191 protein-coding genes, 2 tRNA genes and 5 pseudogenes (2 of these 198 running past the window's edge) are annotated in these 230,686 nt (G+C 41.4%); 96 read left to right on the forward strand and 102 right to left on the reverse strand.

What is annotated here, in order from left to right; translation table 11 throughout:
• The 4 genes from ABM313_RS21655 to ABM313_RS21670 all read right to left on the reverse strand — a co-directional run.
• A protein-coding gene (locus tag ABM313_RS21655) for a PAS domain-containing protein (protein ID WP_434685197.1) crosses the window boundary here: on the reverse strand, positions 1–505 show its beginning. The gene continues 2,600 nt to the left of window position 1, outside the view; the window shows 505 of its 3,105 coding nt (coding positions 1–505); it begins with the start codon at positions 503–505; the stop codon falls past the left edge of the window.
• Positions 506–710: 205 nt separating this feature from the next.
• Positions 711–2,096 carry a phosphoglucosamine mutase gene (glmM, locus tag ABM313_RS21660; RefSeq protein WP_434685198.1) on the reverse strand — a complete coding sequence of 462 codons (1,386 nt, stop codon included), beginning with the start codon at positions 2,094–2,096 and terminating at the stop codon, positions 711–713.
• Between the two features lie 115 nt (positions 2,097–2,211).
• Positions 2,212–2,808 carry an ATP-dependent Clp endopeptidase proteolytic subunit ClpP gene (clpP, locus tag ABM313_RS21665; protein ID WP_434685199.1) on the reverse strand — a complete coding sequence of 199 codons (597 nt, stop codon included), beginning with the start codon at positions 2,806–2,808 and terminating at the stop codon, positions 2,212–2,214.
• A gap of 199 nt (positions 2,809–3,007) precedes the next feature.
• On the reverse strand, positions 3,008–3,322 hold the full coding sequence (locus tag ABM313_RS21670) for a hypothetical protein (protein ID WP_434685200.1): 315 nt from the start codon (positions 3,320–3,322) through the stop codon (positions 3,008–3,010).
• 220 nt (positions 3,323–3,542) lie between these two features.
• On the opposite strand from ABM313_RS21670, the gene ABM313_RS21675 reads away from it, so the two are divergent.
• The gene (locus tag ABM313_RS21675; RefSeq protein WP_169362930.1) at positions 3,543–3,983 is read left to right on the forward strand and encodes a SufE family protein; all 441 of its coding nucleotides are present in this window, start codon (positions 3,543–3,545) and stop codon (positions 3,981–3,983) included.
• A 31-nt stretch (positions 3,984–4,014) separates the two neighbouring features.
• On the opposite strand, the gene ABM313_RS21680 is transcribed toward ABM313_RS21675, so the two are convergent.
• Positions 4,015–5,121, reverse strand: coding sequence for an iron-containing alcohol dehydrogenase family protein (locus ABM313_RS21680; RefSeq protein ID WP_434685201.1), 1,107 nt, complete (start codon positions 5,119–5,121; stop codon positions 4,015–4,017).
• On the opposite strand from ABM313_RS21680, the gene ABM313_RS21685 reads away from it, so the two are divergent.
• Complete coding sequence (locus ABM313_RS21685; protein WP_434685202.1) at positions 5,111–6,094, forward strand: Rpn family recombination-promoting nuclease/putative transposase; 984 nt, start codon at positions 5,111–5,113, stop codon at positions 6,092–6,094. The two genes, ABM313_RS21680 and ABM313_RS21685, sit on opposite strands and share 11 nt — an antisense overlap.
• 28 nt (positions 6,095–6,122) lie before the next feature.
• On the opposite strand, the gene ABM313_RS21690 is transcribed toward ABM313_RS21685, so the two are convergent.
• The 5 genes from ABM313_RS21690 to ABM313_RS21710 all read right to left on the reverse strand — a co-directional run bounded on the left by ABM313_RS21690 (position 6,123) and on the right by ABM313_RS21710 (position 10,200).
• Positions 6,123–6,491 (reverse strand): XisI protein, encoded by a 369-nt coding sequence (locus tag ABM313_RS21690; protein ID WP_434685203.1) that lies wholly within the window; start codon positions 6,489–6,491, stop codon positions 6,123–6,125.
• A 23-nt stretch (positions 6,492–6,514) separates the two neighbouring features.
• Complete coding sequence (locus tag ABM313_RS21695; RefSeq protein WP_434685204.1) at positions 6,515–6,853, reverse strand: type II toxin-antitoxin system PemK/MazF family toxin; 339 nt, start codon at positions 6,851–6,853, stop codon at positions 6,515–6,517.
• A complete protein-coding gene (locus ABM313_RS21700) occupies positions 6,850–7,122 on the reverse strand; it encodes a hypothetical protein (RefSeq protein ID WP_434685205.1) in 273 nt (90 codons plus the stop codon). Before ABM313_RS21700 ends, ABM313_RS21695 begins: the two co-directional genes overlap by 4 nt.
• A gap of 434 nt (positions 7,123–7,556) precedes the next feature.
• The gene (locus ABM313_RS21705) at positions 7,557–9,809 is read right to left on the reverse strand and encodes a caspase, EACC1-associated type (RefSeq protein WP_434685206.1); all 2,253 of its coding nucleotides are present in this window, start codon (positions 9,807–9,809) and stop codon (positions 7,557–7,559) included.
• On the reverse strand, positions 9,802–10,200 hold the full coding sequence (locus tag ABM313_RS21710) for a hypothetical protein (RefSeq protein ID WP_434685207.1): 399 nt from the start codon (positions 10,198–10,200) through the stop codon (positions 9,802–9,804). Before ABM313_RS21710 ends, ABM313_RS21705 begins: the two co-directional genes overlap by 8 nt.
• Before the next feature lie 313 nt (positions 10,201–10,513).
• Here ABM313_RS21710 and pruA point away from each other — a divergent pair, with 313 nt between their 5' ends.
• The gene (gene pruA, locus ABM313_RS21715; protein WP_434685208.1) at positions 10,514–13,558 is read left to right on the forward strand and encodes an L-glutamate gamma-semialdehyde dehydrogenase; all 3,045 of its coding nucleotides are present in this window, start codon (positions 10,514–10,516) and stop codon (positions 13,556–13,558) included.
• A gap of 212 nt (positions 13,559–13,770) precedes the next feature.
• Here the strand turns inward: pruA and ABM313_RS21720 are convergent, their stop codons facing one another.
• Both ABM313_RS21720 and ABM313_RS21725 read right to left on the reverse strand, forming a co-directional pair.
• Entirely contained in the window at positions 13,771–14,484 is a 714-nt protein-coding gene (locus ABM313_RS21720; protein ID WP_434685209.1) for a hypothetical protein, read from the reverse strand.
• 4 nt (positions 14,485–14,488) lie between these two features.
• Positions 14,489–15,742: an AAA family ATPase gene (locus ABM313_RS21725; protein ID WP_434685210.1), complete on the reverse strand. Its 1,254-nt coding sequence runs from the start codon at positions 15,740–15,742 to the stop codon at positions 14,489–14,491.
• Positions 15,743–15,841: 99 nt separating this feature from the next.
• On the opposite strand from ABM313_RS21725, the gene ABM313_RS21730 reads away from it, so the two are divergent.
• The 8 genes from ABM313_RS21730 to ABM313_RS21765 all read left to right on the forward strand — a co-directional run bounded on the left by ABM313_RS21730 (position 15,842) and on the right by ABM313_RS21765 (position 20,353).
• Positions 15,842–15,973 (forward strand): hypothetical protein, encoded by a 132-nt coding sequence (locus ABM313_RS21730; RefSeq protein WP_434685211.1) that lies wholly within the window; start codon positions 15,842–15,844, stop codon positions 15,971–15,973.
• An 82-nt stretch (positions 15,974–16,055) separates the two neighbouring features.
• Positions 16,056–16,412, forward strand: coding sequence for a type II toxin-antitoxin system RelE/ParE family toxin (locus ABM313_RS21735; protein ID WP_434685212.1), 357 nt, complete (start codon positions 16,056–16,058; stop codon positions 16,410–16,412).
• 2 nt (positions 16,413–16,414) lie between these two features.
• Positions 16,415–16,708, forward strand: a complete 294-nt coding sequence (locus ABM313_RS21740; protein ID WP_434685213.1) for a helix-turn-helix domain-containing protein — start codon at positions 16,415–16,417, stop codon at positions 16,706–16,708.
• Positions 16,709–16,728: 20 nt separating this feature from the next.
• Positions 16,729–17,175, forward strand: coding sequence for a DUF29 domain-containing protein (locus ABM313_RS21745; RefSeq protein ID WP_434685214.1), 447 nt, complete (start codon positions 16,729–16,731; stop codon positions 17,173–17,175).
• A gap of 24 nt (positions 17,176–17,199) precedes the next feature.
• A complete protein-coding gene (locus tag ABM313_RS21750) occupies positions 17,200–18,033 on the forward strand; it encodes a TdeIII family type II restriction endonuclease (RefSeq protein WP_434685215.1) in 834 nt (277 codons plus the stop codon).
• Between the two features lie 23 nt (positions 18,034–18,056).
• Positions 18,057–19,601: a DNA cytosine methyltransferase gene (locus tag ABM313_RS21755; protein WP_434685216.1), complete on the forward strand. Its 1,545-nt coding sequence runs from the start codon at positions 18,057–18,059 to the stop codon at positions 19,599–19,601.
• 97 nt (positions 19,602–19,698) lie between these two features.
• Positions 19,699–20,022 carry a nucleotidyltransferase family protein gene (locus ABM313_RS21760; protein ID WP_434685217.1) on the forward strand — a complete coding sequence of 108 codons (324 nt, stop codon included), beginning with the start codon at positions 19,699–19,701 and terminating at the stop codon, positions 20,020–20,022.
• On the forward strand, positions 20,012–20,353 hold the full coding sequence (locus tag ABM313_RS21765; protein ID WP_434685218.1) for a HepT-like ribonuclease domain-containing protein: 342 nt from the start codon (positions 20,012–20,014) through the stop codon (positions 20,351–20,353). Before ABM313_RS21760 ends, ABM313_RS21765 begins: the two co-directional genes overlap by 11 nt.
• Before the next feature lie 20 nt (positions 20,354–20,373).
• Here ABM313_RS21765 and ABM313_RS21770 read toward each other — a convergent pair whose 3' ends face one another.
• Complete coding sequence (locus tag ABM313_RS21770; RefSeq protein WP_434685219.1) at positions 20,374–20,517, reverse strand: hypothetical protein; 144 nt, start codon at positions 20,515–20,517, stop codon at positions 20,374–20,376.
• 16 nt (positions 20,518–20,533) lie between these two features.
• Here ABM313_RS21770 and ABM313_RS21775 point away from each other — a divergent pair, with 16 nt between their 5' ends.
• Complete coding sequence (locus ABM313_RS21775) at positions 20,534–20,815, forward strand: antibiotic biosynthesis monooxygenase (RefSeq protein ID WP_190578527.1); 282 nt, start codon at positions 20,534–20,536, stop codon at positions 20,813–20,815.
• 10 nt (positions 20,816–20,825) lie between these two features.
• On the opposite strand, the gene ABM313_RS21780 is transcribed toward ABM313_RS21775, so the two are convergent.
• Together ABM313_RS21780 and argS are read right to left on the reverse strand one after the other, a co-directional pair.
• On the reverse strand, positions 20,826–21,050 hold the full coding sequence (locus tag ABM313_RS21780; protein ID WP_434685220.1) for a DUF6737 family protein: 225 nt from the start codon (positions 21,048–21,050) through the stop codon (positions 20,826–20,828).
• Between the two features lie 53 nt (positions 21,051–21,103).
• Positions 21,104–22,849: an arginine--tRNA ligase gene (argS, locus tag ABM313_RS21785; RefSeq protein ID WP_434685221.1), complete on the reverse strand. Its 1,746-nt coding sequence runs from the start codon at positions 22,847–22,849 to the stop codon at positions 21,104–21,106.
• 489 nt (positions 22,850–23,338) lie between these two features.
• Between argS and ABM313_RS21790 the strand changes: the two genes are divergently transcribed.
• The gene (locus ABM313_RS21790) at positions 23,339–23,884 is read left to right on the forward strand and encodes a hypothetical protein (RefSeq protein ID WP_434685222.1); all 546 of its coding nucleotides are present in this window, start codon (positions 23,339–23,341) and stop codon (positions 23,882–23,884) included.
• Positions 23,885–23,899: 15 nt separating this feature from the next.
• On the opposite strand, the gene ABM313_RS21795 is transcribed toward ABM313_RS21790, so the two are convergent.
• Complete coding sequence (locus tag ABM313_RS21795; RefSeq protein WP_434685223.1) at positions 23,900–24,556, reverse strand: hypothetical protein; 657 nt, start codon at positions 24,554–24,556, stop codon at positions 23,900–23,902.
• Between the two features lie 845 nt (positions 24,557–25,401).
• On the opposite strand from ABM313_RS21795, the gene ABM313_RS21800 reads away from it, so the two are divergent.
• The 8 genes from ABM313_RS21800 to ABM313_RS21835 all read left to right on the forward strand — a co-directional run bounded on the left by ABM313_RS21800 (position 25,402) and on the right by ABM313_RS21835 (position 45,640).
• Positions 25,402–25,475: transfer RNA gene (locus tag ABM313_RS21800), tRNA-Asp, on the forward strand.
• Positions 25,476–25,958: 483 nt separating this feature from the next.
• On the forward strand, positions 25,959–29,489 hold the full coding sequence (locus ABM313_RS21805) for a PAS domain S-box protein (RefSeq protein WP_434685224.1): 3,531 nt from the start codon (positions 25,959–25,961) through the stop codon (positions 29,487–29,489).
• 235 nt (positions 29,490–29,724) lie between these two features.
• Positions 29,725–33,297, forward strand: a complete 3,573-nt coding sequence (locus ABM313_RS21810; RefSeq protein ID WP_434685225.1) for a PAS domain S-box protein — start codon at positions 29,725–29,727, stop codon at positions 33,295–33,297.
• A gap of 15 nt (positions 33,298–33,312) precedes the next feature.
• Entirely contained in the window at positions 33,313–36,447 is a 3,135-nt protein-coding gene (locus ABM313_RS21815; protein ID WP_434685226.1) for an ATP-binding protein, read from the forward strand.
• Positions 36,448–36,938: 491 nt separating this feature from the next.
• On the forward strand, positions 36,939–40,136 hold the full coding sequence (locus ABM313_RS21820; protein ID WP_434685227.1) for an ATP-binding protein: 3,198 nt from the start codon (positions 36,939–36,941) through the stop codon (positions 40,134–40,136).
• Between the two features lie 309 nt (positions 40,137–40,445).
• Positions 40,446–43,688, forward strand: coding sequence for a PAS domain-containing protein (locus ABM313_RS21825; protein ID WP_434685228.1), 3,243 nt, complete (start codon positions 40,446–40,448; stop codon positions 43,686–43,688).
• Between the two features lie 3 nt (positions 43,689–43,691).
• Positions 43,692–44,117 (forward strand): response regulator, encoded by a 426-nt coding sequence (locus tag ABM313_RS21830; protein ID WP_434685229.1) that lies wholly within the window; start codon positions 43,692–43,694, stop codon positions 44,115–44,117.
• A complete protein-coding gene (locus tag ABM313_RS21835) occupies positions 44,114–45,640 on the forward strand; it encodes a PAS domain-containing protein (RefSeq protein ID WP_434685230.1) in 1,527 nt (508 codons plus the stop codon). Before ABM313_RS21830 ends, ABM313_RS21835 begins: the two co-directional genes overlap by 4 nt.
• Positions 45,641–45,660: 20 nt before the next feature.
• Here the strand turns inward: ABM313_RS21835 and ABM313_RS21840 are convergent, their stop codons facing one another.
• A complete protein-coding gene (locus ABM313_RS21840) occupies positions 45,661–46,512 on the reverse strand; it encodes an IS5 family transposase (protein WP_434684046.1) in 852 nt (283 codons plus the stop codon).
• Between the two features lie 85 nt (positions 46,513–46,597).
• Here ABM313_RS21840 and ABM313_RS21845 point away from each other — a divergent pair.
• The 5 genes and pseudogenes from ABM313_RS21845 to ABM313_RS21865 all read left to right on the forward strand — a co-directional run.
• Positions 46,598–48,385, forward strand: a pseudogene (locus tag ABM313_RS21845) (PAS domain-containing hybrid sensor histidine kinase/response regulator); the annotation flags it as partial.
• A 12-nt stretch (positions 48,386–48,397) separates the two neighbouring features.
• The gene (locus ABM313_RS21850) at positions 48,398–50,764 is read left to right on the forward strand and encodes a response regulator (protein ID WP_434685231.1); all 2,367 of its coding nucleotides are present in this window, start codon (positions 48,398–48,400) and stop codon (positions 50,762–50,764) included.
• 89 nt (positions 50,765–50,853) lie between these two features.
• A complete protein-coding gene (locus ABM313_RS21855) occupies positions 50,854–51,993 on the forward strand; it encodes a hybrid sensor histidine kinase/response regulator (RefSeq protein ID WP_434685232.1) in 1,140 nt (379 codons plus the stop codon).
• Positions 51,994–52,028: 35 nt separating this feature from the next.
• Positions 52,029–55,622 carry a GAF domain-containing protein gene (locus tag ABM313_RS21860; protein ID WP_434685233.1) on the forward strand — a complete coding sequence of 1,198 codons (3,594 nt, stop codon included), beginning with the start codon at positions 52,029–52,031 and terminating at the stop codon, positions 55,620–55,622.
• A gap of 103 nt (positions 55,623–55,725) precedes the next feature.
• Positions 55,726–57,474 carry a two-component system response regulator gene (locus ABM313_RS21865; protein ID WP_434685234.1) on the forward strand — a complete coding sequence of 583 codons (1,749 nt, stop codon included), beginning with the start codon at positions 55,726–55,728 and terminating at the stop codon, positions 57,472–57,474.
• A gap of 38 nt (positions 57,475–57,512) precedes the next feature.
• Here ABM313_RS21865 and ABM313_RS21870 read toward each other — a convergent pair whose 3' ends face one another.
• Positions 57,513–59,723 (reverse strand): phosphoketolase, encoded by a 2,211-nt coding sequence (locus ABM313_RS21870; protein WP_434685235.1) that lies wholly within the window; start codon positions 59,721–59,723, stop codon positions 57,513–57,515.
• 808 nt (positions 59,724–60,531) lie between these two features.
• The gene (locus ABM313_RS21875; RefSeq protein ID WP_434685236.1) at positions 60,532–61,125 is read right to left on the reverse strand and encodes a sulfite oxidase-like oxidoreductase; all 594 of its coding nucleotides are present in this window, start codon (positions 61,123–61,125) and stop codon (positions 60,532–60,534) included.
• 122 nt (positions 61,126–61,247) lie between these two features.
• Between ABM313_RS21875 and ABM313_RS21880 the strand changes: the two genes are divergently transcribed.
• Together ABM313_RS21880 and ABM313_RS21885 are read left to right on the forward strand one after the other, a co-directional pair.
• The gene (locus ABM313_RS21880) at positions 61,248–61,910 is read left to right on the forward strand and encodes a DciA family protein (protein ID WP_434685237.1); all 663 of its coding nucleotides are present in this window, start codon (positions 61,248–61,250) and stop codon (positions 61,908–61,910) included.
• A gap of 89 nt (positions 61,911–61,999) precedes the next feature.
• Entirely contained in the window at positions 62,000–63,253 is a 1,254-nt protein-coding gene (locus ABM313_RS21885) for a hypothetical protein (protein ID WP_434685238.1), read from the forward strand.
• 360 nt (positions 63,254–63,613) lie between these two features.
• On the opposite strand, the gene ABM313_RS21890 is transcribed toward ABM313_RS21885, so the two are convergent.
• On the reverse strand, positions 63,614–64,615 hold the full coding sequence (locus ABM313_RS21890) for a phosphoribulokinase (RefSeq protein WP_434685239.1): 1,002 nt from the start codon (positions 64,613–64,615) through the stop codon (positions 63,614–63,616).
• A 568-nt stretch (positions 64,616–65,183) separates the two neighbouring features.
• Here ABM313_RS21890 and ABM313_RS21895 point away from each other — a divergent pair.
• Positions 65,184–66,497, forward strand: coding sequence for a PQQ-binding-like beta-propeller repeat protein (locus tag ABM313_RS21895; protein WP_434685240.1), 1,314 nt, complete (start codon positions 65,184–65,186; stop codon positions 66,495–66,497).
• Positions 66,498–66,577: 80 nt separating this feature from the next.
• Here the strand turns inward: ABM313_RS21895 and ABM313_RS21900 are convergent, their stop codons facing one another.
• The gene (locus ABM313_RS21900) at positions 66,578–67,132 is read right to left on the reverse strand and encodes a hypothetical protein (protein ID WP_434685241.1); all 555 of its coding nucleotides are present in this window, start codon (positions 67,130–67,132) and stop codon (positions 66,578–66,580) included.
• A 136-nt stretch (positions 67,133–67,268) separates the two neighbouring features.
• Positions 67,269–67,991, reverse strand: coding sequence for a creatininase family protein (locus tag ABM313_RS21905; RefSeq protein WP_434685242.1), 723 nt, complete (start codon positions 67,989–67,991; stop codon positions 67,269–67,271).
• A gap of 327 nt (positions 67,992–68,318) precedes the next feature.
• Between ABM313_RS21905 and ABM313_RS21910 the strand changes: the two genes are divergently transcribed.
• Entirely contained in the window at positions 68,319–69,263 is a 945-nt protein-coding gene (locus tag ABM313_RS21910; RefSeq protein WP_434685243.1) for a fatty acid desaturase family protein, read from the forward strand.
• Positions 69,260–70,264: an alpha/beta fold hydrolase gene (locus ABM313_RS21915; RefSeq protein WP_434685244.1), complete on the forward strand. Its 1,005-nt coding sequence runs from the start codon at positions 69,260–69,262 to the stop codon at positions 70,262–70,264. The genes ABM313_RS21910 and ABM313_RS21915 overlap by 4 nt, the downstream gene beginning before the upstream one ends.
• A gap of 4 nt (positions 70,265–70,268) precedes the next feature.
• Here ABM313_RS21915 and ABM313_RS21920 read toward each other — a convergent pair whose 3' ends face one another.
• Positions 70,269–70,916: a Uma2 family endonuclease gene (locus ABM313_RS21920; RefSeq protein WP_434685245.1), complete on the reverse strand. Its 648-nt coding sequence runs from the start codon at positions 70,914–70,916 to the stop codon at positions 70,269–70,271.
• Positions 70,917–71,074: 158 nt separating this feature from the next.
• On the opposite strand from ABM313_RS21920, the gene ABM313_RS21925 reads away from it, so the two are divergent.
• Together ABM313_RS21925 and glnT are read left to right on the forward strand one after the other, a co-directional pair.
• Positions 71,075–71,701 carry a DUF3782 domain-containing protein gene (locus tag ABM313_RS21925; protein ID WP_434685246.1) on the forward strand — a complete coding sequence of 209 codons (627 nt, stop codon included), beginning with the start codon at positions 71,075–71,077 and terminating at the stop codon, positions 71,699–71,701.
• A 100-nt stretch (positions 71,702–71,801) separates the two neighbouring features.
• Entirely contained in the window at positions 71,802–73,109 is a 1,308-nt protein-coding gene (gene glnT / locus ABM313_RS21930; RefSeq protein ID WP_434685247.1) for a type III glutamate--ammonia ligase, read from the forward strand.
• On the opposite strand, the gene ABM313_RS21935 is transcribed toward glnT, so the two are convergent.
• Together ABM313_RS21935 and ABM313_RS21940 are read right to left on the reverse strand one after the other, a co-directional pair.
• Positions 73,098–73,745, reverse strand: a complete 648-nt coding sequence (locus ABM313_RS21935) for a hypothetical protein (protein WP_434685248.1) — start codon at positions 73,743–73,745, stop codon at positions 73,098–73,100. The genes glnT and ABM313_RS21935 overlap by 12 nt on opposite strands.
• A 3-nt stretch (positions 73,746–73,748) precedes the next feature.
• Positions 73,749–76,871 carry an HsdM family class I SAM-dependent methyltransferase gene (locus ABM313_RS21940; RefSeq protein WP_434685249.1) on the reverse strand — a complete coding sequence of 1,041 codons (3,123 nt, stop codon included), beginning with the start codon at positions 76,869–76,871 and terminating at the stop codon, positions 73,749–73,751.
• Positions 76,872–77,155: 284 nt separating this feature from the next.
• Here ABM313_RS21940 and ABM313_RS21945 point away from each other — a divergent pair, with 284 nt between their 5' ends.
• Entirely contained in the window at positions 77,156–78,037 is an 882-nt protein-coding gene (locus ABM313_RS21945; RefSeq protein WP_434685250.1) for a methylated-DNA--[protein]-cysteine S-methyltransferase, read from the forward strand.
• 19 nt (positions 78,038–78,056) lie between these two features.
• On the opposite strand, the gene ABM313_RS21950 is transcribed toward ABM313_RS21945, so the two are convergent.
• Complete coding sequence (locus ABM313_RS21950; RefSeq protein WP_434685251.1) at positions 78,057–78,566, reverse strand: hypothetical protein; 510 nt, start codon at positions 78,564–78,566, stop codon at positions 78,057–78,059.
• A gap of 40 nt (positions 78,567–78,606) precedes the next feature.
• Complete coding sequence (locus ABM313_RS21955) at positions 78,607–80,520, reverse strand: lipase family protein (protein ID WP_434685252.1); 1,914 nt, start codon at positions 80,518–80,520, stop codon at positions 78,607–78,609.
• Between the two features lie 152 nt (positions 80,521–80,672).
• On the opposite strand from ABM313_RS21955, the pseudogene ABM313_RS21960 reads away from it, so the two are divergent.
• Positions 80,673–81,023 (forward strand): annotated as a pseudogene (locus tag ABM313_RS21960) (methylated-DNA--[protein]-cysteine S-methyltransferase); the annotation flags it as partial.
• A gap of 704 nt (positions 81,024–81,727) precedes the next feature.
• Here ABM313_RS21960 and ABM313_RS21965 read toward each other — a convergent pair.
• The 3 genes from ABM313_RS21965 to ABM313_RS21975 form a co-directional block, all read right to left on the reverse strand.
• Positions 81,728–83,443, reverse strand: coding sequence for an eCIS core domain-containing protein (locus tag ABM313_RS21965; protein ID WP_434685253.1), 1,716 nt, complete (start codon positions 83,441–83,443; stop codon positions 81,728–81,730).
• Between the two features lie 141 nt (positions 83,444–83,584).
• Positions 83,585–84,223 (reverse strand): NADPH-dependent F420 reductase, encoded by a 639-nt coding sequence (locus tag ABM313_RS21970; protein WP_434685254.1) that lies wholly within the window; start codon positions 84,221–84,223, stop codon positions 83,585–83,587.
• A gap of 79 nt (positions 84,224–84,302) precedes the next feature.
• Positions 84,303–85,013: a type 1 glutamine amidotransferase domain-containing protein gene (locus ABM313_RS21975; protein ID WP_434685255.1), complete on the reverse strand. Its 711-nt coding sequence runs from the start codon at positions 85,011–85,013 to the stop codon at positions 84,303–84,305.
• 91 nt (positions 85,014–85,104) lie between these two features.
• On the opposite strand from ABM313_RS21975, the gene ABM313_RS21980 reads away from it, so the two are divergent.
• Together ABM313_RS21980 and ABM313_RS21985 are read left to right on the forward strand one after the other, a co-directional pair.
• Positions 85,105–86,016 (forward strand): LysR family transcriptional regulator, encoded by a 912-nt coding sequence (locus ABM313_RS21980; RefSeq protein ID WP_434685256.1) that lies wholly within the window; start codon positions 85,105–85,107, stop codon positions 86,014–86,016.
• Between the two features lie 203 nt (positions 86,017–86,219).
• Positions 86,220–87,566 (forward strand): nicotinate phosphoribosyltransferase, encoded by a 1,347-nt coding sequence (locus ABM313_RS21985; protein ID WP_434685257.1) that lies wholly within the window; start codon positions 86,220–86,222, stop codon positions 87,564–87,566.
• 3 nt (positions 87,567–87,569) lie between these two features.
• Here ABM313_RS21985 and ABM313_RS21990 read toward each other — a convergent pair whose 3' ends face one another.
• Both ABM313_RS21990 and ABM313_RS21995 read right to left on the reverse strand, forming a co-directional pair.
• On the reverse strand, positions 87,570–87,899 hold the full coding sequence (locus ABM313_RS21990; RefSeq protein ID WP_434685258.1) for a type II toxin-antitoxin system PemK/MazF family toxin: 330 nt from the start codon (positions 87,897–87,899) through the stop codon (positions 87,570–87,572).
• A complete protein-coding gene (locus ABM313_RS21995) occupies positions 87,887–88,147 on the reverse strand; it encodes an AbrB/MazE/SpoVT family DNA-binding domain-containing protein (protein WP_434685259.1) in 261 nt (86 codons plus the stop codon). Before ABM313_RS21995 ends, ABM313_RS21990 begins: the two co-directional genes overlap by 13 nt.
• A 136-nt stretch (positions 88,148–88,283) precedes the next feature.
• Between ABM313_RS21995 and ABM313_RS22000 the strand changes: the two genes are divergently transcribed.
• Positions 88,284–88,595 (forward strand): DUF1778 domain-containing protein, encoded by a 312-nt coding sequence (locus tag ABM313_RS22000; protein ID WP_434685260.1) that lies wholly within the window; start codon positions 88,284–88,286, stop codon positions 88,593–88,595.
• 6 nt (positions 88,596–88,601) lie between these two features.
• Positions 88,602–89,111 (forward strand): annotated as a pseudogene (locus ABM313_RS22005) (GNAT family N-acetyltransferase).
• Positions 89,112–89,117: 6 nt separating this feature from the next.
• Here the strand turns inward: ABM313_RS22005 and ABM313_RS22010 are convergent.
• Together ABM313_RS22010 and ABM313_RS22015 are read right to left on the reverse strand one after the other, a co-directional pair.
• Complete coding sequence (locus tag ABM313_RS22010; RefSeq protein WP_434685261.1) at positions 89,118–89,504, reverse strand: hypothetical protein; 387 nt, start codon at positions 89,502–89,504, stop codon at positions 89,118–89,120.
• Positions 89,501–90,007, reverse strand: a complete 507-nt coding sequence (locus ABM313_RS22015) for a hypothetical protein (protein WP_434685262.1) — start codon at positions 90,005–90,007, stop codon at positions 89,501–89,503. The genes ABM313_RS22010 and ABM313_RS22015 overlap by 4 nt, the downstream gene beginning before the upstream one ends.
• A gap of 153 nt (positions 90,008–90,160) precedes the next feature.
• Between ABM313_RS22015 and ABM313_RS22020 the strand changes: the two genes are divergently transcribed.
• On the forward strand, positions 90,161–91,312 hold the full coding sequence (locus tag ABM313_RS22020) for an AAA family ATPase (protein WP_434685263.1): 1,152 nt from the start codon (positions 90,161–90,163) through the stop codon (positions 91,310–91,312).
• On the forward strand, positions 91,309–92,025 hold the full coding sequence (locus tag ABM313_RS22025) for a hypothetical protein (RefSeq protein WP_434685264.1): 717 nt from the start codon (positions 91,309–91,311) through the stop codon (positions 92,023–92,025). Before ABM313_RS22020 ends, ABM313_RS22025 begins: the two co-directional genes overlap by 4 nt.
• An 81-nt stretch (positions 92,026–92,106) precedes the next feature.
• Here ABM313_RS22025 and ABM313_RS22030 read toward each other — a convergent pair whose 3' ends face one another.
• The 3 genes from ABM313_RS22030 to ABM313_RS22040 are packed head-to-tail and all read right to left on the reverse strand — an operon-like array spanning position 92,107 to position 92,859.
• A complete protein-coding gene (locus tag ABM313_RS22030; RefSeq protein ID WP_434685265.1) occupies positions 92,107–92,451 on the reverse strand; it encodes a HepT-like ribonuclease domain-containing protein in 345 nt (114 codons plus the stop codon).
• Complete coding sequence (locus ABM313_RS22035; protein WP_434685266.1) at positions 92,441–92,743, reverse strand: nucleotidyltransferase family protein; 303 nt, start codon at positions 92,741–92,743, stop codon at positions 92,441–92,443. The genes ABM313_RS22030 and ABM313_RS22035 overlap by 11 nt, the downstream gene beginning before the upstream one ends.
• Positions 92,710–92,859 (reverse strand): hypothetical protein, encoded by a 150-nt coding sequence (locus ABM313_RS22040; protein WP_434685268.1) that lies wholly within the window; start codon positions 92,857–92,859, stop codon positions 92,710–92,712. The genes ABM313_RS22035 and ABM313_RS22040 overlap by 34 nt, the downstream gene beginning before the upstream one ends.
• Positions 92,860–92,901: 42 nt before the next feature.
• On the opposite strand from ABM313_RS22040, the gene ABM313_RS22045 reads away from it, so the two are divergent.
• The 6 genes from ABM313_RS22045 (at position 92,902) to ABM313_RS22070 (ending at position 97,933) form a co-directional block, all read left to right on the forward strand.
• Complete coding sequence (locus ABM313_RS22045) at positions 92,902–93,342, forward strand: DUF29 domain-containing protein (RefSeq protein WP_434685269.1); 441 nt, start codon at positions 92,902–92,904, stop codon at positions 93,340–93,342.
• Positions 93,343–93,350: 8 nt separating this feature from the next.
• Positions 93,351–93,938 carry a nicotinate-nucleotide adenylyltransferase gene (locus ABM313_RS22050; RefSeq protein ID WP_434685270.1) on the forward strand — a complete coding sequence of 196 codons (588 nt, stop codon included), beginning with the start codon at positions 93,351–93,353 and terminating at the stop codon, positions 93,936–93,938.
• Positions 93,914–94,645: an NUDIX hydrolase gene (locus ABM313_RS22055; RefSeq protein ID WP_434685271.1), complete on the forward strand. Its 732-nt coding sequence runs from the start codon at positions 93,914–93,916 to the stop codon at positions 94,643–94,645. The genes ABM313_RS22050 and ABM313_RS22055 overlap by 25 nt, the downstream gene beginning before the upstream one ends.
• Before the next feature lie 197 nt (positions 94,646–94,842).
• Positions 94,843–95,580, forward strand: coding sequence for a phosphoadenylyl-sulfate reductase (locus ABM313_RS22060; protein WP_434685272.1), 738 nt, complete (start codon positions 94,843–94,845; stop codon positions 95,578–95,580).
• A 70-nt stretch (positions 95,581–95,650) separates the two neighbouring features.
• Positions 95,651–96,526, forward strand: coding sequence for an alpha/beta fold hydrolase (locus ABM313_RS22065; RefSeq protein WP_434685273.1), 876 nt, complete (start codon positions 95,651–95,653; stop codon positions 96,524–96,526).
• Between the two features lie 357 nt (positions 96,527–96,883).
• The gene (locus tag ABM313_RS22070; protein WP_434685274.1) at positions 96,884–97,933 is read left to right on the forward strand and encodes a hypothetical protein; all 1,050 of its coding nucleotides are present in this window, start codon (positions 96,884–96,886) and stop codon (positions 97,931–97,933) included.
• A 29-nt stretch (positions 97,934–97,962) separates the two neighbouring features.
• Here ABM313_RS22070 and ABM313_RS22075 read toward each other — a convergent pair whose 3' ends face one another.
• The 7 genes from ABM313_RS22075 to ABM313_RS22105 all read right to left on the reverse strand — a co-directional run bounded on the left by ABM313_RS22075 (position 97,963) and on the right by ABM313_RS22105 (position 106,221).
• The gene (locus ABM313_RS22075) at positions 97,963–98,946 is read right to left on the reverse strand and encodes a beta-ketoacyl-ACP synthase III (protein WP_434685275.1); all 984 of its coding nucleotides are present in this window, start codon (positions 98,944–98,946) and stop codon (positions 97,963–97,965) included.
• A gap of 150 nt (positions 98,947–99,096) precedes the next feature.
• Complete coding sequence (plsX, locus tag ABM313_RS22080; protein ID WP_434688555.1) at positions 99,097–100,140, reverse strand: phosphate acyltransferase PlsX; 1,044 nt, start codon at positions 100,138–100,140, stop codon at positions 99,097–99,099.
• A 278-nt stretch (positions 100,141–100,418) separates the two neighbouring features.
• The gene (locus ABM313_RS22085; protein ID WP_434685276.1) at positions 100,419–101,330 is read right to left on the reverse strand and encodes a prohibitin family protein; all 912 of its coding nucleotides are present in this window, start codon (positions 101,328–101,330) and stop codon (positions 100,419–100,421) included.
• A gap of 79 nt (positions 101,331–101,409) precedes the next feature.
• A complete protein-coding gene (locus ABM313_RS22090; RefSeq protein ID WP_434688556.1) occupies positions 101,410–102,030 on the reverse strand; it encodes a Uma2 family endonuclease in 621 nt (206 codons plus the stop codon).
• A 26-nt stretch (positions 102,031–102,056) separates the two neighbouring features.
• The gene (locus tag ABM313_RS22095) at positions 102,057–103,379 is read right to left on the reverse strand and encodes an amino acid ABC transporter substrate-binding protein (protein WP_434685277.1); all 1,323 of its coding nucleotides are present in this window, start codon (positions 103,377–103,379) and stop codon (positions 102,057–102,059) included.
• A gap of 65 nt (positions 103,380–103,444) precedes the next feature.
• A complete protein-coding gene (locus ABM313_RS22100) occupies positions 103,445–104,206 on the reverse strand; it encodes a Uma2 family endonuclease (RefSeq protein ID WP_434685278.1) in 762 nt (253 codons plus the stop codon).
• 53 nt (positions 104,207–104,259) lie between these two features.
• Entirely contained in the window at positions 104,260–106,221 is a 1,962-nt protein-coding gene (locus tag ABM313_RS22105; RefSeq protein WP_434685280.1) for a cation transporting ATPase C-terminal domain-containing protein, read from the reverse strand.
• 241 nt (positions 106,222–106,462) lie between these two features.
• On the opposite strand from ABM313_RS22105, the gene ABM313_RS22110 reads away from it, so the two are divergent.
• Positions 106,463–107,053: a Uma2 family endonuclease gene (locus tag ABM313_RS22110; RefSeq protein ID WP_434685281.1), complete on the forward strand. Its 591-nt coding sequence runs from the start codon at positions 106,463–106,465 to the stop codon at positions 107,051–107,053.
• A 38-nt stretch (positions 107,054–107,091) separates the two neighbouring features.
• On the opposite strand, the gene ABM313_RS22115 is transcribed toward ABM313_RS22110, so the two are convergent.
• A complete protein-coding gene (locus ABM313_RS22115) occupies positions 107,092–108,204 on the reverse strand; it encodes a DegT/DnrJ/EryC1/StrS family aminotransferase (RefSeq protein WP_434685282.1) in 1,113 nt (370 codons plus the stop codon).
• 93 nt (positions 108,205–108,297) lie between these two features.
• Positions 108,298–108,723, reverse strand: coding sequence for a phosphomannose isomerase type II C-terminal cupin domain (locus ABM313_RS22120; protein WP_434685283.1), 426 nt, complete (start codon positions 108,721–108,723; stop codon positions 108,298–108,300).
• Between the two features lie 84 nt (positions 108,724–108,807).
• Between ABM313_RS22120 and ABM313_RS22125 the strand changes: the two genes are divergently transcribed.
• From ABM313_RS22125 to ABM313_RS22135, 3 genes are all read left to right on the forward strand, one after another.
• Complete coding sequence (locus ABM313_RS22125) at positions 108,808–109,383, forward strand: peroxiredoxin (RefSeq protein ID WP_434685284.1); 576 nt, start codon at positions 108,808–108,810, stop codon at positions 109,381–109,383.
• Between the two features lie 272 nt (positions 109,384–109,655).
• A complete protein-coding gene (locus tag ABM313_RS22130) occupies positions 109,656–110,279 on the forward strand; it encodes a hypothetical protein (protein ID WP_434685285.1) in 624 nt (207 codons plus the stop codon).
• Positions 110,280–110,288: 9 nt separating this feature from the next.
• Positions 110,289–111,185, forward strand: a complete 897-nt coding sequence (locus tag ABM313_RS22135) for an alpha/beta fold hydrolase (RefSeq protein ID WP_434685286.1) — start codon at positions 110,289–110,291, stop codon at positions 111,183–111,185.
• A 17-nt stretch (positions 111,186–111,202) separates the two neighbouring features.
• On the opposite strand, the gene ABM313_RS22140 is transcribed toward ABM313_RS22135, so the two are convergent.
• The 3 genes and pseudogenes from ABM313_RS22140 to ABM313_RS22150 all read right to left on the reverse strand — a co-directional run bounded on the left by ABM313_RS22140 (position 111,203) and on the right by ABM313_RS22150 (position 114,129).
• On the reverse strand, positions 111,203–112,039 hold the full coding sequence (locus ABM313_RS22140) for a SirB1 family protein (RefSeq protein ID WP_434688558.1): 837 nt from the start codon (positions 112,037–112,039) through the stop codon (positions 111,203–111,205).
• Positions 112,040–112,107: 68 nt separating this feature from the next.
• Positions 112,108–112,956 (reverse strand): helix-turn-helix domain-containing protein, encoded by an 849-nt coding sequence (locus ABM313_RS22145; RefSeq protein ID WP_434685287.1) that lies wholly within the window; start codon positions 112,954–112,956, stop codon positions 112,108–112,110.
• Between the two features lie 160 nt (positions 112,957–113,116).
• Positions 113,117–114,129: pseudogene (locus ABM313_RS22150) on the reverse strand (IS630 family transposase).
• 102 nt (positions 114,130–114,231) lie between these two features.
• Between ABM313_RS22150 and ABM313_RS22155 the strand changes: the two are divergent.
• The 10 genes and pseudogenes from ABM313_RS22155 to ABM313_RS22200 form a co-directional block, all read left to right on the forward strand.
• Positions 114,232–114,481: pseudogene (locus ABM313_RS22155) on the forward strand (ABC transporter ATP-binding protein); the annotation flags it as partial.
• Positions 114,482–114,500: 19 nt separating this feature from the next.
• On the forward strand, positions 114,501–115,511 hold the full coding sequence (locus ABM313_RS22160) for an NAD-dependent epimerase/dehydratase family protein (protein WP_434685288.1): 1,011 nt from the start codon (positions 114,501–114,503) through the stop codon (positions 115,509–115,511).
• Entirely contained in the window at positions 115,511–117,394 is a 1,884-nt protein-coding gene (gene asnB, locus ABM313_RS22165; protein ID WP_434685289.1) for an asparagine synthase (glutamine-hydrolyzing), read from the forward strand. The genes ABM313_RS22160 and asnB (ABM313_RS22165) overlap by 1 nt, the downstream gene beginning before the upstream one ends.
• Positions 117,395–117,450: 56 nt before the next feature.
• Complete coding sequence (locus tag ABM313_RS22170) at positions 117,451–118,281, forward strand: methyltransferase domain-containing protein (protein ID WP_434685290.1); 831 nt, start codon at positions 117,451–117,453, stop codon at positions 118,279–118,281.
• Positions 118,282–118,306: 25 nt separating this feature from the next.
• The gene (locus ABM313_RS22175) at positions 118,307–119,581 is read left to right on the forward strand and encodes a hypothetical protein (RefSeq protein WP_434685291.1); all 1,275 of its coding nucleotides are present in this window, start codon (positions 118,307–118,309) and stop codon (positions 119,579–119,581) included.
• Positions 119,581–120,363 carry a class I SAM-dependent methyltransferase gene (locus ABM313_RS22180; RefSeq protein ID WP_434685292.1) on the forward strand — a complete coding sequence of 261 codons (783 nt, stop codon included), beginning with the start codon at positions 119,581–119,583 and terminating at the stop codon, positions 120,361–120,363. Before ABM313_RS22175 ends, ABM313_RS22180 begins: the two co-directional genes overlap by 1 nt.
• A complete protein-coding gene (locus ABM313_RS22185) occupies positions 120,360–121,685 on the forward strand; it encodes a glycosyltransferase (protein WP_434685293.1) in 1,326 nt (441 codons plus the stop codon). Before ABM313_RS22180 ends, ABM313_RS22185 begins: the two co-directional genes overlap by 4 nt.
• A 39-nt stretch (positions 121,686–121,724) precedes the next feature.
• Positions 121,725–123,155 (forward strand): lipopolysaccharide biosynthesis protein, encoded by a 1,431-nt coding sequence (locus tag ABM313_RS22190; RefSeq protein ID WP_434685294.1) that lies wholly within the window; start codon positions 121,725–121,727, stop codon positions 123,153–123,155.
• Between the two features lie 42 nt (positions 123,156–123,197).
• Positions 123,198–124,118, forward strand: coding sequence for a hypothetical protein (locus tag ABM313_RS22195; protein ID WP_434685295.1), 921 nt, complete (start codon positions 123,198–123,200; stop codon positions 124,116–124,118).
• A gap of 101 nt (positions 124,119–124,219) precedes the next feature.
• Positions 124,220–125,410 carry a hypothetical protein gene (locus tag ABM313_RS22200; protein ID WP_434685296.1) on the forward strand — a complete coding sequence of 397 codons (1,191 nt, stop codon included), beginning with the start codon at positions 124,220–124,222 and terminating at the stop codon, positions 125,408–125,410.
• Between the two features lie 260 nt (positions 125,411–125,670).
• Here ABM313_RS22200 and ABM313_RS22205 read toward each other — a convergent pair whose 3' ends face one another.
• Complete coding sequence (locus ABM313_RS22205) at positions 125,671–126,603, reverse strand: class I SAM-dependent methyltransferase (protein WP_434685297.1); 933 nt, start codon at positions 126,601–126,603, stop codon at positions 125,671–125,673.
• 766 nt (positions 126,604–127,369) lie between these two features.
• On the opposite strand from ABM313_RS22205, the gene ABM313_RS22210 reads away from it, so the two are divergent.
• Genes ABM313_RS22210 through ABM313_RS22225 form a run of 4 tightly spaced genes read left to right on the forward strand, consistent with a single transcriptional unit; the run spans position 127,370 to position 132,740 of the window.
• Entirely contained in the window at positions 127,370–128,275 is a 906-nt protein-coding gene (locus ABM313_RS22210) for an NAD-dependent epimerase/dehydratase family protein (protein ID WP_434685299.1), read from the forward strand.
• Positions 128,268–129,443 (forward strand): glycosyltransferase, encoded by a 1,176-nt coding sequence (locus tag ABM313_RS22215; protein WP_434685300.1) that lies wholly within the window; start codon positions 128,268–128,270, stop codon positions 129,441–129,443. Before ABM313_RS22210 ends, ABM313_RS22215 begins: the two co-directional genes overlap by 8 nt.
• A gap of 8 nt (positions 129,444–129,451) precedes the next feature.
• Positions 129,452–131,386, forward strand: a complete 1,935-nt coding sequence (asnB, locus tag ABM313_RS22220) for an asparagine synthase (glutamine-hydrolyzing) (protein WP_434685301.1) — start codon at positions 129,452–129,454, stop codon at positions 131,384–131,386.
• A 37-nt stretch (positions 131,387–131,423) separates the two neighbouring features.
• Positions 131,424–132,740: a glycosyltransferase gene (locus ABM313_RS22225; protein ID WP_434685302.1), complete on the forward strand. Its 1,317-nt coding sequence runs from the start codon at positions 131,424–131,426 to the stop codon at positions 132,738–132,740.
• An 8-nt stretch (positions 132,741–132,748) separates the two neighbouring features.
• Here ABM313_RS22225 and ABM313_RS22230 read toward each other — a convergent pair whose 3' ends face one another.
• Genes ABM313_RS22230 through ABM313_RS22245 form a run of 4 tightly spaced genes read right to left on the reverse strand, consistent with a single transcriptional unit; the run spans position 132,749 to position 136,825 of the window.
• On the reverse strand, positions 132,749–133,915 hold the full coding sequence (locus tag ABM313_RS22230; protein WP_434688560.1) for a DegT/DnrJ/EryC1/StrS family aminotransferase: 1,167 nt from the start codon (positions 133,913–133,915) through the stop codon (positions 132,749–132,751).
• 2 nt (positions 133,916–133,917) lie between these two features.
• Positions 133,918–134,523 carry an acyltransferase gene (locus ABM313_RS22235; RefSeq protein WP_434685303.1) on the reverse strand — a complete coding sequence of 202 codons (606 nt, stop codon included), beginning with the start codon at positions 134,521–134,523 and terminating at the stop codon, positions 133,918–133,920.
• Positions 134,516–135,472 carry a Gfo/Idh/MocA family protein gene (locus ABM313_RS22240; protein WP_434685305.1) on the reverse strand — a complete coding sequence of 319 codons (957 nt, stop codon included), beginning with the start codon at positions 135,470–135,472 and terminating at the stop codon, positions 134,516–134,518. The genes ABM313_RS22235 and ABM313_RS22240 overlap by 8 nt, the downstream gene beginning before the upstream one ends.
• A 30-nt stretch (positions 135,473–135,502) precedes the next feature.
• Positions 135,503–136,825 carry a nucleotide sugar dehydrogenase gene (locus ABM313_RS22245; protein ID WP_434685306.1) on the reverse strand — a complete coding sequence of 441 codons (1,323 nt, stop codon included), beginning with the start codon at positions 136,823–136,825 and terminating at the stop codon, positions 135,503–135,505.
• Between the two features lie 73 nt (positions 136,826–136,898).
• Here ABM313_RS22245 and ABM313_RS22250 point away from each other — a divergent pair, with 73 nt between their 5' ends.
• Both ABM313_RS22250 and ABM313_RS22255 read left to right on the forward strand, forming a co-directional pair.
• A complete protein-coding gene (locus ABM313_RS22250; RefSeq protein ID WP_434685307.1) occupies positions 136,899–137,816 on the forward strand; it encodes a glycosyltransferase family 2 protein in 918 nt (305 codons plus the stop codon).
• Positions 137,817–137,953: 137 nt separating this feature from the next.
• On the forward strand, positions 137,954–138,739 hold the full coding sequence (locus ABM313_RS22255) for a Uma2 family endonuclease (protein ID WP_434685308.1): 786 nt from the start codon (positions 137,954–137,956) through the stop codon (positions 138,737–138,739).
• Here ABM313_RS22255 and cobT read toward each other — a convergent pair.
• On the reverse strand, positions 138,734–139,798 hold the full coding sequence (gene cobT, locus ABM313_RS22260) for a nicotinate mononucleotide-dependent phosphoribosyltransferase CobT (protein ID WP_434685309.1): 1,065 nt from the start codon (positions 139,796–139,798) through the stop codon (positions 138,734–138,736). The two genes, ABM313_RS22255 and cobT, sit on opposite strands and share 6 nt — an antisense overlap.
• Before the next feature lie 343 nt (positions 139,799–140,141).
• Between cobT and ABM313_RS22265 the strand changes: the two genes are divergently transcribed.
• The 5 genes from ABM313_RS22265 (at position 140,142) to ABM313_RS22285 (ending at position 144,887) form a co-directional block, all read left to right on the forward strand.
• Entirely contained in the window at positions 140,142–141,287 is a 1,146-nt protein-coding gene (locus ABM313_RS22265) for a Re/Si-specific NAD(P)(+) transhydrogenase subunit alpha (protein ID WP_434685310.1), read from the forward strand.
• A gap of 100 nt (positions 141,288–141,387) precedes the next feature.
• Entirely contained in the window at positions 141,388–141,678 is a 291-nt protein-coding gene (locus ABM313_RS22270; RefSeq protein ID WP_434685312.1) for an NAD(P) transhydrogenase subunit alpha, read from the forward strand.
• Between the two features lie 18 nt (positions 141,679–141,696).
• A complete protein-coding gene (locus tag ABM313_RS22275; RefSeq protein WP_434688562.1) occupies positions 141,697–143,097 on the forward strand; it encodes an NAD(P)(+) transhydrogenase (Re/Si-specific) subunit beta in 1,401 nt (466 codons plus the stop codon).
• 171 nt (positions 143,098–143,268) lie between these two features.
• Positions 143,269–144,162, forward strand: coding sequence for an ABC transporter permease (locus tag ABM313_RS22280; RefSeq protein ID WP_434685313.1), 894 nt, complete (start codon positions 143,269–143,271; stop codon positions 144,160–144,162).
• Complete coding sequence (locus ABM313_RS22285; protein WP_434685314.1) at positions 144,159–144,887, forward strand: hypothetical protein; 729 nt, start codon at positions 144,159–144,161, stop codon at positions 144,885–144,887. The genes ABM313_RS22280 and ABM313_RS22285 overlap by 4 nt, the downstream gene beginning before the upstream one ends.
• Before the next feature lie 77 nt (positions 144,888–144,964).
• On the opposite strand, the gene ABM313_RS22290 is transcribed toward ABM313_RS22285, so the two are convergent.
• From ABM313_RS22290 to ABM313_RS22345, 12 genes are all read right to left on the reverse strand, one after another.
• The gene (locus tag ABM313_RS22290; protein WP_434685315.1) at positions 144,965–145,483 is read right to left on the reverse strand and encodes an FKBP-type peptidyl-prolyl cis-trans isomerase; all 519 of its coding nucleotides are present in this window, start codon (positions 145,481–145,483) and stop codon (positions 144,965–144,967) included.
• Between the two features lie 232 nt (positions 145,484–145,715).
• A tRNA-Phe gene (locus tag ABM313_RS22295) sits at positions 145,716–145,788 on the reverse strand.
• A 176-nt stretch (positions 145,789–145,964) separates the two neighbouring features.
• Positions 145,965–146,486 carry a YdcF family protein gene (locus ABM313_RS22300; protein WP_434685316.1) on the reverse strand — a complete coding sequence of 174 codons (522 nt, stop codon included), beginning with the start codon at positions 146,484–146,486 and terminating at the stop codon, positions 145,965–145,967.
• Positions 146,487–146,620: 134 nt separating this feature from the next.
• Positions 146,621–147,217 carry a recombination mediator RecR gene (gene recR, locus ABM313_RS22305; protein ID WP_434685317.1) on the reverse strand — a complete coding sequence of 199 codons (597 nt, stop codon included), beginning with the start codon at positions 147,215–147,217 and terminating at the stop codon, positions 146,621–146,623.
• Positions 147,218–147,336: 119 nt separating this feature from the next.
• Entirely contained in the window at positions 147,337–147,921 is a 585-nt protein-coding gene (locus ABM313_RS22310) for an eCIS core domain-containing protein (RefSeq protein WP_434685319.1), read from the reverse strand.
• Positions 147,922–148,292: 371 nt separating this feature from the next.
• Complete coding sequence (locus ABM313_RS22315) at positions 148,293–149,030, reverse strand: Stp1/IreP family PP2C-type Ser/Thr phosphatase (RefSeq protein WP_434688564.1); 738 nt, start codon at positions 149,028–149,030, stop codon at positions 148,293–148,295.
• 136 nt (positions 149,031–149,166) lie between these two features.
• Positions 149,167–150,858: an ABC1 kinase family protein gene (locus ABM313_RS22320; RefSeq protein ID WP_434685320.1), complete on the reverse strand. Its 1,692-nt coding sequence runs from the start codon at positions 150,856–150,858 to the stop codon at positions 149,167–149,169.
• A gap of 92 nt (positions 150,859–150,950) precedes the next feature.
• Positions 150,951–152,687 (reverse strand): CHASE2 domain-containing protein, encoded by a 1,737-nt coding sequence (locus ABM313_RS22325; protein WP_434685321.1) that lies wholly within the window; start codon positions 152,685–152,687, stop codon positions 150,951–150,953.
• Positions 152,647–153,315, reverse strand: a complete 669-nt coding sequence (locus tag ABM313_RS22330; RefSeq protein WP_434685322.1) for a DUF928 domain-containing protein — start codon at positions 153,313–153,315, stop codon at positions 152,647–152,649. The genes ABM313_RS22325 and ABM313_RS22330 overlap by 41 nt, the downstream gene beginning before the upstream one ends.
• Positions 153,316–153,996: 681 nt before the next feature.
• Positions 153,997–156,642, reverse strand: a complete 2,646-nt coding sequence (locus ABM313_RS22335; protein ID WP_434685324.1) for a CHAT domain-containing protein — start codon at positions 156,640–156,642, stop codon at positions 153,997–153,999.
• Between the two features lie 31 nt (positions 156,643–156,673).
• Positions 156,674–159,133 carry a filamentous hemagglutinin N-terminal domain-containing protein gene (locus ABM313_RS22340; RefSeq protein WP_434685325.1) on the reverse strand — a complete coding sequence of 820 codons (2,460 nt, stop codon included), beginning with the start codon at positions 159,131–159,133 and terminating at the stop codon, positions 156,674–156,676.
• Positions 159,134–161,623: a filamentous hemagglutinin N-terminal domain-containing protein gene (locus ABM313_RS22345; RefSeq protein ID WP_434685326.1), complete on the reverse strand. Its 2,490-nt coding sequence runs from the start codon at positions 161,621–161,623 to the stop codon at positions 159,134–159,136. It lies immediately after the preceding gene.
• Between the two features lie 295 nt (positions 161,624–161,918).
• Between ABM313_RS22345 and ABM313_RS22350 the strand changes: the two genes are divergently transcribed.
• Positions 161,919–163,616, forward strand: a complete 1,698-nt coding sequence (locus tag ABM313_RS22350) for a ShlB/FhaC/HecB family hemolysin secretion/activation protein (RefSeq protein WP_434685327.1) — start codon at positions 161,919–161,921, stop codon at positions 163,614–163,616.
• 257 nt (positions 163,617–163,873) lie between these two features.
• Here ABM313_RS22350 and ABM313_RS22355 read toward each other — a convergent pair whose 3' ends face one another.
• The 5 genes from ABM313_RS22355 to ABM313_RS22375 all read right to left on the reverse strand — a co-directional run bounded on the left by ABM313_RS22355 (position 163,874) and on the right by ABM313_RS22375 (position 168,101).
• Positions 163,874–164,131, reverse strand: coding sequence for a hypothetical protein (locus tag ABM313_RS22355; RefSeq protein ID WP_434685328.1), 258 nt, complete (start codon positions 164,129–164,131; stop codon positions 163,874–163,876).
• Between the two features lie 675 nt (positions 164,132–164,806).
• Positions 164,807–165,064 (reverse strand): hypothetical protein, encoded by a 258-nt coding sequence (locus ABM313_RS22360; protein ID WP_434685329.1) that lies wholly within the window; start codon positions 165,062–165,064, stop codon positions 164,807–164,809.
• 301 nt (positions 165,065–165,365) lie between these two features.
• A complete protein-coding gene (locus ABM313_RS22365) occupies positions 165,366–165,749 on the reverse strand; it encodes a hypothetical protein (RefSeq protein WP_434685330.1) in 384 nt (127 codons plus the stop codon).
• 128 nt (positions 165,750–165,877) lie between these two features.
• Positions 165,878–167,512, reverse strand: coding sequence for an NF038122 family metalloprotease (locus ABM313_RS22370; protein WP_434685331.1), 1,635 nt, complete (start codon positions 167,510–167,512; stop codon positions 165,878–165,880).
• 364 nt (positions 167,513–167,876) lie between these two features.
• On the reverse strand, positions 167,877–168,101 hold the full coding sequence (locus tag ABM313_RS22375) for a hypothetical protein (protein WP_434685332.1): 225 nt from the start codon (positions 168,099–168,101) through the stop codon (positions 167,877–167,879).
• A gap of 742 nt (positions 168,102–168,843) precedes the next feature.
• On the opposite strand from ABM313_RS22375, the gene ABM313_RS22380 reads away from it, so the two are divergent.
• The 3 genes from ABM313_RS22380 (at position 168,844) to ABM313_RS22390 (ending at position 173,511) form a co-directional block, all read left to right on the forward strand.
• The gene (locus tag ABM313_RS22380; protein ID WP_434685333.1) at positions 168,844–169,119 is read left to right on the forward strand and encodes a hypothetical protein; all 276 of its coding nucleotides are present in this window, start codon (positions 168,844–168,846) and stop codon (positions 169,117–169,119) included.
• A 4-nt stretch (positions 169,120–169,123) separates the two neighbouring features.
• Entirely contained in the window at positions 169,124–171,469 is a 2,346-nt protein-coding gene (locus tag ABM313_RS22385) for a ComEC/Rec2 family competence protein (RefSeq protein ID WP_434685335.1), read from the forward strand.
• A gap of 62 nt (positions 171,470–171,531) precedes the next feature.
• Positions 171,532–173,511, forward strand: a complete 1,980-nt coding sequence (locus ABM313_RS22390; RefSeq protein WP_434685336.1) for a prolyl oligopeptidase family serine peptidase — start codon at positions 171,532–171,534, stop codon at positions 173,509–173,511.
• A gap of 96 nt (positions 173,512–173,607) precedes the next feature.
• Here the strand turns inward: ABM313_RS22390 and tnpC are convergent, their stop codons facing one another.
• The 5 genes from tnpC to psbO all read right to left on the reverse strand — a co-directional run bounded on the left by tnpC (position 173,608) and on the right by psbO (position 178,070).
• Complete coding sequence (gene tnpC / locus ABM313_RS22395) at positions 173,608–174,756, reverse strand: IS66 family transposase (RefSeq protein WP_434688566.1); 1,149 nt, start codon at positions 174,754–174,756, stop codon at positions 173,608–173,610.
• Positions 174,753–174,962: a hypothetical protein gene (locus ABM313_RS22400; RefSeq protein ID WP_434683819.1), complete on the reverse strand. Its 210-nt coding sequence runs from the start codon at positions 174,960–174,962 to the stop codon at positions 174,753–174,755. Before ABM313_RS22400 ends, tnpC begins: the two co-directional genes overlap by 4 nt.
• A 161-nt stretch (positions 174,963–175,123) precedes the next feature.
• Entirely contained in the window at positions 175,124–175,720 is a 597-nt protein-coding gene (locus ABM313_RS22405; protein ID WP_434685337.1) for a hypothetical protein, read from the reverse strand.
• Positions 175,717–177,105: an AAA family ATPase gene (locus ABM313_RS22410; protein ID WP_434685338.1), complete on the reverse strand. Its 1,389-nt coding sequence runs from the start codon at positions 177,103–177,105 to the stop codon at positions 175,717–175,719. The genes ABM313_RS22405 and ABM313_RS22410 overlap by 4 nt, the downstream gene beginning before the upstream one ends.
• Positions 177,106–177,227: 122 nt before the next feature.
• Positions 177,228–178,070, reverse strand: coding sequence for a photosystem II manganese-stabilizing polypeptide (psbO, locus tag ABM313_RS22415; protein ID WP_434685339.1), 843 nt, complete (start codon positions 178,068–178,070; stop codon positions 177,228–177,230).
• A gap of 235 nt (positions 178,071–178,305) precedes the next feature.
• On the opposite strand from psbO, the gene ABM313_RS22420 reads away from it, so the two are divergent.
• On the forward strand, positions 178,306–178,638 hold the full coding sequence (locus ABM313_RS22420) for a hypothetical protein (RefSeq protein WP_434685340.1): 333 nt from the start codon (positions 178,306–178,308) through the stop codon (positions 178,636–178,638).
• Between the two features lie 95 nt (positions 178,639–178,733).
• Here ABM313_RS22420 and petG read toward each other — a convergent pair whose 3' ends face one another.
• The 6 genes from petG to ABM313_RS22450 all read right to left on the reverse strand — a co-directional run bounded on the left by petG (position 178,734) and on the right by ABM313_RS22450 (position 182,170).
• Positions 178,734–178,832: a cytochrome b6-f complex subunit V gene (petG, locus tag ABM313_RS22425; RefSeq protein ID WP_071590170.1), complete on the reverse strand. Its 99-nt coding sequence runs from the start codon at positions 178,830–178,832 to the stop codon at positions 178,734–178,736.
• Between the two features lie 317 nt (positions 178,833–179,149).
• The gene (locus ABM313_RS22430) at positions 179,150–180,592 is read right to left on the reverse strand and encodes a hypothetical protein (RefSeq protein ID WP_434685341.1); all 1,443 of its coding nucleotides are present in this window, start codon (positions 180,590–180,592) and stop codon (positions 179,150–179,152) included.
• A 90-nt stretch (positions 180,593–180,682) separates the two neighbouring features.
• Positions 180,683–181,066, reverse strand: a complete 384-nt coding sequence (gloA, locus tag ABM313_RS22435; RefSeq protein ID WP_434685342.1) for a lactoylglutathione lyase — start codon at positions 181,064–181,066, stop codon at positions 180,683–180,685.
• 56 nt (positions 181,067–181,122) lie between these two features.
• Positions 181,123–181,572 (reverse strand): DUF3531 family protein, encoded by a 450-nt coding sequence (locus tag ABM313_RS22440; protein WP_434685343.1) that lies wholly within the window; start codon positions 181,570–181,572, stop codon positions 181,123–181,125.
• Positions 181,573–181,642: 70 nt separating this feature from the next.
• Complete coding sequence (locus ABM313_RS22445; protein WP_434685344.1) at positions 181,643–181,849, reverse strand: hypothetical protein; 207 nt, start codon at positions 181,847–181,849, stop codon at positions 181,643–181,645.
• A 6-nt stretch (positions 181,850–181,855) separates the two neighbouring features.
• On the reverse strand, positions 181,856–182,170 hold the full coding sequence (locus ABM313_RS22450) for a KGK domain-containing protein (RefSeq protein ID WP_434685345.1): 315 nt from the start codon (positions 182,168–182,170) through the stop codon (positions 181,856–181,858).
• Positions 182,171–182,504: 334 nt separating this feature from the next.
• Here ABM313_RS22450 and ABM313_RS22455 point away from each other — a divergent pair, with 334 nt between their 5' ends.
• On the forward strand, positions 182,505–183,995 hold the full coding sequence (locus tag ABM313_RS22455) for an LCP family protein (protein WP_434688567.1): 1,491 nt from the start codon (positions 182,505–182,507) through the stop codon (positions 183,993–183,995).
• Between the two features lie 188 nt (positions 183,996–184,183).
• Here the strand turns inward: ABM313_RS22455 and ABM313_RS22460 are convergent, their stop codons facing one another.
• From ABM313_RS22460 to ABM313_RS22470, 3 genes are all read right to left on the reverse strand, one after another.
• The gene (locus tag ABM313_RS22460) at positions 184,184–185,011 is read right to left on the reverse strand and encodes an SDR family oxidoreductase (RefSeq protein WP_434685346.1); all 828 of its coding nucleotides are present in this window, start codon (positions 185,009–185,011) and stop codon (positions 184,184–184,186) included.
• Between the two features lie 9 nt (positions 185,012–185,020).
• Positions 185,021–185,680 (reverse strand): SDR family oxidoreductase, encoded by a 660-nt coding sequence (locus ABM313_RS22465; protein ID WP_434685347.1) that lies wholly within the window; start codon positions 185,678–185,680, stop codon positions 185,021–185,023.
• Between the two features lie 182 nt (positions 185,681–185,862).
• A complete protein-coding gene (locus tag ABM313_RS22470) occupies positions 185,863–186,441 on the reverse strand; it encodes a hypothetical protein (RefSeq protein WP_434685348.1) in 579 nt (192 codons plus the stop codon).
• 126 nt (positions 186,442–186,567) lie between these two features.
• Between ABM313_RS22470 and ABM313_RS22475 the strand changes: the two genes are divergently transcribed.
• On the forward strand, positions 186,568–187,026 hold the full coding sequence (locus ABM313_RS22475) for a DUF29 domain-containing protein (protein WP_434685349.1): 459 nt from the start codon (positions 186,568–186,570) through the stop codon (positions 187,024–187,026).
• Between the two features lie 27 nt (positions 187,027–187,053).
• On the opposite strand, the gene ABM313_RS22480 is transcribed toward ABM313_RS22475, so the two are convergent.
• From ABM313_RS22480 to ABM313_RS22490, 3 genes are all read right to left on the reverse strand, one after another.
• Entirely contained in the window at positions 187,054–188,034 is a 981-nt protein-coding gene (locus ABM313_RS22480) for an alpha/beta fold hydrolase (RefSeq protein WP_434685350.1), read from the reverse strand.
• A gap of 219 nt (positions 188,035–188,253) precedes the next feature.
• Complete coding sequence (rsmD, locus tag ABM313_RS22485) at positions 188,254–188,793, reverse strand: 16S rRNA (guanine(966)-N(2))-methyltransferase RsmD (protein WP_434685351.1); 540 nt, start codon at positions 188,791–188,793, stop codon at positions 188,254–188,256.
• Positions 188,794–188,837: 44 nt separating this feature from the next.
• Positions 188,838–189,380 (reverse strand): hypothetical protein, encoded by a 543-nt coding sequence (locus ABM313_RS22490; RefSeq protein ID WP_281006934.1) that lies wholly within the window; start codon positions 189,378–189,380, stop codon positions 188,838–188,840.
• A 357-nt stretch (positions 189,381–189,737) separates the two neighbouring features.
• Here ABM313_RS22490 and ABM313_RS22495 point away from each other — a divergent pair, with 357 nt between their 5' ends.
• Positions 189,738–190,841 (forward strand): potassium channel family protein, encoded by a 1,104-nt coding sequence (locus ABM313_RS22495; RefSeq protein WP_434685352.1) that lies wholly within the window; start codon positions 189,738–189,740, stop codon positions 190,839–190,841.
• Positions 190,842–191,042: 201 nt separating this feature from the next.
• Positions 191,043–191,840: a DALR anticodon-binding domain-containing protein gene (locus ABM313_RS22500; RefSeq protein ID WP_434685353.1), complete on the forward strand. Its 798-nt coding sequence runs from the start codon at positions 191,043–191,045 to the stop codon at positions 191,838–191,840.
• Between the two features lie 29 nt (positions 191,841–191,869).
• Here the strand turns inward: ABM313_RS22500 and queA are convergent, their stop codons facing one another.
• Positions 191,870–192,928, reverse strand: coding sequence for a tRNA preQ1(34) S-adenosylmethionine ribosyltransferase-isomerase QueA (gene queA / locus ABM313_RS22505; RefSeq protein WP_434685354.1), 1,059 nt, complete (start codon positions 192,926–192,928; stop codon positions 191,870–191,872).
• A gap of 210 nt (positions 192,929–193,138) precedes the next feature.
• Between queA and ABM313_RS22510 the strand changes: the two genes are divergently transcribed.
• On the forward strand, positions 193,139–193,339 hold the full coding sequence (locus ABM313_RS22510; RefSeq protein WP_094534956.1) for a hypothetical protein: 201 nt from the start codon (positions 193,139–193,141) through the stop codon (positions 193,337–193,339).
• A gap of 551 nt (positions 193,340–193,890) precedes the next feature.
• Here the strand turns inward: ABM313_RS22510 and ABM313_RS22515 are convergent.
• Positions 193,891–194,643 (reverse strand): leucine-rich repeat domain-containing protein, encoded by a 753-nt coding sequence (locus tag ABM313_RS22515; protein WP_434685355.1) that lies wholly within the window; start codon positions 194,641–194,643, stop codon positions 193,891–193,893.
• A gap of 23 nt (positions 194,644–194,666) precedes the next feature.
• On the opposite strand from ABM313_RS22515, the gene menH reads away from it, so the two are divergent.
• Entirely contained in the window at positions 194,667–195,500 is an 834-nt protein-coding gene (gene menH / locus ABM313_RS22520) for a 2-succinyl-6-hydroxy-2,4-cyclohexadiene-1-carboxylate synthase (RefSeq protein WP_434685356.1), read from the forward strand.
• A 293-nt stretch (positions 195,501–195,793) separates the two neighbouring features.
• On the opposite strand, the gene ABM313_RS22525 is transcribed toward menH, so the two are convergent.
• Both ABM313_RS22525 and ABM313_RS22530 read right to left on the reverse strand, forming a co-directional pair.
• A complete protein-coding gene (locus ABM313_RS22525) occupies positions 195,794–197,086 on the reverse strand; it encodes a glycoside hydrolase family 10 protein (protein ID WP_434685357.1) in 1,293 nt (430 codons plus the stop codon).
• A 127-nt stretch (positions 197,087–197,213) separates the two neighbouring features.
• Positions 197,214–197,696: a phycobilisome protein gene (locus ABM313_RS22530; RefSeq protein ID WP_434685358.1), complete on the reverse strand. Its 483-nt coding sequence runs from the start codon at positions 197,694–197,696 to the stop codon at positions 197,214–197,216.
• 321 nt (positions 197,697–198,017) lie between these two features.
• Here ABM313_RS22530 and ABM313_RS22535 point away from each other — a divergent pair, with 321 nt between their 5' ends.
• The 3 genes from ABM313_RS22535 to ABM313_RS22545 all read left to right on the forward strand — a co-directional run bounded on the left by ABM313_RS22535 (position 198,018) and on the right by ABM313_RS22545 (position 202,870).
• Positions 198,018–199,682 carry an NB-ARC domain-containing protein gene (locus ABM313_RS22535; RefSeq protein WP_434685360.1) on the forward strand — a complete coding sequence of 555 codons (1,665 nt, stop codon included), beginning with the start codon at positions 198,018–198,020 and terminating at the stop codon, positions 199,680–199,682.
• A gap of 72 nt (positions 199,683–199,754) precedes the next feature.
• Positions 199,755–201,155 (forward strand): ATP-binding protein, encoded by a 1,401-nt coding sequence (locus ABM313_RS22540; RefSeq protein WP_434685362.1) that lies wholly within the window; start codon positions 199,755–199,757, stop codon positions 201,153–201,155.
• 11 nt (positions 201,156–201,166) lie between these two features.
• Positions 201,167–202,870, forward strand: coding sequence for a tetratricopeptide repeat protein (locus ABM313_RS22545; protein ID WP_434685364.1), 1,704 nt, complete (start codon positions 201,167–201,169; stop codon positions 202,868–202,870).
• A 28-nt stretch (positions 202,871–202,898) separates the two neighbouring features.
• On the opposite strand, the gene ABM313_RS22550 is transcribed toward ABM313_RS22545, so the two are convergent.
• Positions 202,899–203,339 carry a cupin domain-containing protein gene (locus ABM313_RS22550; RefSeq protein ID WP_434685365.1) on the reverse strand — a complete coding sequence of 147 codons (441 nt, stop codon included), beginning with the start codon at positions 203,337–203,339 and terminating at the stop codon, positions 202,899–202,901.
• A gap of 280 nt (positions 203,340–203,619) precedes the next feature.
• Here ABM313_RS22550 and ABM313_RS22555 point away from each other — a divergent pair, with 280 nt between their 5' ends.
• Positions 203,620–204,126, forward strand: a complete 507-nt coding sequence (locus ABM313_RS22555) for a 2'-5' RNA ligase family protein (RefSeq protein ID WP_434685366.1) — start codon at positions 203,620–203,622, stop codon at positions 204,124–204,126.
• A gap of 287 nt (positions 204,127–204,413) precedes the next feature.
• Here the strand turns inward: ABM313_RS22555 and phnE are convergent, their stop codons facing one another.
• From phnE to ABM313_RS22570, 3 genes are all read right to left on the reverse strand, one after another.
• Positions 204,414–205,220 (reverse strand): phosphonate ABC transporter, permease protein PhnE, encoded by an 807-nt coding sequence (phnE, locus tag ABM313_RS22560; RefSeq protein ID WP_434688569.1) that lies wholly within the window; start codon positions 205,218–205,220, stop codon positions 204,414–204,416.
• Complete coding sequence (locus ABM313_RS22565; protein ID WP_434685368.1) at positions 205,217–205,996, reverse strand: phosphonate ABC transporter ATP-binding protein; 780 nt, start codon at positions 205,994–205,996, stop codon at positions 205,217–205,219. The genes phnE and ABM313_RS22565 overlap by 4 nt, the downstream gene beginning before the upstream one ends.
• 69 nt (positions 205,997–206,065) lie before the next feature.
• Entirely contained in the window at positions 206,066–207,085 is a 1,020-nt protein-coding gene (locus ABM313_RS22570) for a PhnD/SsuA/transferrin family substrate-binding protein (protein WP_434685369.1), read from the reverse strand.
• Positions 207,086–207,661: 576 nt separating this feature from the next.
• Here ABM313_RS22570 and ABM313_RS22575 point away from each other — a divergent pair.
• The 8 genes from ABM313_RS22575 to ABM313_RS22610 all read left to right on the forward strand — a co-directional run bounded on the left by ABM313_RS22575 (position 207,662) and on the right by ABM313_RS22610 (position 224,428).
• On the forward strand, positions 207,662–208,450 hold the full coding sequence (locus tag ABM313_RS22575; RefSeq protein WP_434685370.1) for a hypothetical protein: 789 nt from the start codon (positions 207,662–207,664) through the stop codon (positions 208,448–208,450).
• 141 nt (positions 208,451–208,591) lie between these two features.
• Complete coding sequence (locus ABM313_RS22580; protein WP_434685371.1) at positions 208,592–209,839, forward strand: DUF58 domain-containing protein; 1,248 nt, start codon at positions 208,592–208,594, stop codon at positions 209,837–209,839.
• Between the two features lie 191 nt (positions 209,840–210,030).
• Positions 210,031–210,645 carry a hypothetical protein gene (locus tag ABM313_RS22585; protein ID WP_434685372.1) on the forward strand — a complete coding sequence of 205 codons (615 nt, stop codon included), beginning with the start codon at positions 210,031–210,033 and terminating at the stop codon, positions 210,643–210,645.
• 552 nt (positions 210,646–211,197) lie between these two features.
• Positions 211,198–220,680 (forward strand): hormogonium polysaccharide biosynthesis protein HpsA, encoded by a 9,483-nt coding sequence (hpsA, locus tag ABM313_RS22590; protein WP_434685373.1) that lies wholly within the window; start codon positions 211,198–211,200, stop codon positions 220,678–220,680.
• Between the two features lie 186 nt (positions 220,681–220,866).
• Complete coding sequence (locus ABM313_RS22595) at positions 220,867–221,661, forward strand: prepilin-type N-terminal cleavage/methylation domain-containing protein (RefSeq protein ID WP_434685374.1); 795 nt, start codon at positions 220,867–220,869, stop codon at positions 221,659–221,661.
• Positions 221,662–221,712: 51 nt separating this feature from the next.
• A complete protein-coding gene (gene hpsC, locus ABM313_RS22600) occupies positions 221,713–223,050 on the forward strand; it encodes a hormogonium polysaccharide secretion pseudopilin HpsC (RefSeq protein WP_434685375.1) in 1,338 nt (445 codons plus the stop codon).
• A 22-nt stretch (positions 223,051–223,072) separates the two neighbouring features.
• A complete protein-coding gene (locus ABM313_RS22605; RefSeq protein WP_434685376.1) occupies positions 223,073–223,711 on the forward strand; it encodes a pilus assembly FimT family protein in 639 nt (212 codons plus the stop codon).
• A gap of 123 nt (positions 223,712–223,834) precedes the next feature.
• On the forward strand, positions 223,835–224,428 hold the full coding sequence (locus tag ABM313_RS22610; RefSeq protein WP_434685377.1) for a pilus assembly FimT family protein: 594 nt from the start codon (positions 223,835–223,837) through the stop codon (positions 224,426–224,428).
• A 39-nt stretch (positions 224,429–224,467) separates the two neighbouring features.
• Here the strand turns inward: ABM313_RS22610 and ABM313_RS22615 are convergent, their stop codons facing one another.
• Both ABM313_RS22615 and ABM313_RS22620 read right to left on the reverse strand, forming a co-directional pair.
• Positions 224,468–225,985 (reverse strand): UbiD family decarboxylase, encoded by a 1,518-nt coding sequence (locus ABM313_RS22615; RefSeq protein ID WP_434685378.1) that lies wholly within the window; start codon positions 225,983–225,985, stop codon positions 224,468–224,470.
• Between the two features lie 107 nt (positions 225,986–226,092).
• Positions 226,093–226,416: a tetratricopeptide repeat protein gene (locus tag ABM313_RS22620; protein ID WP_434685379.1), complete on the reverse strand. Its 324-nt coding sequence runs from the start codon at positions 226,414–226,416 to the stop codon at positions 226,093–226,095.
• Positions 226,417–226,552: 136 nt separating this feature from the next.
• Here ABM313_RS22620 and ABM313_RS22625 point away from each other — a divergent pair, with 136 nt between their 5' ends.
• Entirely contained in the window at positions 226,553–227,896 is a 1,344-nt protein-coding gene (locus ABM313_RS22625; RefSeq protein ID WP_434685380.1) for an IctB family putative bicarbonate transporter, read from the forward strand.
• 229 nt (positions 227,897–228,125) lie between these two features.
• Here ABM313_RS22625 and ABM313_RS22630 read toward each other — a convergent pair whose 3' ends face one another.
• The 3 genes from ABM313_RS22630 to typA all read right to left on the reverse strand — a co-directional run.
• The gene (locus tag ABM313_RS22630; protein WP_434685381.1) at positions 228,126–228,785 is read right to left on the reverse strand and encodes a J domain-containing protein; all 660 of its coding nucleotides are present in this window, start codon (positions 228,783–228,785) and stop codon (positions 228,126–228,128) included.
• A gap of 56 nt (positions 228,786–228,841) precedes the next feature.
• Positions 228,842–229,009, reverse strand: coding sequence for a hypothetical protein (locus ABM313_RS22635; protein WP_176453035.1), 168 nt, complete (start codon positions 229,007–229,009; stop codon positions 228,842–228,844).
• 115 nt (positions 229,010–229,124) lie between these two features.
• A protein-coding gene (gene typA, locus ABM313_RS22640; protein ID WP_434685382.1) for a translational GTPase TypA crosses the window boundary here: on the reverse strand, positions 229,125–230,686 show its 3' portion. Its footprint extends 232 nt past the window's final position; the window shows 1,562 of its 1,794 coding nt (coding positions 233–1,794); its start codon lies beyond the right edge, outside the window; it ends in the stop codon at positions 229,125–229,127.

Raw genomic sequence — 230,686 nt, forward strand, 5'->3', positions numbered from 1 at the left:
TCTGGCGATAGTTGCTCTCACTTTGGAAGATTACTCCTTCTATATAGGGGGTCTTGTGGGGTTGCTGAAGATTATGGGTGATATCTCGGACTGTGTAAGCCGAGTTTTGGAGACCAATAATGTCGCTAATCTCATTGGCGATCGCATCTAGACGAATGGGAATTCCTGAAGAATCTTTGAATACTTTTAACCTTGCAGAGAAGCAGCGCATTTCCCCATTAAGCGGCTGAATACGATAGGTAATTTGAGATGAGCCTATTTTTTGAGCTTGAGCGATCGCCCGTTGCATTCTCGCCTGATCATCAATGGCTATCAGATCCAGCCATAAATAACCATTGTCCAGCAGATCATTACAGGAGCATTGATAAATTTCGGCAGCCGCAGTATTGAAATATAGCGCCGCGAGACTGGGCAAAGCCAATGACCAGATGAGATCATCAAAGCTATCCATGATCTCAGCCAGCAAGTTGTCAGGATAATGGATGGATTCTTGGGCATGACGCATGAGGCTAGCCCTCCACTAGAAAGTTTTTTAAAAAACTATCTATAGCAACCAAAGGTTTGCTTCGGACATAAAACCTAAAATACAAGTAGCAGCACGAAGCGCCGCTACTTGTATTTGCATTGCTATAAAAATACTTGGTTAGACTCAAGATTTTACTATAAAAAACTAAAACCTATAGCGCAGGCTCAGCTTGCGCTATAGGTTTTTAAGCTTTGACAAACTGCTTTTCAATGAGTCCTGTCAAACTATTTGTCCAATGCTGCGCCAAATCAAGAGTCTCAGCTTCTACCATGACGCGCATCAACGGCTCTGTACCAGAGGCTCGGACTAGAATCCGACCCCGATCGCCTAAATCCTGTTCAGCTAAAGCGATCGCCTGTACTAAAGCATCACAGGTCTGCCAATTGCGGCGCAATTCCCGATCTTCGACGCGCACATTCTTGAGCAATTGGGGATAGGGATGGAAGCTTTGATCCATAAGTTCAGCGAGAGGGGCTTTTTGTTTCGCTAGAGCCGCAAGATGCAATGCTGCAAGTAACCCATCACCGCTAACGGCATAATGCCGACATAGGACATGTCCTGATTGTTCACCACCGAGCATTGCACCTGATCGCACCATTTCTGCATGGACATATTGATCGCCCACATCGGTGCGGACTAAATTACCACCAAGTTTTTGCCATGCGCGTTCAAAGCCGAGATTTGCCATCACGGTGGTGACGATTGCACTGTTGGGGAGTTGATTATTTTCGAGCAACTCCTGTCCCCACAGGTACAGGATGTAATCGCCATCAACGACGCGACCATTGCTATCAACGGCTAAGACGCGATCGGCATCACCATCAAAGGCAAAGCCCATATCTGCTTGATGTTCCTTCACCGCCGCTCGTAATGGTTCAAGATGGGTAGAGCCGCAATTAACATTAATGCGATCGCCATCGGGTTCTTGGTGTAAGCAAATTACCTCTGCGCCTAAGTTGCGAAATACTTCTAGGGAAACGCGAGTTGCTGAACCATGAGCGAGATCGAGGACAACTTTGATGCCATTTAAATCTGTAGCGATCGAGGATTGCAAAGACTCTTGATAATCAGAAATTAAATGCGCCTTTTCGTGATATTTGCCCCAATCCGTAGAGGAATTAACCAGATCAGCATGAAGCCGTGATTCTAAAAGTTTTTCGATCGCCTGCTGCGTTTCACTACATAGTTTTGCCCCATTTGCCCCAAAGAATTTAATGCCATTGTCTTCAGGTGGGTTATGGCTCGCGGAAATCATCACACCGCCAAATATTTCAGGAGAATTGGCAGTCAGATAGGCAACCGCAGGCGTAGGACATAGCCCAATATGCCAAACATCCCAACCCGCTGCCGTTAACCCTGCGGAAATTGCCGATGAGAGCATATCACCCGATGTCCGCGAGTCTTGCCCGATCGCAATTACATTTGCGCTTTTGCTCTGATTTATAGCTCGATCAAGCTCAACCCGCTCTTTTAAAATCTTGCCTGCACTAATTCCAACTTCTAGCGCCAGTGGAGCCGTTAGAAAACTCCCAACATGACCACGAATGCCATCTGTACCAAACAATTTCATAAACTATCCTCTACACACACCTTATAGTTGTTTCCAATCTGGCTTAGCCAGTTGTAAACCATAGACCAATATAAAAAATAAAATGGCTCACGTTGTGAGCCATTTTATTAAAACATTATGCTGCGACTTCAAATTTTGGGCGTTGCGTCACAACTTCATCGATCAACCCATAATTTTTAGCTTCATCAGGAGCCATAAAGAAATCGCGATCAGTATCTTCAGCAATGCGCTCAATCGGCTGTCCTGTATGGAAAGCCATCAATTCATTGAGCCGATTCTTGTGATATAGAATCTCCTTGGCTTGGATTTCGATATCCGTCGCTTGTCCCTGTGCGCCACCAAGGGGCTGGTGAATCATGATCCTTGTATGGGGCAAAGATAGTCTTTTGCCCTTTGCGCCACCAGTGAGCAAAAAAGCACCCATACTCGCCGCTAAGCCCACACAAATTGTGGAAACATCAGGACGAATGTGCTGCATCGTATCGTAAATAGCCATACCTGCGGTCACAGAACCACCAGGGGAGTTGATATACAAGAAAATATCTTTTTCGGGGTCATCGGCTTCGAGAAAAAGCAACTGAGCAACGATGATATTAGAAATACTGTCGTCAACCTGTTGCCCCAAAAATACGATCCGCTCCCGCAGTAGACGCGAAAAAATGTCAAAGGCTCTTTCGCCACGACCAGACTGTTCAATTACGGTTGGGATCATAGTTTATCTTTACGGTTTACTCTCATCATATTGTACTGATATGTCATAACAGCTAACCGTTGTCTCTATTCGGATTTCACCCCGCAAATATACCCCTTTATGTTCAAGTGCAACCCAGTGAATTTTTAAAAGTGTTGCGAAGCAACACTTTTAAAAATTTCGCTAAAAGAGTAAGTGTCCGCGAAGCTCACAGTTACTCTTAGTCATGCCGATCGCGATAGATTGCTCTCGAAGTACGATTTTGAGCATTGGTCAAACGGACAGCTTCTTTACCGCTCAAATCACCATCCTTGAGATAAACACGACGTTGAGCAGCAATTTTTGCCTCTCTTGCCTCTAATTTTTTATATTCCAATGGGCTAATTGTGCCTTGTTGCACACCCTTATAGATGCGCTCCTGTTGATTAACTTGGCGTTCATGGATCGGACCTGCGGATGCGGAGCTTGGACTCATCAGGCTGAGGGTGCTGAGCACTGATGTAGCTGCAAGGATTGGGAGAATGAAGCTTTTCATGATGTCGATCGCCTTAATTAACTGTTTAACGATTTACGCTGATTTAGACATTTGCTTCGAGTCAAAAGGTTCAAACTTGAGAATAGTTTTTGCCTAAGGCAAAAACTATTCTCAGATAGGGCGATCGCCCCACAAGATGCGATCAGATCCTTTAAACTGGAATAGCTCTAAGATTTTCTGTCTAAATCTTGAAAATCATTTCCAAATATTTCCAAAGCTAATGTCAAGCCCGACCCATTTACCTGAAGCCATCGATCGCATTGTCCAGCGATTTCAGAGGCTCTCCGATCCGAAGCTACGTTATGAGCAACTGATTTTATACGGGAAGAAACTCGAAGCATTTCCCGAAACTCTTAAAACCCCTGAGAACAAAGTGCAGGGCTGTGTATCACAGGTATATGTGGTAGCGAAATTAGATAGCAACGAGCGAGTCGTATTTGCAGGGGACTCGGATGCGTTGATTAGTAAAGGATTTGTCGGTTTGCTCTCGGTCTGTATGGGCGGCTTAACCCAAAAAGAAATTGAGTTGCTCACCCCCGATTTTATTAAAGACACTGGCTTAGTCGCTAGCCTTACGCCATCTCGCGCCAATGGCTTTTATAACGTCTTCAAAAAAATGCAACAACAGGCGATCGAAATTGAATTACCCAGTGTTCGCTAAATAAAAAGCCTCGCTTTGCGAGGCTTTTTATTTAAACGGTGGCGGTAATTGGACTGGTAGTAGAAACCATTGCCGCCAGAACTTGGCTAGGGGAAACCGTGAAGGGTAAGCGATGAATATCAGAATTGGGCTGACAGGCGATCTCGGCAATATGTTCTAATTCGGCGAGGGTGACTTGACTTAAGCCAAGATCGGCAAGGGTAGTCGGTAAACCAATCTCTTGATAAAACTTCAGCAATTGATGACGCGACGAAGCAGCGAGTTGATTGCCTTGAAATTCCTCTAGACGTAATTGCACCAAAATGCCATAGGCAACTTTTTCGCCATGTAATGTGCCGTGGGTTTGATGCAGGTGAGTTAACGCATTGTGAACTGCATGGGCGGCAACAGTGCGACAATTAGCGCCGCCGATCCCACCGATCGCTCCCGCTAGACAGACCGATGCATCGACAACTTCACGCCATGCTTGACTGTTAGGATTCGCGATCGCTTCGGCAGACTTTTGAAACAAAATATCACGCAGGATTCTTGCCTCTTGTACGGCGGCGATGACCATCGTTTTCTCACTACTGCCACTACTGACGGAGGACTCGTACCATTTAGCGATCGCATCGCCAATGCCTGAAACGAGGGTGCGCTTGGGAGCAGTCGCGATTACGTCATAGTCCACAAACATCATGTCAGGACAGCGATCTAGAGTCACATCATAGTCAAAGGCTCCATGGGCATCATAGACATTGCTGAGGGCTGTCCATGCGGCACAGGTTGCGCCCGTGGTCGGCACGGTGACAATGGGCAACTGGCATTGATGAGCAACTAATTTCGCAGTATCAAGGACTTTGCCACCACCAACACCCACAATTATATGGGGATTTTCCTGCTGCACGAGGCGACGCAGCATCGCTAAATTTTCATCACTGCAATCGGCGATCGCTGGTGTGTGGATAATTTCGCGATCGGTACTTTGGAAATAGCTTGCAGTAACTTGACCTGCGGTTTCCCCAGCAATGACTAGAGCTTTATTCCCATAGCGTGACAAATATTTCGGGAGTTGCGCTAAAATCCCGTTTCCCCGTAAAAGTTGGGCTGGTGCGATCGCCAAAATCGGTAATGCTTCCACCGTAAGTGTGTCTGACATCAGGTTAAGACATGGTAAACATAGGTTCTATTCTATCTCTTCTGCTTCTAAATCAGCCAAGTTTGGTGACTCTAGTAAAAACCCAAGAAAAGAATTGCGGTGCGAAGCACCGCAATTCTTTTCTTGGGTTTTTATTTATGCTGAAACTTACTCTAGCGACATTGCCTCATGGTTACTCGGTGAGTCGATTAAACTTACCCAAGTACAACCTCAAGAGTTAGCGGTTGAGCCAATTCGTGCGGATAGTTTGATTTTGCTGGAAGCTGAAGGTCTGCTGCTACATTTGGAGTTTCAAACCAAAGCTGACCCGCAAATTCCGTTTCGGATGCTGGACTATTGGGTACGTGGCAAAAGGCGTTTTCCCGATAAAAAGATCCGCCAATTCGTGATTTACCTGAGAGAGACAAGCTCAAATTTAGTTTTTCAGCAAGAGTTTCAAGATGACTCTACTTATCACAGGTTTGAAGTCATCCGATTGTGGGAACAACCTGTTGCCAAATTTTTAGAATATGTGGGAATGTTGCCGTTTGCTATACTGGTGAATGAGACGAACAAAGAAATTTTGCTGCAAGATATTGCTCTAAAAATTGATCAAATTTCTGATCAGGATAAACGTGAAACTATATCCGCAGCCACGTATGTGTTGGCAGGTTTGGTTTTAGACGAAACTATTATTAAGCAAATTTTAAGGAGAGATATCATGGAAGAGTCTGTAACTTATCAGGCAATTTTGAGAGAAGGTGAGCTTAAAGGGCTAAAAAAAGGACGTGAAGAAGGTGAAATTCAAGGACGTAAGCAGGGATTGTTAGTTATTATTTTGCGTTTACTGACGCGCAAGTTTGGGACTTTGCCACCAAAGCTGCATACAAGGATTGCAAGGCTACAGATTCCCCGTTTAGAGAGTCTTGCTGAGGCTATTTTGGATTTTGAGAGTGTTGCTGATTTGGAACTTTGGTTGAACAAGAAGAAGTAGTTGCTTGTTGCTTTCTTATCCAATTGACCTAATTTCTAAAAGGAATTGACTCAACCATTGCATTTTTTTTTGCGGCGACTAGTTCACGGATGCGAGGTGATTGTAGTCCTAATACCATGTCGTCTTCGAGTATGCCTCTAGCAATGAGTTCTTGATCGACAAATACTTCAGTAGAGTTATGTTGTAGCCAAACTTTGTTATCAATGATATCAATCTGCATAGGACAGCCGTAAATTCGCCTTGCGCCTTGCCAACCAACATGAACTAATAAGTAGCGATCGCGTTTTTCATCAAATACTAATTCAGCAGTAACGTTTTCATTAGGTGAGACGCTTTCTTGGGCATATTCTTCTAGAAAAGTACGCACGATCCGACGATAACGTTCTACTCGATCCATTGTTCTATCTCCTCTTTTTCTGTTTAGCTGATGATAACGCTAAAAGTTTGGACAACTAAATCAACGAAATCTTCAGGCAAAATTTCTCCAGTTGTTTTCCACCAGCGCTGATTGAGATCGAGGGTTCTTATTTGTTCGGCAATAACTGAACCCTTTACTTTACAATCTTCGGGAATAGGAATCATCATTTTGATTTCAGGTTTAATCGTGCTGGTAATGGGATGAACGATTACTATTCCCTGACGTTTTTGGTTGTATTGCGTATGGCTGATGACCAAACAGGGGCGAGCATTTCCTGCCTGTTCTCTGCCTTGGGTTGGGTTAAGATTAATTCTGATAATTTCACCTCTTTGGATATTCATAGAAGTTCGCGCCCTAGTGGTTCGCTTTCAATGAAGTCCGTTACATCGTCAGGATATGTAAAGTTATTAGGAAGAGTGGATATTAGGTCATTAAGGGTTAGTTTTTGATGCTGTGCGTTGATATCTGAGCTTTTGACCGCAATATTGGGAGAGACTGTAACTGGGGCGTATGTTTGTTGTAAGAAGGCGATGAAGTTTAGGGCTTGGCGTTGGGCTTCGATGGGTAATGAATCGAAGGCTTTGAATAGTTCTTGTTGTGTCATGTTCATGGGTTAGTCTCCTAATTTTTTAGGTTAATCACTATTTTAAACTTTTTCTTTTTTCTTAGCTTTCTATTTCTCTAATTTTATCGCGAGAGTTGTTATACCATGCTGAATTTTCGTGATTCCCAGATGTAGGGGTAAAGCATTCCCGCAGAGATTTATGAATTCTCAAATCCTCTTAATTTGGGAATGCTTTACCCTCAATCTCAAAACGCAGGGAAAATCTATCGGTGAAAGCGGAGAGGGTTCTGCATTTGCAAATTGAGATTGTGGTGGGGAGTTTGGAGATTGTGGCGCAAATGCAAAACCCCTACAGATGATTTTTCAGTCAAAATCGTATCTTCAATTTATCTCAAAAAAAATTTGATCGCCTGACGGCTAATAGGGCTGATAAAGAAGGGTAAAGAAAGAGATGAAGTGCAGAATAGATAAGTTTGTCTTCATAGCAAAACACATACAACCCGAAAACCAATTGGGTTGAACCACGAAAGGTGCGCGTCATGGGAAAAACGACTTGCCGAACGACAATCCCGAGCACTGTTGGACCACGAACCACCTCGTAGCACACGAAGACGAAACTTATTATTATTCGTTGTTGTGACAGGTTTACCAGTTCTCCGAATCAAGTCGCTTTCACCGCCGTATTTTTCGTATCTGTCCTGACACCATTCCCATACATTTCCGTGCATGTCATATAGTCCCCAAGGATTTGGTTCCCGATTCTGTCCGACAGGATTTGGCTTTGAACTCGAATTACGTTCATATACAGCATACTTCCCTAACAATGAATCACTATCACCAAAGGAGTAAGCAGTAGTTGTTCCCGCGCGACAGGCATATTCCCATTCTGCTTCACTAGGTAATCTAAATTCTTGTCCTGTCTTCTGTGATATTTTCTTACAAAACTCTTGAGCATCATCCCAAGTCACAGTTTCCACAGGATTTTGTGGGTTGTTTTTAAAGCTAGAAGGGTTAGTCTCCATAATTGCTTGCCACTGGGCTTGTGTCACTTCGTACTTACCCATATAAAAAGCCGAAACATTGACATCTTTAATTTGTGGACGCTCATCTTCATTGCCTTTTTCTTCAGGGGGCGAGCCCATTGTGAATTTACCGCCAGGAATATAGACCATATCCAGATTCACATTCTTTCCAAGGTCAACTGTAAAGTCTTGTGGTTGACTTGGTGATGATAATTTAGGTGTATCTATAGGAGAAGGACTTGGTGTTGATGATTTAGGTGTATCTATAGAAGAAGGACTAGAAGTTTGCGAAGTTGTAGAAGTTGGTAAAGTTGTAGGTGATTCTTTGATAATAGTTGGTGATGCTATGGGCGAAGTTGAAGCACTAGGACTCTGGGTTATTGCTGTTTCAGGTGTTGAGGGTTTACCTCTAGTCGCAGCAAAAGCCACCACACTTATGCCCGAAAGACCAGCTATAGTTGTTATAAACTCCCGTCTAGATAAACGAAATAAGAACTCAGACGGATCTGACAGTTCTTTCTTTGGCTGTTCTATCTGTACGACAGATTTTTTCTTGATGTTAGACTCACTTTGCTTTTTGATTTCCTGTGCAGCCTTTAGTTTAGATACTGCTACTAAACCTTTGATAACAGATTGTCTTTGAGCCTTATTTGTGGCATAAGGAGTAATCACACGCTCTAGAATCGGAGTAACATCCTCATCTCGTAAGCCTAATACCTCTTGCAAATCCTTAAGTTCGTCACTAACATTTTTGGATAAGGGGAATTGATATTTCACTGCCTTTTCTAAAGTTCTGTGATAACGCTCCAAATTCTTAAAACGCTGGCGAACTGGCTCTAAAACTTCATTCTCGATCGCAATAGCCACCCCATCTGACAAACCCCACCGCTCACGCTGCACCTCCAAAATATCCTGACCCACAAAAGATATTTCGCCATTCTCAGCATATCTCTCCACCAAACGGCGATACTCCAACTTCGCGTCAACCCTTGCCTTAGCAAGACAAATCTTAATCCCCTGCCTAATTCCATAAATCTCTGGCTTCATCGCAGGCTTAGCCGACTGCACATGACGCTTAGCATACTCATGCAACTCATCCGCCGAGATCATCCCATCACCATCAGACTCCGCCGCCCCCGACTCAATCCCCTGCACGATATAGTTTGTGTAAAGTGATAGTTCCCCCTCCTTGTCCTCATAGGATTTTTGCGTCGAAGTTGAAGAAGTCAAAACCACACTCCCCTCCACCTCAAGCTGAGGCTTCAGATTGATATCTGCACTCTTAGCCAGCCAACCTTCCGCAAATGCCCCACTATAGCAACAGTCCAAGATCAAAACGTGCTGACGTTGATAACTGTGATCGCGCATAATGCCCTGAATAAAACTCGCCGATACCGCCGTAGACCGAAAAGTATCCTTACTAGTGCGGCGCGTTGCCAGATATAGGCGATCGCTATCATCCGTAATCCCATGCCCTGAAAAATAGAGCAAACCCAAATCCCCCTTTTGACAACTTTGAAATAACAAATCGATCGCTGTTTGCATTTTCTCTAAATCAGGATCGATCAGCGTCTTGACCTCATCAAAAGCCCCAAGCTCAGAATCTTGCAGCACGCGCTGCATCGCCGCCACATCCTTCGGCGCAGCCGCAAGGGGTGGCAAACCCGCCTCATACTGACTCACCCCAATCAGTAGAGCCTTCTTAGCCATTGGCAGCATCTCCACTCAAAAGCGCTTGCAATTCTGCGGCTACTTCCTTGGCTTGGGCGATCGCCTTTTCGCCAGTGCCTTCGATCGTTACTTCGCGATCGCCAACTTTGACATGTACCTTAATCGGTTTCTCTGCAAATTTCTCGCCCACAAACCCAAAAAATTTAACCACGTTGCTAAACTTAACCTCAGCCGTCAGCACCCCAACTAGCTTATCTAGCCCACCTTTGCTTCCTAATTCAATATTTAGGTCATCACTGCGTTCTACAGTCTCAGCATCACCTTGCTCTCGTAGCTGTTTTAGCAATTTTTTTGCAAACTCTTGTTGCTCATATTCATCCAAACTAGGATCGTTTAGGGCAAAAGTAACTTCAACTAACGACTCGCTCACAGCAAAAGCTCCAAGAATAATTGCTAAAAACCACTATAAACTGGAATTTTATTATAGTAGGGTACTACTTTTAGAATTTTCTAATAAGTATAACTAGGTTGCAAGTATCTGCGATCCGCATAATATTACTGCCTCTTTCTGTCATGGCTTCTCTACAATTTAACTTAAAATTTAAACTATAGCGATCGCTGCTAACCTTTGTATAGAGCGAATCAGTACCTCTAAGTTTCTGACTTCCAATAAAAAAGCTTAAGATAAGTTCAGGATGGTTACTAGCTATACTGATTGATTGCAAGGTTTATGGATTACAGCAGTGGTTAGCCCAACACAGCGAGCAAATACAAGCTCTAACAACAAATTTGATACTTCCCTTGATGTCTCAAAATATGACGCCAAGACACAGGAAATCGCCAAGAAGATTTTAAGTGGCAATGAGAAAGGTTCTTTTTGGTCGAAGTTATCTCAGCTTAAGGATGAATTGCGCCTTGACGACAAGCTGATGGCTTGGACAATGGAAAATGAAGGTTTGCGCGTGCAATTATTTAGGTTGATCGATTGCTTGCCTGCATTGCAGAGTAAAGCCGAGATTGCGCGGCATATGCAGGAATATCTTGCTAGTGATGCGGTGGAAGTTCCTGCTTTGCGGGCTTTATTGAATTTCAGTACTGACAATCCCAATTCAATTCCTGCAACGGCAGCAGCGACTACACTCTCGACCTCAGTGGCAACCCTCGCTAAGCGCTATATCTGCGGTGAGAACTTGTCAGAAGCGACTAAATCCATTGAGAAGCTGCGGCGCGATCGCTTTGCCTTTACGATGGACTTGCTCGGTGAGGCAGTGATTAGCGAAGTAGAGGCAGGTGAATATCTCAATCGCTATATTGCGATGATGGAGGATTTGTCGGGTAAGGCGAAGGCTTGGGGCTTGATTGATCAGATTGATAAGGCGGATGGTGAAGAACTCAAGCGGGTTCAAGTTTCTGTGAAATTGAGTGCTTTCTATTCCCAATTCGATCCTCTTGATCCCGTAAAAACCACAGAGAAAGTCAGCGAACCAGCGAGGATTTTATTGCGTAAAGCACAGGCTTTGGGCTGTGGCATCCATTTTGATATGGAGCAGTATGAATTCAAATCACTCACCTTGCAGATTCTCAAACAAGTTTTAATGGAACCAGAGTTCCGCGATCGCACGGATGTCGGAATCACATTACAAGGCTATTTGCGCGACAGTGAGCAGGATTTACGCGATTTAGTAGAATGGGCAAAGTTGCGCGGTAAGCCTGTGACGGTGCGCCTAGTCAAGGGAGCCTATTGGGATCGGGAAACGATTCGTTCCTATCAGCAGGGTTGGGCTTTGCCAGTTTTCTCCGATAAGGTTTCTACTGATGCTAATTACGAGCGCTTGATTCAGATTCTCTTAGAAAATCATCAATATCTCTATGCGGCGATCGGTAGCCATAATGCCAGATCTTTAGCTAAGGCGATCGCTATTGTCCAAACCTTAAATATCCCCAGTCGCGCCTTTGAAACTCAATGTCTTTATGGCATGGGTGATAAATTTGCCAAGGCGATCGCGGATATGGGCTATCGGGTGCGCGTTTACTGTCCCTTTGGTGATTTAATTCCGGGAATGTCTTACCTGATTCGCCGCCTGTTGGAAAATACCGCCAATAGTTCCTTTTTGAGAATTAGTGGTGAAGGTGTTGATATCAGCAAATTAATTGCTGCGCCTGTGATGACGGAACGGGATGCGAATTACAATGGCGCACCTGCTCTGAATATATTTGATGGGTTTGTGAATGCTAGCGATCGCGACTATGCGATTAATGAAGAGAGGGAAACTGCCCAAACTGCTCTACAACAGGTTCGCCGCCAACTTGGTAAAACCTATTTGCCGATCATCAATGGTCAAGCTGTGCAAACCGATAACTATGTGGAATCGGTCAATCCTGCCAACTTCTCCCAAGTAGTCGGCAAAATCGGTCTCGCCAGTATCGAACAAGCGGAAGAAGCGGTTCAAGTTGCCAAAAACGCCTTCGCATCATGGAAGAAACTCAGCGCTAAAGAACGGGGTGATATTCTCCGCAAAGCTGCTGACATCATGGAAGAGAAGCGCGAAGAACTAATTGCATGGATTTGTTGGGAAGTCGCCAAACCAATCCGCGAAGGTGATGGCGAAGTTTCCGAAGCGATCGATTTCTGTCGCTATTATGCTAAGGAAATGGAACGGATTGAAAGCGGTGTACAGCGCAATATCCCAGGGGAAGATAATACTTACATCTATCAACCTCGCGGCGTGGTAGTTGTGATTTCGCCTTGGAACTTTCCCTTTGCGATCGCCTTGGGAATGAGCGTGGCAGCGATCGCCGCAGGTAATACGGTAATTCTCAAACCCGCCGAACAGTCCTCGGTAATTGGCGCAAAAATCGCTGAAGTTCTCCAAGCCGCAGGCTTACCCCAAGGCGTATTTACCTATCTTCCCGCCAAAGGTTCCACTGTCGGTTCCCATTTAGTCAAACATCCCGATGTACATCTGATCGCCTTCACAGGTTCCCAACAAGTCGGCTGTCAAATCGTCACCGAAGCCTCCATTTTACGCTCCAAACAGAAACACATGAAGCGCGTGATTGCCGAAATGGGTGGCAAAAATGGCATCATCATTGATGAAAGCGCCGACCTCGATCAAGCCGTAGTAGGCGTAATGAACTCCGCCTTCGGTTTTGCTGGTCAAAAATGTTCCGCTTGTTCGAGAGCGATCGTTCTCGCACCTGTTTACGACAACTTCCTAGAGCGTCTGGTGGAAGCCACGCGATCGCTAAAAGTTGGTGAAGCCCATCTCCCTGACACCAAATTCAGCGCTGTAATCGATGGAGCCGCCCAAAAGAACATTCTCAATTACATCGCTAAGGGCAAAGAAACCGCCAAACTTGCCTTTGAAGGTGAAGTTCCCAATCACGGATTCTATGTACCACCAACGATTTTTAGCGATGTCGATCCTGATAGTGCGATCGCCCAAGAGGAAATCTTTGGTCCCGTATTAGCGGTAATCAAGGCACAGAGCTTTGATGAGGCATTAGCGATCGCCAATGGTACAAACTTCGCGCTCACGGGCGGCTTATATTCGCGCACTCCTTCTCATATCGAACGCGCCTATCATGAATTTGAAGTGGGCAATCTCTACATCAATCGCGGCATCACAGGCGCATTGGTAGATCGCCATCCCTTCGGCGGTTTCAAGCTAAGCGGTATCGGTTCCAAAGCTGGCGGACGCGATTATCTATTGCAGTTCCTAGAGCCAAGGTCAATCACCGAAAATACTCAGCGTCAAGGCTTTGCGCCTCTTGATGGGATTGAATAGTTAGATTCAGACAAGGGGCTTAAGCCCCTTGTTCTTTGGGATATACTTGATTAATGCTGTATCGCATCGCCTAAACCTATGACCCAGACTATCGAGCAAAAATCCACACTATACGATCACGATCTTAATTTGTGGTTAGTCACCCATTGTGATGCTATTTAGGGGCTTTGCTCCTCAAGCTGTGTGGTTAGAGGAACTAAAATGATTGGCTGCTACCTACCAAAGGATAGCATTTGAATAAAAGCTCGAGACTCAGGTACGTCTTTAAAAATTTTGCTTATACTGTCGGGTGTAATAAAGTCTAAAGCCTTTGCTTTTAGATCTTCTTCTCGAAGAGTTTGCAAATTAGTTGTGCCATAGAGAGCTTGTTTCAATTCACTAGGCTTCTTCCCATAGTTTTTTATCATATCTTTAGCAGCAACTACAAATGTTTCAGTAGAAGGAAATGTCACAACTGGAATTACAAAGGGTAAGTATTCATGGGCATAGCCATCTCTTGCTTTTGCTCGATAAAACTCTTCTATACTGCCCCATAATATCTTGGATATACTAAATCGCCAATCTCTAAAATAATCATCAGGATTAGCCAGTACAGTTTCGCTATCAGTAGTTAGCAATAGAATATCTTTATTGTTAATTACTCCAATCTCAGATTCAAATTCAGAGAAAGCAGCATAAAGAGTATTGGTAACTGATTTTCTAAATTGTGAGGCTTGTTCTCCTGTTAAATAGCAAACATCATTAGTTTTTCTAATTTCTTTACAATATCTATCAACATAGTCATGAATTGTCTGTCTTTTTAGTTCTGTAAAGATAAGTGTGCAACTATCGTCATTTGGATCAGATAAAATGCACTCGCAAATTTTCTTGAAAATTGCTCTATCTGTACCGCCATCACCAATAATACCGATATTTCTCTCAGTCATAGAATTAGCCAATAGTCCCTGAATACCAAAGTTCTGCTAATTGATATTTGGGAATATCTACTGTCCGTTTACCTGTGATCGGATCTTCAATAATTTCACCTTCTACAGTACCGATACCAACAAGGGTATCAAGTGAAGTATTGAGATTTCTGACATCACTGGTGCGATCGCGCTTTTGTAGACGAACTGTATAAACATGATCAAGATGGTTGTGAAACTCTCTTAAAACCGAAGGACTATGTGATGTAATAATAAACTGAGTTGTAAACCCCTCAGAAGTTGGTGAAGTCATTTGCCAAATCCAGCGCATCAGTTCTTGAATATTCCCCGGATTAATACCGTTTTCAATTTCTTCTAAAAGAATTAAAGTTGGTGGTCTAAAGAGTGAAGCAAGAAGACTAATAGCTGCTGCTTTCATAAATCCATCAGAGACAGAATCTGGAGGAAACTCCTGTACCTTTCCTTTTTGACCTAGATCAAATTCCCATATAAGTTTAGAATTTTTTTCATTGTAGCGAACACCTTGAAAGTTAACCTCAAATTGTCTTAATAAAGCCGTAAATCTTGTGAATGTACGCTCTTCATTTTCCTTGATATGTCTAATAACATTTTGTAAACCTCGTCCTGTATTTCCTAGCTCAGCAGGAATTTTAAAGTCTTCTTTTCCCATGTCATTATCTACGTCTTCTCCATCAGGATTTTGGCTGTCTTTAACTAGTCCTTTAAGGAAGTTGGGCTGAAAGTGATAGCTAAATGTATTTGCAAAATCTCCAAAGAAATCTCTACATAACTTTTTTTCTTGTGGATTCAAAGATGGATTTCCCTCAATCTCCTGTCTTAAAGCAATTAAGTTAGTTGATTTATCGTATCCACTACGAAGTATTTTTGTCTCTTTATTCTTTAATTGTATAGCTATATTTTCTTTGCAAATACATGATTCAGAAGATTTGGTGTTCTCATACAATTCCATTTCGTAAGAAATAGTCCCATTAGAATTATTCCAATTAATCATGAATCCCATAGGTTCGTCTTCAGAAGCTAGTCTATAACGATGAGGATATAAATCTCTATGAACATTGACAGATTTATGGGTATTTCCGGGACGACCTCTTCTTACAAGCTTACAAAAATGCTGTATGCCCATAAGTAGATTTGACTTACCAGAATTGTTATTACCAATCAACAAAGTAATCGGGCTAAGCTCTATGGTTGTTAGCTTGTGTGTTCTGTAATTTTTGAGAGTGATCTGAGTAAACATAACGTTACAGACACGAATTTAAAGACATCATTTTGTTTTGCATACTTGCATTATTACACTAAAATTACATCGGTATGGTGTATCACATCGCCTAAATCTATGACTCAAATCATTGAACAAAAATCCATGCTGTACGATCGCGATCTTAATTTGTGGTTAGAAGAGGCGAATCTCTGGGGCAAGGGCGCTATATGCTCCTTACATTTTGACGATTTAGCGTACCAAAAATGATACAATAGTATAATTAAAGATAAATACTCACTTATTTGCCACTTGATTTCTATCTTTTGAGAGCTTCTGCTGTAATTTTCCTATGAGCAATATTAAGAGAATTAAAGCAAGCTTTTTTAAAACCGAATCGGGCAAAGAACCTGTTAGGGATTGGCTAATGACCTTATCGAAAGAAGATAGACAAAAAATAGGAGAAGATATTAAAACAATTGAGTTTGGATTTCCTATCGGAATGCCTACCTGTCGCCCTATGGGTAAGGGATTGTATGAGGTGCGTACTAACCTTGAAAATACGATTGCCAGAGTTCTATTTTGTGTGGAAGGAGAGCAAATGATTCTTCTGCATGGGTTTACTAAGAAAACGCAAAAAACACCTAAAGAAGATTTGAATTTAGCCATCAAGCGCCAAATTGAGTTTAAAAATAAATCTAGGAGTTAACCATGTCTAACAATTGTCATTTAGGTTCTGCTTTTGATGACTTTCTAGAACAGGAAGCAATTTTAAACGAAGTAACAGAAGTTGCCCTGAAGCGTGTTTTGGCTTGGCAAGTTGAACAAGCAATGAAAGAACGTGGTTTAACTAAATCCAAGATGGCTAAGTCTATGCAAACTAGCCGCGCAGCACTTGATCGCTTACTTGATCCTGAGTATGATTCTGTAACTTTACGAACTTTAGATAAAGCAGCTAGGGCAGTTGGTAAAAGAATTAAGATAGATTTGGTTGATGTAATTTAAATCATCCCTCACGAAAACCTATGACCCAGACTATTAAACAAAAATCCACGCTGTTCGATCGCGATCTTAATTTGTGGTTAGAAGAGGCGATCGCGAAGTTAAAAGCTGGTGATTTCCAAAGTCTAGATGTCAAAAATTTAATTGAGGAGTTAGAGGGTTTGGCGGGTAGAGATAGGCGTGAACTCAAGCGAAGATTGACGACACTCATTGAGCATATTCTCAAGCGTTGTTATGTAAATTCACCCAAATTTTATGGGGCTTGGGAAATTGAGATTATTCAGCAACAGAATGAATTAGCCACATTATTAGAACAGTCGCCAAGTCTGCAAAGTCATTTTTTACAAGTTTTTGATTTCGCTTTTGATACTGCGCTCAAGATAGCAAGGCTAGAATATCATGAAGCTAATTTTCCTAATGTATGGCAGTTTAGCCGAGATCCTAGAAAAGTCTTAAATTTGAATTTTTAGATAAGTATTTAACCTGTTATTCGCATGGATAAACAACAAAGAATTGCTCAAGCTATAAAGGATGTTATATCTAAAATGATGGATCGAGTAATGGATCGTGTTCTAATTACAGATCCTTTTATCAAAGAAAATCATCGAGCAAACAAACCACTTTATGCAGCATTAGTACCTGATGAAATTTTTAAAGGTTCACATTTTGAGAGAAGATTTGTAACTCCATTTGGTCTTGTATGGGAAAAGCTAGCTCAAGTTGTTGCCCTAGAAGCTTATGGCAATTGCCAAATGGGGCATACAATTAGTGGTACAGTTGGGCAAGAGAGTCTGAGAAGAATTCAAGAAGTATTAAATAAATTAGAACATAGCAAAGGAAAAAACAAAGTCAAACCTAATTGGAATGAAGAATTACAATATATTCAGGAAGGCGGTGGTAACCAGATTCCAGTAAGCGTAGTTTGTGATATTTTTATCCAGAATAAAGAAAATGGAAAGCGGTATGCCTTTGAGCTTAAAGCTCCATTACCAAATAGTGATCAAACAAAAGTAAGCAAAGAGAAGCTATTTAAACTTCTGGCAATGGAATCCAAGTTAGTTGATTACGCATACTTTGCCTTGCCATACAACCCTTACGGTCAGAAAGAAGACTATAAATGGGACTTTCCTATGCGATGGTTCAATATGCACGAAGATGAATCTGTATTGATAGGCGATGAATTTTGGGATCTGATTGGAGGGGAAGGCACTTACAACAATTTTATTCAGGAAGTCAATTCATTAGGAAAAGATTACAGAGAACGCATCTATCGCGAATTCTTAGGAATAGAACCACCTCCAGATTTTGACGAGTATTTATTGAAGTAGAAAAACGTAAGAGGAGATATCAAATGAATAACGCTAAATTTACCTTTATTGATCTTTTTGCTGGAATTGGCGGCTTTAAAATGGCATTAAGTAATAATGGTGGTCATTGCCTTGGATTTAGTGAAATAGATAGAGATGCAATAAACACATATTGTGACAACTTTCAAGTTGAATCGAGTTACAACTTAGGAGATATTACTAAAATTAAAGAGTTACCTGATCACGACTTATTAACTGCTGGAGTTCCTTGTCAAAGTTGGTCTATTGCGGGTAAAAATTTAGGTTTTGATGATGACAGAGGACAGTTATGGAATGACACAATTTATCTACTTCAGCAATCTCAGCCAAAAGCCTTTATTTTTGAAAATGTGAAAGGCTTAGTTGATCCTCGCAATAAAAAAGCTTTATCATACATTTTAGAAAGAATTCAAAAAGCAGGATATTTCGCTAATTACTTTGTGATTAACTCATTTGATTATGGCGTACCACAAAATAGAATTCGCATATACATAATTGGTTTTAAGGAAAAGAAATACTTTGAAAGATTTACATTACCTAAATTTATTGACAAGAAGCTAAAACTTGGCGACATATTAGGTATTGAAACAAAAAACTCAACAGACAAAAGAATTATCCAAATGGACATATTTGGAAATGTTGTTGAATCAAAAACAATGAGTCTTTCAAATACAAATGGGTTTAATGACTATTTTTTATTTAATGATCTTAGAAATGGTCATACAACAATCCATTCATGGGATATTATTGACACCACTCAGCGTCAAAAAGATATTTGTTTTTTATTGCTTAAAAATAGACGTAAAAGCGCCTATGGAGAACTTGATGGTAACCCGTTGTCATTAGAACACTTTCAAAGCCTAGACTCATCTATTAATCAAGATGAAATTAATCAACTGATTGAATTAGAAATCCTAAAGTCCGAAGAGTATAGTTTTACTATAAAAGATTATAGTATTAGCAATTTAACAAAAGAAGAAGGAATACTACTGTCATTTGCAAACGATCACAAAATTATCATTGACAATTTAAATACTCAAAGGATATTTAAGACCGAGAAGATATCCATTGAAACAACTATTGAATCTCTTAAGGGAAAAAGAATTCTTGAATGTCATGAGGTTCGTTATGATTTTAAAAATACTAAAATAAGCACAGGATTATTTGGAGTGAATCGTATATTCTTACCAACTTCTGACATTTTTCCAACTTTGGTTGCAAGTGACACAAATGATTTCATAACTTTAAAGACGATAGAAGCATCAAGCCATGATGAATTTAAAAATAGATTTATCCAAGAAATTTATAAGCCTAGAGAATTTAGAAAAATTACCAAGAGTGAAGCTTGTTTAATCCAAGGATTTCCTAAAGATTTTAAGTTGCCAGAATCAAGAGCAAAATGGATGAAATTAATCGGTAATAGCGTTTCAGTTCCTGTAATCGATAAGTTATGTAAAGCAATTATTGAAACTGGTGCATTTGAAAATAGGCAAACTAATAGTTTGGACAGTATAAATAATGAGAAATCAGTTGTTTCTCTTTGTGCTTAGCATCTTTTTAAATGAGTGGACAAAAAACTATGATTAAAACTCAAATTTTAGAAGCAATCAAACAAATGCCAAATAGCGAAATATTGCAGGTAATCTAATGTCACAAAATATTGAAAACAAAATAAAATCACTCACTCGTTCAGATGTCCTTCAAACCCTCTCCATCCATCGCCATGAACTAAAAAAACTAGGCGTAAAGTCTTTGCGATTATTTGGTTCCGTAGCAAGAGACGAGGCTAGACCTGATAGTGATATTGATTTTTTAGTGGAATTTGTTAGCGCCCCCTCATTCTTTGAGCTATTTGAAGTGCAATATTTTCTTGAAGATCTATTCCATTGCAAAATTGATTTAGGCATGGAAGAATCATTAAAAGAGCATTTAAGAGAACCAGTACTCAAGGATGCGATCTATGCCCTCTAGAGATTGGAGATTAAGAATAGCAGATATTTTGCAAGCCGTTCAAGATATCGAGCAGTTTACACAAGGGATGACCTTTGAAGAATTTAGTAAAAATAAAATGGTCGTGCAGTCTGTGCTATACAGCTTTGTGATTATTGGTGAAGCATCCGCAAACATACCAGAGGAGATTCAATCACTTGATCCAACAATTCCTTGGCGTAAAATGAGTGATATGCGTAACGTAATGGCTCATGAGTATTTTCAAGTAAATCTTTCTATCGTTTGGCAAACAATTCATAGAAACTTACCGCCAGTTCTACCAAAACTGGAAAAGCTCATAGAGAAGCCATAAAGCTAAACCTATAACCCAGACTATTGAGCAAAAAACAACGCTGTGCGATCGAGATCGCAGTTTGTGGTTAGAAGAGGCGATCGCGAGGTTAAACGTGGAAGATTTTCAAAGTCTGGGTGTGGAAAACTTAATGCGATCGCTATTCTCGTAAAATGTGTTGACACTAATATCAAGTAACTTATGCAATATGTTTTAATTATCCACGAAGTCGCGGACTATCCTGCTTGGAAGAAAGTTTTTGATGAGGCGGCAGATATTCGCAGAGAAGCTGGTGAGCGATCATATCAGGTTCTCAAATACGAGAACGACCCAAACAAAATCGTGCATTTTTCCGCATGGACAGCGATCGCAGATGCAAAGAGATTTTTCGAGTCCCCTAAATTAGTCAAGATCAGGGCTGAAGCAGGAGTCAAGTCTCCTGATTTTATCTACTTGGAGCAACTTGAATCTGGCACGCTCTAATTCTGAAGTGTTAATCAACCTCTTGATTTATTTCTTGCATAGCTAATTTGGGAAATATAATCACAAAAAATCCCATCCATGCAGTTATGGGAAGCGCGACCAGAATCGATAACCAAACTAGTTTGAATAATAGCCAGCTACCACTAATGATCGAGAAACCAGTCAAGATAATTGACCAAGGCTGACACCACCAAGGCTTATGATTCCAAACGCTATCAGGTTGTTCTAAAGTCATTTTTGAGTTCCTATTTTATAAAGAGGTCGTGCGAAGCACGACCTCTTTATATTTTACATGCGTTCTAAAACACGAATACCGAGGAGATTTAATCCTAGTTTGAGGGTTTTGGCAGTAATATCGCAGAGGCTTAGACGCGAGATTCTTTCTGACTCATCGGCTTGGAGTACAGGACATTGCTCGAAGAATTGATTGAACTTTTGGCTGAGTTCAAAGAGATATTGACAGAGACGGTTTGGGAATAGTTCTTCTGCAACCGCATCGATCGCTTCGGCAAATTGCAACAAATGCTTTGCCAAAACAATCTCTGGCTCTTGAGTGAGCTTTATCGCATCAGTATTTAAACTGGCAAAATCAATTTCGCCCTTGCGTCCAATGCCCTGTACACGCACATAGGCATAGAGCATATAGGGTGCGGTGTTTCCTTGCAGGGCTAGCATCTTGTCAAAGCTGAAGATATAGTTGCTGGTGCGATTTTGCGAGAGATCGGCGTACTTCACTGCACCGAGTCCGACAGCTTCGGCGACATCTTGCTTAAACTCCTCTGAGGCTTCAGAGTTGCGGGTTTCGATATCGGCACGGGCGCGAGTAATGGCTTCTTCGAGGAGACTTTTGAGGGCGATAGTATCTCCCGATCGCGTTTTAAACTTCTTGCCATCATCACCCATCACTAAGCCAAAGGGAACATGGGTAGTCTGCACAGTTTCAGGAATCCAATTAGCGCGTTTAGCGACTTGAAAAACTTGAGCAAAATGTCCTGATTGACCGATATCAGTCACATAAATGATGCGAGTGGCTTTGTCTTCACGAATGCGATAACGTAAAGCAGCAAGGTCTGTAGTTGCGTAGTTGTAACCACCATCGGATTTCTGAACGATTAGCGGTAAAGGCTGACCATCTTTATTGGTGAATCCTTCCAAAAAGACACATAATGCACCTTGATCTTCTTGCAATAAGCCAGTTTCGCGTAAGTCAGTAACGACATCAGACAAGAACTGATTATAAAAAGATTCGCCTCGTTCTTCTAATTGAATATTAAGAGCATCATAAATCTTTTGAAACTCACGGCGTGACTGTTCACAAAGTAATTGCCATGCGAGTTTGGCTTCAGTGCCTCCTGCTTGTAACTCCACGACAGCATTGCGAGAAGTTTCCTTAAAGGCTTCGTCTTCATCAAAGCGTTTTTTTGCGGCGCGATAGAGTTCTACTAAGTCACCGATCGCGATCGCATCGGCTTTAGTCAGCGCATCGGGATAAACTTCGCGCAAGTAAGAAATCAACATCCCAAATTGAGTCCCCCAGTCACCGACATGGTTTAGGCGTAGGACTTCATGTCCTTGAAATTCTAAAATTCGGGCAATGCTGTCACCGATAATCGTCGATCGCAAATGTCCGACATGCATCTCCTTGGCAATATTCGGACTAGAAAAATCGACAATTACGCGATCTGGTTTCTCGACCTTGGCGATCGCGAGGCGATCGCTTTTTTGCATTTTTGCTAATTGGGTTTCTAGGTAACTAAGTTTCAGCTTTAAGTTAATAAATCCTGCTCCTGCGATCGTTGGAGTCTCGAACATGTCGTCAACTTTTACGTTTGCGATTATTTGGGCTGCTACATCTTGAGGCTTTTGTTTGAGTTTTTTGGTTAAACCTAAAGCCGCATTACATTGATAATCGCCAAACTTAGCATCCTTAGAAGCTGCGACTGCGGGATCTTGGTTGGCATATTCTTCACCAAAGGCAGCGGCGATCGCCTTAGAGAAGCGAATTTTTAAATCGGATAAAATGGAGGTGGTCATGGGTTAGTTATCGCTTTAAGCCTAGGCAAATCAATATAGCGTTTTTTAAGATCTATTGACTGATGTTACATAAGTAGCGGGGCATAATTAAAACTCAGAGCCACAACCTGTGGCAAACGTTGCGCGTGCGCCACAGGTTGTGGGCTTTTAAAACCCTTACTGGGTTTGGTTTTTAATTCACGAAAGTATTGCCATACTTTCGTGAATTGGTATAAAGAGGGTTTGGAGACCAAACCCCTACCCGTCCTCCTAATTGTAGGGGCTTGGTCTCCAAGCCCTATTTAAATTAAGGGAACTACCTGATTGACTGACAAATCTCTGTAGGGGCAGGTTTAGTAGATCAGTGATTGGCTTACAGCAAAGATTTTAGCAAAACCTGCCCCTACGGTAAGATGCGGATTTCCACAGTTTTGTCAGTCAATCAGGGGAACTACATAAGCTCTTTTGCCTTCTATGTTTTGTAGAGTTACCATAGCGGTAAAAAAAATTATGACAAACTTTAGGGTTAAGGCTTTCAGTCAAGTTTGTAAGCAAGTATGTTTGGGTGTTGGATGTTCAGCGATCGCGCAATTATCCTTATTCACAAATCTCAGTTTTGCTGAACCAAACAATCTCAAGCTGAGTGTGTATCCTAGGGATTCGGATGGAGCTTTTCCGCTTTGTCCTACTGAGGTGAGTCTTACTCAAACACCTCGTCCCTATACTGAGGGTGGTTATACTATCGATGGCTCAGCCTCATCACTGGGCTGGTTTGCAAGGGAATTTCGGATTGAGAAAAGTGATGAGTTTAGTGTGACTTGGGTGGCAAATTTGCAGATCAAGTATCACAACTGCAAGGGGACAGCAGGTATCGCTAAGTATAATGATGAGCCGTTTGAAGGGCATTCATATTTGCGAATGCAGTTTGTGAATGACAAGGTTTACTTGATTTTAGATATGACGGGGATGCGTGATGCGAATGGATTAACGCCTGTAATTTTGAAGAAGGGCGTGAAGAATGGTAATCCCTTTTGGACATGGGGAGGTACAGATTAATTTCAAATTATTGCTCTAGCGCTTTTCACGGGCGCTTAACTCTTCTTTAAGTTTAGGCAGACTCTCTAATTCAAAGATAGTAATCTGTCCAGAATTAGCGCTACCTCTATCATTTTGCAATAGCTCGATCCAATAGCCGTATTTTTTGCCTTGACGTAATTCTCCCTGTAAAGCCCTCAAAATTGGTGAAGCATTTTTAGCTTGCGATCGCTGCACCATAGCTGCCGTTGGATATGCATAAACCCTTTTAGCCGTTGCATAATCACGCATAATCTCTGGTCCATAAATAGAACGCAGTGTCTCTTCTAGGCGAGAGCGCGTGACACCATTGATGATGTCAAAGAATCTAATCTGCTCACTTCTAATTAGGTTGGCATCGCTCTTCTGTATAGAGGCAATTCCCGGCAGCACCACACTAGCTTGAAATTGAAATCGTCTAGATGGGGTGTCACTTTTGCGCACGAGTAGACGTTCGCCAGCCGATGGACGTAATACTGGATTTGTTCTAATCCAGTCAATGACTTGATCGGGTGTTTGTCCTGGTAAGGCGATCGCGGCTGGCACAACTGATCGCCATGTTGTTGGCAGGGCAATACTGGTGATCTGCATCAAAAGAGTTGTCGCGATCGCAATCTTTACACCTTTGATGTTTGCGCTCTTAAAGCAATTCATGGGAGTCCTCTACACCAATTAAATCCTAATTGACAAATTTAGCTGGCAAATAATGGGTGAAAGGATATCACGGATGGGCGTAATTGCAATGACTTTTTCAGTCTTTTTACGATGTTTTGAGGTGCTTAGACTCATTTGTTATATATAGCTATCGCCACTCGTGTTAGGACAAAACCAAAACCCAAGAAGAGAATTGCGGTGCGAAGCACCGCAATTCTCTTCTTGGGTTTTATGTACTAATATACTTGGCGACAGCTATAGCTATAGTCACCTGTATCAGGATAAATCAAAAACCAAATAGTGTGAGGCGGCGCGAAGCTCCGCCTCACACTATTTGGTTTTTATGTCCTAACAAGCATGGCGACAGCTATAGCTATGTAAGTTTTGCTCAGGAAAGCAAAGCCCAAATAAAAGTGGCGGCGCGAAGCGCCGCCACTTTTATTTGGGTGGGGTGTTAGAGTACCCTTTTTGGGTACACTCTCACACCCCATTTAGGATTGCTATAGTTAAATTAAGTAAGGATTGAGAAAATATTCGTAGATTATGGTGTAAGTAGCTAGGCATAATTAATTACAAACCAAAACCCATAGAGTTGCGCCCCTGCGGGGCGCAACTCTATGGGTTTTGGTAATTTATTTTGCACAGATACTTAGTAATTATCAAAACAATACATAGACTGGGTTTTAGAGCTTTATCAAAAAAATCAAAAAAAATATGCTTAGAGTATTGACAAACGCCTTTTAAATCTACATAATAAGGAGCGCTTAAATAAAGAAACGCAAAAAACGAGCTGTAACCCAGTTTGTAAAAAGCAATTCTAGAAATAAGTTTAAGCACAAAAGTTTGGGTTCGTAGTTCAATTGGTTAGAGCACCGCCCTGTCACGGCGGAAGTTGCGGGTTCGAGCCCCGTCGAACCCGTTCTAAAAGACTAAAAAAAGAAGGTACTGTCTTGCAGTACCTTCTTTTTTTAGTCTTTTCAATCCTATCGATATTTTTCATCAAAAATAATTTTTGTAATGAGGATTATTGGTCTGATTACCAAAATTACTAAAGAAGATAAATCTTCTCCTAAATCTGTCAAACTTAGAAAAAGAATTATGTCAATACAGTGATGCAAACGTTTTTGGCTGATTAATTAGTAATTAATTACTGATTAATTGATGTTACGCAGAATGCAGACGCGGAATCTCTTACAGCTAGCCAATCAGGGTAACCACGGGGAAATCGCGACTATCTGAATAATTCTTGTTCTGTAGGGGCTGCGCCCCATACAAAACCCGATCCTAAATGAGTTGTAAGATTTGCAGGGTTGTGAGAGTGTATGCACTCTCACAACCCATTTAGGATTGCTATATCTGCGTAAGGTGAGTGATTAAATATCCCTAGAATTAAGTGAAAGCGATGAACGCTAAAAGTCTCCTCATCCGCAAACAATTACTATCAGCGATCGCTCCTGATCCGTTGATAGTTTCTACGGATACAAGAGTCACAATGGCGATCGCCTCTATGGAGGAAACAGGCTCAAGTTGTGCTTTGGTAGTGAGTAACAACAATGAGTCTGAAGCAATTAGTCTAGTCGGTATTCTTACCAAACATGATATTTTTCAGGCTATTGCTCAGCGGATTGCCTTAGACGACTTATCGATACAGTCAGTAATGCATGATTCGGTGATAACCCTTCAAGAATCAGCCCTGATCGATTTCCCATCTGTCCTCAAGATATTTCAACAACATCGGATTCATCATTTACCCGTATTAGATGGCGATCGCCTGATTGGGTTGCTAGTCAAAGATAATTTAACCAATCTGTTGGCTCAAAATGTTTTAGAGGGAGGATATGAGGATGGAGATATATCTATACCTGAACTGATCGAAGGTAGTCATACTAGAGATGTTAGTGAACAAATCGACAGCACGATTACCGCAGATATTGCGAGCCTTGATGATCTGACCGCGCTCAGTCATGTAAAAGAATCCTTACAAAATAGAGAACAGTTTTTACGCACAATCTACGAAGGCGTAGAACAGGCGATTTTTACGGTTGATGTCTTAGAAGATGGAGATTTTCGGCTTGTTGCTTTTAATCCAGCCGCCGAAAGATTAACGGGGCGTTTAACAGCAGAAATATGTGGGAAATCACCTACTGAAGAAGTCCGTCAACACTATATAGCTTGTGTCCGAGCTGGAACTTCGATTACCTATGAGGAATACCTAGTCTTTAGGGATCAACCAACTTGGTGGATTACGACCCTCAATCCTATTTATGATGCCTTAGGGCGTATTTGTCGCATTGTGGGAACTAGCACCAATATTTCCCAACGGAAGAAAATGGAAATTGCTCTCCAAAATCTGATTGAGAGTACTTCTGCGGTTACTGGTGAAGATTTCTTCCCAGCTTTAGTTAGTCATATTGCTAAAGCTCTCAATGTTTCCTATGCGGTTGTTACGGAAGTGGAAGGCGATCGACAGCATACCCTTGCTATTTGGACAACTGATACCTTGCAAACTGATTTTTTATACGATTTTGCAAAGTCTCCCTGCCAGCGTACTTTACAAGATGGGATGTTTTTTTGCGATCGCTTTCTTCAGCAGCAGTTCCCAGAGGATCGCGATCTCGTGGGGATGGGGGTAGATAGTTATTTGGGTCTGGTCTTACGAGATAGCCATAATCGTGCGATCGGTACTTTATGTATCCTTGATAAGCAGCCGATCCAAGATCCACTGTGGGCTGAAAACCTGCTGCGAGTATTTGCATCCCGTGCGGCGGCTGAGTTAGAGCGTGAACGTGCAATGCAGGCACTAGAACAGTTAAATCAAGAACTTGAGACTAGAGTGCGAGAACGCACGGTTGCACTACGAGAAAGCCAGCATTTTATCAAACAAATTGCCGATTCTTCACCGAATGTCCTCTATTTGTACGACCTCCAAGCACAGTGTAATATTTACGTTAATCGTGAGATTGGGATTATTCTTGGGTACACACCTGACGAAATTCAAGCAATGGGTTCCAGTTTGTTTGCTAATTTAATTCATCCCGATGATTTAAAGCGATTGACCTCTTACCATACTCAAATCCTTGCGGCTCAGGATGGTGAAGTTCTCGAATTTGAATATCGGGTGCGACATGTAAATGGCGAATGGCGTTGGTTCTATGGTCGAGATGCAGTATTTAAACGTGATGCCGATGGACTTGTGATTCAAACTATTGGCACTGCTCAAGATATTACTGAGCGTAAACGTTTGGAACAAGAACAAAATAATTTGCTATCTATTCTCGAAGCATCGACAGACTATATTCTCATTGCCGATATCGCAGGTCAAGCAGTCTGGAATAACAAGGCGCTGAAACGGATGCGAGGACTGTATAGTGATGCTGAAGTCAAACAACAAAGACCGATAGATTATCATCCTCAATGGACAGTGGATATACTGGAGCAGAAAGCGATACCTACTGTGCTTGCTGAAGGTAGTTGGCTTGGCGAAACGGCGTTACTAGATGCTGATGGACAGGAAATTTTAGTATCGCAATTGTTGCTAGGACATAAATCATCTGAAGGAGAAGTAGAATTTTTCTCTACGATCATGCGTGATATTCGAGAGCAGAAAGATTACGAACGGCAGCTAGAGGAAACAAATGCCGAGATGCTCCGTGCTACAAGGCTTAAGGATGAGTTTTTGGCAAACATGAGTCATGAATTACGAACTCCTCTCAATGCAATTCTAGGTATGTCAGAAGCATTACAAGAAGAAGTCTTTGGTAAACTTAATGAACGCCAAGCAGCTTCGATCTCTACTGTCGAAAGTAGCGGTCGGCATTTATTGGGATTGATTAATGACATTCTCGAACTCTCAAAAATTGAAGCAGGTAAGCTAGAGCTAGATATTGATCAGGTTTCCATTACTGATCTTTGTAAATCAAGTTTGGTATTTGTCAAGCAACAAGCCTTCAAAAAACAGATTCAACTCAATGAGTCATTTCCTAGAGATGTCCGAACAATATCTGTAGATGAACGCCGTATGCGGCAGGTGTTGATCAATCTATTGACTAATGCGGTGAAGTTCACGCCTACTGGGGGACGAGTGACGATCGAAGTACATTACGAACCGATGGATTTTAATCTTGCCGAACGGATACCCATTGTCCGTCCCACGCAGTTACCTGATTCTCATCCTGCCATGCATAAATGGATACCTCATAACGATTGTTATGTCTGTATTTCAGTCATTGATACTGGGATTGGCATTAAACCTGAAGATCAAGAAAAACTCTTTCAACCCTTTGTCCAGATCGATAGTAGTCTGAATCGTCAATATGAAGGTACTGGACTTGGACTTGCCCTAGTGAAACGAATTGTAGAAATGCATGGTGGAGATGTCAGCCTCCATAGTGAACTAGGAGTCGGTAGTTGCTTTACTTTACGCTTGCCCCATATCTCTCAATTAGATCAAAAATCATTACTAACTGCTTCTCCATTTGACGAGAGATTCTCCAAAACAGAACTTTTGACAGCTACTGCTGAACCCCATTATGTCAATCCCTATTTGATTCTTTTAGCAGAAGATAACGAAACCAATATTATTACGATGTCCAGCTATTTAAGTGCAAAGGGCTATCAAATTCTCTGTGCTAAAAATGGTCAAGAAGTGATCGCCATGGCTCTTTCATCTCAACCTGATCTAATCTTGATGGATGTACAAATGCCTGTAATGGACGGGCTTGAAGCAATGCGTCAGATGCGGAAACTGCCGAATTTAGCTAATACCCCGATTATTGCCCTGACGGCTCTAGCGACGACAGGCGATCGCGATCGCTGCATTAAGGCAGGGGCTAATGAATATCTTACTAAGCCTGTCAAACTCAGATTATTAACTCAAACAATCCAAAATCTTTTAGATGTCGGACTGACAAAAAAGAGTATTGCCCCTACCTAAATAATTTAGATCCTGTAGGGGCTGTGCCCCCGTGCCAGCCCCAGACTTCCGCTATTGCAGGAATTGCTTCCACGTAACATCAGTTCCTAACAAGAATGGCGACAGCTATATGTACTATTCCTAAGGTAAGATTAGGTATCTCAGCCCGCATTTGTTTAATCCCTCAAAATACTTAGATCTCATCATTAATCTCATCCCATATCTCAATACTCTATATTCTTAGAAGAATATATCAATGACTAATAACAGCCCCATAAGTTACCCAAGATTAATGTCATTGATTGCCCAAGAGGCACTGATGATCTCATCAATGGCTAATGCTAAGCAAGCGATCGCCATGATGGGGGAACATGCTTCAAGTTATGTGCTGGTGATGGAGGGATTAGATGAAGATGATGAGCATCCGACTTTAGCTGGCATTTTAACTGCGCGAGATGTGGTTCGCCTGAGTATGCAGTCTGATGACTTAGCGCAATTGTCTATTCAGGAAGTGATGAGCCACCCTGTGGTTACCATCCAAAAATCGACAATCGATAATATTAACGCCACTCTAAACTTATTTCGGCAATATCACATTGGTCATTTGCCAGTGCTAGATGGCGATCGCCTCATTGGTTTGTTATCCAAAGATGCCTTGACAGAAATATTGGCGCAGACAGCTTTAAATACTAGTAATAGCGAACAGAAAATTATTAATGAGCAACGTTATCGCGCCTTGATGGATGGAGCTAGTGATGCAATATTGCTGGCAAATCCTCAAGGCAACTTGATCGAAGCCAATTATAAAGCCGAAGAACTCTTGGGCTATAGCCGCGATGATCTGAAGAGTTTACATGTATCGCAAATACATCCGCCCGAAGCCATTGCAGGAGTGCAAAATCATTTCAAAAATGCTATGCAAAATAATTTTGCTTCAGCAATGGAAAGTCTTGTACTACGGAAAGATGGTAATCAGATTCCTGTAGAAATTACAGCCAGTTGTATTGAATTAGATGGGGAAAGGATCGTGCAGGGAATCTTTAGAGATATTCGCGATCGCAAGCAAGCTGAAATTGCTCTATGGAAAGCCAATCAAGAATTAAATTATCACATCGAAAATTCTCCTCTCGCCACCATAATTTGGGATCAAGAGTTTCGAGCTAGTCGTTGGTCAGCTCGTGCCGAAGAAGTTTTTGGATGGAAATCTGATGAAGTCCTAGGTAAGACTTTCTTTGACTGGAAATTTATATATGAGCCTGACATTCCTTCTGTCCAAGCAGTTGCAGCCCAAATCCTAAAAGATGGCAAGGCTAGTTGCCATAACCGTAACTATCGTAAAGATGGCTCGATTATCTATTGTGATTGGTACAATTCAGTTTTACTAGATGAGGCGGGCAATCTTGTATCTATGACTTCTTTAGTACAAGATGTCAGCGAACGCAAACGTACTGAAGCAGCTTTGTTCGACACTAAAAAAAGATATCAGGCTTTGTTTAACCATAAAACAGATGCTGTATTTGTCAATAGCTTTACTGACACAGGCGAATTCAGTGCCTTTATCGAAGTCAATGAAACAGCCTGCGAGAGTTTGGGATATAGTCGAGAAGAGCTGTTAACATTGACCCCTAGCGATATTATCCCTAATGACTTTTTCTGTGATAGATCCGCTATAGAAAAACTCCGCACTCAAAAATATGCTTCTAGTGAGATTTTACACCAGACTAAAGATGGCAAGATTTTCCCTGTAGAACTGAGCTTAGTTGAATTAGAGGATAATGAAGGCAAGCCTTTGGTAATTGCTTCTACTCGTAATATTAGCGATCGCAAGCAAGCAGAAAAGGCTCTCCAAGAAAGTCAGCATTTTATTCAGAAAATCGCTGATGCATCACCAAATGTCCTCTATTTGTACGATATCCAAAAACACCAAAATATCTACTCCAATCGTGAAGTTTTCTCGACCTTGGGTTACTTACCTGATGAAATTAAAGAGTTAGGAGATAACTTTGCTCTCAAATTAATGCATCCTGACGATCTCAAATCGGTTTATCCAGTTTACTATGACCAAATATGCATGGCTCAGGATGGAGAGATTATTGAAAGTGAATATCGAATGAGACATGCTAATGGGGAATGGCATTGGCTATATAGTCGAGATTCAGTTTTTAGTCGCGATGAGAATGGGCTAGTTAAGCAAATCATTGGTACGGCTCAGGATATTACAGAACGTAAGCATTTGGAACAAACCCAAAAGCGTTTGATTGCGATTTTAGAAGCTTCGACTGATTACATCAGTATGTCAGATGCGAAAGGCAATATCTTTTGGAAAAATGCTGAGTTAAAGCGCCTGTGTGGTATTGATCCTCATGAAGATGTGCTGCAATTTAGACTGGTTAATTGCCATCCTCAATGGGCTGTTGATTTGATCGAGCAGCAGGCTATTCCGAGTGCGATCGCTAATGGAAGCTGGCTTGGTGAAACTGCGTTGCTAGATGCGGAAGGTCGCGAAATTCTAGTATCACAATTGCTGCTTGTCCATAAATCGTCACAGGGAGAGATCGAGTTTTTCTCTAGCATCATGCGTGACATGCGAGTTTATAAAGAATATGAGCAGCAACTAGAGCGAACAAATGCTAATCTAATCCGCGCTACTAGTCTCAAAGATGAATTTCTGGCTAGCATGAGTCACGAACTCCGCACTCCTCTCAACGCTATTTTAGGTATGGCGGAAGGATTGCAAGATGGCATTTTTGGCAATGTCAATGAGCAGCAACTTAGAGCATTACAAACCATTGAGCGCAGTGGTACTCACTTGCTAGAACTAATTAACGACATTCTGGATGTCTCTAAAATTGAAGCAGGGCAGATTACTTTAGACTATGCATGTACTAATGTAGCTGCTCTCTGTCAATCTAGCATTGCCTTTGTCAAGCAGCAAGCTCTACAAAAACACATTCAGCTTGATGATAGACTTTCTCGAAATCTACCTGATATATGTGTCGATGAAAGACGAATTCGCCAAGTCTTGATTAATCTACTCAATAATGCTGTCAAATTTACTTCAGAAGGAGGGCGAATTACCCTCGAAGTTACCCAGCTTTCTCTCAATCCAGATCCTAAAGAGGCTAGTACTAGAAACTTCTTGCGAATTGCTGTAATTGATACTGGTATAGGTATCGCACATGAAAACATCCCTAAACTATTTCAGCCCTTTGTCCAAATTGATAGTGCTTTAAATCGGAAGTATACAGGTACAGGATTAGGATTGTCGCTCGTAAAGCGCGTAGTGGAATTACATGGAGGTAAGGTGGGGCTGACGAGCGAGTTAGGAGTTGGAAGTTGTTTCATGATCGATCTGCCCTATGTCTCTTCTTCTACTCAACTAGCTTCAGATCAAGATGGAACTCTCAGCATTGCGTCACTGGACAATGCGATCGCTAATACAACTGACGACTTAATTGCACCTTTACCTTTAGTCTTGCTAGCAGAAGATAACGAAGCCAATATAAATACGATCTCTAGTTACTTAATTGCGAAGGGCTATCGTATGGTCTTCGCAAAGAATGGTCAAGAGGCGATCGCCTTAGCAAAATCTCATCAGCCCGACATAATTTTGATGGATATTCAAATGCCGATTATGGACGGGCTAGAAGCAACTCAACAAATTCGCCTTGAACCAGATTTGGCTGAGGTTCCGATTATTGCCCTGACGGCTTTGGCAATGACAGGCGATCGCGAAAAGTGTTTAAAGGCTGGAGCCAATGAATATCTGCCAAAACCTGTCAAACTAAAAGCATTATCTCAAATGATTCAAACTTTTTTGGCTCACTAGTGGAGTTACCTATAAATGAACTTTTTGCCTAGAGATATCCTATCCGCAGTCTCGCACAATCCTCTGATCGTTGCGCCAGAGCTAAATGTGATCGAAGCGATCGCGCTGATGGATAAAAATGTCTCTAGCTATGTGCTAGTGTGCCGAGAGAATCCTACTCAGATTATGGGAATACTTACAGAGCGAGATATTATTCGCCTTAACTCCCAACGATTAGCATTAGACCAATTAGTCGTTCGGGCTGTGATGACTCATCCAGTTATGACGATTCAAGAGTCAGAACTTACTGATATCAATGCTGTCATGACGCTATTTCAAGAGCATTCTCTGCGGCATTTACCTGTACTAGATGGAGATCGCTTAGTAGGTCTGCTAGAAAAAGAGAACTTAACTGAGCTATTAGCTGGGCAAGTTCAAGCATTTGCTAAAAAAACGATCGCCCAAACACAGAATCATTTAGAAATAGACAATCACCAAGCAGAAGATGCTAAGTTTTGGGCTAGTGAACAACGTTCGCTAAAATTATTTGATGCTCTTCCTAAAATATCAGTACAGGGCTATAGCCGTAATCGCCAAGTAATTTATTGGAATAAAGCAAGTGAGAAAATCTATGGCTATACTGCTGATGAAGCCATCGGGCAGAATCTGGAGAACCTGATTATTCCTCCAGCAATGCGTCAAGGTGTCATTAATTTGATAGAGGCTTGGGTAAATGGGGGAGAGCCTATTCCTGCTAGTGAGTTAACCCTAATGGCGAAAGATGGATCTAATGTGTATGTCTACTCTAGCCATGTTTTATTGAATAATTCAAGGAACGAGCCAGAACTATACTGCATCGATATTGACTTGAGTGAGCATCGGCAAGCTGAATCGGCACTCAAGCATAGTGAAGCCCAAAGTCGAGCAATTTTAGAGGCTATTCCCGATCTTATGTTTCGGGTGGGGGATGATGGCATTTATCGCGGATTTATTACGGCAAATCGAGATTTTGGAATATTACCGTCGGATTCCGATCCCACTGGTCAATCAATGGCAGAGCTGATGCCAGAAGCGATCGCTAATCAACAGTATTACTATATGCAACAAGCCTTGCTGACGGGGGAGTTACAGGTATATGAGCAGCAAATCCAAATTGACGATCGCATACAAGATGAAGAGGTTAGAGTCATCAAAAGTGGTGACGATGAGGTGCTATTTATAATCCGTAATATTAGCGATCACAAGCAAGCCGAAGCCGCCCTTAAACAAAGTGAATTTCAAAATCGAGCAGTTTTAGCTGCTATTCCCGATCTTCTGTTTCGGATGGGTTCTGATGGTCTTTATCGCGGGATTATTACGGACTATCGTGACTTTAATGTATTGTCGCCGACATCAGACCCCACGGGGCGCTCTATGACAGATTTGCTGCCCACCGAGGTTGCTGAACGACATTTTTACTATATGCAGCAAGCCTTGCAGACTGAGGAATTGCAGATATATGAACAACAAATTCAAGTAGGTGATCGCCTCCAAGATGAAGAAGTCAGAGTCTTCAAAATTGACGATAATGAAGTGCTATTTATGATCCGCAATATTAGTGATCGCAAGCAGGCGGAAGCAGCGCTCAAACAAAGCGAAATGACTAATCGCACGATTATTGAGACAATACCTGATCTCCTAATTCAAATGGATATAGAGGGACGATATCTCAGCATGTTTGCGGGTAGTGGTGTGAGGATTGTCAATCCTCCTGCCTCGCCTGACCAGCCAGAAGTCTACGATGTCTTGCCAGCCGATTTAGCGGAACAACGGTTGTATTATGCCAAACAAGCGATCGAGACTGGGCTATTACAGGTATATGAGCAGATTCTTACCGTTGAAAATGAACAATGTTACGAAGAAGTACGTATTGCCCGCCTCAATGATCAAGAAGTACTGATCATTATTCGAGATATTACGGATGCTAAACAGGCTGAATTTAAGCGATTGCAAAATGAAGAACTGATCCGTGTAACTCGGCTTAAGGATGAATTTCTCGCTAACATGAGCCATGAACTCCGTACACCTCTTAATGCCATTCTTGGTATGACCGAAGCAATTCTCGAACAGGTTTTTGGAGACATTAATGAACAACAGATTAAAGCATTACAGACTATTGAGAACAGTGGTTCCCATTTGCTAGAGTTGATTAATGATATTCTGGATGTTGCGAAGATAGAATCTGGTCAAATAGAATTGGATTGCCACCCTACAGCCGTAATTCCACTCTGTCAATCCAGTCTTGCGTTTGTCAGACAGCAGGCGATCGCCAAACACATTCAGATCAAGACTCAATGGCAAAATAATCTGCCTGATCTACTAGTCGATGAACGACGAATGCGCCAAGTCTTGATCAACCTACTGAATAATGCTGTCAAATTTACTGCGGATGGTGGACAAATTAGTTTAGAAGTCACTCTCACCTCACAGGAAGATACTCTTTTAGGGATGGGGAAGTATTTGCAAATTGCGATCACGGATACAGGGATTGGTATATCACCAGAAAATATCCATAAACTATTTCAGCCCTTTATTCAAATCGATAGCGCCCTTAACCGCAAATATCAAGGCACAGGCTTGGGACTCGCCTTGGTGAAACGTATTGTTGAGCTTCATGGCGGTACTGTAGGTTTAAGGAGTGAATTGGGAGTAGGTAGTTGCTTTACAGTCGCTATTCCCTGTGCTGATTTTGTACCAACTGCTTCTGAACTAGAAATCCAGAATGATCTAAGACATGAATCTAGTCAAACAAATCGTGGTAAACATGCCTCGATCTTGTTAGCTGAAGATAATGAAACCAATATTGAGATGATTTCTGCCTATTTAGAAGCCTGCGGCTATGATCTTCTCTTCGCAAAAAATGGACTCGAGGCGATCGCTACTGCCCAAAAAGAGCAACCTGATTTGATTTTGATGGATATTCAAATGCCCGAAATGGATGGTCTCGAGGCTATTCAGAAGATTCGCCAGATTCCCAGTTTAGTTAATGTCCCTATTATTGCACTGACAGCATTAGCCATGACTGGCGATCGCGATCGTTGTATTGCGGCAGGAGCTAATGATTATTGTAGTAAGCCTATTCGCCTCAAAGAACTAACCCAAATGATGGAAAATCTATTAGTGGAAGGCTGAGACTTGGGCTTGGAGACCAAGCCCCTACCTTTACAAATGTAGGGATTTGGGCTTGGAGACCAAGCCCCTACTTATACAAATATGTAGGGATTTGGTCTCCAAATCCTCTCTTAAATGTGTTACATGGGACTCTCACCCTCCAGCCACCTCTCCCATCAAGCGGTGGAGTAAAACTAATTTTTTGTTCCCCTCTTCCTTTTTAACGTCAGTTCGACGAAAGCGAAAAATGGTAAGAATCGCTTAGCGATTCTTACCATTTTTCGCCATTTGCGTCGTGCGAAGCACGACGCAAATGGCGATATCGAACTCACGTCTTTTTAGGAGATGGTCTAAGGGTGAGGGTCTTGAAAACTTCAATTGACGGCAGCTATATAAATCCAATATCGCTAAATATACGACTATAGGTGCTAACGATTATTTGACGAAACCAGTTAAACTTAAATTACTGGTTAACATCATTCAGCAATTCTTGGCGTAAACTTTTATCCCAAATGTTTTTAAGTAACAAAATAGTTTATGGATACGCGATCGCTTTAGGTATTACCTGCTTAGGTACTGCAACTGGATTGTTATGGGGAAATTACCACCATCAAGAAGTATTACAAAAGAGTCAAAGCGTATCTCAAGATCGTAAATCTCTAAACACACTTCAATTAGACGTTCTCTATAATCTTCCTAACCAACAACTATATTCTTACCTAAAAGATTTAAAGAGCCTTCAACAAAAGAATTACCAATTGCTTGAAGCCATTCAAACAACCTTAAGTATAGTGGAAACTCATCTTGCTTCCAGAAAACTCTCGAATATAGAAGGATTAGAACCATTACTACAGGAGTATAAGGAGTTTCTAAAAACATTTAAGCAAGAATATCAGGATTTGCTCGATCGCTTAGACCAACTCACGTTGTCACCTAATGCATCGCCTAAAAATCTCATCGAAGCAGAATTAGAGCTAGTAAAGTTTTTTGAGAGTAAGAATTTTCTTCGTTTTTTTGAGTTTCCTGATCTCCTACCTCCTTTTGCTCAGATTGTATATCAACGGGAAAGAGAAATTGATTTGGCTCTCAGTCAAGCGAAAGTAGTTCGTCTTCAAATAGGGCTGACTAGTTTGTTATTGTCAATGGCGATCGCCGCTTTATTTATCAGGTATACTAGCCATGCGATCGCTATAGAACAAGCTCAAAACAACCAAAAGCTCCAAGATCAACTAATTGAGCGTCAACAAGCTGAAGCTAAATTACTCAAGAGCGAAACCCATCAACGCGCCATACTGAGTGCGATTCCCGACATGATCATTCGCATGAATCGAGAAGGCTTCTATTCAGAATTTGTTACCACTCCCAACTTTGTAGTGGTAGGTGTTTTAAAAGATCTTGTAGGAACGCATGTGTCTGATACGCTTCCTGCTGATGTTGTCACAAAACGCATGAATTATGTCCAAAGGGTATTTGAAACTAATTCCATGCAGGTATATGAACAAACCATCTTTATTGACGGCAGAGAACAAATCGAAGAGGTGCGAATTGTTCCCTATAGTGAAAATGAAGTTTTGTTGTTAGTTCGAGATGTTAGTGAACAACATATTGCCATGCGCGAACGTAAACAAGCTGAACTTGCTTTAGCTGCAAGTGAAGCCAAGAGTCGCGCCATGTTAGCTGCGATTCCCGATCTCATGTTCCGAGTTGGGGCTGATGGAGTTTACCGAGAATTTGTGACACAAAGTCGTGATTTTGCGATCGCTACTGCCAAGCTTGATCGAGCTGGCATGTCGATGGCGGAAGTATTGCCCGCAGATATTATCGAGCATCAATTTTACTATTTACTAAAAGCGTTAGAAACAGGGGAGCTACAGATTTATGAACAACAGGTTCAAGTGGGAGAGCGTTTGATCTATGAAGAGGTTAGAGTCGTTAAGAGCAGTGATGATGAAGTTCTATTTATGATTCGTGATATTAGCGATCGTAAACAAGCCGAACAGCAATTGCAACAACTTAATCAATTTCTAGAAGCCAAAGTCGAAGAACGCACATCGGAATTGCAAAAACGAGAAATAGAACTCCAAAAACTGTCAGAACGCCTTGCCCTATCACTAAAATCTGGAGCGATCGGCACTTGGGAGTTGGATATTGGGCAAAACACTTTGCGTTGGGACGATCGCATGTATGAACTCTTTGGCATCACAGGACAATCTGAGGTACTGAGAGTCAGTGAATTAAACCAAAATATAGCCTACGATATTTGGTCTAACGGATTACATCCTGATGATCGGATCTCAACAGAAACATTGATCCAGCAAGCTGTGTTAGGGAACGCCGAATATGATACGGAGTTTCGAGTCGTACATCCCGATCGCAGTATCCATTTTATTAAAGCCTATGGGATTGTGGTGCGTGATGATCAAGGTAATCCCCAGCGCATGATTGGAGTCAATTTTGACATTAGCGATCGCAAACAATCAGAAATGCAATTGCAACAAACCAACGAAGAATTGATCCGTGCAACAAGACTTAAGGATGAATTTCTCGCTAATATGAGTCATGAACTTCGCACACCACTTAATGCCATACTAGGTATGACCGAGGGCTTACAAGAGCAAGTCTTTGGTGATATTAACGAGCGACAGATTAAGGCTCTTCAAACTATTGAGCGTAGTGCCTCTCATTTGTTGGAGCTAATCAACGACATTCTTGATTTAGCCAAAATTGAAGCGGGGCAAATCAAATTAGACTGTGCTTCCACCTCTATCAGTCATCTCTGTCAATCCAGTGTAGCCTTTGTAAAACAACAGGCCTCGAAAAAACATATTCAATTGGATATAAAACTTCAGAGTAATCTGCCGCCGCTATTTATCGATGAACTCCGTATTCGCCAAGTTTTGATTAACCTCCTGAACAATGCTGTTAAATTTACGCCAAAGGGAGGACGAGTCACTCTAGAAGTTAAGCTGCCTCTGCATGTAGTTACTAGCGATCTCCCTTCATCACAATACTTACAAATTTCCGTAACTGATACAGGTATTGGCATTTCTCCCGAGAATATCCAGAGATTATTCCAGCCGTTTATCCAAATCGATAGTGCTTTAAATCGACAATACGAAGGGACTGGTTTAGGGCTTGCCTTAGTGAAGCGAATTGTTGCACTTCATGGTGGTAACGTAGGGCTAACTAGCGAATTGGGCATAGGTAGTTGTTTTACAGTTAATCTACCCTATGAATGTTCTTCTGAAATAGTTCTCAATAGTAAACCAGAGACAACTTTATTATTAAATAATCCAATCATCAAAGCAACTAATGGGAAATCGCCTCTAATTTTGTTAGTAGAAGATAATGAAGCGAATATTCTTACCATTTCTAGCTATTTAGAAGCTAGTGGTTATCGCATCCTCTTAGCAAATAATGGTGAAGAAGCGATCGCCTTGGCAAAATCTCACCAACCAGATCTGATTTTGATGGATATTCAAATGCCTGTAATGGATGGAATTGAGGCAACCCAACAAATTCGTCTTGAACCTAAATTGGTTTGTACCCCAATTATTGCGATGACAGCATTAGCTATGTCAGGTGATTGCGATCGTTGTCTAGCGGCGGGGGCGAATAAATACCTAAGTAAGCCCATGAAACTGAGACAATTAGAGAATGTGATTCAAGAGCTTTTAAATGCGAGGGTCGGAATCGATACTGCCACATAAGTTTTGCAGAGGACATAAAACTCTAATAAGTGAAAGCCATTTTCCGATTTTTGCGTAGTGCTTCGCACGACGCAAATGTCACTCTATAATGAAGGCAGTGCGAAGCGCCGCTTTCATTTAAATTGAATTCGATTATCATTACCAGAAAATAATTGCTGTGATTCTCGATTTTTTCATATGAATGAGGGTGTAGGGGGTAAAATAAGAAATAATTACTGACTTTTGCGTGTATTTCTTAGACTACACAATGTTATGTCTAACCCTAAAAATAGACTCACTGTAAGTGACCTAAGGTCAGCAAATGAACAAATGTTTATATCGCTGGCAGACTCTTTGCCTGTGGGTATGTATCATACTGACACTCTTGGTAACTGTTGCTATGTAAATGCTCGCTGGTGTCAAATTGCGGGGCTAACTTTAACGGAGGCGGAGGGATTTGGTTGGATCAATGGTATCCACCCTAGCGATCGCGAACTTGTGGCGACAGAGTGGAATAGTGCCGTCCAAGCAAATCGTCCCTTCCAACTAGAATATCGGTTTCAAAATAAAACAGGGAAAATTACTTGGGTTTACGGTCAGGCTGTGGCTGAATGCGATCAGGCTGGCAAAATTATTGGTTATATCGGTACGATTACAGATATTAGCGATCGCAAAGATGCTGAGCGAGCTTTGAAATTGCAGCGAGACTTTAATCACCTGATTGCGGAAATCAGCAGTCGATTTATTGATATTAGCCCAGACCAGCTAGATGCTGAGATTGATCGCTCCCTGCAACTGATTGGGGAAGCAACCAACTCAGACACGAGCTATTTGATCAAATTTTCTTTCGGAGGGCATGTTGACTCGCCGCTCCCCGATGGCACGGTAAGTATGACCAATGAATGGGTTAAGCCTGAATATCCTCGACAAATCTCCCTAGTGCAGAATGTGCCTTTATCCGCGTTTCCTTGGTGTAATGCCAAATTACTGCGACGAGAGATTGTGAATATGCCTAGAGTCAGCGAGGCTCCCATTGAGGCGGCGATCGACCAAGCCACTTGGCAAAGGTTCAACATTGTGTCAGCTCTATCGGTTCCTATAATTCAAAAATCTGTTGTTACAGGAACAATGGGATTTGCCTCATTTAGTAAAGTAGTAATTTGGGACGAGGAAATCATTAGATTACTGCAAATAATGGCACAAACCATTGCCAATGCCCAACAACGCGCCCAAGACAAGCAGCAGATATATGAAAGCGAAGAGCGGTTGCGTTTAGCGCTGCGAGCTGCCAAGCAAGGGCTTTATGATCTCAACTTACAGACTGGCGAAGCGATCACCAGTCTTGAATATGCCATGATGCTGGGCTATGATCCGACAACTTTTCAGGAAACTAATGCTCAATGGATTGAACGTTTGCATCCAGACGATCGCGATCGCGTTGCTAAGGTCTATCAAGACTATTTGGCAGGGACTGTACCAGAATACAAGGCAGAATTTCGCCAACTTACCCAGACAGGGGAATGGAAATGGATTCTCTCTCTTGGGAGCATTGTGTCCTATGATGAGGCAGGGCATCCCTTAAGGATGTTAGGAACGCACACAGATATCAGCGATCGCAAACAAGCAGAAGTAGAACGCTTGATTGCTGAGCAAGTTCGCCAAGAGTTAAACTTATTAGAAAGTATTTTTGATACCCTTCTTGCAGGTTATTGGGATTGGAATCTGCAAAATAATGAAGAATACCTCAGTCCTAAATTCAAAAAAATGTTTGGCTATGAAGATGAAGAGTTGCCCAATTCTCCTGAAACATGGCAACACCTGATCTTCGACGAAGATTTATCCGTAGTTCTAGAGTCCTTTGATCGTCATATCCAGACCCACGGTGAGACTCCATTTTGTAATGAAGTTCGATATCGGCACAAGGATGGCTCTACAGTTTGGGTAATTTGTTCTGGTCAAGTGATTAAATGGGACGAAAATGATCAACCTGTGCGAATGATTGGCTGCCATATTGATATTACTGATCGCAAGCGATATGAAGAACAGATGCGTAAGAGTGAGACTCATCTAAGAACTGCTCAGCGTATTGGTAAATTGGGCAGTTGGGAGTTTGATCCTTACAGTGAGCAGATTATTTGGTCGGATGAAGTATTCCACATTTTTGGTCGTGATCCAGCAATGGGAACTCCTAGTTTTGATGAACTCCAAGAGCAAATATATCCCGATGATCGCGCCCATCATCAGCAAGTAATCCAAACAGCTATTGCTACTACTCAACCCTATGACCTTGAAATCCGATTCTATCGCTGTGATGGATCATTAGGTTACTTGCTTACAAGGGGAGAACCGATCTTGGATGCTACAGGTCAATTAACGCAAATGATTGGTACAGTTCTAGATATTACCGATCGCAAACAAGCGGAGGCAGAATTACAAAACCTTTCCGATCGCCTGACCTTAGCCGTAAAATCTGGGGCGATCGCGATCTGGGATTGGAACGTTCCTGACAATATCTTGATTTGGGATGATCGCATGTATGAACTGTACGGCATTACATCCGATCAATTCCCAAGCGTTTATGAGGGGTGGGTAAGCAGCTTACATCCAGATGATCGCTCTAGAGCCGAATCAGCAATTCAACAAGCCTTGCTAGGCTCAAAGGATTACGATCCTGAATTTCGCGTGATTCATCCCGATGGCACGATTCGCTTCCTCAAAGCCTATGCCTTGGTACAGCGGGATCATCAGGGTAAGCCGTTGCGGATGATCGGCATTAACCTTGATATTACCGATCGCAAACAAGCGGAGGCTCAACTCATGCGTACAACGGCGCAGTTAGCTGCTTCTAACCGTGAACTAGAAGCTTTTGCCTATTCAGTTTCCCACGACTTGCGATCGCCATTACGGGCGATCGATGGCTTTAGTCAAGCTCTACTAGAAGACTATGGGGACAAAATCGATGCAGAGGGGAAAGACTATTTTGCTCGAATTCGCAGTAATGTAACTCGGATGGGGATGTTGATTGAGGACTTATTGCGTCTATCACGGGTATCTCGCTCGGAGATGCGATATAAACAAATCAACCTCAGCATGTTGGTTGCTGAGCAATTAGAAGAACTGCGAGCATCAGAACCAGAAAGACAAGTAGAAATTGTGATTGCTCCAAATGTATATATCCATGCTGATATAACCCTAATGCGGATGGTGATTAGCAACTTAATCCAAAATGCTTGGAAATTTACCAGTCGTCATGCCAGCGCGAGAATTGAATTTGGGGTAATTCCCTCTGAAAATAAACAAGATGGGCAATTTACCTGTTTTGTGAGTGATGATGGAGCAGGATTTGATATGAACTATGCCAATATGCTTTTTGGGGTTTTCCAAAGACTACATAACACTAATGAATTTACTGGGACGGGAATTGGGCTTGCCACTGTGCAGAGGATTATTCATCGGCATGGTGGACAGGTATGGGCAAAGGGGGCGATCGAGAAAGGCGCAACATTTTATTTCACCATACCTGACATCTCGTCTGGCTCTGTATCTAATTTATCGCTCGAAATAGGAGATTAAATCATGACTTTGCGTCCAATCATTCTAGTTGAAGATAATCCTGATGACGAAAAGTTAACAATTCGCGCCTTGCGACGTGGCAATGTTGCCAATGAAATTCTTGTCGCCCATAATGGTGAAGAAGCTTTAACAATGGTATTGAATGCTGATCCACTACCAAGTGTAGTCTTGCTAGATCTCAAGTTGCCGAAAGTGGATGGACTAGAAGTATTAAGACAGATCCGCGCTAATGAACACACACATTTATTACCTGTGGTGATGCTGACCTCCTCTAGTGAAGAGCGAGATATTATTGATAGCTATAACTTGGGTGCGAATAGTTATGTACGCAAGCCTGTGGAAATTGATAAGTTTATGGAGGCTGTGCGTCAACTAGGTCTGTATTGGGCTGTAATTAATGAAGTATACCCAAAGGTGGATAAGTTATGACTGACAACACCCTGACCCTAAAAGTATTAAATATTGAAGATTCTGAGGATGATGCATTGTTAGTCCAGCGAGAACTGCGTCGTTCTGGGTTTAACATTATCTGGGAACGGGTGGAAACAGCCGAAGCTTTGTGTGCTGCTTTGGAAAATCAGATTTGGGATGTAATTATTTCTGACTATCATTTACCCAAATTTAACGCCTCTGAGGCGCTCCAAATCGTTAAGAGTAGATGCCCCAATCTTCCTTTTATAGTGGTTTCTGGCACGATTGGCGAGGCTGCTGCGGTGGAACTGATGAAGGCAGGCGCTCATGATTACTTGATGAAAGGAAGTCTAGTACGACTGTCTGAAGCTGTGCGGCGAGAAGTACGAGATGCAGAAATTCGGGCAGAGCGTCAACGATCGCAGCTTGAACTGGATCTTGTCAAAGAACGTCTGCAACTTGCCGTTGAAGGATCAGGGATTGGGCTATGGGATTGGGGTATTCAAACTGATGAGGTGATTATTAATGAACGATTAGCCGAGATTTTTGGTTATACCCTTGATGAATTGGAACAATTTGGTACTAAAACTTGGTGGCAATTGAACCATCCTGAAGATTCGCAGAAAGCTAAACTAGCTATGGAAAGTCACTTCCAACAAAAAACTCTAGCTTATGAATGCGAATTACGGAAGCATCACAGGTCTGGGGCATGGGTTTGGGTATTGTTACGGGGTAAGGTGGTGGAATGGGATGTAGACGGCAAACCGCTACGAATGACAGGGACAATTCTCGATATTAGCGTTCGCAAACAGGCTGAATTGCGCGTGGAGATGCAAAACTCACTCTTAGAACTCATTGCTAAGGGGTATGCTTTGCCAGATATTCTAAATGCTTTGGTACTTGCAACGGAAGGTCAAATCGAAGAGGGAATTTGTTCTATTTTGCTTTGTAATCATGAAGGTAAGCTCCATCTTGGCGCAGCCCCTAATTTGCCCAATGCCTACAATCAAGCGATTGAAGGAATATCAATTGGACCGAAGGCTGGCTCCTGTGGTACAGCCGCCTTTCGCAAAGAGCCTGTGATTGTGTCTGACATTGCTACTGATCCGCTGTGGCAAGATTTTAAGGAATTAGCTTTAACCCATGGATTAAAATCTTGCTGGTCATTTCCTGCGCTCTCCAGTGATGGATCTGTCCTAGCCACTTTTGCTGTTTATCATCGAGATATTCATTTTCCGCAGCAGCGAGAGCTAGAAGTAATTGCCCTCGCTGCAAATATTGTCAAAATTGCGATCGAGCGCGAATCTGCTACCCAAGCCCTAGAGCAGTTAAATCGAGAATTGGAAGATCGGGTGGAACAACGCACTCAGGCTTTGCAGCGGAGTGAAGCTCGGTTGCAAGAAGCTCAACAAATTGCCCATCTTGGTAGTTGGGAGCTAGATGTAATCACCAAAAAAGTTACTTGGTCAGAGGAAATTTTCAACATTCTTGCCCTTGATCCCCATAGCCCTGTACCAACCTTTGATCAATTTTTTCAATAGACCTCTTGCAGAACTGAAAATTAATCCAGAGCAGAGAAAGTTTTAGAAGCAACAAGAGCGACTTCAAAGTTATAAATGGCAGCAATCAAATTACAACGCAAACCAAAACGACGACGACGATTACGATAAGGTAAAGAGAGAATCTTAAAAATCTTCAAGCGACGATTAACATGCTCAATCGCAATACGTTGACGTGCAAGTTGGCGATTACAACGCTTATCTTCCTTGGATAATGAGCCATTTTGAGGCTTTTTGATAGGAATTTGCGAGTTAGGATGCAACTTTTGTAAGCCTTGATAACCCTTGTCTGCCAAACCTTGTGTCTGTGCGTGAAAATGAACTCCACTTGCCTTGAATAATGAGAAATCATGCTGCTTGCCCTTACCGTAAGCGGTACAAACTATCTTGAAATTAGTCAGATCGACCACCAATTGGGCTTTGAGGGCATGATGCTTTTTCTTACCGCTATAAAAATGTTTCTGGTGATATTTAGGGCGCTCAACCTTTGTCTCAGTTACATCAATGGCAATTATGGCTGGAGCCTTCTCCTGCCACAATGACTTTTTTCCTGCTAACCGAAACTTTTTCGATTTAATTAAGACATTTTCTACTTTTTTGACGATGCGGCAAATCGTCGATTCTGACACTTCCCAGTCGCTAGCAATATGAAAATAGGTGCGATATTCACGCCAATACTGCAAAGTAACCAATATTTGGTCTTCTAGACTTAGCTTTGGTTCTACACCACCTTGTCCTTTGCTTTGGGCTGCTTGTTGCATTAGCTCCGTCATTTGCGCAAATGTTTCTCTTCTTACCCCAAATAACCGTTTAAATTCTGTCGCTGATAGATTTTGACTGGCTTCGTATTTCATCGCTTAATTTGAGATCTGATAAAAAGCTTATAAATCTAACATGTTTTTGGTTCTGCAAGAGGTCTAATTTTTTGCCCCCCATGAGCAAGAACGTTTAAAACTACTGCATGAACGCGCAATTAATGACCGACAGTCCTTTACCATTGATGCTGAAATTATCTGTGCTGATGGCTCCATTGGTTATATTTTTGTTAAAACTGAGCCAATCTGGAATTCTGCTGGAAAAGTGACTCGACTGTTGGGCATTGCTATGGATATTAGCGATCGCTATGCCATGCAAGAAGCACTCCAACGCAGTGAAGAACGTACTCGCGCTACCCTCTTAGCATTGCCAGACCTCGTATTTCGAGTTGACCGTGCGGGTAGATATGTCGATTTTATGGTGTCACCTCAAGGTAAAAACCTCGTCGATCCCCAACAAATAGTTGGTAAAAGTATTCATGAAGCCTTCCCCATGCCTACTTCGGGTACTTATGCAGAACGCAAATATGCAGCGCTGCAACAAGCCCTTGCCACTCAGACTGTGCAAATTTATGAGCAGCAGATTCAGATTGAAGGACGATATATTTATGAAGAGGTGCGCGTTGCTCCCTGTGGAAATGATGAAGTAGTTTTTTTTGTGCGAGATATTAGCGATCGCAAACAGGCTGAGGCTCAACTGCAACAAACCAATCAAGAGTTAGCCCGTGCGACGCGACTTAAGGATGAGTTTTTGGCGAATATGAGTCATGAACTTCGCACCCCTCTCAATGCAATTTTGGGAATGGCTGAGGGATTACAAGAAGAAGTATTTGGGAAAATTAGCGATCGCCAGCTCAAAGCATTACAAACCATTGAGTCTAGTGGAACTCATTTATTAGAACTGATTAACGATATCCTTGACGTTTCTAAAATTGTATCTGGGCAAATTGAACTGGATTGTGCGCCCACTTCAATTAATCATCTCTGTCAAACTAGTCTGGCATTTGTTAGGCAACAGGCGCTCCAAAAGCGAATCCAGATCCGCACCAAGTTCCCACGAAATTTACCTGATCTACTAGTAGATGAACGACGCATCCGCCAGGTATTGATTAATCTTTTGAATAATGCTGTCAAATTTACGCCAGAAGGTGGAAGTATTAACCTAGAAGTTAACCGACTCCAGTTGATTTCTTCTTTTCCAGATCAAACTAACGAGGAGGTGACGGAATACTTGCAAATTTCGGTGATTGATACAGGCATTGGTATTGCTGCAGAAAACATCCAGAAACTATTTAAGCCTTTTGTGCAGATCGACAGTGCGTTAAATCGTCAATATGCAGGTACGGGGTTGGGGCTTGCCCTAGTGAAACAGATGGTAGAACTACATGGTGGCAAGGTGGGGGTAACTAGCGAACTGGGGGTAGGTAGTTGCTTTTCTATTGAGTTACCCTGTGTCCCCAACACGACCTATGCCTCTGAACTGGTTTCTAGAAATCAAACATCCGAGAGTAGCGACTTAGACTCACCAACTGTTTTCAAGTCTCAAGATCCCCTGATCTTGATCGCTGAAGATAACGAAGCCAATATCATGACAATTTCTAGCTACCTCATCGCCAAAGGGTATCGTATTGTGTTAGCTAAAAATGGAGAAGAGGCAATTTCTATAGCACTGACAGCAAAACCTGATTTAATTTTGATGGATATTCAAATGCCAGTAATGGATGGGCTAGAAGCTATCAAACAGATCCGCCAAATTCCTATGTTAGTTAATGTTCCGATTATTGCGTTGACGGCTTTGGCAATGACTGATGATCGCGATCATTGCCTAACCGCAGGAGCTAATGAATATATCGCTAAACCTGTTAAGCTAAAGCAACTGGCGGCTACTATCCATCAACTTTTAGCGACTTAACGAAGATAGGCAATGAATTTAGCATCTGTTTTAATCATTGATGACGAAGCTGATAATTTTGACGTGATTGAAACTATCTTGGGCGATCAAGATTACCTGTTACATTATGCTGCTAGTGGACAAGATGCGATCGACTATCTCGATACATTTCAGCCCGATCTAATTTTGCTAGATGTGATGATGCCAGTTATGGATGGCATTGAAGTGTGTGAACGGATTAAAGCTTTACCTAAATGGCAGGCTGTGCCAATTATTATGGTTACGGCTCTTCACACTAAGGAAGACCTAGCAAGGTGTATGAATGCGGGAGCCGATGACTTTATCAGCAAGCCCTTAAACTCTTTGGAGTTCCGAGCAAGGATAAGTTCCATGTTACGCATTAAGGAGCAGCATGATCGGTTAGAACGCGCTAATGCTCTAATCCATGCACAACTTGAAGCTAGCCTAGAGGGAATTATTGCGGTAGATGAGCAGGGACGGTTAGTCGCACATAACCAAAAAATATGTGAAATATGTGATATTAACGCTATTACATCTGAGGCAAATCATCAAGATTTACCGCTTTTACCACTACTGCAATCGGCTAATTCTCCCCAAGCCATTACTCAAATCTTGGAAGAAACCTATGATGACCCAGAGCAAGTGACTCATGGGGAGATTGTCATTAATCAACTCACCTATGAATATTTTAGTAGTTCTGTAACTTCTCCTAATGGTCGGTTTTGGGGATTTGTCTGGCGATTTCGTGACATTACCGAGCGCAAGCAATACGAAACTAATCTCCAAAAATCTAAAGAAGTTGCGGAAGCCGCATTAAGGGTTAAGTCGGATTTCTTAGCGATGATGAGTCATGAAATTCGTACCCCCATCAATGGAGTTTTAGGGATGACGGAGCTATTAGCGACAACTTCCCTCGATTCAGAACAAAATAAGTTTGTTCAATCTATTCAAACTAGTGGCGAAATACTGTTAACAGTCATTAATGATATTCTCGATTTCTCCAAACTTGAATCCCAAAAACTCTTACTAGAGCATCTACCAATTGATGTACATGGAATTATTGCTGATACCTGTGCGCTTCTGAGTCAGCAAGCGGAATCCAAAGGAATTGGATTAGATTTCCAGATTGATCCGCAAACACCTGCCTATATTCTTGGTGATCCCATCAGGTTACGGCAAATTTTGCTAAATTTAGCAAATAATGCGGTCAAATTTACTCATCAAGGGGCAGTAAGACTTGCTGTATCTGTATCTCCAGCCCTTTCTTCACAGAACGAGAAAGAAGTGACATTACTTTTTGAGGTACAGGACTCAGGAATCGGACTTTCTCCAGAACAATTGCTTAAGCTATTTCAACCTTTTACCCAAGCCTCGATCGCAACAGCTCGTCATTATGGGGGCACAGGTTTAGGGCTAGTGATTTGCCAAAAACTTGTACAGATGATGGGAGGGAGAATTTGGGCGGAAAGTTCTCTAGGTAATGGCTCTAGCTTTTTCTTTGTTTTGCCAGTCTCAGTTACCGATGAACGTCCTCAATCGATGACTCCCTTGGAGGGGAGAACGATGTTGCGCTATGCTAAGCCCGTTAGTTCTGAGCTAGCGACTCAACTACCTCTAAATATTTTGGTTGCCGAGGATAATTTGATCAACCAAGAAATGGTTTTAGCAATGCTCAGTAAAATGGGTTATGCACCTGTAATTGTCAACGATGGTATTGAAGCTCTAGAAGCAATTAAAAGTAGTACATTTAATATTGTGTTCTTAGATGTGCAAATGCCACGTTTGAATGGACTGGAAACGGCTACCTATATTGTGGAGGACTGGGCAAAACTATCAACTAATCCATCACGTCCGATTCTAATTGCGATGACAGCTAGTGCTATGCAAGGTGATCGCGAAATGTGTTTAGAAGCAGGAATGGACGATTATATCAGTAAGCCAGTTTCTTTTGAAACTTTACAAAGAATCATTGAGCGTTGGGGTAATCTTCCTAAAGGAATTGAAGTCCAACAATCTACACCGCAATCAAATAACGACTTTGATGATCATGCGCTTCAGGAAATTGAGAAGGTTTCCTTAAATTTGCCAAAACGGATGATCAATATATTCTTATACGAAGAATGTCCAGTTCTCTTAGCAAAGTTGCATCAAGCTATCTTAGATCAAGATGCTTCGCAAATAGAATATGTGGCACATACCTTAAAGGGAAGTAGTAGAATGCTTGGAGCTAAAGCTTTCTCTGAAATTTGTTTTGCATTGGAAGTTGCTGGGCGTAATCATCAATTAGATGGTAGCGATCGCTTAGTTGCCGAGATTGATCAAAGTTTTCCTTTAGTTGTTGCTTATCTAGAGGATTATCTGGCTAAGAATTCTTCATGATAGTTAGCACAAAGCATCGCCCATGATGCTTTCTAGATCAGAAATTAAAAAATTATTGTTTAGGTCTTCAGGTTGTTTAAAGTAAAGCGATGAAAAATATATTTTCAATTTTAGTTGTTGATGACGAGCCTAATAATTTTGATGTAATTGAGGCTCTCCTGAGCGAATATAACTACGAATTACATTATGCGGCTAATGGTAAAAGTGCGATCGCTAGTCTTACCGCATTTCAGCCCGATCTGATTTTGCTGGATGTGATGATGCCAGAAATGGATGGCATTGAGGTCTGTAAATGGATTAAAGCCAGCGAGTTATGGCAAACTGTGCCGATCATTATGGTGACAGCGTTAAGCTCTAAGACTGATATGGCTAATTGCCTGAATGCTGGAGCCGATGATTTTATTAGTAAGCCAATTAATAGTATTGAACTGCGCGCACGGGTGCATTCAATGCTGAGAATCAAGCAACAATATGACAATATCCAAACTCTATCCCATATCCAAGCCAACACGATTAATATTCTGGAAAGCACTCTCAATGAATTGCGTGGTACGTTAGCGACAAGAATGTCCCATGAGCTAAATACACCCCTCAATGGCATTATTGGCACGATCTCCATGCTGAAAGAAGATATCGAAAGTATGGATATTGCCGAAATCCACGAAATGCTGGGTTGGGCTGACGAATCAGCAAGGCGTTTAGAAAGTTTAACCAAAAAGTTTTTGATCTACTTAGAACTTGAAGTTTCTCCTAGTCGGCAAGAGTCATTTAAAGTAGCGCATACTAAATTCTCTAGGGATATGATGGAATCTTCGCTAAAATCTTATGTTAAAGATCTTAAACGTAGTGATGATCTCCAATTTGACCTTGAGGAAGCAGAGATTGCCCTATCGGATCGCTACCTTTTGACGATTCTCCATGAGTTGATTGATAATGCGGTGAAGTTCTCCACAGCAGGGACAATGATCAAAATTAGTAGTCAAGTGGTAGAAAACATGTTTAATTTGTCAGTAAAAGATTTAGGTCGGGGCATGACCGAGGAGCAAATTAATCGTATTGATGCCTTTGTGCAGTTTGAGCGTAAAACCTATGAACAACAAGGCATTGGCTTGGGCTTAAGAGTTGTCAAAAAAATCGTTGAACTCGCTGGGGGCAATTTTTCCATTACTAGCATTTATCAACAGGAGTCAACAGTAAATATTGCATTACCTCTCTATCCAAGGTTATAGCCTTGCGCCTTTCTGAAAACACCCTTCATAAACTTATGTTTACTTTTGCCGATCCCTTTGCCCATCTATCGCTAACGTCCATAATCACTCTCGACCCTCCTGTTGTGGAGCCTGAGATGACGGTGATGGAAACGATCTCGAAAATGCATAGAGAGAAAGTAGACTATTTGCTAGTGGTCGAAAGGGGGCATCTGTTGGGCATTTTCACCCGTCGAGATGTCGTCAGACTGATCGTCCAACAACAGCCCCTGCATAATTTAATGATCAGAGAAGTGATGACTTCTCCCGTAGTTAACTTGCAAGAGTCAGCTTTTAGGGATGCGTTGGCGGCAAATAATTTATTGCAAAAATATCAAATTAGTCAGTTGCCAATTGTTGATGCCAGCGATCGCCTTGTGGGGGTAGTAACTTCCGAAAGTTTGCAACAATATGAGGCTAGCCAACAGGCGATTGCAAGCTGTTTGCAGTTAATGCAAGAGTTAACCTCTTTTAAAATTGGACTTGACCAAGCGGCACTCGTAGCAATTACCGATGTTAAAGGTGTAATTACCTATGTCAATGATCAGTTTTGCGAGGTTTCAGGCTACTCTCGTGCGGAACTGATGGGAAAGACCCATCGCCTTATTAAATCTGACTATCATCCCCCTGCCTTTTTCCAAGATCTGTGGCAAACAATCTCTAATGGTCAGGTTTGGCGAGGTGAAATTTGCAATCGCGCTAAGAATGGCAGTCTTTATTGGGTTGATAGCACTATCGTTCCTTTTACAGACAGTCAAGGTCGAGCGCAGCATTATCTGGCGGTTCGGATTGACATCACAGCCCGTAAACTTGCCGAAGCTGCTTTAAAATCAAGTGAAAACCGTTTCCGTCGAGTTTTTGCATCTAACATTGTGGGGATGATGTTTACCGACTTTAGCGGCCAGATTACCGATGCGAACGATCGCTTTTTAGAACTGCTCGGTTACAGTCGCGAAGACTTGATCGCCAAGCGGGTTAATTTGGAAACTATTACTCCTGCTGAATATCTGCCAAGCGACCTCCATGCACTCCAGAATCTCAAGCTTAGTCGCGTAATTGCACCTTGGGAAAAAGTCTACTATCACAAGGATGGACATCTAGTCCATGTGCTGATTGGGGTGGCGATGCTCTCTGAGAAGGATTGCGTTTGTGTGGTGGTTGATATTAGCGATCGCAAAGAAGCTGAGGCAATAATTCGCCAACAAGTAGAACGGGAAACACTTCTCCGCGAAATTACCCAAAGGATTCGTCAATCTCTTGATCTTCAGACGATCTTTGATACAGCCTGTCAAGAAGTACGCTTAGCGATTCAGTCTGATCGGGTTGGTATTTTCAAATTTGATCCTGAATCTCGTTTTGATGATGGCAAATTTATTGCCGAATCGATGGGAGAAGGTTTTGTCTCAACAATGTCAATTCCTGTCCATGATCATTGCTTTGGAGACAAATATGCCTCCCTCTACCTTAAAGGTAGATATGCCGCTATGTCAGACATTTATCAATTACCAGATCAGTGTCATACGGATGTCCTCGCCAAGTTTCAAGTGCGAGCAAATCTGGTAATGCCTTTGTTTTATGGTGAGCAGCTATGGGGATTGCTCTGTGTCCATCAGTGCAGTTCGTCTCGTCACTGGACTCAATCAGAGATTAACTTCACGCAGCAAATTGCGATCCAATTGGGAAACTCTCTGCAACAAGTGAGTTTATATGAAACAGTTCAAACTGAATTACAGATTCGTAGACAAGCAGAATTAAAACTGCGACAAAGAGCTGAACAGTCAAAATTACTGCAAGCAATTACTCAACGGATTCGATCCACTCTGAATCTGGATGAGATTCTCAAAGTTACTGTGGAAGAAACTCATCAGGTCTTGAACTCAGATCGAGTGTTGGTCTGTCGAGTTTTTTCTGACAAAACAGTTGTTGTGATTGCTGAATCAGCCTCATCTCAATGTCAGTCAATTTTAGATATTACTTTTTCTGAAGAGGTTTTTCTACAGGTAAATTACGATCACTATGTCCAAGGAAGAATATTTGTTCTCAGAGATCGCGAAACTGAAATGCTTGATACTTCACCATATTTAGTCGAATTTCTTGAGGGAATACAAGTCAAAGCTGCACTCATTGTTCCGATCATTCAAAATGACACCCTCTGGGGATTGCTGATTGCTCATCAATGCGATCATCCGCGTGATTGGCAATCATGGGAGATCAATCTACTCCAACAAATTGTTAATCAGTTAGCGATCGCTATTCAACAAGCTGATTTATTTAAACAGTTGCAGCAGGAGCTTAGGGATCGGCAACAAACACAGCAACACCTCACCGAAATCAACCAACGACTAGCAGTCTCGAATGAAGAACTTGCTCGTGCTACCCGACTCAAAGATGAATTTTTGGCTAACATGAGCCACGAACTCCGTACCCCTCTTAATGCCATTCTGGGAATGACGGAGGGAATGCAAGAGCAAGTTTTTGGTAAAATCTCTAATGCCCAAATCAAGGCTCTCCAGACGATTGAGCGTAGTGGTTCTCACTTGCTAGAACTGATTAATGACATTCTTGATGTCGCCAAAATCGAATCAGGACAGATTGAGCTAGAATACTCCACTATCTCTGTGGACGCTCTCTGTCAATCCAGTCTCACCTTTATTAAACAGCAAGCTCTCAAAAAATCGATCCAACTAGAAACAAAACTGCCCACCAACTTACCTGAAATAAATGTTGATGAACGGCGTATTCGTCAGGTTTTAATTAACCTACTAAATAATGCTGTCAAATTTACGCCAGATGGTGGACATATCACCTTAGAGGTTAGCTGCCAGCCTTTCTCTGCTCAAGATGCTCCTGATTTTACTCCTGTGGATAACCCATTAGCATTAGGCTTAAATAGCTATCTCTACATTGCCATACGTGATACAGGCATTGGCATCGCTCCAGAAAATATCAGTAAGCTGTTTCAACCCTTTATCCAAATTGATAGTGCACTTAATCGACAATATCAGGGAACAGGGTTGGGGCTGGCGCTAGTAAAACGGATTGTGGAAATGCATGGCGGTAAGGTAATGCTGTCTAGTGAATTGGGTGTGGGCAGTTGTTTCACGGTGATCCTTCCCTGTGCAGAGTTAGCCTCATCACCTGTATCGGCGGCTATGGAATATCAGGCTGAAGAAATGAGCTGTGAATCTTTTCAGAGTCAGCAACCTCTTCCTCTGATTTTGCTAGTCGAAGACAACGAAGCCAATATTATTACAATATCTAGCTACTTAACGGCTAAGGGCTATGTCATTGTTTTAGCGAATAATGGCGAGGAGGCGATCGCTTTAGCCCAGTCATCAAAACCTGATTTAATTCTCATGGATATACAAATGCCAGTGATGGATGGATTAGAAGCAACGAGACTGATTCGCCAAATTCCTAGCCTCGATCATGTTCCCATAATTGCTATCACAGCACTAGCCATGGAAAATGATGTAGAGCGTTGTCTTGCCGCAGGGGCTAATGATTATTTAAGTAAACCTATTAAGTTGAGGCAATTAACAAAAATGATTCAACAATTTTTAACCCCCGATTCTTATAACTCTGTACGCTCCAACCAAGAAAGTTTTTGAAAGTGTTGAGAATCAACACTTTCAAAAACTTTCTTGGTTGGAGCGTCTGATCGTTAATTGCTGTCAATCTCAACTTTTAGCTTTTATATAAATTTAATTAGCCATGAAAAAACCTTCGATTTTGGTTGTTGACGATGAACCTGATAATTTTGATGTGATTGAAACGCTGTTAAGTACCAGCGAAGACTTTGAACAGGAAACCCAAACCTATAATTTGCATTATGCTGCTAATGGTAAAGATGCGATCGCATCCCTAGAAATATTTCAACCCGATTTAATATTGCTAGATGTGATGATGCCTGATATTGATGGCATTGAAGTCTGTCGGCGCATTAAAGCCATGCCTAAATGGAGCGCAGTACCAATTATTGTGGTTACGGCGCTAACAACCAAAAAAGACCTTGCTCAGTGTTTGTTTGCGGGGGCTGATGACTTTATCAGTAAACCTGTCAATCGCTTGGAGCTAACCGCAAGAGTGCGATCGATGATTCGCATTCACCAGCAATATCAACAATTAGCAAATTTTAATACTCAATTAGAGGCGATGGTGCAAAATCGTACCGCCCAATTGCAAAATATGCTGTTGGAGGATGCACTCACGAAGTTGCCGAGTCGCACATTCTTAGTTCAAGAACTAAAAGAGAGATTAAAAGCGGGAGACTCATCTCTGGCTCTAGTTTATATCGACTGTGATCAGTTTAAGCTGGTGAACGGTTCCTTTGGTCATGCGGTTGGTAATCAGTTGCTGATGGCGATCGCCCAACGTTTACAGAGACATCTGCGCCCCCGAGACTTATTAGCAAGAATGGGTGGCGATGAATTTTGTTTTTTACTGCATGGAATTGAAGAAGAGCAATCCCTTGAGCCATTTCTGCAAGAAATTCTCCAAAGTTTTGCTCAACCCTTCGCAGTGGCAAACTGTGAAATCTTTATCACTGTCTGTATGGGAATTGCGCTGGGCAAATATAGCGATCATAAACCTGAAGAACTGTTACAAGACGCAGATACGGCAATGTATCAAGCCAAATTACGCGGTAAAGATAGTCATCAAATCTTTGATCGTCAAATGCATCTTGCCATGTATAATCGTCTGATTTTAGAGAACGATCTTCAACGAGCGTTAGAACAACAGGAGTTTATTCTTTTTTATCAACCAATCATCAAGTTACAGACTCAAAAACTAGTAGGATTTGAAGCCTTAGTAAGATGGCGACATCCTGAACGGGGGATGGTTTCACCAGCAGAATTTATTCCTTCTATGGAGATGACGGGCTTAATCGTACCTGTGGGGATGTTGGTATTTAAGCAAGCTTGTGAGCAACTTTATGCATGGCAACAGCAAGGCTGGACAGAACTAACCATGAGTGTCAATCTTTCAGTGCGTCAGTTTTCTTGCACGACGCTACTCGCTGATATTGATCACATCATTGCAGAAACCCAAGTTAATCCCGCCAATATCAAATTAGAAATTACCGAAAGTGCGATTATGGACAATGCTGAATCGGCGATCGCCATCACTAAAGAATTGAGATCGCGTCAAATTCAAATTAGCATTGATGATTTTGGAACGGGGTATTCTTCTCTTGGCTATCTCCATCGTTTCCCTGTCGATAACCTCAAAATTGATCGCTCCTTTGTGAGCCAAATTCAAACTGAAAATCGCAACTATCATGTCGTTGATACGATCATTGCTCTGAGTAATCAGCTTGGCTTAGCCGTGATTGCGGAAGGAATTGAGACTAAGGAGCAGCTTGAATGGTTACAAAAAGTTGGCTGTCAGTATGGACAGGGCTACTTATTTAACAGACCTTTACCTGCCTCAGAAGTTGAGAAAATTTATTTACAATCCTAAAAAGAAGGGCGTGCTTTGCACGCCCTTCTTTTTAGGAACTAGCTAAGCAAATGCTTAGCGCGATCGCAAATTGCCTCAGCATTCATGCCATTAAAATCAAACAATTGACCTGCTGAAGCCGTGGTTTCACCGCGCTTCCATGAGAAAATATCGCGCTTGCTATTGCTGCGGAGCATCACTGGTTCGAGCAGTGCCGATGCACCACCAACGACACCAACTAAAGCATCACCACCAAAGAAAGCCTCAAAATCAGCATCACTAAGAAACTTGCCATCTGGCTCAGAGCAAGTATCCCAAGCTACATCAGTTGCCCGATAAAGGCGACGAGGGCTGATTACTGAGACAATTTTGGAGCCGATTCCTTGTTCCGCCAGCTTTTGGGCAGCTTCGTAAACAGGAAGTAGCATCATGTCACCAATCACCGCAAAGACAACCTTCTTATCACCTGCAATTTCTTGCAAAGTGATCGCGCCATCTTCTAGAGCCTGTCTCGTTTGATCAAAGGTAGTACGGATTGGCAAAGGTGATTTACTTGCTGTAATCACCACACCCTTATTCACTGCCTTCAAAGCCCAGTCATAGCAAACCTGAATGCTATTAGCATCAAGAGGAAACAGTGGGAACACATTGCCATTTCGCATCATCGCCGCAAAATAACCTTCGATTTCAGGACGTTGGTGTGTCCAGCCATTACGTCCTTGCTCTAAGGCTCCTGCGGTAAACAGACATACTGTTGCAGGCGTGGGACGACGCAACTCAGCCATCGCTTGAGTGACGGTTTGCCAAATGGGAAGTCCATTAATCGCAAAGGATTCATAGGAACACCAGAGAGTGCGGCTACCCATTAATGCCAAGCCTACTGCCAAACCTGCACAGGCATCTTCGCTCAGAGGTTCGTAAACCTGTCCACCAGGTTCTTGATTATAGAGAGCGTCAGTGGTGGGGTGATTGATTTTCAGAGCTTGGTTAATATTGGCAATTCCTGAAGCTTCGTTCCCATCAGCATTGGTGACGATATAACGCTTATCAGTTTGTCCAACATAGCCGACTAAACGTCCCATAGCGGTTGTGGAGATCTTGGCTTCGCCAGCCGCATATTCTTCGAGAGGTAAAGTTCCCAAATCTGTTAATTCTAGAACTGATTCTGTAACCGCAGTTTTAGAAGAAGAACCACCACCAGCCCATTCTAAATTGGTGCGAACGGTTTGCCATGCTTCAGGATTGAGCGCACGGGATTTTAAACCAGCAACCACATCGGGATTGTCAAGGGTGTGGTGAGCATAGAGATTATGGGATTTTGCGCCGCGTGCATGAACTCCTGCGCCTTTAAGTTGCTTGATGATAAATACAGTCAGCTTACCCCCAAAGGCAAGTTTCGCCGCTTTATCCACACCAACTAGAACTGCTTCTGTAAAGGCAAGACGTTGCTTCAAAGAGAAGGCTGTACTATCAACATAAGCTCCTTCCTGATGCTGATCGTCAAAGTCCTTGGCATCAACCAAAATTACTTCATCAAAGCCATTCCCTTTCCAAAAAGCAATCATTTCGGCATTGGTCTTGGTCGAAACCATGCTGTGATGTTCTTGGCTAAACCCATTCCAAACGAGAATCGGAATAAAATTGGTGACTTCAGGATAGGCGGTATGGAAATGGGCGATCGAGCTAATTGGATAAGGCTCACCCATCCCGCCATCGCCCATCGTTACTGGGAAAAGCTTATCGCGGTGTAACAGCGCCGCTGCCATCGCAAAATGTTGTCCCTGTCCAAGGGGACCAGCAGGCGCTAAAATTCCGGGGATATATCCTGACAAGTGACCGAGCAAGCCATGCTTTTCACGATATCTTTCGCGCATTTGGCTTACAGTGCTGATGCCCATATCCTCAAGGGAGCGATCCAGAAACATGGCACTGTAATATCCGGGGGCATGATGTCCAACTTCTGTAGGCATATTCTTATGACCAATCATATAGAAGGCAGCTACTGCTTCAGCACTACTAGCAAATCCGCCTGGGTGACCTGATGCTTTGCTCGCTGTGACTTGTAAGGTGAGATAGCGTAAAGCATCAGCCGCTAGTAAGGTTTGAAATACCGCAGCACGATCGCTTGGATCAGTAACACCAGATTTGTCAGGGCTAAGAACTGGTATCCGTCCTAGCTCATCGAACCCCTCCAACGGTTCGCCAAAGTACTGAATGCCTTCACAAAAATCGGGAGTGGCTACGTTCGTGGTTTTAGGGGTGGCGACCATAGATTTTTTTGACCTTGAGTTTATCCAAACTAGAGATTTAACTATGCAATGAATAGAGATTAAAAATATTTAAATTTTCTCTAATAGCTATTTTACAGTAATTCCCGATCAAACTAACCACAAAGAAATTTTTGAAAGCGTTGCGAAGCAACGCTTTCAAAAATTTCTTTGGTTTGGGCTTGTGTGCCAAGCGATGCGCAGTATATGTTGGAAAATCAAAACAAGTTGAAGAAGGGATTGCACCTATTTCAATCTAGTCTAATCACGATCTAACACGATCTAAATAGAAGTTCCATTTACAGCAATTTCAACAAAAAGATTAATGGCAACGCGAAGCGTTGCCATTAATCTTTTGAAACCACTAAAAAAGCACCTTACCCAAAATCTAGATAAGATGCTTTGACATTTTTCTGGAGAAACTTTAAAGGTTGTAGGCTGCGGTTGCTAAAACTAAAATGGCGATTGTACTCACAAAAAACTTAAAGGAAAAAACTAGGAGATCAAAAATAGTCATGGCTTTAAAATACTTAGAGTGTAGAGAGAGCATTTGCTAAAACTAAAACAGCGATCGAACCAGCGTAAAACTTAAAAATAAATCCGCCAAAATGAAATACTGACATCGCTTTGCTCCTCACTTCCTTAACTCTTGATGTAATTAGTATCAGGTTTTTCTCTAAGCTATGACGTGATGTAAGCCTTGATAGTTTCGTAATTGTAATCACTAAACATGTGTGATCGCGATCGCTGTAGCAATATAAAACCCAAAAGATGAGTGGCGGCGCTTCGCGCCGCCACTCATCTTTTGGTACTAAAACGAGCTATATCTTTCCTCAGCAAAAGGTTCGCCTCGATGGTGATAGCCATTGCGTTCCCAGAAACCGAGTTGCATTTTATCGAGAAACTCAAGTCCATTCAGCCATTTTGCACTTTTCCACGCATAGAGATGGGGGACTACTAGCCGCAGAGGGCCACCATTGTCAATCGGTAACGGTTGATCAAAGAGTGTATGCGCGAAGAAATTCTCTTCTCGGACAAAATCTTCCATCGCAATATTTGTCGTATAGCCACCGTAGCAATGTTCCATTACATGTACAGCTTGAGGATCGACTTCAATATATTTGAGAAAGTCTGTAACTTTGACTCCTTTCCATTTCACATCCAACTTTGACCATGTGGTGACACAGTGAAAATCGGCTGTAAATTCTGTTTGTGGCATAGCCATGAAGTCATCCCATGTGAAGGTTTTCTCAGTGGCGAATCCCCATACTCTTAGTTGCCAATCTTGAGTAGCAATCTTTGGGGTGTTCCCATAAGTCATAATTGGGAAACCATTAGTCAGCCTCTGTCCTCTAGGAACACGGTCTGGATTTGGCGATCGCGATTTAAACAAACTTCCAAACATAGAAAATTATTCATCAAAATCAACTTTAAATATTATCGCTGTTTTCAGAAAGTAAGTAGATACGCATAAATTACTTAGAAAGGTGTACTGACTGTGTAGCAGTCAGTACACCTTTCTAGTTTTTGGCATACCCTACTTATAAAAATGCTAATCTTAAGCAAAGTTCTGTTTGGTTTACGAGCATGTCTTTGACAGGGTTACCAAATATTTTGCACGACATTCAGTCGCGCACTAGCTGGCAGCAACGCTGTCAATATTTGCTGATTGTTGAAAAATGGGCGGATATTGTCGGTGAGTCGGTAGCCAAACAAACTTGCCCAATTGGGGTATATCAAAAAGCGTTACAAGTGGCTGTGTCTAGTTCCGTTTGGTCTCAGGCTCTGACCTTTGAAAGAGTAAGGATTTTGGCGAAAGTAAATGCTCTATTTGCAGGTTCTGGTAATTTAGCGATCGCCGATATTCATTTTTCAACTGCAAAATGGGCTACCCAACAGCAAACCTTAAAAGAGCGCAAAGTTGTCACTGAAGACCATCCTAGCTATTTACCACCAGCGATCGCCAATGAGTCATCCTCTCGCCAACTCAAGCCAAATCTTAAAATTAAATTAGAACCCCCTAAAGCCCCTGAAACTGCCAGTGAAGCATTTCAGCGTTGGCAAAATGTGATGAAGTTAAGAACAAATCAAATGCCCAAATGTCCAAGATGCGATCGTCCTGCCTTAACTGGCGAAATATCTCGTTGGCAAATGTGCCGAGTCTGTGCGATCGAGTATTTATTTAAGTAAAGTAGTGAGTTACGCTCACTACTTTACCGTTGTTTCAAGACAAATAAGGGGCTTAAGCGCCTTGTTATATCCTCAATTATTTCTGCAATATGTCAAATCTTGAATCTTTCCACGCTTGCAACCCTAACTTTATTATCTGCTTACAAAAAGAAGAGCATTACTATATAGATTTGGCAACGGCAAGGGGAGAAGATGTGGTGAAGCGAATGCGGAGAGCGATCGCTTTATCTCCTAACAAACCAACCTATCAAGTATTTTCAGGTAGTTTAGGTAGTGGTAAATCAACAGAACTGCTACGTTTAAAATCCGAGCTTGAGCAGCAAGGCTTTGCCGTAATTTATTGTATGGCTGATCAATATCTCCAAATTACTGATGTGGGCTTAACTGAGCTTTGGCTCGTGATTTTGAAGCTGATTTTGCGACAGCTAGAAAGCAAAGGCGATTCATTATCTCTAGCTTATTTACCCAATGCGATCGCCGAAATCGAAAAATTGATGAAAATGCTGCCACCGGTAGGCTCTAATTATGTGCAGCGTTTACAAAAAATTTTGCAAGCACTGCAAGATAGTGAGCAGAATCGCCGACAGTTACATCATCATTTGGAAACACGTCTTCCCAATTTGCTAATCGTGGCGATCGAAGAAGTAACAGGAATTGCCGTTGATCGGCTCAAACAAACTGGAAAAAAAGGGCTAGTATTTTTGGTTGATAACCTTGATCGGCTATCTATAGAGCAGATCGAAAACATTTTTGGCAAAGGTGGTAAATATTTGCGTCAATTTCAGTGTCACACGATCTACTGTTTACCATTGTTAGCGATCCTTCATCCTGATGAGCAGTTTCAGCTAAGATTTCAACAATATTTGAAAGGTAATGTCCCGATTGTTTTGTCAAATTTACAGCTATGCGATCGCGACGGTGTAGTTAATCCTGAAACTCTAAATCTACTACGCCAAGTTGTTTTAGCGAGAATGATGCCAAATATTTCTCCTGATCAGCGATTAGAGCAAATTACTAACTGCTTTGATCATCTGGAAACTCTTGATCTGCTATGTTTAGCAAGTTATGGTCATCTGCCCTATTTACTGTCACTCTTACAAGGTTGTTTGCAATCACAAGATCCACCGATTAATTTAGACACTGTCAACCAAATTTTGGAGAGTGATCGCAACACTCGCCTATCAACAATCAGAGAGCGCGATCGGCTAGCTTTGCAGAAATACCTGACTAACGATCATGTTATCTCTTCGGAATCACTGAATTTGTGTCGCCGCCGCCTACTTTTTGAACATCACGATGATCAGGGATATTGGTTTAGCAGTCCTTTTGCTACTAAAAAATAAAGGGAATTAGCAAAGCTAATTCCCTTTATAGCTAACGTCGATTGTGTTAGGACAAAAGCAAAACCCAAGAAGAGAATGGCGGCGCTTCGCGCCGCCATTCTCTTCTTGGGTTTTATGTCTTCATACACTTGGCGACAGCAATATATTCCTTGTTAAGTAGCTAGACATAAGTAAACTAAAAACCGAGAAGTTTGTTCCGCCCGCGTAGCGGGCGGAACAAACTCTGGTTTTGGGTTTTAATTAAGTTGAGCTACTTACTGCAATGAAAATATTGCTATAGCAATGTAAGTTTTGATTAGGATACAAAACCAAAAAGATGAGTGGCGGCGCGAAGCGCCGCCACTCATCTTTTTGGACTATCTAGGCTGCGACTAGTTGTTCAGCTTGTTGGGTGAGACGTTCAAAGGTTGCCCGCATCTTCAGACCAACGATAATTTGCAATAGACCAGTACCATTGTTAGAGCCTGGATAATCAGGATGCTTGAGCAGTAACTGGGTTAATTCACCATAAAACTTGGTATTGATGCAGCTAAGATGATTTTCGATATAGACCATCTCTTCAAGGCGATCGAATTGTCCATCGATCTCCAAGACGCTTGCGGGTTGACCAAGCCAGCTATCGGGTCCCGAAAATAGCTTAATTCCGGGATAAGAGCAAGTTAGCTTGGTACCGCAGGGAATCCAAGAAATTGTCGAACCTTCATCAAATAGGTAAGCTGGCTCAATTCCTTCAACACCACTGCGTTGAACTAAGCGTACCCGCAATACCTTCCGATCTGTATCATTAGCAATCAGATTTGTGGGTAGGATTTGAATGATCACATCAGCATGGGCTTTTTGAGGATCAATATATGCTTCAAAGTCGGGTCTACGGGACTCGATCGCTTGCATGACATCCGCAAGGGTATGACCACGCTCCGCCATATCTCGTTGAATCTTCCAAGCAATTTTGACTTCATCACTGAGATCGAGGTAAATACTGAAGTCAAGGAGACTACGCACACGCTCGTCATAAATTGGATGTAATCCTTCGATCACAATTACCTTATTTGGCTCAACCAATTCGGGAGGATCGAGCAATCCTGTCTCATGGTTGTAAATCGGTTTCATGATCGATTTGCCTTCCTTGAGGGCTTTGACTTGCTCATACATCAAGTCAAAATTATTCGCACGAGGATCTAGTGCAGTAATTCCAGTTTCTTTCCGTTGTTTGCGATCTAGGCTGTGATAGTCATCCAGACAAATCACGGTCATAAATTCTTCGCCAAACAGATCATTTAATCTGCGTAAAAATGTAGATTTTCCACAGCCAGAGTCTCCTGCAACTCCGATCACAACAACTCGTTTGGGTTTACTGCTCATAATTCTGAACCGATCCTTATAAAATTTGATTAAATTGTATTTATTATTACTTCTTTCCCAAGATCAAATCTACCAAAACAGTGATACCCATATTTGATTTTGATTTAACTTTAATAATTGCTGTTGTTTGTGAATTTAAAGTAAAAATAACGTATATAGAAATCATAAATGGGTTGTAAGAGTGCGTCACTTCGGGGCGTACTCTCACAGCCCTCCAAATCTTCCAACTCATTTAAAATCGCTATAGCTATGAAAGAGATATCTAGGACACAAAATGAAGGCGGCGCAAAGCGCCGCCTTCATTTTGTACTAAGACCTAAAACCAAAGAATTGATTGTCGGCGCTCCGCGCCGACAATCAATTCTTTGGTTTTGATTCGTTCTAGGACAAGTGACTTTAGCTATAAATTATTGTCTTCAGAGTCTTTGAAAAACTTAGCGATCGCCGTTAGAGCTTAGCCGTAAAATAAGGAACCGATTTTTTGTGGCATAGTGAAACCGCACTACTGAAAATTGGTTCCTTATTAAGTTGGAGAATCTTTATGCATGTCATCTCCTCAAAATTTAAATTGTCAAATTCCCGAAAGTTGATTAATTTTGGGAAATACTTTCTAATTTCCTTGTTACTGCTGTTAGGCTTGAATCTTGTCGCCCATGCCAATAATCCTGAAGTTATAATTCAGCCTGAATGGACTGCTAACTTGCAAGCAAGTACTCAACTGATTACGACTGGTGAGCATTTATTTGTAATTGAGAACCCGAAGTATAGTGAAGAGCCAAGAGATTATTCGGCAACTTTATTTGCGATTAATACTGCGTCAGGAAAAGTGCAATGGCAGCAGAAATTACCACCTTATCAGACTCTTGGTAGCCGCCAGTTAATTTTAGAGAATGGAACTATTTATGCTAGTCATGACAATGGTGTTGTGGGATTTGAACCTGAAACTGGTTCTCCTAAAATATCTTTTAAGTATGTAGAAGATATGGGTGGCGGTATTCGCGATCGTTTGATGGGGATACATCAGGGTATCGCTGTATATGGTGATTCTATCCCAATTGATGAGAACTTCTCTAGTAGCGCAGGCTATCAAACAAAAGTATTGGCTATTGATAAAGATAAAATTATTTGGTCATATCAGCTTCCTAAAACTAATGGTTTGATTGGTATTCAGGCAATTAAACCAGAGGTTCAGAATGGAATTCTATTGTTACCTTCCTTTCACGACACAACCGCAGGTCGTATCGAACAATTTACGGTGATGGATGTCGCATCTGGTAAAGTTCTCTGGACTTGGGAAGCACCACAAAATCCTAATGGCTTATGGTCAGCTAATGTTTTTGGAGATACGATCTATACCTCGGTCTTTGGACATACTAAGACGCAGCCATCGGGACGCATCCGCGCGATTGACCTCAAAACTGGTAAAGAGAAATGGTCGTATGTCATTACTGGCAAAGTCAAAGCCGCGAATGAGCGCGAAATCTTGATCTGGGAACCTACACGCAACTCTAGTGGTAATTTTGTAGTTTTAGACAAAGAAACGGGGCGATTCTTACGTAGATTTACAGTGACCCGTGAATATGATAGGGAGCCTACAAATTTAACTTGGGCAGATGGTCGGGTTTATATAGAAGATATGGAAATCAAAAATGTGACCTTGGGCTTCTATGGTTCTGCTGATAACAATAGCTGGATAAGTGCCTTTGACGATAAAACTGGCAAATTAGTATGGCGAACTCCCACTTTGATGAACAGCCATATTTACTATCCACCCATTGTTAATAGGGCATCAGATAAATCTGAGAAGAAACATTTGATTTTTGCTAGCAATTTTTTAAGAAAAGAAGGTAGTAGCAAAGTTCAATCTTTTATCATTCCTTAAAATTCCAAAGAGAGTTGTGGCGCAAAGCGCCATAACTCTCTTCTTACAACAAAGGCATCGCTTAGCGATGCCTTTGTTGTTTAAACCTTGCTGCGGAGAATATCTCGACTGATCGCATTTTGAAAATCTTCTACATGAGACGTGTTTTGTGGTAGCCAAACGTCTCCTGTAGCGATGTCCCTTGGTGGCAAAACATCATAAATAGGCTCTTGCAAAAAGTAAGTGTCCTTAAGCTGTACTAACCACGCTTCCTGTCCTTGGTCTTGTACCCTTGATTGAATGTCAATGAGGCTCGTGGGTGCAATATCCAAATGGCGATCCAGTTCAAAATCTACTGCCAAGTTATTGCGATCGCATGGAAATATCGAAGCGATCGTCGCTAGTCCTTGAATTGCACAAGCAGGGAAAGTCTCAGTATCGAAGCCAAACTCATCCATCAGTTGCCGACAGGTATGGGCTGAGTCGGGATGGTCAGGAAAGCCAAGGGAATGAATCAAGACTCTACTTTCAATAGAAGTTTTGAGAAATTCAGGCGGATTGAAAATAACTAGGGTCGTGTATACCCTCGCTAAATAACAAACAGCCTCTTCAGGGCATAAAGAAATGGCTACGGTTATGGTTGCTCGATCAAGCATGATGCAGAAATGCAAGTACTTTTGATGTTTAAGCTGACAGCATACAACGATTGTTGAGTTTGTGCTTTGCTGCAAATGACTTAATCTTGCACCAAAATCGTTGATTTAGAGCGAAGACTGGCTATTTTGCTTAACCTTAAATTTCAGCAATAAAATCGTTGTACTGACTGACTAATTCCTTGACGGAAAGTTCAAAAAGTTGTTGCCCATGTTCGACAGTTGCTAGGGCAGGATTTGACCCCATCCGTCCATCGGGATAACGTTTGCGAAATTCTTCGTGGCTATAGATACGGCTATCTTTATTGACTGATTCACTAAGTGTCGCCTTTTTGATCGCGTCGGGATAGAGATACATCGTCACTGCAATTTCGCTGGGTGTGGCATGATAGCCTTCCTGGTTGCCATAAAGCTCTTTGACGAGTTTATATATTTCACCACTTGCCCACCAGTTGCCAAGGCGACAGCGCACATCAGGCATCTCGTTATAAATCTCGGTAAAAGCAGTTTTAAGAACGGCGATATTGCCTCCATGCCCATTGAGAAAAAAGAAGCGTTTAAATCCATGTTTGGCAAGCGATCGCACGACATCATGAATTACTAAGGTCAGCGTCGAAGGCTTGAGGCTAATCGTCCCCGCAAATCCTGTGTGATGCTCTGCCATCCCCAGAGTCAGCGTCGAAGTCACTAAAGCATCAGCATTTTCACCAACGGCACGGGCGATCGCTTCGGCACAAATAAAATCCGTGCCAATCAATCCCGTGGGACCATGCTGCTCCGTGGAACCGATGGGAATAATCACCGCCTGCGATCGCTGCAAGTAGGCTTCAACTTCTTGCCATGTGGATAAATGTAGGAGCATAAAATTTATTTAGAAAACTGTTAGAAAACTAGGCAAGGCTTACTTTAAGCTAACAGAGATTTTAGGCGATCGGGTTTGTATTCACTTTGACTTATTCGGAAACGCTTTAGCAACATACTTATGCATATATTAGAAACTATTTAAGAATTACATGACATATGAAATTTCGTTTAAAAGTCTACCAATAGCCCCCTAAGTCCCCCAATTCTGGGGGACTTGAATCTAGTTCCCCCCAGAATTGGGGGGCTAGGGGGGCTAAGATTACAATTCTTAAATGGTTTCTTAAAGTCAAGAGTCTAGCTATCAACAAATATTGAGTTTTTAGTCATGTTTTCAAGCGATCTTAAACCCACACAAATTCTCTCTCCTCAAGAATTAAGCGTTTTAAATGCCAAGTCAAATTTAAAAGGAACCTTGCAATTATTAGGACATTTAGCGGTGATGGCGATTAGCGGCTATCTTTGGGGTGCAAATATGGGAAATCTTAGCGATCGCTGGTTTATTGCTTTACCCGCCTTAGTGCTTTACGGATTTAGCTTTGCGATTATGTTTGCGCCATTGCATGAGGCATCCCATCGCACCGTTTTTACGAATAATCGCGCCAATGATATCCTTTGCTGGTTTGCAGGACTATTATCTTTTTATAACAGCACCTTCTATCGGCTCTATCACAAATGGCATCATCGCTATACCCAGATTCCTGATAAAGATCCCGAATTAAGCGATCGCAAGCCCACCAATCTTAGAGAATATATTATCGAAATTAGCGGCATTACTTGGTGGATTGGCAAGTTTAAGAGGCATTTCCTCACCGCGATCGGCAACTTAGAAAATTGTCCATTTATTCCTGAAAGCTCCCGTGCAGAAGTGATTCGCTCGACCCGTTTACAGCTATTGGTTTATGCCGTAGCGATCGCTATTTCTATCTATTTTCAACAGCCTTGGTTTATCAACTATTGGCTGCTCCCCCTCGCAGTCGGTCAGCCGATTTTAAGATTTTTACTCCTAGCCGAGCATACCGATCGCCCCAATACCGACAATGTGCTCGCTAATACCCGCACCACCCTCACCCTTGCACCTTTAAGATTCCTAATCTGGAACATCTCCTACCATGCCGAACATCATCTCTATGCTTCCATTCCCTTCCATCAATTAGGTGCAGCTCATGCAAAATTAAGTTCCCATTTTGAATGTGTCGAAAATGGTTACTTCAACGTCCATCGCCAAATCATCGCTAATTTTGAAGCGAAGCTTGAGAATTCAGTAGCATGAATACTTTTACAATTAAGAACTTTCAGCTTCAGTGCGGTGCAACTTTGCCACAAGCGCAACTGGTTTACCAGACCTATGGCGAACTAAATGGCGATCGCTCGAATGTGATTCTCTATCCCACCTCCTACGGAGCGCAACACCCCGATATTGAATGGTTAGTGAAACCTGATGGCATTCTCGATCCGACAAAATGGTTTGTAATCATCATCAATATGTTTGGGAATGGGCTATCGAGTTCGCCTAGCAACTGTGCGGAATGTGGCTTAGCTGAGCATGGTTTCTGGTTTACGCATCTCGATAATGTCACGGCTCAAAAGCAATTGCTACGCGAAGTCTTAGGGATTGAACGCTTAGCCCTAGTTTACGGCTGGTCGATGGGCGCTCAGCAAGCCTATCATTGGGGTGCATTGTATGGCGATCGCGTGGAACGGATCGCGGCAATTTGTGGCACTGCAAAAACTACCGATCACAATCGTATCTTCCTAGAGAGTTTGCGCTGTTCCCTCACAGCCGATCCAACTTGGAATGGAACTAGCTTTGATGGCATTCCCGATCGCGGTTTTCGCACCTTTGCCAGAATTTACGCCAGTTGGGCAGCATCCCAAGACTTTTATCGTGAAGGTTTGTATTATCAATTCGGTTACGAATCTCTTGAAGATTATCTCCTGCGTGGTTGGGAATCTGGCTATCGCAAGCGCGATCCGCGAAATTTGATGGCGATGCTTGATACTTGGCTCAGGTGCGATGTCAGCAATAATCCTGTTTATCAAAATGATTATGAACTTGCCATGCGATCAATTCAAGCGAAAACCTTAGTCATGCCAAGTACTACGGATTTGTATTTCACTCCCGAAGATTGCGATCGCGAGGCGGCTCTAATTCCTCATAGTTCATATTTCCCCATTCCCTCGATCTGGGGACATCGTGCGGGCAATCCCTATCAAAATCCTGAAGATGAAAAGTTTATTCGTCAAGCAGTTTGGGAATTGCTAAGTCGCTAAGAATCTATTTGAATAAGCTCTCTTGCATCCATACCCGAAATGCCTTCATCGCTATGCTGCGTCCTTGGCTAAGAGTCATCTCTAAAAACTGTGGTATGACATCACGGATCGGGATAGCTCCAAAAATAGGGCTTAATTCTGATTCGACATAATCGCCATCACGCAAGATATAAATTTTCAATATCTCATCGTATAGCCAGAGTTCAGGTACACCGAGGACGCGATAAACATCAAACTTAGTTTTGGAAGTTACATCCACCTCGATCGCTAGATCAGGTGGAGGATCGATGGTCATGTCTAGTTTGCGAATACCACGCATAGCGACATTGTTTTGAATATAGAAGCAGTCATCGGGTTCTAGTCCTGCAAGTTTATCAACACGCTTGAAAGTCGTGGAGCCAAAACCTTCAAAATCGATCTCCATTGTCTCAAGAAGTGCTTTTATAAAATCTCCAATCAAAACTTTAATTTTTTCGTGTTCAGGTAAGGGCATAACAATTTCTAATACACCGTTTAAATAAGCAATTCTTGATCTGCGCTTGTCGCCAAGGTCTTGGAGAATAGATTCAAATTGTTGCCAGCCGATTTCATGGAGGACTGTGCTTTGTCCCGCTAAGGTTTCAATCTGTGAGATTCGTAATAGGGTGGTCATCTGCGTATCTCCTAACTTTACTCATCCAGCGATCGCTATTTACAGTTTACGCTAGTTATTAGAAAAGATTGGTGTCGGCGCGAAGCGCCGACACCAATTGGTTGTTTTTTGGAAGAGTTTATAATCATTATTAACATCTAACGCGATCGCTAAAAACTATGTCTCAACGTCCTGTAACCATAGATGATATTTTCGAGTTATTTCGTGAAAGTGAACGCCAACGTAAAGAACAGCAACAAGTTGTTCTTCAGTCTTTGGAAAACTATAAGCAAGCTTCTGAAGAAGCTTTACAGAAGTACAAGAGCGCATCCGAGCAAGAAATGGCTGAACTCAAAAAAATTGTTGCACAGACAAATAAGCAAGTCGGCGGGATTACGAGTCGTTGGGGTGAGTTTGTCGAAAATTTAGTTAGACCTGCGGCAGTGCGGATGTTTCGGGAGAAGGGAATTGAAGTGCATTTTACAGCCTTGCGAGTGGAAGCTCAGGATGAAAATGGTTCTATCGAAATTGATGTTCTCGCCGAAAATACTAATGAAGTGGTAGCGATTGAGGTCAAGTCTCATTTAGAAGTTCGCGATGTGAAGCGATTTTTAATTACTTTAGACCGTTTTAAACAGGCTCTGCCTAAGTATCAAAGTTATAAACTCTATGGCGCGATCGCTGGCATTAAGGTGGATGAGCGAGCCGATGAATATGCCACACAGGAAGGGCTATTTCTAATTAAGCCTTCAGGGGATACGGTGGCGATCGCAAATGATCAGGGGTTTGTGGCAAAGACTTGGTAAATAAAGATTTGGTAAATATTGACAAGATTGATACGAGACTGCATTTTAATTTGAGCGATAATCCCGTTTGCTGAGAGATAAACATTGTGATTACGGGATTATGACTAAGGCTCTATCGGAAATTGCTCAAGAAAAAGGGATTCGCTACTTTCTCATTTCCTTCACTGACCTCTTTGGCGTGCAACGGGCTAAATTAGTGCCAACCGCAGCGATCGACTCGATGGAAGCCAATGGCGCAGGATTTGCAGGATTTGCCACATGGCTGGATATGACACCCGCCGATCCTGACCTCTTCGCCATTCCCGATCGCAATAGTCTTTTTCCTTTACCTTGGCAACCCGAAATTGGCTGGATGCCCGCCGACCTCTACATGAATGGCGAACCCGTCAAACAAGCCCCACGTTATGTTCTCAAGCAAGCCCTGAGTCAAGCTGAATCCCTCGGCTATCGTGTCAAAACAGGTGTGGAGTGCGAATATTTTCTACTCTCTGCGGATGGTACGGATATTTCTGATTTAAGCGATCGCGCTAGCAAGCCCTGCTACGACCAACAAGCCCTGATGCGCCGATTCGATATCATTGCGGAAATCTGCGATGCCATGTTAGTGATGGGTTGGGGAGCCTATCAGAACGATCATGAAGATGCAAATGGTCAATTCGAGATGAACTGGACTTATGCTGATGCTTTGGTAACAGCCGATCGCCATGCCTTTTTTAAATATATGGTCAAAGCGATCGCCGAAAAGCACGGCTTCCGCGCCACCTTTATGCCTAAACCATTCCCTCATCTAACGGGCAACGGCTGTCATACCCATCTCTCCATTTGGGATTTAGAGGGAAATACAAATCTCTTTGATGACGCAAAAGGAGAACTCGGTTTATCGAGCCTAGCCTATCAATTTATCGGCGGCGTATTGCATTCCGCAGAATCCGTCTGTGCCTTCACCAATCCCACCGTCAATTCCTACAAGCGGATTAATGCGCCTGTCACTAACTCTGGCGCAACATGGTCACCTAATACGATCAGCTACACAGGCAACAACCGCACCCACATGATCCGCATTCCCGAAGCAGGTCGCTTTGAGTTCCGTCTCGCCGATGGAGCCGCTAATCCCTATCTTCTCCCTGCGGCGCTGATCGCCAGTGGTCTTGATGGCATCAAACACCAACGCGAAGCTGGTCAACGCTATGACAATAATTCCTACACCGATCCGCTTCCCTTCGGTACGGTGAAACAGTTGCCAGCGAATCTCTTAGATGCACTGCGATGTTTGCAAGCAAATACGATTTTGCCCGATGCGTTAGGTTCAGAGTTTGTGCAATCCTACATCAAGTTAAAACAACGTGAATGGAATGATTACAGTACTCGCATTAGTCCTTGGGAATTGGAACATACTTTAGATTGTTGAAACAGGCAAAAAGACATGATGAATTGTAAACTCACGATCTGGTAGATGGTGCAAGGTTTCTCTGATCAAATTTTCTGGCAATCTAGATGACGGATTTAATCCTTTTGAGGGTTTCATTTGTAAGTCCTTGTAGTGATCTTTGATTTGTTTATTAACGGCTGTAATAGCACCATCAATCTTTCCATTCATCACATACCCAATCATGCCACCTTGCTTTAAACCTATTGCATATTGTGGCTCCGAACCAACAAATCTAGTCATCCCATTCATCACGTACTCTCTTGCAAGGGAGTTGGTACGACCATTCTTATCAACTACATTTAGTCGCTTACACTCAAAAGCAAAGTAAACCTCACTTCGATAACCATGTGTGAGTCGCAGATCAATGCGACCGATTTCGCTTTCTCTATTGATATCATCGACAATAGCTTCTCGATCAATCCTGATAGGTAACATTTTCAGATCTTTGTATTGCTCAAGATGAGAGCGAAAACGTTTGGTAATTGGTACTTCATGGGTTTCACCACAATTAGTTCTAAACACATCCCAAACTTCTAACACCATGTTTAGAATATCTGGAATCAAATCATCAGGAAAAAAGTTTGACCACAAATCGGCACTACCAATAATCGCCATTAATCACCCCCTGTAATCGTTAGTGAGGATAGCTGCCGCAATTTCGTCAGCATCATTAAGAGCGGTTGTTTTACTCCAAAATCGATAGGCTAATGGTTTGAGGATATATAATTTATCTCTATCAAAGACCTTGAGATTACGGTAATACGCAATACTACCTTCATGCCTTGGCAGGAGATTCAAAATTCTGCTAATGACTGTATCTAACTCAGGGCTGGATGTATGCTCGTCAAGAGGAGATACATTCTGAGAGATTACTTTTTGTAAAACTATAACTGCCATTTTAGAATTAGAAGCAAAGATTATTTTTCCTGATACTTGATAGCTACCTCGTCTAGACCATCTATTTAGAAGATCGCATAAAAGATTGAGATATTCTAAACGCTCTAGCTTAGTACTATCTTTTAAAGTAGGAATATTTGGACTACCCCGATTTGGTGTAGAGCTAGGAATCCAACAATTTACTGTGTCATTGATCAAGACTTGTTCAAGTTCATCAATCTGATAATAGCGATATACATATACAAGTAAGTCTCGTTTAGCTTGCTCAATTATCTCATTTCTATCCAGAATATTAGTCTCTAGCCGCTTCTTTAATTGCTTCAGTTTAGAGCTAACCTCTCGAATAATTGATTCTGATTCGACATCGGACTGTGTATCTTCTGGAAAGGGAAATGGGAACCGTAAAAGCTCACTCTCGTGAGTTGTATCTCTTTCAGTACCCCAATTTGCAGAAGTATGGAATAGGAAATAGCTGGCTAAATCTGAGTTCAAAGTAGCAGCAAGAAATGTAAGCAAATTAGCGTCTTGTATGTCTCCATGTATTCCTTGAACAGCATGACGAAAAATAACATCAAAGCCTGAATAAGCAACTCTCAAACCTTGTGTCACTAGAACGTGAGGTGCTTTAAAAATTTGATTGTCAGGTAATCTTCGCAAACGTTTAAATCGCTCGCCGACCATACTACAGTCTGACTCTAACACTAGGAGATCGATATCTTTACTTTTCCCTTCTAGGAATAGTTGCTTGGGATTCCAAGATGGTAATTTGCTCCTTTGAGGGTCGTCATTAACGCCCTCTGGTTGGAACCCCTGACCAATAATCCATCGCTTAGTCCTTTTATTTGGCTTAACCGTAAGCTGATCGACTGCATCACCAAGTCGAGGTAAAGCACTTAATCGATCTAAAAACTTTTGATCTCTTGGCGTTCCCCAAAAATACTGTTTCCAATCAAGTGCAGCTTCACCACTACTAAGATCGTAAAGCACTCGCTCTAATTTAATTTGCACACGATCTTCTGGTGCGATGCTAATAATTTCTGCACTTAGGGTTTCTCGTTCGGTTTTAGGAACCAGATAATCAATAAAGCCTTTCGATTTATTGGGTAACTCTTTCGTATAACTGACAACTAACGCTGGTCGAATTGCTCCATCAAAGAGATAAAAACTCATATCCGATAAATTGAGAACTTGTTCGACAGTGTGATTAGATAGCCAATGATATTGAGCCTCTAACGCTTTAGTTTGGTGATTGAGCAAAATTGATGAAGGAAGTAGGAAACATACAAGACCGTTATCTTTAATATGTCGTGGAGCTTTCCATATAAAACCATAGGCTAATTGTTTCTGAGCCATTGGTAAACTCTCTTGTTTACACCAACACTCCACTAAAGTCTCTTCTTTAGAACCTCTTGCCCAAGGAGGATTCCCTACAACTAAATCAAAATCATTGGGTAGTACAAGTGCATCATCAAAGAAATCTTGACAAAGAATATTATGCCCTACTAAATTCGGCAACACATTACCCTGTTCTTGTAATTCTTGAATTGCCCTTGGCTCTATCTGATCGAGAAAAGCTAGATACAAACTGAAGGCAGCAATTCGACAAGCCGTTTCTGTAGGATCGGCATCAACCCCAAAAAGTTGATTTTGGAGAATATTACTCAATGAATCAGCACGGTATTTATTGCTAGCATCTCGATTATTTCTCAGCCATTCTTCAGCTAGTCGGTTGAATAAAGACACCAAAAAGATTCCTGAACCGCAAGCAGGGTCGAGAAATTTTTTGTTTGAGAGAGATGTAAATTTCTCTAAGGCTACATCAAGAACTACTTCAGCTAGAAATCTCGGTGTATAGTATGTTCCACTTTCTCGCTTTTGTTTAGGTGATTCTACTTCTAGAAACTGTTCGTAAATCCCGCTAATAGTTTCAATTGGAATAACACTAAAGTCATAAGCCCAAAAACCAAGTGAAAGCTGACCATTGCTGAGATCATCTCCTCTCAACAACTTTACTAGTATTTCTATATGATCATTTTGCACATATTGCTGTTCTCTAATTAAGTCTCCTTCAAATAGATCGCCGTTAAAATCCTGCTTTAATTGTTCAAATAAGCTATAAAGTAATTCTCTAGATTTTTTTGGTGAAAACTTTTCTAATAGTTGACGTAAGCTTGTAACATCAGTAGCTCCTATCTTATGAAAGTACCTTGAATCAATAATCTTTCGATCAGTTAAATAGGAAACAAAAATTACTCTCCATAGCAAAGCATGGATGATTTTGAGATCAAGGACTACATCCTTTACTGGCTCAAGCAATTTTGATCTCGCTGCCTTGAGATTTTTAAGTAGGTAGCGATCAACTCGTAACTCAGGATTAAAAGATTCTGGTTTCTTATGGAACAATTCACCAAATTCTAGAGATCGCGCAAACTGCCTTAACTCCAGAGCATCTGCGGCTCGGCTCAATACTTCAACTAATCGGTGATCATCATTTATGTCTTCATTTTCCTTAGCTGGAAGTACTAGACTTGAGTATATGTGAAATTCATTGGGGCTAACTACTAATAGAAATGGAGCAATTCCCTGATTCCAAAGTCTACGGTGTAACTTCCTAGTCTGCTGTGGATCAATACTAGAGACTTCCTTAATGTAGATGTATGGTGATTTATCCTGATATAGAATTCCATCCAGTTCTAAATCTTGCCAAGCTCTCCGCATGACATGAATTTGAGATATACCAATCTGTGCAGCCTCAAGTTCCTCAAAGCTCCTAAAAAATTCAGGCACTTGTTTATCAGCCAAGTTAAGCTGCTCTATCCAGCTTTGGCTGACGGTTACATTCATTCCTTTAAATCTCCTTCAAACACAGACTTTCTAAAACAAGTTCTTATCTATATGTAGATGTAAATCCAGACTATTATAAGCGAATAATGATATTTCTAGGCTAGTTAGTTAAATCATATTAAGCTAATTTAGAAGATAATCGTGTTTGTGTTGACTGAATATTGCCTATAAAGTGTTGATAAAACGCCATTTGAAAATAACGATCGCAAGAAATGGGTGGCTTAAGTATTGAATAGTTGATACATTGAGTGTAAACCCTTGTATTGCAAACTATAAACTCCCCGATGGACAAATTTCTAGATGAGAATATGGGCGATCGCGCAACCTATGAACTGATGGCAAAAGCGATCGCCTTTATTCGTCAGAACCATCGACAACAGCCAGACCTTGCCGCGATCGCGCAACATGTACATCTGAGCGAATATCATTTTCAGCGCTTGTTTACCAAATGGGCAGGGATTAGCCCCAAAAGATTTTTGCAATATCTGACGGTGGAATATGCTAAGTCCAAAATTGCGGAAACAAAGAACTTATTGGAATTGACGGGAGATGTCGGTTTATCTAGTTCAGGGCGATTGCATGACCTATTTGTGAACCTCGAAGCGATGTCACCGCAAGAATTTAAAACTGGTGGTGCGGGGTTACAGATTTGCTATGGCATCCATAAAACCATGTTTGGTGATTGCCTGATTGCCACAACCGAACGAGGTATTTGTAATTTGTTTTTTCTGGATGGAATGGATGATCAAGCTGCCGATTTAATGCTGCGAGAGGAATGGTCAAGCGCTAAGATTATTTGCGATCGCCAAATTACACAACCAATTTGCGATCGCTTATTTAGCCATCTTCCTAATCTGAATACCACGAAGCAACCACCCCTCACGCTCTATGTCAAAGGCACTAATTTCCAAATTCAAGTCTGGCGGGCGCTCCTGCGGATACCCTTTGGCAGCATTACGACTTATCAGGGCTTAGGGCGATCGCTTGGTCGTCCCAATGCTGCTAGAGCGATCGGGAATGCTGTTGGTAGTAATCCCATCAGTTACATCATCCCCTGTCATCGTGTCATTCGCGAATCAGGTGAGTTAGGTGGCTATCGTTGGGGATTGGAACGGAAAAACGCCATATTAGGCTGGGAGGCTAGCCAGTCTGATTATGCGGACTGAGGATATTTTGAGCTTAGACTTAATACGTTGTCAATTTCAAAGATCTCACTGCCTCATTAAAAACAGGCAAATAAAAATCTTGATCTTCTGTCTTCATAATTGCAACTATTCCACATACAGAAGCTGCTAATTGTATAGTTACTTGATATTGAGTTACTTCTATTTTAGTTTCTGCATCAATCATCTTAAAAATATCAATTCGAGCAGCATGATCGTCAATATTTTCTATTAGTTGCTCTAATATTTCTAGAGTTTGTGAAAAGCTGGACTGTGCTTGTTCCGCTAACAAAACCTCTGATAATTCCTGATAATTATTCTGATGGTATTCAGCTTCAGGAATTTCAATGATTTTAACGGTTATGCAAGGTGAGTAAGGCTCTCCAAGAGATTGATAATATATATCCGTAGCGTGATTTGGATCTTCGCTACTTTCTTGATGCCATCCAATTGGTAAAGTAATGGAAACACCAGTTCTTTTGCTAGAAAATCGTAATTTAGGTTTGGCATTGTTCTCAATATTTATAGGCATAAATGTTTTTAATAACTTGGTTTTCTGTTAAATGTTATCTTTACTTTCTTTTACTGCGTTTCCACAAAGCTTTAGGTATTCCTGTAATCGCTCCACCAACACTTCCTAAAGCCCCACCAGCTAAACCGCCAACACCAGCAGTCACACCACCTGCTAATGTGCCTAAACCACCGCCAATCATTTTGCCAACGCCTTTAGTTTTATTCCAAACTCCTCCCTGTTTCCAATTTTTCATTCCTTCCTCTGCTAGATCAGACCCACCACTCATCAAGGCACGACCCGCAGAGCTGCCCATCTTCGCACCTGTAGATAAACCTTCGATCGCACCTTTACCTGTTTCGTATGCACCTACTGCGATCGCCCCACCCAATGCTCCAGCCACACCACCAGCCACAGCACCTACGCCACCAGCCACAGCACCTATACCACCTGCAACTGTACCCAAACCACCACCAATCATTTTGCCAACACCTTTAGTTCTATTCCACGCTCCTCCCTGTCTCCAATTTCCCAGTCCTTCCTTGGCTAGTCCCATTCCCCCTTGAGCCACTTCCTTCCCTCCCAGTAATAAGGCGGCTCCTGGTGCAGCCATTTCTCTACCACGTTCAAAAATGAATTGATTGCCTGCAAAAGGATTATCATCATACTGTCCAACTTTTTGATTTACACCAATTTGGCTATCCCTTAAACCAACTTGTTCACGGGCTTCACCGTCGATACCTACTTGCTCTTGTTGTTCTTTGAATGCTTCATCTTGGAGCAAGAATTTAGTGTGATTATTGGGACCACCACTCTCTAAGTTATGTAGAAAGAATTCAGCATTTCCTTTCCCTGCATACAAACCTGATCCGCCAATATGCTTACCCCCTGCGAGATCCACGATGTCACCTGTGGCAAGATGATGCACAACTTCTGGTCTTTCATCTTCTTCCATATCATTAACATTGTTATTAAATTGTCTAACTTGTTCTTGACTAATCCCAGGAGCTTGAAAGGTGACGACTTTACTGATGTTACCCGTAAAAGCAGAAGCAGCATGTTGGGCTAATGCACCTCCTAAACTATGCCCAGTCACCACCACTTTCCCCCCAGCTTGACTAATTAATCCTTGAATTTGATCTTGTTTTAACTTAAATGCGGTAAATCCAACTGCAACTGGATCGGCATCAGCTAATGCATCACCAGTTTTAGCAAAGTCAGTTCCTTTGAAAGCCAAAACAGGTTGTTTGTCAGAGCCTTCTTTGGGCATGATTAACCCGCAAAATAAACCTGAACCTTGGACTGTACCAAGCCAATTCCTTTGATAGCCTTGATTATCTAGCCACTGCCCCATGTCTTCTGGTATGCCATCGATACCTTTATAGGCTAGTTTATGAGCGATCAGTTCATACACAACATCTAAGCTGTCAACTTTGCTTGCAGCATTTTTATCTACTAGATCTCTCTGAATATGGGATAGATTGGTATACTGCTCATTCTGAATTGACTCACCTAAGATTGGGAATTCTATACTTTTTCCCTGTTCCTCTTCGATCTTTTCTTCTTTTACATCCTCTTGAAGTTGAACTGATTGATTTTGAGCTATTTGATTAATTGGCAGATTAATTTGTGGAACAACTTTAGACACAGTTGCATCGGCTTCTTGTGCATACTTGTCATTTGGCTTACCAACATTCAGCTTTGTCTGAACTACCATTTTTCGCGCTGCCACCTTTAATCGATTCTCTGGACTTCTTTGAACTGATGGAGCAGATTCAGGTGTTGGCGTATTAATTAACTTCTCTAATATATTTTCAGAAGATTTTAATTTCTCTGATAGTGGTTTATCTTGGGCTGAAGAAAGAGGTTCTTCTTCTTGTGTTGCAAGTGGAGCAAAGGGTCTAGTTTGCAGGTTAAGCGATGTAGGCTTTACTGAAGGTGTTATTCGCGATAATCTATCATTTATATTCCCCATGTCTAGCCAACTCCTAATGGTTTCGCTGCAAATTTGCTACCAAATATCATCAAAGAAAGAGTTACTAAATAGTATCATGTTTTTTTAATCAATAAGCAAAAAGTAATAACCTCATTGCGTTCAGAGATATTGCATTCATAAATCATCAAATTATCCAACCAATTTGCGATCGCTTATTTAGCCATCTTCCTAATCTAAATACCACCAAGCAGCCACCCCTCACGCTCTATGTCAAAGGCACTAACTTCCAAATTCAAGTCTGGCGAGCGCTTCTGCGAATACCCTTTGGTGGGATTACGACTTATCAGGGTTTAGGGCGATCGCTTGGTCGTCCTAATGCTGCTAGAGCGATCGGTAATGCCGTTGGCAGCAATCCCATTAGCTTCCTGATTCCCTGTCATCGGGTGATTAGGGAATCAGGGGAGTTAGGTGGCTATCGCTGGGGATTGGAACGCAAGACGGCAATATTAGGCTGGGAGGCTAATTCTGTCTTGCATACTTAAGCGAATCGAATAAAAGCCAGCGAGATCTCCGACCAGTTTTTTGCCTTCATAGGGATTAATGCTATAGCAAAGCAAGGTTTACTTAGGACTTAAACCCAGAAGATGAGTTGCGGCGGTTTGTACCGCAACTCATCTTCTGGGTTTTGGTTTGTACTGACTAACTCTTTTTTTCTATAATAGTGTCCTGAATAATCGCTTTAAGTTTCTACTTCGATTTAGGAGTCAGCTTGGCGATATCTTCTTGATCTTCCTTTGTAAAGCGAACTTCGTAATCAATCAATTGATATTTCCTAATACCTTATCTAGAGCATAGGTTTCATCGCTTTTTATTTGTTGCAGTGATAGTTGAAGGCTTTCTCTAAATCTCGGAATGGATAATAATTCTAGAGCTTCCTAAAAACTTTCATACTCCTTGCATGATAGAAGCATCGTAGAATCATTAGTGCGCTCGATCTTATAGATCTTACGGTAGTCCTCAACAAGTAAGGATGAGTTGTAGTGATGAATGAAGAACTAGGTATTTGTACAAACTATGGCACTTTTCATAATTTTATTACAGAAAACAAGGTTCTCTGTAATAAAATTATGAAAAGTGATGGCTTTTGTTGTTCGATTTGACTGTCCTTTCGCGCTTCGCATTTCTTAGTATAGGTGTTTTCTCAGCGCTGTCTTGGTTCATTTGTCTTCATTTTGAAGTTATTGTTCTAAAAGAGGTTTTTATTTTTGTAGTTATCTTTGACCGTTTCCTTTTGTTCATTATTGTCCAACTTTATCATTGGATTATACCAAGGTATTTTATCTCCTTGCATATCACCGGCTAATGATCCTGCTAATGATTTTGCTAGGGCTGTCGCTATCTTTGATGGTGCAATGGATGCAAGCAAAATATACAGGGCAAGATTTTTAGTTTTCAACTCATCAAACTTTGTCGATAACTCATTAAATTCTTCAGTTTTCTTGATCTTTCGGTCATAACGTAATGAAGCTAACTTATTTGTAGCTTTCATTCTTGCTAAAGAAACGTTATTCAATCCTGGGGTTACCTGTACTTTTTTATTTCCTTTTTCTTTCATCCAACCTTGATTTAATATCTTTGCCACACCTTTATCCCAGTTAGCGTTTCTGTAACCAATCCTGCTGGAACTACTCTCGTACATCCTCATATTGGATAAAACCATTTGATTCTTAACTCTGGAGAGTCCCTTCTTTTCCAGCTTTTTATGTTCGACTTCCCTCATTTCTTGCACTCTAGTGATTAGCTCACTTAACATATCAATAAAACCTTTCATAGTTTCCACTAGCGGATCGTTTTCGGTGAGATAGCTTTTTGCTTTACTTAATATCGTACTGAAATAACCACTGGTTATACTCCGAACATGAGGATTTTCCATAATGGATCTAATTTCTTTCACGCATTCGGCAACCTCTTTCTGAGCATCAGTCCCTTTATTCTTGATATAGGTATTTGAAATATCTCTGGATGTATTTTTGAGAAGATGATAGCCCTCCATCAGCATAAATGGATTGCGTTGAATCAAATTAGGATTCTGGATATTTCTTTGGACTTTACTTCTTACTTTACTAGCTGCTCCTTGCTGCACAGTGTGTGTTAACTCATGAGCAATTAGCTCCTGACCGCTCTTACTGCTGGGATTGTATGCCCCCTGTCTAAAAAATATGTCCTGCCCAGTGGTAAAAGCCTTCGCTTGAATCGATTGATTGAGTTGGTCAGATTGCGAATCTGTATGCACTTTCACGCCGCTAAAATCTGCACCCATCGCTTGCCCCATCTTTGATTGAAGGTTGGGATCTAAAGATTGACCACTACCCCTTGCTTGCTGAATCGATGACTCTAAGTCCGTTGAAGCCTCCCCACCTTTCAGATTCTCCCGTCTCTGCACCAAAGACTTTGTTTGTAATTCTTCGTCTTCGTCTTCCATCGCCTCTTGTCGCTGAATCTTAGAAATCTCAGGCTTCATTTGCAATTCTTCATCTTCAGATTCCATTGACTCTTGCTTTTGGACAGATCTCCCCTGCGGTGATGAATTAATTTTCTGCACTACCTTAGCCGCAGTAGTATCTGCTTCTTTCTCATATTTATCATTTGGCTCGCCAATATTCAGCTTTGCCTGAATTTGACTCGATGCTATCTCATGTTGAGGTTGCATTCTTGAAATTAGCTTACGATTTTTTCTTTGGACTACATCGATAGGCGATCGCGATTCGGTTATCTGCATATCGATCAGTCTTTGTAATAAATTTTCTGACTGATGATTTTGAGTACCCCTTGACGCTTTTTGTATTTCAATCGGATCTGATTCTTCTGACTTAACGGGTGCAAATGGTCTAGTTTGCAGGTTTAAGGTCGTTGACTTTTTAGTGGAAAATATTTGTAAAGGTTTTTCTTTTCTAAGTCTCATGCCATATACCTATACAGCTAATTACTCTTAAAGGGTTTGTTTCAACAATACGCTTTATATTACCATTTCTATTCTTGCATAAGCAGCTATACATTTGCAATGCTCCTTTTAGGTCTTATCTTGGCATTTCGAGCATAAGAACTAACGCTGCAACATTGCCCAAACAAATCCTGAGCCTTTGCCTTGAACTCTTGCCATCTGAATCCATAGCAAAGTCATATGTTCTAAATGTAAGCTCATGGATAATTTACCTGTATCTACTGGTTCCCATCCTAATTGCGAACAGAGAGAACTTACTGCCTCTTTGGCAGACTGATCATTACCTGCAATTAGCATCGCAGGTTTCAAATCGCCATAGTCAGCATAGGTACTATCTTCAAAGTTCTCATAGCCATAAATAGTAAAGGCTTTCACCACAGGAGCATTAGGCACAAATTCTTGAATGGTTTCACTTCCAGAGGCTTGACTTTGCAAACCATGCGATAAATTTGCACCAACAGGATTAGTGCAATCCACTAAAATCTTGCCATCCAGCAATGATTTCACAGGAGCAAGTGCTGTCTCGATCGCATTAAAAGGAGTTGCTAAAAACACTATTTCTGCTTCTTGGACAGCTTCTAGCGGAGATTTGACGATCAGTTCAGAATTGCGGCTGGTGGCTTCTAAAACTGACTTGGATTGCGGATCACGGGCAGCGATGAATACTTGATGTCCGAGTTTTTGTAAGTGATCGGCTAGGGGTGCGCCGACATTACCAGTGCCAATGAATGCAATTTTCATAAAGTTATTCCTAATGCGGTAGTGCCAAAGAAGTAATGATTTTTGAGTAAGGAAGTGCCGCGCGAAGCGCGGCACTTCCTTACTTGTTTAATGCTTCTAATACTAATTTTGCAGTTTCTGAACCAGAGTTTTGCTGTTGACCTGTAATCAAATTACCATCACGGATCGCATGGGGAGAAAAAGGTGCTTGAGTCACAAAATTAGCCCCTAATTGTTTTGCTTCATCTTCAATCCGAAAAGGCATTACTTTCTGACCAACAACTTGATCCGCATAGTCTTCTTCACTATTAGCAAAACCTGTAATCGACTTACCTTGAATTAAATATTCGCCATTAGGGAGTTTGGTTTCCAATAATAGACAAGTGCCATGACAGAGCGCCGCCGTTGGTTTACCCGTTGCATAGAAGCTGCTAAAAAGTTGGACGAGATTTTGATCTTGGCGGAAGGTGAACATCGGCGATTGACCACCACAGACTACGATCGCATCGAAATCATTGATATTGAGCGTAGCGATCGCAGGCGTGTTTTCCAGCAATTGCATAAATTCTGGTTGATTGATGTATTGCAGGGACAGCAGATCATTCTTGGAATAACCCGAAGCATCACGGGGATCGCTCAAGCTATCAAATTCCACTTTACCGCCCTTGGGACTAGCGATCGTCACCTGACATCCTGCATTCATAAATGCATCATAGGGATGAATCAATTCCGCAGCCCAGAAGCCAACGGGAATCCCTAAAGTCGTTGAAGTGGAAGGATTGGCAACAATTAAGAGAATTTGTTTGCTCATGTTTGGATTGCATCAAAAATCACTACAACAAGTGTGGATCGAGTATCATTTATTTGTCCAATGGATAATTTATATAAAAATCATTCATAGTATGAATTTTAATTTGAGTCAGATTGACCTCAATCTATTGGTAGTGTTTGATGCTCTCATGCGCGATCGCCATGTCACCCGTGCGGGAGAACGCATTGGCTTGAGCCAACCTGCCACTAGTAACGCTCTAGCACGATTGCGATATCTGACTCAAGATGAATTATTCATCAGGGCAAAATCAGGACTACAACCTACACCCGTTGCGATCGCCTTAGCAAACCAAATTCAACCTGCTTTGCAACAGATTCAGATAGCGCTGTCATCGGAAGCAAGTTTTGAGCCAATGACTAGCGATCGCGTATTTGCGATCGGCATGACTGACTATGTGGAATTTGTGCTGTTACCACCATTGTTAGAGAAATTAGAACAGGCTGCCCCAAATCTTAAAATCCAAGTGCGTACAGGCGATCGGCAGCAGTTATTTGATTTGTTAGATAATGGCAAAGTCGATCTGATCTGTGGTGTATTTCCTGAACAGATTCCTTGGCATCAAGAACAATTACTTTTTCAAGAGCGCTTTGTTTGTGCCTGTCGTCAAGACCATTCCTTAATTCAAGATTATCTGTCGTTAGAAGAATATCTCACAACTTCCCATCTCCTCATTTCGATCAAGGAAGATATGGTTGGGAGAGTTGATGATACCCTTGCAATTCAAGGGCTCAGCCGTAATATCAGACTTTCTATTCCTCATTTTCTGGTTGCACCCTCTATCATTGCGCGTACAGACTTGATTACTACTCTCGCCGAACGAATTGCGATCGCTTTTGCTAAGGACTTGAACCTCAAAGTTTTTCCTTGCCCCTTAGAAATTGATGGCTTTTCCGTAGTCATGCGCTGGCATCAAAGCACAACCAATCAAAGCACCCATAAATGGTTATGCCAGCTTTTTACTGAAATTGCAGTCAATATTTAAAGTTGTATCTACTATAATTGATGTAAGGATTAATACATGAATTTTAGGTTTTATCATCTATATTTTAGCTATAAAAAACTCTAAACATCTAAGTTACATAATTTTAGCTGTTAGCAATTTCAAACTTTGTAAACAAAAAATACTTGCAATTTTGGTAAAAATAACTATAATAAGGATATACACAAAACTACCCCACTAAAGCCATGAGCGCGATAACCGTCAATCCTGCTGTGAGCCTGAAATCCGATACTTTAAACATCGCTACAGATGAATATGGATTGCTCACAGACCTTTATCAACTGACGATGGGTGCTTGCTATGTGCATGAAGGATGCGATCGCAAACGGGCTAGTTTTGAGTTATTTGTGCGTCGCCTTCCTGAGGGATTTGGATACTTAATTGCAATGGGTATTGCCCAAGCAGTGGAATACTTGCAAAATCTGCATTTTACCTCCGAGCAAATCACCGCTTTGCAAGCAACAGGAATCTTTGCTAGTGCCGATCGCCGCTTTTGGGAATTGCTAGCGAACTTCCGCTTTGAGGGCGATCTTTGGGCAGTACCAGAGGGAACAGCGATGTTTGCCAATGAGCCTTTCTTAAGAATTGAAGCTCCCCTTTGGCAAGCACAACTAGTTGAGACTTACCTCTTAAACACGATCAACTACCAAACCTTAATTGCCACTAGAGCCGCGAGAATGCGTGATGTTGCAGGCGATCGCATTACCCTTTTAGAATTTGGCACAAGACGTGCCTTCAGTCCCCAAGCTTCGCTTTGGGCAGCCAGAGCCGCCCTCGCCGCAGGCATGGATGCTACCTCTAATGTACTAGCTGCCCTGAAACTCGGCAAACAACCTAGCGGCACAATGGCTCATGCGTTGGTCATGGCATTGAATGCAACGGAAGGTAGTGAAGCCCAAGCCTTTAGTGCTTTCCATCAAGTTTTTCCTGAGAGTCCTCTTCTAATTGATACCTTTGATACGATCGCTGCTGCTCGTAATCTTGCCGAGAAGGTCAAATCTGGTGAGATGCAAGTAAAAGGAGTTCGCATTGACTCAGGTGATATGGCAACAGTTTCTAAAGAAGTAAAAGCACTTCTACCTGATGCTGCCATTTTTGCCAGTGGCGATATTGACGAAGCCGAGATTCTTCGCTTGAAAGCATTAGGAGCGCCCATTGATGGCTATGGCATCGGCACAAAATTAGTCACAGGTGCGCCCGTAAATGGAGTTTATAAGTTAGTGGAAATTGATAATATTCCTGTTTCCAAAAAGTCAAGCGGCAAGCAATCGATCGCTAGTCGTAAACAGGTCTGGCGTAGTTTCGAGAATGGTGTAGTAATTGGTGATCGCCTCACCCATATTTCCGCGATTCCTCAACACGATGAGCAACCTATCTTAGAACTGATCATGCACAATGGCGAATTATTGAAACCTTTGGATGATTTAGATGCGATCGCCAAACGTACTCGTAATTCTGTACAGTCCTTGCCTCAAGCAGTTCGCAATATTGCTAATCCAGAGACAGTTCTGGTAAAAGTTGACATGGCTTAGGAGCTATTCCGCAAACATTTCCGCCAAAATATCAAGAACTTCCCTTTGCTCATGTTGGCTAATTTGACCAATCTTTTTCACCAATCGAGATTTATCCACTGTGCGAATTTGATCGAGGACTATTTGTCCATCTTTACCCTGAAACTGACAAATAACACGAGTGGGATAGATTCTGCCTTTAGTTGTCATCGGCGCAATAATCACTGTGGAAATATAGCGGTTCATCTCATCTGGTGAAACAATCACGCAGGGGCGAGTCTTTTGAATCTCGCTACCGATCATAGGATCGAGATTAACCAGAAAAACATCAAACCGCTTAGCTACCACTCCCATTCAGTCTGCTCCCATTCTGTTGGATTAACTTTATCTAAAAGCACATCGTCTTGATATGCTGCCATTGCTGCAAAAGCTTGATCCCAACCAGTCCGCAATTGTTGTAGAGGTCGAATAGTTAAGCGATCGCCGTCAACACTAATTTCAACTTCTGTTTGAATTCCACTTTGTTCTAACAAGGTTTTGGGAATACGGATGCCTTGTGAGTTCCCTATTTTAATGATGCGAGTTCTGATAGCTATACTCATATTCAAATAACTTTCAAGCAAAAAGTAATTACATTGTAGCTACTTTTGATGAAAATTGCTAATTGAATATGATGTATTGACATTGTATATACAAAGCCTTAGGATTGTTTATGAAAAGGTGTTTCAGAGATTAGTTATGTCTACGCCATCTCAACAAACGACAGATCTGAATAAACCCGCAAGTAAAGCTCGCGACCTGTCGATTAATCTGCGGATTAGTCAAAACCAGCGAGACTTGATTGATCGCGCAGCAACATTGCAAGGAAAAAGTCGCTCGGAGTTTATGCTAGATTCTGCCTATCAGAAAGCACAGGACGTTCTACTCGATCGCTGTTTATTTGATGTCGATAAGCAGAGATTTCAACAATTTCTAGACCGTCTAGATGCGCCTGTCATGCCCAATGAAAATCTGCGGCAGTTGCTTACTGCTAATGCTCCTTGGGATTAATCTGTGATGTCCGAATTAGAACAGGTTCTTAATCGACCAGAAAAACTCAATGCATCGCATCAAATCGATCAATTTGATTGTGGAAATGTTCAACTCAATGACTGACTGAAACATAGAGCTTTAAAAAACGAGTTGCAAGGTGCTTCGCGAACCTATGTTGTTACAGTTGAGAAGGTGGTTATCGCCTATTATTGCCTAGCGAATGGTGCGATCGCGCAGACAATCTCCACAGGCAAAGTTAAGCGAAATATGCCCGATCCTATTCCTGTAATGATTATTGGACGTTTGGCAGTTGATCTTAATTGGCAGGGTAAGAGAATTGGCAAAGCCTTGCTCAGGGATGCGATACTTCGTACTTTACAGGCTGCTGAAATTGCGGGAATTAGAGCAATTTTAGTGGAAGCAATTTCTGAAGAGGCAAAGCAATTTTATGAGAAGTGTGGTTTTACGGTTTCGCCTATTGCGCCGATGACTTTGATGATTACAATCAACGATGCAATTTCGTCTTTAATCTAGGCTGATCTATCTAACTAAACTAGCTAATTTCTCTTCATCTAGATCCACACCTCGACGTTCTAAATATTGGCGGAGGTTAATTTGAATGAACAAATCTTGTAATTCTTCGGCAATTTCGGCTGGTGGATTGCCTGATAGAGCCGTTGCAATTAGCCTGTTAGCAATCTCAAATTCTCCACATTCGATCGCTAAAGATGCAGCACTACGATGTAAAACTGAACGGGTTGGTTCAGATTCCCAATGATTAGCAATTAAAGCAGCGGCGCTTGATTCTTTGGTAAATGCCTGTCTCCGTAGATGATTAGATTGTTCTACTTCACCTCTAAGTTTAGCTACTTGAGCCAATTCTGCTAAGTCCATTGCTTCTCTATGTAATACATTAACTTGGGTCATTTTTTTGCTGTGATTGCTATTGGTTTGCTAAATTCAACTACTACAATATAAGCAGGTAGTAAGCCATCAGAAGGTTTAGTCTGTTCTAGTTTTTGCTTGAGTCTGATATTGATACGTTTTTCGTCACCTGCGCGAATACCTGATATTTCCAATCTTGCTTTGTTTTGAAATGGAAGTAGAGAATCATCATTTTCAGTACCTAGCCAGTAATCAAATCCTGTACCTTTGCGCGATCGCTCAATAACCGTAAAGTCTGTGAGCCTAGTAATAATCATAAAAGCAATACCGTAAGCTGCTTGCTCTGTTGTATATTCTAAATCATTCCAACATCGAAGCATCTGTTGTGTGACGGGTTGCCAGTACAACTTAAATACTTCTTGAAAGTCGCCTTCAACTATAAGGTTTATGCCTTGAGGATGTCCGCGATCGCTTAGGCAAACAGCACAAGCTTCGGCTAAGGTAGCCCCAAATACAGGAGTAATTGCTGGGAAACCATTAGCCAATTCAGCTAAAATGATTGGGTCAGAGTTTTTAGAGTCTATATCAGATATTGTGTTGGACTTAAGTGTATCTTAATGATAAACACCTATTTATTTTTAAAGTCGCCAATATTTGCATCGCTATAGTCGCGATATTCCCCCTAGTTTTGAACAACCATGAAAATCAAAAGTTTCACCTTTAGAAATAACACGCAAAACTGGCGGTTAAGTGAAATTAAATTTGACAATTTGAACTTATTAGTTGGTAGTTCTGGCGTTGGAAAGACAACAATTCTCAAAGCACTTGCGCTCATTTTCAATGTTGCACAGGGTAAAGTCCTACCGTTAGAAAATCTAGAGTGGACTATTGATTTTTCTCATTTAGGGCAAGATTATAGATGGGAAATCACAACGAATTCTATTCAAGACTCTTTCTCAAGTGAACAAGTAAAAGTCGAAATTTCAGAAGAAAAGCTTATTAAGTTTGATGATAACGCAGAAATAGAGATTTTACATCGGAGCAAAACAAGGTCGAAATTAAATGGTGAAAATTTGCGAAAGTTTAAGAAAACAGAAAGTGCAATCAGTCTCTTAGCAGAAGAAGAATCTATAGCACCTGTAACTGAGGCATTCAAAAGATTTATTGTTAAAGTAATACCTCAAGATTTAATTGCCTCGATTGGATTTGATCCCAGCAACAAGCTTGTGTTGTCAGATTATGAGATAGAAAACTCAGATGAATTTATTCATCTAAAAGAATTCAAAGAAGAAGCTGTAGATGCTCCTACAGTCCTCACGGCTTATTATCTAGAAAAAAATTTCCCTAAAGCTTTTGATGAAATAAAAGATGTTTATACTGAGATATTTCCTAATGTAGAAGATGTCAGAGTCAATGCTGAGCTAAGATCCGATAATAGATATACTCTTTTAATTGAAATTCTAGAGAGAGGTTCAGCAAACTGGATTTCTCAGTTAGCAATATCGTCTGGTATGTATCGTGTACTAACTTGTTTAATAGATATTTTTGCTGCACCTGATGAATCAGTAATTATCATTGATGAGTTTGAGAATAGCTTAGGCATTAACTGTATGCCCCAGTTAACAGATTTCATTTTAGACAACTCTCCTAACCTTCAATTTATCCTAACCAGCCATCATCCCTACATCATCAATAACATCCCTTGGAAAACTTGGCAATTAGTGAGCAGAACCAACGGCACAATCAGAACCAGAAAAGCTGTAGATATTCCTGAACTCAATACAGCATCTAGCTTAGACAAATTCACGCAACTAATTAACTTACTCGAACATGAGGAACAAACTGCGTGAATCTCTTGTTCTTAGTTGAAGGAGGCAAAACCGAACCGAAAGTCTACAAAGCTTGGCTATCGCATCTATTCCCTGAGATCAACTTTGTAGAAAAACCTGAAGATATGACTACTAACTCATGTCGAATCATCGCAGGTAATGGCTATCCCAATATGGTGAGCGTTCCCAAAATCTATGGAGGAAGCTCCCTCTTAGAAGAATGTTTACTAGACATCAGAAACTATGACAACATCGATCATTTCTTCATTTGTGTAGACTCAGAAGATGATCCTTATCAAACTAGATTCGATGAAATTTACACCAAATTAGAAGACTTCAAAACCAAACTGGGCATAGATCAAACTCAAAACACAGAATTTCACATCATCATTCAAAATTGTTGCCTTGAAACTTGGGCGCTAGGCAATGCTGATATTCCCTATCAATACTCAGCCAAAGGTAATTCCGACTTTTTCTCAGTTTTTCAACCTTACTATGACGTTCTCACCAACGATCCCGAATTAATGAATTATCCACCTGAATATATTACAAAATCAAGATTTCACGAGAAATACCTCAAGCAATATTTGCGAGAATTTGGCTTGTTTTATAAAAAAGAAAGACCTAAGACCATTGAAGATAAGAAATATCTTGATGCACTGATTAAAAGATGTAGATCAACCAGTCATTTATCGAGTCTGAAGTATTTACTGGATATATGGGACAGGATGTAGAAAAGCGATCGCCGTTTTGATTGTCTTGAGGATTTTTGTGATCGCTATTGATTTTTAGCTTTGAGAAAGGCGATTGATCAGTTACTTGTTATCTATTAGAATTTGCCGAAGTTCAGCAACTAAAGGCTGAAGATCAAAAGTCAGGGTGTTCCATACACGCTCCAAATCAATTTGAAAATATTCATGTGCCATTGCATTTCTCATGTCAGTCATCAATCGCCAAGGGAGATTTGGATATTGAATTTTAATCTCTTCAGGAATATTTGCAGCAGCCTCACCCACAACAATAAATTTATACAAAATTGCTTGCGAGAGAATAGGATCTTGACCAAACTCCAGCATCGTTTTATCTGATGTCCATTGCTCAATATCGGCGATTGCATCCAAAATATCGCCAATTCTCAATTGCCAATCCCTAGAAGACATTGATAAGATCCTGCTTAATAGGTGTGCGTAAATGTTCCTTTAAAGACTTTTCTGTACCAACATCAATTTTGCACTGGAATAAATCCTCAAGGAAATGTTGCAGCTTGAACAACTGAAATAATCCACCAGACTGTTCAAACTCTACCAAAAAATCTATATCACTATTAGGGGTTGCCTTATCCCTAGCGACAGATCCAAACAAGTGTAAGGATTTTACACCAAGTTGTTCAAGCTCTACTTGATGATTAGTTAATGTATTTATGACATCCGAACGTCTAAGTAATTTCTCCATAAGTCACCAAACCAAAATGGCTTAGCCATAATTATTACATTGACTTGAAAATTTTGGCGATCGCTATTGATTTTTAGCTTTGAGAAAGGCGATCGCCTCAAAAAATGCTTTAACATGCATATATCGCTTTTCAGATAGGCAACCCATCAAACTAGACTATGGAAAAAGTAGCAAGTTATGAACAAGACTTCTTAACATGGACACAGCAACAGGCTGAGTACCTACAGAAGGGTCGTTGGGCAGAATTGGACGTAAAAAATTTGATCGAGGAATTGGAAGCATTGGGACGTAGCGAACAAAAAGAACTCAGTAGCTATTTTCAGGTGCTTGTAATGCACTTACTTAAATATCAGTACCAACCTGAGAAAAGAACACCGAGTTGGAATAACACACTTTCTAATTGTCGAGACAAAATTCAAGACTGTTTGGAAGACACCCCCAGTTTGCACAGATTTCTTCAAGATGCAGAATGGATAGAGAAATACTATCGACGGGCGCGGAGAGATGCAGCAAAGGAAACACAGAAACCTCTACAGACATTTCCGACTGAATGCCCATATACGATCGCTCAAATCCTCGATCCAGAATTTCTCTCCTAAACACCCAAATGAACATTGCTCTCTTTGGAACTAGCGCCGATCCACCTAGCATTGGACATCAACAGATCTTGCAATGGCTTAATAACCATTACGATCGCACAATCGTTTGGGTATCAGACAACCCATTCAAAACGCATCAAGCAAGCCTAAGCGATCGCATCGCCATGATGGAGCTAACCATCGCCGCCATCCAACCACCTGCTCAAACGATTAGCTTGCATCCCGAACTTAGCGATCCGCGTACAATTAATACCGTCGAGAAAGCCAAACAAATCTTGCCCCATGCAAACTTTACCCTCGTCATCGGTGGCGACCTTGTGCCGCAATTGCCTACATGGTATCGCGCCCAAGATTTGTTGCATCAAGTTAAGCTGCTAGTCGTGCCTCGTCAAGGTGTAAGCATTGCTACTGCTGATATTGATTGCCTTGTAAGTATGGGTACTGAAGTGGCGATCGCCCCAGACTCCACCTCAATACCTAACGTTTCTTCGTCAGACTATCGCAACAATGGCAACAGTTCAGTCATAATACCCACAGTCGCAGCATATATCCAACGAGAGTCGCTTTACGCATGGCAGACAAGTCCCGCCCCATAGCCCCCAAACCCCTAGCAGATTTTAAGGTCGGTGTTGACAACGTGATCTTTTCCGTAGATACCGAGCAGAATCGTCTATTGGTGCTACTGGTAATGCGCCAACATGAACCCTATCGCGATCGCTGGTGCTTACCTGGGACACTCGTGCGTCAAGGTGAATCCCTCGAAGAAGCTGCCTATCGGATTCTCTCTGAAAAAATTCGTGCTAAAAATCTCTATTTAGAACAACTCTTTACCTTTGGTGATATTGGACGCGATCCTCGTGAAGCTCCTGATAGCTATGCCGTGCGTTATCTATCTGTTAGTTATTTTGCTTTAGTTCCATTCTCTCAAGCGGAACTAATTGCCGATGGAGTCAGTGGAATCGCGTGGTATCCCGTCAAGCAAGTTCCCGAACTCGCCTTCGATCATAATCGTATTCTCGAATATGGACATCGCCGCCTTCGTAACAAGCTTGAATATAGTCCTGTGGCTTTTGATGTCTTGCCTGAAGCGTTCACTTTAAGTGATCTCTATCAACTTTATACAACAGTGCTTGGAGAGAATTTTTCTGATTATTCTAACTTTCGCACTCGTTTACTCAAGCTTGGATTCCTTAGCGATACTGGTATCAAAACTTCAAGGGGAGCAGGTCGTCCTGCTAGTCTCTACCGCTTTGATGCAGAAGCTTTTGCTCCATTTAAGAATAAACCAATGGTGTTTATTTAGGCTACTGTAAGGATTTGTGGTTTTCATTTTACCTGCGGCAAAATGAAAACCACTATAGTAAAATTATATTTAAGACTTACGCAAAAGGACGAAATGTAAGGGCAACTCATGAATCGCCTTTACGGTTAAATGATGCTTTCAGAGTGTTTTTGCGTAGGTTCTAATATTTTTAAGTCAGCGCATTCACCAAGTAACTAATGACCTTACAAACAGACATTGACAGCGCCGCCGCTCAACTCAAGGGCAAAACCCCTCAAGAAGTACTCACATGGGCGCTCGGTAACTATGAAAAGATCTCGCTAGCTTCGAGTTTTGGAGCCGAAGATGTCGCCTTGATCGATATGATCTCCAAAATCAAGCCCGATGCTCATGTGTTCACCCTCGATACAGGTCGATTGAATGCTGAAACCTATGAAGTAATTGCTAAAGTTCAACAAAAATATCCTCAACTTCAATTGCGAATCATGTTCCCACAGGCTGAGGCTGTTGAGCAGATGGTCAGCGCTAAGGGAATTAATCTGTTTTATGACAGTGTTGAAAACCGCAAGCAATGTTGTTACATTCGCAAGGTAGAGCCACTTGGTCGTGCGACTAAAGGTTTGGATGCTTGGATTACAGGGCTACGTCGCGACCAAACAGCCAACCGTTCCACAATGGAGACTGTTGAGCTAGATGGCGATCGCAACATTGCCAAGATCAATCCTTTAATTGATTGGACAAATGATCAAGTGTGGGAGTACATTCATGCTAATGCAGTTCCCTATAATGCTCTCCATGATCAGAACTTCCCTAGCATTGGTTGTGCGCCTTGCACCAGAGCCGTCCAAGCGGGTGAAGATCTTCGCGCTGGTCGTTGGTGGTGGGAGATGAGTAATCAAGAATGCGGATTGCATGTCACCAGTGACGGTCGTTTGGTTCGTGCAAAAGGCGAATAAATGATAAAGGCTCGCAAAGCGAGCCTTTATCATTTAAGTATTGTTCGCAAGAAGATTTAAAGTGATCAACATGGCTAATGGAATGCAATATCGCGACTGGTACTTTCGAGGATGGCGATCGCGTTATGGCTTTTGTCGAGCAAAAAATTCTGAGCGACAAAAGCCACCAATTTTACTAATTCATGGATTTGGGGCAGCGATCGATCATTGGCGGAGCAATATTCCTGCTTTGGCGGAAAATCATACGGTCTATGCAATTGATTTATTAGGCTTTGGCGGCTCAGAGAAACCACCGACGCGCTATTCGATTCATCTATGGGTAGAGCAAGTTTTTCAGTTTTGGCAGAAGTTTATTAATGTGCCAATGGTGATTATTGGCAACTCGATTGGTTCTCTTGTTGCGGCGATCGCTGCTAGTCATCATCCTGAAATTGCTTCGGGTGTGGTCGTCATCAGTTTGCCTGATATTGCTGCTTTTAACGATATGGTTCCCAAAGCATTACAACCAATTGAACGCACGGTTAAGGCGATAGTCTCGGCATTTCTGGTTAAACCACTATTCCATTTAGTGCGTCAGCCCTTTACGATTCGTTTAGTTCTTAAGGGAATTGTCTATTGCAATCCCAGTCGAGTAGATGATCAATTAGTGGAAATTATTGCTAAACCTGCTCGCGATCGCCAAGCTGCTGAAGCTTTTCTCCGTCTCAATCGCAGCATTAATCAACCCAATTATTCACCGAGCTTAACTCAAGCTCTTTCTCAATTACAAGTTCCATTGCTAATTCTATGGGGAAGTTGCGATCGCTTAATTCCACCATCTGAAGGGAAGCGATTAGTGAAATATGCACCTAATGCAACTTTAATGTATTTGGAAGGATTGGGACATTGCGCTCATGATGATCATCCTGAGCGTGTCAACCATGAAATTTTAAGTTGGCTAGCTTGATTCTAAAAGATTAGAGACGACGCTTCGCATCGTCTCTAATCTTTTAGAATTTCTTTTAGAATTTAATTTTACGTCGGTTTGGTGAAGGCAGAAGATGGTAAGAATCGCCAAGCGATTCTTACCATCTTCTGCCATTTGCGGTGTGCTTTGCCCTCCGCAAATGGCGATGTCGAACTCACGTTAATTTTTAGTGCAAAGTGCTGAAAATGGCGATAGTCATCATGTAAAATCTAAAAAGAAAAGAAAATAAAGTAACGTTTTGGCAAGTTATAGTTTAAAGTTTTTTGTAGAATTTTAAGATCATAAAAGTAGGAACTTTTTTACGATTTTGTCAGTCCTCCGTAAAATCTGAGACAAGTGCATTTTAATGATCATTGCCAAGGTTTTATTCGGATGTATCAACAAATCATATCTCAGGCATATCAAACCATAGATAAACTATGGCAACGAGCAGTCAGCGCTCCATCGGATATCGCTCTATTTATTAGCAATCTTGATGTGATTGAGCAAAGAGTATTGTATCCGCGCTATCAAAGATTTATCCAAGATTATCAACCCTTTCTCCATAGACCAACACCTGAAGAGTGCAAAATTGTCCAAGAGCTAGAAAAATATGGAGTTGCAATGGCAACTTTAGATGATTTAGCAATTCCTAATAGCGATCGCTTTTTTAGTGCTGCCCAAAATATTTCGCAAGAACTTAAATTAAATGCCCAAAATCCTCTGTATGTAGGCAAGCATACGCTCAACATTAATGCAGAGCAGATTATGCGTTACCCAGAATTATTTTTATGGGGCGCAGATGCCAAACTTCTACGCATTATTGAAAACTACCTCAAGCTACCCGTTGCCTACGACGGTTTGTCTTACTACTACAGTATTCCAGATGGCAGAGAATCTGGTCCTCGGAAATGGCATCAGGATAAAGAAGACTGGCAAATGATCAAAATAGGCGTTTATGTCAATGATGTAAACGAGGATGGTGGTCCCTTTGAATGCGCCACTCCTGAAGCAAATGAATTTCTATGTAGAACCTTGAAGACTAGATCTATACGCCGTTATAAAACTGCGTTTCATCATGAAATTCAAGAGATATTACCCAAACATATGCAGAAAAATTGGTATAAAACCTGCACGGGCAAAGCTGGAACAGTGATTTTTGTAGATACGGCACGATACTATCATCGCGGCAAGCCCCCCACTAAATTTGATCGCTCAGCGATCTTCTTTGGCTATTGCAGTCGTAAACCTAGACATCCCTTTTTCTGTGGGCGATCGCCTCTCTCTGATACAGAACTGCGATATATGGCAAGCCTTTTGCCTGAGGAGGTTCGGGACTGTGTGACTTGGCGCGATCGCTTGACAGGTTTAAGTAAATGGATTCCCAAAAATCGCCTAAGAGTATAACAAAAAGGATTGCTTTGCAATCCTTTTTGTTATCCCCAACGCAATACTGCTGAACCCCAGCTTAAGCCTGCACCAAAACCTGCGATCGCAATTAAATGATCGGGTTGAATTTTGCCAGCCTGTACCCACTCATCAAGGGCGATCGGGATTGAGGCGGCGGAAGTATTGCCATATTTACCCATATTGCTGACTGCCTTAGCGGGATCGATGCCAAAACGGTTGACTACAGCATCAATAATGCGCTGATTAGCTTGATGCAAAATTAGCCAATCGAGATCATGAACTTCTAGATGGGCATAGTGCAATGATTTTTCAATCACTTCAGGAACGCGCCTTACTGCAAACCGATAGACTTCTTGACCATTCATACTGATAGGCTCAAAGGTGCTACGCCCCAAATAATTGATATTGAGTAAATCATTACCCTTGCCATCACTTCGCATCTCGAAACCTAAGAGATGATCTTGGGGCTTACTTTCACTGCTAGCTTGCAAAACGACAGCTCCTGCGCCATCACCAAACAAAATGCAAGTGCGACGATCTTGCCAATCGACCCAACGCGAAAGCACATCTGCACCGATCAACAAGATGTTTTTATAAACTCCTGTGCGGATATATTGCGAAGCTGTGACTACACCAAATACAAATCCTGAACATGCAGCCACTAGATCAAAAGCAACGGCTCGTTCAGCTCCCAAGATTTTTTGAACTCTGGCTGCTGTCCCAAACAAGTCATCACTGGTTGAGGTGGACAAAATAATCAGGTCAATATCTTCGGGTGTCATCCCTGCGGCGGCGATCGCCTTCCTCCCTGCTTGGGATGCCAGATTTGCCACCGAATCATTCTCACCGTCAGCAATGTGACGCTCTCTGATGCCTGTACGCGAGGCAATCCAATCGTCAGTGGTATCTACCATCTGCGCGAGATCGTGATTGCTAAGTACGCGATCTGGTACTGCGGAACCACTTCCGACAAAACGCACTCCGACGAGAGAAGATTCAATATTAGTCATTGGCTGTATTTAGTCTGAATAGCTGGATAAAGGCTGAATAAAAAGTGTTACAGCGCTTTGCGCTGAAATAAAACTTCTATTTTTATGGAAATATTTGCCGAGAAACCGTTTCCATAAAAATAGAGAAATTTAGCCGATCTCGAAAGTGGGCTAAGTTGGTGGGTCATCAGGAGTGTCGTCCGCAGGGACAGATACCTTGGGCTTGATTTGACCACGAATGCGATCGAGTACGCCGTTATCGACTGCATCCTTAGCAACACGGATGGCGTTACGAATACTCACAGAGTTAGAGCTGCCATGACTAATCACACAGATACCTGCTACACCGAGCAATAAAGCTCCACCATACTCATCGGCATCAATGCGCTCTTTCACCTTTTTGAGATTAGGTTTCAAAATTAATGCGCCCAACTTGCCCCGCCAACCTTTAGGCAGCTCTTCCTTCAAAATTTGCATGACGGCATTACCGACACCTTCAGCAAATTTGAGGACAATATTGCCAGCAAAACCATCACAAACAATCACATCAAAATGACCTTTAAGAATGTCACGCCCTTCAGCATTGCCTGCAAAGGTAATTTGGGGATTGTCTTGTAGTGCTTGGTGAACACGAATTGCGAGTTCATTGCCCTTACAGGCTTCTTCGCCGATATTGAGCAAACCAACTTTAGGCTCTTTAATGCCGATCGCATATTGGCTATAGAGCGATCCCATGATGGCAAACTGCTCTAAAAACTTGGGGCGACAGTCCACATTTGCTCCGACATCGAGCAGTAATACGGGTTTATGCGCGACTTGTGTAGGAAATAGTGCGCCGATCGCTGGACGATCTACACCCGATAAGCGTCCTAAGCGTAATAGAGCGGCTGCCATAGCTGCACCCGAATGTCCTGCCGAAACTACAGCGTCAGCTTGCTTGCGCTTAACTAAGTTCATGGCAACGGCGATCGAGGAGTTGGGCTTGCGGCGCAATCCTTCTAGAGGTTCATCGTCCATTTCGATGATCCCTTCTGATGGCACGATCTCAAGGTGATCGCTTTCTTGATAGTTATGTTGCTTGAGGTAATTAGCGAGAATGTCGCGATCTCCCACTAGCGCGATATCTACACCCAATTGGGCTTGAGCTAATATTGCTCCTTCGATTATTTCGCGTGGGGCAAAGTCCCCACCCATCGCATCTACTGCAATTCTCACGTTTTGCGATCCTGTCTGCGTTTTCTGACTAAAACTGTAAAGAATTTTATTAAACCTTGCAAAAATTTTAACAGTTTGAGTAACCTCAGCCATCAGCAATCTCAAACAAGCCATAAGAGATTTTTTAAAAGTGTTGCAAAGCAAAGCTTTTAAAAAATCTCTTATGGCTTGCTTTTGGGCGTTAAAACCCAAGAATTGGTGGTGCGGCGCTTCGCGCCGCACCACCAATTCTTGGGTTTTAAAAGTAAAAAATGGCGCAGCTATTTTTTGCTTTGGGATTATGGTGTTGGCGCAATAGCTCTAGTCGCTTCACGATCAACAGGCAAAATTAAAGGTGTATTTTGACTATTGCCAAGAATTACTAGTTTAGAGTTTTGAGATTGTGCTAGTTTTTCAGTTGCCTCGATTTGGCGTAATTGCAGCACCGCAGGTGTGAGTCCTTCTGCCAAGATTTTTTGAGCATCAGCGCTGCCCTTTGCCTCGATTCGTTTGCGATCGGCTTCTTGCTTCTCTTTTTCTAAGACAAATTTCATTTGTAAATTTTCCTGTTCAGCTTTGAGGCGTTGCTGAATGGCTGCTTGTAAAGTTTCAGGCACTTTCACGTTTCGCAATAGAGCATCATCGACAATGAATCCAATTGGCGCAAGTTGCGATCGCAATTTTTCGGCAAGTTTTAAACTGATTTCTTCGCGCTTAGTGGCATAAACATCTTCGGCAGAATATCCAGCCACAATTTCGCGAGAAATAGACCGAAATCGTGAAATTACAATTTCGCTTTCTTCAGTGCCAATATTCAGGTAAATACTCGGTGCTTTAGCAGGATCAATCCGATATTGAATGCTGATATCAATCCCTAAAGCCAAGCCTTCCCTAGATGTTGCCCCAATTTCTTCTTTGAGATCTCGTAAGCGTACAGAAAACTGCACTACATCGGCAAAGGGATTAATCACATGTAGTCCAGCAGTTAAGCTGCGATCGCTGACCTTACCCTGAAAATCTTCTACCCCAACATTTCCCGCAGGAATCACAATTATCAAGCGGCTCAAGGCATTGATTGTAGTGACTAGAGCAATTAGCCCTGCGATCGCCTTAATCACTAGTTGGGCAATGCGATTATCGACGAGGCGATTGCTACTAAAAAATACCAATATCGAGACGAGTGAGGCGATCGCGGAAACGATAAATGACATTTGTGTATACCTTCAAAATCACCACACAGATATTTTATTTTTAACATAAGATTTTTGATGGCGCGACAAAGCCGCGCCATCAAAAATCTTTACCCGAATCAAAAATTTGCTCTGCGGTTAACGTTAACTGTGGGAAAGCACTCGATATCAAGCGATCGCTACCTCGAAATTGTTGTACTTCATACTCTCCATCGACCAGATTATAAATCGACAAGGTTGGCTGTTTTGGAAAACCGATATAGCGCCGCCCACCCAAGCCAAGATAATCAATAATCCAATATTCAGGAATGCTTAAAGCTTCATAGTCTCTCAACTTCGTCAAATAGTCATCTTGCCAGTTGGTACTAACTATCTCGATTGCCAACCTAATTGTTTCGCCTTTGGTAATGGTGGAACGCTTTTTCCACAGGGGTTCAAATTCTAAGGCTGCTTGATTGAGGACTATCACATCAGGGATGTAGCCCGACCGATGGGTTCCCATCGGTTTTACAAATGCTTGACGGGGTATGAAGCAATCCATGGAGTAGCGATCGATTTCTACTGCTAATTTTGTCGCCGTAAAACCGCCTACTTGTTCATGGGTTCCTGTTGGCTGCATTTCGACGATCGCTCCATCATAAAGTTCATAACGCCCATAACCATCGGGATACCAATCGAGAAATTCTTCAAAGGTAATTTCCCTAGCCGTAGTTTGAAACATAAATACCTCTGCATTTACCGCCGCATTTAACGAAATGGCATCGAGTAGAGCAATCCACCTTGCTTCCAAGTGCGATTTAAACCACGGGGAATATCTAGGGGCGCAAGATTGCGATTGTAGATATCACTGTAATTTCCTACTTGCTTCAGGATTTGAGTTGTCCAGTCTGGAGCAAGTCCCAGCTCAATGCCCAAAGATTCTGATGTACCGAGAAATCTTGCAACTTCAGGATTTTTAGTATCCCTAAAAATCGTGTAATTATTCATGTTAATACCCAATTCATCAGCGTAGAAAGTGGCATAAATTATCCATGTCACGACATCCCGCCAGCGATCGTCATTACCAACCAGTGCAGGGCTAAGTGGTTCCCTTGACAAACTCAGATCGAGAATTTTGTGATCAGCAGGACGTGGTAACTTACTCCTCCATGCAGCAAGTTGTGATTTTTCTGAAGAAATTGCTTCGCAATCACCTTTGGCATAGGTTTTTAAGACTTCATCGAGATCAGGCAAGATAATCGACTCGATCGCTATATTGGCTTCTTTGAATGTAGATTCTAGATTTGTGGCGTTGATTCCTGTTTCCACACAGATTTTTTTGTCTGTGAGTTCTTTGAGGGCGATCGCCAATTCTTCACTCGTTTTAGGTGTTTGTTTATCCGTTTTGCTACTATCTTTGTCGGCTGAAGGGCTACTGGGACTAGGGGTGGGAGAAGCTGAGGTCGTTGGTGAAGGAGAAGGAGAAGTTGGGTCTGTGGGACTAGGTGAACTTGTCTTAGATTCTGTTGGTTTTGCCCCAATTCTGAGCATTACACCCTGACCATCAAAAAAAGTTGTAGGCGCAAAGGAAATATTCGTAGCGACATCACGGGTTAAAGTGTGGGTCGTATTTCGCATCAAGACATCGATTTCCCCACTTTGGATCGCTGTAAAGCGATCCTTGGCTAGCAATGGTTTAAACTCAACCGCTTTGGCATCCCCCAAGACTGCCGCCGCGATCGCTTGGCAATAGTCTACGTCTAAGCCACTCCACACCCCTTTTTCGTCAACATAGCTAAAACCAGATAACTTACCATTTACACCACAGATTAGCTTCCCACGAGCTTTCACCCGCTCTAAAATCCCCTCTGGAGCTTTATCTTTGATGGTGGTCGCAGTTGTTGGGGTTGGGGTTGCTGTTGGCGTGACTGTGGGGCTAGGAGTTGGTGCTGGTTGACATCCTGATAGCAAAGCGATCGTTAAGCTTGCAAAAAAACACCATTGCCTCAGAGGTGTTTGTCTAGATGGCTTTTGGGCGTTACGTTTTAAGAGGACAGCAGTTTTCGGTAAATGCTTAGGCATTAAACTCATGGGTTTACTAATTTCTAGCGCGATCAATCTGATCTATTGTCTATTTGCAGCTTACCTTGATTCGATTAAATCTCATCAGGATTTATACCCAGTGACCTTAAATAAGTTGCTAATTTCTCTTTCTGTTGACGTTCTTGACTAGCAAGTTCTTCAGCTTGTTTAGTACGTTCCTCAGCAGTCAAATATCTAATGCTATTGCGATCATACCAATAGACCCATTCACGCTCCCAATTACCGCTAATACCACGCTCACAGCCAATACCTAAAGCAAGTTCTGGCATCCACACCATTTTTCCACCTTCTTGCAAAAGTGAAACTGGTGGAAGAAGTTCGTAATTGCCATTAACCAACTTGTACACTTCTAAAGATTGATGATTTTTGTAAAGTCCTCTTCTTCCACTTAAGGCATTGTAAACGACATAATAGAGAATTCCTAGGTCTTGATATTGTAAAAGTTTGCGATCATATTCGCCGTTATACTTTTTAGAGATGACTTCTAAAGCAAGAATTGGTAAAACATTTTCTTGCCATAACACATAGCTTAATCTTCCACCTTCATTAGTACGTCTATCTACCCCAAGAGCCAAAAAAGCATCGGGAACTATGGCTTTAGATTTTTCAGGTTCTTCAATGTTTGGTTCATAGTAGAAACACATATCTACACCCCAAAACCAATCTTCGCGCTCACTCCAAATCAATCGCAGCAAATTTAGAAGAAGATTAGGAATGTCATTTTGAAGTTCGTTATCCACAGGGTTTTCGTCGGAATCTGGCAGATCTTCCGCAGTGGGTAGCTGGCGGTATTCATAAGGTACTGTTGTAACCATAGCTTTCTGGCTTGTTACGTTAGCTTTATTTTGCCATAGTATAACAACAATCGCTAACTCGTTTTGAGAAGTTCTTGTACCCAAAATACAGCCGTAGCACTGAGAACTGCGATCGCCCATTCAACACCATTTAAAGGAACCGTTGACATCAGATCGCCAAACCAAGGAACTTGCACAAAGGCTATTTGACAAAAAGTGATAAAGGATATGCCGAGAATCAGTGGCAAGTTACTAAATACACTTTGACGGGCGATCGCACAGGCATGGAAAATCTGACTGAAACCAAGGGTGACAAAAGCCATTGATCGGGCTTGGGACAACATCGCAGGTTGACCTTGATACTTTAGCCAGAAGACTAGGGAAATGGCAGTAATCGTCGCGGCTACAGTTAGCAAAATGCGGAGGTAATTACTTGGACGCAACATGGTTTGAAAACGATGTGCTGGTTGAGATAACAGACTCTCATGGGTAGGTTCAAGGGCGAGAGGAAAAGCCACAAGTGGGGTAGTGATCGCACCAACCCAGATTATTTGCAATGGTGGTATGGAAAATCCTGCGGCGGTATCCATTAAAGTTAGTACTGCTAACGTGAAGGAACTTGTAGCCGTAAGTAAGGCTATGCGTTGCAACCGATCAAAGGTGGCTCTTCCTTCGAGAATCGCGATCGGTAAATAATGGAAGTCTTCCTTCGGTAGAATTAGTGCTGAACTATCTTGTAATTCTTTGCGACAGGTGCGATCGCAGATTCCAACATCGGCGGCTCTGAGTAGAGGAATATCTTCAATATCATTCCCAATTACTGCAACTGCTTTTAAAGGCTTTTGGCTAAATTGGGATGCTTCTCTTTGCCATTGGCGAATCCGCTCTTGAGGAGCATCAAAATAACTATGGGTTTCAATACCAATTACTTTCCCAAATGCGACTGCATCATCTTCAGAAGCTCTGATTAATCCCCGCCATTCAATGCCTGCACGACTTAAATTGTCAAAGCTCAGCACTACGTCCGACTCGACTATTGGCACAATTTTGGTTACTCTGGCGATCGCATCTAAGACAGAGGGAAACCGCACCCATATTCTCTGTTTAGCAAGATCGCACATCCCCAATAATTGGACTTGCGTCGCAATGCGTAATAAATTTTGAGGATAGGTGCTAACAATTAAAGCGGCAGCAGTCATCGCATTAATCGTAATTCCACGCTGCCATGCAAAACCGATTGCCGTAGTCGTCACTAACAGCAGCATCCCAATCCAGACTTGACGTAGTTGACGTAATTCAGAATGGATAACTGAAAATGGCTTCTCTTTGATTAGAGCTGCCTGTTCTTGGGTGAAACGGCTTGTCGCAATCACAATACCCTTGACGGTTCCTGTGGAAATTTCTGTTCCCGCATAGATCATATTGCTGCATTCAAGGGGTGGAGTTTTTTCTTCAAAAGTAAGCTCAGCTCGCTTAGCACAAATTGCTTCACCGCCTAAATTAGTCTGATTTACTAGTAAATCCTCCGATGTCTCTAGTACGCGCAAATCCACATTCGGGCGATCGCCTTCTCGTAGCACTAAAATATCACCTAATACCAAATCCCGTGATGGCAGTTCCATCTCTTCACAATCGCGCAATACGATTACCGAATTGGAGGGAACGTTTTGACGACGTTGCGGGCGATCGCGACTGACCTTCTCTTTAGTCTTAATTGACCATAATGAGATGCCAAGTCCAGTTGCACTATGCAGTACGCCTATAGAAATTAGCGCCCATCCTTCAGCACCATTCCATTGCAAATAAATTGCTGATCCTAATAAAAGATAAGTTAAAGGATTGATTAAAGGTTGTAAGAGAACTTTGCTAATGGGACGCGATCGCGGTAATTTATTCGCTCCCAAATGCCGCAATCTTTGTCGCGCATTCACATAGGATAAACCTTCCATCGAAGATTCCAAAGCTGCCAGTACTTGCTCTACGTCCATGTAGTGCCAAGGTTTTTGAATATCCGATAGAAAGTCAAATTTTGTCATAGTTTGATTTTGGGGCTTCCTTAATCTAGATGTGGTTATTATAGAGCGGAGATTTAAGTTTTTTAAATTTGCCAGCGATCTCGATAAGAATTTTGAAAGTGTTGCGAAGCGCCACTTTCAAAATTCTTTTTGGGGTTTAAGTCAGCGCAAAGCACTGTACTAGATGGGAAATGAGATAAATACCTCTCCACTATTAGACTTTGCTACAATTCGGTCATGCGTAGTAGAGGATCTGAAAATTATGACTTTAGCCACAGCTAGCCCCTCTAACCTAATGACCATAGAAGACTATCTTAACTATGACGATGGGACAGATACGCGCTATGAGCTAGTCAACGGAGAATTAGTCAAAATGCCCACCGAATCTCCTCTAAATTGCCAGATTGCGAAATTGCTAATGTTTGAATTGGCAAAATATTTTCCAATTTCACTAATTTGTCATAAGGATATTGAGCTTGTAGTTAGTGGCAGAAGGGCAAAGGTCAGACTCCCTGATTTAGTTGTACTCAGTGAAGATGGTTTTGTGGCGATGACTGGTCAACAAAGTAACACGATCACTCAAGAAATGCCACCGCCTGTTTTGGTGGTCGAAGTTGTTTCCCCTGGGCAGGAGAATCGCGATCGCGACTATCGCTATAAACGTACAGAGTATGCAGCTAGAGGCGTTAACGAATATTGGATTATCGATCCTGAAATGCGCCAGATCACCATATGCCTATGGGTGGAAGGGCAATATGAGGACAAGATTTATGCAGGCGACATGCAAATTTCATCGACGGTAGTTGCTGGCTTTGCCCTTACTGTTGAGCAAGTTTTAGCGTTTGGATCATAAAAAAGCGGTGTATTACACCGCTTTTTTATGATTTGAGATTATTTGAGGATGTCTTTTAACGTACTGACGACTCGCTCCTGTTGCTCTGCGGCTAGTTCAGGAAACATCGGTAAAGATAGTACGCGATCGCAGATATCTTCGGTAACTAGGAAATCACATTTTTTATAGCCAAGATGTTTGTAGACCGATTGCAAATGTAGAGGCAAAGGATAGTAAATCATCGTGATGATGTTTTGTTCTCGCAATTGTGTCTGTACATAATCGCGTTTGCCTGCACCGATGCAAACTGTATATTGATTCCAGACGCTGCCCGTGCAATGGTGAGGAGTTACAAGATTGGGAATATTTGCATCTTTGAGCAGAGCTGTATAGCGATCGCTAATTTCGCGACGTTGAGCATTCCACTTGTCGAGATAGGGCAATTTCACTTGCAAGAGAGCCGCCTGTAAAGAATCCAGACGCGAGTTCATGCCGATATATTCGTGGTAATAGCGCTTAGGACTACCATGTTCACGCAAAATTTTTAATTTCTCAGCAACTTCAGCGCTTTTAGTGGTCATCATGCCACCATCGCCACAGCCACCGAGATTTTTGGTTGGATAAAAACTAAAACAACCGACATCCCCAATATTTCCTACTTTCTGACCGTTGAAAGTTGCACCTGTTGCTTGAGCGCAGTCTTCGATCACATAAAGATGATGCTTTTGGGCGATCGCCATCAACCTTGTCATATCAACGGATCGTCCAAACAAATGCACGGGCATGATTGCTTTGGTGCGATCGGTGATGGCGGCTTCGATGAGATCCATATTGATATTGAAACTATGTGCTTCTATATCCACAAATACTGGTTTTGCCCCAGTCATGCTGATCGTTTCCGCACTCGCAAAAAAAGTAAATGGTGAAGTAATTACTTCATCGCCCTCCCCAATATCCAAGGCTCGCATTGCTAAATACAAAGCATCAGTACCTGAGTTGCAAGCAACACCATGGTGAGAGCCAATATAATTGGCAAACTCAGTCTCAAATTGACTTACAGTCTGTCCGCCAATGTATTGCCCTGATGCTAGTACTTCTAAGGCAGCTTTGTTGAGGCGATCGCCAATTTGTTGATACTGCTGCGATACATCAAAGGGAGGAATTTTATTCACGTTGAAACGATTCTAGATTGCCTCAACTATTTTAAACGCGATCGCCATTGCTTGATATCAAAAAAGACAAGGGGCTTAAGCCCCTTGTTGTAATTATTTCTTTTCGTGACGGGCGTAGTCATCTTGGAAGCGAATAATGTCGTCTTCACCCAAGTACTCACCATTCTGTACCTCGATTAAGATCAAAGGTATTACCCCCGGATTTTCTAGGCGGTGCGCTGTACATTTGGGGACATAGGTGGATTGGTTGGTGCTAATCATCGTCTCTTGGTCGCCACAGGTTACCTTAGCCGTACCTGAAACCACAATCCAATGTTCGCTGCGATGGTGGTGCATTTGTAAACTTAGGCGATGCCCTGATTTCACCTCAATACGCTTGATTTTGTAACCTCGTCCTTCTTCGAGTGTGGTAAAAGAACCCCAAGGACGTTCCACAGTTGGACCATGACTATTTAGTGAATCCCCATTTAAATTTGCAATGCTGGCGATCGCTGAAGGAGCTTCTTTTACTGGTGACATAACTGCATTTTAGAAAGCTGGTTGGTTATTAGGATAACATTAAGCCCAAGAATCGCGATTGAATTTTATTAGGTTAGATGAGTTATGTCAGAATTCTTGCGTGTGGGATGTCCTGCTCCAGATTTTGAGGCTGATGCTGTAGTTGATCAGGAATTTACAAAAATTAAGCTTTCTAGTTACCAAAAAAATCAAAAAAACAAATATGTTGTTTTGTTTTTTTATCCTCTAGACTTCACTTTTGTTTGCCCCACGGAAGTAATTGCCTTTAGCGATCGCTATGAAGAATTTGCCAAGCTAAACACGGAAGTAATTGGTATTTCTGTGGATAGTCAATACGCGCATTTAGCTTGGATTCAAACACCGCTTGCGGATGGTGGGTTAGGTGGTGATATTAAATGTCCGCTTGTTTCGGATTTGACCAAGGCGATCGCCTCATCTTTTAATGTGCTTGATCCTGTTGCAGGTACAGCTTTACGCGGTTTGTTTATCATTGATAAAGTTGGTATCGTGCAACATGCCACCATTAATAACCTTGCCTTTGGACGTAGTATTGACGAGACCCTGCGGACTCTTAAAGCGATTCAACATACTCAGAGTCATGACAATGAAGTTTGTCCTGTAGATTGGCAAGAAGGTATGGCGACCATCATAGTTAAATAACAGGCACACACACAGTATTATCTTTGTAAAAGATAATTATTTAACTTTGGTTAACTACAGTTTAACTTTGGTTAACTACAGTACAAAACATACTTACCAGATCGGTTAGATTTTTTATAGCAATTTCCGAGCAAACTAACTACAAAAATTTTTATAAAAATGTATCTCTGCAACAATTTTATAAAAATCTTTGGTTAAAGCTTGAGCGTAAAGCGCCGTAATCAAAAACATAAGTTGCATAACTCATCTTGATGGGGGAACCAAGTAAAGCAATGGCAGAACCAAAAAAAGCTGTTTTAATGATGCACACTGATCAAGCACAAGGGGAATTGTGGCAGACAGCTTTGGTAACTCAGCAATTGGATGTAATTTGGGAAAATACTTCCTTAGACTTAGTGCAGTATTTGGAAAAATGCGATCGCCAAAAATTGCCAGATTTGTTAATTATGGACATGGCGATCAAAAGTCCCAGTTCGGAGACATTGCAATCATCATCGGTTTGTCAATGGATTGCTAAGCAACAGGCTGCGACCAAAGTTGTTTTATTCAACCCTAGACAAGAAAAAATCAAAGACATTGAACATAGTTGGGCATTGAGACGTGGGGCATCTGATGTATTGCCGCGCCTATCACCTGAAAACTTAATGGCTGAAGTTGCCAGAGTGACAGCTTTGATCGGATGTTCGTTGATTTCACAGCCCTTAGAAAAAATTGCTAAAAGCTTGGGTGCTAGCACTGGAGCTACACAAGCTAAAGTGAGTGAGGTAGCGTTCATATCAGAAGTTGAGGCACTTAAAACTAGTTCAAAATCTGAAACTAAAAACAATTCTAAAACTAATCAAAAGTCTGATGGTGGGGAAGTAGTTATGTATCGAGGTGTAAGAATTAGGCGATAAAATCATCATATGCCTAGCAATTTACATCCGCAAAACTCACAGGAAGATCAAGACTTTATATTGTTTGCCCAGCATGGTTGGGCAGATACCTGTCATGATATTGCTCAGTTAGCCCGATCTCTCGCGAACTCAAACACAATTATCTATACCCCAGATCTAGGCTGGATTAATACTTGGCTAGAGATTGCTCCTTTAATTAATAAAGTTGAAAAAGTAGCTCTAGAGGCGATCGCCAAATATCCTCAATTACCTTGGCGCATTGTCGCCCATTCGATGGGTGGGCTAATCTGGCTAGAGGTTTTAAATCGTCACCCTGAATGGCTTCCAAAAGTCCATAGCCTCTGTCTAGTCGCGTCACCCATCGGCGGCTCCGATCTTGGCAGATTATTTGATCCATTTCGTTGGTTCCCCTTGATGGCGCGTGACCTTGGCACAAATCGTCGCCTCATTGCCGAAGCGATCGCCTCAAAAATTCCTACGCTTTCTGTTGTTGGTGATATTGGTCATAACACTGATGGCACAGTACCTGTGGGCTGTTCTCAGTTTGCCCATGCTAGTTTTGTCCGTCTAGATAACATTCGTCATGCCCCTCTTAAAAATCATCCGAGAGTTGCTGAGGCTGTGCGTCAGTTTTGGGAAAATCCTATAATTGCACCAATCCAAACTGATGCTGCATCACAGTTAATCTCTAAACTGCGATCGCTTGATCTTACCGAAACTGATAATCAAAATTTTGCTAAGGCAGAGCTAATCCAGACTGGTTTAGAAGAGACAAAACTTTGGGTTTGGGAAAATGCCTTACAAGTTATGCATGTGTTTGTCAGTGTGGGCGATCACTGTGTTTATAGTGCTTATGCTAGTTGGCAAGCCAAAGGAAAATTTGTCACAATGCTCAAAACTCTGTGAGATAAGCTTTGTTCATATCACAAAGTTTTAGGTTTGATTTCTTCGATTAATTTCAAGATTACGCGGCTATCCTCGGCATAGGGAACTTGTTGCAAATAGTTTTCGAGATCGATTCTTGCTTCAGTAAACCGATCTAACTGATAGCAAATTAAACCACGATCGCGCCATTGGGTTGGTACATCGGGATTGAGCATGAGCGATCGCTCGATGGCGGCTAATGCTTTGTCGGGTTCACGGCGGCGGAGATAGATCAATTTTAAATTAGTGAGTAACCGATCTAAAATGCGTCGAATACTAACAGGTTCAAGATATTCAGGCTGAAGCGGGATCTCATAGCCATATAGCTGTGTCAACTTGGCGGCACAGTCTTCAGGAAATAAAATTTCGCCCTTATTGTAGGGATCAATGAAAATCTCTAGATCAGGATGCCGAGGACGAATAATAAAATGGGCTGGGAAACTAATTCCATCCATCGGAAATCCAAGGCGATCGCTAATCACCATATAAACCAGTGATAGCGACAGAGGAATACCTAAACGACGCTCTAAAACATCGGTGATGAAACTATTACGGGGATCGTAATAATCGCTGTCATTGCCACGAAAACCTTGTTTGGCAAATAAATATTGATTAATTTCCTGCACTACCTTGAGTGGGTAATGAATTTGGGCAATTCGTGGTTGCAGATCAGCAACCATGCGATCAAAAATTTCCCGATAATGTTCGAGATCCATACGCGGATACTCTTCCCATGTGATCGCCAATGCACCTTCGAGCAAATGGTCTATCGACATGTCTGGATCAGGTGTGTGGGCAATTTGCCAAAACTTTTGCCTCGCTGGGGAAAGAGTCAACACAGTATTTGCCTTTTACTCAATTGGTAATTATGCACCGCGCTTAGCGCGGTGCATAATTATATCTTCTAATTTAATGTGTATACCTGTCCGCTAAACAGAATGCGGGTAATGCCCTTTTGGACAAGTTTGGGACGGGTAATATGAATCAAATCGCTAGGAAACTTAATCACACGCTGATTGTGATGAGAAAATCGCCTTGCCACTCGATGATTATCAAAAATGGGAATTGTTTTTGACAGTGACTCCTCAGGTGGAATTGCACCGAGATCTTTAAAATCCTTGAGGGGACGAGTAATAATTTCGGCAATGCGATCCACGACGATATAGCAAATTAAAGGTAAATCAGCTCTGTCTAGGGGCAAGATTTCAAGGTGATCGCTGAGACTATGACCGCCACTGAGGTCTGCAAACATTGGCAAGCCAGAGTCAGCATCTTCATCGGTGAAGTCTTCATCTAGTTCATCCTCATCTAGCTCAAGATTATCTTCATCAACTAAGTCATCTTCGTCATCATCCTCAAGATCTTCGTCGTCAAGTTCGCTTTCTCCAATATTCAGGGTTTCATCTAGATTTTCATCCATCGCGATCGCCGTTTCATCACCTTGGTCAAAATTTGGTTCACAATCATGGTTACTAGCTTCAGGCGTTAGTGGCAAATCGTCAGGGATCAAAGCAAGCTGATTTACCTGAAAACCGCCCATATCGTAATTGAGCCGCGATCCTCTTTTTCCTTCAGCCTTTTTTTGACCTACCAATTGTCGATACTCCTCAGCAGGAATTAGCTCTTGTAGCAGTCGCAAGACCGTACTCGTACTAATGCCAAACTGCTTCGCCAGTTGAGTCGTGGTTGCATCAGACTCACGATAGAGGCGAAGTATTTCTTGTTTATCATCCAGCGCAAGTTTAACAGCCATTGATTTGGGATACCCCGAAACCACATCTACGAACCAATCAATATCTTAACGCTTGAGCGTATGGGTTAGAGTTTTAATAAGTAAACTATTTGCAAAACTATTTGCTGAAAGTGTAAATCAATAAAGTAAATTAAAATTTCAAGCCTAGTAAAGTAAGTAGCTAAGCAAAATTAATTACATAATTTGAGCCAAAGTCTCGAAGAACCTTTTCAACATAAGAGACTAAGGAATCCCAAGATTCATAAGCATTGAGCTCAATCCACTCATACTTCATGAAACGCCACAAAATTTCAATCAAGTTTAATTGGGGACTATAAGGAGGTAACTGGAAAATCTCAACTTGCTGTTTCTTCCACTGTTCTAACTTCTCTTGAATCGTTTGACTGGTGTGAATAGAGGCTTGATCCATAACAATCAAACAATCACAGTTGGCTTGCTAGATTGACGAGCAAAGTCATCAATACAAGCGAGAATGACTGTACTGGTGATACTGCATTCAAAAACATAAGCAGATAAGTCATTGTTTCGATTGATCAAACCCACGACATTCAACCGCCTACTGCGTTGACTGGGTAGGCTTAAACCCATCCCTTTCTCCTGCCAAGCATAGGGAACAGTTGGAGTTAAAGAAAAGCCACTTTCATCAAGATATCGCAAATCGATTTTGCCCTGCTTTTCCTGTTCTAGCAATTCGGTGAGTTGTTGCTGTTTCTCTCTATACTCCTGCTCATCAGGTTTGCCACCAACGACTCGTCGCACCCATCGCCAGCTAATGGACAAGCTTTTAAGCACTCGTGTAATCGTATCTTTGCTCACCTTAATTTTCCATTCTTCCTCAATTTTTTGCAGCACTCGTTTGAGTTGTTTCGGTGATTGATTCACCCATTGTTTTATTTGCTCTTGCTGCCTCGGGGTAAACGTGGGTTTACGCCCTCGTCCTGCTCGGTCGCACAATCCCACTAATTTCTGGCTTTCCCATGCCACAAACCAGTTATGAATCGTTTTGCGACTCACATCGAAAATTTGCATCAGTTGCGCTATGCTCATGCCTTGGGCACTCAAGAGAATACAGTGTGCTCTTTGTCGAATTGCTAAGCGCTTACTTTGACGATATATTCGCCACAGTAGTTTTGTCGTTTCAGGTGAAAGTGGCGCAATTAGTCTCACAGCAATTAGATCGGATATAGTGCTTTTTAGAATCTTCCCATTAATATCGTTATGTGTAAATAATTCTGCATGGCTACTTAGATAGCCAAATCTGGGTAAAGTTACAATATGTCAGATACTGTAATTCAGGTTGAAAATCTTAGTAAGCGCTATGTGATTGGTCATCAAAAACAGGAGCGATATAGCACTCTGCGAGATGCGATCGCCAACAGTGCTAGATCTTTAAAACATAAAATTTTTAACTTTAATCAAAAGTTTGAAGATCCTGCCCATGAGGAGTTTTGGGCGTTGAAGGATGTGTCTTTTGAAATTAAACAGAGATAGGATTGGTATAGTCAGTCGCAACAGTATAGAAAAGTTACTTTAAATACAAATATATGGAATTAAAAGGAAAGCGGTTTTTGGTGATTGGTGGAGCAGGTTTAATTGGCTCTCATACTGTTGATCAACTCTTGCTAGAAGATGTCGCAGAAATTCGTATCTACGATAACTTTTCCCGTGGTACACACGAAAACCTTATACAGGCTCTTAAAGATCCACGGGTCAATATTTTCCCTTTAGGTGGTGAATTAATGCATAGAGATATTCTCAATGCAGCCATGAAAGATATCGATGGAGTTTTCCATTTTGCGGCTCTATGGCTTTTACATTGCCATGATTTTCCTCGTTCAGCCTTTGAAGTAAATATTGCAGGAACATTTAATGTACTTGAAGCCTGCTTAAATAATGGTATCAAAAAATTAGTTTATTCTTCCTCCGCTTCGGTCTATGGAGATGCAATTACTGAGCCTATGGCAGAAGATCACCCTTATAATAACAACAATTTCTATGGTGCAACTAAAATTGCTGGCGAGCATATGTGTCGCTCTCTTTATCATCGTTACAAGGGTACTGAAAGGCATTTTGATTACGTTGGCTTACGTTATATGAATGTTTATGGTCCACGACAGGACTATCGAGGCGCATATATTGCCGTGATTATGAAAATCTTGGATCGCTTAGATAAAGGTTTACCCCCTATGGTTTATGGTGATGGATCTCAAGCCTATGACTTTGTATATGTTGGAGATTGTGCTGCGGCTAATATTTGTGCAATGAAATCAGAAGCAACGGATGCTTTTTACAATGTCGGCAGAGGTATCAAAACTACTATTAAAGAACTAGCTGAATTGATTCTTGATGTTACGGAATCTCATCTGCAAATTCAATATGAGCCAAGTGGATTAACATTTGTGAAGAATCGTGTTGGTTGCCCCATCAAAGCTAGTCGAGAAATTAATTTTGAAGCAAAAGTTGATCTGAAAGAAGGGTTAAAGAATTTGATTGAATGGCGTAACAATCATAAAGAAGAGGTATCTCAAAGACGTATTCAGGCGGGCATTAAGTAATGTGTGGAATTGCTGGAGTCTTTAATACAAATGGCGAACCTGTGTCCTCTAGTATTCTGAAAAAAATGACTGATGCGATCGCTCATCGTGGACCTGATGGTGAGGGATTTTTTGTGGATAGTTTTATCGGATTAGGTCATCGTCGACTTGCTATTCTCGATCTCTCTAGTGCTGGTCATCAGCCTATGTCTAGTAATAATAATCGGTATGTATTAACTTACAATGGTGAGATTTATAATTTTCGAGAACTAAGACAAGAATTAGAGTCTAATGGTTATCAAATAAAATCGCAAACAGATACCGAGGTTTTACTATATGCCTATGCTGAATGGAAAGAAAAAGTTTTAGATAGACTCAATGGTATGTTCGCTTTTGCAATTTGGGATAGGCAGGAATGCGAATTATTCCTAGCCCGTGATCGTTATGGGGTTAAGCCTCTTTATTATTTACAACTAGGTAACTATTTCTTATTTGGCTCAGAGATCAAAGCCATTCTTGCTAATCCCATATATAGGTCTAGTATAGACAAAGAAGCACTTTTAGAATATTTTACATTTCAGAACTTTTTTACTGACCGTACTTTATTCAAAGATATTCGACTGTTTCCATCAGGACATTACTTAAAGGTTAATTTAGCAAACCAATCAATTAAACCAAGATGTTATTGGGACTATCAGTTTGTTGAACCAAGCCATCCTAGAGATCAGCATGAATATCTAGAAGAGCTTGATCGCCTGTTTTGTCAAGCTGTTAAGCGTCAATTAGTAAGTGATGTAGATGTAGGTGCTTACTTAAGTGGGGGGATTGATTCTGGAGCAATTACCGCGATCGCCGCTACTCAACTTCCATATATCAAAACCTTCACTTGTGGTTTTGATTTGCATTCTGCATCTGGGTTAGAGCTAAGTTTTGATGAAAGAGAAGCTTCTGAATACATGTCTTATCTTTTTAAAACCGAACATTATGAAATGGTTCTTAAGGCTGGAGATATGGAACGAGTGTTACCAAAACTTACTTGGCATCTGGAAGAACCTCGCGTTGGTCAAAGCTACCCTAACTACTATATTGCTCAACTGGCTAGTAAGTTTGTCAAGGTTGTTTTAGCGGGAACAGGTGGTGATGAGATCTTTGGTGGATATCCTTGGCGCTATTATCGGGCAGTAGTTAATAATAATTTTGAAGAATACGTTGACAAGTATTATTTGTTTTGGCAGAGATTAATTCCCAATAAAACTATTCAGAATGTTTTTCAGCCAATATGGCAAGAGGTTAACCATATTTGGACACGAGATATTTTCAGAAATGTATTTAGAAAATATACACCAGAACTCAACCGTCCTGAAGACTACATAAATCATTCACTCTATTTTGAAGCAAAAACCTTCTTACATGGTTTGTTAGTGGTTGAAGATAAACTCAGCATGGCGCATGGCTTAGAATGTCGCGTACCGTTTTTGGACAATGATTTAGTTGACTTTGCTCAAAAGTTACCTGTTAGTTTAAAGTTGGGTAACCTAGGAGAGGTAGTACGGCTTAACGAAAATGAGCCTGGTCATAAGTCTGAAAAATATTTTCGTAAGTCCAGAGATGGTAAGCTTCTTATGCGTCAGGCAATGCGTAAATATGTTCCTGAGGTTGTTTCACAGAGGGAAAAACAAGGATTCTCTGCACCAGATTCTAGTTGGTTTCAGGGTGAAAGCATTGATTTTGTCAAACGTAAATTATTTAGTAGTGAGACAAAAATCTATGAGTTCTTAGACCGCAAAACCACCCATAGCTTGATTAATGAACACCTGGAAGGCAAAAAAAATCACCGTTTACTTATTTGGTCTTTGTTAAATGTTGAAGAATGGCTAACTAAATTTCTAGACAATAGCTCATGAAAGGGGTCACATCAAGACACTTCCATAGTCTTTATATTTCTAAATCAGTAAAATACATGGAAAAGAATTTAAATATATCACAAAGCAATTCAAAATTAGAAGCTTTAATTAAAGTTATAGGTGATCCGATTACCCATGAACCATTGGAAATTTCACCAAGTTATGAACATTTCATATCTAAAGAAATTTTCTATCCAATTCATAATAATATTCCTATTATGTTGGTTCAAGAATCGCAGATTTTGAAGATGTATGGGAAACGACATCTAGAAGCTTGGAAAATTGTTCAATCTATAGGTGAAGAATCCTATCTCTTTGACGGTATGGAAGGAAATTTTTCAACGGAAAATTGGCTGCCAGCGAAAGATATCAGCAAAATAATTTGTCAATATATTCATAAAGACGATTCCGTTTTAGATGTGGGTTGTGGACTCTTAGAGAAGCCAGCTTATATAGTTGACGCATTCGCCAAGACAAAATTTTTTGGTGTTGATCCCATGTTAGGAATTAAGGAAAGAGCTTTTCCCTTTGTTCAAGCCTATGGTGATTTTCTGCCTTTTCGTTCTAATATTTTTGAAATGATTTTATATGTTTCTTCTCTCGATCATTTGATTAAACCAATACAATCGCTCCGTGAAGCATATAAAATACTAAAACCTAATGGATATGTAGTTATCGAAGAAACAATTAGAAGTGTTGATAAGAGATATTTGCAGTGGTTCTTGAAGCAGCAAATTTTTGGGGTGGCAAGATACAATAAATTTCATAATCATGCTTTTACATTCAATTCTTTAATTAACGTTATAGAGAGAGCGGGATTTAAAAATTTGCAAGTTTATAGAACTTGTGAAGCTAACGAGATGTGTATAGTAGCCCAAAAAATATAAAACTAATCCTTATAAGTATATAAAAATGCAAGGACAAGGATTTTATACTGTTTCTCCATCAGTTGATTATCTACGATCGCTGCCTTACCCCTACGAAGGAGCAATAGCGATATCTAGCGATATTGAATACTTTGATTTTGAAGTATTTGATGCACTTATGAAGTTCTTGAACACTAATAAACCAACAATTTTGGGGCAAGGTTTAGGCTTAGAAATTACTTCAAGTATATTTTTTTATTCAGTTGATCAAAGTACTTTTACTTATTTTGCCGATCCTATCCCCAATAGCAAGCCCTCAATCTGGGCATCTCCGATTCATGACTACTTACGTTCTGGCTGGATTGATACTAATCATGCTTACGGTAACTTTGATAAGATCGGAGGGTTTACCCGCGAATATGCTCTTTCATGCTATGAGGTAATGGATAAATTAGGAGTCAAACTCAAAGTGTTTACAAATCATGGTAGCAGTCAAAATATACAAAATATTGGCGCTGATGCCTCTTATCACTGTGGAGACTTAATCGATCATTGCGCCTATCACGCTGACTTACTAAAACAGCATGGTATAGAGTATATATGGACAGACTCCCTAGTCACACAAATAAAAGAACCTAAGTTAAAAACCTCATTTTTACAAAACATTAAAAATAGAGTTAATAAATTCATTGAACCTGAGTTGTCAAGCAAGTTATATTTTGATATTGATCGTCTTTTAGATGTAATTGAATTACAGGATCAATCTCAGTTTCAAGGATTTTTAAGGTTTCGGAATACAGGTGCTAATGCACCTAATTTATCTTCTCTGAGCTATCAACTAAATTGCATTGACTGGTGTCAAATGTATCAAAATCTCGGCATATCGATTTTGTATCAGCATCTAGGTGTTTTATCTCGAAATAATGGTAAGTGTATACCAACTTCATTAAAAGATTTACAATCCAGACCTGAAGTATTTCTTGCTCCGTTTTATCGTTTACAACAGGAAAAACAAAAAGGGCGTTTATGGGTATGTGGACTGTATCGATGTCTCAACTATGTTCATACAATTTTAAATGCATCTAAATATATATCTAAATGTGAGACATCAGAATCAATTCAGCGTTATGTAATTAGCGATCATAATTTTTCTGGCGATCCTGAAATTTATTTTCAAGGTTTAACATTCTATATTGATCCTACTCTTCCCGTTGAAATAATTTTCAAACATAATCCTTTACAATTGGAATACAATGGTCCAGATTCAACGGGTAAATACTCAGTTACGATTCCTATTCAAAAACTTGTGGATATTTGGTAATGGAAGATGAAATCTTAAAACAAACTCAAATCGCAAATTGGCAGTTTCCTATAGAGGTATGGAATTGTTTGTCAGACTATGAAAAGAGCTTTGTCAAAAATGAATTTACTAGCAATCGTTCATTAGATTATTATAGCAATCACTTAATTTCATTAGGTTTTAATAATCTGGATTGTGTATTAGATGCCGCTTGCGGTATGGGACAATGGTCGATCGCTTTAGCTGGGTTAAATAAGCATATTACAGGGATTGATATTAATATGGAGCGTCTTCTCGTTGCCAATGAGATCTCAAAATCCCATAATATTCAAAACTGCGTATTCCGCTATGGTTCTATCGAACAGATTCCTTATCCTAATTCCTCGTTTGATGGAATTTTTTGTTATGGTGCATTTATGTTTACTGATATGCTGAAAACATTACAGGAATTTCATCGAGTCTTAAAGCCAAATGGGAGACTATATTTAAATGCAAACAGCGCTGGTTGGTATGCTCATTTACTTTGGGATATAGGCGTAAGGAATAAAAACTATCAAATGATTAAGACAGTAATCCGAAGCGCTGTACGCACTTTAAGGGGTAGAAGTAGTAATCGTATTGTCAGTAGAAAGTGGCTAAAGTCACAATTGATAAATATGAATTTTGAATTAATTGACATTACTGAAGAAGGCAAAATCAATATCAATCCAATCCAATCACGTCCCGAATCCTGTTATCCCTCAAGATTTTATGGAATGACATCGATTATCGAGGTTATCGCTAAACGTAAAGAGGAATCATGAAAATAGGCTTTTATGGCGGAATGGCAAATAACATGTATGTTTTTGCCAAAGCCTTTGTAGATATGGGATACGATGTCTGCTTTATACGCGATCGCACTGATAAATACCCATTTAGTCAACCGTCATGGGAAGATGTTTCTGCAAACCTGAGTTATTCACAAGTAGCTATAGCTGCTCAATGGACATCTGAACAATGGACTGATTGGGAAGTTCAGCAATCATGGCAATCTCCTCACTGGATAGTTGATCCAGACCATCGAGGCACCAGCATTGGGCAGCCTCAAATCAAATGTTGGCTCCATAAAATCCTATTTCGCCATTTATTAAAATATCAACCCCGTTGGCAGAAAATTCTATTCTTGATGCAAACCTGTGATGTTCTCTTAGTTTGTGGAATAGAAGGTGAAATCTTAGCCATGTTATCTGGAAAACCTTTTGCCATGTGGATACATGGCGGAGATATTCGTACTGCAGCTGGGTTGCATCCTCCCCATGCTCCAAATTTTCGCCAATGGATTTATTACCAGAGTCAACTCGAACTTTTACGACAGTCATTTAGACAAACAGTTTTCGCAGGTATGCAAGATCCTACAGGAGGAGGAGGGCATATTGGAGATGCTTTTAAAGGTTTAAGAACATCTCGATTTGGGCATTTACCTATACCATTAAAGGCTAACCCGAGGCTATCCTATCAATCTCGGCGACAAACATTAAATGAACTCATGAGCAGACTGGGATTACCAATTCCGCAAGCTGAATTTATTGGATTTATTCCTTCAAGACTAGATTTTTATTGGAAAGGACATGATCGCTTGCTAGAAGCTTTGAATAGGTTAAGCAAAATTGAACGGGAGAAAATACATATCATTGCTTCTGGTTGGGGTAAAAACTACGAAGATATTCGTGAAAGTATTAAACATAATAATTTGGAAAATCAATTCACTCTTCTTCCATATGTAGTTTCCAAACCTATCCTCTATAAGTTTTTTGCATCGGCTGATTTCGTTATCGATCAGTTTCTGATGGGCAGTTATGGAAGTTCCGCAATAGAAGCAATGAGTTTTAGCACGCCTGTCATGATGTATATAAATTCTAAAAATTTTGAAAAACAAGGTTGGGAACCACCGCCTGTTTTAAATGCAAATAATGTTAACGAAATTTATCAAATCTTGAGGAAAATTACAACGTATCAAATCAGCTTAGATGAACTCGCTTCTAGTACTTATCTATGGCTCAAGCGCAATCACAGCCAAGAAGTAGTGATCAATCAACTAGCCGATAAATTACAGCTTAAAGTCTTTCATGATGAAACAAAAAACTGATAATTTTGTTTTGCCTCTTTCACGGACAATAATAGAACCATGAAACTAAGAAAAAATTTAGCAATCTATGCTGTGAGTGACTTACTGGGGCGTAGCATTGGACTGATAGCTTCCCCGATTTCCACACGGTTACTTACACCTCAGCAATATGGTGCTATTGGCTTATTAGGTGCAGTTTGGTCAACCGTCGCTCTCATCCAATACGGAGGTATGGACTCAGCTTATCCATTTTTTTCTGTACATAGTAAAGATAATAAGGAACAAATATTATCGATCTCAACGATTATTGCTACAATAAGTTTTTTTTCACTGTGGATAGTTTTTAGTACTATTGGATTAATCCATCCATGGCTACAAAATTATGCTCAAATTAATAAGCTAGAGCTATTTTTGTTTTTATTAGCTCTAATTCCTAGCTCATTAATTGGATGGTACTTATATCTATTAAGGTTTTTGCAACAAGCACTAGCATTTGCTCGAATTAATTTATTAGGGAAAGTCTTAGGAGTCTTAATTTCTTTACCTATTATTTATTTTGTTCCAAGCCATCAAAGACTAGCCCTAATGTTTTCGATCAGTACAATTTTACAAATCCTTACTTTTGGGTGGGTATTCTATGAATTTCGCAAAATTAAAATCGTTTTATATTCTCTGTCTAACTTCTCCCTAAAACTTGCTAAGAAAATGTTTAGCTACGGTATTATTCTTGTCCCTGGAGCGATAATATACTCAATCTCATTCATTGCTGATAAACTTTTAGTTGGTTGGTTAGCGGGACCAGATCAGGTTGCCATTCTCATACTTGCAACCTCTGTAGCATCTGTTAGCCTATTACTAAAACAGTGGTTTGCCTTAACATGGGATCCTAATCTCATAGAATGGCTAGCGACAAAAAACCCAAAATTCTATTTGCCAAAACTACAGGCAACAGCAATCGCAATCAGTATTGTATTTTGTTTAATTGCTTGTCTAGCAGAGATTTGGGGTCAATGGGTTATTGCATTTCTTTATCCTCCATATTATTTACCAGTTGCTAATTTAGTACCTATAATTTGCCTGACTGCTGCTTGTTCAACTCTATCGCTAGTTGCTGTTGCAACAACGATAATTGCCGACACGCCTATCTATTTTTTACCAATTTATAGTTTAGCTTTATTTGTTAACTGTTTGGCGGGAATCTTGCTAATTCCTCGACTAGGTGCTTTAGGAGCAATCTACGGAACATTTATTGGTGAGATAGGGATTACATTGTCATGGATTCTTGTAGGTAAACTTGTTTTAAAAAACTTACCTTTAAATTGGGGAATACCAACTGCTTTAATTGGATTTTCCATATTTTTTATTATGGTTTATAGTTATTGGCAATATCAATCAAATATTCCATTATCTATGTTCACTTCAAGTTTTTTAATAATAATATCAACGTTGCTATTATGGCAGCAAAAAATATTAGAAACAGTCTTTAAATAACACTAATTATGCACAAACAAATACAAATAATACGATAAGCAAATGCTATTTAAACTATTCCATAAAAAAAAAGTCAGCCATAAACAAAATCCTGTTATCTGTTATAGATGTAACGGCATGATGTTAAATAGTATATATCCATTACAACAGCCAATTGAAAGATTTTCTTCCAGCTTGAATCCAGTCAATTTGCCTAATAAAATTGTTATAGAGCCAAATATTTACCAAGTTAGAGATATTTTATTTGAACTTAATGATATCGGTTTATATAGATTTTATGCACTCAATGAAATAAATGAGCAAAGATTGATTTTGTCGGGGAATGATGTAACGTCTATTGTCAAAGTGTTAGCGCATATATGGGACTATGGTTCTCAAGACATTAATTTGGATAAGCGTCAGATCCAACAAGTTATATTACATAGAAAAATTATTTTACCATGTTCGAGCTTGGCATTTTTATGTTTAGACCTTTTGCAAATGATACATATTAAAGCTAGAGTTATTGCTGTTCTAACAATGGAGGAATGGAACCAACTAGATGATGGACATACGCTTATAGAAATTTTCGATCCAATAGAAGGTTGGTTTATCTATGATCCAAGCTTCAAATGCATATTTAGAGCTAAAAATCAGAAACTATCCTTATTACAGCTAATTGATATCATTAGCAATCATCAACAATATGAAATTGAATTCTTAACAATAAAAAATACAAATGTTTTTAGAAATGCTAGTTATGATTTTAGCTTTTGGGTCGAGCATCGTTCAAATAACGAATATGAATTGCGAAAATGGTATCAAAGAATATTTCAAATCCCCCTTATCTATTTTTCTAATATGTTCTATTTTACTGGAGATCAACGGATTCTAGATAGAGCGAAGCAATATATGACATATTCTGGTAATTATTATAATTATATTGTTTTTGACGATTTTATGACCCTTTTTTACTCAAAATAAAGACTTTTTATCTCACCAAAGTAATTTGCGAATTTGGTGAGATAGTAAATCGTATATTATCCTTAAAATTTATAATCTATATAATTTAAATTATTACTACTGTGGTTACACTTTTCATCAAAACACTAAAGACATTTATAGCTTTTTATTTACAAATTCTATTTTTGCCATTTCTCATATTACTAAGTCTAATCTCAAGGAGCATTAAAAAGACAGTAGATATTGGATTAGGACCTCATCCATTAATTAATAATATTTACCATAAGCGGGCTTTGTTGGCTTATGGATATAAGGCTGAAACATTCGTGCAGGAAGTTTATTTTATTACAGAAGATTTTGATATTAGAGGCGACAAGTGGCTTAATGGTAAATTACGTTTTTTCTTAAGCTATGCACTATTTATTTGGTCGATTTTTCGATATAAATGTTTATATCTTTACTTTAATGGTGGTTCATTGGGTGGAACACCACTTGCAGAATTTGAGCCGTATCTATACAAACTAGCGGGAATTAAAGTAGTTGTAATGCCATATGGTGCAGATGTACAGGATTTGACGAGAACACCCAATCTTTTTTTTAGACATACCATGAGTATTGACTATCCCAATTATCGACTCATGCAGGTCCAAATTGCTAATCAGGTTAGTAGATGGACAAAAAATGCTGATTATGTAATAAGTGGCTGTGATTGGGTGGACTATATGTACCACTGGAATAGACTAATGCTTGGTCATTTTTCTATAGATACAAGCTATTGGAGTCCAAGTTGCTCTGATCAAGAGAATCAACATAAAGATGTTAATAAATTAAAAATTCTCCATGCGCCTAATCATCGCAACGTCAAGGGAACACAATTTTTTATAGACGCTATTAATTCTCTAAAAGAAGATGGATATAATATTGAACTTGTTATCTTAGAGAGAGTTCCCAATTATCAAGTTAAAGAAGTAATTGCCTCTGTGGATATTGTCGCCGATCAGTTAGTTGTAGGTTGGTACGCTATGTTTGCATTGGAAGCGATGTCAATGGGTAAACCAGTTATTTGCTATTTACGTGACGATTTGGAAAGTCTCTATACTCAGGCAGGTTTAATTACAGAAAATGAGGTTCCCATTATAAATAGTAATCCTCTTAAAATCAAATCGACCATAGAGCAGGTGTACAAAGAAAGACATTTACTTGTAGATATTGGACAAAAATCCAGAGAGTTCGTTATCAAACACCATTCAATTGATTCCATCGGAAGAATACTTTCAGAAATCAATCAGACAATTGGTCTAAATCATATTTGAGATATTTCGTTATTATTATTTGACTCTTTAGGTCATCTCTATTGCTTAGTGGTGCAGAAAACTCTAGGCGTTTTTGAAACCCTGATCTAGCAAGGCTTTCAAAAAACAAGCAAATATAAATTTTTTGTGTAAGTGCATGTTCATAATGGCAACATCAACGAGTATAGGTTTGCAGGCTTGTCTTAAACTAGGTCTCACCATCTTATTTGATACGCCAAAAGTTTTCTGCACCACTAAGTCTCTATTGTTAAAGATGCCGTTTAGTTTACAACTATTTTTTCTGCAATAATACGATAATTTCGACTTGGCAGAGTTCTTTTTATACTAGCAAAACCAAAACTCTTAAGTAGTTCTTCAATTTCTGGAAATGTCAGCAGATCGTTTATCTTAGGTGAGACTGCATCAAAATAACCGTGAGCAAGTTCTATTCCAAACTTTTTTTCAAGAAAATACTTCCTTTCCTCAATGGAAAAATTTCGCAGTTTTTGTCTTAGAGACTCGTATGTATTAACTTCAATAAAATCAGTTGGACTCTCAGGAAATCCATATACCATAAGAAATAATTTGCCGCCCTCCTTTACTTTTTTGGCAGCATTTTCAATCGCTTGATAAGTATTACCTGTGTGATGAACTACACCAAAACAAAAGACCATTTCAAAATAATCTTCCTCATTCCAAGTTAATATATCAATCTGTTTAAAAGTCACTTGGTCGGCAAATTGATGACATAGTAGTTGTGCCTGTTGTAAAGCACTTTTACTTTGGTCACACGCTGTTACTCTAGCTCCTAATGTTAAAAAACCATAGGTAAAACGTCCTGTTCCACAACCTAAGTCAAGAATCTTTTTCCCCTTAAACCATTCTTTATTAGAGTCTGTAATCAGGCAAATATTCTCTTGAATCGCCGACATAAACTCAGTATCACTGGGAAGTTTGTAGCCTGTATTAATATCACTCCACTGAAATTCAAAACTATCATGGGTTTGCTCAATGGATTGATCATCAATTCGGTTATTTTTCCAAGTTTGCCCTCTTAGCAACTCGTTCAACTTGCTAACTTCAAACAACAAAAACTTATTTTGCTCTTTCAGAACATTGATCTCTTCATATATATTTTGAAAAGGAGTCAATTTCGTGAACTTAGTTATTATCTTTCTTGTAAGAGTTAATAAAGTTAGCATGGCAAAAGACATAGTTATTGAACTTAATTTACACAAATATCAATTTCCGCTTAATAAAAGTCTAGTACATTGGAAATTTACTAATTATTACTAAATTAAGCCTAAAAAACTAACAATTACAAATCTATAACAATTACAAATCTATAATGTACTGTTATTTTTTGCTGATTATCTGCTTAGTGGTGCAGAAAACTTTTGGCGTATCAAATAAGATGGTGAGACCTAGTTTAAGACAAGCCTGCAAACCTATACTCGTTGATGTTGCCATTATGAACATGCACTTACACAAAAAATTTATATTTGCTTGTTTTTTGAAAGCCTTGCTAGATCAGGGTTTCAAAAACGCCTAGGGTTTTCTGCACCACTAAGGATTATCTGTATTATACTTACTATTGCGTGATGAACAACTATTTCTGTTTTAATAAATCTTCATTCCTAAGTGAAACTATGGCTTGCAGATTTTTAATCGCACATCAAGTCACTATTTTTTGGTAAATCGACAAGCCTACTAAGGTCAGGGTTATTTCATTCTAAATTTTGACATTTTATGTATTTACAAGAATGCATCATTTCGAGGTTCAAAAGTTATATCTTTACAATGCCTGAAATCTCCTAAATTCGTTACAAAACACAGAATGAAATAACCATGCTACTAAGGTTCATTAGTCGCGTTTTGTCATACGTTCGTTAGTTTACTAATAACATTGTGGATTTGACAAAATCTTATACACAAGAAAATTATAACTGAGTATATTTATTTTTACACAAATAAAATACCATGAAAACTTGTTTAGTTACTGGAGTTACTGGATTAATTGGTTCTCATTTAATCCCGTCGCTAATTGAAGATGAATGGTATGTTTATGGCATAACACGTTCTGAGACTCACTCAAGTGATATATCTAATTATCATCCCATAGTGATTGATCTAGCTTCTGGGTTTGATATAAATGCACTCCCTAAAAAAGTTGATGTAATTATTCATCTAGCACAATCTCGAAATTTTCGCAAATTCCCTGAGATGGCTACAGAAATTTTCAGAGTGAATACGGAAATAACGTTAAAGCTTCTAGATTATGGACGGAAAGCCCAAGCTAAGAAGTTTGTATTGGCTTCAACAGGAGGAGTGTATGGAACTGGCGAATTTCCGTTTAAAGAAGGATATCCGTGGGAAACCTCTCAAAAAATAGGGTTTTACGCTGGCACTAAAATATGCTCTGAAATCTTAGCAAATACTTATAACAATTATTTTGATATTGATATCTTGCGTTTATTTTTTGTTTATGGCAAAGGACAAGAAAAAAGCATGTTAATTCCTCGTCTTGTTACAAATATTTGGAAACAAACTGCAATTAGTCTACAAAGTAAAAATGGAATCTTAATTAATCCAATTTATGTGTCTGACGTTATTAGTGTATTAAGCAAAACTATTATAGTTTCTGGTAGTAAAACATTTAATATTGCTGGAAATGAAATTTTAAGCCTACGAGATATTAGTAATATTATTGGAGAGAAATTAAACCGTAAACCATTATTTAGTCTTCAACAAACTCCATTTATCTCTGCAAACAATCTGATTGGAGATATTACTCTTATGAAAGAAGAATTGCTCGTTCCTCAAGTAAACTTTTGGTATGGGATAGACTCAGTGATAGAAGAATTTAAGAGTCAAAATAATGAGTAAGATCATTCGTGTTTTACATTGTCCAACTGGTACTGGAGGAAACCCTCAAGGATTATCTAGAGCTGAAAAGCTACTAGGACTAGCTAGTTGGACAGTTGTATTTTTACAAAACTATTTTCAATACCCTACAGATGAAATTCTAGTTGATCAGACAACCAATAAATTTAGTAGATTATATTTAGAAATTCAACGATGGAGACTATTATATAGAGCGTTAAAAGACTTTGACATTATTCATTTTAACTTTGGAACGTCAATTTTACCCCAAAGTCTATTAGATAATTCTCAAGCTAAATATCCAAATGTAATTAAGTACATATACCAAATCTATGCCCGCTTAGTAGAGTTAAAAGATCTTCAATTACTTAAATTTTTCAACAAAGGTTTAGTTGTCACTTTCCAAGGTGACGATGTACGCCAAGGTGATTTTTGTCGCAATCATTTCCCTATTACTATTGCTAATGAAGTTGAAGTGGGCTATTACTCTGATGAATCAGATAAGTTTAAGCGTTGGAAAATAATACAGTTTGATAAATACGCTGATCGCTTATTTTCTCTTAATCCTGATTTGATGCATATTCTACCTGAACGCACTCAATTTTTACCCTATTCACATATTGATTTAAATGACTGGAAAACCATCCATTTTAGAGATGTAAGTGTGAGGACTATAAATATTATTCATGCTCCAACTCATAGACAAGCAAAAGGAAGTCGATTCATTTTTGAAGCAATTGACAGATTAAAACTAGAAGATATCAACTTTAACTTTACCGTAGTAGAAGGATTGTCCAATATAGAAGCTCGTAAGCTTTATAGTGAGTCAGATCTGTTGATTGATCAGCTACTTGCAGGTTGGTATGGTGGGCTTGCTGTAGAGCTAATGGCACTGGGCAAGCCAGTGATTTGTTATATTCGAGATGAAGACTTAAAGTTTATTCCTGAAGAGATGCAAAAAGATCTTCCGATTATAAAAGCTACACCTGAAACTATATTTAGTGTTCTTGAATATTACTTAACATTAGGTAGATCTGAATTAAAAAATATTTCCAAGCGTAGCCGTTTGTATGTTGAGAAATGGCACGATCCTCAAAAAATTGCCTTTAGAATGAAACAAGAATATGAAATGATCTTACAAACCAAAAAACTGCAATCTGATAAAAATTAAGACTAAGTATGTGTGGTATTGCAGGAATCTGGAAATACAATCGCTCTGATATAGATTTAGAAATACTCAATCAAATGAGTCAAAAAATCTATAGAAGAGGATCTGATGATTTTGGTTTTGCAGGGTGGGGTGGAGATCGAGATATATGCACTTCTCACGAAGCGAATAGCTTGGCAAATAGTTGGATCGCCTTAGCACATCGGCGCTTGTCAATTTTGGATTTAAGCACAGCAGGATGGCAACCCATGATTAGCCCCGATCTCCATCATGCGATCGCCTTTAATGGAGAGATTTATAACTACAAAGAACTACGACAGCAACTAGAAACCAAAGGTATCAAATTTCACTCTAACTCAGATACCGAAGTGCTTTTGCAAGCATATTTATATTGGGGAAAAGACAATCTCAAAAATTTTCTCAATCGCCTAGTGGGAATGTTTGCCTTTGCAATTCTTGACACCCACAAACAAACACTCACCCTAGCCCGCGATTTCTTTGGTATTAAGCCCCTTTATTACAATCGCAATTCGACACAATTTTCCTTTGCTTCTGAAATCAAAGCCCTACTACCAGCCATCCCTAAACCTCTCAAAGCAAATTTACAGCGAGTCTATGATTATCTAAACTCTGGAGTAACCGATCATGGCGCAGCAACAATGTTTGCAGGAATTGAACAATTACCTGCCGCGCATTACTTAGAACTATCTCTCGAAAATCCCAAAATCGCTGAACCGATTTGTTATTGGGATATTGATCTTAACAAGCGATCGCAACTTTCCTATAAAGAAGCCATTACCCAACTGCGTGACCTATTTCTCGAAAACGTACAACTACATTTACGCAGTGATGTCCCTGTTGGAGCAGCCCTCTCTGGTGGTATCGATTCCTCGGCGATCGTTTCGGCAATGCGTTACTTAGAGCCAAACCTAGAAATCCATACCTTCAGTTATATTGCTGATGATCCAGTATTTTGTGAAGAAAAATGGGTAGATATAATTCAAAACGCCTGTGCAACCACTGCCCATAAAGTCCATGCCACATCCACAGAATTAGTAGCTGACTTAGAAGAACTAATCCTTGCTCAAGATGAACCCTTTGGCAGTACCAGTATCTATGCTCAATATCGCGTTTTTAAATTAGCTCAACAGCATGGCATCAAAGTCATGCTAGATGGACAAGGAGCCGATGAACTGCTCGCTGGCTACCGTTCCTGCTTACCAATGCGATTTGCTTCTTTAATCAAACAAAGAAAATATCTAGAAAGCTTACAATTTATCAGGCATACATCCAAAATCCCTGATGTAAATATCTTGCAAGGATTAGCAGGAAGTTTATTACCTAGTAAAATCAAACGGGCAATTAAGCGACTATTACCCAATCAAGCTACAGCGATCGCTACTACTAATTACAAATGGTTTGCCGATCAAGGCGTTACCCCAAGCATTTTTGCTCAAGGTTCTAATAATGATTTATTGCGCGAGTTTCTCTATCAAACCCTCACCACAACCAGCGTACCCATGCTTTTACGCTATGAAGATCGTAATTCCATGAATTTCTCCATTGAAAGCCGTGTGCCATTTTTAACACCTGTTTTAGCAGAATTTATGCTTACGTTACCCGAAGAATATATTATCGCTCCAGATGGTACTAGCAAATCTATTTTTCGAGCAGCCATGCGTGGAATTGTGCCAGACCAAATCTTAGATCGCAAAGATAAAATCGGCTTTGCTACACCTGAACAAAAATGGTTAAAACTCTTACGTCCTTGGGTTGAAAAAAACCTTTCTAGTGACATCGCAAAACAGATGCCAATGTTAAATTTAGTGGGAATAGAACAAGATTGGCAAAATATGTTAATTGGTAAAAGTGTATTTAATTTTAGGATTTGGCGCTGGGTAAACCTAATTAAATGGGCTGAACAATTTGATATTGATTTTAATTAGTTGGCTTTATTGATTTTATCTAAACAAACTTAAATTCATGAAAATATTGATCATTGCTCACTACTTCCCTCCCGAAAATAACATGGCGATGATTGCGACCTTAAGACCATTATCATGGGCTAAGTACTGGAGTAGGGCTGGACATGATGTTTGTGTTTTAACCACTGCCAAAACTGAAAATCAAAACTTACAGACTCAGTTATCTAGTGATATTTCTGGAAGCGTGAGAATTGAAGGGGTTAAGTACTTACTATCACGCCCTGAAACAACTATAAAACCTCAAACCAAGACAAAAAACAAATGGTTCTCTCTATATCCACTTCTCAGAAAAATATTAATCAATACTCGGAAATTTATTGGTGCAGGCTCTTTATTTTATGGTAGCGATCTTTGGATATTTCCTACAATTCAAAAAGGACTAACAATTTATCAAGAATGGCAGTTTGATATTGTTGTAAGTACCTTTGGTCCCCCTGCATCTCATATAGTCGCCAGTGCTTTAAAGAAAAAGTTAAATATATTTTGGGTCGCTGATTATCGTGATCTATGGCATGATCATCATTTTTCAAGAGCAGAATTTCCATTCTCACTTATTGAGAAAAATCTAGAAAACACAACCGTAAAGAACGCAGATCTAATGACAACTGTTTCTATTCCTTTAGCAGAAAAACTAAGAAAGAGATTTAATAAACCTGTATATACGATCGCCAATGGATTTGAATATCCTGCCACTAGTCAAAACTTATCTAATTTACCTTCATCTTTACAAAAAGTGAAAATAGTCTATACTGGTAATCTCTATTTACAAAGGCAAAATATACACCCTTTATTTCAAGCTATTAAACTACTAGTTCAAGAAGATCCTCATATTCAAGACAAGCTAGAAATATCATTCTATGGATGGGATACAGGCAATCTTGATGAAATTATTAATAAATACTGCCTAGTAAATATGATCAGTATTAAAGGATTTGTACCTAGAGAAATCACAATTTCCTTACAAAGAAATGCAGATGCTTTGATATTTCTAGACTGGAATGATCAAAATGAGCAGGGTATTTTAACTGGAAAAATATTTGAGTATATGTTTTCAGGTAAGCCCATCCTAGGAATTGGTGCTAGTTTAGAGACAGCAGCAGGGAGATTAATTCAAGAATCTGGAACTGGTATCTTATTGGGGGAATCTGTAGAAGCGATCGCCGATACTATTAAAAAATTAATCAATGGAGAAAGCCTTGAATATTCACCGAGACAAGAAGTATTACAACAATATACAAGAGAAGCATTAGCAAATAAAATGCTGGAAGAAATTATCGGGAGTTACATATATTTTGCTAAGACGCTAATAAAATAGTTGATATTTTATGCACCCTGTAAACAACTCCTGATTTTATTGGCTATAAATTCTATATTTTCATAGGATAATTCCGCCCAAATTGGCAAGCTCAAAACCTGATCACTTAGCTCATCACTAACAGGATTTAGTGCGTACTGCCCTGCATAAATTGGTAAACGGTCTTGAGGCACTGGGTAATAAATCATCGTATTTATCCCTGATGCAGCTAAGAAACTTGCTAACTGATCCCGCTTACCATTGAGAACGCGGATTGTGTATTGATGAAAAACATGACCATCAGCAAGCTCTGGGGTAATGATATCGGCAATATCCGCAAGCAATTGATTATAGGTTTTAGCCACAAAAGAGCGTCCCTGATTCCATTGGTCTATATAGGGCAGCTTGACTCTCAAAATTGCAGCTTGCAACGTATCAAGGCGCGAATTATATCCCAAAATTTCATTGTGGTATTTTTTCTTAGCTCCATGTACCCTTAACATTTTTGCCAGTTCTGCAACCGTTTCATCATTGGTAGCAATTAAGCCGCCATCACCATACGCACCCAAATTTTTAGATGGAAAGAATGAAAATGCCCCCACATCTCCGATCGCCCCAACCATTTTGCCAGCGATCGCCGATCTGGTTGATTCTGCACAAGCATCACCACAATTCGAGCAGTGACCATAGTATTTTGCACCAAAGGATTGAGCGCAATCCTCGATTACTTTTAAATTATGAGCTTGAGCAATGTCGATAATTTGTGCCATCGCCGCAGGATTTCCATAGAGATGCACAGGCATAATTGCCTTAGTGCGATCGCTAATTTTTTCGACAATTTTGGCAGGGTCAATATTAAATGTCCGCGCATCAATATCGACAAATACAGGCTTTGCCCCAACATTACTAATTGACTCAGCCGTAGCAAAAAATGAAAAAGGCGTAGTAATCACTTCATCACCAGCCCCAATTCCCAAAGCTCTCAAACCAATAATTAGAGCATCTGTACCCGAATTAACCGCGATCGCATACTTCACCCCTAGATACTTTGCAGTTTCTTGTTCAAAAGCTTTAACATCCTGCCCCATAATGAATTGACCAGATTCTAATACCCGATCAATCGCTGCGTATATCTCAGATTTAATTGATTGGTATTGGGGAGATAAATCGAGAATAGGGATTTGGCGATCATTCATGGTCATAACTTAATGATTTGAGTAGTAGAGATTTTTTGGTAGCGATCGCCAACTGAGTCAGTGGCATATCCATCCGCATCAAATTGTAAGACATCACCATAGGCACTCATCCAACCAATCAGTTTGGCGGGAACTCCTGCCACCATGCCATAGGCGGGGACATCTTTAGTGACCACTGCACCAGCCGCCACAAAAGCCCCCTCAAATAGCGTTATACCGCAAACAATCGTTGCATTCGCGCCAATACTAGCTCCACGCTTGATCAAAGTTGTGGCGTAGTCATTGCTGGTATTGCGAGGATATTCACAGCGCGGTGTTTTGACATTGGTAAACACCATGCTCGGACCACAGAAAACAAAATCTTCGAGAATTACGCCTTCATACAGAGAGACATTATTTTGAATTTTGCAGCGATCGCCAATAACCACATTATTCGCCACAAACACATTTTGAGAAAGCACGCAATCATTACCAATTTTTGCTTTTCCCATAATGTGTGAGAAATGCCAGATTTTTGTACCATCGCCAATCTCTGCACCAGCATCCACATAGGCAGACTCATGGACAAAATAATTTTGTAATGGTTGTGATGATTCAGAACTAGACATACATTGCTTCCTGTGCTTTCTCAAGAACTTCGACTACCGCCACACCATTCCAGCCATCGGACTTGGGGCGTTGGCGGCTAGAGAGGCAGTCGAGAAAATGTTGACATTCTAGTTTCAAGGGGGCAAGGTTGGCGACTTCCACCACATGACTACCCGCATCTTGATTGTTTAACTGCTGATCAATAGTTTTTTCGTGAATGGTCACAGCTTGAGCTACCTCGTCATATACCAGCATTTGCTTTTCCGCCAGTACCACTGTCGATCGCTTGATTTCAGGATAATACCAAGAGCTATGAATATGGGCAGTCTGACCAGTGGTAAATCGTAAATTGACATGGACATCATCAGCAATGCCAGTTTGCAATATCTCATGTCCAAAAGCCTTGATATCAGCAAGCTCTGGATTACCCAACAAATCTAAAACCACCGAAACATCATGGGGCGCAAAAGACCACCAGACATTTTCTTCGCGGCGTACCTTGCCTAGCTTGGTTCTTTGGGTAGATACATGAAAAACTTTTCCTGCTTTGCCACTGGCGAGGTAGTCACGCATCCAAGCGATCGCAGGTTGATAGAGCAATAAATGTCCTACCATTAAAATCCGCCCTGCACCTTCAGCATATTCTGCCAAATGCCTAGCCTCGGAAGTTTTTAAGGTCATCGGCTTTTCGATAAATAAATCTTTCCCTGCTTGCAAGGCAGCTAAGGCTAACTGGTAATGACTAGGTGCGGGTGTAGCGATGGCGATCGCCGTTACATCAGTTTCTAAAGCCGATTCTAAATTTTCGTAGAGAGGAATATCAGGAAAACCTAAAGCAATAGTATTTCTAAGATCGTGATTCATTTCTGCAACACCAGTCAATGCACCAAGATCATAAAAATTACGAACTAAGTTTTTGCCCCAATTCCCTGCACCAACAACTATTACTTTTACTAACGAATTATTCATAATCAATATCAAGCGATCGCATTCTGTATCTTAAAGCAATGTCACCTTAGTGCGATCACAGTCCAAATTTCTCGTGATTCCGCGTGTATCGAGTACAGCTTTCGCCTGTTTAACTAAATTTACATAATCAATATCACTATGATCAGTGGCAATTAGTACCAAATCTGCAACTGCGATCGCCTCATCAGTAAGCTCAATGGATTGAAAAATCTGATCATGAATTTTAATTTCAGGCACAAAGGGATCGTGATAACGAATATTGGCACGATCTTCTAATAACTTTTCAATCACATCAATGGATGGTGATTCTCGCCAATCAGCAAGATTTTTTTTGTAAGCAACGCCCATTACCAAAATTTGCGATCGCGATGGCGCGACCCCCACTTCATTAAGAACTCGCCAAGCCTTTTCCCTCACAAACTCAGGCATCCGCCGATTAATTTCTCCTGCTAGGGCAATAAAGTGGGTTTCAAAATTAAATTCCTTAGCCTTCCATTCTAAATAATGCGGATCAATAGGAATACAATGTCCACCCACTCCAGGACCTGGATAAAAGGGCATAATGCCAAAGGGCTTGGTATTTGCTGCATCTAGCACTTCCCAAACATTCAAATCCATGCGATCGCATAACAGAGCTAACTCATTGACCAAAGCAATATTCACAGCCCGAAAAGTATTCTCAAAAACCTTAACTAACTCGGCTGCTTTCGCGCTGCTGACAGTAACCACATGATCAATGGTTTGCTCATAAAAAAGCTTAGCAATTTCCAAAGAATTAGGGTCAGAAGCGCCTACCACTTTACTGGTGTTCTTAGTGGTATAGCGCTGATTTCCTGGATCAACTCGTTCTGGAGAGTGAGCGAGAAAAAAGTCACTCCCCTGACTCAAATCACTAACTGACTCTAAAATCAACTTCATTACTTCATCTGTTGTACCTGGATAGGTCGTTGACTCCAGAGAAATGAGCTGTCCTTGTCGTAGATGTTTAGCAATCTCATGGGTAACATTCTCAATATAAGTAATATTCGGTGCAAGATTTTTAGTCAAAGGAGTTGGCACACAAATTACGATTACATCTACATCTGCTAAATTCTCTAAACTAGTAGTTGCCTGTAATTTTCCTGTAGATACTAGTTCCTGTAACTCGCGATCGCTAACGTCAGCAATATAATTCTCAGCTTTATTGACGCGATCGACACGAATTGGATTTTGTTCTATCCCAATTACTTGAAATCCAACTTTCGCCTTTTCTACAGCAAAAGGTAATCCCACATAGCCTAATCCCACAACTCCAACAATTGCAGTTCGGTCTAATATTTTTGCCTGAAGTGTATCTAAGATATATTTTGACATTACTGTTTTTAAGATAAGTTAATAGACTTATTAGTGAATTCTGCAAGTTAAAAAAAGATAAATAGGTGTTTATATGATTGCTAATAATATTAGCGTAGTGATTACCTGCTATCGGGAAGGAAACTTACTGTTTGATGCAATTAATAGCATCTTATCCCAAACCTTACTCCCTTCAGAAATAATTATAGTCAATGACGCTTCGAGTGATCGCCGTACTATTGAGGTGTGTCAAGAATTAGAAAAAAATGCTCTAATTAAAGTTGTTTGGCGCGAAGTAAATGGAGGATCTTCCGTTGCTAGGGACAATGGCTTTGAAGTGGCTCAAGGTGATGTTTTAGTGCCATTAGATGCAGATGATATTTTGCTCAGTAACGCCCTAGAGCTTATTAGCAAAACTTTTGAGATGGAACAGCAAATCGGTTTCGTCTATGGAAATTATCTTAGACAAGATAAAGTTAACAAAGAGAAAGTTATTTGTCCTCAAGATATCTCCCTGCGGGAAATGTTGAAGTCTAAGCGATTTTCCCTAAGTTCTAATTGGAAACTCATCGGCACAACTCCCATTCGCAAATCCCTATGGCAAAGCTTGGGAGGCTATGACCCCAGCTTCGGTGTGAACGATCTTCACGATGTCGAGTTTTGGATTAGGGCGATCGCATCGGGTTGTCGTTATGAATATATTCCTGAAATAATTTATATTTGGCGCAAATACTTAGGTAGCAATAGTCGGCAGGTTACACCAATATCTTGGTATCGGATCGCCCAAAAGTATTTTTCGATTTATCAAGAGATAGGATTAACATATCGTGCTTATGAACTGTTACTTTTAGGCAGTAAATATCTAAGGAATCGCTCAGAAATTCAATATTATTCACAAGAAATCAAGCGTTGTATTTGTCAGGGAAATTTCCAACTTTCTACATTAATAACATTAGGAGTTCCAACAGGTATATTGCAATTCTTATCTAGTGAGTTGAGTCAAAGACGATAAATAATTTATTTCAAGAATTTACTTTAAGAAATTTCTGGGTTTGGGCTTGCGCTTAAAGTGCTGTAGATTTTGAGCATGGGTTAAAACCATAGGAATTGAGTAGACCATATGCGTACATTTATGCAGAGGGACAAGCCATGACTTTTACCTCAGATCCATCAAGCGATCGCTTCACACTGCCCGATCATACGCAACTTCCCGAATCGGATGGTACATTTGTGAAAAATTTTCAAGAGCATCCCCAAAGTATCTTGCTCACAGATTCGATTGAGCCGATTTTGCAAAAATACCATCCCGATGGACGATATGCAATCGGGCAGGATTCGGGCATTTATTGGCGGATGACGGAACCACCTGAAAAGGCTTCTGAAACCCCTGATTGGTTTTATGTGCCGAATGTCCCGCCGACGTTAGATGGTCAGTCTCGCCGTTCCTATGTGCTTTGGCAAGAATTTATTGCACCTCTGATCATTTTAGAGTTTGTGTCTGGTACTGGCAAAGAAGAGCGCGATCGCACGCCTTGGACAGGTAAATTTTTTATTTATGAGCAGGTGATTCGCCCTGCTTTTTATGGCATTTATGAGTCACAAAAATCCAGCATTGAGCTATATCGCCATGTGACGAATCACTTTGAATTGGTTCCTGCTAATGAAAGAGGGCATTTTCCCATTGAGGAGCTAGGTGTGGAGATTGGCATTTGGCAGGGTGTTTACCAAAATTTGGAATTGCCTTGGCTGCGCTGGTGGGATGCTGACGGCAATTTGCTGCTAACAGGTTGGGAAACTTCTGAGCAAGAAAAGTTAATTGCCCAACAGGAAAGGTTAATTGCCGAACAAGAGCGTCAACGGGCGGAACAGGAGCGTCAAAAAAATGAGATCTTGGTCGCCCAACTACGTGCGGCAGGAATTGAACCACAGCTATAGCTGCGATTCGATCGCACTCAACAATTTCTCTTGTGTCCAAGTTTGGTACAAATGAGCCGCGATCGCTGCTGCACCAGCTCCAACACCTTCTTTAACAAAGCCTTGTTCATAGGCTTGTAACTGCGGAAACTTAGATTTGGCAAAACTTAGCTGGGTGGCAAGTAAGGGTACATCGCGCACAGCTAAGGCTAGATCAACAGTGTTGCCTGTAGGATCTTCAGCAACCCATCGGGTTGTGCCGATCACGATCGCCTCAGGATTCCAGACTAAATGTTGCTCATTGGCGATCGCTCTCGCGAGAGCATAAACAGCTAACATTTGGGTTCCGCCCGCCAGCAATACACCTACATGACGACTTGCAGCGATCGCCATTCCTGCCACTACAATTTGCATGGGATCGCCCACTGCTGCCACTATTTCCAAGGACGTGGCTGGTTGCTCTAGATGCTGTAATCCCGTTTGAACGACTTCCCACTTTTGATCATGGTTACAGATAGGATGAGAGCTATTGATTTTATCTTTTGCATCTATTCCTAATGCAGTTAGAACCGCGAGAGCTGTAGTCGTGCCACCAACTACACATTCACTCAAGATTACATAGGCCCCTGCTTGTGCTAACTTCTCTCCCCACACTAAGCCCTGTACAAATAATTGCAGCACTGTTTCAATTGGCAAAGCCTTACCCGTACTCAGACACTTGGCTGGTAATCCTCCGAGGGCGATCGCCTTGGTCTTAACTGTCGGTGCGATCGCTAAGCCTGCATCAAAAATAAAAAGCGGTAATTCTTGCGCGGCAATCACGGCACGGGAAATTAAGACGGGGGATGCACCTTCAACAAGGGTTGGTAAAGGGAAGTTGATATTCGCGCCTGTCGCGAGAAACTCAGCATCAGCGATCGCTGTATATTTGCGGTCTTCAGGAGTTGCTCCTGCGGCGGATATATTAGGAATTAATCCTGTTTCCGTAAAACCCAACACACAAGCAAAGACTGGACGTTTACCACGATAGTTTTTGAGCCAAGCTTTCGCTTTTTTGCGTTGTGTGAAGGTCGTAATCATTAAACTTATTTGCAAAAGTTATTGAAAGTAAATACTTCTGAGGTGATTTCGTTAAGACAGTTAAAGATTATCTGAAGAAGTAACCAAAAGGTCACATTTAGGTTCTTACAATGAACGTAACACATACAGCAATCCTAATTTAATTTGTGGGTGAGTAGGTTAATTCATAAATTGTCTCTACTCTTCTATAGCGGTTTTCAAATGAGTGCATACTCATTTGAAAACAAAAAATCAATCCCATCAAGGCTTTTGAGTTTTTATTTTGCATAAGTAAAATGAAACCCGCTATAGGTTGCGAGATCACAAATTTGGGTAAGTGAAGATAATTGAATAAGGTGCATGAATGAAGATAGGCGTTATCAAGGAAATAGAATTTGGTGAACGTAGAGTAGCGCTAATTCCTGAAGTTGTTAGCCGCTTAACTAAAAGTGGATTGGAAGTATTAGTTGAAAGTCATGCGGGCGAGTTGTCCTTTTTTGCAGATTCCACCTATGTGGAAGCAGGAGCAAAAATTATCACTGACAAGAGCGCTCTGATTAATGAATCAGAGATTTTGCTCAAGGTCGGTGCACCTCGCGAAGAGGAAGTGAGTATGTTCAAACAAGGACAGATCACGATTGGTTTTCTAAATCCTCTAGGGAGACCAGAACTAATTCGCCGTCTTGCACATCAGGGTGTGACGGCGATGAGCATGGAGATGATCCCGCGCAGTAGTCGCGCCCAAAGTATGGACGCTCTTTCTTCACAAGCTTCGATCGCTGGTTACAAAGCCGTACTAATCGCAGCAGCAGCTTTGCCTAAATATCTACCGATGCTGACTACCGCCGCAGGAACGATCCCGCCAGCCAAAGTAGTTGTGTTGGGTGCTGGTGTCGCAGGGCTTCAGGCGATCGCCACGGCGCGTCGTCTTGGCGCACAGGTGGAAGCCTATGATATTCGTCCTGCGGTACGGGAGGAAGTCCAGAGCCTTGGTGCAAAATTTATTGATGTGACTCTAGAAGAAGACACAACTGCCGCAGGTGGCTATGCGAAAGAGATTTCGGAAGCTGCCAAACAACATGCTCAAGTGATTCTTGCTAAGCATATTAAGGATGCGGACATTGTGATTACCACCGCTCAAGTCCCTGGACGCAAAGCTCCTGTGATGGTTACCGATGCAATGATTGCTCAAATGAAGCGTGGCTCGATCATTGTTGATCTGGCTGGAGAGCAAGGCGGAAACTGCGAAGGAACAGTTGCTGGCAAAGATGTGAATTGTCATGGTGCAACAATTATTTCGCCAATTAATCTTCCTGCTTCGATGCCGATCCATGCTTCTCAAAAATACGCCAAGAACTTACTCAATTTGCTCAATCACCTGATCAAGAAGGGTGAACTGCAACTTGATTTTGATGACGACATTATCAGCAGCACCTGTATCACTCATGCTGGTGAAATTCTCAATCAACGAGTTAAGGATGCCCTCTCTCAACTAGCAGTCACAGCCTAATTTTGTGATCCCGTAACCCCATAGGAGCGATTTATGAATTGCTCCTATGAGTTGCAGTGAGTGAAATGAGGACAAAGCTCAATTTAATTAAATATCAACCATGAACGAATCATTAATTAGCGCTCTATTTGTCTTTGTACTGGCTTCATTTGCAGGATTTGAAGTAATTAACAAAGTTCCACCGACATTACATACACCACTAATGTCAGGTTCCAATGCTATTTCAGGGATATCGGTAATTGGCGCTTTGATTGTGGCTGGTAGCGATGTTAATCCCAATTTTTCCGTGATTTTGGGACTAATCTCCGTTGTCTGTGCCACGGTTAACGTTGTTGGCGGATTTCTTGTCACCGATCGCATGTTGCAAATGTTCAAGAAGAAAGAGGCGTAAAGCATCATGCTCGAAAATATCTCAGGCTATGTGCCAACAGGAATTCAGCTTACCTATTTGCTGGCAGCTTCCTTATTTATGATTGGTCTCAAACAGATGGGATCACCTGCTACTGCGCGTAAGGGAAATTTACTCGGTGCTGTAGCAATGTTGTTAGCGGTCGTAGCCACATTGCTCGACAAGCAAGTATTGAGCTATGGCTTGATTTTGGTAGCGATCGCGATTGGCTCAGCGATCGGCTCTCTGATTGCTTACAAGGTCGCCATGACCGACATGCCACAAATGGTGGGCTTACTCAATGGTTTGGGCGGTTTAGCTTCTTCTTTAGTTGCCGTGGGCGAATATTGGCGCGTGATTAGTCATGGACTCACCTTGCCCCTAGTCGATAATCTCTCAATTATTGCCAGTGTCCTCATCGGTAATATCACCTTTACGGGGAGTATGGTCGCCTTTGCGAAATTGCAGGGAATCATGAGAGGTGCGCCGATTCGGTTTGCCTATCAGCAAACGATTAATATTTTGCTGTTAGTTACTTTTGCTGTTGGTGCAGCTATGTTAATTGCTAACCCTGCTGATATTGTGGGATTCATTGGCATTAATATAATTTCCCTTTTAGTAGGTGTACTGTTTGTGATCCCCATTGGTGGTGGCGATATGCCCGTGGTGATCTCATTGTTAAACTCCCTGTCGGGTGTTGCTGCTAGTGCCGCAGGTTTTGTGGTGATGAATAATGTGCTGATTATCTCTGGTGCATTAGTTGGTGCTTCAGGTTTAATCCTCACCCAGATTATGTGTAAAGCCATGAACCGCACTCTTCCCAATGTCTTGTTTAGTGGTTTTGGTGCAGCCTTAGTCACAGAAGGTGATGCAGGGGACAATAGCAACAAAACTGTAAAAACTATTGATCCCGAAGAATGCGCGATGATGTTGGGCTATGCGCGATCGGTGGTAATCGTCCCTGGTTATGGGATGGCAGTTGCTCAAGCACAACACTCCGTTCGTGAGTTGTCGGATATGCTGGAACGCAAAGGTGTGGAAGTGAAGTTTGCGATTCATCCTGTGGCAGGTCGGATGCCTGGACACATGAATGTATTGTTAGCTGAGGCAAATGTGCCTTATTCACAACTCTATGACATGGACGATATCAATACCCAGTTTGAAAATACTGATGTGGTGTTGATTATCGGTGCGAATGATGTGGTCAACCCTGCGGCGCGAACTAATCAAGCTAGCCCCATTTATGGAATGCCGATTCTGGAAGTGGATAAAGCCAAAAATGCGATCGTGATTAAGCGTGGTATGAGTGCTGGGTTTGCAGGTGTGGAAAATGACCTGTTCTATCAACAAAAAACAATGATGTTATTTGGTGGTGCTAAAGATATGGTGGGCAAGTTAGCTAATGAGCTAAAGCAAATTTAAGCTAACTTGCTCTGGGTTTACTTAGGGCATAAAACCAAAATAAAAGTGGTGACGCAAAGCGTCACCACTTTTATTTTGGTTTTTGATTTTCAAATGAGTGCTTACTCATTTAAAAACCGCTATATGTGTGGATTATGATAGATATTGTGGCTCATCTGTACAGATAACGATATGACTCAAACCTCGCTTCCACCTCTATCTCAAGAACCACAAAGCCAAAATTTCTTGCAGCCTGAAAGTCCACAGTCAAGTTTATGGGCATCAGATTTTCGACAAGAAGTATCAGCTTTGACGACGCGACTGTTTATCCAATTGCGTCGCCGACCAACAACGCTGATTGCAGGAGTATTACAGCCTTTGATGTGGTTGCTCTTGTTTGGTGCGTTGTTTAGTGGTTTGCCTAAAGGTTTAGTCGGAGATGGTCAGACCTATGTGCAGTTTTTAGCGGCAGGGATCATTGTCTTTACAGCCTTTAGTAGCGCCCTTAATTCGGGATTACCGATGTTGTTCGATCGCGAATTTGGTTTTCTCAATCGCATCTTAGTCGCGCCTTTAGTATCCCGATTCTCAATTATTATTGCTTCTGCAATTTTTATTATTGCGCTGAGTATGGTGCAAACTTTGGCGATCGTCTCAGTCAGTGGCTTTATGGGTGCGGGCTTGCCCAGTCTGAGTGGTTTGGCTGTAATGTCATTAATCTTGATGCTGCTCATCGTCGATTTTACGATGTTGAGCTTAGGACTTGCCTTTGCTATGCCAGGACACCAAGAGATGTTAGCGTTTATTTTCTTGGTGAATTTGCCCTTAATGTTCTCTAGTACAGCTCTTGCACCTCTTGCATTTATGCCGACTTGGTTGCAATGGATCGCTAGCCTCAATCCTTTATCTTGGGCGATTGAACCAATCCGTTATGTGTATAGCCACAGCACATGGGCATGGGATAGCGTGGTATTTACTGCTCCTTGGGGAAATATGACGATCGCTAATGCAGCGATCGCTTTATTAAGTTTTGGTGTATTCGTCGGTATATTCATTCGCGGTACTTTGCGCCGAGGCGTAGCATGATTGCTGAAATAGGTGAAGTTCCTGCTTTGCCTGAAGTCCAACCCTTTGCCGATAACTGGTCATATCTCAAAGCAGAATTAGCTTGGCTGGATCGGGTATTGATGCGATCGCTAGCTAAACAACGTCAAACTAACCAAGAAGTTGATCGCGTAGCAAAATCTGCTGTTGACCGCTCCACTAGCCATTGGTGGAAAGGATTCATTGCGATTGATCCTTCTAAGGGCGGTAGTCTTGCACCCAAACAATTACCACAGATTCCACATCCTCTTGGTCGTTATGGGGATCGTCTTGCGGCTAGTCGTGACAATAATATTCGTCTAGCGATTCCGACCTTGTGCAATCGCCTAGAGCTAGGTCAATTCGAGCGAGATTTACTGATTCTCTGCCTTGCCCCTGAAATTAGCCGCCGTTATGAAAAACTCTACGCTTTCCTAAATAACGATGAAAGCAATTGCAAACAACCTACGGTTGATTTGGCTCTGCGGCTCTTTTGTCGCTCCGATGGTGAATGGCGAAATGCACGTAATACGATCTCGGCAACATCACCTTTGATCAAACGCAAAATTATTCAGCTTTATTTGCCTGTAAATAGTACAGCGCAATCGCTTCTTGCCAAAGCGATGCTACTTAGTGAGAAAGCAGCAACTTATCTGCTCAGTGAAGACTTACCCATTGAATCGGTTATTCCTAAACCTAGAACCAGCAAGACAAAAAGAAAAGGATAGGCGACGCATTGCGTCGCCTATCCTTTTCTTTTTGGAACTACCGAAAAAATTAATCAGCGATCGCCATCAAAGTATTTCTAAGAAATACGCAGTAATTCAACATCAAATATCAATGTTGCATTTGGAGGAATTACTCCACCTGCTCCACGAGCGCCATAACCTAGATCAGGAGGAATAATCAAGGTGTAGCGATCGCCAACACGCATAATTGATAAACCTTCATCCCAGCCCTTGATCACTTGACCAATGCCAAGCTTGAACGAAAAAGGACTATTGCGATCGCGAGAACTATCGAATTTAGTTCCATCTTCGAGCGTACCTGTGTAATGAACAATTACGGTATCGCCTTTTTTAGGAGTTGCACCTGTACCAGCAGTGATCACTTTATATTTGAGACCAGTGCCAGTTTCTTTGATTTCAGAATCACTCATACTAATTAAAGGTGCTGCTGCTATTTTTACTTCTGTTTGATTTGGCACACCTGTAGATGGCGCGCCTGTGCTGGCAACTGCTGGCTGTCCACCTGTAATTTGAGCAACTACAATGACCAGTACCGCAACTGCCATAATGCCAAAGCTAATCAAAATTCCTTTCAAGGCTATATTCTCCAATCAATTACGTGATGACTTAGCTTTTGGAATCTTATACCAATTAATACCAAATCACAAAATGGCTACGCCATTTTGTGATTTGAAAACCCTTACTGGGTTTGGTTTTGAATTCCCGAAAGTGTAGCTACACTTTCGGGAATTGGTATAATTATGACTACACTTCACTTACGCAAAAAACAAAAAAGAGTCCGCTCAGCGAACTCTTTTTTGTTTAACATGCCAGGAACGAGATTTGAACTCGTGACACGTGGATTTTCAGTCCACTGCTCTACCAACTGAGCTATCCCGGCGCTGTGCGTTTTTTTGCGCTTTACTAAGATAACACTGATGGGGAATTTCGAGCAATAAAATTTTAAAAGTTTTCTAGAAATTTGGAATTATAGATAATTTAGATCTGGCATAAAGCGCCACCTTTAATTTTTTACGCAAAAACACAAAATGGCTCAGCCATTTTTGTGTTTTCGCATTATGAGCCAGTCACTACCCAGAAAACTGATCGCAAGCCATCGCGCAAAGCTTTAGCAGGATTTTCAGACTTGATGCTTGAGGGAATTGTTACAGGATGCATCTCAATACCACGACTGCCTAAAACAATTTTGCCAATAACAAGAGCACGGGGCATATGAAAATCCGAAGTCAGCACATATACATCCGTGATTTTACGTTGCTGAAGCTCCGTCACCATAATCGTAAAATTAGTGACTGTATCAACAGCACGGTAGTCTAAATGAATGCGCTTGCGCTCAACACCTGCACGGTCAAACACATATTCAGCATATTCCTCTGGACTGCCTGACGACACAAAAATTGGTAATTGTGGATGTTGTAAAGCAAACTGAGCAGCAAACTGTTCACGGGTGGGAGAACCGCCCAAGACTAGGATCGCCTGTGGTTCTCTAGGCGATGGAGGAGTGGTACTAATTGGCGGCAAGCATGGTACGCCAAAAATCATGCAACCAGAGCCAATTAACCCAGATAAAGCTGTCATGGTACTTCTGCTAGGGAATGGGTTAATCATCATCACTAATGCGCTGCGAATCAGCAAAATATTATCTGCATGATGGAACAATATGCAACAAGATATTTCCGTGGTTCTGAGAAATGCTCTTGTTGAGTCAATTCTCAAAAATCTAGTTCGCGTCGCCCCTCGATCGCTTTGGCGAGTGTTACCTCATCTGCATATTCTAAATCACCACCCATCGGAATGCCAAAGGCAATTCGCGTAACTTTTGTAAAGGGTTTTAATAATCCGCCCACATATAAAGTGGTAGTCTCGCCTTCGACACTGGGCGCGATCGCCATAATTACCTCCGTGACTTTGTTGCCACTGACCCGTCTCACTAGGCTTTGGATATTTAGTTGATCAGGGCTAATGCCATCCATGGGCGAAATTAGTCCACCGAGAACGTGATACTTACCACGATATTCGCGAGTTTTTTCAAGTGCAATCAAATCGCGGGAGTCAGCAACTACACAGATTACAGAATTATCGCGACTGGGATGGGCGCAAATTTCACAAATTGGCTCTGCCGAAAGATGCCCACATATTGTGCAAAGCCCAACCTGTTGTTTTGCCTGAATTAATGCTTGAGCAAGGGCTTCCACCTCTTCAGTAGGACGTTTGAGAATATGCAGTGATAGACGTTGAGCAGTTTTTGCCCCCACACCAGGAAGGCGCTGCAATTGCTCAATCAGGTTGGCTAGAGGTCGAGTATACAAAACAGCGAAGGCGTGAGTTAACGTTAACAATTTTAACGTTAACTCACGCCTTCGCTGGATCTAAAACCCAAAAGAGAGTTGCGCCGCGAAGCGGCGCAACTCTCTTTTGGGTTTTGGTATTATGAATTGGCTTTGGCAAAGCGACTTTGCAAATCGTAGGCTTCTCGCTCCATTAGATTATCTTCGTATTTTTGTTTGCCGCGTTTATATTCCACAAAATATTGATAGCCAAATTGATCTAACCCTCCGTTTTGAAAACATTGGCGCACATGCACCATTTCGTGAGCTAAAACTGATAATTGCTTGATATCTTCAGGCTTGTAAGCATCACGAAGATAAATACGATCGCAATAGGTTTGGGCGATTGTCTCGACTTGACCAAAATGTACAGCCACATTGCCAAGTACCCAACGATCCATCATTTGCGAGTTGTAAATGACATGCACACGATCAATATAGTCGATGAAATATCTCCTCAGATAACGCTTTTGGACATTATCTAAAGGTAGACCTTCGCCATTTTTAGAACGCATGGTTCTTGCGGCTGCTTGATAGGCGATCGACCCTGCTTGTCCCCAAGCTTCCTCCGCGAGACTGGATTTGGTTTCTGAGTCCGCAAAAAAACTCACGTCGGACATCCCTATGGTTGCGACTAAAGCAAGAGTTAGCAAAATTAAAAAAACTATTCTCCGAATGCTATTCATGGCGCTTTACAGAGCTTTTAAAACTACGCCATCCCTCTAGTCAAGAATTGGTGATGAGGTGCTTAGCCTCCTCATCACCAATTCTTCACTTTATATTTTCTATTTATTGGGTGGCAAAGGAGTAACTAAAGAATTGATGTGGATATGACTTAGTTATTGCAGTTTTAATTTTGCTGTAGGCAAAATTAAAACTGCAATAACCTTACTATAGCTATAGCTATCTGTCTTGGCGCAAATCAAAACCCAAGAATTGATTGACACCACTCTGCGCCGCCAATCAATTCTTGGGTTTTATGTTCTAGTAAACTTGGCGACAGCTATAAAATTGGTCTTTCCAAATGAGTCTGCGCTCATTTGCAAACTGTAATAATCTAATTGTTTTGATTTAATTCGTTAGAAACAATCACTACTGTGATGTTATCGCGACCGCCGCGCAACTTGGCTGACTCGATGAGAGCTTGTGCTGCTTGCTGACAATTGCGAATGCCCTTGAGATGATGGGTGATTCGATCATCGCTTAATTCTTCAGTCAAACCATCACTACAGATCAAGAAGCGATCGCCTGGTTGCCATTCGATTTCACGCGCCGTAATTGATTTAACATCTTCCCGTCCTAAGCATTGCAACAACATATGTCGCCAAGGATGGCTTTTAGCTTCATCAGGGTTGACGACCCCAGTTTGAATAGCTCTAGCAATCCATGTGTGATCATCGCTGATCTGTTCTAGTTTGCTGCCACGTAATCGATACAACCGTGAATCACCAATATGGCAGAACCAAGGCTGTTCATCTCGAAACAGCAACACCACAATAGTCGTTCCCATATCCGATCGCACAGGATTAGCGGCTTGATCATTAATGATTGCTTGGTTAGCTTTGTCAATCGCATCTTGCATTAGCTTCTGAGGAGTCACCTCGACATCCCACAGAGCTTCTAAACATGAACGAATGGAATCGACGGCAATCTGACTTGCCACCTCGCCACCTGCATGTCCTCCCATCCCATCAGCAACTACAAAAAATCGTCCCTCAGGGTCGATATAGTAAGAATCTTGGTTGGCTGATCTGACGCAGCCAGTATCGGTTGCTCCCGCAAATAGACGCTTCATGTTAGGTGGTTCGGCTCGACGTATTAAATTGACCAGTTCTGCTATAGCAATCTTTAGTTTAACGCTCACAGGCAAAAACTACAGCAATCCTGACCTTTTGTTTTTCTACAATTTAAGCATGGTAAAAAAATTAGGACTATCGTTCAGGACGATCAATTTTTGATAGCAATCGCAATAAAACTGATACAAAACAAACTGCGACTATCGCCGCAATCATGGCTGGAATCTGCAAGCTATTAATAAACAGAAGAGTGGCACACAATAAACAAGTTGATCCCAATAAGGCATAAATAGCGCCAATCCCGACATTGCTTAAGCGTCGTAATAGGCGATCGGTTTCTTGAGATTTGACCCTGACCCGAATATCACCGCGATCGAGTTTAGCGAGGGTGTCATCAATACGACGGGGTAAGGCGATCGCCGTATTACTGACCTGTGCAGCTTGTCTCCCTAGTTCACCTAGAAAAGCTGTGGATAAATTTCCTGATTCTCTAGCACTACCATTTTCCATAAGATTTGTTGCGTAGGGTTTGGCGACTTCCATAAAGTTAAAGTTAGGATCGAGTCCTTTGCCCAGCCCTTCAAGCGTAGAAATTGCTCTCAGGACAAAGGTAAATGTAGCAGGGAACCGAAAGGGTTGGTCATAGGCGATATCGTACAAATCATCACTGATTGCGGCAACCGATTGTTTTTCCATCGGCTGTCCCATGAAGTTATCGAGCATATATTGGACAGATCGCCTAATTGGCCCTGTATCACCAGTAACTTCTAACGCACCTAGTTCGATTAATGAGTTAATCACTGCCTCCGCATCTTTTTGGGCGATCCCAAAGAACGTTCTTAATAACTTATCGCGGGTGATTGATTGGATCTGTCCCATCATTCCAAAATCATAGAAAATCAATTCGCCTTTACCCGTTACTGCGAGATTTCCAGGGTGGGGATCAGCGTGAAAAAATCCATGATTGAGTAATTGTTCTAAATACGCCTCGGCTCCAACTCTGGCGATCGCTTTGCGATCTATTCCAGCCGCTTCTAAAGCTTCATAATTACTAACTTTGATCCCCGGCATATATTCGAGAGTTAACACCCGACGTGAGGCATAGCGCCAATATACACGCGGAACAATGATGCGGCGATCGCTCCGAAAATTACGACGAAAGGTATCCGCATTCTTGCCTTCGTTTAAATAATCTGCTTCTTCATAAAGAATCTTGCTGCATTCTTCATAAATGCCAACCCAGTCGCGTCCCCGTCCATGTTTAGGATGATTTTGAAAGTATTGAGCAATGCGCTTGAGAATCCCTAAATCGATCGCAAATAATTTTAATAATCCTGGACGTTGGACTTTGACAACGATTTCTTCGCCTGTATGCAATTGAGCTTTATGCACTTGTCCAAGACTTGCTGCTGCAAGGGGAATGGGATCAAAGTAACCAAACATTTCAGCGATCGGTTTACCCAAATCTGACTCAATGATCTGTTGCGCTTTAGTTGCCGTGAAGGCTGGAACTTTATCCTGTAATTTTGACAACTCCTCCACTGACTCAGTGGGCAAAATATCAGCACGGGTAGAAAGTAATTGACCAACTTTGATAAATGTTGGTCCCAGTTGTAGCATTGACTCGCGCAACCAAATTGCTCGTTTGCGAGTACGTTTTTTGACTTTGGCTTCAGTTTTGCCACCGACATAGCTCCATTTCTTCCCATCGATCCAAATCATCCAAGAAAATGTCAGTACTGTTCGCCAAATGTCGATGGTGCGGGCGCGTTCAGAGTAGTTGTCACGACTCCAGCGATAATTGGGTTCAGAGGATAAGGCTGGCACGGCTCACTAACAACGGTAAGATTTTTTAAGAAATTGTAACAAACCTTTACATCTTAGCGCGGATATTCACGTTTTGAATATGAGCACGTAATTTATTGCTGATTGCTATAGCCTACTACACGATTTCGTCCTTGTTCTTTTGCTTGATACAGAGCGCGATCGGCTTTAATCAATAAATCTAAGCTAGAACTATCCTCAGCCGTCATGGTTGCGACTCCACAGCTTAATGACACAAAATTACTGGTTTTTGAACTTTTATGAGGAATATTCAGATTACGCACATTCGTAACGATCCTCTCGGCTACAGTTAATGCGGATTCATAGTCAGTATGAGGAAGAATCACTGCAAATTCTTCACCTCCATAGCGACCAGCAAGTTCCCCACTACGGACAGATTTGTTAATAGCTTGTGCTACTTGTTGTAGACATGTATCTCCAGATTGATGCCCATAGCTGTCGTTATAAAGTTTAAAGTGATCAACATCACAGATGATTACAGAAAGATCTTGTTTAGTTTGAAAGTTCTTCATCAGAAAACGATCAAAATAACGTCGATTAGCAATCTGTGTTAGTTCATCAATATTTGAGGCGTAGCGAAACTTTTCTCCAAGTTGAATAATGGAAATCAAACTACTTAACAAAAATGAGAAGAGAGTAGGAAATATTGGTAGCCAAAAGCTAAACAAAAAAGAGATGTAACTAATTAAGACTAATCCCAATGTTGCGATTAAAAGGAAAGTTAGGATGCCTGTAATAAATTGCGATTTTCCAAGATTATTTCCTCTCAAAAATCCTGAAATTCCACTTACCCCAATTGCAGCCCATACAATAACCCATATCCCTTCAATCCACTTGGGATAAGTCTGTAAAAATGGACGGTTATTTATGGCCCCATTAATAATTTGTGAAATCAGATTTGCATGAATATGTACACCTGGAATTTGGCCATATGGCGAAAAGAAGAAATCACGGAGACTTTCTGCTGTAGAACCAATTAACACAATCCGATTTTCAAACAGATTCTGTGGGTATTTACCATCTAGAACGTTTGTCATGGAAACTTCCTGAAAACATTCTGTCTGGCAGCGATAATTGAGTAAAATTTGGTAGCCACCATTATCGGCAGCCCCATAACCTGTTTGGTAAGAATCTAGTGGTGCAAATCTAGATTTACCTAAAATAACTGTGTTGTCTTTATCTGAAGATATCTGAGGTCTTATATTTTCTAACACCAAATAGTTTAAGGAGATTTTGGTTGAGAAGCTATAAATTATCTCTCCATTAGGCTTTTCAATAGATAGTAATCCTCGCCTTACTGTGCCATCTTGATCGACCACAGTGTCTACAAAGCCAACTTGTTTTTTATAATCAATATAAGGTGGTGGTAGAACACTTGGACTAACAAATTTTTCTGCAACAATTAGATTGGGGGTAGATTGAAAAATCTGTTTTAATTCTTCAAACCCCGGTTCTACTGGGAGATTACGATATACATCTAACCCGATTACTCTTGGATTGCCTGCTTTGACTTTCGCAATTAACTTAGCTACTACATCATCTGGAAATGGCCATTTGCCAACTTTTGCAATATCGCGATCATCAAAAGTGACCATGACAATGCGAGGTTCTAAACCTTCGGATGTTCTTAGTTGGAAGAGTTTGTCTAAGAATTTCAACTCTAATAACTGAAACAATCCAATTATTTGTAGTGAGAAAACTAGAATCACGATTAAAATTGGAATCGTAAATATACTTGATTGAAGTTTATTTACGGTTCTAATTATGGCTTTATTTAACAAGCGTAACGGATTCAAATGATTGAACGACATGATCTTTTAGCAGCTTTTCCCAAGCTTTAGAAATTGTTGGATTTTTAGGGGTTTGCTGTTGTAATCGATTGAGTTCATTGATCATGTCATACCAAATGCCATTTTCACCATATATGATCACGCGATCAATTGGTGACGCTGCTTGCAACTTACTGGTGAGTGTCTGCGATTTGGCTGTGCGTTGAATCCAGCCTGTAATAGCAGGGCTATCTGGGCGGAGGGCTTTCCCGCAGATGAAGGTCATTGTCCATTTGTATTTCTTGTTTACAACAAGGTCTGGAGCTTGACTGGGGTAATTAATTGTAATAAATCCAACATCTGATGACAAAGGTAAAAAAGTTTGGTAAACCTGTTCGCTGTCTTCACTTTCAAGACTCAAAAATATCTGCTTAGCTGTGCTTTTGGTCTTAAATATCAGAAATTCAGGGCGGCTAGAGATGGTTAAACCATAGTTTGACTGTGGCAATATTGGTAATGTTTTCTTATTGGGTTGGGAAGCATCGATTAAACAGCTTTGGTCGCGAGTTGCTGCGCCAGTTGTAGTTTTAGGCGCTCCACCGCTAGGTGGCTTGAAATTAATTGTTTGCGCCATCATAATCTGAGGCGTAAATGCCAATGGCAGTAACATAGTTGTTAATGTTGAAAGGCAAATCTTCGATATCATAGACAGGTTTGAGTACATCTTTATATCCTCAACTGGGAGAAAATACTTATAGCCAATACTCAGTAGCAAAAGGTAAAAATCAACAAAATATTGATTTTTTTACTCGCTTTTTTAGCGCTACTAAAAGTAGTATTGGATACAATAACTAAGAATTATCATAATCTAGTAATTATGATTTTGCTATGTCCAAAAGTTATACAAAAGATATATATATACCCATAACTTCTAAAGCTATAAGCCTTTTGAGTCAATTACCATCATAATTATATGTTTTTTTGGGATTGCTGCTTTTATCGGGTAAACACCCACATAGAAGTCAAAATATTTAATAACACCAAAATATCAAATAGCGTAGCTATTTTGTGTTTTTAAAACCCCCTACTAGGTTTGGTTTTTAATTTCCAAAAGTGTCATCACAATTTTGGAAATTGGGATAAAACAAAAGCAGCTAAATAGTTTAGCTTAAAAGCTTTAATTAATTGTTTGATAGTCAAAGTGATCAGCAATTCTCATTATGAAACCGATTTTGGTGTTTCCAGCGCCTTCGGCGCTGGAAACACCAAAATCGATTTTTTGAAAGCCCGCCACTGGCGGGCTTTCAAAAAATCGATTTTTATAATGAGAATTGCTGCAAAGTGATGGAGTTTAAAGCCAGCTACCTACTAATACAAAAGCAGCCCAATAGTAGGGATGTCGGTATTGTGAATCTTTAAGTACTGAAAGTTGTGATTGTTGTAATGCTTCAGCTTTAGAGATAGTGGGTTGCTTGATAAGGATGTCATAAAAGTTTGACATCAGCTGACTAGTTGAGTCATCATTCACTGCCCATAGACTGCCAATCGTGCTACGCGCTCCCGATCGCAAAGCAATACCAGCAAGTCCCAAGATCGCTTTCACATCGCCTTCGGCAGTTTTACAAGCACTGAGGACAAGTAACTCTAGAGGTTGTTTGCGATTGTCGGTGCGATCGCGCAAAAACTTATAGAAATCTGGGACAGTGACGCGATCATCCCAAGCCAGAATAAATGTTGACTCAGGATCGGAGCTAAACTGTCCATGTGTCGCTAGGTGGACTATAGCTGTCCCAGATTCTGATAGCCCTTTCTGTAAGTTTGTTTTAGTAAAGTCACTATTTAGTTCTAAGTCAGTGGGAATTTGCTTGGAGATTTGGTTAGCTTCAAACTTTACCCCTCTTAACTCAGTAAAACCTTGCCTAGCTTCTGATAGTCCGCCTAGCCAAACTTTCAGTTGTCCTCGATCTAGCGGCTTTGCTCCTAATATTTGTAGTCCTGGGGTTAAAGCCATACTGTATTTTTCGATCGCATATTGTTTGCCATCATGTAGGGCTGCCATGGGCAGATTTCGCAATGAGCCATCCAGAACAAATACTAAATTTTTGATTTGCTTTTCGGCGAGGGCTGTTTCTGAAGGACGGATGATCAAGTCGTATAGTTTTTGTGAGACTTTTAAGCGAATACGTTCAGAAAATGCTGGGTTCAGGGCTTGAAGAAATTGATCGGCACTTTCTTCTAATTCTGCCTGCGATATATTCGAGGAAAAATATTGTAGAGGCTCTTTGGGTAATGAGAGGATCAATGCTAGGCGATCGCTTAAGATTGCTGAATAGATCACTGCGGAATTGGAGTCCACAGCATCAATTTGCTGTGGTTGAATATTGAGACAAGCTGCTCGAAAGAAATTTTCTAGTTCTACGACTTGCAGAGACTCAAGGGTAAGCCGCGCTTGGATCAGGTTTTCTTGAGATGGTTTATCGCTTTTTAGTAATAGAGAGACGAGTTCACGGTAAATTGGCTCGATGCGATCGCGAAAGGCAAACTGAACTTCTGGAGATGTCGCAACTAGCTCTCGACGCAGATTTTGGATATTCTTGATCGCCTGACTATAAGCATCAATTGCAAGGTCAGATTTGCCCTGTTTGTTTAAGATGCGACCTGAGAGCCATTTCCAGCGATAGAGTAAGTCATCGGCACTTATTGATTGAGCAAGAACGAGCGCCCGTTGGGAAAGCTGATAGGCTTCCGTGAGTTGTTGATTTTGTTCGTAAAGTCCACCTAAAGCGCCAATAGCAAAGGACTCGGCTCTGCGGTCTTGAATAGATTGGGCTTGCCGCAATGCTACCGTTAATAACTCGGCAATCCTTGATGTGGTAATTGGACGAGCATTTGGATCTTTAATCTTCATCAAGCTTTCGCTCAAATTGACGCTCAAATAAACACTGCGACGGCTAGGCTGCAATTTCGTCAGCTCTGGTTCGATCTGTTGCCATAGTGGTTGAACTTGTTGGAGGCGATCGCTTTCAACGAGCAAACTTAAATTTAAAGCCTGTGCTTCTAAGCGCAGAATGCTTACAGGAGAAGTTTTTGCAGCTTGTTCATATTTTTGTAAAGCGCCATCAATATCTTTGATAAACCTGAAGTTATTGCCAATGCTGATTAATGTGGCACTGCTCTCGGCAGGATTGTTTAGTTTTTGAGAGATCGCTAAGCTTTGTTCGAGGATTTTTTGAGACTTGGCAAGATCTCCAAGGTTCTGTAGGGTCGTGCCGAGGCTATGTAGGGCTACAGATTTAAGGAGTGAGTCTGGTTGCTTTTGGAGACGTAATTCGATCGCTTCTAATTGTTCGCTGGCTAGACGAAATAGCCCTAAAGCTTGCAGTGCCTGTGCTTGATTGGTTTGACTACCTAATAGCCCAATTTCGTCATCAAGTTGGGTGTATCGCTCCGCCGCTATTTTCCAATTGTCTAGAGCAGCTTGAGGATTGCCCATTGCAAGTTGGAGGCTACCCTGTGTATTGCTGATTCTTGCGGCGATCGCTAGTCCTTCTTTACTCGCTAATAGTTGTCTATCCAGTAAATTTGCACTCTGGGCTATTGTTTCTTGAGCTTGTTCCCACTCGCCAAGTTCTTGATAAGCCATTGAGAGATAATTTAGGCACAGCGCCTCATTTAATTGAGCGCGTAATTTTTCAGTTAAGGTGTTTTGGCGAAGACGATAGGTGAATAGAGCTTTTTGCCATGTGGCTACGGCTTCGGTAAGGTTGCCTTGTGCATAGAGGCGGCTTCCTTGCTCTAGCAATGAAGGTTGATTGGACTGGGATAATTGCGTTGATAGGTTGGGATTATCCACAGTTTGGTTACGAGTGGCGATCGCAGGTTGGATGATTGTGATTGAGCAGTAGGTAGCGATCGCCAACATCAATAAAAAGGAGAGCTTTTTTCTACCAATTATTTGCCAGAATTTTTGCATTGTAGCGATCGCTAGTTTTTTCATATTTTTATCCCTATCTATTATCTATTTATATCTATTTAGTTGAATTAGCTGAGCAAACGACTGGAAGTCTCCAAACTGGAACTGATGGGGATTCTGCATAGGCTAACAATTTTAGGTTTCCATTATGATCTTTTTCCCATCTTTGGGCTTCTATTTGAGGTAAGGGTTGGATTTCGGGTGGTGGAAAGGACTGACTTATGACGCTGTTGGTCTCGCTTTGGTCTGTGATATTTGCCTGATTTGACGGAATCTCTGATAATCTTAAATCACGCCAAATCGCCTGACTAGAGATGGGATTGGTAGGATCAGATGGAACACCTCCACGCCCAGTGACGATGAATTCATTTCCTCGAAAGCGATCGCAAGCCGCCACGATTTGCTGTTTATTACCATCGGTTAGTTCATTGTCACCGATTAATTTATTGGCGGTGCGACCTGAGACAAGCCCATTAAATTGTGGACCTAAAGATGAAGATGCGGTGATATCACTGAGTGGAGTCAAGCGATCGACAAACTGAAAACCGATCACCACGCCTCGATCTGCTATAACTACCCGACCTCCAAAACTATTGATCGAAGTCGCAGTAATATCACTATTTTCTGTGGGAATTGCCACCAGAAGGGCTGTATTAATCGTAATATTACCACCTGTCGCAGTTCCAAAGGCATTAGCGGAAATCGTACTACCATTGCGTAAAAGGATTAGGTTTGAATTCAGGTTGATATTGCCTCGACTGCCACTCAACGAATCAACGTTTATGCTTCCCTGATCAAGTAGAATTGATGGCGAGTTAATCGTGATGTTACCCACTGAGCCACTGCCAACATTGCTGGGGGCTGGGACTGTAAGTGAAGTATTAAAGTTGCTTGCACTGATAATCCCCCCATCGCGCACGATCAAGTGATCGCTATTAACTTGAATATTACCTCCATTTCCTGCACCAAAAGTGGCATTGGCAAATAAACCACTCCGATTATTGTCATTCTGTCCAGAGATATCGATTAGTTTGGCATTGATCGATAAGTTTCCCGCATTACCATTGTCTCGAGTATCAACTAAAATCTGTCCTCCATTCTTCAGTAAAATACTATCTGCTGTAATTCTTACATTTCCTCCATTACCAGTTCCCAATGATTCGCTGAAAATGGCTGACGGAAAGCGCGAATTACTCCCATCGAGAAAGATGCTTTTTGCAGTGATATCAATCGTACCTGCATTGCCAAGCCCAACCGTACTAGCCTCCAAAACCGAACCGCCAGTCATTCGCAGATTATCTGTGGTAATTTTCAAGTTACCTCCATTTCCCGTATCATATGCAAGTACGCCAATAAATATAGGAAAGGTTGGATTGTTAATATTTTGCTTATTAACAATCAAGTCGATGTTTTTCGCGGTGATGTCGATGTTACCTGCATTGCCACTACTAGTGGACGCAGATGACAGCACTACATTTTCATTAATTAGTAGCTTGTCGGTAGTAATAATAATATTTCCACCCTTTCCTGAAGAATTTGAATCCGTATATATCCCGCTTGTTAGCGTATTACTAGAGTCTCTGTTTATTGCGAAGAGTTCTGTAGCGCGGACAAATACATCACCGCCATTGCCATTGCCCGAAGTAAAAGATTCCAGAGCCGTTCCGCCGTCAAGATTTACTTGTCTGCCCTGTACCTGAATGCTGCCCCCACCGTTAAGCCCACTTGTATTCGCTACGGATTCTTGATCTAGTCGGATATTGCTAAGACTAGGCGCATTATCATAATTTAAACTCAAGCCATTAATCGTTGGTGCGATCGCTACAAATCCATTACCAGCAACACTACCGAGTTCGATGCGTCCACTTTCGGCGAATAAGTTTGCTCCTTGCAGTGTTACATCCCCTCCAACCAGCGCCAAAGTCTTACCAGTCAGTACGCTTAATGGGCTACCTTGTGCTGCGATCGCGCCATTAGTTAGCCCATTAAACTGCAAGCCAATTGGGGTGCTGACTAATAAAAGTGGTGAAGTTGTTTGGGTGTTTGCCTCGGCTTTAAATTCGCTCCCATCTGGAAAACGAACGCTATTCGCCGTAGTCGCTAAAAACGATCCTCCAATGTTCAAACTCGCATTTTGTCCAAAAATAATCCCATTGGGATTAATCAAAAACAAGTTTGCATTACCATTGGCGCTAATTGTCCCATCAATACTAGAGATATTACCTCCAGTTACCCGAACTAAAATATTTTGAATTAAGAAAGGATTATCAAAATATGCTTCAGTTAATGTGGAAAGCGAAAATTGGCTAAAACTATGAAATAAGTTAGTACCTGCGGTTGTACCACCCGTGATTGTGAACAGAGGGTTTGTATCAACAACAGTAGAATTATTTGGCAGCGTGGTATCTGGAGTAATTTGTGCAAATGCAAGTTCAGGGATACTTACAGCAAAAACATTTGCAAATGCGAAGGCTGCGATCGCTTTTCCAAGATAATTCTGCTGAAAAATCCTCATTTAGTTTCTCACATTATTAGCTTGACAAATGACAGGCGATCGCCACACTGGCTCTGATGGTGAGTCCGCATAGGCTAAAAGTTTCAAGTTCCCATTTGCATCTTTTTCCCATCCTTGGGCTTCGATTTGGGGGATGGGTTGCGCGGCAACTGGTTGAGTGGACTGAGTGGCAACTTGATTGGACGGGGTTTGAGACGTGGGAGTTGATTGTGCTGAGGGGATCTCGGACAATCGTAAATCTCGCCAAATCGCTTGACTGGAGATTGTTTGAGTAGCATCGGTTGGAGCGCCGCCACGTCCAGTAGAGATTAGCTCATTGCCTCGAAAGCGATCGCAAGCTGCCACAATTTGTTTATTAGCATCAGTTAAGTTATCAGGAAGTTTGACTAAACCTCGGCTGAGATCGTTTTCGGGAGAGCGAATTTCCACAAGCCCATTAAATTGTGTACCTAAAGACGAGGTTGCGGTAATGTCACTGAAAGGAGTCAAGCGATTCAACAATTGAAACCCGATCACACCTTTAGCGGTGATAATCACTTGTCCACCGAAGCTATTCAACGAGTTAGCAGTGATATCGCTATTTTCTAAGGGAACTGCCACCAAAAAGTCGGTGTTAATCCGAATGTTTCCACCTGTCGCATTACCTAAGGCATTGGTGGAGATGCTGCTAGCATTCCGCAAAAGTGTCAGTGTGGAGTTTATGTTAATGTTGCCACGAGAGCCACTCAACGAATCAATATTGATTCGTCCCCTATTAAGTAAGATTGATGGCGAAGTAATGGTAATGTTACCCACTGAACCACTTCCAGGGAAGGTGGTACTGTTACTGCGAAAGTTGCTTGCACTGATAAGACCACCATCACGTACAGTCAATTGATCGCTGTTAACGAAAATATCGCCTCCATTTCCCGTACCAAAAATGGCATTGGCAAATAAACCGCTACGTCCACGCTCAACCTGTCCAGAGATATCGATTAACTTCGCATTCACCACTAAGTTTCCTGCGTTGCCACTACCAGCAGTCCCAACAGAAATCTGTGCTCCGTTGTTAATAGATAGATTGTCTGATGTAATTGTCAGTATGCCTCCATTTCCTGTTGAGCCTGCTTCTGCTGCGGATGAGATACCTGTCGGGAAATCATTGGTCCCGAATAGGCTGATGTTTTTTGCGATAACCTCTAGATTACCTGCATTACCCCTTCCAAAAGTACTAGTTGTGAGACTCGCACCATTCAAGATTTGCAGGTTATCAGTAGTAACAGTTACTTTTCCGCTATTACCTGTCACTGGTGTGTTTAGAACCTGTGAAAATATTCCACTTGGATAGAAATCTGGAAGAATAGCAGATCTCCCCGATAAAATTATTTCACTAGCTTTAACATTAATCTCGCCAGCATTTCCAGAACCCAATACCCCAGCACTAATTTGTGCTCCATCTCTCACTTCTAATTTTTTTGTGGTGATCGTAATATTGCTGCCTTTTCCTGTAGAAGCTGATGATGTGTCTGTAAATATACCACTGGCAAAAGGAGCGGGAGACTCTCCTCTGACGGAGAGAAGTTCGGTAGCGCGGACAAATATCTCACTTCCATTCCCATTTCCCAAGGAAGAAGATAGTAGGACTGAACCATTATTGAGGGTTACTTGTCTGCCCTGCACTTGAATGCTGCCTCCACCGTTGATCCCGCTTACATCCACTAAAGCGGCTTGCTCTAGTCGAATGTTGCCAAGATTAGGAGCATTATCGTAATTTAATAGCCACCCATTAGCAGTTTGTGCGATCGCCACAAACCCATTACCAGCGACGCTACCCAGTTCGATGCGTCCGCTATCTGCGGTCAATTTTGCGCCTTGAAGATTTATATCACCACCAACAAAAGCCAGAGTGCGCCCACTCTGCACGCCCAGAGATGGTGTGGGAGGTCGAAAGATCTCTAGAAAATCAGGAGGGCTATAATCCAATCCAAAACCGAGTCCCTGTGCAGCGATCGCACCATTAGTTGTGCCGTTAAACTGTAAGCCAACGGGAGTACTTACTAACAATAGAGGTGATGTCGTTTGCGTACTTGCATTAGCTCTAAATTCACTCCCATCTAGAAATCTAACGCTATTAGCTGTAGTCGCTAAAAATGAGCCGCCTATTTGCAATCTCGCATTTTGCCCAAAAACAATTCCATTAGGATTAATCAAAAACAAGTTGGCATTACTGCCAGCAGTAGTGCGAATTATTCCATTAATACTAGAGATGTTACCTCCAGTTACCCTAACTAAAATGTTTTGGATCGCGAGAGGATTAGCAAAGTCGGCTGTCTCGCCATTACTTAAGGAAAACTGGCTAAAACTATGAAATAAATTGGTATTTGCTGTTGTGCCTCCCGTAATTGTGAAAACTGGACCTCCACCAACAATAGAATTAGTTGGCAACGTAGTATCAGGTGTAATTTGTGCAAATGCAAGTTCAGGGATGCATATTACAGAAAAATTTACCAAGGCAAAGCCCAAGCTTGTTATATTCCTAAGAATCTTTTTTCGCAAAATTTCCATATTAATAAAACCTTTATTGCATAACACAAGCTATTTATTATTCTGGCACTTCCATATCAGCTTAAATTTAATTTACTGCAACGAAATAAGCCATTAGCTTTTAATATTATTGCTATATGTTGCATGGCAGATCTAGTTTGATTTGCAAAAATATTTCTATTTCCCGATTAAGATCGCGATGTTGCTAAAAAATTAGTTTTGTAATCACTGGCAAAACTTATATGTGAGGAGATATATCTAGATGAAATTACTGTGGAGACACATGTTTTTTTGCGGTCTGATCGCTATACTTGGTTGTTTGTTGGAAGATCATTCTATTTTAGCTCAATCTACTATACCGCCAAATCTAGTTCCATCAGCGCCTGTCCGGCCAGAAGAATCTCCACGACGACTACCTCCTGTTGACCAACTAATAACACCAAAGAGTCCTCAAGTAGAACCAAATCGAGAAATACCTGACTCAACCAATACTTTTGTTGTGCAGGAGTTTCAAGTAATTGGTAGTACTGTGTTCTCGGCAGATGAGTTAGCAGCGGCTGTCAAACCTTTTACTAATCGTCCTATCAGTTTCAGTGAATTATTGCAAGCAAGGGCGGCGATCGCTGATTTATATATTCGCAACGGATATATCACATCAGGAGCTTTTATCCCTCCCCAAGAGACAAATAGTGGCACTGTTACAATTCAGGTCGTTGAAGGTAAGCTCGAAGAAATTCAGATTACAGGGACAAATCGTGTTAATCCTAGCTATATTCGCTCGCGCCTAGAGATCGCGACGGGCGCTCCTTTAAACCGCGATCGCTTGCTTAGTGCTTTGCAATTATTGCAGCTCGATCCTTTATTCTCGTTTGTTTCTTCAGAACTTAAAGCTGGCTCACAACTAGGAACCAGTATCTTAGCAGTTAAGGTTGATGAGGCAAATTCCTTTAATGTCAGGGCAATCCTTGATAATTATGCGTCTCCTAGTGTTGGGCAGTTATCACGACAGCTTGAAATAAGTGATCGCAATTTACTGGGCTTAGGCGATCGCATTATCGCTACCTATGGCAATACCGATGGGCGAAATCAGTATAACCTCAGCTACACATTGCCACTTAATGCCTATAACGGAACCTTGAGCTTTCTTTTTAGCAATACCAACAGCAATGTGGTCGAATCCGAATTCAAAATTCTCGATATTTATTCCAACTCTACAAATTACGAATTAACTTTTCGCCAACCACTCATCCAAACTCCTGCCCAAGAATTTGCGCTCGGTTTGACCGCATCTCATAGTGACAGCTTTACAACCCTTCTCAAGTTGCCAATTCCTATTTCAGCAGGTTCAGATGATTTCGGTAAAACTAAGCTCTCAGCTTTACGTTTTTTTCAAGACTATACACAGCGTAGTAGTGAGGATGTGATTGCCTTGCGATCGCAGATTAGTCTTGGGCTAGGTGGTTTTCTAAATTCTACGGTTAATCTCAAATCACCAGATAGCAGTTTTGTCGCTTGGCGTGGACAATTGCAATACATTCGAGCTTTAGCCGAAGACACCTTGCTAATTGTGAGTGGCGGACTCCAGTTTGCCGATCGCCCTTTGCCAGCCGCAGAAAAATTTAGTCTAGGAGGCTCTCAAAATGGTCGAGGTTATCGCCAAGATGTTCTAGTTGGTGATAGTGGAATGAATATTTCCTTAGAAGCAAGATTTCCGATTGCCCGTGTTCCAGAATTACAAGGACTGTTGCAACTTGTCCCTTTTATTGATTTAGGAAGTGTGTGGAATAATGATGGTTCTGCTTCTACTAGCAACTGGATACTAGGATCAGGATTGGGGCTACGTTGGCAAATGGGTGATCGGCTTACAGCTAAATTAGATTATGGGTTGCCCCTGATTTCCATAAGGAATAATCGTCAAGACAATAGCATCTATTTTTCACTGTCATACAAACTATTTTAACGTCAGTTCGACGAAAGCGAACAATTGTAAGAATCGCTTAGCGATTCTTACAATTGTTCGCCATTTGCGGCGTGCTTCGCACGCCGCAAATGGCGATATCGAACTCACGTTATTTTAGTTTCAGTTCAGGTTGTTTGATTACTGGGCTTATAGTTCAAAACCAAAAGACTTTTTGAAAATATTGCATCGCAATATTTTCAAAAAGTCTTTTGGTTTTGAGTTATGAAATCTGTAAATCAATATGAGGTTGAATCAATTTACCACCATCCACACAACCATTCATATCCAGCAGGACATCCTCTGCCAGAGTATTCCTCAGATTCTTCGCCCTTTTTCTCACCTTTTTCAACTGTTTCAGCGATCTTTAGTGGGGGATGCTCTGAGATTTGAATAGACTGTACTTCTATGTTCGTAGTGATATTCTTAGGCTGAGAAATTGCTAAAGCCGCAGTGCTGAAAGAGATTAAAGTAGATGCTGCGATCGCAGAAGCTGATAGTAGAGAAGATATTTTCATGATTAACCCCAATAATTTTACGATTTGAATTCAAGAATTCTAATTTAGATTCAGCTTAGTAATTATTCTGATTCCCCACCCCAAACACATAACTATAAAAGCTCAATTTCAATCTCTATTTTCTGATAGATATAGAAGCCAGAAGATTTAGAGAAACTTATTGTAGTAATTAACTATAGAATTAATATATTCCATTTAAAGAGTGATTGTCTATACTGAAAAGTTATAGGAAAGTTATCATATGCTTCATGGCAGATGCCATCAACAACCAGAGTTACTATCTCCAAAAAATTCTAGAAAATCAGCTTCCACTAGCCTTATGGACTTTAGAATATCGCTAGCTTCATGCAAATATCTAGAGATTTTTAGTATATAACAAAGTAAGTTTTACTTAGGACATAAAACCCAAGAATTGAGTGGCGGCGCGAAGCGCCGCCACTCGATTCTTGGGTTTTGGTTTGTGCTAGCTAACTCTTTTTTGCTGTAAATATGGATTAGCAAGGTGGGCAATGCCTACCTTATTATGTTAATTGCAATTCAGAATGTTTGATTACAGATTTCATAACTCAAAACCAAAAGACTTTTTGAAAATATTGCATAGCAATATTTTCAAAAAGTCTTTTGCGGTTCGTTTTGAGTTATGAAATCTGTAAATCAATATGAGGTTGAATCAATTTACCACCATCCACATAACCATTGAAGTGGAGGAGGACATCCCCTGCTAGAGTAGTCATCTGATGCTTCGTCATCTTCCTCTCCTTGTTCAACTTTTTCAGCGATCTTCAGTGGGGGATGTTCTGAGATTTGAATAGACTGTACTTCTATGTTCGTAGTGATATTCTTAGGCTGAGAAATTGCTAAAGCCGCAGTGCTGAAAGCTATTAAAGTAGATGCTGCGATCGCAGAAGCTGATAGTAGAGAAGATATTTTCATGATTAACCCCAGTGATTTTACGATTTAATTGGAAGGAACATAATTTAGAATCAATTTAGTAATTATTTTGATTCGCCCCCCGGCTCGACACATATTTGGAAAATCAGGTTCATTCTTTATTTCTCTAATAGAGATAGAGAACAGTAGAACTGAGAAACTTATTGTAGAACTTGACTATGAAGTTACTATATTCTGTTCAAATAGTTAATGTCTATACTAAAAAGTTATAAGAAAGTTATTAGTAATTGCTAAATCAGAATATTAAAATAAATTAGCCTAAAATGCTCCTGAATGCTCAGAACTATACTAATTTTAATTGTCTAAATCTACTTTTTGTCGCCAAGAGTAGCTCACGAAAAACTCTTGTCTTGCATAACTTAAAATAAAGATTATTGATTTTTATTGGAAAATTATAAGATTTTTTTGTTAGCAGTAAGGCTTGACATCTATGTATTGCTTCGCAATTATTTAGTATTTTTTCAGCATGAGCAATCAAACATTTTGAGTCATCAATCAATCCCTGAGGAGAGTATGTAATCTTGCGGTTACTCATTAGGTTTTTAGCCTCAGCAATCAAGTACTTTGATTTATCCATTAATGCTTGATGCGATGCTGATTGTATGAGCGGCTGATAACTTTCATGTTGTGAATGCAAAAATCCCTTGCTAGTAGAGCGATCCATCATACGTTTAGAAATATCAATATTTACGTTTAGACAAACTTCTACTTTGTTGTAATTTATAATATCTATCTAATTAAACAGTTTAAACGGTTTAATTAGAGGGATTTTTTTAGTTTCAGTTAAGAACCAATCTAGCGAACAGTCCACAAAGAAGATGAATCGCTTAACCACCAAGGAGTTAATGAGTCACCTAGTAATTGAGAACTATCAGAAATAGAAGATGTTTGAGATTTGTTGCTACCAAGAACAACATTCGACTTGGTTAGCTCAGCACCAAACTCAAGCCCTTGGCTGATTTGCTGTTGATCCAAGATTGAGAATCCAGTATTCTGAAAATTTAGAAGAGGATTAGCAGATCCCCAATCGATGAATTGAGCAGCATCAGACATGCCCAAATCCATAGCAGAAGACTCTTCACCAACTAACATCGCACCTTCAGCTTTACCAGTTAGAGCATCGGTAACATCGCTATTTGACCAGTCGGTAGCGTAGCCATCAAAAATCTGTAAAAACTCGATATTATCACCATCAAGGGAATCGAAAATTGCTTCTTCTCCAAAAGCACCCTTAATTCCTTGCCACCAGCCACCTGTGCGGGCAAAGTATGCTTGCCACCAGCCACCAGTACGAGCATAAAGCTCTTGCCACCAGCTACCTGTACGGGCTTCGAGAGATGGATCAGCGATCGTTTTAGGCATGTAGATGTCAGAGTTGTCGAACATCAAAGCCATAGCGTTGTTGATATTTTGCGTTGTCTTTTGACTAGCAATCTGCTTAGCCGCTACTTCTAGCTGAGCATAATTAATGATTTTATTGATACCACCTATGGCAATATCCCAACCGATCGCATCAAAAGCAATCAAATCTAAACCTGTAATTTTGGCGGTCTGACCACGCTGAATTTCTGCGTCCATGATTCCGCCAGTTTGCCAATGACTTGCCTGAAAACCATTGCCACCTCTAGTTTTATCTACGCCACTATCAAAGCGACCAACAAAGGAAATACCATTAGTCCCAAGTCCAAAGTATTGATCACCACCAACGCTTAAGTCGATGTTTGTCTCGAATCCAACCCTACTTTTATTGGAGTAGCGGAAAAGGTCTAGAGTCGAGGCTTGGTTAGCACGCTCCTTGAGCGCTGACTTGTATTCCGAACTACTTAAATTACTAGCGCCAACCCATGGGCGATCGATACTGCTTTGAAAGCCTAAAACATGACCAATTTCATGAATGGCTACACCTATAAAATCTACCGAACCTTTAGGAGTAGTGTTCTGACGGGTGAAGTTATAATCCCAACTCGTATTTGTGCCAGTTAGGTCGCGCATGACAATGTAGCCGTCAAGAACGTTACTGGCTTTAGTATCTATTCCTCTTCCTACTGACCCCACTGATTTGGCATTAGCACTGTTGATACTTAGTTTGGAGCTAGTCTGTTGCAAACTCACAAGTTGATTAGAGTCAATAGCGTCGTATCTTGCTTTAAATGAATTGCCATTAACAGTCTGTGAGCTAACTACTTGCATATCGGTGATAGTAGGATCAGCATCATTTTTAAGGGCATTAGCATAGGTACTAAACGAGTAATCGTTAGTTCTAGCAATAGCACCAGCAATGGTATTACCAGCAAATTCTTTCTGGACATCAACAGCAATATTGATGGTCACGTTGTCAGTCAAGTATGAAGACCAGATTTTGCCAGCCATCTCAAATGCAGCCATCTGAGTCTGGGATACGCCTTGTGCGTAACTAAAATTAAATTGCATTACCTTTCTGCCCCAAAAATTCTTACGTTGGATTCCCCCCAACACCAATCCCTAACAGACAATGGACACACATAAAGCTATATAAATTAGCTGAGTTATATAGATAACTGAGTTAATTTCATAAGTAGGATAACGCACATATACATCTGTTGTCATTACCAAAAAGTTATCAGAAAGTTATAAGTATTTACATTGCTATTGGCGTTCCTAAATCATTTGCTAGAAAGACCAGAAGCTTAATCCCCTCTGTAAATTAAGAACTTTAGCTTTTCACGATTTACTTAGAATTGCTATAGTTTAAAACCAAGGTTCAATCAGTATATGAGGCTTACTTAGATTTTTTGGACTGATGCTTGGTTGATAATTAAGTTTTCGATTGATACATGGCTTTGTAATTAACCATGAGTTTTTCGGCGTGGTTAATCAAAGCTTTTGACTCATTAATTAATTCTTGAGTAGAAAACTTTTTAGGCTCGCGATAGTTTTTATATTGAGGGCAAGGCAAATCTGAACTGGTATAAATTTCTACAGCATTGTCAGAACTATTGAGATTTATATCTGGACTAGTCTCAACCTTGTTGCAATTCATAATACGCATTAGCTTTTTAAAAATATTACAGTCTTAATCAGAACAAACATATCAAGACCATACTTGGTCAGGAATCTCAAATGTTATGAAGTGGGTTTACACTTCACGATGTATAGTCAAAGCTAATTAGCATTACTCTCTTGCTCTAGCGAATTAAAGTTAGCTTCTTCTCAACATTAATTCTCTAAAGACAAATACACATAAAAAATTAGTAAGAACTAACTCTAAAACCCTATGCATAATACTTTGAACTGATTACTAATGTCACTCCTAAAAAGTTATAAGAAAGTTATAAATACAGCGTGTGTAAGTATTGTAGAGATTGAGAACTACTTCTATTTCAATAAAGTTTCAAAAAACTGTAATGTTAGACTTTAATCAGTTTCAAGTCCATTAAGTGAATTCACCAGTTATTCTAATTTGATAAATATCTATAGCAATCCTAAATGGTTTGTGGAAGGACACCCCATCGGGATGTCCTTCCACAAACAAGAAAATCCACAAATGATATAGGACTGCTATATAGCGCTTTTCAAGCAGGCGAGGTACAAAAGTTTGTTTCCCCGCCGAAGGCGGGGAAACAAACCCGTATATAAACGCTATATGGGGGAAATAAGTATATCTTTCTCAAAATTATGCAACATAAGACATTTATTGGTAATCTTGCGTTAACTTAAAGCAACATAAGTTCGGCAAAATCTCCAGAAACATCGATCGCGAATTCGCGTTACCTATTATTTTTATGGATGCTTTCAATCCAATACCTCCAGAATGGGTCGAAAAAGCTACACATGCTCATAGCTTTTGTTGTCCTAAATGTGGTCAACCACCAAGTAAAGCTGAAGCTGTGTGGATTAACCGCCGATCGCCTGTTTATACTGAAAACCATCAACGTAAATGGCAAGAGTTTTATAAATGTGAATGTCAAGCAGTTTGGTGGGCTTGGAGTAACGATCGTCCACCTTCAGAATTTAGCGATCGCGCTATTCGGAACACCTATGACGACGATTTAATCTGAGCCAATGAAATCTCAAGTTGTCCTAGTGCTAGCTTTATCTTTTGTGGCAGGAGCCTATGCCAGCTTTTTACCAGATTGGACAGGTTTTTATACGGTTTTTGGGCTTGGATTTGCCTTATCGTTGGTGGTTCCTGTCATTTGGCGTTTGGGCCCCAAGCGTTGGGTCTATCTATTAGCCACCTTGTTAGCTTGTTGTGCTTGTTTTTATATAAAAATTCGCACTCCCCAACCCCAAACTGACGATATTTCTAAATATGCGCCGTTGTCCAATGCGATCGTGCGCGGACAGGTAATCGAAGCGCCCAGTTTGACGCGCAGCGAGAGGGCAAAGTTTCTGTTAGAGGTGAAGGAGATTAATACCTCTGGGAAACTCGACCTTAAAGAACTTACGCAGAACCCTGCGGCAAATCCCAATAGTCCCGAAGTTAAGCCCGATGAGGCTAATAAATTTGTAGCGGCTTCTGGAAAATTGTATGTGACAGTGCCATTGATTGAGGTGACAGGTTTACGCTCAGGACAAGCCGTTGAGCTTTCAGGAAGATTGTACTTGCCTAATCGTGCTGATAATTTTGGTGCATTTGATTTCAAGTCCTATTTAGCGCGTCAGGGTGTATTTGCGGGAATGAGTGGGCGATCGCTAGTAGAGCAAGGTGATGCTCCAAGCTTTGGCGAATGGTGGTTTGTGAGTCGGATTGTCCGCGCCCATGTGATGGGTGCAGGTGTGCCAGAGGGTTCATTGCTTAGCTCGTTGGTGTTGGGTAATCGAGCTGTGGATTTGCCGAGTGATCTTAAAGATGCTTTTATTCAAGCAGGTTTAGCGGCTGTATTAGCGGCTTCGGGATTTCAAGTGACATTGATACTAGGTGCAGCGATCGCCTTAACGCGCAATAAATCTCTCAAACTGCAATTTCTGATCGGTAGCCTCTGCTTGGCAGGATATTTACTGTTGACGGGTGCGAGTCCATCGATTTTGCGAGCCGTGGTGATGGGTTTTGGTAGTTTGATTGGTTTAGTGGTGCAACGCCGTAGCCGACCTGTAATTGGTCTAATTGTTACGGCAGTCTTGTTATTGCTTTATCAACCACTTTGGATTTGGGATTTAGGTTTTCAGTTTAGTTTTCTGGCTACATTCGGACTACTGACTACCTCACGTTCAATTTCCGAGCGTTTAGAATGGCTGCCACCTGCGATCGCCGAATTAATATCTGTACCAATCGCCGCTTATATCTGGACATTACCTTTACAACTATTGATCTTTGGTAAGCTCTCTCCCTATAGCCTGCTTGCCAATGTTTTGACAACACCGCTAGTGTCTATATCCACCTATGGCGGACTCATTAGCGGATTCTTAGGAATTATTTTTGTGCCAATTGGGGCTGCGATCGCTTGGTTGCTCTACCCATTACTCCATTGGATGATTGATCTAGCTCAATGGCTGAATACTTTACCTAATGCAAGTACTAGTGTTGGAGCGATCGCTCTCTGGCAAATGTTAATTGCCTATGCATTATTCATCGCGATTTGGGTAGTGCCTTGGTTTGGCAAAATGCAGCGTTGGACGATCGCTTTTGTTTTAGCTTGCGTAGTCCTATTTGTTCCCAATGCGATCGCTCAGGCTAATGCCTTTCAAGTGACATTACCAGCATTTAATGATGTGCCAATTATGTTGATTAAAAATCAAAGCCAAACAGTGTTAATTAACACTGGTGATCAACAATTTGCCAGCTTTACATTGCAACCCTTTTTACAGAAGTTAGGTGTTAATCGCATTGATTGGGCAATATCTACCGGTACGCAGCCCGATGTTAGCGATGGATGGAGTACTTTGATGTCTGGTTCCGTAGCGATTGCCCAGTTCCGTGATATCAGTCTTGGCGTTACCCCCAAAACTTATCAAAATCTTCAACAAGCTCTTGCCAATGCAAAAACTCCCCTAGCTTCCCTTAAGGTTGGGGAAACGCTGACGATTAACAATCAAGTGGATATTCAACTACTCAACCAATCGCCTGATGTGCTTAAAATCAAGACGGGTGAGCTGTCTTGGTTACTACTACCAAATGCTGATTCCAAATCTCAACAGGCGATCACCGCCAAAAAAGAGCTACTTCCTAAACTATCGGCAAATATTCTCTGGTGGACTGGTGGTCAAATTGAGCCAGCTATTTTGCAATCAATCAATCCTAAAATCGCGATCGCTTCAGCAACAAGTGTTGTGGAAGCGATGGTCAATCAACTCTATGAAGCTAAAATTAGAGTGTTTTGGACGGGTCGTGATGGCGCAATTCAGTGGACTCCTGATAAAGACTTTCATACCCTCCGCGATCAACAGGACACGCGATCGCCCATCTAAATTGCCGAGCTAAATCACTGTGCATCTAATCAATTTAACTAATCCAAATACATTCCAAATATATGAATAAGCGATCGCTCCTTTTCCCGATTATTCTGGCTAGCCTTACACTTACAACTTTACCTGCGGCAGCTCAATATACAGGGTTAGGTAAAGATAGCCTTGATCCTGCAATTCTCAAGCGCTATGCTCCCCCTGCATTACCACCAACAGTGACAAGACCGATTGAGTCGATCTTAGATGTGCGATCGCCTGGGTTAGGAATGGTGACACCCGACGGTAAACAGATGTTTTTTACATGGGGAATCACAGGCACAGTGCAGGTATGGCGACTAGATGGAGCGCAAAAATTTCCTGTACAAGTAACAGGAGGACAGGATGCTACCACTATTTCAGGCATGACTCCAGATGGAAAATATTTAATCCTGTCACGCGATCGCCAAGGTGAGGAAAATCCGGGATTATATTTGCAATCCACTAAGGGGGGCGAGTTAGAGGAAATTCAGCATTTAGCAGGGGTGCGGACTTCACTGCAATATATCGGTAATGATTCGCGCACAATTTATTTCAGTGCCAATGATATTAAGCCCGACTCGGTTGTAATCTATCGCTACGATTTACAAACTAAGAAGAAGGTGCAAATCTCTGGAGGCGATGGCATTTGGTGGATTGCCGATGTGTTTGTCAATCCAGAAACAGGCGATCGCGAGAAGTTTCTCTTTGCCAAAGCAACGGGTAGTCTATCCCGCGAATATTATGAATATGATGTTAAGACTCGCCAAACTACACCAATGCTTGGGCAGAATGAGCAGGAAGAATATGGCGTTACCTATGGTGTTAGTAAAGATGAATATCTCGTATTAACACCAAAATTTGGTGAATTTCGTCGCCTTTATCGTTACAAAGACAAAAAATTTACGCCAATTACACCAGAACTAAAAGCGGATGTATCGAACTTTGATATTGATGATCAGCGTCAGCGCATTCTTTACTCAATTAATGATAGAGGGTACACACGCCTTAAAGCGATCGCGGCAAATACTTTTGAGGAAATAAAACTACCTGAATTTGCCAATGCCGATCATATCTATACAGGCTCCACCACTCGCAATGGTCGCTTTACAACTATTGGTGTGGAAACTGCCCAATCTCCACGCCTCAGTTATGTTTACGATTGGCAGACGCAGAGGCTCACCCAGTGGGTATTGCCTAGCACGCCCGAAATTGACACCAGCAAATTTGCCAAGGCTAAGCTAGAAAACTACACAACGCGGGATGGCGTATCAATTCCCATGTTTATCTATGGCTCACCGCAATGTGAAAATGCTGCCCAAAAGCCTCTCGAAAAGCCTTGCCCTGTAGTTGTGCATTTTCATGGGGGACCCGAAGGACAGAGTACGGCTGGATTTAATCGGTATGCCCAGTTATTTGTGAATGCAGGATTTGTATTTGTGGAGCCAAATGTGCGGGGTAGTGATGGCTATGGCAAAACTTGGCTGAATGCTGACAATGGTCGCGATCGCCTCAAGGTTATAACCGATATCGAAGATGCAGCAATCTATATTCGCAAAAATTGGCAAATTAACGGCATCACGCCCAAAATCGGCATCGTTGGCGGTAGCTATGGCGGTTATGCCGCTCTGATGGGTATGTCTAAGTTTGCAGGCAGTTATGATGCAGGTGTGTCGAGTGTAGGCATGAGTAATCTGCTCACATTTTTAAACAATACTGCTCCCTATCGTCGCATTTTGAGAATTAGTGAATATGGTGATCCTGTCAAAGATCGCGATGCTCTGATTGAGTTATCACCTGTGACTTATAGCGATCGCATCAAAGCCCCCTTACTCATCATCCAAGGCGCAAACGATCCCCGTGTACCCGTTGGTGAAGCCATCCAAATTCAAAAAATCCTCGAACAGAAAAAAATCCCTTCACAACTAGTCATTTTCCCCGATGAAGGTCACGGCTCCAGCAAGCGCAGCAACCAAGTCCTAGAAATTGGCTATACCCTCGACTTCTTTAAAAAACATCTACAAAACTAGTAAAAAATGATGGGCGATACAAGGTATCGCCCATCATTTTTTAGGCACTGGTCAGCTAATTCGGGATATGAATTTATAACCCAGAATCGTAATTGCTCAACCTATAGAAAACAATGATTTGAGAGGATTCAAAGCGATAAGAATGGACTCAAAAGCAGAAAAGCCTTGTCTTTTTCCAGTATTGACAATGGAACGAACAGCCGCAAATAAGTCACGCCCCCAATCGGAGCGAAAACCATTCGTAACTTTTCTAAAAATGACACTCCAACGTAAAGCCTGTTCGCTAGAGTTATTAGTTGGCGGGATGGTGTGGTCATCCAAAAACAGAAATAAGTTTTCTCGTAATTCTAGATATCGCTTCTGTAATCTAAGTCCATCTTCTTGAGTAGGTAACAGAGCTAAAATATTGTCGAGGTCTCGATACAATCGACATCGATATTGATAACGAGTAGAGTCAGCTAAATCCGACCATCGCCTTCGCAGCACCAAAGCTCGTAGCAGCAGCTTTTTCATCCTGCCAGAGAAAATCTGGTCTCCTGCATCAATTCCATACTGACAATCTCTGAGTTGATGGGCAAGACAAACTTGCCATTCTGTCGCTGGATTGGTCTTTTGGGCGCTAAACAAATCTGATACCCACACCTCTGGTTGATGCTCTGCCATCACTTCGGCGATGACATCTGCGCCTCTAGACGGTCGGATGATATGAAAACATACTTGTTCGTTCTGAAATACCCATTCCCATTGATTTTTACCGTTTACCCTTGCACTGGTTTCGTCACTGCATACTAGACGAGATGTTTTTAGGGCTTGGAGTATTCCTGTCACCTCCGACTCTAGTTGTCCTTTCACCCTTGTTAAGAGATTGGCGATACCTCCTTCTGATATCTCTAAGCCAAATACTTCACTCAGCATTTGCTGCATTCTTCCATAGCTTATACCGTGACTGTATCTCATCGTTGTCACTAGGGCAGCTATTCTTTCTCCAAAGGGACTTCCTACTTCAAGTCCTACGGGTAATGCTGCGATTTGTTCCTGTCCACAATGCTCACACTTGCATCCATACCTTTCGATTCTGGTAACGATGGGCTTGATTGGTGGTATATCGATCTTGTCGTATCGTTCCAGTAATACCTGCATTGATTCAGCGATCTCTTTCCCACATTCTGCACAACTTTTTACAGTTGCTTTGAGCGTTTGGTCTGGATTTTCACTCAGTTGACGACCTCCTCCATCTCTTCCTATACTTCCTGCTCGTTTGCCTTCTGTTTTTCTGGATTATTGATTTCCGCTTTAAATCCTTTGGCTGGTGGCAAACTTGAGTTCTTTGAAGTCTTCTTTGGTTTCTTTTCTAACTGCTTCTGTAGTTTTTGTAGTTCTTCCCATAACTTAACTATCAAGGCTTCTTTTGCCTCGTCTGTTAGTTCTTTTAGGTTGGGTAGTTCTTTCATTTCTTTAATTTATCAGCTTTTGCCCCTTTGTCAATTTTCCTACGTTGAGCTATTACCCAGAATCAATGAGGGTTTTAGTCATTTATAGTGATTGCTCTTCAAATCCATACGAATCAACGGTTTAAAGCTTTATCACGAATTAGCTGACCAGTGCCCATTTTTTATACACAAAATTTTTCGTTCTGTTCAAACAAGGGAACTTCAATTTCATCATAAAAAGCGATCGCTAAGTCTGTCCATCCCCTATCTCCCCTTGGATAAGTTTCAGGTGTACAAACGTATGCCTCTATTCTCAAATCGTTATAATTTCTGTTTAATTTGCTATCAAATAAAGCGATCGTGTTTTTGAGTTGAGCGATCGCTTTTTTCCGATTTTTACGAATTGCTCTTTCTTCTAAGATAGTTGCATTCAATTTAAACTCAACAAAGCAAAAATAATTGTCATCAAATATCACAAAATCGCAGTAAGATTCCCCAAATCCTAAAAGCCCATTTTTGCCATCAATCGGAATAAAAGCAACAGTTTTAGCATCTATGATATTGAATAGTTTTGTGTTATCAAAATCAGATGCTACTGTATCCTTCCCATTTACTTTAATCGTAAAAGTATTATCTTCAATATTGATGCTCAAAACAATAAACGATTGACCTTTATAATCAATTATAGAAAACTTTTCTCTCAACTCTACTTCTAACACATCGTTTAAATTATCAAAGTTATTTGATAATTTATCTCTCATCTCCTCAAACTTGCTCATCTTCTTCTAGAGTTTTTAGTATAAATGCTATACAAAGCATTAAAATCACCACCTAACATCTCAGATACTGCATCTAAATAATTTTGCTTAATAGCACCTGTTTGCGAATTAAAAATAGATTCACAATACTCAGGTTCTTCTTCGATAGAAGAATTGCCTAACGAATAAGCAGAAAATTCATTTGGATTTAGCCAAAATTGTTTTGGTATCATTTCAGCTACTTCAGCCTCAGACGATGGATTTTTGTCTACAACTCGTTGAGCAAATAATAAATTGTTAAATACTGTTAGAACATATGGACTATGGGTAGTAATGATAAGTTGATTATCATCATTTTGATTAACCATCAAAGCCAACAACTCAATTAAACTCTTTTGAGCAACTGGAAATAAATGTGCTTCTGGTTCCTCTAAAATTCTTAATATTTTGGAATGCTTACACATAACAACAATAATATCCTGTAGAATTCTGATTACTTCTTGCTGTCCTGATGAAGCGTTCCGAAGATAAATAGATTCTCGAGAATTAAGTATGATTTTTTCTTCGCCATTCTCATCAATATATTCACCTTTTAAGATCTCAAATACTTTCTTTTTTGCAAGAATATAATTACTGATATCGTATTCCGAAAAAGAGCTTTTCAAATCCTTTAGATATACTTTATTGTTTAAAATTTTGCTAATAAATTCCAACATTAAAATCTCATCAACTGCTGGTGTTTTTAAATGATATTTAAGATCATTATTCCTTTGCAATCTGCTTTTTATACTTGCAAATAGCTCTCTCTCAAACAGTTCAGAATAACTTACGGTAGCACTTCTACCTGCAATCACAAATAGTGAATCAACTTGATAACAGTTATTAAATACTTTATTTAACTCATCTGAAATTATTCGAGCATAAGAAAGCTTATAACCGTGAGAAATCCATTTATCTGTATCAGATGTTGATTGTAGAAACGTTGATTGTAGAAACTTTTTACTTTCACCTATCAGATCTTTAAATTTGTTATCAAAAAAAATTGAGCTAAACTTACATTGTATTTCTTTATCCTGACTAAGACTTAAAACCAATGACTTATCTAATTCAAAGTCAAAATAAAACTTTATTTCAAAATCATCCTTGAAATTTTTAGTTGATCCAAACCAGTTATAAAATTTTTCTTGCAGTACCGAAATAACATCTAGATTCTCATCAAAGTAATCTCTTTCTTGATCTTGATAAATTTGATTAAATACATCATCTCTGAGTGATTTAAAGAAGTAAATGAGTTTAGCAATAGTACTTTTACCACTAGCTTGTTCACCAATTAAAACTAAAACTTTCTTTATTTCGATTTCGGCATATTCGATCGCACCAAAGTTTTTGATAATAATTTTTTGCATATAGTTTAGATACTTGGTTAGGTGATTTGGTCTTAAAACTAGTTATAGCCTATATTTTATGAAATAAAAAAGGAGGTCTTAAACTAATAAGACTCTCCTTTTTTAAAAGTTTTACTTAAAGATTAAGAGTTAACTTTGCCGTAGAATACGCCACGAATGATTACTTCCTTGGGTTCAACACCACCGAGGTCATTGTCAGAGGTTTGCTCAGTCTCGAAAGTACCAGCAATTTCACCAGTGTCAGCATTCAACTTAGCGATTTGTAAGGACATCGTACCTTTGGAGGTGGAGTCATCCTTGACGCTTCTGTTATCAAAAGAGTTACGCTTTGCGGGTAAAGCTTCAGCAGAGTCATAACCGATCGCTAGACCACGACCCTTAGGATCGATAAAGCCAGAACCACGATAGGTAGGAACATCAGTAGAACCAACGAAATCAACCGATGTGGTGATGCCATTTACCCCAGGAGCAGTTTTGGCATTAAAACCTTTAATGGTAAATAAGATCGCTACTAGTTCACCACCAGGCATTTTGACGGTAATAGGTTGATAGTCTAGACCATCGGTTTCTACCAAAGATAAGCTGCCATCGCTATTACCAGTAACAGTTGCCTTTACGAAGTCAAGGCTAGAAGTCGAGCGAGTCATCAACTTGCTAGCTACAAACTCAGGTTTTTTGCGCTTATTGTTAGATTCTTCTTTAACAAAAAACGAGGTTGGTTCTAAGCAAAGCTCTGTAATTTCCACAGATTGACCTGCACCAACGGGAATAAAGTTGCGACCGCCACGAGAGGAACCTAGAATGTCAGAACATTTATTGGCTAAGCCAGTATTTACAATTTGATCGTAGGTCAACCCTGGTTCAACAGCAGCGATCGCAGTACTTGCAAACACGCCGCTTGCTACTAACATACATAAACTGATACACAATGTAAAAATTGCTTTCGTAAAACTACGAAATTTCATAAATAACCTCTTCTTAATTTAACGGGATTTAACGGTTAGTATTTTAGAGTTAGGACAGATTGTGCAAAGCGCAGCCTATGATAACTCTGTAAAAAAATACGATCTAGTTTTGGGATTTTAAATTGAGATCGTTAAGGAGTTGGCCGTGCTTTAGACTAGCCATAGAGGTTAGCTAACTAAAGACTTAATTTGTAAAATTCCAATCATCATATTATCGCGCACGAGGGTACTTAGCTTGGCACAAACAGAAATCCAATCACAGAACCAATCACAACAGGGGCAAATTGCTGATTTATCTGAGCTTGAGACGATCAGCGATCGCCTATTACAAATTGCTCAGAATCAGCAAAGCAATCCAGCTAATCTTTTGCAAATATTGCGAGTCTTAGAATCAATCCATAAGCGCATTCGTGACGATTTATTTCAGCCTGCTTTACCGACTAGTCGGCATGAGCTATTTAATCTTTTGCGTGATATTGAGACAAATGGTGGCTGGCCACATATTTATCGGATGAAAATCAATGAAATTTGCCGCTACTTAGCACAGCCTGAAGAATTAGAAGAATAAATCAAGATTTCTGTCAAAGTTCACTCCTTAAGTTTGTACCAAAAAGCAGAAGAGGCGTTTTCAGCCTCTTCTGCTTTTTGGTTTTTATGCTAGAACTAGACGCGACGATATTGCTGATAAGCAGCAAAAAATAGTCCGCCGAGGGTAATGAAAATAAGACCGAGGCAAATGCCTGACAAAATTGGTTCTACCATAAATATTTATTAAACTCACTGACTTATATAGTTTACTTTAGCAATTCTCATTATGAAAATCAGTTTTTGCTTTTTTAAGTACCTGTGCAAAATAAATTACCAAAACCCGTAAAGTTGCGCCCCTGCGGGGCGCAACTTTACGGGTTTTGCTTTGTAATTAATTATGCCTAGCTACTTATAGCTGTAGTCAGTTGAAGTAGGACAAATCAAAACCAAAGAAGCGAGTTGCGGTGCAACTCGCTTCTTTGGTTTTGGACATAAACTCAAAAAAAATATGGCGGTGCTTTGCGCCGCCATATTTTTTTTGCTGTCACTCTCTAGTTGGTGGGTGTAGGAGTCACCGATGGGGTAGTCGGTGTCACGGGCTGAGGTGTCACGGGTTGTGGTGGTGGTGTTAGTTGTGGTGGTGCTGCCTCAACATCTCCATTCAGCGCATTTGGTGCAGGCTGCACCAAGAACAATTGCTCTGTGCTGTCATATAATTTCTGGGCTAGCAAATCATTGGCAGCTTCAGTGAGATGGATCGGATCAATGAAGGCTTGTTGGCTTGTATTTTGAAATAGCTGATAGAAATTGACAAATTTAGCCTTGAGAGGACTATTGCTCAGAGATTGTTCGGCAACTTTGTAAGCATTCGTGATGCGATCGCTGTAATCTTTGCCTAGAGATTTCAGGATGTCTTCTTCTTCCTTAGTTAAGGACTTTTGCTTACCTGTGATTTCTGGCTGAAGAATAATCAAAGCAGGAATACTGTTCGCTAGCCTCGTCATTTGCTGAGTATTGTAAAGATAGCGTTCGACCCTTTTTTGAATTTCTTTAGGATCTTTGCTTAGCTGCTCAGCATTAAAAACTTGATATTCAGAGCTAAATGTGGTGATATCGGCTGGGACTACCCATTTTTGCCATGCTTTGACTAAATATAGCGAATTTAGCCAATTATTAAATTGTTGGGTTTGGTGTTGTCGATATTGAGCGAGTGGATCGCGTAACATTTGCTCAACGTTCCCGATTTCGCGAGCAGACTGATTGCTAGGCGATCGCAAATCTTCGTAGCCATCAAGGATCAACAGAGCATTCGGACTATAGGCCATCACCTTATGGGATAGCAGTGCTAATTCATTGCCAGAGCTATAGCCAGGAGCCGCTGCCGCTATCACTCGATAGCTGCCATCACGAATACGTGGTGGCAATGTTCGCATTGCTTCAATTTGATCAGCAAAGTAGGGAATTTCCTTGGGCTTAAACTTTTCGGGATTGCTATTTTGAGCGCGGACGCGATCATTTAGCAATTTCTCGATTTTAAAAGCTAAAGCTTTTTGGTTCTTTTCCGCCATGTTGGTAAAAGCGGTGGAACTACCAACTAAAAATACGCGGATTTCGTTAGCAGGTTTGTCAATAGGTACTGATGAATCTTGTCGAAAGCCCTGATCGTTGATTTGCCAATAATCGCTACTCTGACTGGGTAGCAATTCATAACCCAATAGAGGACTACGTTTTATATGTAGTTGCCCTGCATCTGGCAATCCAGGGTAGTTATTACCATTGGAGTCCTGCAACTTAAAGGCGTAGGACTGGGCGATCGCCACAGTTTTATTGGGGATAAGTTGGTTGGTACTACCTGTTGCTAAAACTGCTCCTCGCGCAATTAGTTCCGCCAAAATCAATAGCAGTGGCAAACCAATCAGGATCAGAAGTAGGATATTTCGCAACCAAGATTTGCGCTTGGATTGCCAAGAAGTTGTATATCGGGGTCTACGCATGACTAGGCTACTGGTGTGCAGCTTTACAGCTTATAACAATTTATCTCTCAATCTCAAATAAGTTCAATTGGCGCTTTGCCCCAATTGAACTTATTTGAGTTGAATTAATTCAATTTTGTAACCATCGGGATCTTCAACAAAGGCTATTTCCGTTGTGCCGTGCTTCATCGGACCTGGTTCACGGGTGATTTTACCGCCTTTCTCACGAATGGCTTCACAGGCGGTATAGATGTTTTCCATACCCAAAGCAATATGACCATAGCCAGTACCAATATCATAGGCGTTGGTATCCCAGTTATGGGTTAACTCAATGACAGCATTGCTTGATTCATCGCCGTAACCCACGAAAGCGAGGGTAAAGCGCCCGTCAGGATAGTCTTTGCGGCGCAAGATCTTCATGCCGAGGACGTTGCTATAAAAATCAAGCGATCGCTCTAGATCGCCAACTCGAACCATTGTGTGTAAAACGCGCATTTTAGTTTTCCTCTCAAGTTTTTGGTTAGAGATATGCAAAGCATATCTCTAACATTTTAACGATCATAATCTTCATCATCTAGACTCTTAGGCTCAACCAACCAGTCAGAGTTTTGTCCACCAATAATTACTTCTTCGATCGCGACATATTCTTTATCAAACTGACGCAAGGCATTTACTAAGGTATCGATCGCGTTCGCATCGGCTGTACCCAAGTCAACCCAACACCGCGCCCACTCGTTTTCGTACTCTAGATCAGTCATATTATGCATAACTGACATCATCTCGTCATCGGCGGCTTGGTTGTCATAGTCAAAATAGCTAACATCCACGCCAGATTCTAGCACCTGCATATTACAAGCATTGAAACCGCCCAACTTACCTAGCAAAAACCAAGAGTTAAATACTTCGTCTAACAGTTGTTTTTCTTGCTGAGATGGAATTTCACTAAACTTTATCCAGATCCATAAGTCGAACCAATCACATTCTCGAAATCTAACTTCCATAACCAACTTGTAGATCTTTCAAAAATCTCGATAACAACATGTCGATACTAGTTTAGGCGATCGCGCCCAACTATCTTTTGAAAACTGCGGATACTACTGTGATTACTGTGGCACTGGCAATTAGTCCAAATGCCAAGTTAACTAATGATTGTGTAGCTTGTCTGTAGGTGTCAAATTTATCGTCTGACTTTTCAATGCTTGCGTCTAGCCTCTCGACATCAGTTTTTAACTCGGCAAGCGATTCTAGTACTTGTTTCTGAAATTCTTCTTGAGACATGATTTATCACTCAATGTTTTGATTTCTAATACTGCTCAATTCATCTTGAGGAGTTGCATCTTGAGGTGGTTCATCTGGAATAAATTCAAGTGTCAGCTTTAGCCGTCCTTTTTGCCATTTTGCCTTATCTGCCATCATTAGTCGGCAAATTATCTCACGGTCAAATAACGCTGTAAGTCCTCCTTTTGATACACATTGATAAATAACCGATAGTAAATCTCTAGGTAAGAAAATAGATTTTCCTTCTAAAAAATCTGTATTTCCTCGACTGTACGGAATTTCAATAACATCATTAAGTTGGTCGAGATCTTTTACATTCATTGTCATCGTTATCAAGTACATCCACAATTTTCATTAGCTTATCATTTTTTACTCTGAATTCACGCCAGAGTAAGTCTTTGGGGCTTGCGATGATCACCTATTTAAAATTCTGGTGCTTGTGATGATTCTCCAAATCTCAGAATATGTAGTATCATCCATCCAAACAATTTGCATAACTAGGATTTCTACTACTCTTGTAAGATGTTTAGCAGTTTGTAACGATAAGTTACGATACAGTGCTAAAGTAAAATGCAAATTAGTCTAAAAGACTTAAGAACCCTGTGCGAAGTTCTTGAGTAATTTGTAAGCAATGTGTTGAGTCCCATCTTTGCTCATGGGTGGGCGATCGCTGAAGCAAACGTTCAGTCGTGAGGAGTATTCCCTACCTGTGGCAACAAATCCCATCAATTTAGGTAAGTCTGGTTTGTCTAATAAGTCGTCTAAGCCCAAAACGGCTTCATTCAAACATAAATGGACACTTTTTATAGTGTTGTTTGTGGCGCTGTTGTCAGGGGGGCTAGGTGCAGGATTAGCATTTGTATTAAGTAGTAGACCTTTTCAGCAACGTCAATTATCGGCTGATGAAGCTGCCGTATTTAACCGTAACGCCGATGGGATGACTTCAGCGATCGCGGGTGTACCGACGCTGACCCGTCCTGTCAACATTTTGGTATTGGGGACAATTATTCTTACTTCTGATTTACCTGATGCTCAATCTAAGCCAAAAGGTAAATATTTTGCTGAGGTCGAAGATAACCTTAACGGTATGAGTGACGCAATGTTACTAATCCGTTTTGATCCTAGTAATAAAAAAGTGTCTGTTCTGTCGATCCCGCGTGATAGCAGAGTTGATATTCAAGGAGTAGGCAAAACTAAGATCAATTTTGCTAACTATGCTGGCGGTGCGGCTTTATCCGCTCAAACAGTTAGCCAAGTACTGGGAGATGTTCCTATTGATCGCTATATTCGTTTTAATGTCAATGGATTTGGCAAACTGATCGACGCTCTTGGCGGTGTTGAGGTTTATGTCCCGAAAAAGATGAAGTACCAAGATGACAGCCAACGTCTATACATTAATCTCAATGCAGGACAGCAGAAACTCGACGGTAGCAAGGCAATCCAATATATGCGCTATCGTCATGATGATCTAGGAGATATTGGGCGCGTTCAACGTCAGCAAGCATTTTTCCGTGCTTTTATTGATCAAAAACTTAAGCCTGAAGCGATCACCAAGCTTCCTGAAATCTTGACCATTGTTAAGGAAAATATTGATACTAATCTCTCTGTCGAAGAAGTACTTGCCCTCGCTGGCTATACATCAAAGATTGATCGTAAAAGCATCCAGATGCATATGGCTCCAGGTCGGTTTAGTAATCCAGGGGAGTTTGATAATCTGAGCTACTGGATTTTAGATAATCGACGGCTTGCTGCTATCATGAGCCAAAGCTTTGGGGTGATGAAGAGAGCCGATAGTAGTCTTGAGGACAGTACACCTCAAACTCTGAGAGTGGCGATCCAAGATAGTATGTCTCAGCCTGAAGGCTCTAAGAAAGCCACAACGGTTTTGTCTAAGGCAGGATATGCCCAAGTATTTCCTGCCAGTGATCGCTGGTCTAAGCCCCTTGCGAAGACTCAAATTATTGCTCAAAATGGAGACAAGGCAAGTGCAGAAAAATTACGTGATTCTTTAGGGATTGGCGAAGTCTTAATCGAATCAACGGGTGATATTGAATCAGATATTACGGTTCGTGTAGGCAAAGATTGGCTTGAGGCAAATAATATTCCTCTGAAGCCTGTTAAACCGACACAAACTAAACAACGTTAAAAAAGAGAGAAGGCAAAGCCTTCTCTCTTTTTTTATAGCTATCGCTTCTTGTTAAAACATAAAACCCAAATAGTGTGAGGCGGCGCGAAGCGCTGCCTCACACTATTTGGGTTTTGATTTTTCCTGATACATGTGGCTACCCAAAAGAGTAATGGCGGCGCTTCGCGCCGCCATTACTCTTTTGGGTCTTAGACATTTGTACTCTGACGCACGATTTTAGTGAAAAGAAAGTCAGGCAAAAGCTTACGAATAAATAATAATTGCTTGGCAATTGCATCAGCGGGGTAGCGTAATTTCCATGAGTTATCAGTACTAGCTTTATAGATAGTTTTGGCAACAACTTCAGGCAATGCTCCAGTTGTGCCAATTTGATTGAGTTTCGTCAACACGCGATCGCTAAATTCGTCATATGCTGGGAAATCGGGATTGCTGGTACGTTCTGCTGATCGCTCATAGAAGTCCGTTTTAATCGGTCCTGGCTCAACAATTTTGACGCGAATATTGAATGCGAGAAGCTCATGTTGTAGAGATTCCGAAAAACCTTCCACAGCCCATTTGGTTGAGTGATAAAGGCTATAGAGAGGGAAAGCAACACGCCCACCAATGGAAGCAACGTTTACAATTACCCCCTGTTTGCGATCGCGAAAATGCGGTAGTACTGCGCGAGTAGTTTCCATCAGTCCAAATACATTGGTCGCAAATTGACGTTGGATTTGTGCAGGTGTGGAAGTTTCAAATGCTCCTAACATGCCATAACCTGCATTATTCACTAACACATCGATCGCCCCAAATCTAGAGATTGTTTCAGCAACTGCCTCGGTAATCGTTTGGTAATCGGTAACATCCAGCTTCAGGCAGATTAGGCGATCAAGTTTTGCCAAGCTATCGGCTCGGTCTGTCTCTTTGTCAGGCGATCGCATGGTGGCTACCACATTCCAACCTTGTTTTTGAAAGTACAAAGCTGTTGCTCTGCCAATTCCCGACGATGCGCCAGTGATTAATACAGTTTTAGTCATGATTTTTTACTATGCAACCTTAGCAAATAATTCCGCGATCGGGCGATCACTTTCTTCTGCTTTAACCACAATCTCCACCAGTTTATTTTTTGCAGGCTCTTCAAATAAAGCTTCAACTGTCACTTGGGCAACTTTAGTACGAGGAATGCTCCCTTCAAACAAAGTGTCTGCACCAGACATGATCAATCCACCTTGTTTCTCATAATTGAGCAATCCTCCAGGACGAACGATGGTGTAGGTTACACCGCTATCTTGCAAATATCTCTCTGCTTGCTTTTTCCAAAATAGTACTAGCCAGAATAGATTTAAGGGATGGAACAATTTCGATACACAAAGGGAAGATACGATCGCAAAATGTTTGATGTTTTTTGCCTTTGCAGCATTCACTAAGTTCTTTGTACCGATGTAATCCACTAAATATGGCTCTAGCGCATTGAGGCTTGGTTTTGCGCCTGTTGCACAGACTAGCACATCACAATCAGCGATCGCCTCTGCTAAGGTGTCTGCAAAAAGTACATTTCCTTTCACTAATTTCACTTCAGGTGGAAGAATTTTTTTGGCGATTTCTAGGTCACGAACTAAAGCTTTTACGGGAATATTCCGCTTAACTAATTCAGTGACAATATGCTGTCCTGTTTGCCCTGTGGCTCCTGCTACAAATGCTTTCATAGATTATGTTCTCAAAAAATTTACTAAGCTATAGGCAAGCCCATTTTCCATTGTAATGGAGATCTCTGTTCGCTCAACAATAATCACCAATAAAACCAACTATTATGAGTTTATATAGGTGCTTGTATATGAATGGCTAGTGAAATTGAGATTTGTTTTGACAACTCTAGTTATAGTCAAATCTAAGGTTTGAGATCCTCAGATTTAGATGTTTGGGGAATTAGTGCGTTGATTTGAGCATCTATGCTAAAACCATAATATGAACCTTTCCCCAATTCTTCTCTCCAAATATTTTGAATTCTCTCATCTTCATAATATTCCTTCATTCCCCAAATCCAAGACTCCCAGACTTCTGGATAGATAAACCCTTTTTGATAAAACAAAAATTCTTCGCTGCACAAATTAAAATAATCATAAAGAGTTTGGCTTGCATCTTCAATGTTTACTAACTCTTTATTAAGATTCTCTTTTTTTATAATGTTATTTAGCTTTTCATTCAATTTGTTGTATCTGTCATTAAAGCTTACAAATAATTCGTTAAAAAGCTTTGCTTCGTCAAGTTGTTGTTTCTGTATAAAGTATATGAACGAAATTAGACCGCCCATAATAGTGAGTGAAATTTTCCAGTCGCATCCTCTAATATATAAAACAACACCAAGAATAATAGCGATAAACAAGATTCCAAAAATAATTTTTAGGTAATTTCTATGTATGCACCATTTGATCTTAATATCCCGATCCAACTTATCTAATATATTCATAAATATGTTTTATATACAATTAGACAATAATAAAGATTAAAATTATTATATGCCTTAGATTAAAGCTCGCATAGCTCTAATCTATTGAAAAAGTGATTGCTTATGCAAATTAGGAGTACCAAGCAAATGACACAATCTTTAATTCCCACAAAACTGCCAACATTATATGATTGCGACTTTTTGCTATGGACAGAAGAAACGATCGCACATTTGCAAACTGGTGACTTTAAGCAATTAGATATTGCCAACTTAATTGAGGAGATCGACTCATTGGGAAAAGCTCAGAAAAATGCATTTAAAGGTCAAATTCGGGCACTTATCGAACATATTATGAAACGATGCTACGTTAACATGCCTCTTGAATATCATGGATGGGAACGGACAATTCGCAACATTCGCCCTGAAATTGAAGACCTGATGGAAACTTCTCCCAGCTTGCAGAATGACTATCAAAAGATTCTCGATCCTGTCTATCAACAATGTCTTAAAAAGCTGCGACCCGAATACAAAAGTACAAAGTTTCCTGACACATGGGAATTTCCGCGATCGCTCGATGACCTTCTCAATTTAGATTTCTGGGCATAAAAGAGAGAGCGCTATGCGCTCTCTCTTTTATGCTAACTTCTGTAACCAGTGAATTACTAGAGCATTCACAATTTCAGGGCGATCATCGTGTGGGCAATGTCCAGTATTGGGAATGGGAATGACTTGAATATCCTTAGTCTTACTTGCCTCGTCATAAACCTTCGCTCCATTAATCGGAGTCCAAGGATCAGCATCACCCCAAAGCACTAGCAAAGGCTTCTCTACTTTAGCCAATAAATCAGAAGTGCGGGGACCAGCAGGAGCAGTCAAAATCGAGGCGAAAACCTTTTGTGCGCCTTCATCACAGGATGGCTGATAGAGCATATCTACTAACTCATCATCGATCGCTTGATGATTGCGATAGACCTGACGTAGAGAATTGCGAATATTGCGCTTTTGGCGAACTTGATTGAATACAAATTTGCCTGTGACTTCAGAGCTAACTAACTTCGCAAAAGCACCCATCACCAAGCGCAAGGGTAAATTTAACTCCTCAGGACGATGATTTAAGCCACCTGCGGCATTAAGCAAGACTGCACCGATCGCAATTTCAGGAGCATTAGTTGTGAGCATTAAGGCTAGTAATGCACCAATGGAATTACCGATAAAGATTGCTGGTTGCTGGACTAATTCGTGATGAAAATCTTTAAGCAGTTCTTCCCAAAGCTCTAGCGAATAATCAAGGGCAGGTTTTGCCGATCCCCCAAATCCTAAGAGGTCGATCGCAAATACTTGATAGCCAGCCTCGGCAAAAGCAGGAATATTCTTTTTCCAGTGACCAATCGATGCACCGAAACCATGAATTAAAACTAGGGGTGTGCCTGTACCAGTCACAGAATATTGAATTTTATATCCACGCCATGTCCATGTTTGCAAAGGAGATAAAAGGCGATCGCGAGTTTCGGTATTTTCTGTAGTTAGCACTGCGGTGACTCTTGGAGAAATAGATGACTTTTGAGTAATTTGATGACTATTTATGATTTTAGGCTGCCTTCCTGCGATCGTCATCTTGCTTAGGATTAGGAATTTAATAAAATCAGCATCTGCTGTAGGGGCGGGTTTTGCTGATAGCCCTTCAGATCATAGTCAAGTTGTCGGCTAAACCCGCCCCTACTTTCACAGATTATTTATAGCTATAGCCGCCACCTGTATCAGGACAAAAATAGTGTGAGGCGAAGCGCCGCCTCACACTATTTGGGTTTTAAGAATGGCGACAGCTATAAATCCTTAGTGTGGAAGTTGATAAAAGACGAGGGCGGTTTGTCCATATTGGCGGCGATCGCAACACACTAGCTCGCCCATTAAGTCAGGGAGAGGACGCAGGCGATCGCATTCTGCAATTACTAATGCATTATCCGCAAGCAAGGGTGGTATAGCTTTCAACACAGGCGCGTAGAGATCGCTTTGGTAAGGAGGATCGAAATAGACTAGATCAAAAAAATTTGGTACTAACTTGGGCAGAATTTTAACTGCATCACCTTTAATGACTTGAAATTTTTGTTCAGGCTTCGCTAATTTTTGCCAATTTTCATTAACGAGGCGACAGGCGATCGCTGATAACTCAAGTCCCACAACCTGATTAGCACCTCTCGCTAGCGCCTCTGCTCCCATCGCTCCTGATCCAGCACAGATATCGAGCCAATTTGCGTTTTTGATGCGACTTTGCAAAATATTAAAAACTGCGGCTCTGACCTTACTGGGTGTAGGGCGGGTAGATAAACCTGTTGGGGTTTTGATCGGGCGATCGCCCTTAATACGAATAGACATAATGAAATTCACTCAGTCAAGGCAGCGCTTAGCCACACCTTCACTTAAATTAAATGACTCGAAAAAGATAAACCCTCAATTTGGTCAATGGGAACCATCCAAATTTTATTTTGATATGGTCGCCACACGGCACTCATCACATAGTGATTGCGAATAGAGATGATGTGAACGTGAGGAATACCAGAAAATTTTGAACAGGAACGCAAAAAATCTAAAGTTCTAATTAAACGACTATGCAAAAATGTTGCCATTTCATCACTACAGTTTTGGCGTAACATCGGCACAACTTGCGGATCGGTATCACCCCTGAGTTCGTAAATAATATGCGTTTTGCCTTTAAAATCAATTTTGCGCGATCGCACTTCCCATCCGCACAAAACGCCAAAGCCAATCACAGCCATACCTAGATCAATATGAAAATCACGCATTTGGAATTTCGTGTTGCTACTCATGTCTGTGTGGGTGTTATACCCAGTCCAAGCGTGAAATCTCTCCAAATTATCGTCGTTAATATCCACGGCTGAACGATAGGGAGAGCTTACAGCACGGTTAATTTGTGTGGTTTCGGAAGGTGGCTCTGATGTCATACTTGTCCCATGAGTGACAGCATTTATTTGCAAAAACTAGACCGATGCAATTAACAATCTTACTAAAAATGCCTAAAAGCTGAAGCAATATATTAATAAGCAGCTTAACATTCTTTTAAATAAGTTCTTGGTTAAATTAGGGTGCTGCGATTTAATAAAAAGCCATTTTGCTAGTGGTTCGGCTTCGCTGCACCACAAAAAACAGTTCCTTATTTTAGTTACAGCAATTACTGAGCAAATGAACCATAAGAATTTTTGTAGAAGTGTTGCGAATCAACACTTCTACAAAAATTCTGGGTTCAGGTTTGAACTCAAAGCGCTAGCCCTTACTCTACTTTCATAACTGTACAGACTTGTATGTTGCCCAAAAGTTCGCTTAGTTACCAACAGTTGCAACCAGATTTTTTACAGCGCGAATTGTTGCAATATCAGCGTACTTTACTAACCAATATTGGGATCTTAATAGGATTGGTAGTGATTGGTACATTGGGGTATCGCCTCCTCGAAGGATGGAGTTGGTTTGATGCGCTCTACATGACAATTATTACCCTTGCCACGATTGGTTATGGCGAAACCAATCCTTTGCATTTTGAAGGGCGGGTGTTTACGGTTGTGTTAATTATTCTGGGAGTTGCTAGCATTAGCTACATTGCAACTCAGTTTACGGCGGCGATCGCCAATGGTCATATTCACAATATTTTTCAGGCTAGGCGGCTCCGAAAAGTCATGCAGACATTAGATAAACATTATATAGTTTGCGGATATGGGCGGACAGGGAGGCAAGTTACTGCTGAATTTGCGGCGGAGGGAAGTATTTCCTTTGTGGTGATTGATAGCGATCCTGTGATGATTGCACAGGCTGAACAGGCTGGTTATTTAGCGGTGCAAGGAGATGCCGCTCTTGATCAAACATTGTTTTTTGCGGGAATTGAGCGGGCGATTTGCATTGTGGCAGCCTTACCATCGGATGCGGAGAATCTCTATACCGTTTTGTCTGCAAAAACCTTAAATCCTGCAATCAGAGCGATCGCCAGAGCGAGTACCGAAGAGGCGATGCAAAAGCTGCGCCGAGGTGGAGCTGATGAAGTCATCTCGCCGTATATTACAGGTGGAAAAAGGATGGCAGCTGTGGCTTTGCGTCCACAGGTAATGGATTTTGTAGATGGAATTATTGCTGGGGAAAATCGTTCATTTTATATTGAGGAATATCGCATTGATGACTCCAGTTATGTGGGAATTTCTCTTCAAAAAGCAAGTTTGCGATCGCAGACTGGTGTTTTAGTTTTAGCGATTCGTCGTGCTGATGGTCATGTGATTGCGGGACCTGATGGCAATACTGAGATTTTGCAAGGTGATGTTCTGATTTCTATGGGAACGCCTGAGCAATTGAGAGCGCTTAACCAAATCCTCAGTCCTCTTTCCAAAGCTCCCAATGTTTTACGTTTACCACGCATGAAGTAATACCAATTCACGAAAGTGTGACAACACTTTTGTGAATTAAAAACCAAACCCAGTAAGGGTTTTAAAAACACAAAATGGCTACGCCATTTTGTGTTTTGGTATAATTTTTTGACGCGCCTTTGCCGCGCTACCAAATATTAAAAATGTTGTTGATGCGCCTTTGCCGCATCAACAAAGATTAAATTGCAGAACTCTAATAATGTGAATTTCATTTCTCCATCGCAAATTATTCAAATTACGATCGCTGATGCGATTAATTTGGTGTTTGGAACTTTGCTTACTCCTAGGGAAATTTCGCTGGAAGTTGGCTATCCAAAATATGAAGCCCATTACACATCGTCAATCGCTTTGGCGATCGCCAATCGCTTAAATCTCAGTCCTTTCCAAATTGCCGAAGCGATCACGCTAACTTGTTCGCAAAATTCAGCAATTACTTCACAATGGCAAATTCAAGCATTAGGGAAAGGCTGGCTAAATATTTTTCTAAGTGATCAATGTATCGCTGAAAGTTTATTGGCTTTAGAGCAATGGCAGATTGAGGGAATTACTAATTACGAAGGATTTTGGCAAAAGAGCAATATTTCCATAGATTTTACAAACAAGTCACTTGATCCAATCGTGCAGTATGCCTATGCCCGTTGTTGTGCGTTGATCAGATTGGCTAAACTTTTTGATGGCGCGGCTTCGCCGCGCCATCAAAAATCGGGTTCTGATTTTACGGCGCAGTCTCTACATTTAGAAGCTGCCGAAATTGGTTTATTGATGCAGAACTTAGTGATCGCCGCTTATTTGGAGAGTGAGAATTCTACAAGCAGTAATAAATCTAGAACTAAATTATCGCGATCACTTGCTGAATCTTTTTTGCAGTTTTACGATCATTGTCGAATTTTTGGAGTTAGTCGAGAAGTAGCTCTGCGACGATTGTTAATAATCAGAATTACGCAAAAATTACTACTAGCGATCGCCCCACCCGAAATTAATTACGCAATGTACTTGTAGCGATAAACGCCGCAGCTTTGCTGCGGCGTTTATCGCAGCATTAACATGGCATCGCCAAAGGAATAAAAACGATATTCCTTGGCGATCGCTTCTTGATATACCGACATTAAAAACTCGCGTCCACCCTCACCCAAAAACGATGACATCATCATTAACAAAGTTGACTTCGGCAAATGAAAATTAGTCACCATCCCATCTAAAACCCGCCATTCGTAGCCTGGATAAATCATCAAATTCGTTTTGCCCTTAAAAGCTTGAAAATTTGAGTTCTCTAGCGATCTCGCCACCGTACTACCCACACCAATCACCCGTCCACCCCTTGCTTTGGTTTCCTTAATTTTCGCGACCGTCTCCTCAGACACCTCACACCACTCGTTATGCATCACATGCTGCGTGATGTCTTCGGTCTCTACAGGTCGAAATGTGCCGATGCCCACATGTAAAGTTACAAAGGCTTTATCAATGCCCCGATCCTCTAGTTTTTGAAATAGCGGTTCTGTAAAATGTAAACCCGCCGTTGGAGCAGCGATCGCCCCAGATATCTCTGCATAGATGGTTTGATATCGCTCAGGATCTGTGTGTGAATCCGTCACATAGGGCGGTAATGGTAGCTTGCCTAACTGTTGAATAATTTTGTCAAGGTCAGCCTCAGCAGGAATATGAAACTGCAACTCTCGCGCTCTGGTAGTTGTGTCAATCCCCTCCACCGTCGCTTTGACATTTTCTGCAAATACGATTGTGCTACCAATCGGCAAGCGCTTTCCAGGCTTAACCAAAGCTAACCAGCGATTAAGCCCAATCGGCTCCATTAATAAAATCTCAACAGGAACCCCCGAAAGCTTCTGACCATACATTCTTGCAGGAATGACTTTGGTGTTATTAAAAACGAGCAAATCTCCTGCACGTAAAAAATTGGGCAAATCGTAAAAGTGCTGGTGCTGCAAATTGCGATCGCTGTCAATCACCAATAGCCTCGATGAATCCCTTGGTGTGACTGGATCTTGAGCAATGCGATCACTTGGCAATTCATAGTCATAGGCGCTTAACGCATAATCAGGCTCAAGTTCAGGCGCAGGCTGTGAAGTCATAGAAAGGTTACATTTTGGGACATTGGTACTACCTAACAATTTGCAGTACTTATGTAAGTGTTTGCCAAAAAGTGACTAAGTTACAAAAAAATATAAGAAATTTTATATACCAATTGCGGAAACAGTGGTATACAGATGGCAGCAGCAACATATGTATCGAACATATGCGGCGATCGCATTTTTAGACTTTAGAAATTGAACGAGGAGTTTATGCAGTACTTAATGACCGATCTTCACCAACGCTTTATTGGTGCATTGCACTATAACAAGCCCCTTTCGGTGGGTGATGTATTTCGCGCAGATAATACTAAGACTTATACTGTTGTTAGTATTAACGATACTCGTGACAAGAGTAAGGATGTCAAGTCCGTGACGGTTATTCCTGTTCGCGAAGCTGTGAATGCTCATTAACTTACTAATTAATAAGCAAGTTAATTGGCTTATTAGGTTATTGTCTGGTAATTTTTCGATTGATAGTCTATTTACATTGCTCACACTAGCTAAAAGTATTAGCTAAAAGTACTATTTCAAAACATTGAAAGTAAGAAATAAGTCTAAGGAATTATCAAAAGAACTCTGAGAGAATCATCGAAGCTATTGACAATACATTGATATAACTGAGTATTTCTTTGTTCTCTTCAGATGTCGCCATCATCAATACACAATAAAAAGCAGCGCTTGGTGCTGCTTTTTATTGTGATAGTTTTATAACTGCCGTCGATTGTGCCGAAAACCCAAGAAAAGAATGGCGGCGCTTAGCGCCGCCATTCTTTTCGGCACAGTTTTGTGAATTACAAAGCAAAGCCCGTAAAGTTGCGCCCCGCAGGGGCGCAACTTTACGGGCTTTGCTTTGTAATTAATTATGCCTAACTACTTAAGGGTTAAAAAATTACGCTTTGTGCATCGCGTCTAAACATCAAAGATGAAAAGCAGCGCATTGCGCTGCTTTTCATCTTTGATGTTTAGATTAAAATCATGCCATGTTTTAAATTATTTAAAGAGGATGCTTCGATGGGGTTACCTCTTAGATCTAAACGTACAAGATTTTTGAGATTAGAGATGGTCGCAGGAAGATTAGTTAATTGGTTGTAAGACAAATCTAATTCTGTAATATCCATGAGATTACCAATCTCAGGTGGCAGATCACTCAGTTGATTATTGCCAAGATATAGCTCGGTTAATCCTGTAAGCTCACCAATTTCTTCGGGCAAAGTTGAGAGATTATTTTTTCGCAAATCTAACTCAGTTAAATTAGTGAGGTGACCGATTTCTAGAGGTAATCTTTCGAGTTGGTTTTCGCTTAAATCAAGCCATGTTAAAAACTTCAGCAATCCAATTTCCGAGGGAACACTTGTTAAAAAATTAGCATTAATATCCAATCTGGCTAGATTGGATAATTTCCCAATAGCTGAAGGCAAAGTGGTAATCTGATTTTCAGCTAAATTTAGAACCGTAAGACTTTTTAACTGCATCACTGCTTGGGGAATGTGGGGCAGTTGATTGGCTTCTAGGTGGAGCCAAGTTAGTTTTTGTAAATTTGCGATCGCTTCTGGCAGAGAAGTCAAGTTGTTTTCACTGAGGTATAGCCAAACTAAATCCGTTAATTTGCCAATCTCTTCAGGAACTGCCCGCATTTGTAGTTCACTAAGATAAAGAGATGTTGCTTCTAAATCTCTGGCAGTCTCTATTTCTTTCAGAATTTCCTGTTCGTTCATAGTCTCGCTTGCATTGTTTGATTATGGTACTCAAGTTGCAAATTGATAATTATTGTTTAAGCTACCTCTCAGAGGGCAATTCCAGCGATCCCACAATTTTGTTTTTGCATGGATTTATGGGTGATCTCTCAGAGTTTAAGGAGGTGATCGCAATTTTGTCTAAACAATTTTACTGTGTTGTGATCGATCTGTTAGGGCATGGTCAAACTAGGGTCATAGATCCCAAAACTGATCAAGATGACTACTACACAATACAGTCCACCGCCAACTTTGTCATCAAATTTTTGGATTTACTTCGTGTGAATCGCTGTTTTTTAGTGGGATACTCTATGGGTGGAAGGTTGGCTTTATATTTAACAATCCACTTTCCACAATATTTTTGTAGGACAATTCTCGAATCAGCGTCCGCAGGTTTACAAACAGCTCAAGAAAGAAGCGATCGCCTCGCTAAGGATCAATTACTCGCCGCCAAGCTAGAAGCTGGTGATTTGCGATTATTTCTCGAAAATTGGTATCAACAACCTATTTTTGCCACCTTGCGATCGCATCCAAATTTTGCCCAGATCCTAGAGCAACGGTTAAATAATTCGCCTACTTTGCTAGCCAAATCTTTACGCAATCTCAGTACAGGAATGCAACCATCATTATGGGAGAAGCTACCAGCAAATAAGATTCCGTTGTTGTTACTTGCTGGTGAGTTAGATCCCAAGTTTGTGCAAATAAATAGCCAGATGCAACAGCTATGCAAGTATTCACAACTAGAGATTATCCCTAGTTGTGGTCACAATATTCACTTGGAGAATTCTGATCTATTTGTTGAGAAGATCAAAGCATTTTGTAGCTATAGCTGTCGCTAGTCTTGTTAGGATACAAACCCAAGAAGCGAGTGGCGGCGCTTTGCGCCGCCACTCGCTTCTTGGGCTTTACAAATGGCGAAAGCTAATTACTGATGTTACGTGGAACTCAGATAATGAACCTCTGGCTGCCAGCATAGCGGGGCAACCACGGGGGGATTGCCCCTACCTATAAATTTCAGATCTTGTAGGGGCTGTGCCCCCGTGCCAGCCCTAGACTTTCGCCATCGCAAGAATTCCTTCCACGTAACATCAGTAATTAAACAAAAAAGCGGCGCAAAGCGCCGCTTTTTTGTTTAACTAGAAGCAATATTTCTTAAATCTGGACGGGTTGCGGGTGTAAAGAATAGCGTCTCAAAGGAAGCATCTCGGTTACCTATGGTCTCATAAAAGAAAAATGAGAAGCCATCAAGGGTAAGCTCACGCGCAATTCTGACTTGACCTTTAATTTGGCGCATATCGACATTTTGAACTCTTAAGCCTGTCAAAATTCCCACGGCTACGGGAATTTTTTGGCGGATCTCTTGTAATTCTGGACGCGACAACTCAGTTGTAAAGTTGCCAATGTCATCTCGATATACCTGCACAATTAATTCATCAATATAGTTGAGATAAACCCAGCTATACCAATCTTGCAAGTATTTTTTATAGGAAAATTCCTTTGGATTAGGAGATAAAGAAACTAAGCAGTTAGGTTTGATCGCCTTAACTGCCCTAGAGATTTTACCCATCAAATTTGTGACGTATTTAGCACGCCATCTCATCCATGAGGGATCATTAAAATCTTCAGGTGGTAGCCGTCCGAAGTGCTCTTTCTTATACAAAGCGATCGTGTAATCGTCGTAGCCAAGTTCTACTGGCATCCCAAAATGATCGTCAAGCTGAATGCCATCAACATCATATTTGGTGACGACTTCTACAATTAAATCTGTGAGAAATTTTTGGACTTCAGGGCGTGCAGGGTTGAGCCAAGCAAGACGATGTTGATTATTTTCACCATGCAAGAAAAGATGGGATCCGTCTTTACGTTGGGTGATCCAGTCAGGATGTTGGCTCATTAGTTCCGAGCCTTCCTCGGTCATTAAGCCATATTCAAACCAAGGAATTACTGCAAAATCCTGCTCATGTCCAAACTTGATCGTTTCCGCAAGCATATCTCGCTCTTGCAAACCTGCTATAGGATAGACATCCACGCCAAACTTATCTTTAGCAACTTGACTAGGGTAGAGTGTATAGCCACGATTCCAAACTGTTGGATATAAGGTATTAAAGTTTAACCGCTTTAATCTTTTGATGGCTCTTTCAAGGCTCTGAGTCGAAAATAGAACATCACTATCGACATTAGTCAGCCAAATACCGCGTAATTCATTGCCATTAGAGGGTCTGATCTGCGGTTGAGTCGGTGGAGGAGATTGATCAATCGTGTTGCTAGCAGTATTACTAGCATTACTATCACTAGTATTACTGTTAGGAGTCTGAGCTACCGCCCAAAAAGGAAAATTGATCATCATTGCGATCGCAAATCCTAGAAATGTTAAAACTAGGAAACGAAGCCGTGCTTTCCAAGATACAGAATTAATTTTCCCCATAATTACTAACGAGCTAGGGTAAGCTCTAACTCCTCACACTTAGGCTGTAAATTTTTTGTAAATTTATTGTATAACAATGTAAAAAACCACAAAAGGGAAAAGATACTTATTATCCCTCCCTTTTATGTCAGCTTTTTGGCTGAGATCCCAGTAAATTACGATTTATCTCTAAAATGGGGCATAACAAATCGGCAATGTTTTTGGGTAGAAGATCTTTGACAACATCTTGCATCACCAGATAGGTGATGTTGCAAGACTCCTGTGCGCCAAAGGCTTGCATGATTGTCTGGAACCAATACAAAAACTGTTGCCGCAAAAGTTCTGGGTCATCTAATAAAACAGTCATAGCAGAATGACGCAAAACTCTTAAGGTGTCTTGTTTCCACTTGCCTTGCATGTCTTCCCCCTTTGGAAAAAGCAAGTTGGGATAAGATGTTTTTAGTTTGATCAAAACAGTATCGACAATTTCTTTCTCGACAGCTTTAATGTGTCGATAAGCTTCAACTCGTGAGTCAAAAGAGGAGATATACGTATCCATAAATTGCAGTTCTTCATCGCTAGCATAGCGACCATCTGCATCTGTTCCTAGTTGTTGCAGCTTACTTAACATAGTTAAACGGCACTCAGTTTAGTATTAATCATTTAAGGGCTTCGCCGTAAAATAAACAATTGACTTTTGATGCTGTGGCTCCGCCGCGCCATCAAAAATATGGTTCTTTATTTAATTATTTATAGATTAGCCACGGTTTTCGTGATAACTCTATAAGATGATTTTATACGGGTCTGAGCCTGAAACTATCCGCCACTTTAAGCATTATCTCTAGCGATCGCCCTTTTTTTGTTACGATCCAGATAAATCGATAAATATATTGATTGATTTATCGATGTTCACGACACACATCTATGCGATCGCTCGCCGCTATATCCTGTCATGTTATCTGACAATGACCACATTGAAGGGCTGTTCCCTGAAGCTGCTCAAAATTGGGACTTAAATCGGCTTTACGCTGATTTACAAGTTGTTAGTGGCAAGGAAATCAAGCCCTTTGAAAAGGCTTGTTTGCGTGGGTTGCTATGTCGTTATCGTCCAGGGCAACTTGCCTTTAAGCTAGCTTGGACTTCGGGGGCGCTGCGGGTGGAGTTAAATAAGGGCTTGTATCGATCGCTTGAGGCGATCGCTGATCAGCCGCTTAACACTTTACGGTGGGAAAAAGTACCTGAATGGCTAGAGGCTAAGGGGTATAAAACTCAACGCCAAAATCTGCATAATCCACATAATCTAGCCGCCGACTCTCAGGCTAATTCAGGGACAAATTTTGCCGATTGGGGCGAGGCTCCGAATATTCAAACTTTTTATGGACGTACCGAAGAACTAGCCAAGCTAGAGCAATGGATCGTGCGCGATCGCTGTCATCTCTTGGCAATTTGTGGAATGGGTGGCATTGGCAAGACGGCTCTTGCCGTAAAACTAGTCGAAAATATGCAATCGCAGTTTGATTGCTTTATTTGGCGATCGCTGCGGGGCGCACAGCCGACTGCACAGTTAATTGCTGATCTGTTGCAATTTCTCAACAGTTCACAGCAAAATGGTTGCGGCATTTCTGATTTATTGGAAGTTTTGCGCCAAAAGCGTTGTTTGATTGTACTAGATGACTTTGAAGCGACGCTGCAAGATGGGGAATTGGTGGGAGTCTATCGCCAAGGTTGCGAAGCCCATGCAGAATTATTACAACGTGTTGGTTCTGAGCGGCATCAAAGTTCTTTAATCCTAATTGGGCGCGAACAACCCAAAGAAATCTCCATGCATCAGGGGGAAGATCAACCGATTCGCTATTACAAAGTAAATGGATTACAACGACAGGGAGCCTTTGAATTACTGAGAGCAAGAGGTTTTACAGGTTCCGAAAATGGATTAGAAGCTCTAGTGCAGCAATATCGGGGTAATCCCTCAGCTTTGAGAATTGTGGCGGGGACAATTCAGGAATTATTTAACGGCAATGTTTCGGAATTTCTCAAACAGACAGCCCTTGCTCTAGGCGATGTGTTACGCACGCTTCTCTATCAACAGTTTGAACGCCTCTCCAAACTAGAAAAAGATGTGCTGTATTGGCTTGCAATTAAACATCGTCCTGTATCCCTCTCAACTTTGCGATCAGAGATGAATTTGCAAACCTCTGGCTCAGAATTAATTAATGCTCTAGAGTCGTTGCGGTGGCGATCGCTGATCGAAAAAGTCTCTGAACAGGATGAGGTGATGTTCTTGTTGGAGCCTGTAGTCATGAAATATGTAAATCGTCAATTTGTTGATGAAGTGAGTAAGGAAATTATAGCGATCGCTTCTCAACAAAATCTCAAATCAATTAATCTATTACAAAGTCATGTCCTTGTCGAAGATCGTGCTCCTGACTCGATTCGAGCGATGCAGATTCGGCTAGTTCTCAAGCCAGTTAAGGACAAGTTAACGAAGGCGATCGCCCAAAACAATATCGAATTGGATTCTCTAAGAGAACGTCTCGCGAGTCAGCACCAAGTACAAACAACTGAAGGCACAAGTTACATCGAGGCTAATCTCGCCCTGATTGGCTTATGGTGGTAGTTTATCGCAATGTTATGATTAGTGTTGCGAATTGCTGCTAATCTTGAGCCTAAAATTCTGACTGCTAAACCTATGACAACACCATCTAACCCATTGGCGACAAACCTCAAAGATGCCTATCGTGTGTGTAATATTGCACCATCGGTGATGCAGAGTGAGGAATTACGGCAATACTATGTGGATTTGTCAGAATCGCGGAAAACTAATGCAATTAGCAGTATTAGCTTGATTTTGGAAGATCTTGAATCGGGTGACCATTGCACTATTTTATTTACGGGGCATCGGGGATGTGGCAAGAGTACGGAATTGGTGCAAATCCAAAGACAGTGGGAAAAGGAATATAAAGTAGTTTATATTGACTCAACCCTTGATACTGATGTCAATGATGCTGCATATACGGATATTTATTTAATTGTACTTAAGTGGGTGGGCTATGTATTGCGACAGGAGAGATTACAGTTTGATGCAGGGTTGTTAAAGAATGTGGAGGATTGGTTTAAGGAAGTGACCAATGAAACGGAAGAGTCGGTGGAGCAGTCAGTTTCTTTGCAAGGAGAGATAACACTCAATGCAGAAGTCTCTGACAAAGGACTACCACTCTTACCAACATTTTTAGCAAAATTGGTTGTTAAACTACTTGCTCAAATCAGAGGCTCGGCAAAGGAAAAGAAAACGATTCGGCAAACCTTATCCAAAGACATTTCGAGATTGCAGTCGGATGTAAATTTATTGTTGGCTGATGCTTTTAGCAAATGGAAAAAGAAGTTTCCAGAATGTAAAGGTTTTTTGTTCGTTTTTGATAATTTAGACCGCAGCCCTGTGGATGTTGCCAATCATTTGTTCTTTGACTATGCTTCACAGCTAAAGGAGCTACATTGCCCAATTATTTACACAGTGCCTATTTCGGTGGTCTATTCTCCTCAAAATGTGAATAATACGTTTGAGAACTATCATATTATTCCAATGATTAATATCTATCGGTATGATGTGAGGGATCGCAGTGGTAAGGAGCCTGATTATGATGATAAAGGGTTGGATGCGATCGCGAGTTTAGTAGAAAAAAGGGTTGATGTGAATGCAGTATTTGAGTCGCGTGACGGCTTGATCGAGTTAGCGAAGGCGAGTGGTGGTCATGTGCGTCAGATGATGCAAATGGTGCGAAAGGCGATCGAAAATGCGCGAGCTGTTCGTAGGATGAATGTAACGACGGAAGATGTGATTTATGCGATTAATCAGGAGCAGTTCAATTTTGAGCGGATTATTCCGTCGGAGCATTATCCAACCTTGGTAGAGGTGTATTTAAATAAGAATGCACCTAAGAATGAGTCTGGGCAATTGATGCTGAGCAATATTTCGGTATTGGAGTATAACGGTTCTAGTCGCTGGAATTATCCTAATCCTGTGGTGATTAGAAGTCATATTTTCCAAAGAGCGCTTGAAGATTATCGCCAACAAAAATCTCTAATTGTCTAAATTGAGTGTCTATGAATCCGATTGATTGTCAAAGTCCCAGTCCAGATGATTCTCTAGATACGAGTGAGTTTGTGGCGCTCAATCATGATGTGTTACAAAGCATAACGGCATTTCTGGATTTGGCATCGGGGTTTACAATCGCCTTTGCAGAATGTAATTTTTGGCAAGATGGTGAGATTTTAATCACGGCAATTGCGGATATTTTGGCGACTGATCCTGAACTGGAGCCGATGCAGCTTGAGGTATGGGAGTTTAATGAGCCTGAGTTACATTTGTTGCAAGAGTTGGAAAAGCGCTTAGCAGATCTACCGCGACAATATGACAAAAAGTTGGTGCTGGTGTTGCGTGGTTTAGAAAATGCGATCGGTGTGGTGGGAGACTATCCACCATTTTTAGTAGATTTGAATTTTGTGCGTGATGCCTATGCGCGGGTGGTTCCTCATCCTGTGTTGTTTGTGTTGCCCGACTATTCGCTGACACGTTTAGCAAAATTTGCTCCTGACTTTTGGGCATGGAAATCTGGGGTGTTTAAGTTTAAGACCTCAAAGGAAACTAGGGATTTTGCTGAATCAAAAACAATAGGCTCAGATCGAATTCTTGGCAATTACCTCAAGCCTGAAAAGCAAGAGCGTATCGATTTGTTACACCGCCTCTTAATGGAGTCAAATCCGTCTGGCTCTAACCCAGAATTTAATTCCAATACTTCTAGTCAAATAAATATCTTAAATGAATTAGGAATTGCTTACCGAAGTCTAAGTGATTTCAATCATTCTATTGAATTTGATCAGCAAGCATTAGAATTATCACAAAAGATAGGCAATATGAATTTTGAAGCATCTGCTCTCAATGGTTTAGGTGCTGCATATATTTCTCTAGGACATTACCAGCAAGCGATTCAGTTCTTTCAGCAGTCTCTAGAAATTGCTAGAGAAATCGGGGATCGCAATGGCGAAGCAAATTCCCTCAATAATCTAAGCTCTGCATACATTTTTCTAGGGCATTATCACCAAGCGATTCAGTCTTATCAGCAGTCTCTGGAGATTAAAAGAGAAATCGGGGATCGCAATGGCGAAGCAGCTTCTCTTGGTAATTTAGGTATTGCATACAGTTCTCTAGGGCATTACCAACAAGCAATTCATTTCTTTCAGCAGTCTCTAGAAATTGCTAGAGAAATCGGGGATCGAAATAGTGAAGCAAATGTTCTTAATAACTTAGGTGAATCTTATCGTAATCTAGGGCAGTATCAGCAAGCGATTCACTTTTTTCAGCAGTCTCTGGAAATCAAAAGAGAAATTGGTGATCGCAATGGTGAAGCAAATTCTCTTGGAAATCTAGGCGTTATTTACTATTCACTAGAACAGTACCAGCAGGCGATTCAGTTTCAGAAACAGTCTTTGGAAATCAGAAAAGAAATTGGCGATCAACATGGTGAAGCAACTTCTCTAAAAAACTTGGGACTTGCCCTCAAAGCATTAGGTCGCAGAGGTGAATCCATAGAGGCTCTCAATGATTCAAGAAAAATATATGAAGAATTGGGGCTTTATCATAAGATTAAGAATTCAAGTAAATCCTTTGCGCCGCTAGAAACTGTCGCCAAAGAACCCAAGCGATTTGAATTGCCAGAACCACTCAAACGCAAGCGTCGCAAAAATCTCTTTCAGATTATTTTTATTTGGTTGAGACGCATCTGGTCAAAACTATGGCGACGAAATTAGCGACTCTGAGATATTGGGGACAGTAGATTTAAGCAGTGAGTGGAAGTTCTAAATTTGCGATCGCCTTACGAGCGACTTCCAAATCATAGGGAAAAGGAAGCCGACGGGGTTGGTAATCCTTCGCATAGGGCGCACCGTGACGCAAGACAGCATTCACCATCAAACAAGGTTGATCACTGAGATTAATCGCCGCATGTGGCACATTGGGCGGAATCGTCACCACCGCAGGGCGATACTCACTCAAGGGAATGTATTGATATTGGCGATCGCATAGCACCACCAACACAAAGCTACCGCGTACTACTAAAAGCTGATCGGTCTGGAAATGATGCACAAACAAATCATCGATCGCCCCTGCTGCTACCTGTACAAGCATAGTTTCATCGCTTGCCTGTGGTGTATAAAACTCAGCCATCCCATTTTTGATCGAGGTGAGATAGCGAATATCGACTTTTTTGTTAGCAGCCATTGAAATCTCCGCAATATATCCCTACACACTCAGCTTAATCGTTAGTTTTTTAATTTTTGTTACAAATAAAACGAATAAGATTTTTTATGCATATGGGAATAGCTATCACTGTACTAGAACATAAAACTGAAGAATGGAGTGGCGGTGCGAAGCACCGCCACTCCATTCTAATCAAGTGGCTTTAGCGATACTTTATGTAAAGTGATAGAATATCCCATCAAAAGTTACACGTCATGTAATGAACCAAAGATTTTTTATCGCGTTGTTGCCCCCTGATTCTATGCAAGATGAAGTTAGGCAAATTCAATATGATTTCCGCGATCGCTACAGTACCCAAGCCACTCTCAAATCTCCGCCTCACATCACCCTAATCCCTCCATTTGAAATATCAAGTGATCGCTTAGAACCATTACAAATAGAACTAGAGAAATTCGCTAAAACGCGATCGCCTTTTACGATCAACCTATCAGGATTTGCCGCTTTTCCACCTCGCGTTATTTATCTCAATGTCTTATCCAATCCAATCTTGCCAAATCTCTATGTAGATATTGCAGCTACCCTTGCAAATAATCTCGATATTCACGATCCCTATACTTTTAGACCCTTTGTGCCACATATGACCGTCGCTTTTCGAGATTTAACTCCTGAAAACTTTGAACTAGCTTGGGCAGAATTTAGCGATCGCCAAATTAGTTTTGAGTTTGAATCAATTAATCTGACTCTGTTGAAACATGAAGCCCAAAAATGGAACGTTCTCTCTACTTTTCCTTGGCAATCATCAATTTAAAAATATAGCCAAACAAGTTTTGCCTAGGATCTGATGTTACGTGGAATTCAGAAAATGAACCTCTTGCCGCTAGCATAACAGGGCAACCACGGGGGGATTGCCCCTACCTGTAAATTTTAGATCTTGTAGGGGCTGTGCCCCCGTGCCAGCCCTAGACTTACGCCATTGCTTGGCAAGTCCTAATTGACCTTTAAGCAATCAAAAAGATCACTGAGACTAAGTTGTAAAGCATTTGCCCAACTAGGAACAATTAGTATTTGAGAAGGAAGAGCGATCTCGATTAAGTTTTAATCGGATTTGAACTTATTTCTTAGTTGACTGCTGATGGCATCGATACTCGTCACAACTACTAGCAGCACCAACATCATGGTCATAGCTTTGTTGTATTCAAACCCACGAATGTAACTCACTAACTCGAAACCAATTCCCCCCGCACCGACCACTCCTAAAACCGAGGCAGCACGAATATTGTATTCAAACATATAGAGTGTATAGCCGAGACATAGTGGCAAGACCTGCGGCATAATCCCATACTGAGCAATCTGCCACCAAGAGGCGCGACCCACTTGCAAAGACTCTAGCGATCGCTTATCTACAGCCTCGATCGCTTCTTGATAGAACTTAGCTAAATAACCAATCGTATAAATTCCTAAAGCCAAAGTTCCCGCAGGCGCACCTAAACCCGTCGCCGCTACAAAAAACAAACCTAAGATAATCGATGGAACGGAACGTACAGTATTTTGGAGGAGATTCGCGATCCAGCGTAACCACAATGGCGAAAGAGTTTGTGCTGACAATAGGGCAAGTGGAATTGAGAGGATCGCCCCAATCGTCGTTCCCCAAAGGGACATCTGCACAGTCTCAACCAAAGCTTTGATCGCCACATCTAAAATGCTCAAATCAGGCGGCCAAAGTCGCGACAGAAAATCTGTCATATAAGGCAGACTGGTTTGGATTAACTTGGGATCAATTTTTAAGCCTTGTAATGACCAAATATACGCCCAACCTAGACCGATAATAACTAAAACTCTGAATGCCCAGACATTGTAGCGGTTAGAGGTATAGGGACGAATTCGATCAAGAAGTTTCATTATGCGGCGTTAACGGACTGAACTAGGGAGAGATTTTGCAACTTGGCAAATTGTCTGTCCATATTTTGACAGTCCCCATCATACCAGACCTGCCCTTCTTGCAGAACGATCGCTCGCTTTGCGTACTGAGCGGCAAGGGCGAGATCATGCAGTACGACCACAACTGTTAACCCTTTGCGATTCATTTCCTGTAAGCTACTCATCACTTGATTAATGCCTGACACATCTAACCCTGTAGTAGGTTCATCAGCTAACAAAATATGAGGTGACTGAATCAAAGTACGGGCGATCGCTACCCGTTGACGTTGACCACCACTGAGTTGTCTTGCCTTTTGATAAATCTGTTCTTGCAGACCCATTTTTTGGAGTAACTGCATCGCTACACGGCGATCGCGTTTAGGAAATCCCCATAAACTTTGCCATGTATTCAGTTCTCCTAGACATCCACATAGGACATTATCTAAGCAAGAAAGTTGATCGACTAATCCGCCGCCTTGCACGAGAAAACCCACATTCTTCCGAACTTCATCAACTAGTTGGGGCTGAACGGTTGTGCCACAGATCTGAATTTTGCCTTGACTGACAGGAACTAATCCCACTAGCGATCGCAAAAGTGTTGATTTCCCAGCGCCATTTAGTCCGAGGAGAGCCACAAATTCGCCGTGATTGATTTCTAAGTCAATTCCATTCAAGATGGGACGCTTTAAAGTGGATTGATAAGCGGTGCGGACATTATGACAAGAAATTGCAGGTGAATTGTTTTCTGATACAGGTTCCATAATTTTAAAATTCTAATTATTGAAGTCAAATAGCTATTGGTTGCCTAGCTTTGCTAGGCAACCAATAGGTTATGGTTTGAGTCCAGCTCTTGCAATTGCTGTACGCATAGTTGACAAATGTTGCTCGTGATCAACTTTGACTAATTCGGTTGAGTTGTAGAGACTACGAAATAAATCTTTATTCTCTGGTTCATTCAGTTTCAAAAAAGCATTAATCAACTTTTCGCGTTGATCCGCAGGCACACTATCATCAATGGAAATACCGTGGGCTGGCACATTAGGAACTGGGTGCAGTACCCGCAATTTTTTGCCCTCTTCCTCGGTGATCCAAGGTGGTAGTAAAGCATATTCAGAAACTACAGCCACATCAGCCTGTTCACGCAAAACTGCTTGTAAGGCACTGCTATAGCCGTCACCATAGGTCACTTTGCCAAAAAACTGGTCTAAGCGATCGGGACCATCCACAAACTTCAGCCCCACCAATTCGCTGACAGGGAAGATAAATCCAGAACCAGAAGAACGCGATGTAAATGCCATGCGTTTACCGCGCAACTGCTCAAGAGTTTGCGTAGGATCTGCCAAGGTTTTTAATGGACTATCTACTGGCACGACAAAGATCGAGTTATAGGTCTTACCACCCGAATAGTCAGGACGCACCTCGGCTAGGTACATTTTTGCGCCTGATAGGAGTTCTGCTTTGAGAGCGGCACGACCACTGACAAAGGCAACATTGGCTCGATCAGCCTTGAGCGCTTCTATGGAGGCAGTCTCGTCAGCGATGATCCCCTTTACTGGGATACCCATCTCTTTGGTTAAAATTGCCGAAACCTTATCAACTTTGGTCTGTAAATCTGTAGTGTCACGACGAGTTGCAAAGGCGATCGTTATTTCCTTAAGCGGAGCCTTTGCAGCTTCAGTGGGAGTAGGTTTAGTTTCTTTGGCTGCTTCTGTAGTTGGGGCAGGTGTCTGAGCCGCATTAGGCTGAGATGGAGGCGTGGGGCTATTCCCTGTACAAGCAGTTAAGCCGATTAAAGATATTAACCCTGCGACTACCGCAAAATTAACTGGTAAACACGAAATTTTTTTCATTGATTTTTTGAAAAGCGGTCAATACACTAAGAAGAATTACTTGCAATAACTAATAAAAGTAGCTTAAACCTATTTGAGAATTAAAGTCAATAACTTACAGGTAATTTCTAGGCTTTGTTATTTTGCCGATCGCCTAGGAGCGCAAATTAAATAACATTCAGCTATGAAAGAGGTCGCTAGGACAAATCAAACCCCAAATACATGAAGGCAGCGCAAAGCGCCGCCTTCATGTATTTGGGGTTATATAGAGCGGGTTTAGTGGATGATTTGACTATGCGGCACAGGGTTGTTAGTAAAAAATGCCCATGCAGCAAATGATTATTTTGTGAAATTTCCAATCCTTAGTCGCCAATTTCAAAAAATGACCTACAAATGCGACTCAGCCTCAACCCCATTCTCTAATTGCGATAAAATATAGCTGTCGCCATCTGTACTATGGCAAATCAAAACCCAGAAGACAAGTTGCGGCACTTCGCGCCGCAACTTGTCTTCTGGGTTTGTGTCCTAACAAGACTAGCGACAACTATAAAAACTAAATGCTAAAAAGCTCGCTAATATAGGCTCGTCTAAATCGCCATGACCGAAAATCAAATCCCTGAAGGCGTAGAACGCAAAGTAACAACGATGGGTGGGGCAGCTATTGATGGCGCTCCGATCGCCTATATTATTGTCCTCGCGGCGGTGGTCACTGTCTTAGCATTTATTCCTTTTTCGATCGTACTTGGCTCAGGCAAAGGTATTCCCCTCAGTCAGAGCATTTATCCTCTGCTCGGTTGGTTGCTTGGGCCCCTAGCAGGAGCCTTAGCCAGTGGCATTGGTACATTAATCGGGGTGTTTCTCGCTCCCTATACAGCAGGAGTTCCTGCGATCGCCATTTGGGGAGCCGTGATTGCTAGCTTTGCGGCAGGAGCAATGGTGATTGGACAAAAGCGTAGATATTGGTATTTGGGTTTAACGGTTTTGTTTGTGAGCGAACTTGCCGTTTATGCTTATTTAGCGATCGCCCGTAATGGCATTCCTGTAGATACCTTTATTGCAGGCGCATTTATCGACTGGTCGGCAGTATTGCTGTTTTTGTTGCCAACTCGAATATTATTCACAAAACTAATTAGTAGTAGCAATTTTGTGAAAGTAGCGATCGGTATTTTTGGTGGTACTTGGACTGTGTGTGGACTAGCACATCTAAGTCAAGTTCCATTTACTTACTATCTATTTAACTGGCCAGAACCAATTTGGAAGATGTTAATCCCAATTATTCCCGTCGAAAATGCTATGCGTGGTTTATCTGGTGCAGTGATTGGTACGGGGGTAATTTCGGGATTGAGAGCGATTAATTTGGTGAAACCGAAGGAATCAATTTATTAAGTACTGGTGCAAAATAAATTTCCTAAACCCAAAAAGTTGCACCCGCAGGGGCGTAACTTTTTGGGTTTGGGTTTGTAATTAATATTGGTATTAATCGATTTTGATCATGCTGCTCCTGCGCTAGAATACAACAAAAAACATATGTCAAACAGCCAAAGCGATCGCCAACAGCGTAGTTCTAAACCAAAAAAAATATCTAAGATTAAACGCTTTTTTAAATGGTTAGAATGGCGATTGGCGACACCAGAGTTTATTGGGGGAATGTTTACTGCTTTAACATTGTTCTTCTTTATGGCGGCGACCAATACCCTTGCGGGTTGGCTCTATGTAATTAGTGGCGTAAGTTTTGCCCTACTAATTGTAGGGGCAGTCATGCCTAAGCGCTTACTAGCAGAAATAGCGATGGTGCGATCGCCAATTGATCCAGTCAGTGTAGGGGATGATCTGTGGATAGATTTGACGATTCAAAATACAGGACGAACTGAAAAGAGATTGCTGGAAGTGCGGGATATTTTGCCAGAAAATCTCTCAAATATTTTGCAACAAGAAGTAGTAATTGAGTTGATTGCACCGCTTCAGGAATATCACTGGAACTATGAGGCAAAAACTACTAAGCGCGGCGTATTTTTGTTTCGCTCTACAGAAATTGCTACCTCCAGCCCACTAGGATTATTCCGTAGTCGTCGCGCTTGTCCATCAGGACAGAAAGCGATCGTTTATCCAACGGTGCTACCTCTCGATCGCTGCCCCTTAGTTGATCAATTGGGAAGTGATACGAATCCGCGCCAATATAGCGATGACCATAATTACAGCAATGCTACCGAAGGTTTGACGAAGACTTTACGTCCCTATCGCTGGGGTGATCCAACTAGATTAATCCATTGGCGCACTAGTGCTAAGTTTGGTGAATTGCGAGTGCGAGAATTGGAAGTCACGATTGGTGGACAAGAAGTCGCGATTGCCCTTGATAATTCCGTAGGATGGGAACCTCAAGCCTTTGAAGAAGCCGTAGTAGCAGCAGCTTCGCTCTATTTCTATGCTCAAAAATCGAAACTAAGTGTTAGCCTTTGGACAAATGATACAGGTATCGTTCAGAGCGATCGCGCTGTATTAGAAACCTTAGCAGCAGTAGATATGGCAACGAGTTCCGCAGATCTACTCAAGGATTTGCCCGACTTGCCTGTGGTATGGATATCCCATCGTAGTGATAGCATAGGCTATTTGCCCCTTGGTAGTCGTTGGTTACTATGGCAAGTGTCAGGACAATCATCTCAAGTATCAGTTCCCAATCAGCGATCGCTTGGTTTAACGATTGAAACAATGCTAGATGCTGAAGATACAAGTTACAAATCTTTGCGATCGCAACTTCAAGGTTATCTAACGCTTTAAGGGAACTGACGATTGCTATACTTTTTTGATATCGCGTTACAGAGCTTTGCGTCTAAATAAGACCCAGAATAGATTGTGTCAAAATACTCTTTTGTAACACTTTTACAAAATCTATAACTGGGTTCCTAAATAGCCAATTGCTGAAATATCGCGATTTCACGTTCGCATCGACTAAAAACTGGTGGTATGTCATGGCGCTCAAAATCGGCAAACTTGAGATTGGGTATCGCTTGCTAATTTCCCTAACCGTGATCGCGATCGCCTATGGCTGGATCGGTACTCAGTTATGCACTTTACTGCGTGTTGGTGATTATCTAGTCGTAGGCCTATTGTTTGTATTGAGCGTTGTTGCCATATTTGCCATACCTCAAAGCTTGGGTGGTCTGTTGGCAGCGATCGCTGCGGTGATCACAATCTATTGGCAATCTTCTGATATTACCTATAGTCTGATTACTGCATGTGTCTGCCTAGCCATGTATCTGATCGGTTTTCAGGATGTCCGCTATGACGCTGCACCAGAAAAAAAGCTGTCTATCCTTGAAGTTATCGCAACGTTGATCACCATTGGTTTTATGGTGCAGACTTCACTACTGGTTTTACTGAATGCGATCAGTTGGGTGACGAGTGCTGCTATTGGTGCGCTCGCAGGTGCAATTACCTTGATCGGTAAGCAACTTAGCTACACTGATTTTCCGCAAAAAACGATCTGGATCATATTTGGCTCAGTGACATTTAGTAGCTTAGCGATCGGCTTTGTGGTGAGATTAATTTTGTATGCGATGGTTAAAGAAACGCCCTTGTACTAGTAGCTTAATACTTACTTAATAATGTCAAAACGCAAAGCGACTATGTCACTTTGTATACCTGTCGCTATTTTTTAACACAAATAGTGTAAGGCAGCGCGAAGCGCCGCCTCACACTATTTGTGTTTTGATTTGTCTTGATACAGGTGGCTGCTATATGTTTAAAAACCTTACTGGGCTTAGTTTTTGATCCGCAAAATTGTTATAGAGGCGGCGCGAAGCGCCGCCTCTATTTTTTATGGGTTTGATGTGTCCTAGATATATCTTTCATTGCTATAGCAGTCCTATATCATTTGTGGATTTTTTTGGTTTGTGGAAAGACACCCCGAAGGGGTGTCTTTCCACAAACCATTTAGGATTGCTATGAAAGCTCAAAACCGTTTCAATGCATTACTTGAAAATGTCCTTAATTGTACTTCAGTGGACTTAAGCTTTTAGCGAAGAACTTTTGTTCTTGGTGCGTTTGCTTCATTACTTTTTTGGTAAAAAAGCAGTTTTGTCGTTATTTTTGTTTCTTCCTTGGGTAGTATATTGCAGTCAGGTTGGTAAAGTAGTATGTCTGATTCTAAGCAAAGCCGTAAAATTAATCGCTTTTTTGCCGAATTTATTGCCAAGTTAAGAAAATGGCTGAATAAAATTGGTAGCCCAATCCGTATTAGTCGGCGTTTTGTAAGACAATTGCTCGGTGCAACAAAGGGGCAGCGAAAAGGGGGGGCGGCTGGCTTCGTGTTGCCAACTGTGACTTTGGTGACTTTAGTTGTTACCCTGTTAGTGGTAACCACTGTGTCAAGATCTTCTGAACGGGCGCAAACTGCCTCGAATGCTAGAGCAGAACAGGTGTTTCGGAGCGCAGCCACACCTATTGTCGATCGCGCTAGGGCAAAAATTGACGCGCTCTTAAATGATGGCAAACTACCCCGTACTACACCACCTGAGTTGACTTTAGACAGTGTAATTACTAGTGATAGTGGCAAATATACTTTGCCTGATGAAACTCGCTTACAGCTAGTCTATAACTTTAAAAATCCTAATGCCGCAACTCCAAAGATTAATTATACCGACCCTCAAATTGAGAATAGAGAATACGTCTCCACAGCTTGGAAATTCCCAATTGATACTGATAACAACGGGAAATTTGATTCTTTCGGTTTATATAGTATTCTCTTTCGCGCTCGTCCTCCATCTGTTGTCGAGCGCCCTGTAGTTCCCATTGAGTCAAGAGCCTTGCCGATGGATGAAACGACACTCTCAGGAGCCTGTGTGGCTACTGGGGGGGTTACTAATATTGCTGGGGATGGTGGCTGGACAACCTCTAGCGATAACAAACTTCGTAAGTCATTCTTTGTTTATGCTGTTACAGTTCCTATTAAAGATGCAGCAAGTTTTCCAGCTAATGCTGCTGCAAACTATGAAGTTTATAACGGCTTAAATGCCATTAGTGCTGTCGAACTTCAACAAGACCGCGCCCGATCGCCTCAAAATAATAACGCGGTCTTCTTTGAAGGAGATACGGAACTCGTTCGCATCGCCACTTTCCGTTTAAACGGAAGAATGTATAGTGCTGGCAACCTCATGGTTGGCGCGGCACAAAATAACCCTATTACCCTTTTCCAAGTTAGTAGTTCTGGCGGTTCGCTTACTAATACAGCTACTACCAATCCAAATCTATTTGGTTCTTGCTATTACGAGAAAAAGAATAGTGAAATTTTAGTAGCTGGTAATGTTGTAGAAGGTGATGCGGTTACCAGTAATCCTGCTGATTTGTCCAATGCTGCTTCGGGTAAGGTTAATGTGCATCTGTTCCGAGGAGCTGGTGTTCCCCCAGTGGCAGTGGTAAATGGAAGCACTGGCATTAAAGAACTTGATGAAACCAATCAAAGCGTTGATAGCTCAGTAACAGGTAACCTTAGTTCTGACTTAGCTCTTAATGACTTTGCTTACAACAACCGTATTGGTGCACTCGTCGATGCTGCGATCGCTTTGCGCGGCACTGCTACAGTTACCTTCCCATTACCCGCAAACTTTAGCTCTGCCAATATTGTTTATGCGGGTATTAAAGATCCTGCGACGGTACAAGAGGATCTCGTCAAGCGCATTCAAGATGAAGCTCTATCTTCCCAAACAGAGGTAAATGCCGCCAGACGTAGTGCCTATGCTGCTTATTTTGGTGAACGCACTCGCAGGGTTTCTTTCCGTGAAGTTCCATTTAGAGGTACGGATACTTTCCCCAGCCCTTTGCTAACTCCTATCCCTAACGTAGACGCAACTATACCTCCAGAGTTAGCACCACCAGTTAAATGGATGCTACCAATTTATGCTAACTCAGCCTTTGGTAAAGCTGATACAGCCTTCGACCTATCAACGGGAAATGGATTTGATGCGAAGGGTGCAATTTTAGATAGCACTAATGGTTTCACTCTATTAACTACAGGAAATAGGTTGAGACTTGCTGCCATTAATCCAGAGGAGGTAGTAACAACAAATGAGAGGATGTTAGGTGATCGCATTCTGGTAGGTAACGGATTCCCTGCCAAATGGCTCAAGAAGAATATCATTACCAATGCTCTTGAGTTTGTCTCTGACAAAGAAGCTAATGCGATTACTACCAATTCCTCGATATTCTGGAATGCTTCCACTGACCTCTCTGAAGCTACAGCTAGCTCAGTAGAGCGCTACCGCAATACTCGTGCGATTCCCTTAAGTAACCTTGGTGTATCTGATCGTGGTGGTTTCTGGGAAATCTCTGCGGCTCTCGATCCTTCGGTTACAGATCCTGCCAACCTTGCTAGTGCTAAAACTCCTGAATCTTCACCCCGTACTGGTGGATTGCGCGTTGTTACAAACGCAGGTATTTACAGCAGTCTTCCCAAAGATACTTTTTTAAGTAGATTCCGCACAGGTTTTGCTGATGATCGCAGTAGCAACTCAATCCCTACCCTTAACATTGACGAGTCCAGTGTTCCTCTTTGGAATGGTCAACCAATTGACAACCCCATTACTTCTATTGACGAACGTAAGTTTGCTCAACTCAAATGTGATACCTCTCTAGATGTCACTAATCCCAATAGATGCGTAGATGATGGCAGAAATTATGTAGTCTGGCCAGACTCGATGCCAATGACTAGTAATGTCCGATGGCTAGATGTTACAACAACACCATCAAGAGGAACCCCAGGTTATTACACACCAATTACTGGCGGCGATGGATGGAGTACAACCACCGAAAATCGCAAAGGTGATTTGCAGATGAGAGCTACGGCTGTCTATCACTACAAATATGATGCTTTCAATGCGATCGGTGATGCTAATAATTACCAAGCTCCTATTGCCTGTGTTAGCAGCTACTACGATCCATCGACTCCTCTGACCGCAAGAAACGGTCAAGTTCCATCCAGTACAACAACAGTAGTTGATGCACCTTGGAACTTCAATATTCAAGGTCGCTCAAACAATGGACTTGTATATAATGTTGGCAAAACTTCAGCTTCTCTTGATGTCATCTTTAGTGGTATTTCCTACGACACCACAAGTGGCATGTTTTATGACAGTAGTCTGCCAGGAAATGATCCTGTAAATGGAATCTTTAAATTCAAAGATGCTGCTAGAGACCCTAGCAACAATGTTAACAATCCTTATTCAGAAAGACTGGCTTATCAAGCTAACTTGATCTTCCCCAATGGACGTTTTGCGAATGAGCCGTTACGTGAAGTTCTGAAAAAAATTATTGTTGACAAAGGGGTTGCTACAGCAAGTGCAGCAGGATTGACTTTACCTCAACAATCCACTTTGGATTCTAATCTTTGTGCATTACAGATCCTTGATAAGTCTATTTTTCTGGCTAACTCAAGTCCTACTACAGCAACCATTACTCCGCCTATAATCGCTGGAAATACTGCTGTAACCAGTGTTCAACTCCCTCACGGTACTTTCCGTGAAAGCGCTTTCCTTGATGGTAGAGAAGTTAAGTCTCTTAACCGCAATGAGTCTTTGACAGAAGCAGCTAGAGGAAATCAACCTCGTTCCAATACTGTTGCTGACAATGGCTTGGCGATCGCTACTCCCAATCGTGCTGACATTTATGACCTAGAAATTGAGCAACGTCAACCCCTCGAAATTCGAGCAACTGACATTGACATGGATCGGCTCAGAGGTTCACAAATCTCAGGCGGTAATAATTCAGGCGTTGCCACAGACTATCTGCTCCCTTACAGTGGCATTGTCTATGCATCTCGTGAAGATGCCCTCGAAGACCTTAGCTATTATGATGTCGATGGCTCAGGTAATCCCATTGCTACATCCCTAGAAAAGCGTAAAAACCTTAGCTCTACTGACTTCCTACTCGATCCTACTCGCAAGCCTAGCAGCATCCGCTTAATCAATGGTTATCGACTCTGGCGCAGCACTCTCAATACTGCCAATCTTGTTAATGTTGATGGAACAGGAGCAACGGGACTTGTTTCTAGTGCGACTTATGCTAGTTTCCCTTGGACAGAAGCAACTAAGGGTGAAAAAGGCTTAACCCTTGTATCCAATCTACCTGTATACATTAAGGCTCAGAGAGATCCTGTTAATCCTGCTGATACGACTTTAATACCTAGCTTTAATAGACATACACGCGAAGAGTTTACCCAAAGGCTCAATGAGACTTTATCTAATCCCCCTACTGCACCAGAGTTAGCAGCAGTTTGGAATAATTTCTATCAACGACATGCAGACAATGGAGCAACAGATAAGCTTGATCCTAACTTTGCCTGTCGTCCTGGCTCTAACACAAACTGTACACTTGGTGACGAATGGCGACCTGCAACAGTTTTAGCCGATGCAGTGACGGTTCTCTCTGCTAACTATCGCGATGGCTATCGTACTGATGGAGACTATGATCTTCGTAACAATGCCTACACTTCTACTAGTATTAATTGGCAGTCGCAACTTAACCCCAATGGCGAAAAAATTAAGGATAGCAGTTATGTAATCGACTTGCGCCGCAATGGGTTCTTTAATAACAGCTTTGCTACCAGTAGCCCTTGGATTAAGCGTGTTAACTCGGACAACATTGTTCTCACGAATGATCAGACATTATGGATGGGTGATGTCGATCTTACAATTCCACAGAATGGTAATCTCGCTAGCTACAACGCTAATGGTGTAACACCTATTCAGCGTCGGATTAACCATAGAGAATATGGTATGGAGATGTGTCGCAAGATTCCATCTAGTGAATGTACTTTCTCTGATTGGGTGAAGGATGGTGCAGGTACAACGGCTCTGCCAGACTACAGCGCAGTTACAGGTGCAATCACTACTCCTGTAAATGCACCGCGATATATCGCGGATAGTGATAACCGCTATGCGCGTCGGGTTTCATTCTTAAGGTTTGACGACCTTTATAAAGATGGAAATGAACAATTAATATTTGCTGGTAGTTGTACTTCTAGCCCCTTTATCGTTTGGCCAATGCCTATTGGAGTTGTTAATGGAGCCAGTGACACGACTGGATATACTTATCCGCAGGTGATGGGTGGATTAAGCACTCCCTTCCAAACCAGTAATAACCATAGCTATGGAACTGTACCTTGCCCTGAAACGGGAATGTTGGTTGACCTGTCAGTTGTTGCCTCTGATCAGCCTGAAGGACGCAGACGCAATCAGAATAGTCTTGTTGTCCCATTAGAGACTCAACTAGGATCAACTACATTACCTGCTGTTTTCTGGGGAAGTGGAAATGATAATGGTGCTACATCTGTACCAACTCCTACGGGTAGTGTAACTAATAGCAATGATAATACCAGTGGCGTTGCCTATCCTCCTGGCGGGAGCAATCGCAGTACTAACAACGCTGTATACCGTCGCTTTAACTACAATGTCAGCCTCTCCAACCGTGGTCTTTTAGGAACATCGCAAACTGTGCGTGTTAGGGTAACTGTATTTCCAAATAACGTAAACGCTTATGCAGGTGAGGATGGCACGTCTTACACTCGACTTGATAGCCCTGCGCCAACTACTGTGACGACGACAGCCTCAAGTTTCCCTCTAATAGGTGATGCTACAAACAATACTAAAGCTGATTATCTTAACGGTTTTTACAACGCTGGTGCTGCTCCTCTGATCATGCGGAAATCGGATGGAAGTACCTATCCTACTGTGCCAGTTGGTGGTAAGTTGCCGCGTTTGCCAATTGGTGCTGTTAGTGCTGAAACTGTTGACGCTGAAAGTGCCACCTGTCCTGATGGCACTGGTAATCAAAAACAGTACTGTACAATCATCTCTTGGACTGGCCCAACAAATACAACTAACGATCCTACTACTAAGAATCTTGCAGTTTTAGTTGTGCGAGATAGTGCTTTTGAAAACCAAGAAGAATTTGCAGTTAGGATCGATAACTTGAGAGCAAATCCTGCTGTACCTATTGGTTACAATGCTGGCGGACCAGAGCAGATTAGAGGACGAATTCAGCAAGCTAACACGCCTAGCCCTTGTGGAACCGCATCGACTAACTATTATCAAAATAACGATGATGCTCAATTAAATCGTAATGCTTGCCCCACACCAACTCCCACACCAACTCCCACACCAACTCCTACACCAACTCCTACACCAACTCCCACACCAACTCCTACACCAACTCCTACACCAACTCCTACACCATCACCAACGCCTAGTGGTGTGGGCATAGTCAATCCACCCGTCTTTGCTAGTTTGCAAAGATCATCAATTGGTATGTTGAAGTCTTCTATGCCGAAGTCTTCTATGGCGAAGTCTTCCATGCCAATGTCCATGATTATGCCGCCTGCTGCTGCCTATCCATTCCCCACGAACACTTCCAACGTTAATTACAAGCCATTCCGTCCCTTTATCCCTCCTACAGATGTTGGTGCTGGTGGACAAAATGGAACGCGCTATGTATGGGGCAATGACATTAATGGCAATGGTGTGAAGGATGATCCAACTGAAAGAGATGATATCTTCCCAAATATTCCACCACGTCCAGGTCCTTCGGGAGAAATCCCCATGTTGCCAGGTAACCTCGCTTACCCGATTGACAACACTAACAATCAGCACATGACCAATTCCTTGCCAGGAACCGCAGATAAAGCACTATGGTTTAGATCTGCGGGAAGTGCAGGTAACTATCCTGGAGAAGGAGACAACATCCGATATAGCAATGACACTAACCTATTCCTCAACAATCTCAGTTTCCCCCAAATAGGCGGTGGTGCTGGCAGCTTAAGACCTAACTTAAATAGCACAGGCTCATTGGTGTTACCCAATACTGCTTGTATTAATCTAACTAATGGGTTTGTGGACGAGCGCTGTGAATTAGGTAGCTATACCTTTGCCAGCAATACGATCACTCCTCCTACAGGAACGACCCTACTCAATCTCAATCTCCCCTACAATCCTCACTTCCCTTCAGACAACACTGGTGCTGCAAATACTACTAGCTCTACTCAGCCTGCTACTAGCTTTGTGGTTTGTGGTGGCAATGGTAGTACTCGCAGATATCAGGCGATCGAGCGTTCTAACGTAGGTCGATCTGATATTACTAGTGGTAGTTGCTCTCAGGCTGTCAATAGTGCTGGTGAAGCGATTAGAAACTTCATGGGTGATACGACGACCCTATCAGGTTCTCTCCCAAATCTGAGTGGTGGTACAGGTTTACGCAGCGCAAGGCTTGACCCTGCGAATAATGGCGTTTCCGCAGATAAGTTTGTTGGATTAATTCCCAATGATGATGCAAATAGTCTTGGTACGCTAAGTGCGCCCGTTGCTCTCCAAAAAGAGATCAATAAAGGCACGATTAGATTTGAGGCTATTGCCGCGTCAGATATTTTCAGGGCACTCGTTAGTACTACAGGAGCAGTTTTTACCAATGGTCAACCTGTCACCCTATACACCGACAGCAATGATGTCCAACTGCCAAGATTTAATAAGGCTTTTACCTCTGCTAACGCAACTACAGACTTGATTACGGTTACCGATAACCCGTTCACGGCTGGTAATGCAGTTGTCTTCTCAGGAGCAGGAACTCCTCCTGCACCTCTAACTACGGGAACTACTTACTATGTTCGTGAGGTATCAGGTAATAATTTCAAACTGGCTTCAACTCTAAATGGTGATGCGATCGACCTTACTAGTGCTGGTAGTGGTGCGCTGACCTTGACTTCGCAGCTACAAACGGGAGTTACATACTATGTCCGTGAGACCGCAGCGGTTAATGGAGCTACTGGTACACAGGACTTTAAACTTGCCACTTCCCCAACAGCAACGGCGGCGATCGATTTGTCGGATATCGGCACGCCAACTACCGCTGGTGCGAATGGACATCTTAGATTTGGACTAAATCTGGGACTAAGAGCAGTTAATACCTATGCCGACAACCGAGTACAAGTCTATAACCTAAGCAATATAGGTACACTCCTAGGTGATACTCGGACTTTGTCTGGCACGATTACGCTCAGAGCTAACTGCACAACTACAGATCCAGTGACTGGGGTTGCTAGCCCTAGCACCTGCTCACCGACCAGCGATCGACGTGGACCTAGTCCTGTGTTTATCCTGAGAGGTGATGCTAATGAAAACTATGTATTTAATAGTTTGCAAGTCAGACTAGATGGAGTTGATCCTAACAACGTTTTCTGGGTATTCCCTCGTGTTGAACCTGACTACAACTTTACGGCTGTTGCAGGACCTGCCCCAGCATTACCATTGGTAATCACGGCTACAGGCAGTGCTTATCCCAATAACAAACCTATTTTGTTCACAGGAACTACTCTACCAGGCGGATTATCAGCAGGAACTACCTATTATGCAATCAATACAACTAGTCCATTACTTGGTCCTTCATTTAGGCTAGCCGCTTCTCCAGACGGTGGTGCTATTCCCTTTAGTTCTACTGGTAGTGGTACTCTCACTGTAGGTGATGAAGCCAATGTGACTTTCCAAGGTAATGCGTTTAGCCCCAATATTATTACGGGGAACTTCATTGGCACAATGCCAAGCACTGGTTCTAATACTAACAACACGACTGAGCTTGCAGTCAAAGATAAGTTCTCCTCCTTTAGAGGCGTGAGATTCCTTGGATTCCGTACTACTGGTACGGAGATCAATAATGAAACGCTGTTTGTAGCGATGACTGCTGTTGATCAACCTGCGCTCTTGCCTGTGTTACAACTGCATGTTCCCAACCAGACGGCTGCCACGACTAATATCGTTCAGCCTGATCCAGCCACAACTGCTGGTATTAATGGCACACCACAGGGTACTGGTACTGGACAATGGACTATTCGACCTACCAGAACAGAGGTAAATGTGTACTTTGTGGCTGGTAGCACTCCATCGAGAAAAGGCGTAGCCTATACCACTTCTAGTACAATCCCTAATCCTGTGTCATCTGATTTGAGCGTCCAGATAGGTGAAACAGGTGGTGGCTTAGCTAACTTTGTACGGTTCCTTGAAAATTGGGAAAATGTCCCAGTCAAGATTGCGGGCGGTTTCATCCAAAATACCAAGAGTCGCTTTGCTACTGCACCATACACGCCAAGTATGGTTACATCTGACATAGCAGATACCACGACCATATTTATGAATCCATTGCAAACAGGTAAAGGTAATACGAGTGGTGCGATTTTCAGTGGGTATAATCTGCAATATATGTCTAGAACTGTTAATCGCATTCCCTACTATTCTGCACCGATTCGCCTCTGGGGCTATGATGTGGGTCTGTTAACGCAGCAACCCGATCGCTTTGCTGAACGATTTGCCGTACCAATTCCTGGTTCTAATGAGTTCTTTAGAGAGATCAGTGGTGATGATCCTTGGGTTGAGTCTTTGCTCTGTGCCTTGGAGCCAAATGATCCAACCGCAGTAAATGCTGCTGCTGATGTGATTAATGTAGGTAGAGCGCAAAGGGAAGGTACAAGACCTGTTAACTATGTCAGACGTGCCTTGCGTGGTACTGATCGTCGTCCTGTTTGCGATACTTCAACTTACGGTGCAACTACTCCGACTGACACAGTTCCAGCCACTCTGTACGAGTAAAGTCTGCTTTCACTTATAGATCTTCCTAATAGGAAGATCTATAAGTAATCGGAGATAGTTGACTTTATACTCTTGGCAATTAAAATTTTAATTGCATTTCTGATTGCATTTCTAGATGAGTTTTTAAATTGCGTTGTCCTTGTTCTTTGATGATGGTGGGTTATGTTAAATCTAAATTGCAAAGCTGTGGATACCAGATATCGTAAGCCCCATGATGCGATCGCCCCTTCCTTTGCGGGTTATCTGTCCCATATTCTCAAGACAAGGCGATCGCTTGAGTCAGTAGAGGCTGGCTTCACATTGCTAGAGTCTCTAGTGGCGGCTGCCGTCGTCGGCATTTTGATTGTGTCGATCGCGCCGATGGTTGCCCTCTCAACTTCAGCAAGAGTTAATGCGAGAAGGATCGATCAGGCTACTCAAGCTGGAAGGTCATATATTGATGCAGTGAGAGGTGGCGTGATTGATGTAACTAACTTCCCCAATAGTCTAGTTGCTAGCACTCCCAATGCTCAAGATCAATACACATTTGAGGGGATCGCTGCCCCAACTACAACCAGCTTTCCACCCGCCACAATCTGTAACAATACCCTTGCAACTAATGTTCCATCGGGAAAAGTTCCAGGTATTTGTATTGATGCAAATGGCAATGGATTTAGTATTCAAGATCCTCAAGACTTCTTCATTCAGCCCATGCGAAGTGGACCGCTTAGTTCAGTAGCGACAGCTTCAACTGATCTAAGAAGCCAAGGCTTTTGGTTAGCGATTAGGGTTTACCGTGCTGATGCTCTAGCAGGAACTGCACCACTTAGAACTGGGATTGATACTGGAGGAGCTGATACTGGCTGCGTTCAAGGTAGTACCACTCCTTTCGCCAGTACTGCCTCGATTACCTGTCCCATTGTGACAATGCGATCGCAGATTTTCTTGCCAACGGTTAACCCCAAGAATATTGATGACATCAAAAAAGGCATTGGTTCATAACACTAAACAATCAAGGCAGACTGTCCTATGAAAAAACTTCTCTATAAAATAATGGCATCGCGGCAGCGAAAAAGCCCATTGCGATCATCAAAATCCCGTTATCGCAAAGGTTTTGCATCTGGCTTTACCTTGATTGAGTTGTTAGTAGCGGCTTTGATCGCCTCCTTAATGGTGGTGATCATGCTTGGCTTTTTGGTGGGTGTGTTAGATAGCGATCGTAAAGAAACAGTCAAGACAAATGCCCAAGAAGAACTGCAAGCTGCAATTAGCTACATGGCTGATGATGTGCAAGAAGCAATCTATATCTACGGTGCAGAAGGGCTGGCTAGTATAAATGCTCAATTACCACATGCTCAGTCGGGTGCAGGTAATGAGTGCAATCCAACTGGTACAAATACCTGTACGCCTATCTTAGTTTTTTGGAAAAGATTTACTTTTAATCCCGACGCAACTGCAAACTATAGTAATCCAGCAGCTAGTCCCACATCAGAAATTATTGGTTGTATGCCTTATGGAGACGCGACCCTATTAGCAGCTTGTCGTACAGATAGCATTGCTGGCCGTAGAGCCTATGGTCGAGATACATATACCTATGCACTAGTTGCCTATTACCTCAAAAACGATACTGCAAATCCTGAAACTAGCGGTTGGTCAAATACTGCGCGAATTTTGAGATGGGAGATTAAAGATGGATATGTGGCTTATTGCAGTAATGGTGGCACAATTGGTGTGACTACTGGTTGCCCTGCTGCAACTAAGGTTGATACTAGACCAAATTCTACTCTTATCGTCCCTCCCATCGTCCCTGTAGCTTTATCAGACCCTAACAAATACTTTATTTTGCCATCTACAGGCTTTAACCGTCCTGACTTTGCAACACAGGGTGGTCTAGCAGCTTGGAGAAAGTATGCCAACTTTGATTTTGCGGCTAATCCTTTTGTGACTCTTGTGGACTTTATGGATGACACTGCTTACTCAACAACTCAAGGTGGATCTGCCGTAGCGACTGGTACTCCTGCTGCTGCGACGGCTGCATTTAGAATCCCTGTTGGTAGGAATGACACTAGTACGCCTCAGAGAAATCTAGACTGTGATGATCCTTCAGTTGGTGTGGGAACGACAGATTCGGTAAATAACTTTACACAGAGAGTTCCTGCTGATTTTGCTAATTCTGATGGTAGTAATCCTGCTGGGCTAAGTAGCTTTTATGCTTGTGTTTCGCCAAATACAGTTACAGCTAGAATATTTTTGCGTGGTAATGCGATCGCACGTTTGACCACGCCAGCGACCAATAGAGATTTGAGACAGCCCACAGCAACTAATATTACGTTTTTCCCAACCGCCGATGTGCGAATCTTTGGGCGTAGTCAGATCGGTTTAGGTAGATAAAATATAGGGTGAAATCAAAAAAATGTTTACTTCCAATTTTTTTAGTAACCTTACTAGCAGTTTGTCTAGTTTCTTCCGAAACCTGATTAACAAAAATCAGCGCAAATTTCTAGCATTTGTAAATCCTCCAAAACGTCGCGATCGCTATTCAAAATCTCTGGGTTTCACACTTTTAGAGGTTTTAGTGGTGGTGATCATGGTGGGCATTCTCAGTGCGATCGCTGCTCCGGGATGGCTTGGGTTTGTGAATAACCAACGGATTGGTACTTCTCAAAACAAGATTTTTCAAGCGATTAAAGTTGCTCAATCCGATTCAAAAATTCGCAATGCCAGTAGTGCAAATCGAGTCCGCATTACTTTTAGAACTAATCAAACTGACAATGCTTATCGAATAGATAATGTGAGAACTGGTGCTGGTGAGCAGTCTCTAGAGGCTGGAGTAACAATCTCAAGTATAACGCCTGCTGTTTTGCCACCTGGTAATGCTGGTCAACCCTATATAGAATTTGACTCCAGAGGGCTGGTGTATGATCCTAGTAACTTGGTGACCTATCCTATTTGCATCAACTTATCAGTAGCTAACAGTCCTAGAATTAGATGGATTGCGATTAAAACTTTGCTTGGAGCCGTTGTCACAGGTTCTGAAGGTACTTGTTCATAGAATAAATAAAAAAGAGAGGCGGAGCTTTGCTCCGCCTCTCTTTTTTATTTCTATAGATTATCCATGATTGTCAAAAAAATATTATAATTCCCAGATAATTGCAGTTAAAAATCGCAAAAAATCATGGTTAAAGCTGTGAATGGCTATCGAAAACGTAAGCGCGATCGCCGTTCTTCAATCATTGGGTTTACACTGCTTGAAGTCCTTGTTGTGATGGTGATTATTGGTATTTTGGCAGCGATCGCCGCACCATCTTGGTTAGGGTTTGCCAATAACCAAAGGCTCAACTCAGCCCAAAATCAAGCACTGAGTACATTGCGCTTAGCCCAAAGCAATGCTAAACGCACCCAAACCATGTGGCAAGCAACTTTTAGAAACACGCCTAACGGTTCCCAATACGCAGTACACCAAGCTCCTCCGTCATCAATGACGAAAGAATATTGGGACAGTTTGCCTTGGCAAAACTTTGATGGAGGGGTACGGATTATTGAAAATACAGAGACGCAACCAAGGACAACATTTACTCAACTTACCGCAGTTCCAGAACCAGACATCTATCGTGTGCAGTTTAAAGCTCAAGGTAATCCCAATGGTTTAGGGGAGTTAGGTCGGATCACTTTTGGAACTAGAACAGGCGATCGTAAAAAATGCGTGATTATTTCCACAATACTAGGTGCAATGCGTCAAGCTGAAAACTCAGACTGCAATCAAACCTAGATCGAATAGAAGCGCCGCAAAGCGGCGCTTCTATTCGATCTAGTGAATTTCGTAACCGAACAAATTAGGATCGGCTCCGTCTAGCTTTAAATCTGCCAACCCGTATTCAGCCCAGCGTCGCGTCACCATATCCGCTACATCAGGATCGCTCTCTAGAGGATCTCCCCAATCGCGATCAGTTTCAGGATAGATTTTCGTAGTCGCATCAATACCCATGCGTCCGCCTAGTCCTTCCTTTTCACAGGCAAAATCAAGACTATCAAAGGGATTGTCAGGCAAGATAAACACATCGCGAGTAGGGTCAACTTTGGAACTGAGCGCCCAAACTACCATCCTTGGATCACGAATATTGATTGTATGGTCAACCACGATCACAAACTTGGTATAGGTAAATTGGGGTAAGGCACTCCAGAATGCGAGGGCGGCGCGTCTGGCTTGTCCGGGGTAAGCCTTTTTGATGGAAATGATCGCAGCTTTATAGGATAGTGCTTCCATCGGTAAAAAGAAATCGGTGATTTCGGAAACCTGTTGGCGGAGAATAGGCGTATAGATCCGATTTAAGGCGATCGCCATCATTGCTTCTTCCTTAGGAGGCAAGCCGCTAAAAGTAGTGAGATAGATCGGATCTTTGCGATGAGTCATGCAATGGAATCGAATCAGTGGTGCTTGTTCGTTAATACCACCGTAATAGCCCATGTGATCGCCAAAAGGTCCATCGGTTCCCACTTCATGGGGCGTAATCGTTCCTTCCAAAACATATTCAGCACAGGCTGGAACTTCTAAATCAATGGTTTTACATTTAGTAAGTTGTACACCTTCATTGCCATAGAGTCCTGCAAAAATCCATTCCGATAGATCCACAGGAATCGGGGTTGCTGCTGCCATGATTAATACTGGATCAACACCGATCGCGATCGCAATTTCCAGTTTCTTGCCTGCCTCAGTTGCTTTGCGTAAATGTCTGGCTCCACCACGTACTGACAGCCACTGCACGGTCATCGTGTTTTTGGACTGCTGCTGTAAGCGATAGACTCCTACATTAGGAATGCCATTCTCAACATCTTTGGTGATGACTAGTGCTAAAGTCACGGCTCGACCGCCATCTTTGGGGTAGGGCTTAAGAATTGGAATCTGATCGAGATCGACTTCCTCATCTTTTAACACCACATCTTGACAAGGGGCGTTCCCAAAGAGAACTTTTTGGGGGCGGGATTTCACCACATCAAAAAGAATTTTGCCAAATTCGATCGCTTGAGAGATTTTCTTCGGTGGTTTTGGACTTTGCAGTTTCCCTAATTTTGTACCAAGGACTTCTAATTCTGACTGCTCCCTCATGCCCATCGCCCAGCAGACACGCTCTACTGTACCCAATAGATTTACAGCGACGGGTGTTTTGTAACCTTTGACATTCTCAAATAGCAGTGCTGGTCCCGCCGATTGCAATAGGCGATTGCTGATCTCGGCAATTTCTAATTCAGGATCAACAAGAGCTTTGACGCGATGGAGTTGTTTGCGTTCTTCGAGCAGATTGAGAAACGATCGCAGGTCACGGGTCATAGGAGTTTGGTGGCGCTTTGGCAATTAGTCAGTAACCTATTGTAACTAAATGTTACGCACTCCAATCCCAAAAAGATAAAAGGCGGCGCTTCGCGCCGCCTTTTATCTTATAGTCCTAGGGTTTTGGCATATTCACAGTCAGCATTAGCTCCTTCAGCATCACCAATCTTTGCTCTAGCTAAGCCTCTATTGAAATAGGCGGGGGCAGCGTCGGGCGCGAGTTCAATTACCTTGTTATAGTCCTCGATCGCTCCCGCATAGTCTTCGATTTCAGAGCGATCGTAGGCGCGGTTGTAATATGCCTCAGCATAGTTGGGATCAAGAGCAATTGCAGCAGTATAATCGGCGATCGCTCCAGCAAAATCTTCATTTTCGGCGCGTTCCATACCGCGCTCATTGTAGGCTTCTGCGGAATCAAGTTTGTCCGTCATTGCTTTAAAAAGTAATTACTGATTGTGCTTTTCTTCTAAGATATAGCAATAAAACCCAGAAATTAGAAGACTAAGCTTCGCTCAACTTTTTTGATTTTTGTAGTTTTAGGGTCACGTTGATTAAATTAATTACTGTATGAATTTCCAGCCAAAACTACCATTCCTCCATGTCTACAGTAAATTTTTGCAGTTAATTAGCCCATTACAGGCTTGGCGCGAAGGTAGTCGCTTGCTAAGTGCGAGATTTTTGGGATGTTTATTGGTTGTCCTAATCGCAACTTTACCTTTTCTAGAAAATGCTCAAACTGGAGTGATTGGTGGGGCGGTAGCGATCGCTTGGTTGATGTTATGGCTTAGCGATCGGCGTGATGCTGAGGATCAGACTGTGCCAATTTGGACACCAATTCATCTACCTCTAGTGAGCTATTGGGTGATTGCGGTTATAGCTACATTAATTTCGCCTGTGCGTGTAGCGGCGATCGATGGCATGGTCAAGCTCACAATTTACATGTTGGCGTTTGTGTCCATGAGTCGAATGATGCGCTTGGGATGGCGATCAATTTTGATTGCTGCTTATTTAGTCACATCCCTAATATGCAGTGCCTATGGAGTGCAGCAATGGTATCTTGGTGCACCAGAACTAGCTACATGGACTGATCCTACCTCCGAGATTGCAGGAATTACTCGTGTTTATAGCTTTTTGGGCAATCCGAATTTATTTGCAGGGTACTTGATGCCAGCTTTGCCGATGGGTGTCATTGCCGCTATTCACTGGAAAAGTTGGGGTATGAAAGCTCTAGGAGCGATTACTGCAATTATGGGAGCTTTCTGCATTACCCAGTCGCAAAGTCGGGGTGGACTGATGGGATTGGCAGCAGCAGGTTTTACTCTCGCGTTGCTCTTGGTCTATTGGTGGGGCAAGCGTTTACCAACTTGGACTTTACCTGCCACTTTTGGTGGAACCGCAGGAGCGATCGTTTTAGGGACAATTCTCGTTCCCACATTGCGTAAGCGCGTTGGTAGCATTTTTGGAACCGAGGATAGCAGTAACGCCTTTCGCGTTAATGTTTGGCAGTCTGTACTAAACATGATTAAAGCCAAGCCAATTTTGGGGATTGGACCTGGCAATAAGGCTTTTAACTTAGTCTATCCGCAATATCAACGTTCGGGATATAGCGCTCTGGGGGCTTATTCTGTGCCATTGGAACTAACTGTCGAGACAGGAATTATTGGTGTAATTTGCTATGGCTGGCTAATTTTCACGATCTTGAGCCAAGCATGGATTGCACTTAATCGCTTGAGAAGCGATCGCGACTCTAGTGGCTTATGGATCATCGCAGCGATCGCGACTATTGTGGGGATGATAGCCCATGGCTTAGTAGATACTGTTTGGTATCGCCCTCAAGTGCAATTACTCTGGTGGTTGGCGATCTCGATCGCCAGTAGTTTCTATATCGCTCCAATCAAAAATGAAGAATAAAATGGCTATGCCATGTTGTGTTTTTCTCTAACTTCGCTTTGCCAAGCTTATGGCAAGACCAAAGAAATTTTAAAGGCGTTGCTAAGCAACGCCTTTAAAATTTCTTTGATGTTAAGTAGCTGAGCATAAGTAAACTAAAAAACCAGATTGCTGTGTCGCCCGCGTAGCGGGCGACACAGCAATCTGGTTTTGGTTTATAACTATGCCGAGCTACTTAGCAAAGTTTCCCTTATCCATTTTTAAGCTTCTGAACTCTCTCCAAATCGCGCTTAACTTCAAAACTAAGTTCACGATTTTTAGGATCTGTATTCAGGGCTTTATTGAGATAGATTTCGGCTTCGCGTAGTTTCCCTGCCAAAATTAATTCGCTACTCCAGCGATGATAAGTTACCGCTTGCCAATGGATTACCTCAGGTGAATTAGGAAATCTCTCACTCATTCCCTCGACAACAGCGATCGCCACTACATATTTTTTCTGCTTTAATAAATCCTGCACACGCCGCAGCATATCCAATTTGAGTTTTAGCTCTGGATCGCTATTAATTGGATCGACTTGATTGTTGACTTGCTTTACCTCAATTTTGATTTTGGGATGAGGCTGAGGTTTGGTGGGGGGAGTTGCTTTAGGAGGAGGTGGTGCAGCCTGATATGGGGAAGCATTTGTCGTCGATTTTTTGGCAAACAACTCCTTATTCAAATCTTCCTTGTCAGAATCTTTGAGCATTTTGTAAGCTTCCTGTACTAGACGAAACTTATCCGTCGCTGTTGGATCATTTTGATTGACATCAGGGTGATACTTACGAGCAAGGCGACGATAGGCAACCTTAATATCATCCAAGGTCGCATTGCGGGGTACTCCCAAGAGTCGATAGCATTCGGATAAGTGCATGAAGTGAAATTTAATTATTTAAGAAGCCGATAACAGGACTGGTTAAAAATTTATGGCTATTCTGGCTTTTTGCGAATTGAATATTTCCCTTTGGTTGTAATTGGCGATCCCTTATTTGCTTCTACCAGTTTGATGTACTTATCCAGAGCTTCCTCCTTAGTTGCATGTTCAGAAATAACATGCACTTTACGGCTTCCAGATATTTCGAGGACAACTTGGTGCATAAGTAAATAGTTAGGGAATAGCCTTAAAACTGTAGAAGATAGTTTAGCAAATATAAACCGATAAAGTAAAAGGGGCGCATTGCGCCCCTTTTACTTTATGAAGATTATTAGAGATTTAGCGCTTTGCAAATTTCTTAGTTAGCTTACGCAAACGAATTGACTCAGGTGTGACCTCAAGGATTTCATCGGGACCGATGTATTCCAAAGCGCGTTCCAGACTCATTTCGATCGGTGCTTGCAACTGGACGATGTCATCAGCACCAGCCGCACGCATGTTGGTAAGCTGTTTGCTCTTACAGACGTTTAGCTCCATATCTTGAGGACGATTGTTTTCACCAATGATCATGCCCTTATAAACCTTAGTACCTGGTTTAATAAAGAACACCCCACGATCCTCCGCATTCTTCAAGGAGAATTCTGTAGCTACACCTTCTTCAAAGGAAATTAAGACACCATTGCGTCGGGCGCTAATTTCACCTGCGGCAGGACGGTAATCGAGGAAGCTATGGTTCATGATGCCAGCACCACGAGTCGCACGCATAAAGTCCCCACGGAAGCCAATCAAACCACGCGCAGGAACGACAAACTCTAACTGAGAACGACCACCAGCCGACATTTGCATATCGATCATTTCTGCGCGGCGCTGACCGAGACGCTCGATGCAGCCACCAACAGCATCTTCAGGTACATCGAGAACTAGACATTCGTAAGGTTCACACTTTTGACCGTTAAGTTCGCGATAAATAACTTGAGGCTGAGTAACTTGGAATTCGTAGCCCTCGCGTCGCATGGTTTCAATCAAAATGCCGAGGTGTAATTCACCACGTCCTGATACAGCAAAGCGATCAGGAGATTCGGGATCTTCTTGAACACGCAAAGCAACGTTGGTTTCGAGTTCACGTAAGAGGCGATCGCGTACTTGACGAGTAGTAACCAATTTGCCTTCTTGACCCACAAATGGTGAATCGTTAACGCAGAAAGTCATTTGTAAGGTTGGCTCATCGACCTTGATCATCGGCAAAGCTTGAGGCTCATTAGGGCAAGTGATCGTTTCGCCAATGTTAGCAGTGGCAAAGCCTGAAACAGCGACAATGTTGCCTGCTGAAGAGGTTTGCAATTCAACACGCTTAAGACCGTCAAACCCTAATAGCTTAGTAATTTTACCTTTCGTGAGTGAGCCATCTTCAGAGATGAGAGCTGCTTGCTGCCCAGAAGTAATAGTACCGTTGTGAATTTTGCCAATTACAATCCGACCAAGATATTCTGAATAATCAAGGGTGGTAACTTGCAACTGCAAAGGCTTTTGAGGATCGCCAACAGGTGGAGATACGTGGTGCAAGATCGCTTCAAATAGAGGCTTCATATCAACATTGGGGTCTTCTAACTTTTCTTTGGCAAAGCCACCCATTCCTGAAGCAAATAGATAAGGGAAATCGCACTGGTCATCATCTGCTCCGAGTTCGAGGAACAGATCGAGGACTTTACTAACAGCTACGTGAGGATCGGCAAATTCGCGATCGATCTTGTTGATTACGACCATTGGACGCAAGCCTTTTTCTAGCGCTTTTTTCAATACAAAGCGAGTTTGAGGCATTGGTCCTTCATTGGCATCGACGATTAACAAGCAACCCTCAACCATGCCGAGTACGCGCTCAACTTCGCCACCAAAGTCAGCGT

The organism is Pseudanabaena minima str. Chao 2107 (genome assembly GCF_051131155.1).
Lineage (GTDB): Bacteria > Cyanobacteriota > Cyanobacteriia > Pseudanabaenales > Pseudanabaenaceae > Pseudanabaena > Pseudanabaena minima.

Excerpts from the sequence above, each read along its gene's own strand:
- glmM (WP_434685198.1), bottom strand. The coding sequence starts at position 2,096 with ATGAAATTGTTTGGTACAGATGGCATTCGTGGTCATGTTGGGAGTTTT.
- clpP (WP_434685199.1), bottom strand. The coding sequence starts at position 2,808 with ATGATCCCAACCGTAATTGAACAGTCTGGTCGTGGCGAAAGAGCCTTT.
- ABM313_RS21670 (WP_434685200.1), bottom strand. The coding sequence starts at position 3,322 with ATGAAAAGCTTCATTCTCCCAATCCTTGCAGCTACATCAGTGCTCAGC.
- ABM313_RS21675 (WP_169362930.1), top strand. The coding sequence starts at position 3,543 with ATGTCAAGCCCGACCCATTTACCTGAAGCCATCGATCGCATTGTCCAG.
- ABM313_RS21680 (WP_434685201.1), bottom strand. The coding sequence starts at position 5,121 with ATGTCAGACACACTTACGGTGGAAGCATTACCGATTTTGGCGATCGCA.
- ABM313_RS21690 (WP_434685203.1), bottom strand. The coding sequence starts at position 6,491 with ATGGATCGAGTAGAACGTTATCGTCGGATCGTGCGTACTTTTCTAGAA.
- ABM313_RS21695 (WP_434685204.1), bottom strand. The coding sequence starts at position 6,853 with ATGAATATCCAAAGAGGTGAAATTATCAGAATTAATCTTAACCCAACC.
- ABM313_RS21700 (WP_434685205.1), bottom strand. The coding sequence starts at position 7,122 with ATGAACATGACACAACAAGAACTATTCAAAGCCTTCGATTCATTACCC.
- ABM313_RS21705 (WP_434685206.1), bottom strand. The coding sequence starts at position 9,809 with ATGGCTAAGAAGGCTCTACTGATTGGGGTGAGTCAGTATGAGGCGGGT.
- ABM313_RS21720 (WP_434685209.1), bottom strand. The coding sequence starts at position 14,484 with ATGACTGAGAGAAATATCGGTATTATTGGTGATGGCGGTACAGATAGA.
- ABM313_RS21725 (WP_434685210.1), bottom strand. The coding sequence starts at position 15,742 with ATGTTTACTCAGATCACTCTCAAAAATTACAGAACACACAAGCTAACA.
- ABM313_RS21730 (WP_434685211.1), top strand. The coding sequence starts at position 15,842 with ATGACTCAAATCATTGAACAAAAATCCATGCTGTACGATCGCGATCTT.
- ABM313_RS21735 (WP_434685212.1), top strand. The coding sequence starts at position 16,056 with ATGAGCAATATTAAGAGAATTAAAGCAAGCTTTTTTAAAACCGAATCG.
- ABM313_RS21740 (WP_434685213.1), top strand. The coding sequence starts at position 16,415 with ATGTCTAACAATTGTCATTTAGGTTCTGCTTTTGATGACTTTCTAGAA.
- ABM313_RS21745 (WP_434685214.1), top strand. The coding sequence starts at position 16,729 with ATGACCCAGACTATTAAACAAAAATCCACGCTGTTCGATCGCGATCTT.
- ABM313_RS21750 (WP_434685215.1), top strand. The coding sequence starts at position 17,200 with ATGGATAAACAACAAAGAATTGCTCAAGCTATAAAGGATGTTATATCT.
- ABM313_RS21755 (WP_434685216.1), top strand. The coding sequence starts at position 18,057 with ATGAATAACGCTAAATTTACCTTTATTGATCTTTTTGCTGGAATTGGC.
- ABM313_RS21760 (WP_434685217.1), top strand. The coding sequence starts at position 19,699 with ATGTCACAAAATATTGAAAACAAAATAAAATCACTCACTCGTTCAGAT.
- ABM313_RS21765 (WP_434685218.1), top strand. The coding sequence starts at position 20,012 with ATGCCCTCTAGAGATTGGAGATTAAGAATAGCAGATATTTTGCAAGCC.
- ABM313_RS21775 (WP_190578527.1), top strand. The coding sequence starts at position 20,534 with ATGCAATATGTTTTAATTATCCACGAAGTCGCGGACTATCCTGCTTGG.
- ABM313_RS21780 (WP_434685220.1), bottom strand. The coding sequence starts at position 21,050 with ATGACTTTAGAACAACCTGATAGCGTTTGGAATCATAAGCCTTGGTGG.
- argS (WP_434685221.1), bottom strand. The coding sequence starts at position 22,849 with ATGACCACCTCCATTTTATCCGATTTAAAAATTCGCTTCTCTAAGGCG.
- ABM313_RS21790 (WP_434685222.1), top strand. The coding sequence starts at position 23,339 with ATGACAAACTTTAGGGTTAAGGCTTTCAGTCAAGTTTGTAAGCAAGTA.
- ABM313_RS21795 (WP_434685223.1), bottom strand. The coding sequence starts at position 24,556 with ATGAATTGCTTTAAGAGCGCAAACATCAAAGGTGTAAAGATTGCGATC.
- ABM313_RS21805 (WP_434685224.1), top strand. The coding sequence starts at position 25,959 with ATGAACGCTAAAAGTCTCCTCATCCGCAAACAATTACTATCAGCGATC.
- ABM313_RS21810 (WP_434685225.1), top strand. The coding sequence starts at position 29,725 with ATGACTAATAACAGCCCCATAAGTTACCCAAGATTAATGTCATTGATT.
- ABM313_RS21815 (WP_434685226.1), top strand. The coding sequence starts at position 33,313 with ATGAACTTTTTGCCTAGAGATATCCTATCCGCAGTCTCGCACAATCCT.
- ABM313_RS21820 (WP_434685227.1), top strand. The coding sequence starts at position 36,939 with ATGTTTTTAAGTAACAAAATAGTTTATGGATACGCGATCGCTTTAGGT.
- ABM313_RS21825 (WP_434685228.1), top strand. The coding sequence starts at position 40,446 with ATGTTTATATCGCTGGCAGACTCTTTGCCTGTGGGTATGTATCATACT.
- ABM313_RS21830 (WP_434685229.1), top strand. The coding sequence starts at position 43,692 with ATGACTTTGCGTCCAATCATTCTAGTTGAAGATAATCCTGATGACGAA.
- ABM313_RS21835 (WP_434685230.1), top strand. The coding sequence starts at position 44,114 with ATGACTGACAACACCCTGACCCTAAAAGTATTAAATATTGAAGATTCT.
- ABM313_RS21840 (WP_434684046.1), bottom strand. The coding sequence starts at position 46,512 with ATGAAATACGAAGCCAGTCAAAATCTATCAGCGACAGAATTTAAACGG.
- ABM313_RS21850 (WP_434685231.1), top strand. The coding sequence starts at position 48,398 with ATGAATTTAGCATCTGTTTTAATCATTGATGACGAAGCTGATAATTTT.
- ABM313_RS21855 (WP_434685232.1), top strand. The coding sequence starts at position 50,854 with ATGAAAAATATATTTTCAATTTTAGTTGTTGATGACGAGCCTAATAAT.
- ABM313_RS21860 (WP_434685233.1), top strand. The coding sequence starts at position 52,029 with ATGTTTACTTTTGCCGATCCCTTTGCCCATCTATCGCTAACGTCCATA.
- ABM313_RS21865 (WP_434685234.1), top strand. The coding sequence starts at position 55,726 with ATGAAAAAACCTTCGATTTTGGTTGTTGACGATGAACCTGATAATTTT.
- ABM313_RS21870 (WP_434685235.1), bottom strand. The coding sequence starts at position 59,723 with ATGGTCGCCACCCCTAAAACCACGAACGTAGCCACTCCCGATTTTTGT.
- ABM313_RS21875 (WP_434685236.1), bottom strand. The coding sequence starts at position 61,125 with ATGTTTGGAAGTTTGTTTAAATCGCGATCGCCAAATCCAGACCGTGTT.
- ABM313_RS21885 (WP_434685238.1), top strand. The coding sequence starts at position 62,000 with ATGTCAAATCTTGAATCTTTCCACGCTTGCAACCCTAACTTTATTATC.
- ABM313_RS21890 (WP_434685239.1), bottom strand. The coding sequence starts at position 64,615 with ATGAGCAGTAAACCCAAACGAGTTGTTGTGATCGGAGTTGCAGGAGAC.
- ABM313_RS21900 (WP_434685241.1), bottom strand. The coding sequence starts at position 67,132 with ATGCTTGATCGAGCAACCATAACCGTAGCCATTTCTTTATGCCCTGAA.
- ABM313_RS21905 (WP_434685242.1), bottom strand. The coding sequence starts at position 67,991 with ATGCTCCTACATTTATCCACATGGCAAGAAGTTGAAGCCTACTTGCAG.
- ABM313_RS21910 (WP_434685243.1), top strand. The coding sequence starts at position 68,319 with ATGTTTTCAAGCGATCTTAAACCCACACAAATTCTCTCTCCTCAAGAA.
- ABM313_RS21915 (WP_434685244.1), top strand. The coding sequence starts at position 69,260 with ATGAATACTTTTACAATTAAGAACTTTCAGCTTCAGTGCGGTGCAACT.
- ABM313_RS21920 (WP_434685245.1), bottom strand. The coding sequence starts at position 70,916 with ATGACCACCCTATTACGAATCTCACAGATTGAAACCTTAGCGGGACAA.
- ABM313_RS21925 (WP_434685246.1), top strand. The coding sequence starts at position 71,075 with ATGTCTCAACGTCCTGTAACCATAGATGATATTTTCGAGTTATTTCGT.
- glnT (WP_434685247.1), top strand. The coding sequence starts at position 71,802 with ATGACTAAGGCTCTATCGGAAATTGCTCAAGAAAAAGGGATTCGCTAC.
- ABM313_RS21935 (WP_434685248.1), bottom strand. The coding sequence starts at position 73,745 with ATGGCGATTATTGGTAGTGCCGATTTGTGGTCAAACTTTTTTCCTGAT.
- ABM313_RS21940 (WP_434685249.1), bottom strand. The coding sequence starts at position 76,871 with ATGAATGTAACCGTCAGCCAAAGCTGGATAGAGCAGCTTAACTTGGCT.
- ABM313_RS21945 (WP_434685250.1), top strand. The coding sequence starts at position 77,156 with ATGGACAAATTTCTAGATGAGAATATGGGCGATCGCGCAACCTATGAA.
- ABM313_RS21950 (WP_434685251.1), bottom strand. The coding sequence starts at position 78,566 with ATGCCTATAAATATTGAGAACAATGCCAAACCTAAATTACGATTTTCT.
- ABM313_RS21955 (WP_434685252.1), bottom strand. The coding sequence starts at position 80,520 with ATGGGGAATATAAATGATAGATTATCGCGAATAACACCTTCAGTAAAG.
- ABM313_RS21965 (WP_434685253.1), bottom strand. The coding sequence starts at position 83,443 with ATGAGACTTAGAAAAGAAAAACCTTTACAAATATTTTCCACTAAAAAG.
- ABM313_RS21970 (WP_434685254.1), bottom strand. The coding sequence starts at position 84,223 with ATGAAAATTGCATTCATTGGCACTGGTAATGTCGGCGCACCCCTAGCC.
- ABM313_RS21975 (WP_434685255.1), bottom strand. The coding sequence starts at position 85,013 with ATGAGCAAACAAATTCTCTTAATTGTTGCCAATCCTTCCACTTCAACG.
- ABM313_RS21980 (WP_434685256.1), top strand. The coding sequence starts at position 85,105 with ATGAATTTTAATTTGAGTCAGATTGACCTCAATCTATTGGTAGTGTTT.
- ABM313_RS21985 (WP_434685257.1), top strand. The coding sequence starts at position 86,220 with ATGAGCGCGATAACCGTCAATCCTGCTGTGAGCCTGAAATCCGATACT.
- ABM313_RS21990 (WP_434685258.1), bottom strand. The coding sequence starts at position 87,899 with ATGGGAGTGGTAGCTAAGCGGTTTGATGTTTTTCTGGTTAATCTCGAT.
- ABM313_RS21995 (WP_434685259.1), bottom strand. The coding sequence starts at position 88,147 with ATGAGTATAGCTATCAGAACTCGCATCATTAAAATAGGGAACTCACAA.
- ABM313_RS22000 (WP_434685260.1), top strand. The coding sequence starts at position 88,284 with ATGTCTACGCCATCTCAACAAACGACAGATCTGAATAAACCCGCAAGT.
- ABM313_RS22010 (WP_434685261.1), bottom strand. The coding sequence starts at position 89,504 with ATGACCCAAGTTAATGTATTACATAGAGAAGCAATGGACTTAGCAGAA.
- ABM313_RS22020 (WP_434685263.1), top strand. The coding sequence starts at position 90,161 with ATGAAAATCAAAAGTTTCACCTTTAGAAATAACACGCAAAACTGGCGG.
- ABM313_RS22030 (WP_434685265.1), bottom strand. The coding sequence starts at position 92,451 with ATGTCTTCTAGGGATTGGCAATTGAGAATTGGCGATATTTTGGATGCA.
- ABM313_RS22035 (WP_434685266.1), bottom strand. The coding sequence starts at position 92,743 with ATGGAGAAATTACTTAGACGTTCGGATGTCATAAATACATTAACTAAT.
- ABM313_RS22040 (WP_434685268.1), bottom strand. The coding sequence starts at position 92,859 with ATGTTAAAGCATTTTTTGAGGCGATCGCCTTTCTCAAAGCTAAAAATC.
- ABM313_RS22045 (WP_434685269.1), top strand. The coding sequence starts at position 92,902 with ATGGAAAAAGTAGCAAGTTATGAACAAGACTTCTTAACATGGACACAG.
- ABM313_RS22050 (WP_434685270.1), top strand. The coding sequence starts at position 93,351 with ATGAACATTGCTCTCTTTGGAACTAGCGCCGATCCACCTAGCATTGGA.
- ABM313_RS22055 (WP_434685271.1), top strand. The coding sequence starts at position 93,914 with ATGGCAGACAAGTCCCGCCCCATAGCCCCCAAACCCCTAGCAGATTTT.
- ABM313_RS22060 (WP_434685272.1), top strand. The coding sequence starts at position 94,843 with ATGACCTTACAAACAGACATTGACAGCGCCGCCGCTCAACTCAAGGGC.
- ABM313_RS22065 (WP_434685273.1), top strand. The coding sequence starts at position 95,651 with ATGGCTAATGGAATGCAATATCGCGACTGGTACTTTCGAGGATGGCGA.
- ABM313_RS22075 (WP_434685275.1), bottom strand. The coding sequence starts at position 98,946 with ATGACTAATATTGAATCTTCTCTCGTCGGAGTGCGTTTTGTCGGAAGT.
- ABM313_RS22085 (WP_434685276.1), bottom strand. The coding sequence starts at position 101,330 with ATGTCATTTATCGTTTCCGCGATCGCCTCACTCGTCTCGATATTGGTA.
- ABM313_RS22090 (WP_434688556.1), bottom strand. The coding sequence starts at position 102,030 with ATGTTTCAAACTACGGCTAGGGAAATTACCTTTGAAGAATTTCTCGAT.
- ABM313_RS22095 (WP_434685277.1), bottom strand. The coding sequence starts at position 103,379 with ATGAGTTTAATGCCTAAGCATTTACCGAAAACTGCTGTCCTCTTAAAA.
- ABM313_RS22100 (WP_434685278.1), bottom strand. The coding sequence starts at position 104,206 with ATGGTTACAACAGTACCTTATGAATACCGCCAGCTACCCACTGCGGAA.
- ABM313_RS22105 (WP_434685280.1), bottom strand. The coding sequence starts at position 106,221 with ATGACAAAATTTGACTTTCTATCGGATATTCAAAAACCTTGGCACTAC.
- ABM313_RS22110 (WP_434685281.1), top strand. The coding sequence starts at position 106,463 with ATGACTTTAGCCACAGCTAGCCCCTCTAACCTAATGACCATAGAAGAC.
- ABM313_RS22120 (WP_434685283.1), bottom strand. The coding sequence starts at position 108,723 with ATGTCACCAGTAAAAGAAGCTCCTTCAGCGATCGCCAGCATTGCAAAT.
- ABM313_RS22125 (WP_434685284.1), top strand. The coding sequence starts at position 108,808 with ATGTCAGAATTCTTGCGTGTGGGATGTCCTGCTCCAGATTTTGAGGCT.
- ABM313_RS22130 (WP_434685285.1), top strand. The coding sequence starts at position 109,656 with ATGGCAGAACCAAAAAAAGCTGTTTTAATGATGCACACTGATCAAGCA.
- ABM313_RS22135 (WP_434685286.1), top strand. The coding sequence starts at position 110,289 with ATGCCTAGCAATTTACATCCGCAAAACTCACAGGAAGATCAAGACTTT.
- ABM313_RS22145 (WP_434685287.1), bottom strand. The coding sequence starts at position 112,956 with ATGGCTGTTAAACTTGCGCTGGATGATAAACAAGAAATACTTCGCCTC.
- ABM313_RS22160 (WP_434685288.1), top strand. The coding sequence starts at position 114,501 with ATGGAATTAAAAGGAAAGCGGTTTTTGGTGATTGGTGGAGCAGGTTTA.
- asnB (WP_434685289.1), top strand. The coding sequence starts at position 115,511 with ATGTGTGGAATTGCTGGAGTCTTTAATACAAATGGCGAACCTGTGTCC.
- ABM313_RS22170 (WP_434685290.1), top strand. The coding sequence starts at position 117,451 with ATGGAAAAGAATTTAAATATATCACAAAGCAATTCAAAATTAGAAGCT.
- ABM313_RS22175 (WP_434685291.1), top strand. The coding sequence starts at position 118,307 with ATGCAAGGACAAGGATTTTATACTGTTTCTCCATCAGTTGATTATCTA.
- ABM313_RS22180 (WP_434685292.1), top strand. The coding sequence starts at position 119,581 with ATGGAAGATGAAATCTTAAAACAAACTCAAATCGCAAATTGGCAGTTT.
- ABM313_RS22185 (WP_434685293.1), top strand. The coding sequence starts at position 120,360 with ATGAAAATAGGCTTTTATGGCGGAATGGCAAATAACATGTATGTTTTT.
- ABM313_RS22190 (WP_434685294.1), top strand. The coding sequence starts at position 121,725 with ATGAAACTAAGAAAAAATTTAGCAATCTATGCTGTGAGTGACTTACTG.
- ABM313_RS22195 (WP_434685295.1), top strand. The coding sequence starts at position 123,198 with ATGCTATTTAAACTATTCCATAAAAAAAAAGTCAGCCATAAACAAAAT.
- ABM313_RS22205 (WP_434685297.1), bottom strand. The coding sequence starts at position 126,603 with ATGTCTTTTGCCATGCTAACTTTATTAACTCTTACAAGAAAGATAATA.
- ABM313_RS22210 (WP_434685299.1), top strand. The coding sequence starts at position 127,370 with ATGAAAACTTGTTTAGTTACTGGAGTTACTGGATTAATTGGTTCTCAT.
- ABM313_RS22215 (WP_434685300.1), top strand. The coding sequence starts at position 128,268 with ATGAGTAAGATCATTCGTGTTTTACATTGTCCAACTGGTACTGGAGGA.
- asnB (WP_434685301.1), top strand. The coding sequence starts at position 129,452 with ATGTGTGGTATTGCAGGAATCTGGAAATACAATCGCTCTGATATAGAT.
- ABM313_RS22225 (WP_434685302.1), top strand. The coding sequence starts at position 131,424 with ATGAAAATATTGATCATTGCTCACTACTTCCCTCCCGAAAATAACATG.
- ABM313_RS22230 (WP_434688560.1), bottom strand. The coding sequence starts at position 133,915 with ATGAATGATCGCCAAATCCCTATTCTCGATTTATCTCCCCAATACCAA.
- ABM313_RS22235 (WP_434685303.1), bottom strand. The coding sequence starts at position 134,523 with ATGTCTAGTTCTGAATCATCACAACCATTACAAAATTATTTTGTCCAT.
- ABM313_RS22240 (WP_434685305.1), bottom strand. The coding sequence starts at position 135,472 with ATGAATAATTCGTTAGTAAAAGTAATAGTTGTTGGTGCAGGGAATTGG.
- ABM313_RS22245 (WP_434685306.1), bottom strand. The coding sequence starts at position 136,825 with ATGTCAAAATATATCTTAGATACACTTCAGGCAAAAATATTAGACCGA.
- ABM313_RS22250 (WP_434685307.1), top strand. The coding sequence starts at position 136,899 with ATGATTGCTAATAATATTAGCGTAGTGATTACCTGCTATCGGGAAGGA.
- ABM313_RS22255 (WP_434685308.1), top strand. The coding sequence starts at position 137,954 with ATGACTTTTACCTCAGATCCATCAAGCGATCGCTTCACACTGCCCGAT.
- cobT (WP_434685309.1), bottom strand. The coding sequence starts at position 139,798 with ATGATTACGACCTTCACACAACGCAAAAAAGCGAAAGCTTGGCTCAAA.
- ABM313_RS22265 (WP_434685310.1), top strand. The coding sequence starts at position 140,142 with ATGAAGATAGGCGTTATCAAGGAAATAGAATTTGGTGAACGTAGAGTA.
- ABM313_RS22270 (WP_434685312.1), top strand. The coding sequence starts at position 141,388 with ATGAACGAATCATTAATTAGCGCTCTATTTGTCTTTGTACTGGCTTCA.
- ABM313_RS22280 (WP_434685313.1), top strand. The coding sequence starts at position 143,269 with ATGACTCAAACCTCGCTTCCACCTCTATCTCAAGAACCACAAAGCCAA.
- ABM313_RS22285 (WP_434685314.1), top strand. The coding sequence starts at position 144,159 with ATGATTGCTGAAATAGGTGAAGTTCCTGCTTTGCCTGAAGTCCAACCC.
- ABM313_RS22300 (WP_434685316.1), bottom strand. The coding sequence starts at position 146,486 with ATGACAGCTTTATCTGGGTTAATTGGCTCTGGTTGCATGATTTTTGGC.
- ABM313_RS22310 (WP_434685319.1), bottom strand. The coding sequence starts at position 147,921 with ATGAATAGCATTCGGAGAATAGTTTTTTTAATTTTGCTAACTCTTGCT.
- ABM313_RS22315 (WP_434688564.1), bottom strand. The coding sequence starts at position 149,030 with ATGAAGCGTCTATTTGCGGGAGCAACCGATACTGGCTGCGTCAGATCA.
- ABM313_RS22325 (WP_434685321.1), bottom strand. The coding sequence starts at position 152,687 with ATGTCGTTCAATCATTTGAATCCGTTACGCTTGTTAAATAAAGCCATA.
- ABM313_RS22330 (WP_434685322.1), bottom strand. The coding sequence starts at position 153,315 with ATGTTACTGCCATTGGCATTTACGCCTCAGATTATGATGGCGCAAACA.
- ABM313_RS22335 (WP_434685324.1), bottom strand. The coding sequence starts at position 156,642 with ATGAAAAAACTAGCGATCGCTACAATGCAAAAATTCTGGCAAATAATT.
- ABM313_RS22340 (WP_434685325.1), bottom strand. The coding sequence starts at position 159,133 with ATGAGGATTTTTCAGCAGAATTATCTTGGAAAAGCGATCGCAGCCTTC.
- ABM313_RS22350 (WP_434685327.1), top strand. The coding sequence starts at position 161,919 with ATGAAATTACTGTGGAGACACATGTTTTTTTGCGGTCTGATCGCTATA.
- ABM313_RS22355 (WP_434685328.1), bottom strand. The coding sequence starts at position 164,131 with ATGAAAATATCTTCTCTACTATCAGCTTCTGCGATCGCAGCATCTACT.
- ABM313_RS22360 (WP_434685329.1), bottom strand. The coding sequence starts at position 165,064 with ATGAAAATATCTTCTCTACTATCAGCTTCTGCGATCGCAGCATCTACT.
- ABM313_RS22365 (WP_434685330.1), bottom strand. The coding sequence starts at position 165,749 with ATGATGGATCGCTCTACTAGCAAGGGATTTTTGCATTCACAACATGAA.
- ABM313_RS22370 (WP_434685331.1), bottom strand. The coding sequence starts at position 167,512 with ATGCAATTTAATTTTAGTTACGCACAAGGCGTATCCCAGACTCAGATG.
- ABM313_RS22375 (WP_434685332.1), bottom strand. The coding sequence starts at position 168,101 with ATGAATTGCAACAAGGTTGAGACTAGTCCAGATATAAATCTCAATAGT.
- ABM313_RS22380 (WP_434685333.1), top strand. The coding sequence starts at position 168,844 with ATGGATGCTTTCAATCCAATACCTCCAGAATGGGTCGAAAAAGCTACA.
- ABM313_RS22385 (WP_434685335.1), top strand. The coding sequence starts at position 169,124 with ATGAAATCTCAAGTTGTCCTAGTGCTAGCTTTATCTTTTGTGGCAGGA.
- ABM313_RS22390 (WP_434685336.1), top strand. The coding sequence starts at position 171,532 with ATGAATAAGCGATCGCTCCTTTTCCCGATTATTCTGGCTAGCCTTACA.
- ABM313_RS22400 (WP_434683819.1), bottom strand. The coding sequence starts at position 174,962 with ATGAAAGAACTACCCAACCTAAAAGAACTAACAGACGAGGCAAAAGAA.
- ABM313_RS22405 (WP_434685337.1), bottom strand. The coding sequence starts at position 175,720 with ATGAGCAAGTTTGAGGAGATGAGAGATAAATTATCAAATAACTTTGAT.
- ABM313_RS22410 (WP_434685338.1), bottom strand. The coding sequence starts at position 177,105 with ATGCAAAAAATTATTATCAAAAACTTTGGTGCGATCGAATATGCCGAA.
- psbO (WP_434685339.1), bottom strand. The coding sequence starts at position 178,070 with ATGAAATTTCGTAGTTTTACGAAAGCAATTTTTACATTGTGTATCAGT.
- petG (WP_071590170.1), bottom strand. The coding sequence starts at position 178,832 with ATGGTAGAACCAATTTTGTCAGGCATTTGCCTCGGTCTTATTTTCATT.
- ABM313_RS22430 (WP_434685341.1), bottom strand. The coding sequence starts at position 180,592 with ATGCGTAGACCCCGATATACAACTTCTTGGCAATCCAAGCGCAAATCT.
- gloA (WP_434685342.1), bottom strand. The coding sequence starts at position 181,066 with ATGCGCGTTTTACACACAATGGTTCGAGTTGGCGATCTAGAGCGATCG.
- ABM313_RS22440 (WP_434685343.1), bottom strand. The coding sequence starts at position 181,572 with ATGGAAGTTAGATTTCGAGAATGTGATTGGTTCGACTTATGGATCTGG.
- ABM313_RS22445 (WP_434685344.1), bottom strand. The coding sequence starts at position 181,849 with ATGTCTCAAGAAGAATTTCAGAAACAAGTACTAGAATCGCTTGCCGAG.
- ABM313_RS22450 (WP_434685345.1), bottom strand. The coding sequence starts at position 182,170 with ATGAATGTAAAAGATCTCGACCAACTTAATGATGTTATTGAAATTCCG.
- ABM313_RS22455 (WP_434688567.1), top strand. The coding sequence starts at position 182,505 with ATGGGTGGGCGATCGCTGAAGCAAACGTTCAGTCGTGAGGAGTATTCC.
- ABM313_RS22460 (WP_434685346.1), bottom strand. The coding sequence starts at position 185,011 with ATGACTAAAACTGTATTAATCACTGGCGCATCGTCGGGAATTGGCAGA.
- ABM313_RS22465 (WP_434685347.1), bottom strand. The coding sequence starts at position 185,680 with ATGAAAGCATTTGTAGCAGGAGCCACAGGGCAAACAGGACAGCATATT.
- ABM313_RS22470 (WP_434685348.1), bottom strand. The coding sequence starts at position 186,441 with ATGAATATATTAGATAAGTTGGATCGGGATATTAAGATCAAATGGTGC.
- ABM313_RS22475 (WP_434685349.1), top strand. The coding sequence starts at position 186,568 with ATGACACAATCTTTAATTCCCACAAAACTGCCAACATTATATGATTGC.
- ABM313_RS22480 (WP_434685350.1), bottom strand. The coding sequence starts at position 188,034 with ATGACGATCGCAGGAAGGCAGCCTAAAATCATAAATAGTCATCAAATT.
- rsmD (WP_434685351.1), bottom strand. The coding sequence starts at position 188,793 with ATGTCTATTCGTATTAAGGGCGATCGCCCGATCAAAACCCCAACAGGT.
- ABM313_RS22490 (WP_281006934.1), bottom strand. The coding sequence starts at position 189,380 with ATGACATCAGAGCCACCTTCCGAAACCACACAAATTAACCGTGCTGTA.
- ABM313_RS22495 (WP_434685352.1), top strand. The coding sequence starts at position 189,738 with ATGTTGCCCAAAAGTTCGCTTAGTTACCAACAGTTGCAACCAGATTTT.
- queA (WP_434685354.1), bottom strand. The coding sequence starts at position 192,928 with ATGACTTCACAGCCTGCGCCTGAACTTGAGCCTGATTATGCGTTAAGC.
- ABM313_RS22510 (WP_094534956.1), top strand. The coding sequence starts at position 193,139 with ATGCAGTACTTAATGACCGATCTTCACCAACGCTTTATTGGTGCATTG.
- ABM313_RS22515 (WP_434685355.1), bottom strand. The coding sequence starts at position 194,643 with ATGAACGAACAGGAAATTCTGAAAGAAATAGAGACTGCCAGAGATTTA.
- menH (WP_434685356.1), top strand. The coding sequence starts at position 194,667 with ATGGTACTCAAGTTGCAAATTGATAATTATTGTTTAAGCTACCTCTCA.
- ABM313_RS22525 (WP_434685357.1), bottom strand. The coding sequence starts at position 197,086 with ATGGGGAAAATTAATTCTGTATCTTGGAAAGCACGGCTTCGTTTCCTA.
- ABM313_RS22530 (WP_434685358.1), bottom strand. The coding sequence starts at position 197,696 with ATGTTAAGTAAGCTGCAACAACTAGGAACAGATGCAGATGGTCGCTAT.
- ABM313_RS22535 (WP_434685360.1), top strand. The coding sequence starts at position 198,018 with ATGTTATCTGACAATGACCACATTGAAGGGCTGTTCCCTGAAGCTGCT.
- ABM313_RS22540 (WP_434685362.1), top strand. The coding sequence starts at position 199,755 with ATGACAACACCATCTAACCCATTGGCGACAAACCTCAAAGATGCCTAT.
- ABM313_RS22545 (WP_434685364.1), top strand. The coding sequence starts at position 201,167 with ATGAATCCGATTGATTGTCAAAGTCCCAGTCCAGATGATTCTCTAGAT.
- ABM313_RS22550 (WP_434685365.1), bottom strand. The coding sequence starts at position 203,339 with ATGGCTGCTAACAAAAAAGTCGATATTCGCTATCTCACCTCGATCAAA.
- ABM313_RS22555 (WP_434685366.1), top strand. The coding sequence starts at position 203,620 with ATGCAAGATGAAGTTAGGCAAATTCAATATGATTTCCGCGATCGCTAC.
- ABM313_RS22565 (WP_434685368.1), bottom strand. The coding sequence starts at position 205,996 with ATGGAACCTGTATCAGAAAACAATTCACCTGCAATTTCTTGTCATAAT.
- ABM313_RS22570 (WP_434685369.1), bottom strand. The coding sequence starts at position 207,085 with ATGAAAAAAATTTCGTGTTTACCAGTTAATTTTGCGGTAGTCGCAGGG.
- ABM313_RS22575 (WP_434685370.1), top strand. The coding sequence starts at position 207,662 with ATGACCGAAAATCAAATCCCTGAAGGCGTAGAACGCAAAGTAACAACG.
- ABM313_RS22580 (WP_434685371.1), top strand. The coding sequence starts at position 208,592 with ATGTCAAACAGCCAAAGCGATCGCCAACAGCGTAGTTCTAAACCAAAA.
- ABM313_RS22585 (WP_434685372.1), top strand. The coding sequence starts at position 210,031 with ATGGCGCTCAAAATCGGCAAACTTGAGATTGGGTATCGCTTGCTAATT.
- hpsA (WP_434685373.1), top strand. The coding sequence starts at position 211,198 with ATGTCTGATTCTAAGCAAAGCCGTAAAATTAATCGCTTTTTTGCCGAA.
- hpsC (WP_434685375.1), top strand. The coding sequence starts at position 221,713 with ATGGCATCGCGGCAGCGAAAAAGCCCATTGCGATCATCAAAATCCCGT.
- ABM313_RS22605 (WP_434685376.1), top strand. The coding sequence starts at position 223,073 with ATGTTTACTTCCAATTTTTTTAGTAACCTTACTAGCAGTTTGTCTAGT.
- ABM313_RS22610 (WP_434685377.1), top strand. The coding sequence starts at position 223,835 with ATGGTTAAAGCTGTGAATGGCTATCGAAAACGTAAGCGCGATCGCCGT.
- ABM313_RS22615 (WP_434685378.1), bottom strand. The coding sequence starts at position 225,985 with ATGACCCGTGACCTGCGATCGTTTCTCAATCTGCTCGAAGAACGCAAA.
- ABM313_RS22620 (WP_434685379.1), bottom strand. The coding sequence starts at position 226,416 with ATGACGGACAAACTTGATTCCGCAGAAGCCTACAATGAGCGCGGTATG.
- ABM313_RS22625 (WP_434685380.1), top strand. The coding sequence starts at position 226,553 with ATGAATTTCCAGCCAAAACTACCATTCCTCCATGTCTACAGTAAATTT.
- ABM313_RS22630 (WP_434685381.1), bottom strand. The coding sequence starts at position 228,785 with ATGCACTTATCCGAATGCTATCGACTCTTGGGAGTACCCCGCAATGCG.
- ABM313_RS22635 (WP_176453035.1), bottom strand. The coding sequence starts at position 229,009 with ATGCACCAAGTTGTCCTCGAAATATCTGGAAGCCGTAAAGTGCATGTT.